This is a genomic window from Demequina sp., assembly GCA_024707205.1.
Taxonomy (GTDB): domain Bacteria; phylum Actinomycetota; class Actinomycetes; order Actinomycetales; family Demequinaceae; genus Demequina.
Window position 1 is genome coordinate 2,099,763 of record JANQAD010000001.1, and the last position, 230,686, is coordinate 2,330,448.

A 230,686-nucleotide genomic window follows, 5' to 3' on the forward strand; every position below is an offset into this window, starting at 1 on the left:
CGTGCGCTACGAAGTGACCGAGGACCCGTCCTTCGGCTGCGACGGCGGACGCTGGTCGCACACGCCATCGCTCGGCATCTTCCACGCCGTCACCGATGTCCACGGCAACATCGTGGTGCCCGAGGACCGCATCCGCGCGGCGCTCGACGCCGGCGGCTCGCTCGCCGACATGCAGCGCGCGATGGACCTCGCACTCGGCACCTCATGGGACGACGAGCTCGAGCCCTTCCGCTACGCGGGGCACGGGGCGCCCGTGCGCTGGCTGCACCGGGTGGGGTAGTGGCGCTCGACGCGACCGCAGTCCTCACGCTGCAGGCCCTCGAGGAGTCGATGTGGCGCGCGGAGACGCGCTTCGATCGCGCCTACATGAACGCCGTGGTGCACCCGGAGTTCACCGAGGTGGGCCGTTCGGGGCGCGTGTTCTCGCGGGACGAGGTCCTCGGCATGCCCCCCGTGCCGATCGCCGTCGACATCCCGCGGGAGACGTTCTCGGTGGCCGAGATCGCGCCGGGAGTCGCTCTCGTGAGCTACGAGACCGTCCCCACGGACTCGAGGCACGGTGCGGCGCACCGGGGTTCGGTGTGGGTGCTCGACGGCTCGCGCTGGCTCTTGCGGTACCACCAGGGCACGCCTGCGGCCCTCTAGCGGGGGCTCAGGCGGTGCCGAAGACCAGCGCCACGTTGTGGCCGCCGAAGCCGAACGAGTTGTTGATCGCCGCGAGATCTCCGGACGCGGGGAGCGCGCCCGGCGTGTTGCGCACGAGGTTGATCGCGAGGTCGGGATCGGGGTTGTCCACGTTGATGGTCGGGGGAGCCTTGCGGTCCTCGAGCGCCTTGATCGTGAAGACGGACTCGAGCGCGCCCGCCCCCCGAGTAGGTGCCCGGTCATGGACTTGGTGGCCGAGACGAGCACGTCGTCGGTGTGGGGGCCGAGCAGGTCGCGGATGCCGCGGGCCTCAATGGGGTCGCCAACAGGCGTCGAGGTCGCGTGCGCGTTGATGTGGCAGATGTCGGCGAGCGTGAGGCCCGCCTGCTCCACCGCGGCGAGCATGGCCCGCTTCTGGCCGTCGCCCGTGGGCTCTGGCGCGGCGATGTGGTACCCGTCCGCGGTGCGGCCGGTTCCCAGCAGTCGCGCGCGAATGCGCGCGCCGCGGGCCACCGCGTGCTCCTCGGACTCCAGCACCATGACGGCCGCGCCCTCGCCAAGCACAAAGCCGTCGCGGTCGATGTCATAGGGGCGTGATGCGCGCTCGGGGTCATCGAGCCGCTTGGACAGCGTCTTCATGGCCGCGAAGGTCGAGATCGGCAGCGGGTGAATCGCCGCCTCCGTGCCTCCGGCAACCACGATGTCGGCGCGTCCAGACTGGATCATGTCGTAGGCGAGCGCGAGGGCCTCGGCGCCGGACGCGCACGCGGAAACCACCGCGTGCGCGCCCGCCTTCGCGCCGAGCTCAAGCTCGACGTACGCCGTTGCCGAGTTGGGCATGAGCATCGGCACGGACAGCGGGAGCACCCGCTCGGGGCCGCGATCGCGCACCGTGTCCCACGCGTCGAGCATGGTCCAGACGCCGCCGATTCCCGTGGACACCACGGTGCCGAGGCGAAGCTTGTCCACCTCGGGCGAGCCAGCGTCCGCCCAAGCCTCGCGCGTGGCGACGATCGCATACTGCGACATCGGGTCCATGCGCTTCATCTCGGGCCGCGTGAGGACCTCATCGGGCCTCACCACGAGCTGGCCCGCGATCGTGATCGGCACGTGGTACTTCTCCACCCAGTCGTACTCGAGAGTGCGCACTCCGGACCTCCCGGCGAGAGCCGACTCCCACGTGCTGGGCACGTCCCCGCCAAGCGGGGTGGTGGCGCCCTAGGCCAGTGACGACGACATTCATGGGGATTCTCCGAAAGTGATGTGGGTGGGACAGACGGGGGAGTTACTACTCCTGGTTGGCGATGAACGTGACCGCGTCGCCGACCGTGACGAGGTTCTTGACCTCTTCGTCGGGGATGCGGACGTCGAACTTCTCCTCGGCAAGCGTGACGATCGTCATCATCGACAGCGAGTCGATGTCGAGGTCGTCGGTGAAGGACTTGTCCATCTGGATCTCAGCGGTGTCGATGCCGGTCTCCTCGGACACGATCTCGGCCAGGTGGGCGAGGACCTCGTTCTCGGGCAGTGCCATGCGGTGCTCCTTAGCGGGTTGGGTGATGCGAGCGCATCAGGTTCAGTGTGAACGTGTACGAATCTAGTCTCTGGGTCCGGTCACGGCAGTTCCACGACCTGCGCGGCGTAGACCAGGCCGGCCCCGAAGCCGATCTGCAGGGCGAGGTCGCCGCTCTTGACGAGCCCCTCGCGGTACAGCCGCTCCGTGGCCAGCGGGATGGACGCCGCGGACGTGTTGCCAGAGTCGGCGATGTCGCGCGCCACGGCCACGGAGTCCGGCAGGCCGATCTGCTTGATCATCTGATCGATGATCCGCATGTTCGCCTGGTGGGGGATGAAGGCCGCGATGTCTGCAGGCGTGAGGCCCGCCGCGGTGATCGCCTCGGACGCTACGGGACCCATCTGGAACGACGCCCACTTGAAGACGGACGGCCCCTCTTGGCGCAGCGTGGGGAACGGCAGCGTGGGGTCGTCGCGCAGCTCGAGCCACGAGTTGGTCTGGCGAATGAGGTCCGCGCCCGAGCCGTCCGAGCCCCAGATGGTGGGGCCGATGGCCGCGTGGTCGGAGGCACCGATGACGACCGCGCCCGCGCCATCGCCCAGCAGGAACGAGATGGAGCGGTCCGTGGGGTCGATGAAGTCGCTCATCTTCTCGGCGCCGATCACGAGCACGTTGCGGCTCTGGCCCGAACGGACCAGCGCGTCCGCCTGCGCGATCGCGTAGCAGTAGCCCGCGCACGCGGCCGAGATGTCCCACGCGGCCGGAGCCTCGATGCCGAGCCGGGTCGCGAGCGTTGGCGCACCGCCGGGCGTCATGTGCGGGAACGAGATCGTCGAGAGGATGACGGCATCCACCTCGGAAGCGTCAAGGCCGGCGTGGGCCAACGCGTCGCGAGAGGCCGCCTCGGCCAGGTCGAGCAGCGAGGTGTCCGCTCCGGCGCGCACGCGCGTGATCATGCCGGTGCGCTGACGGATCCACTCGTCGGAGGACTCGATGGGGCCGGCGATGTCGTCGTTCGTGACGACGTTCTCGCCGCGTGCCACGCCGAGCCCTCGAATGCGAGAGAACTCCGGGCCTCGCCGGATGGTCATCTTGGTCACGCGTGCTCCTCCACCAGTTCGCGGGCGGACGCAAGGTCGTCTGGCGTCTTGAGCGCCACCGCCGGTACGCCCTTCATGACGCGCTTGGCGAGCCCGGTGAGGACGCCGCCCGGCGCCACCTCAATGATGCCCGTCACGCCGAGTTCCAGCATCCGCTCCATGCAAAGGTCCCAGCGCACGGGGTTCGCCACCTGGCGCACGAGCCGTGCGAGCGCCTCGTCGCCGCTGCCGACCGCCGTGCCGTCTGCGTTCGAAAGCAGGGTGGCGGTGGGCTGGCTTGGGCTTATGCCCGACGCTGCCGCGGCCAGGGCGTCGACGGCCGGGGCCATGAAGTGGGTGTGGAAGGCGCCGGCGACCTGCAGCTCGATCACGCGGGCGCGAGCGGGCGGGTTCGCCACGAGCTCGCCGATGGCGGCCTTCGAGCCCGCAGCGACCACCTGGCCGCCGCCGTTGACGTTGGCCGGGGTGAGGCCAAGGGCGGCGAGCGCGGCGTCGACCTCTGTGGTCTCGCCTCCAAGGACCGCGGCCATCGAGGTGGGCTCCGCAGCGGCCGCGGCGGCCGCCATGGCGGCCCCGCGGGTCGTGACAAGCGAGAGGGCCTCCGCGTCCGTGAGGACGCCTGCCAGCGCCGCGGCTCCGAACTCGCCGACAGAGTGACCCGCCACGACCGATCCGGCGGGTACGCCGTCGGCCAGCAGGGCGCGGGCGGTGAGGAGGGCCGTCGCCACGAGGAGCGGCTGGGCGATCGCGGTGTCGCGGATGGTGTCCGCGTCGGACGTGGTGCCGTGGGCGGCAAGGTCTACGTTGGTGGCTTCCGACAACGCGGCGAGGTGTGCGGCGACCGCGTCAATCTCGAGCCATGGGCTCAACATTCCGGGGGTCTGCGCACCCTGGCCAGGGCACAGGACGGCAAGCATGGTTACTAGCGTGCCTCACTTCCGGGGTTCGTGGCGGGTTCGGCGGGCACCGATTCGGTACGCGCCCTTTGTCGATATCCTACAAAACTGTGCGTGAGGAGTCTCTCAGCCTGCCGAGCGCAAAGGCGGTCTCGAGGACGTGAGCGTCGCGAGTGGACAAGACGTCCCAGCCCGTCAGCTCCGCGACCTTCTTGAGGCGATAGCGCACGGTGTTGGCGTGCACGAACATCGTGCGGGCGGCCAGCTCCAGCGATCGCCCGCAGTCGAGGTAGGTGGCCACGGTCTCGGCGAGGGAGCCGCCGGCCTTCACGATGGGGTCGTATGCCACCGCGATGAGTCGATCTCGCGCCGAGGTGTCGCCGATCAGCACGCGCTCGGGGAGCAGGTCGTCGGCGGACGCCGGACGTGGCGCGAGAGCCCAGGCGGGCGCGGCGCTGCGTCCCGAGAGCGCCGCCCTCGTTGACCGTGCCACCTCGAGCAGCGTGACCGCGGGCGGTCCGGTGACGACGGGCCCGGCGCCGAAGCACGCGAGGAGCTGCGTCGCGAGATCGGACACCGCGAGGTCGCTGCGGGCGATGATCACGAGGTCCTCGCCGTGGATCCCCACGAGGGCCCCCGGGGCGGCGCGGCGAATGGAGCGGCGCAACTCTGCCGACTGGACCTCACCCAAAGGCCCGTCCGTGCTGCCAACCATCGCGAGCGTCGGGCCTGGCTTCCACCCAAGCGCCGCCGCGCGCGAAGGCAGGTCGTCGTCAACCTCGCCGCGAACGAGCGCATCGACAACCAGCGCCTCGAGCCGCGCGTCCCACGCCCCTCGCGTCTCCGCGGCCCTGGCGTAGACCTCCGCGGCCGAGAACGCGATCTCGCGCGAGTAGCGCAGGATGGCCTCGCGAAGCGCCTGCTCCGAACCTGGTGAAGCGAAGTCGTCAGACTGCTCCTCGACGATCCGCACGAGCGTGCGCACGATCGCGAGAGTGTGCTGCAGCGAGATGGAGCGCGTGAGCTCCGGAGGGGCGGCGGCGAACACCTCCGCCGCGCCCCGCGTGTGCGCGGCGGGATTCTCATACCAGCCGATGAACGCGTCCACCCCGGCCTGGGCGACCGTTCCGACCCACGACCGCTCCTGCGCCGGCAGATCGGAGAACCACTTGTAGTTCTCGTCGAGGCTCTTGAGGGCCGCCGTGGTGAGGCGGCCGCTGCCTGCGCGGAGCTTGCGCAGGGTCTGCGCTCGCATCTCCGCCGTGACCATGGCGCCAGCATACGGGCGCCACCTCGCCGCGCTTGGCCGTGCGGCGATCGAGCCCAGCCGATACGGTGGACGGGACGCGAAGGAGTCGCCATGAAGCCACGCCCAAAGCCGCTGCTCGGTCTGCTTCTAGGTCTGCTGCTGGGAGCCGTCATCGTCGCCCTGCTCTGGCAGCTGGGCGTCGCACCCCCAGACCGGTTCATCCTGTTCGGCGTGCTCGCGCTGTCGATCGCGCTCGTTGAGCTGCTGCTGACGCAGACCACACGGCGCGGCAAGAAGCGATTCGTGACGACGATGGTGATCGCCGGTGTGTTCGGCGGGGTCGCGCTCACGGGCATTCCGGAGACGTTCATGGATGCCGGCTCCATCAGCGATGGCTGCACGCTCACCATGACGTCGGCGACCGACGAGGCCAGCCCCACAGACACCAGCGCGTTCGATCCCTTCGACACCACGCCCGACGACACCGTGAGCTTCACCTCCTCGACCGACGAGGTGCTCACCAACTGGGACAGCGGGCTTGGTATCTCCATTGGCGGTGTTCCGATCACGCTGTTCACCGCGGAGCGCGACAACGCGGCCGGCGCCACGGAATTCTTCGGCGAGGAGAAGGTGCAGAAGTACCTCGACGACATCGAGGACCAGATCGGGCTCCAGTTGCGCGGCACGTACCAGGTGTTCGGGTACATCAACGCGGACGAAGGCGATTGCGACATGGCCGGCTACCTGCGAATCAACGCCGAAGGCGTGTTCGCGACCGGACTCATCGTGGCGCTGTGGATCACCGGTGCGCTGCTGCTCGTCATCGTCATCGCGCTCGCCGTCTCGGTTGGGCGCTCCATCAGGGAGGCGAAGCAGTACGCGGCGAACTCGGGGACGGCAACGCCAACGGGCACCGCGGCCACGGGTGGCTCCGCCGCGCCGGATCTCGAGCCGGTTGGGGCGTTCACGCCAACGGAGCCGGCGCCCTCAGAAAAGCCCGCCGACAAGCCCTCCCAGGCTGGCGGGAGCGATCGGGCCGCAAGCGACCGCGATTCGGGCGGCGGGAAGGCCGCCGCGGCCGGGTCGGCGGCGTGGCTCTCGTCTCAGGACGACGACGCGGTCCCCGAGACGCAGGTCATGCCCGCGGCCGCGGAGACCGAAGTGCTTCCGGTGACAGAGGACGCCGAACTCGAGCCCGTGGAAGACCCGGAGGCGACCCAGCCCGTCGAGAAGCCGGAGGAACCGAACACTCCCTAGGCGTCGCCGCCCGCGTTGCCCGAGGCGCCCTTGCGGACGTCGTGGAGCTCGTACTTGGCGATCGCGGAAGCGGTGGTGCCCGGTGCCACCTGTCCGCGCCTCTCGAGCGCGTACAGCACGCGGCAGGCCGTTGAGGGCCCGTCGATCAGGAAGAACCTGCGGGCGGCGGCACGAGTGTCGCTGAACCCGAACCCGTCGGCGCCGAGCACCGCGTAGTCGCCGGGCACCCACGCGCGGATCTGGTCCGGCACCAGGTGGTCGTAGTCGGTGGTCGCCACGAACGGGCCCGACGCTCCCTGCAGCTTCGCGGTGACGTACGGCACTCGCGGTTCCTCGCCTGGATTGAGGAAAGCGGCCTTCTCGGCGGCGAGGGCGTCGCGGCGCAGCTCGTTCCACGACGTCACGGACCACACGCCCGCGCGAACTCCGAAGTCGTGCTCCAGCAGCTCGGCCGCCTCGAGCGCCCAGGGCAGGGCAACGCCGGAGGCGAGAATCTGCGCCTCTGGTCCCGGCCCGTCGGGTGCGGCGGCCACGCGGTGGATGCCGCGCAGGATGCCCTCGACGTCAACGTCCTCCGGCTCCGCCGGCTGGTGAATCGGCTCGTTGTACACCGTGAGGTAATACATGACGTTGGGGTCGCGGCCGTCGTCGCCGTACATGCGCTTGAGTCCGTCGCGCACGATGTGCCGGATCTCGTACCCGAACGCGGGGTCGTACTGAACCACAGCCGTATTGGTGCCGGCAAGCAGAGGCGAGTGGCCGTCGGCGTGCTGCAATCCCTCCCCCGTGAGCGTGGTGCGGCCCGCGGTGGCGCCGATGATGAAGCCGCGCGTGAGCTGGTCTCCCGCCGCCCAGAACTGGTCGCCGGTGCGCTGGAAGCCGAACATCGAGTAGAAGATGTAGAACGGCACGAGCGGCTCGCCGTGCGTCGCGTACGACGTGCCGACGGCCTGGAACGCGGCGGCGGAGCCGGCCTCGTTGATGCCGGTGTGCATGATCTGGCCGGCCTCTGACTCCTTGTAGGAGAGCATCAGCTCGCGGTCCACCGGCAGGTAGTTCTGGCCCTGGGTGTTGAAGATCTTGGCGCTCGGGAAGATCGCGTCGAGGCCGAAGGTGCGGGCCTCGTCGGGAATGATCGGGACCAGGCGGTTGCCGAACTCGGGGTCGCGGATGAGGTCCTTGAACAGGCGCACGAACGCCATCGTCGTGGCGACCTCCTGCTTGCCGGAGCCCTTCGCCAGCAGCTCATAGGTCCTGTCGTCGGGGAGCTTGACCTCGGTGTGCGTGGTGCGCCGCTCGGGGACGAACCCGCCGAGGATGCGGCGGCGCTCGAGCATGTACTGGATCGCGGGATCGTCGTTGCCCGGGTGGAAGTACGGCGGGTTGTACGGGTCGGCCTCGAGCTGCTCGTCGGTGAACGGGATGTCGAACGTGTCGCGCAGCACCTTGAGGTCGGCCGCGGCGAGCTTCTTCATCTGGTGCGTCGAGTTGCGGGCCGCGAAGTTCGTGCCCAGTCCGTAGCCCTTGATCGTCTTCGCGAGGATGACGGTGGGCTTGCCGTTCTGGCTGGTGGTGGCCTTGAGGTAGGCGGCGTAGAGCTTGCGGTAGTCGTGGCCGCCGCGCTTGAGCGCCCAGATCTCGTCGTCAGTCATGTCCTTGACGAGTTCCTTGGCGCGCGGGTCGCCGCCGAAGAACTGGTCGCGGATGAACGCCCCAGACTCAGCGCGGAAGGTCTGGAAGTCGCCGTCGGGGACGGTGTTCATGAGGTTCACGAGGGCGCCGCTGTCGTCCTTGGCGAGCAGCGGGTCCCAGTTGCGGCCCCAGATCACCTTGATGACGTTCCAGCCGGCGCCGCGGAAGAACGCCTCGAGCTCCTGGATGATCTTGCCGTTGCCGCGGACGGGGCCATCGAGGCGCTGCAGGTTGCAGTTGACCACGAAGGTGAGGTTGTCGAGCTGCTGGTTTGCCGCAAGCTGCAGCATGCCGCGGCTCTCCGGCTCGTCCATCTCGCCGTCGCCGAGGAACGCCCACACGTGCTGCTCGGACGTGTCCTTGATGCCGCGCAGGTGCAGGTAGCGGTTGGTCCATGCCTGGTAGATCGCCGATGCGGGGCCCAGACCCATTGACACCGTTGGGAACTCCCACAGCTCGGGCATGAGCCGCGGGTGGGGGTAGGAGGACAGGCCGCGGCCGGGTCCCGACTTCTCCTGGCGGAACGAGTCGAGGTCGTCCGCGCTCAGCCGTCCCTCGACGAAGCCCCGCGCGTACACGCCCGGAGCCGCATGGCCCTGGAAGTAGACCTGGTCACCGCCACCGGGGTGGTCCTTGCCCTTGAAGAAGTGGTTGAGGCCAACCTCGTACAGCGTCGCCACCGACGCGTAGGACGAGATGTGACCGCCAACTCCCTTGCCCGCCGCCTGCGCGCGCGTCACCATGACCGCCGCGTTCCAGCGGATCCACCCGCGGTAGCGGCGCTCGATCTCCTCGTTGCCAGGGAACTCGGGCTCGTCGTTCACGTCGATCGTGTTGACGTACGGGGTGTTGAGGGTCAGGGGCAGCGAGAGCTGCTTGGACGCCGCATGGTCCACGAGCTGCTCAAGGATGTATTCCGCGCGGCTCTCGCCGCCGGTCTCGATGAGCCCGTCGAGCGACTCGAGCCATTCCTCGGTCTCGTTCGGGTCCTTGTCGACTGCGCCGAATGTGTCCACGGATGACCGTCCTTGCTGGCGCGGGGGTATGCGCCGTGTCGGTGAGGGCTCGCGCGGTTGCGCGCATCTGCCATTTATCTTGTCACAGCCTTGGAGGGCCGTGGGGCGTCCCAGCCACAGCGTCGGGCCGCACGCCCTCCGCTTTCGCATCCTGTCGGTACAAGGAGGTCGAATCCCGCGCGTTAGCGACCTGTTTGTACCGACAGGATGCGGGGGTGGGCGAGTTTGGCGAGATGTGGGCCCGACGCTGTGGCTGGCTCGTTGCGAAGGCCGCCCGCGTGCCTCTACTGTGGGCGGAACGGCTCGACGAGCTGACCTCAACGAAAGGAGCGGCGCCACCGTGGCCACTACCGACGGTGCGACCACCGGAGAATCCGGAACGATCGCGCGGCTTGGCCTCAGGCCCGGCTTTGTCATCCAGGAGTTCGGCTACGACGACGACTGCGATGAGGGCTTCAGGGACAGCATCGAGTCGGCCACCGGCGAGAGCCTGGTGGACGAGGACTACGGCGACGTGACCGACGGTGCGATCGTCTGGTACCGCGAAGGCGATGACGACCTCGCCGACCTCCTCATGGACGTGCAGAGCCTCCTCGATGACGGCGCGTGCGTGTGGCTGCTGACCCCCAAGAAGGGCGTGTCCGGGCACGTCGACGCTCGCGAGGTGGGCGAGGCTGCCTCTCTCGCGGGACTGCACGCCACCTCGACCTTCGTGATCGGCGAGAGCTGGACCGCGACCCAGTTGCTGGAGAAGGGCCGGTCCAAGTGACCAACGCGCTCGACGGCCGCCCGGCCCCGGCGTTCACCCTTACAGACCAGCACGGCCGCGCCTTCTCCCTTCAAGACCACAAGGGAACGGCGATACTCCTGGTATTCGTGCCCTTCGCGTTCAGCGACGTGTGCACGAACGAGCTCGTGGAACTGCGCAATGCCGTGGACCTGCAGGGCCGGGATGACCTCATCGTCGTGGTCGCGTCGTGCGACTCGATCTACACGATGAAGGCGTGGGCGGACACCCACTCCTATCGGTCCCCGCTCCTCAGCGACTTCTGGCCGCACGGTGATGTCGCGCGCGACTACGGGGTGTTCAATCCGCGCGAGGGCCTCGCGACCCGCGGCACGTTCCTCATCGACGCCGACGGCGTTGTGCGGTGGTCCGTGGTCAACCCCAAGGGCCAGGCGCGAGACATCGAGGATTACCGCCGCGAGGTGAGCACCCTTCTCGGTGGGTGATGATTGAGGGCATGACCCTCTCGCTCGCCGTCATCATCGCATCCACCCGCCCCGGCCGCGTGGGCCCGAGCGTCGCAGCATGGGCACTGCAGGCGGCCCAAGACCACGGCGGCTTCGAGCCCACGCTCGTCGATCTCGCGGACTTCGACCTCCCGCTCCTCGACGAGCCCGAGCACCCGAGCCTCAAGAAGTACCAGCACGAGCACACCAAGCGCTGGTCCGAGGCGATCGGCGCCGCCGACGCCTTCCTGTTCGTCACCCCCGAGTACGACTTCTTCGCTCCAGCGGCGCTCGTGAACGCGATCCAGTGCCTCTCGCAAGAGTGGGGGCACAAGGCGGCGGGAATCGTGAGTTATGGCGGGATCTCCGGCGGGCTGCGATCCACCCAGTCGCTGCGACTGCTGTTGAGCAATGTCAACGTGCACGCCATCCCCGCGTCCGTGCCGATTCAGTTCGTGAAGGGGCACATCCACGACGGGGTGTTCACGCCGCCGGAGAGCGCGCCGGGGCTCGCGAACAGGATGCTTGACGAACTGCTCAAGTGGTCTCAGGCGCTCGCGACCATCCGCTAGCGGCCCGACGCTGTGGCTGGGTTCAGTGCCAGGGCGTGTGTTCGATGGGGTACCGGACGGCGGTGGGCACCTTGGCCTCGAGCTTGGCGATGAGCTTGTCTCCGCCCCTCCACAGCGACGGCCTGAGCACGAATCCACCGCCGGTGAGGTCGGTGATGTCCCAGAAGCCGCACTCCCTGCAGCGACCCGCGAGGACGATCTCGTCCCAGCGGCATTCGATGACGCCGAAGTCGGATCCGGTCCACGTGACCCTCTCACTGTCGACGATGATCTGCTGACCGCGGAGCTTCGAGAACATCTTGGGGTCGAACGTGTCGGCGTCTGACTTCATCAGCGCCTTGAAGATCTGGGTGCCGGACATCGACTCGTAGTGGCCCTGGGGCTCGCGCGCCCAGGGGAGGCCGAGCCGCTCCGTCACCTGCTCGGGGGTGAGATTGGTGTCGAAGTCGCCGAGCGATATCAGGATCGAGTCGAGCGCGGCGGCCACGGTCGCCCGGACCGAGTCAGCGTCGACCTTGGCGACGGGCTCGTGTTCGATGCCAAGCGGCTCAACGCCGGCGCGCACCCATCGCGTAGCGCCCCCAATGAGGTTCGCGTAGAGGGCATCGGAGTCTTCCTCGAGATTGCGCTCCTCCGTCACCATGCGGTCGAGCAGCCGTTGGGAGGGGCCCTCCGCTGCGAGACGGCGAAGCACCTGAAGCACGCCCTCCGCCGTGGCCAGGATGTCAGCGGGCTGCGGGTCGAGCACAAATGTGATGGCGGAGGTCTCCACATCGGTGGGGAATCCGGCGCCATCCACGCTGTAGACGAGGTGCCTCTCCATGCGCAGGTCATCGAGGAGCGCCCGGCTGATAGCCGCGCCGGTGACGTACTTCACGTTGCGATCGGGGTTTGAGATCTCGATGGTTGCCGCGAGCGGCAGCCTCCCGCCCGCGACCCACCCGTGTCGCCGGTACGGCAGCGCCGTTGGCGTGGCGCGCACCGGCGTGGTCCGCGCGTCGGGCAGGTGAACGTCGAGGCTCTCGGGAACGGGCCCGGAGAAGGCGAGAACGGCGTTGCCGGCGTGGAGCCAGTTTGCGGCCCAGTCGAGCGCCTGCTCGCGCGTGAGCGACCTGTGCGCTGGGAAGCCGAGGTCAAGCAGTCCGAGCGTTGCCGCGCCGTAGCGCTCCAGCAACGGGCCGGTGCCCGTGCGCTCGTTGCCGTCGCCGAGCTCGGCGGCGATGTGCGAGGTCTCCGCGGCGATGGCCTCGTTCGTGACCGCGGCGATCTCGGCGATCGAGGTGCCGACCCTGTTCAGGAAGTCCGCGACGAGCGCGGCCGGACCCTGCGCGTAGAACGACAGGCTCTCGCCGTCGGTCGACGCGTTGTGGTTGATAGTCACTTCGCCCACCTGGCTCATGACCAGGTGCTCAAGCAGGTGCGACACCCCCGACGTCCGCGCGAGCTCGTCCTGCACGCCAACCCCGAAGATGAGGGCTCCGCTGAAGGTGGTCCGAATGTCGGACCAGAGGACCGGGACGCCGTTGTGCTCGGTGCGATTGATGATCTGCGCTGCCACGCACGAATCATCGCACCAGTTCACGTGACGGAGGGGTCAGGTGTGGAGGAATCGACAGCGCGCGACGTGGCCTTCCACCAGGCCATCGCGAGGGCTCCGAGCGCGAGGGTGCCCCCAAGCGTGATCACGCGCCACACCATCGTGGCTCCCACGAGGGCCGACTCGTATTCGACGCCCGCGACATCCACGATCGACGCGATGACCACCGCATCCATGACGCCCAGCCCGAACATCGGAAGGATCGTCAGCGGGTAGGCAAGCAGCGTCGCGCCGATCACGACGGGCCACGGCGCAACGTCGCCGCCGATCCCGACGAAGCGCACCGCGGCGAGCAGGATCCCCGCGTCTACCACGATCCCCGCGATCATCGCGGCGAGGGATGGAGCGAGGTTGCGGTTCAGCGTTGTGCCGATCCGCCGCCGGAAGTCGACCACGGCGTCCACCCAGCGCCGCTCGTCCACCGCAGCGCCAACGACCGCGGCCCCGCGCGCGGCGCGCCGAGCGAGCCGCTCAGCCACAGCGTCGGACTGAAGCACGCCGACCAACACGGCGACGATGACTACCGCGATGATGAGGGAGATCACGCCCGTGACGACGCGGCCCGACTCGAAAGAGTAGATGCAGAAGATCGCGGCGCCGAGCGCGGGCGCCGCGAAGCGGGCGCCGTAGAAGATCAGCATGTTGAGCGTGGCGCCTGCCATGCCGTCGACCGGGTTGATTCCCCATGTGCGGAACTGGGCTATGCGCACCACGACGTCGCCGGGCGGGGGCGCGATGGTGCCGGCGAGGTTGGCGCTGAGGTCGCTCACGACCGCGCGGGGCGTGCCGAGCCCCGGGGTGAAGCGCGCAATGGGCATGGCGTTGACGAGCTGGCGCACGAGCAGCAGGCCGATGAGCGCGAGGAGCTCCGCGAAAGACACCGACCGGATCGCGTCACCAACGGCGGACCACGAGATCTTGCCGACGAACCGGATGATGAACCAGCCCACGACGATGCTGATGAGGAGGATCGCGGTGGGCTTCACCCAGCGTCGGCGCAGGAGGGAGCGCACCTTGGACTCGTTTGCGGTCGTCACGAGCCCAGCGTATTCGTCTCCGGTTTGGCGACAGCGGCGCGCGCCGGGAGAATGGGCGCGGGCCCTTAGCTCAGTTGGTTAGAGCACTGCGTTTACACCGCAGGTGTCATCGGTTCGAGTCCGGTAGGGCCCACTCTCGATGCCGTTGTCATGGAGTAGGTCCCCTATAGGGCGGTCATGTTCGTTTCGCGCGGGCGGGGAGGCCCTGCAGGGCACTGAGGTTCGGCACGGCCCGGCCCGCGTCGGCTCACGGTGTGAGCAGGGCCATCGCCGCATCGCGGCCCCCGATGCCGCTCACCCCGCCCCCGCGCCGTGTGCCGGCACCCGCGAGCAGCACCCGCGGGAACTCGGTCGCGACGCCCCACGTGCCTGAGTCCTCTTCGCACTTCGCCCAGGGCCAGCTCAGGTCGCCGTGGAAGATGTGACCGCCGGGCATCGCGAGATCGTCCTCGAGGTCCACCGGCGAGCGTGCCTCGATGCACGGGGTCCCGTCGGGCGCGGTGGAGAGGCAGTCGCTGATGGGCTCGGCGAGAACGGAGTCGAGGGAGGCGAGGGTCGCCGCCACCGCTGCCGCGCGTGCCGACTCGGGGTCGTCGCGGAAGAGCCGCGCCGGCTGGTGCAGCGCGAACAGCGTCAGCGTATGGGCGCCGCCGGCTCGGAGTTCGGGCCCAAGGATCGTGCGATCCGTGAGCGTGTGGCAGTAGATCTCCGCGGGCGGCAGCGAGGGCACGGCTCCCGCCGCGGCCTCCTCGTACGCGGCGGCGAGTTGGGTCTGAGTCTCGTTGATGTGGAACGTGCCGGCGAACGCCGCTGCGGGGTCCGCCGCGCTGCGCAGCCGCGGCAGCCGATCCAGGAGCATGTTCACCTTCAGCTGGGCGCCCTCCGGCCAGTCCGGCTCGCGGCCGAGCAGCCGATCGAGCACCGCGGGCGCACACGCGGCGAGCACGCGCCCCGCCGATATCTCGTGTTCGCCACCGTCTGCGTCGGTCCACGCGACGGTCGCCTCGGCGGCGGGGGAGCCCGGGTCGATCGCGGTCACGGTGGCCCCGATGCGCACCTCCGCACCCGCGCCGCGGGCGGCGCGTTCCAGTTCCCCGATCACGGCCCCCATGCCGCCGACGGGGACGTCCCAGTCTCCCGTTCCGCCGCCGATCACGTGGTACAGGAAGCAGCGATTGGCAAGCCCGTCGAGGGCGTCCGGCCTGGCAAACGTCCCGATGAGGCTGTCGGTGAGCACCACGCCGCGAACGAGGTCGGAGCCGAAGGTGCGGTCCACGAGTTCACCGATGGGCCGCTTGACGAAGTCGCGCCAGTCCTCAGGGCCGAGGAGCGAGCGTGCCTCGCCGGGGCTCAGCAGGGGCTCGGTCATCGTGGGGAACACCCGACGGGCGAGCGCGCCGGTTCGCGAGTAGAACTCCGCCCATGCTGCGCCATCGCGTCCGGCGCCCACCGAGGCGAACGAGTCCTGGGTGCCCTGGAGGTCCTGCGTGTCGACGAGAAGGGCGCGAGCAGGGTCCGAGGGGTCGGGAGTGAACGAGGAGAACCGCCGGCGCCGCAGCTCGAAGCGCAGGCCCAACTCGCTGCGGAGCACGGACGGCATGAGCGACACGAGGTATGAGTAGCGGCTCAAGTGCGCGTCGACACCGGGAAAGACCTGGGCAGACACGCTCGCGCCGCCAACGTGATCGGCTCGTTCGAGGACCAACACGGTCTTTCCAGCCTTCGCCAGGTACGCGGCTGCGGTAAGCCCGTTGTGTCCGGCTCCCACGACAACGACATCGACACGCGAAGGGTCCGGGTGTGCTCGCACCTTGTCGAATCTACGGCAGTCCTCAGTCGGCGGCGATGCCTTCGCGGATAGTGTTGGCTCGTGAAAAGTGCTCGGAGGGCCGCCGGTGTTTGACGTCGAAGCGCTCATCACTCCACCCACTCCAACCGCGGCCCGCGCACTTGAGGCGTCGCGCGAGTGGTGTTCGCCGGATCTCGTCAACCACTGCCTGCGCTCCTGGGTGTGGGCGGGCGCCCTCGCGGAGCGGAACTCCATCGAGTACGACGCCGAACTGCTGTACGTGGCGACGATGCTGCACGACGCCGGGGTCGCGCCCCACTTCGACGCCACCGAGGTGCCCTTCGAACTGGCAGGAGGCGCCGTGGGTTGGACGTTCGCTGCGGGCGCCGGTTGGCCGACTGAGCGCCGCCAGAGGGTGTTCGAGATCATCGAGCGCCACATGTGGCTCTCCGTGGATCCCGCAGTAGATGCCGAAGGTCATCTCCTCGAGGCCGCCACGAGCATCGACGTGGCCGGCGCCGGCATCGACCAACTCGACGCGGCATTCCTGCGCGAGGTGACCGCCGCGCTGCCGCGAGGCGAGTTCTCCGCCGACTTCGCGCTCGCGATCCACCAGCAGGCCACGCGGAAGCCGACGTCGAGCGCCGCCCGCCTGGATGCCGCCGGCAGGGTGGACGCTGGGGCGGCGCGTGGGAGCGGGTGCTCACGGGAGGTGAAATCGCATGACGTCCCAGCGACTCACGCGAGAGGAGCGCGGTCACGCCTATGCGAACCGCGCGGACACGCTCATGGTGTGGCTCTCGGTCATCTTTCTGGCCGTGTTCACGGCGGTCGTGGTGTGGCAGGACATGCCGCGCTGGCTCCGCGTGGTGTGCGCGGTGCTGCAGGTGGTCATCTGGCTCGTGTTCGTGGTGGACCTCACCATTCGGGTGAGCCTCGCGGACCGGCGGCTGCGCTGGCTCCTCACCCATCCACTTGACGTCCTCGCAGTGCTGTGGCCCGCCTTCCGCCCCCTCAAGATCCTCGCCGTGATCGGCGACAGGCGCTTCCGCGCGGACAAGCAGGTGGTGCGCACGACTCGGGCGGTGGTCGTCGCGTCGGTGCTCCTCATCTGGGTGTGCTCCGTCGCGGTTCTCGCCACCGAGCGCGGCAAGGCAGGGTCGAGCATCGAGACCATCGGCGACGCCGTCTGGTGGGCCTTCGTCACGATCGCCACCGTCGGCTACGGCGACATGGTCCCCGTCACCATGGCGGGCCGTGTCATCGGCATCGTGCTCATGGTGGTGGGGCTCGCGCTCGTGGCGATCATCACGGCCTCCGTGGCTTCCTGGTTTGTGGCGAACAGCCGTGGCGAGGACGTGGAGGGCATCACCGCCCGCGATGCCGAGGATCGGCACCGCATCATGGAGCTCGAGCGCAAACTCGACGTCCTGCTCGAGGCGCACCTCAAGCGGGAGGAGAACGAGGACAAGCCCGGGTAGGTTTAGGGCATGCCTTTGGTCCGCGACGTGCTCGCCTCCCTCGAGGCGCGCTTTCCGGCCGGGCTCGCCGAGGACTGGGACGTCAATGGCCTCACCGTCGGGTCTCCCGAAGCCGAGGTCTCGCTCGTGCACCTCGCCGTGGACCCGACTCTCGCCGTCGCGCGAGAGGCCGTCGCGGCCGGGGCGCAGCTGCTCGTCACGCACCATCCGCTCATGCTCCGCGGCGTCAACACCGTTGCCGCAGACACCGCCAAGGGCGCCGTGGTCCACACCCTCGTGAGCGGCGGGGTCGCGCTCGCGAATGCCCACACCAACGCCGACCACGCCGCCGGCGGGGTGGCAGACGCCCTCGCCAGGGCCGTCGGGCTGCGGGTGACAGGCCCGCTGGTTCCCGACGCCGCCGAGCCTTCGCTTGGCACCGGCCGCGTCGGCGAGCTTGCTGACGGCCCGACGCTGCGCGAGTTCGCGCGGGCGGTCGCCTCGGCGCTTCCCCAGACGGCGCATGGCGTGCGCGTGGCCGGAGACCTGGAGGCCGCGGTCCGCACCGTCGCCGTCGTCGGAGGGGCGGGCGACTCGTTCCTTGAGGCGGCGCGTGCGGCGGGAGTCGACGCGTACGTCACCGCCGACCTGCGCCACCACCTCGCCCTCGATGCTCGCGAACTCGCCGAGCTTGGCGACGGGCGCCCGTTCCTCGTGGACGTCTCGCACTTCGCGTCCGAGTGGGCGTGGCTCGCGGACGCCGCGTCATACCTGGCAGATCAGCTTGGCGTCGAGACGTTTGTCTCGACCATCAACACCGACCCCTGGACCGCGCGCGTAGGCGCGCAAGAGGAGTAGCCGTGGACGCACCCGCAGCCGACCAGAGACGCCTGCTCGACGTGCAGGCGGCAGACCTGCGCGCCCAGCAGGCTCGCCACCGTCGCGCGACCCTTCCCGTGCTCGCTCAGCTCGATGAGCTGACCGGCCGGGTCGTCGATCTCGGAGACGAGCGCGCGGCCCGCTCCGCGATCGTCGGCGACATCCGGCGAGAAGTCACCAAGGTCGAGGACGACGTCACCGCCGTCCGCGCCCGTGCGGAGCGCGACAACAAGCGCCTGCTGTCCGGAGAGGGGACGCCCCGCGATCTGCAGGCCCTGAGCGGCGAGCTCGAGGTGCTGCAGCGGCGCAAGAACGAGCTTGAGGACGTCGAGCTCGAGGCGATGGAGCGGCTCGAGGCGGCGGAGGCCGATCTCGCGTCCGCCGAGACCCAGCATGCCGAGATAGCAGGGCAGATCGCAGAACTGGAGACCCAGCGCGACGCCGAGTTCGCCGAGATCGACGCCGAGCTCTCCGTTATCTCGGGGGAGCGGACCGCCGCCGCGGAGGGTCTGGACGCCGGCCTGCTCGCGCTCTACGAGAAGCTGCGTGACCAGCGCGGCGGCATTGGAGCCGCGCCGCTAGTGCACGGCCAATGCCAGGGCTGCAACATGAAACTCAACGCGGGGGACCTCGCGGCGATCGTCGGCGCCCCTGCGGACCGGGTGGTGCGGTGTGAGGAGTGCGGCCGCATCCTGGTGCGCGAGGGATGACCCACGCTCGACTCATCGTCGAGGCCGATGGAGGTTCTCGGGGTAACCCGGGCGAGGCCGGCTTCGGGGCGGTGGTGCGGGACGAGTCGGGCGCCGTGCTCGCCGAGCGCGCGGGATACCTTGGCATCGCGACGAACAATGTCGCCGAGTACTCCGGCCTCATCGCGGGCCTCGAGGCCGCGGCGGCGATAGCGCCCCACGCGGCCGTCGAGGTGCGGATGGACTCGAAGCTCGTCATCGAGCAGATGAACGGCCGCTGGAAGATCCAGCACCCGGACATGCGCAGCCTCGCCGCGCGGGCCCGCGAAGTCGTGGGGGACCGCGAGGTCACGTTCGACTGGATACCGAGAGAGCGCAACAAGGCCGCGGACGCGCTCGCGAACGAGGCCATGGATACCAAGGACCAGGAGATCGTCCGGGGATTCGGGACCACTGGGCCCAGCGTCGGGCCCGAATATGACGATCCGGAGCCCGGGCCCAAGGCGAAGTCGCCGAAGGACATGTCATCTCGGCCGCTCGTCTCCACCCTGGCGCTCGTGCTCGTGAGGCATGGCGTGACCGACATGACCACGTCGCACAAACTTTCCGGGGGCGGGGTTGTGGGGCCGCCGCTCAATGCCGCCGGTCGCGTCCAGGCGGCGCAGGCGGCCGACGCGGTGTACCGGGTAGGGCGCGAGACCTGGGCGCCGCTCGCTCCCGTTTCGCGCGTTCTTGCCTCGCCCATGCAGCGGACCCAAGACACGGCCGGCGCGCTCGGTCGCAGGCTGGGGATTCGCGTCGAGGTTGACGAGCGCGCACGCGAGGTGGACTTCGGCGAGTGGGAGGGGCTCACCGCCCCCGAGGCGCTCGAGCGCGACGGCGAGCTCATTCGCCTCTGGGACGAGGGCGAGGTCCGGGCGCCCGGCGGTGAGTCGCTCAGCGACGTCGTGGAGCGCATGCGCGGCTTCATCCAGGACCTCGCAGCCGAGCAGGCGCGGCTGTGCGCGGACGACGACGTGCCGCGGACCATCGCGATTGTGTCGCACTCGGTCGCGATCAAGTCACTTGTCGCCGCCGCGATGGGATTCGCGCCCGGCACCGTGGCGAAGATCTGGCCCACTCCGGCATCCCTGTCCCTGGTGCAACTACGCGTGACGCCCGAGGGGGAGATTCACGACGGGCACCTCCTCGCCCTTGGCGTGCCGTCGGCCTGAACCGCCTGGTTGCGGTCGGTAGGCTCTGGGGCATGTCCACCGCGTGGAGAGGTTCCGTTGTGCTCCTGCGCGAGCCGCCGTCGGCCTTCTGGTCCCGCTTTGGGTATCGGCTGTTCATCGCCGCGGCCCTCGCGCTGGCCGCGTACGTCCTGCCGTGGGCGTGGCTCGCCGTTCCCGTGTGGATCTTCGCCGGGCTCATGGCGCTGCTCGCGGTGCTCGCGATCGCGAACATCATCAAGAACAGGCGCGCGCTGCTGGTGCTTACGGGCGCCGGTTCCATCGAGTGGCCCAAGTCCATCCAGGAGATCGTGCTGCGACGCCCCGTCGACTGGGTCGCCGCGCGCGAGATCGTGGTCACCCACCCGCCCATCGCGGCCATGCCCGGCCAGGCCGACCCCCGAATCACCCTGAGCGACGGCGAGCGGAGCATCGAGCGAGTGCCGCTGTACGGGAAGGCGCCGGCGGAGTTCGTGGACGAGGCGAACGCGCTGCTCGTTGGTCGCGGCGTCACGCTGCGTTTCGAGGCGCCGCCTACGCCCGACGCCGAGGCGGCCGAGTGACGCAAGTCGCCCAGCCATGGGGTCGGGTTCTCGAGGGTGCGCGCGGATACCCGTCGCCCCACAATTCGCAGCCCATCCGAGTGCGGATCGTCGACGACACCACGGCCCAGGTCTTTTACGACCTGGATCGAGGCCTTCCGGCGGAGAGCTTCGGGATTCCCTTTGGGCACGTGTGCGCAGGGGTGTTCCTCGAGTCGGTGGCCGTGGTCGCCGCGTCCGAGGGATACGAGGTGCGCGAAGAGCTCGCGCTCACGGAGATGGACTTCGACGCCGCCGACCGCCTGCACCCTCTCGGTACATTGGCGCTGTTTCCGCGCCCGGCCAGCGCCGTTGATCTGGCGCGCCGCGCGGCCTTTGACGCACGCCGCACCAACCGGAGGCCGTACGACAACCGAGCGGTCCCGTCGGGCGACCTTGAGGCAGTGGCGCGGCTTGCAGGTGAAGCCGGCCACACGTTCGCCGCCTCTACGGATCCGGCGGTTGTCGCGGACATCATCCGCGTCAACCAGGAGACGCTCTTCGACGACCTCCGCAACGACGCGGTGCACCACGAGATCATGACGTGGCTGAGGTTCAGCGACGCCCAAGCACGATCGACCGGGGACGGACTCAGCGCCGACGCGATGCTCATGCCCGGGCGGCTGCTGCGGTTCGCGATGGGCCACCGCGGGCTGTGGGAGGCGCCGGTGATCGGCCGCGTCATCAAGGGCGTGTACCTGCGGACCATGCGCGGCGTGGCGCAGGTCGCGTGGTTCGAGGGGCCGTTCGCCGGCCCGAGCGACTATGTAGAGGCGGGCCGGCTCTTCATGCGCTCGTGGCTCGAGCTCACCAGGGTTGGCGTCTCGCTGCACCCGCTCGGCACGGTCATCACCAACCCGCGCTCGCACGCGCGGTTCGCCGAGGCCGCGGGAGTTGCGGAAGAGGACGGGCGGATGGCGTGGATGCTCGTCCGGCTCGGGTATGCGAAGGAGCCGCCGGTCGCGTATCGCAGGCCGCTCGAGGAGATGATCGTGGCATGAGGAACGCGTTCAAGTACCTGCTATTCGGCCTGCTGTGGGCGTTCGACCTGCTCATCCGGCAGCTCACGCGATCCGTGCGAACGCACCGGTTCCTGCTGGGGCCGGGCATCGAGCCGGCGCGGTGGTTCGGGGGCCGCATGCGTGCCTGGCGGACCTTCGACAAGGCGACGAAGAAGGTGCCCGCGTACGCCACGTTCCTCGAGGCACAGGGCGCCAAGCCAACCATCCCGTCGGGCCTCAAACTGGCCGACGCGCTCGCAACCATTCCCGAGATGGACAAGGCGGGCTACATCAAGCAGTACTCGGTGCTCGAGCGCTCTATCGGTGGGAAGCTGCCGCGGCGCGGGGTGGTGGTGGACGAGTCGTCCGGTTCCTCTGGGGTGCCGACGAGCTGGGTGCGGGGGCCCGACGAGCGGCTCGCGACGCGGCAACTGCTGCAGATGGGCTTCTGGCGCACGCAGCGCGAGTTCCCCGACCGCCAGCCGTTCGTGCTGAACTGCTTCTCGCTCGGCGCGTGGGCCACGGGGATGAACGTCTCCGCGTCCCTCACCGAGATCACGATGATCAAGTCGATCGGGCCGGATCGCGACAAGGTCATCCAGACGATGCAGGAGTTCGGGCCGCAGTTCACCTACGTCATCACGGGCTATCCGCCGTTCCTCAAGGCGCTGTTTGAGGACACCCGCCTCGACTGGACGCAATACGAGGTCGTGACCGCGTTCGGGGGTGAGGGCATCTCCGAGAACATGCGGGCGCTCATCCTTGAGAATGCGCGCGCCGCGTACGGCTCTTATGGGGCATCGGATCTTGAGATCAACGTGGCGATCGAGACCGACTTCTCCATAGCGCTGCGGCAGGCGATCGCCGCTTCCCCCGATCTCAGCGCCCGCCTCACCAGGCAGCGCGAGTACGGGGTGCTGCCGATGGTGTTCCAGTTCAACCCGTTCGACTACCTCATGGAGACGAATGAGGCGGGCGAGCTGCTCGTGACCATCACGCGCGCTACCAACATCAACCCTCGTATTCGGTACAACATCCACGACCGGGGCCACGTGCTGCGCATTCGCGACCTGGATCCCGTGCTGCGGGAGTTTGGGCTGGACGGACTGCGCGAGGAGCGGATCACGGACCTGCCACTGCTGTTCCTCTACGGCCGATCCGACATGTCCGTTGACTACAACGGCGCCGTGGTCGCTCCCGACTCTGTGCGCGACGCGGTGTTCCGCGATCCCGCGCTCGCGGACCTCATTGAGAATCATCGGCTCATCTCCTACGAGGACGGAGCCGGCGACCGGCAGCTGCACATCGCGCTCCAGCTGGTCGAGGGGGCGGACGCGGCGAGCGTCGACGAGGCCGCCGTGGGGGAGCTGGTGTTCTCTCACCTGCGCACGGCAAACGGCGACTTCTCCAACGCGATCCGGACCGCCCCGGAGGGCACCGCGCCGTCCCTAGGCGTCTACGAGTACCGCACGGGACCGTTCGCGGAGGACGGCAAGAAGCTCAAGAACGAGTACGTGTGGGTCCTCGGTGTGGGTGAGATTGGGCAATGGCGGCTGCACGCGGGGTACGCGCCGCCGCGTCACCTCAGGCGGTGACGAGCGTGATGCTGGACTCCCCGAGTTCCACCGCGGCGACGGTGGGAAGCTCGGCGGCGAGTTCGGCGAGCGCCTCAGCGGATTCCGGCGCTTTGGGCGCCCTGACGAGGGCCCCAGTGAGCAGTCCGCGCGCGTACTTGGCGGTGTGGCTCGCGATCTTGCGCTTTCCGCCCTGCTCGTACGCGACGCGCACCGCGAGAGCGCCCGGCGGCGGCTTCCAGACGGTGGCGTAGTCGCTGCTGCGGCAGTCGACGATGAGCTGTTCGGCGGCGATCGGGTCCAGTGACTTCGCGAGACTCGCGCGCCAGAGGGCCGTCAGAGGGCCCACGCGGGGGAGCGCGACGCACATGTTGAGGCGATACGGGGGGATGAGGTCGGCGGGGGAGACGGCGCCCCACAGGCCCGAGATGATGCGGACCCGGTCGTGCGCGCGGACAAGCTCATCCGCGGACCACGTCGCCGAGCCCGCGGCGTCATACAGGACGCCCGTGTAGACGTGCGCCGCAGGCGCGGTGGGATTGCTCCACAGCGTGGTGTTTCCGGCCACCTGCGGCGCGAGCGAAGGCCCGACGCCGAGCATGGCGAGGGCGTCGCGCCGCGAACTCGCCGCGACGAGCGCCTTGCCCACCCTGGCGCGGACCGCGGTCAACTCTGGGTGACTGAGGTCCGCGAGCTCAACGGGTGCGCCCGACGTGGGTGCGGTCTTTCCCTCGGACGGCGGCAGCAGGATCAGCACGGCCATCACCCTACGATGCCCTGCGCCCCACCTCCACCACCCTCACTTCCTGTCGGTACATAGCGGTCGCTAAGGTGGGCGGCGTGGACGTGAATGGGCGCCGGACCGTGGCTTTCGCGTTGTTCCCCGGGGTGACCCAACTGGACCTGACTGGGCCGGCGCAGGTGATGTCCAGATGGCCGGAGACGGACGTGCACTTGGTCGCTGCATCGCTCGACCCCGTGGCCACCGACGCGGGATTCTCCCTGGTACCAACGGCCACCTTCGCGGAGTGCCCTCGCGTCGACGTGCTGTGCGTGCCTGGCGGCGACGGTGTGTTCACGCACCTCGAGGACGAGGATCTGCTTGGGTTCGTTCGCCGCGCCGCCAGTGAGGCGACGTGGGTGACATCCGTGTGCACGGGCGCGTTCGTTCTTGCCGCCGCCGGCCTGCTTACTGGGCGTAGGGCCGCGACGCACTGGGCGTCCCAGGGGCTGCTTGAGCGCCTTGGGGTTGAGGTGGTCGCGGAACGAGTGGTGTTCGATGGGAACGTCGTCACCGGCGGGGGAGTGACGGCGGGGATCGACTTCGCGCTGACGCTTACAGCTGCCGAGCTGGGTGAGGACTTCGCCAAGCGACTCCAGTTGCAGTTTGAGTACGACCCCGCGCCCCCATTCGACGCCGGCTCCCCTGACAAGGCCGATCCGGATCTCGTTGCCGGAATCCGAGCGTTTGTCGAGAGCAGCCGCGCTGAAGCGGTCTCTCGCCTCGCCGCCCGCCTCGCCTGACCCCGGCCGCGCTCCGTTCCGCCGCATCCCCACCTGACCTGCTGTCGGTACATAGCGGTCGTTTCCGCGCGCGAAGCGACGCGGCTGTACCGAGAGGGTGCAAGGGCAGGGGTTGACAAGAGACTGTGACGCGATATATCGTGACCGTGTCGACGAAAGGAGACAGTCATGAAAGACATGAAGCGAGGCGGCAATCGCCGCCATCACAGCTTTGACCCGCGGCCTGAGGGATTCGGCCGCCACCCCGGGTATGGACTCGGCGGGTTTGGTCCCGAGTTTGGGCCGGGTCGTGGGCCGGGCCGCGGACCGCGCGGCGGCCGCAACCGCGGCGACGTCCGCGCCGCCGTGCTCGTGCTGCTCGCCGAGCAACCCCGTCACGGCTATGACCTGATGCGCGCCATCGAGGAGCGCTCGGGAGGCATCTGGTCCCCGAGCCCGGGCTCGATCTACCCGACGCTGCAGGCGCTCGAGGACGAGGGTCTCATCACCTTCGAGACCGTCGAAGGTCGCAAGACCGCGTCCATCACCGACGCGGGCCAGCAGTGGCTCACCGAGCACGGCCCTGAGGCCGACGGCGTGTTCAAGCAGCCAGAGGGCGCAGGCAAGGCCATCGCCCTGCGCCAAGAGATGCACCAGCTGCGTGACGTCGTCATGCTTGCCACCCGTCAGGGTGGCGACACTGCCGACGAGGCGGTGAAGATCCTCGCGCAGGCGCGCAAGGACCTGTACGCACTTCTCGCCGGTCAGTAACACCCGAGGCCGCCTGGCTACACTTGTCCCGCGGATGAGTTGGCCAGGCGGCCGCGTTCTCGGGAAACCGAGACCGAGGAACGTCCGGGCTCCATAGGGCAGGGTGGTGGCTAACGGCCACCCGGGGTGACCCGCGGGAAAGTGCCACAGAAAGCAAACCGCCGCTCGCAGCGTCGGGCGGTAAGGGTGAAAGGGTGAGGTAAGAGCTCACCGCGTCCCTGGTGACAGGGGCGGCACGGCAAACCCCACCCGGAGCAAGGCCAGACAGGAAGCGCTTGAGGGCTGCCCGCCCGAGCTTCCGGGTAGGTCGCTAGAGGCGTGCGGCAACGTACGTCGTAGATGGATGGCCGCCCGGCCCGACGCTGTGAAGAGTCGGGCTAGACAGAACCCGGCGTATCGGCCAACTCATCCGCCCTCGCCGATCACCGGTGGGCTCTTGGCGAACTCCCAGGATTCTGGGAGCCGCCTGTGGACTTCGCGCGTTGGAATCGAGTTGAGACCAACGGAGGCTGACATGGACGACCCCAACGAGATCACGATGAGCGCAACCGCGACCAAGCCGCGGCGCCGACGCGCGCTTATGGGCGCGCTCGCGTTTGCGAGCCTCCTGGCGGTCGGTGCGATCGGCACCGGCATCGCCGCGGCACACGAGGCCAGCAACGAAGCAGTGACGGCCGCGCAGGTCCAGACGCAGGATGACTTCGGCGGATGGGGCGACCAGTGGTCACTCGATGACCTGCAGTCGCTCTACGACCAGTTCGAGCAGTACTGGGGCGGCTCCGGCGGCTACGACCCGCACCAAGACCCGTACCAAGACCCGTACCAAGGCACCGACCCCTACCAAGGCACCGACCCCTACCAGGGCCAGCAGACCCCCGGCGCGTCCCAGGACGAGGCCACCCAGGCCAGCGCGAGCGAGTCCACGGGTGTGGTGATCATCAACACCGAGCTCGGGTACTCGGGCGGCGAGGCCGCAGGCACGGGGATGATCCTCTCGAGCGATGGCTACGTGCTCACGAACAACCACGTGATCGCGAGCTCCACGGAGATCACCGTGACCGACCCGAGCACGGGAAAGACCTACACCGCGACCCTCGTGGGTGCCGACCCCACGCATGACGTCGCGCTCCTCAAGCTCAACGGCGCCTCCGGTCTTGCCACCATCACCGTGGACCAGGACGACACCGAGGCCGTTGGCGACGCGATCACCGCGGTCGGCAACGCGAGCGGCGGCGGCGTGCTCATGGCCGCCGACGGCACCATCACCAACCTCGACGCGTCTGTGACGACCTCAACCACCCAGTACGAGACCGGCGAGACACTCACCGGAACCATCGAGATCTCCGCCGACGTGGTCCCCGGAGACTCCGGAGGCGCGCTGCTCGACAGCGACGGCGAGGTCATCGGCATGAACACCGCAGCCTCGAGTGGCTCCACGGCCACGACCGCCTACGCGATCACCATCGAGGACGCCCTCGCGATCGCCAAGCAGATCAAGGCCGGAGACGAGAGCGGCACCGTGGTGCTCGGATACCCGGCCTTCCTCGGCATCGGGCTCGCGCAGTCCGGCTACCAGGCCGTGAGCGGCGCCTCCGTGGGCGCCGTGTACGACGGCACCCCCGCCGCCAAGGCGGGAATCGAGGCCGGCGACACGATCACCGCGGTCAACGGCACCAAGGTCGCGAGCGGCGACGCACTGGCCGCGGCCCTCGCCAAGAAGGACCCGGGCGACAAGGTGAAGATCACCTGGACCGACACGAACGGCACCAGCCACTCGAAGACCGTGACTCTCGCGGAGGGACCGGCGAAGTAACCCCTACAGCTCCTGCGCCAGGGCCACGATGATGCCGTCTGGCCCGCGCAGGTAGCACAGGCGGTAGGCGTCCTCGTAGCGCGCGATATCGCGCATCAGCGAACCGCCAAGCGGGGCGAGGCGCGCAACGGTCGCATCGATGTCGTCGACCGCGAACATCATCCTGGTGAGCCCAAGGGTGTTGGGCGCCGGAGCCGGCACCGGCACGGCTTCCGGCGAAACGTAGTGGGCGAGCTCCACGCGGCCGTGGCCGTCAGGGGTCACGAGCACCGCGATCTCTGAGGTGACTTCCTCCAGCCCCAGCACCTCGGACACCCACGGCCCGCTCACCGTGTCGCGCCCTTCAACGGCGAGCCCCAGCGCCTCGAAGAACGCCACCGCGGCCTCCAGGTCAGAGACGGTGACGGCGACATTGTCCAAGCGATTGACGGCCATAACCTCGACAATAGACAGCCCAGCGCGCCGCCACCGGCCCGACGCTGGGGCAGGTTACGCTCACCGCGTGAGCACGGCTGGGGGTTCGGGAAGGCCCGACCAACACGGCGCCCCCGGCGCGCGGCGGCCCATGCCGCCGTCGATCCAGCCGCGAAAGCCCACCACGCCGCAGGCGCCACCCCCCACCAGGGCGCCAAGCCAGCGTCCCGCAACCAAGCCGGCGCCAGCGTCGGGCACGCCAAAGGGACCGCCGCAGGGACCGCAGAAGCCGGCGCAGAAGCCAAGGAAAAAGCGCCGCTGGGGGCGGCGGCTGGGCGTCGCCGCAATCGCGCTGCTGCTCGTCGCGCTGACCCTCGCGTTCCTCAGCTATACCTGGATCAACGCCCGCATTCAGCACGTGGACGCGCTGAGCGGCGCGGCGAACACGGCGGGGGAGACGTACCTCATCGTCGGCTCCGATTCGCGCGAGGGCTGGAAGTACGACGACGGGACATCGGGCGCGCGCACCGACACGATCATGGTGCTGCACAAGGCGCCGAACGGCGTCACGAGCCTCATCTCGATCCCACGCGACTCCTACGTCACCATCCCCGGGCACAAGAAGAACAAGATCAACGCGGCGTTCGCGATCGGGGGAGCGCAGCTGCTCGTCGAGACGGTCGAGGAGCTCACCGGGCTCACGATCGACGCCTACATGGAGGTGGGCCTCACCGGCGTTGCGGATCTCGTGGACTCCCTCGGTGGCGTGAAGCTTTGCTACAAGGAGGACGTCGACGACTGGCGCTCCAAGCTCAAGTGGGAGGCCGGCTGTCACGTCGCGGACGGCGACACGGCTCTCGCCTTCGCGCGCATGCGGTACAGCGATCCACTCGGCGATATCGGGCGCGCGGCGCGGCAGCGTCAGCTTGTCGCGGCCGTCGTTGACGGCGTGTTTACCAGGGCCGTTGTCGCGAACCCATTCAAGGCCATGGACGTCGCGGGCGCAGGACTGCAGGCCTTCCGCGTGAGCGACGGCACGGGCCCCTTCGACCTGCTGCAGATAGCGCGCACGTTCCGCTCCGCGCAGGGCGATCAGGCTGTCACGGGCACGCCGCCCATCAAGGACTGGGGCTATCACGTCAAGGGCGTGGGCTCCACGGTGCTCCTCGATCCCGACAAGCTGGACCAGTTCTGGGAGGACGTCGCCACGGGCGCCTTCGAGCCGGGAAGCCAGGTGGGCGGGCTCGAGTAGGTCAGTGCCCGCTGAAGCCGCGCTCGCGCCGCCTTTGCGCATCACCCATGCCCCAGCGCACCGCCTTGGTGGCGATGGCTCCGGCAAGCGGCCCGACGGCGCGGTTGAGCGGCCCTCCAAGGTTCAGTTCCGCTCGCGCCCAGTCGGGCAGCAGCGCCACCGCGCCCGACGCTATGAGGCGGTACGGCTGCCGCGCGGCCCAGGGGAGGGGTGGCTCCTTCAGGAGGAAGGCCGCGGTGTCGAGCGCCGCGGGGCTCGACTCGAGCTCCGGCCTGTAGGCGTCGATGAACTGCTCCAGCTCCGCGACCGTGCGCGGCACGTCCACGGCGCCCAGCGCCATCGCCACCCGCCCGGACTGGGCCACGTACTCGTCGGCCCCTGCCGCGTCGAGGGGCCGTTCCCCGTACCGCTGGTGGGCGGCGAGGAAGGAGTCCGCCTCCGCGATGTGCACCCAGGTCAGCAGGTGCGGATCGCTCGCGCGGTAGGGACGGCCGTCGGCGGTCTTTCCGCGCACCCGGTCATGCGCGGCCCGCACGCGGTCCACCATGGCCTGCGCGTCTTCGGCCGCCCCAAAGGTGGTGAACGCGAGGAACGTCGAGGTGCGCGCGAGGCGCCCCCACGGGTCGCCGCGATACCCGGAATGCCCGGCGACCCCCGCCATCGCGAGCGGGTGCAGCGACTGCAGCAGCAGCGCGCGCAGGCCGCCAACATACGCAGACGCATCCCCGTGAACGCGGCGAATGGCGCTACCGGGTTCGAACCAGCGCGGCCCAGGCGTGCCGTGGACGCGCGCCCGCGCAGCGGGCCCCTCGGGGCCCGCGACGCGCTCAAAGAGCGCCTCGCCCAACCGGTCCCGAAGTCTTGTCACACAGCCAGTATCGCCCGTGGAACCGCGCGCGTTAGAACTCCTTCGCCACCTGCGCCAGCAGCCGCGCGCCGTAGCCGGTCGCGCCCGTCGTGCGCCACGACTCGTCGGCCTCGGCCTGCATTGTTCCTGCTATATCCACATGCGCCCACGGCGTGTCGCCAACGAACTCGTTGAGGAACAGCGCGGCCGTGGTCGCTCCGGCGAAGGTTCCGCCAAGGTTGGCGATGTCGGCAATGTCGGAGTCCAGCTGCTTGCGGTACTTCTTCTCGAGAGGCATCTGCCAGACGGGCTCGTCCACAACTTCCGCCGCCGCCTTCACCTGATCCACGAGGTCCTGGTCGTTTCCGAACAGGGCCGCGCGCGACTTGCCGAGCGCCATCAGCGCCGCCCCGGTGAGCGTCGCGATGTCGATGACCGCATCCACCTCGTCCTCGGTGGCGAGCACGAGGCCGTCCATCATCACGAGGCGACCCTCAGCGTCGGTGTTCTTGACCTCAACGGTCTTGCCGCCGCGCGCAACGAGCACGTCGCCGAGCTTGGTGGCGGAGCCGGACGGCATGTTGTCCGTGCACATGAGCCAGCCGGAGACGTTCGCCGTGACGCCGAGATCGCGCAGCGCGGTGAATGCGCCGAGCACGGCCGCGGCACCGCCCATGTCGATTTTCATGAGCAGGTGCATCGGGTCCGACGGCTTGAGCGAGATGCCGCCGGAGTCATACATGATGCCCTTGCCCACGAGCCCCAAATGGCGGTCACCGCCTCCGCGATAGCGCAACACCACCATCCGCGGCTCCTCTGTGCTGCCCGCGTTGACGCCCAGCAGCCCGCCGCAGCCGAGCTCGATCAGAGCCGCCTTGTCGAACACCTGCACCTCGAAGCCGTACGCGGCGCCGAGGCGTTGGGCCTCCTCGCCGATGTTCGTGGCCGTGAGGAAGCCGGCGGGGGTGTTCGCGAGGTCGCGAGCGATGATCGCCGCTCGCACGCCCGGTTCGGCGGCCGCTATACCCGACGCTGTGGTCGCCTCATCCGCCCCCCTCACCACGATCGTGAGCGCGCCAAGCGAGCGATCCTTGGGCTCGGCCTGCAGCGAGCGGTAGCGGTACCGCGCCAGCTGAGCCCCTCCGCGACAGCCTGCGCCACGGCGGCGTCGTCGAAGCCGAGCCCGTCGGTCACGATGGCGAGGTTGGTGCCCTTCTTGGCGGTCGCCCGCGACGCCGCTGCCGCGGCGTCGCGAATTCCGTCGATCGTGACATCGTCGCTGGAACCGAGCCCAACGAGCACCACCGGCGTGCCGCCGGAGGCGAAGACGAAACTGGACCCGGCGTCGGCCTCAAACCCCGCGGCGGTGAGGTCGGAGCGAGAGGCGCCAATGCCGTCGGGCAGGTCACCGTCAGAGGTGACGAGGTGAGCCACGCTGTCCACCGAGTCGGGGACCGCGGTTGCCACGGCCACCTGGGGGAGAGCCGCGAGCCCCTGAAGGGGAGTGAAGCCTTCCGGAACGAGTTTGTGAGGTGCGTAGGTCATGACGACTCCCTTGCCGGTCAATTCTTCAATTGCGAGCCTAGTCGCTGCGGCTGCACCGTGGCGCCCGCTACTGTGGCCAGTGTGACGCCGATCGAGATCACCTTCATCATCTTGGGGCTCGCGGTGGTTGCGTTCATGACCGGCAGAATTCCGATCGCGATCGTCGCCGTCGGCGTGTCCGTCGCCCTGTGGGCTACCGGGGTGCTCGAGCTCAACCAGGCTCTCGCCGGCTTTGGCGATCCCACGGTGATCTTCATCGCGAGCCTGTTCATCGTCAGCGACGCCCTCGATGCGACCGGCGTGACCGCGTGGGCGGGGCAGCAGGCCGTCACGCGGGGCGGCACCAAACGCGTCCCGCTGCTCATCACGGTCAGCCTGCTCGTTGCTCTGCTCACCGCCCTGATCTCGGTGAACGGCGCGGTCGCGGCCCTGGTGCCGCTCGTCGTGGTCGTCGCCGTTCGCGCGGGCCTTTCGCCCTCGCAGCTGCTCATGCCCATGGCGTTCGCGGCGCACGCGGGATCCCTGCTTGCGCTGACCGGAACTCCGGTCAACATCATCGTGTCCGAGGCGGCGGTCGATGCCGGCGAGCGGCCCTTCGGCTACGTCGAGTTCGCGTGGGTCGGCATCCCGCTCGTCGTGGGCTCGATCCTCATCATGGCGCTGTTCGGCGGCAAGCTCTTGCCGCACCACAACCCGGCCGAGCTGCCTGCGGACATCGCGGCGCTCACGCTTGCGCTGCGGGCGGAGTACGTCGTTCCCGACGAGCAGGAGCTCATCGGCACGGTCAAGGGCGTGACGGAGGTGGTGATCCCGCCGCGCTCCGAGCTCATCGGCACGCATCTCTTCGCGGGGCAGGCGACGCCATCCGGCGACCTCGTGGTGCTCGGCGTCAACCGGGGAGGCGAGCCCGTTGACGGCCCCAGCGCCGTGCTCGCGGCCGGCGATTCCGTGCTCGTGCGCGGGACGTGGGCGCACCTGGAGCAGCACACGTCCGGCCCAGACGTTCTCGTGGTCAACGACCCCGTCAGCCTGCGCAAGTCGGTCCCGCTGGGCCCGGGAGCCAAGCGCGCGATCGTCATCCTCGTGGCGATGGTGCTGCTGCTCGTCACCAACGCGGTGCCGCCCGTGATGGCGGGCCTGCTCGCCGCCGGCGCCGTCATCCTCTCGGGTGTCTTCACGCCCCTCCGCGCGTACAAGGCGGTGCAGTGGACCACCGTGCTGCTCGTCGCCGGCATGATTCCGCTGTCCACGGCCTTCACCTCAACGGGAGCCGCGGACCTCATCGCGACCCACCTGATGGACGCCATCGGCAACGCCCCCGCGCAGGTGGCGCTGCTCGCTATCTGCCTGCTCACCATGGTGCTCGGCCAGCTCATCTCCAACATGGCCACCGTGCTCATCATGCTGCCTATCTCGGTGGCGCTCGCCCACGACCTGAACCTGTCCGTGCTCCCGTTCCTGATGGCGCTCACGGTCGCGGGGGCAGCGGCCTTCCTGACGCCCGTCGCGACCCCGGCGAACACGATGATCTATGAGCCGGGCAACTACAAGTTCGGCGATTACTGGAAGCTCGGCCTCCCTTTGCTCTTGCTGTTCCTCGCAGTCGCAGTGCTGCTCGTGCCGGTCATCTGGCCCTTCTAGGAGAAGCTCATGAATCCCATCGTCGCCTTCGTGATCGTCATGGCCGTGTGGACCGTCGCTGAGTTCGTCTCGCGAAAGTCGAAGGGCCTGCTCTCGAGCCTGCTGATCGCCTCCGTCATCTTCCTCGTGGGATTCATGACCGGCGTGTTCCCCGACGACCTGCTCACGGCGTCGTCCCTGCTTGCCCTCGCGGGCGTCGTGGTGGGCTTCATCATCGTCCACCTGGGTACGATGATCAGCCTCGATGACTTCAAGAAGCAGTGGCGCACGTTCGTCATCGGCGTCGCAACCGTGGCCGGCATCGCGGCGTTGCTGTTCGTCGCCTTCGCCATCTTCGGCATCGACGGCACCGAGGGAGCGTACGACGGCCTCGTCTCGACCGGCCGTGACTACATGATCGCGGGTATCGGCGCGCTGTCCGGCGGCACGATCTCCGTGATCATCGTGCAGGACGCCGCGCTCGGGGCTGGCCTCACGACAGTGGCGGCGTTCCCCGTGCTGATCGTCGCCATCCAGGGGCTCATCGGCTTCCCGCTGACGTCGGTACTGCTGCGCAGGGAGGCCAAGCGGCTCAAGGGCGAGTACGCGGAGGGCGCCCTCGTGGCCCCCGAGGAGCCGGACGAGTCCGCGCCGGCACCCACGATCCTGCCCAAGGCCTTCCTCAACACGCCCGGAACCCTCCTCGTCACGGGGATCGTGGTGCTCATCAGCCTGGGGATCAACAACCTCACGAACGGGTACCTCAACACCTTCGTGATCGCGCTGATCTTCGGCGTGCTGCTGCGCACCACCCGCGTGTTCAAGCCCATGGTGCTTGCGGGAATTGACTCGTTCGGCCTGATGATGCTCGCCATCCTGATCCTGGTGTTCGGCCCGCTCGCCACGCTCGAGCCGAACGACCTCGTGTCACTCGCCAAGCCCCTGATCATCGTATTCGTGTTCGGTCTGGTGGGGATCTTCGCGGTGGCCGGGCTGGTTGGCAAGCTTCTCGGCTACTCCACAGCGATGGCGATCTCGATCGGCCTCTCGGCGCTGTACGGCTTCCCCGGAACGATGGTCCTCTCGCAAGAGGCGGCCCGCGCGGCCGCTGACGATGAGGACGAGCGCAAGGCGATCGAGGGCTCGATCCTGCCCAAGATGATCGTCGCCGGCTTCTCGACCGTCACGATCACGTCGGTGGTGGTCACCGGCATCATCGCCTCCGGTATCGGCTCGTGATCGACCGGTAGGCTTGACGGTCGTGAACCTCACGTCCGGCCGATCGCGCGATCTGCTGACGATCTGGACCGTGCTGCTGCTCGTGTCCGGGCAGGGGTTTCGCTACCTCATGGGCGTGGCGGGCTACGCCGCACTGGCCGTTCTCACCGTGGTCGCCCTGTTCCTGGCCTTCCGCCCAACGTGGACCAAGCTCAAGCCCCCGCTGCTCATCGGCTGCTTCGTGGGTCTCGCCGCTCTCACGATCCTGTGGTCGGGGACGCGCGCCATCACGGCGCTTGCGGTCGGGACCCTCGTTCTGACGACCGCGATCGCGCTCATGACCGCACGGGGCACCACGAGCGGCCACTTTATGGTGCTGCTATACCGCGGCCTCCAGGCGAGCCTCGCCGCCGGGATCGCATTCGAACTCGTCGTCGCGATCTTTGTTCGCCACCCCATCCCTCCGCTCGTGAGCGACTTCGCCAAGGTCGCCTCGGAGCACGCCTCCGACACGGACAGATGGTGGTCGGAGAACCTGCTGTTCGAGGGCGGCCCCATCCAAGGCTTCGTGGGCAACCGCAACCCGTTCGGCGCGATCGCGCTGCTTGCGGGGATCATGGCCGTGATCATGCTCTTTGAGCGGCGGGTGAGGAGGGCCGACGCTCTCGTCACCGTTGTCGCCGCCCTTGCCGTTCACCTCTTGACGCGTTCGGCGACGGTGACGGTGGCCATCCTCTACGTGTTGGTGCTCTCGGGCGCCGCGATCGCGATCCGGCGGGCTCCCGTGCGGTGGAAGCGACCCATCTCCTTCACCACCCTGGCGCTCACGGCCGCGGGCGCCGTCCTCACGATCAAGTACAGGGACCTGATCTTCGAGGCGCTCGACCGTTCGCCTGATGCCACGCATCGTGCCGACATCTGGGAGCAGGTGGTCCACTTTGCGATCCAGCGCCCAGAAGGGTGGGGCTACGTGGGGTACTGGCCCATCTGGGACGAACCCTATAAGTCCATCGTCGACTCGACGGGGGTCGTCGCCGCCCACGCGCACAACGCCTACCTCGACGCGTGGCTCCAGACCGGGCTGATCGGGATGGTGCTGTTCCTCGTCATCATGGTGCTGCTGTTCGGCGGGACGTGGCGTCTGGTGGAGCGCGCCTCGCGCGGCGACACCTACATCCCGCTCGCGTGGGCGCTGCTAGCTGCCGCGATGGCCATTCAGGGGCTCACCGAGTCGCGCCCGCTCGTGGAGGGCGGGTGGTACCTGATCGTCGCCCTGTTCTGCCTTGGCCCGCAGCTGTTCACCCTGACCATCGTGGACGAGGAACTCGTGCACTACGGCTCACGGGATCGCGAGCCCGCGCCGAAGTGGTGGACCCGCGATCAGTCCTGAGGCGTGGACTTCTTGGCCTGCTTCTTGTGGTGCTCCTCCTCCGCCTTCACGCGCGCGGCGGCGTAGGCCGCCGCGCCGCTGATGCCGGCGGAGTTGAAGAGCTCCGCGGGGATGATGGGCGCGCGCAGCCGCAGCTTGGGCAGGAACATCTCATGCTCCTTGGAGACGCCGCCGCCCACGATGATGAGGTCCGGCCACAGGAGCTTCTCCATCTCCGTGTAGTACGCCTGCAGCTTCGCGATCCACTGATCGTCGGTGAGGTTGTGGCGCTCGCGAGCCGACTCCGCCGCGTACTCCTCCGCATCCGCGCCATCGATCTGGAGGTGGCCCAGCTCGGTGTTGGGCACCAGCACGCCGTCGACGATGAGGGCGGTGCCTATCCCCGTGCCGAGCGTCGTCATCAGCACCACGCCTTCGCGCTTGTGCGCCGCCCCATAGAGGAACTCGGCGTATCCGGCGGCGTCTGCGTCGTTCAGCACGTGAACGTCATGCCCCGCGTAGTCACGGACGATGCGACGCAGGTCCGTGCCGATCCACGACGGGTCCACGTTCGCCGCAGTCTTCACGATGCCGTTCTGGACCACGCCGGGGAACGTCACGCCAACCGGCGTCTTCTTGCTCGGCTCAAAGACGGCTATCACCTGCGCGACCACCCTGGCCACAGCGTCGGGCGTCGAGGGCTGGGGCGTGGGAATGCGGTGCCTGTCGTGGAGGAACTCGCCGGTCTTGAGGTTGACGGGCGCCCCCTTGATGCCCGATCCGCCAATGTCGACACCCAATGCGATGTGCTTGCTCATGGCAGCGTCAGAACCTCCGGTCCGTTCTCCGTGATGTGAATCGTGTGCTCAAACTGGGCCACCCACGAACCGTCGTCGGTGACGACCGTCCAGCCGTCGTCCCACTCGTGGTTGGCCTGAGAGCCCATGCACAGCATGGGCTCGACGGTGAAGACCATGCCCACCTCGATGACGTCCGCGTGGTACGGCGCGGCATCGTAATGCGGGATGACGAGTCCGGTGTGGAACGCGGGCCCAACGCCGTGACCGGTGTAGTCGCGCACGGACTCGAGGCCATTGCGTGCGGCGAACTTCTCGATGACCCGGCCGATGATGTTGACCTCGCGGCCGGGCTGGGCGGCATTGATGCCGCGCATCGTCGCCTCGCGTGCGACCTCGACGAGCCGGCGAGACTCCTCGGTACCCTCGCCCGCGATGAAGGTGCCGCAGTTGTCGCCGTGCACGCCGTCGAGGAAGGCCGTGATGTCCACCTTGACGACGTCGCCGTCCTCGATCACCGTGGAATCCGGGATGCCGTGGCAGATGACCTCGTTCACCGAGGTGCACACGGACTTGGGGAAGGGCGGGCGGCCGGCGGAACCGGGATAGCCCAGCGTGGACGGGTACGCCCCATGCTCGAGCATGTACTCGTGGCCGATTCGGTCCAGCTCGTCCGTCGTGACGCCCGGACGCACGTTCTCGCCCACAAGCGCGAGCGCCTGCGCGGCCACGTGCCCGGCCGCACGAATCCGCTCAACGGTGTGAGCGTCGTGCACGTCCCCGCCCTGCCAGCGGTCCGCGCGCTTCTGGCCAACGTAGGGCGGCCGCGCGATCGAGTTCGGCACCGGCCTGACCGGCGAGACGACACCCTTGGTGATCATTGCGCGTACTGAAGCCACACCTGGCAGTCTATTCATGGAGGCGATGACCGTGACAGATGCGACCGAAGGCAAGACCGAGTACTACTTCAACACGAGCACGCAGATGGTGGAGAAGGGCCGGCAGAGCTCCTGGGAGCACCTCATGGGCCCCTACGACACCCCTGAAGAGGCGGCAAACGCCATGGAGATCGCGAAGAAGCGGTCCAAGGCGTGGGATGACGACGACAAGGCGTGGGGCGGCGAGGACTCCTAGCCCCGGTTTCGCGAGGCCCGACGCTCTGGTCGGCTACTCGTCGAAAGTGTGGCTGGGTGCGGGGAACGCGCCGCCCTTGACCTCGGCGACGTAGCCGGCCGCAGCGTCGGACATTGCCTGGCCCACCGCGCCGAACTGCTTGGAGAAGCTGGGGTGCCAGTCGCCGACCCCGGCGGCGTCGAGCCACACGAGCACCTGCCCGTCCGTGTGCGGGCCCGCGCCGATGCCGATCGTGGGGATGTCGAGCGCGACCGTGAGCTTCTCCGCGACGGGAGCGATGACCATCTCGAGCACGATCGCGAACGCTCCCGCCTCCTGCAGCGCGAGCGCATCGGCGAGCATCTCGTCGTACGCGCCGTCGCCGCGGCCCTGAATGCGGCGGCCGCCGAGCGCGTTCTCGCTCTGCGGCGTGAATCCGAGGTGGCCCATGAACGGGATGCCGGCGTCGGTCACCGCCTTGACCTGGCGCGCAATGCGGCGGCCGCCCTCGAACTTCACGGCGGTGGCGCCCGTGCGCTTGACCATGTCGACCGCGCTCGCGACCGCCTGCTCGGGCCCCTGCTCGTAGGAGCCGAACGGCAGGTCCGCGACCACGAAGGCACGCTCGGCGCCGCGGGCGACCGCGCGCACGAACGGCACCATCTCGTCCACGGTGAGCGGCTGGGTGGAGTCGTAGCCGAGGATGTTGTCCGCGAGCGAGTCGCCAACGAGCAGCACGTCAACGCCTGCCGCGTCGAATGCCCGGGCGGTGGGGTAGTCGTACGCCGTGAGCATGGTGATCTTCTCGCCGCGCTGCTTCATCTCGCGGAAGTGGTGGATGCGGACCTTGGCCATGCGCACAACCTTACGGCCCGCGCCACCCGCTCTCACTTCCTGTCGGTACATAGGGGCCGCTTCGCTGGCGTGAAACGACCTGTGTGTACCGACAGGGTGATGGGCGGGCGCGGCACCTTTCCGTGGCATGGCCCGACGCGAGCGGGCGGGTCTAGACCTCGCGCCAGCGGCTGGTCACAGGCAGCCGACGATCGCGGCCGAACGCGAGAGCCGTCACCTTGGGCCCAAGCGGGTATTGGCGGCGCTTCCACTCGGCGCGGTCGACGAGCTGGAGCACGCGGTCAACCACGGCCGAGTCGTACCCCCTGGCAAGCAGCTCCTCGCGGCCCTCGGCGTGCTCGACGTATGCGTCGAGCACCTCGTCCAGGAGGTCGTATGGCGGGAGCGAGTCCTGGTCCAGCTGGCCGGGGCGGAGCTCCGCCGACGGCGGCTTCGTGATCGAGTTCTCCGGGATGGGCGGCTGCTCTCCGCGCGCCTCGGCGAGCCCGTTCCGCCACCGCGCGAGCTGCCACACGCGGGACTTGTCCACGTCCTTGAGGGGGCGAAGCCGCCAATGGAGCCCGCGTCGTAGATGGTCGCGTACCCGGTCGCCAGCTCGGACTTGTTGCCGGGTGCGATGACGAGATGCCCCTCGCGGTTGGAGATGCCCATGAGGATTACGCCGCGCACGCGCGCCTGCAGGTTCTCCTCGGCGACCCCCGTCAGCGCGAGCTCACCCTGGAACGCCTCCACGATGGGTGCGATCGGCTGCACGCGGTAATCCGCGCCGATGCGTTTGGCGAGGTCGGCGGCGTCATCTCGAGAATGGTCCGAGGAGAACGTGGACGGCATCGAGACGCCGACGACGTTCTCGCCGCCGAGCGCGTCCGCCGCCATCGCCGCGGTGAGCGCCGAGTCGATGCCGCCGCTCATTCCGAGCACCACGGACGAGAAGCCGTTCTTGAGCACGTAGTCGCGCAGGCCCGTGACGCAGGCCCGGTAGACCTGCTCGTCGTCACTCGCGAAATCAACAACTGAGGCTTGATTGCCGTCAAGATCGAGCACGAGCAACGCATCCTCGAACCCGCCCGCGTTGGCCAGCCACGCCCCGTCGGCCCCGACCACGAATGAGTGGCCATCGAAGACGAGGTCGTCCTGCCCTCCCCACATGTTCACGTAGGCGAGGGGTGCGTCCACCTGAGCGGCCCGACGCCGTGCCAGCTTCGTGCGGACGCGCCCCTTTCCCTCCTCGAAGGGGGAGCCGTTGAGCACCGCGAGCAGGTCCAGGTTTGCGCCCTCGAGAGCGGCCACAGGACCGCCGTCCTGCCAGATGTCCTCGCAGATGACCACCCCTATACGACGCCCATGTACCGACAGGATGCAGGCGCTGTCGCCGGGGGCGAAGATGCGGCGCTCGTCGAACACGCCGTAGTTGGGCAGGTGGTGCTTGTCGTACGTCGCGATCACCTGGCCGCCCTTGGCGACGATCGCGCGATTGGTGGGACGGCCGTCGGGCCCGGTGCCAAGGGAACCGAAGACCACGGTGAGGTCGCCAAACTCCGCCAGCTGCTCCACGACGTCCGCCGCCGCGGCCGCCGCGGCGCGCTGGAAGCTCGCGCGCAGCGCGAGGTCCTCGATGGGGTAGCCGGTGACCACCATCTCCGGCAGCAGCACGAGGTGCGCGCCGGCCTCGTGGGCGGACCGCGCGGCGTTCACCACGAGTGCCGCATTACCAGCGATGTCACCCACGCACGGGTTGACCTGGGCGAGGGCTATCCGGAGCGTCGGCATGGCGCCAGCCTACGCGGCGGGCACCGTGCCGCAACGTCACACAATCGACACATCGATAGGGCAGGATGGGCACATGGACAAGCAGCAGGAGTACGTGCTTCGCAGTGTCGAGGAGCGCGACATCCGTTTCATTCGCCTGTGGTTCACGGATGTTCTCGGCATCCTCAAGTCCGTGGCGATCGCGCCCGCGGAGCTCGAGAACGCGTTCAGCGAGGGCATCGGCTTCGACGGCTCGGCCGTGGAGGGGCTCACTCGCGTCTACGAGGCGGACATGATCGCCAAGCCGGACCCCGCGACGTTCCAGATCCTGCCGTGGCGCGGCGACCGGCAGGGGGCCGCGCGCATGTTCTGCGACATCTACACGCCCGACGGCGAGGCCGCCCTGAGCGACCCCCGTCAGGTGCTCAAGCGAACCCTCGACAGGGCCTCCGAGCAGGGCTTCACGTTCTACACGCACCCGGAGATCGAGTTCTACCTCTTCGAGCCTCCGGTTGAAGGGCAGCCGCCCAAGCCCGTTGACCAGGCCGGATACTTCGACAACGTGCCGCGCGGCACGGCGCACGAGTTCCGCCGCACCGCGATCACGATGCTCGAGAGCATGGGCATCTCCGTGGAGTTCAGCCACCACGAGGCGGGACCGGGTCAGAACGAGATCGACCTGCGCTACGCCGACGCGCTCACCATGGCCGACAACATCATGACGTTCCGCACGGTCATCAAGGAGGTGGCGCTCGAGCAGGGCGTGTTCGCCTCCTTCATGCCCAAGCCGCTCGCGAACGGCCCTGGCTCCGGCATGCACACCCACCTGAGCCTGTTCGAGGGCGACCGCAACGCGTTCTACGAGTCGGGGGCCGATCACCAGCTCTCCGCGGTCGCGCGCCAGTTCATGGCCGGCCTGCTCACGCACGCCCCGGAGATCACGGCGATCACCAACCAGTACGTGAACTCCTACAAGCGCCTGTGGGGAGGCGCGGAGGCGCCGTCGTACGTGTGCTGGGGCTCGAACAACCGCTCCGCCCTGGTGCGCGTGCCGATCCACAAACCGGGCAAGGGCCAGTCGACGCGGGTCGAGTACCGCGCGATGGATCCGGCGGTGAACCCCTACCTGGGGTTCGCGCTGCTGCTCGCGGCCGGGCTCAAGGGGATCGAGGGTGGCTACGAGCTGCCCGATGGCGCCGAGGACGACGTGTGGGGAGCTCTCCCCGCAAGAGCGGAGGGCGATGGGCTATGAGCCGTTGCCGGCCTCGCTCGCGGACGCCGTGGCGATCATGGAGAAGTCCGAACTCGTGGCCGAGACGCTCGGCGAGCGGGTCTTCGACTTCGTGCTGCGCAACAAGCGCGCCGAATGGGAGGCCTACCGGGCCCAGGTGACGCCGTTCGAGCTCCAGCAGTACCTCGCGGTCCTCTAGGGGCCGTGCACTGCGTCGCTAGGGTGGTTGCGTGAGCACCCGCGAAGTTTCGCTCGCCACTCTGCTGCGGCGATCCGGCGTCGCGGATCCCGAACGCGCCGAGCGGATCCTCGGGCAGATCGTCGAGATCACCGGCGTCACCATCGACGACCCGCCACACGCGCTGTCATACCTGGCAGATCCCGACGCTGGGCTGCTCCAGCTGCTGCGCCTCGCCGAGTCCGCACGGGACGCGGGAGTCCTCGATGCGCTTGGCGCGCTACGCGAGTCGATCGCGGGCGGCAAGTTCGGCGTTCTGCTCGGCGGCTCGATTGCTCTGGGCGACTTCCTGATCCGCCACCCTGAGTTTGTTCGCGACTTCAGCGAGTGGCCCGCCGACGCGAGCTTCGCCGAGGTGGACGTGCGAGCGGCGCTGCTCGAGGCCGTCGGCGCGGACCCCGCCTCACCATCTCCCGTGGCGGCACTGCAAGGGCCCGACGCTGTTGCGGCCATGCGCGTCGCCTACCGCCGCGCTCTGCTCAGGATCGCGGCGGACGACCTGTTCTCGCACGAGCCGACCACACTTTTCCCCGCCGTCGCGGCCGCGCTCGCCGACCTGGCCGGGGCTGCGCTCGAGGCCGGCCTCGCGATCGCGCGGGCGGGCGAGCCGGAGCACGCGAAGACCCGCCTCGCGATCATCGGGATGGGAAAGTGCGGCGGGCGCGAGCTCAACTACGTCTCGGACGTCGACGTGATCTTCGTCGCGGAACCGGGGGGGGGGGCGGCGAAGAGGAGTCGATCCGCATCGCCACCCGCCTCGCGACCGTTGCGGCGCGCGCGTGCGACTCCGCCGGCGCAGAACCGCCGCTATGGCAGGTTGACGCGGCGCTGCGCCCCGAGGGCAAGGACGGGCCCTTGGTGCGCAATGTGGCGTCCCACAAGGCGTATTACGAGCGCTGGGCACAGACGTGGGAGTTCCAGGCGCTCCTCAAGGCGCGCCCCATCGCGGGCGACGCGGAGGTGGGCGAGGCGTACCTCGATGCGGTCTGGCCGATGGTGTGGACCGCGGTGGAGCGCGAGGGCTTCGTCGAGTCCGCGCAGGCGATGCGAAGGCGCGTCGAGGAGCACGTGCCGAGGGATCAGTCGGAGCGGCAGATCAAGCTGGGCCCCGGGGGACTCAGGGACGTCGAGTTCACCATTCAGCTGCTGCAGCTCGTCCACGGGCGCGCAGACCCCTCCCCTGAGGCTCCGAGGCACGCTCGAGGCGCTGCACGCGCTGCGGGCCGGCGGCTACGTGGGCCGCCGCAGGCGGCCGCCATGGACCGCGCGTATCGCCAGTTGCGCGTATGGGAACACCGGCTGCAGCTGCGGAAGCTCTCGAGGACCCACCTGATGCCCGCCGACGAGGACGGGCTGCGCGTGCTCGCGCGGGCCTCCGGGTTCGCCACCGTTGAGTACATGGGCGAGGTGTGGGCAGATACCAGGCGCGATGTCAGGGCGATGCACCTCGAGATGTTCTACCGGCCCATCCTTCCGGTGGTTGCGCGGCTCAGCGCGGACGAGGCCGCGCTCGATGACGAGGCCGCTCGCGCCCGCCTCGCCGCCGTCGGTTTCCGCGACCCCGTGGACGCGCAGCGGCACATCGTGGCGCTCACGGACGGAGTATCGCGGCGGGCGCTGATCCAGCGACAGCTGCTGCCCGCGATGATCGGCTGGTTTGCGCAGGGAGCGGATCCGGACGCGGGCCTGCTCGCGTTCCGCCAGTTGAGCGACCAGGTGGGAGAGGCGCACTGGTACCTCAAGCTGCTGCGCGACTCGGGAACGGCCGCCGAACGGCTCGCGCGGCTCCTGTCCACCTCCGCCTATGCGGCGAGGGCGCTGCTGTCGTCCGCAGAGTCCGTCACGTGGCTCGACGACGACGCCCAACTCGAGCCGCGGGACTTTGAGCGCCTGTGGCGAGAGGTCGACGCCATCCTCACCCGCTCCAACGACCGCGACCAGGCGATGACCGCGCTGCGCGGGCTGCGCCGCCGCGAGCTCCTGCGGATCGCGGCCGCGGACGCCCTTGGCCTCATCAACCCCTCGGACGCGACGGAGGCCGTGACCGCAACGGCGGACGTGCTCGTCGAAGGCGCCCTGCGCGTGGCTCGGCACGTGGTGACCGAGGAGCGCGGCAAGGACGCGATGCCCAAACGGATGATCGTGGTCGCGATGGGTCGCTTCGGCGGCAGGGAGATGACCTACACGTCCGACGCTGACGTCCAGTTCGTATGGGACGGGCAGGCGGAGGGCGCGCAGGCGAGCGCGGTGCAGGTGGCCGTAATGGTTCGGCAGTTGCTGCAGTCGGTGGGCCCGCAGCCGCCGCTGACAATTGACGCCGACCTGCGGCCGGAGGGCAAGAGCGGCCCGCTCGCGCGCTCGCTCGAGTCGTGCGTCGAGTACTACGCCCGCTGGTCCGATCCATGGGAGGCGCAGGCACTGCTGCGCGCGCGGCCCTGCGCAGGCGACGAGAAACTGCGTGCGGACTTTGTCGCCGCGATCGAGCCCGTGCGCTTCCCCAAGTCCTTGCCCGACGGCGCGCTCAAGCAGATGCGCACGCTCAAGGCGCGGATGGAGTCGGAGAGGCTCCCGCGCGGCGTTGACCCGCGCCGGCACCTGAAGCTTGGGCCCGGCGGGCTGTCCGACGTCGAGTGGACGGTGCAGCTGATCCAGCTGCAGCACGGGCACGACCACCCCTCGCTGCGCACAACGCAGACCCTTGCCGCGCTCGACGCGGCGCGCGAAGCCAAACTGCTCTCGGCGTCGGACGCAGACACCCTTGCCGAAGCATGGAGGCTCGCCACCGACCTGCGCGGGGCGATGGCGCTGCGCGGAGCTGCCAAGGACACCGACGTGCTGCCAAGCGACGTGCGCGAGCTTGGGATACTAGCGGACATCACGGAGTCCCAGCTCACCGGAGCGCAGCTGGACGAGGCGTACGCGAGGGCCGCGCGGCACGCGCGCGCCGTCACCGAGCGCGTCTTCTACGGATGGAACACGCCGTGAGGCTCGTCAGAACGCTCGCGTCTGCACTGTGTATCGTGCTGGGGGCGTTGCTGATCGCGACGTGGGCTGCGAGCGTCGCCGCGCTCGATGCGATTGAGAACGGCACGGTCATCGAGGACGCGACGGCGCGCGCGATCACCACGGACCTCGCGCAGAAGGCGTTGGTCGACAACGGCACCACGGCCGTCCTCGATGCCCTCGCGGACCAGGGCATCGATACCGATACCCCTGGAATTGAGGGCATTACCAGGGGGATCATCGAGTCGATAGTGAGTTCGGACGCGTTCGTCAATGTGGTGCACTCGCAGACCAAGTCGATCCGAGAGCAGATGGTCGCGGCCCTTAACGGCGAAGGCTCTGGCGCCATCAGCGTGTCCCTCGACTTCAGCGACCAGGTCAACGCGCTCTTGGGAGAGATACCAGTGATCGGCGACTCGCTGCCGCAGATTTCGGTTCCGGGCGTGCCGGTCCAGATCATGGACGAGGACACCGCGGACACGGCGCGCACCACGTGGCACTGGCTGCATATCGCCCAGCAATGGTTCGGCTGGATCGGCCTCGCCCTGCTCGCGGTCGGCATTCTCGTGAGCTTCCGCAAGCGCTGGTTCCTGGCGAAGGTCTCGCTCGCGGTGGGGGTCATGAGCGGACTCATCTGGCTCGCGATGCGCGCCCTTGAGCCGCAGACGCTTGCGGAGCGCCTCCCAGGCGGCGGGGTCTCGGACGCCATCGTCATCGAGATCGTCAATCACGCAAAGGGCACGGTGGCCACAGCGATGGGATACGTGGCGCTGGGTGCCATGATTGTCTCATTGGTGCTGTTTACCCTCGCAGCTCGCGGACGAAAAGGCTTAAGCCATGAAGACCTTCCGCATTATCGGCGCAGCCTTCATGGTGCTGCTCGGCTCGATGGTCCTCGTGCTGTGGTCCGTAGCCGGGAAGGCCGTGTCGGCTATTGAGTCGGGTGAGGCGGCGAACAACATCACCCAGAAGCTGCTCGACGACCCCAACTTCTCTTCGATCGCCGCCGAAGCCGTGGTCGCGAACCTCGAGAAACAGACCGAGGGGCGCTTCATCAACCGCATCATCGTGGCCTTCGGCCCCGAGTTGGAACAGATCGTCAAGAACGTCCTCGAGTCCGACCGGGTCAACGAGGCCGTCACCAACTCAGTGGACAAGGTCTCGACCCAGCTGACGCAAGAGCTGACGGAGCCCAACCGCCCGTCCGGCCCCTTCACGCTCACGATCGACGTCAGCGATCGCGTCAACCAGCGCATTGACGAGATTCCGGTAGTCGGCACCTTCATCCCCGACGTGACGATCCAGCCCATTCAGAAGGAACTGATCGACGCGCAGACGTTCGATCAGATCCGCGGCTACTACGCCGGTGTGAAGCTCGTCGCTTCGTGGGGCTTCCTCGTTGGGCTGGCGCTCATTGTGGGCGGCTTCTTCGTCGCGCCGCGCAGCCGCTGGTACTGGCCGCAGGCCGCGCTCGCCGTCGGCTTCATCGTGTTGGCCGTGTCCATCGCCATTCGACGCGTCGTGCCCGCACAGATCGTCAAGTCCCTGCCGGGCAACACCACTGGCGGCCCCGCGTTCGTGAAGGACTTCCTGTCATCGAATGCCACGGGCCCCATCGCGTCGCGCCTGCTCGCGATGGCCGTGTGGGCGATCGTGCTCGCCGTGCTGTTCTGGGCGATCGCGCGACTGCTGCCCGGGTTCCGGGACAAGTACCTCGTGGCCACTCCCGCGGGTGCCGTGGTGAGCGCGCCCGACGCTGTTGTTGCGGACGCGGTCGTCGTCGCCCCAGCGGTCGTCACCGAGACGGTGGTTGTCGAGTCCGAGCCGTCCTCTCCGGCGACCGAGCCTGAACCAGCGCCCGTCGCCAAGGCTCCCGCGCGCAAGACTCCAACAAAGACCACGCCCGCAAAGGCCACGCCTGCCAAGGCAACCCCTGCGAAGAAGGCGACCCCAGCGTCGGCCGCTCCCAAGCCGAAGCCCACGCGCACGCGCAAGCCCCCCGCCGCGTCGGGCGACACCCCAAGCGAGTAGCTATCGAGGCTGCTGCAGGGCGCGAGTGGAGCGGCGCACCACCAGCTTGATCGGCACGGAGAAGTGCTCCTTAGCGACCTCTTCGCCGTCGAGCTCGCGCAGGAGCGCCTCGGCGGCGAGGCGTCCCTGCGCCTCGGGGAACTGGGCGACGGTCGTGAGGCCCCAGAACTCGCCGAGCGTGTGGCCGTCGATGCCGATGACAGACAGGTCCACGGGGATCTCGCGGCCAAGGTCGCGGGCGGCGAGCAGCGCGCCCATGGCCATCTCGTCCGACGCGCACACGATCGCGGTCGGCGCCACCGCTGGGTCGCCGAGAAGCTGCAGCGCCGCCTGATAACCGCCATCCATGGTGAAGTCGCCAGTGCGCACGAGCCGGTCGTCCACGGGCAGCCCGGCGTCCCGCAGCGTGGCCTCGTAGGCGGCGCGGCGCTTGGCGCCCACGCGGAAGTCGCGGTCCAGCGCGGGATCCCCGCCGATATGCGCGATGACGGTGTGGCCGAGCGAGATCACGTGCTGGGTCGCGAGGCGCACCGCAGCCTCGTCGTCGATCGCGAGAGTGCGGATTCCGGCGAGGCGCCCACCGACACCCACCACCGGCTTGTTCAGGGCGTGGAGGTCGTCGAGCTCGCGGTCCGTCAGCTCTAGGGAGACGGCGATGAACGCGTCGACGCGCTTGCGACGCAGCACCTCGTCAAACAGGCGCTGCCTGCGCTCCGTGGCACCGCTCGCCTCCGACTGGTCGAGGTGGTAGACGGTGAGGTCGTAGCCGGCGTCCGCGAGAGTCGCATGGGCGCCCGCGAGCACGCGCGTGAAGAACCAGCCCGTCAGGAACGGCATCACGATGCCAACGTTGCGCGTGCGGCCGGATGCCAGGGACGATGCCGTCGCTGAGACTACGTAACCGAGCTCCTTGGCCGCAGCCTCGACGCGCGCGCGCGTCTCTGGGGAGACCGATGCCTTGCCTGCCAGGGTGCGCGACACCGTGGCGGTGGAGACACCCGCTAGTTCGGCAACTTTCTGGATCTTGGCCATGGCAGGCTCACCCTATCGGCGCGACAGCCACACGGTTGTGTCCTTGGGGACCGTGTCGGCAACGGGGCCCGACGCTGCGAGGACTTCGCCGTCGATCGTCACCGGGGCGCCGGAGATGTTGGCGATGACGCGCACGTCCCCGTTGTCGAAGGCGAGCACCCCGGTTCCGAGCTCGAGCCACTCGATCGATCCGGAGCCGAGCCCGTGCTCGCCGCGCAGGCGGATGGCCGTGCGATACAGCTCGAGCGTGGAGGAGGGGTCGCCAGACTGGACGTCGCGCGCCAGGCCGGCCCAAGCGTCGGGCTGCGGGAGCCACGTGGCGCCGCTGGCGTTGAAGCCGTATGCGGGGCCCTTCGCCTCCCACGGCAAGGGAACGCGGCAGCCGTCGCGGCCGTAGCGCTCGTGATTGGTGCGGAACCATGTCGGGTCCTGGCGGGCCTCGTCGGGAATGAACACGTGTTCGGGAAGGCCCAGCTCTTCTCCCTGGTAGATGTACGCGCTGCCGGGGAGCGCAAGCATCATGAGGGTCGCGGCGCGAGCCCGCTTGAGCCCCAGGTCGGGGATGGGCAGGCCGGGCGAGTCGGGGCCGATGCCGTGGCCCTGCGGGTTCTCGGCGCTCAGGGCGAGGCGGCTCGCGTGGCGCACGACGTCGTGGTTGGACAGGACCCAGGTGCTGGGCGCGCCCACTTCGGCGAAGGCGTCGAGCGACTCGTCGATCATCTTGCGCTGCTCGCGCGCGTCCCACGGAGTCTCGAGGTACGGGAAGTTGAACGCCTGGTGCATCTCGTCGCTGCGCACCCAGCGGGCCATGCGGGAGAGCGGGTAGATCCAGGCCTCCGCGACGAGGACGCGATCGTGCCCATAGGACTCGAGGAGGGCGCGCCAGCGTCGCCAGACGTCGTGCACGCCCTCTTGCCCAAAGTAGGGCGTCGCGTGGAACTCGTCGCCGCCCATCGACCCGCCCCCGCACTGGGGAAGTGGTCTGGAAGCCCCTCCTCCTTGATGAGGCCGTGCGCGACGTCCACCCGGAAGCCGTCCACGCCGCGGTCGAGCCAGAAGCGCAGGATGTCGTCGAACTCGCCCTGGACGTCCGGGTGGGACCAGTTGAGGTCCGGCTGGGTGGTGTCGAAGAGGTGGAGGTACCACTGGCCCGGCGTGCCGTCCGGGCGGGTCTCCTGGTCCACGCGGGACCGCCGAAGATCGAGGTCCAGTTGTTCGGGGGCTCGGAGCCGTCCATGCCGCGGCCGTCCCTGAAGATGTAGCGGTGGCGGGCGGGGAGTCCGCGGGAGCGACCCGCGCTTCTTGAAACCACACGTGCTCGCTCGACGTGTGATTGGGCACCATGTCGACGATGACGCGCAGGCCGAGCTCGTGGGCGCGGGCGAGGAGGTCATCGGCGTCGGAGAGCTTTCCGAAGAGCGGATCGACGTCACGGAAGTCTGCGACGTCGTAGCCGCCGTCGTGCTGGGGAGAGACATAGAAGGGAGAAAGCCAGATCGCGTCGACCCCGAGATCGCGAATGTGCTCGAGTCTGCTCGTTATACCTGGCAGATCGCCGATCCCGTCGCCGTTTCCGTCCGCGAACGAGCGGGGGTAGATCTGGTAGATGACCGCGTCTCGCCACCACTCGGTGCTTGTTGAAGCGGGGACAGGGGACGGGGCCACGGTGCTCACAGGCACCAATGTAAACGCTTACGCAACCCCGCGCAATCGCCGCGGCGAACGCCTTGCCCGGCCCCAGCGTCGGGCCGAATGGGAGGCTCGGCCAAGACGGGTACTGGCAAGGACTCCCACAACGGGGACTCGAGGGGTTGACTGGAGGCATCACCACCTAGGCAGGGAGCCATCATGCACACTCGGACACTTGGGCAGGGCCTGGAGGTCTCCGCGATCGGAATCGGCGCGATGGGCATGTCGATGTCCTACGGCCCCAACCCGGGCGATCGCGACGACATGATCGGCGTGCTGCGGTACGCCGTAGAGCACGGCGTCACATTCATCGACACCGCGGAGGTCTACGGGCCGTACGACAACGAGCGCCTCGTTGGCGAGGCGATAGCGCCGATCCGCGACCAGGTCGTTGTCGCCACCAAGTTCGGCTGGAACATCGTGGACGGCAAGATGCAGGGCACCGACTCCCGACCCGAGCAGATTCGACGGGTCGCGGAGGGCTCGCTGCAGCGCCTTGGCGTGGACGCGATCGGCCTCTTCTACCAGCACCGCGTGGATCCGAAGGTGCCCATCGAGGACGTCGCGGGCGCGGTGGCCGAGCTGATCGCGGAGGGCAAGGTCAGGCACTTCGGGCTCTCCGAGGCGGGCGCGGGAACCATCCGCAGGGCGCACGCGGTGCATCCGGTGACCGCCGTGCAGAGCGAGTACTCGCTGTGGACCCGCGACCCGGAGCCAGAGGTTCTCCCCACCCTGCGCGAGCTGGGAATCGGGTTCGTGCCGTTCAGCCCGCTCGGGAAGGGCTTCCTCACCGGCACGGTGACGGCCGCAGATATCAAGCCCGGCGAGTTTCGCGCCAGCACGCCGCGCTTCCAGCCCGACGCCATGGCGGCGAACCAGGCGCTCGTGGACCAGGTGCGGGCACTGGCCGACGTTCTGGGCGCCACTCCCGGCCAGGTCGCCTTGGCGTGGCTGCTGTTCCAGGCGCCGTTCATCGTGCCGATCCCCGGTACCCGCCGCCGCGCCCGGGTGGACGAGAACGTGGGGGCCGCCGACGTTGCGCTCTCGCCGGACGACGTGGCCGACCTCGATGCGCTTGCGCGGACCGTGGGCGTTGCTGGTGAGCGCTACGCGGCCGAGGGGATGCGGGCGGTTGGCCTGTAGTCGGTGGCGCTGCAGTGGCCGCCGCTCACTTCAGGTGAGCGTGTTGTATATCCCTGGGGCGTACGTGGTGTTTGATCAACTTGTGGGCATTCACGGGGACTTCTCGGGGCACAGTTTCATGGAGCACAGATGACGCGCGTGCTGTCGATTGGCGCTACCGGAAGCATCGGACGTCACGTCGTTGGCGAGCTTCTCGCCCAGAACGTAGAGGTCACCGCGATGGTGCGGAACGCGGGCCGGGCCGTTCAGTTGCTGCCGGGCGGAGTCGAGTTCGTGCTCGGGGATCTCGCCACGGGAGAGGGGCTCGCCGACGCCGTTGACGGCGTGGACGCCATCATCCTCACGCATGGCGGAGAGCACCGAAACGTGGACTACGACGGCGTGCGTCGCCTGTTGGAGACCTTGAACGGTCGCTCGCCGAGAATCGTGTTGATGACGTCCATGGCGACCTCGCGAGGCAGCGACGACTACGGCGGGCTGCTCAACTGGAAGCGTGGAGCGGAGCGACTCGTGCGGGCCTACGGGGCGCCCTACACGATCGTTCGGCCCGGGTGGTTCGACCTGCAGTCGCCCACCGAGAACGCCGTGCTGTTCGAACAGGGAGACATCACGCCCGTCCATGTGCGCAGGGGAGTGGCGCGCTCGCAGATCGCTCGCACACTCGTCGAGGCGGTGTTCTGCCCCAATGCCACCTGGAAGACTTTCGAGCTCTTCGCACAGGAGGGCAAGCTCCAGACGGACTTCGACTCCCTCTTCGCCGAGCTCGCGAGCGATCGCGCAGCGCGGCTGGCCGGCGGCGGAGACACCGGGGGTGCCGCTGCATGACGAGCCAGAGGACGTGCTCGTCGACATCAACAACGTGCGGCGCATCGGGCGCCGAGGCGGCTGCCGTCAGGCTTTCGGTGCGCCACGCAACCGCCCGGCGAGCCTGCGCTTCCACGACCCAAGCAATCGCCGCACCCTTCGCGCGGAAGAGACGGAGGGCCTCTTGCGCGTGCGCGCCATCTCGTCCTTGAGCGAGGTCACTCGAGCCTCCAGAGATCTGAGCTCCCGCGTGGCCTTTAGGTGCAACCGAGCGTTGGCTTCCGCGTAGAGCGTTGACCACTCGAGTAGCAGACGCGCATTGTCCAGGGTGGGCTCAGGCGAGAACTCTGGGGCGAGTTCGCCCGCGAGGAGCTTTGAATACAGTTCGTGAAAGTCGACCTGGGTTGCGCGTCGCGCGGCGCGCAGCGAGCCCGCGGAGGCGGCAAGGTAGCGTTCAGGATCCCTCGCGAGCGCTGCGATTTCGCGCGCTAGTCCTTCGGCGTCACCCGGGGGAACAGAGACGACTCCATCGTTGCCTTCGTGACTGGCGAGCCATGGCAAGTCAAACATCGCGACGGGGAGCCCGAACGCCTGAGCCTCTAGGAGCGCGAGGGGGCCCCCCTCGATTGCGCTAGTCATCACGTAGATGTGGGCTGCTTCGACCTCTTCCACGAGAGCCCGACCGTGAAGCGCTCCGGATAGGCGGACAAAGTCTGTGACCCCACTAGCGGCCGCCGCTTCGCGGAGTTGTACCGCGGTGAGGTCGCGCGAATCGGGACCAACAATGCTGATCTCGGCGTCTACGCCGCGCTCTCGAAGCGCGGAGATGACAGCGATCAGGCTGCGTACACGCTTCGTCGACTCGTCGAGCCGGCCCCACCAGATGAGTCGCAAACGTCCATCAGGAACGGTCTTCAGCGCTTGGTCACTGGCGTGCTCCATGAGCATCGGCGAGGGTGGGTTGGGCACGCAAACGACTCGCTGAATGCCTCGCAACTTCCAGTAACCGACGTCCGTTGCGGAAAGTGTGACTACGGTTTCGACGAGCGGCAGGTGCTGGAGCAAGTGAGACATGTTTTGGTTGTCGTTGAACAGCGGACGTAAGGCGAAACTCAGGAGGAAGCCGATCGTGGGGATGCCGCACGCGCGCGACGCGAGGACAAAGTAGGGCCAGAGGCGACCGTAGAGAATCGTATGCTCGAAGACGACGTCCGCGCCCGACTCGCGGCAGATATCGATCCAAGACGCGATCCGTTCGCCGGTGGTCGAGCCCTCGATGTGGACGACATGCACCTTTGGGGGAGGTCGTAGACATCGTGGCCGCGTCGGTGCAACGCGATGGTGACCGCGATGCCGGCCTCCGTGAGGATGCGAGCTTGGGCCGCGACCACCGCCTGCACGCCCCCAGTACTCAATTCTGACGTGACGATAAGGACGTGGCGCGTTGGCGACGTACGGGGGGGGGGGGGCCCGTCGCGCTTGAGATCGCGCTTAGTGCAGCGGGCTTAAAGAATGCGGCGGCACGCACCACAGCGAGGGGACCGACGCGCGCTTGCAACAGTCGGACGCAGTCACGGCGGAGCCCGTCGTCTGAAGCCGCGATGCAGTAATCGAGTACGTTTCCGATGATGAACATGCGCGCCGATTCGTATGACGCAACAACTACATCCGGCTCGGGCCAAGGGGACTCGGGAGCGACAACCTTGTGTTCAATCACGTCTAGCGACCGCACTGCCTCGAGGTAGGGCTGGAAATCTTCGAGGTTCGTGACGCGCCGGCCGCTCTGTCCACGGCGAAAGTAGTAGCGATACAGAACGTCGATGGTCGAGACGTACGAAGTCGCGGCTGCAAGTGCGAGGAAGGTTACTGGTAGATCATTTGCACGTGGTAGCCGCACATCTGTTGGAAGGCCGCTGTAGGCGTTGCGGATCAGCGAGGTTGTAAAGAGATAGCCCCAGATATGGCCACGGGCAGGCTCGCCCGGCGGGAGCAGGGTTGCGAGGATGTCCGAGCCATCGAGCCTAGGGTGGCGTGGCTGCACATCCTTCGCGAGTCGTACTGTTCCAACACCATCGGGAAGCCGAACATCCACACCAAAGGCGACAATGTCTGCGCCCGAAGAGCGTGCGTGTTGCAGCGCAACCTGTGCGGCATTGGCTGTGAGCTCGTCGTCGCCATCGAGGAACAGCAGGTATGGCGCCGCGGCCTCTTCACTGCCGACCCTGCGCGCCTGGAAAGCGGAGCGATTTGACTCGAAGGCAATTAGCCGGATGCGCGAGTCGCGGCGAGCCATGTCCTCCACGATGGCTCGCGTCCCATCCGTTGATGCGTCGTCAATGCACAAGATCTCAATGTTCGCGAGCGACTGGGCAGTGCAACTGGTGATCGCGCGTGCGATCCACTCTTCGTCGTTGTGCATCGGAACGATGATCGAAACTGCGGGCGTGCGGGACAAGTAGAACCCCCGGAGACTAGGCAACGCCGGATACTGGCGCCCACCCCGCACGGCTTGCGATGGCGTTCAAAATTATCACGCTACGCCGTCTGCCTCAGTGCAGTGTCGGCGCCCCCCACGCCCTCGTCGGAAGCGCGTGCGGAACGATATCGAGTTCGCGAATCATGGCGGCGTTGTCGCACCAGCTGGTGCTCGCGACTCCCGGAACTTCTATCCACGCTTCGTCGGGGATAGCGAGGGATTCGAGCAGCATTCGGGTGCTTACGGCGTATCCGGTTCCCACGTTAAGCGCCCGAAAGCCCGCGCGCGGACGTTCGACAGCTCTCGCCACGGCCAGGACCGTGTCGGCTTGGTGGATGTAGTCCCGCACAAACGAGTCGGGGTTGCGGACCTGGACCGGATGGTCGGGATCTGCGCGGAGCAGTCGCTGCACGAGCGAGTCCGCAAAACTCGGACCCGCGATGTTGAAAATGCGCAGGGCGGTCACTGCGAGCGAAGGTAGCTCTTCGGAGAGTGTGCGCAAGAGATCCTCCGTTGCCAGCTTCGACAGCGCGTATGCCGAACTGCCGAGCGTTGGCGAGCCCTCTGAGAGCGCGCCGGGCGTGCCGTCACCGTAGACCGCGCCGCTGGAAGCGAACACCACGTGCGCTGGGCGAGAGCGCCGAACGATTTCCTCAAGAGATACATCCATGCGCGCAGAGACCTCAAGCGCGTCGTCACGTTGCACCGCTGCGGCCAGGTGCACTACGACGTCGATCGGGCGGTCGCCGAGGGCGGCACGAACGGTCGCGACGTCAGTGAGGTCGGCGAAGAGGTAGTCCTCACGTTGCACACCTGGCGCCCGCGACAGCGACAGCGCGCGGTACCCGTACGCGCGCAACGTCTCGACGACGAGACCGCCGAGCCGCCCACTCCGCCGGTGACCAGCACGGACGTAGTTGGCGGTAGCGTCATCGACGCGTCTCGCGCACCCTTTGAGTGACGGCGAAGCCCATCTCTACGAGTGCGGAACGGACTCCGTCGTCGTCGAGTTCACCGTTGAGAACGGCCGCGCAGGCCGCGCGGATGTCCGCGACTGGCACATCCAGCTCGTCCTCAACCTCAAGAATGAACACCTTGCCGTTCTCTGTGCTCGTCGCGAGCTCAGGGTTGTACGTGAGCTCCTCGTAGAGCTTCTCACCCGGTCGGAGCTGCGTGACGTCGATCTTCACGTGTGGAGCCGTGGCCTTGATGAGGCTTTCTGCGAGATCAAGGATGCGAACCGGCTCGCCCATGTCTAGCACGCAGATGTCGCCGTTGTCGCCAAGCAGAGCGGACTGAATGATGAGCTGGGCAGCCTCGTCAATGGTCATGAAGTACCTGGTCACATCGCGATGCGTGACGGTGAGCGGGCCACCAGACTCGATTTGGCGTCGGAACGTTTCCATCACCGACCCATTGCTTTGGAGGACATTCCCGAAGCGGACTGCGGTTAGTTTTGTGGCTCTGGAGTTTCTGGCGAGGTCCCTCATGAGTAGTTCGCCGAGCCGCTTGGTCGCGCCCATCACGTTTGCCGGGCGCACTGCTTTGTCCGTTGACACGTACACGCCATGACTCGCGCCCGCGGCGATCGCCTGGGCAAGGACCGTCTCGGCTCCCACGGCATTGTTCGCCAAGGCCTCGCCAGCATTGTCCTCTGCCATCGGTACGTGCTTGTAGGCGGCGGCATGGAACACGAGGTCCGGGCGATGCTGCGCGAAGACGCGCGCTACGCGGTTGCGATTCTTGACGTCGCCAACGACTACGCGCAGGCGTGGATCGTCGAGCTTGTTCGCGAGGTGGAACAGCCCGTTCTCCCACCAGTCGAATGCGACCACGGACTCGGCGCCAAGGTGCAGCAAGTGCTCCGTGAGGCGCGAGCCTATAGACCCGGCGGCGCCGGTCACGAGTGCCCGACGACCGGCCACCATCTCGCGCGCTGCTAACAGGTCATGTTTGACGGGCTGCCGACCAACGAGTTGTAGGACGTCGACGTCGGTGAGGTCCGCAATCCTGACAGTTTCGGTGCTGATGGTCTTGTATGTACGGGGGAGAATGGAGATGGCGAGCCCCTGCTCAAGCCCTCCGATAAACTCGCGAAGCCGCCCGGCCCCGATCGTGGGAATCGCGAAATAGATCGCGTCCACATTGTGCCCGTGCACCACCGAGTTAACCTCTGCCAGCGTGCCGAGAACGTCACTTGAGGTCACTTCGTCGTCGAGAAATCCGACGACGACGTCGCCGTTGGCTCGTGCGTCGTCTGCGATGCCGAGTCCCGCGACCCCATGCCCAACTACAAGGACCCGCCGCGCCTCGTCGCTCATTCGAACATCGTATCCGAGCGGTTGCACAGTCTCGGATGCGGATGCTGGCGGGCGATGGCGCGCGTCCTCGTTCGTGGGAGTACTGCAGGTTCCTACCTCGCCGCAGCCGTGCGCCGTAGGGTGAGGACATGGCGGCAGATCCGGAGGTGACGGAGTTCCTGCGCACGCGGCGCGCGCGCATCACGCCGCAGTCAGCGGGGCTGCCGGCATACGGAGGCAATCGCCGCGTTCCGGGCCTGCGGCGCGAAGAGGTCGCGATGCTCGCAGGAGTGTCCGTCGACTACTACGTGCGGCTCGAGCGCGGAAACCTCGCGGGTGCCTCGGACTCGGTGCTCGACGCGCTGGCGGTAGCTCTCCAACTTGACCCAGCGGAACGGGACCATCTCCACGACCTCGCGAGAGCGTCGGGTCCTCCGCGAAAGGCGAGCCGGCCGTCGGCCCTTTCGGTGCGGCCAACGGTGCAGCTCATCCTGGACTCGATCAGCTCGCCCGCGTGGGTGCGCAATGGACGGCTGGATCACCTGGCGCACAACCGGGCGTCTCGCGCGCTCTACGCGCCCATGCTCTTGAGCGCCGAGCGGCCCGTGAACACGGCGCGGTTCGTGTTCCTCGATCCCGCGGGGCGCGAGTACTTCCCGGACTGGGATAAGGCGGCGGCCGACTGCACGGCGCTGCTGCGCATGGAGGCCGGACGGCACCCGAGGGACGCCGCGCTGACGCAGCTCATCGGGGAGTTGTCGACACGCTCGGAGGAGTTCCGCACCCTCTGGGCGCGCCACGATGTGACCTTCCACCGGTCGGGGCGCAAGCGCATCTTCCATCCCGCGGTGGGCGTGCTCGACCTGGAGTTCGAGGGAATGGAGCTGCCTTCGGACCCCGACCTCACGCTGCTCGTGTACGCGGTGCAGCCCGGCTCGCCAACGGCCGACAAGATCGCGTTGTTGGAGCTGTGGGCGGACGAGCAGGAGGCGCTCGGCGCCGGCTACTCGTCGCCAGCGGGCGGATGGGTGCGCAAGTAGCGCCTGTCGTCATTCGCGTAGGCGTAGTACCAGCCGATGAGCAAGCCGCCGCCAACGAAGTTGCCCGCCAGGACGATCGCGACATTGGCCATGGCGGCGAACACATCAATTCCGTGGCTCAGGCCCACGACGATGAACAGCACCGAGTTGGCGACCGAGTGCTCGAACCCGGAGAAGGCGAACACGAAGACCGTCATGATCATCGCGATGGCCTTCATGAGGTCGGACCTCACATAGCCGTTGTAGACGAGCAGCATGCCCAGGTTGATCATGAAGTTGCACAGGATCGCGCGCACGAACAGGTCGCCCCACCCGGACAGGCCCTCCGAGATATACGCGAGTTTGTGATCAACCGCCGCGTCCATCTGATCGCCAACGGCCCCATCTATCAGCGACGATGCCGCCACCAGTCCGCCAAGCAGGAGCCCGCCAAGCAGGTTGCCGAGGAAGCACATGATGAGGATGCGGCCCGATCGCCAGCAGCTGATGCGGTGGTAGTACCCGCCCACCGCGACGATCATCATGTTGGACGTCAGCAGCTCCGACTTGCTGAAGTAGATGAAGACGAGCGCGAACCCGAAGATCAGCGCTCCGACGATCCGTCCAACGGCCAGCCATGAGCCGTCGCCGATGGCGGCGAATGCGGCGATCACCGAGAAGTACACGAGGTACATGAGGCCGATGAGCAGGCCGGCCATGGCCGCGCGCATGAGGAAGACGCGGTGCAGGCTGCCGCTCATCTGGGTCTTCGTCTCGAGCGAGTCCAGGACGGTCGAGATGAACTGCTTGCCCGGGAACAGGTGCGCGTGATCGGTCACGGGTCAAGCCTGGCATGCGACGCCGATCCGCGCGGGGACCGCAGTCCCAGGACCTTCGGCGCCCCCTCGCATCCTCTCGGTACAACCGCGTCGCTTCGCGCGCGGAAACGACCCCTATGTACCGACAGGGTGTGGGCGGGAGGGGAGGAGGAATGTCATCCCCGTGGCGATCACGCTGAAGCCGACCGCCCACCAGAACGCCGTGTCGAATGCGCGCGCGAGTCCGTCCAGATCGGTCACGCCGAGCGCCGCGTTGGTGAGGATCGCGGCGAGGATCGCGACGCCGAACGAGCCGCCCAACTGCTGGGCCACCCGGGTGACGATGCTGGCGTCCGGCATCTCGTGGCGCTCGAGGCCCTCGTACGCGACGCTCATGAGCGGAATGAACACCGCGCCAAGGCCAAAGCCGCGCACCGCGAGCACGCACATCAGCAACCACATGGGCGTGGTGGCGGTCGCCAGCGCGAAGGGGACGGTCGCAAGCGTGAGAACCGCGAAGCCGCCCATCGCCACCCAACGGGCTCCGAGCCGGTCCGTGAGCCGCCCAGCGAGAGTACGCGAGAGCAGGGCACCAACACCTTGTGGAACGAGCAGCAGGCCCGCGCCGAGCGCGTCCTCGCCGCGCACCTGCTGCCAGTACAAGGGGAGAAGGAGCATGGCGCCGTAGAGCGCCACGCCCGACAGGAACATGAGTGTGGACGATGCTGCCAGGGGGCGGTGGCTGAAGAGCTTGATGTCGATGAGCGCCCTCTCGCCGCGGCGCAGCGCCCACGCGACGAAGGCCACAACGAGGCCCACGCCCGCGAGCAGCGGAACGAGCACGCTGGCATGCGTGAACCCGCCCTTGGAGCCGGCCTCCGTGAGGCCGTAGATGATGCCGATGATGCCGGGGACGATGAGGAGCAGGCCGACGGTGTCGAGGGCCACGCGGCGGCCGTCAAGCCCTCCTGGCATGGCGCGCACGGCGAGCACGATGCCGACGAGGCCGACGGGCAGGTTCACCAGGAACATCCATTGCCACGTGAGCGAGTGCAGGATGATGCCGCCGATGACAGGGCCGAGGATGGGACCGAGCGCGGCGGGGAGGCTCACCGCGGCCATCAGCCGCCCACGTTCTTCCCCCCGGCTGCCTGCATGAGGATCGTCGCCATGAGCGGCAGCATCACGCCGCCGCCAAGACCCTGGACCGCGCGGAAGGCGATGAGGCTCGCGGGGTTCCACGCGAGCGCGCACAGGGCAGAGCCGAGGAGGAACACGCTCAGCCCCAGGAGCCAGAGACGCTTGGAGCCGAGGCGGCCCTGCGCCCAGCCGGTGAGGGGAATCGTCACGAACATCGCCAGCAGGTAGGCGGTGCTCACCCACTGGATCGTGGTGATGGAGGCGCCGAGAGCGGCGCCGAGCTCGTGCAGTCCGACGCTGACGATGGTGGTGTCGAGGATGACCGTGATCGCGCCGACGACGATCGCGATCGCCATGCGCTTGAGCGCGGGATCGATGGGCTCGTCGCGCGTGACTGTGGGGGAGGGGGACGTGGTCATGCGGCTTCCTTTAGGTACAGTGGTGACTCTTAAGTCACGATACGCCGAGGCGGTAAGATACACAAATGGACCCTAAACAAGGCGGCAAGGGGCACCGACGCCGCGGCGCCGAGCTCGAGTCCGCGCTGCTCGACGCCGCTTGGGTGGAGCTCACGGAGACTGGGTATACGGCGCTCACGTTCGAGGGCATCGCCCAACGGGCGGGTACCAGCCGCACCGTGCTGTACCGACGCTGGGGAGACCAAGGCGGACCTCGTGCTCGCCGCCGTGGCGCACATGATCACGAAGGGTCCGGCGGAGTTGCCAGACACCGGTTCGCTGCGCGGGGACCTGGTGGCCCTGATGCGGAACTCGAACGAGCGAAGCATCAGCTCGAACGCTCTGCTGTTCTCGTACCTAGGTGGCTACTTCCGGGAGACCGGGACAAGTCCGAAGGACCTGCGGGCGGCGCTCATCGGGGATCGCACCGACGCCTTCGATGACCTCTACGCGAGGGCGGCCGCTCGCGGTGAGGTGGACCTCGCGCTGCTCACACCCCGATTGCGCACGCTCCCGATCGACCTGTTCCGGCACGAGGCGATGATGACCTTGGAGCCGGTACCCGATGCGGTCATCGACGAGATTCTCGACCAGATATTCCTGCCCCTGGTGACGCCTAAGGAGCCCGCAACCCAGCGTCGGGCCGGCTAGGACGCGGCGAGCGTGGCCGCGAAGCCAACCACGGCCCACATCCCCGCGAGCAGCTTCCCGTTCTTGTAGGCGAACGGGATCATGGACGTGGTGAGCATCGCGACGAGGCCGCCAATGGTGAAGGCCGCGATCCTCGCGCCGCCGATGTCCCCCAACTGGTGGGCGAACAGAAACCCAACGGCCGCGAAGACACCGGACATGACCACGACGGATCCCCACAGCAGCGCCTGCTTCCGCGCGGGCCAGCCGTCCTTGCGCAGCTGTTCAGCCGGCGCGAACACCTGCGGGATGTTGGACACCCACACGGACACGGCCAGGGCTGGGCTGAAGACCATGCCGGAGCCCAGCTGGATGCCGAAGATGAGCGACTCGGGGAGGGCGTCGTTGATGTTGCCCACCACGATGCCCATCGCGCCCTCGTCGCCAAAGCGCTTCTCGATGATCTTATCCGCCGTGATGTACACGGTCGCGCCAACGAGGAGCCAGATGCTTAGTTCGAGGCTGTCGAGTGACTTCTGAGCCTCGGGAACCAGTTGGAACGCGGCGGCGCCGAGAAGAGCGCCAGCGCCGAGGCCGCCATCTGCCCAACGATCGACTCCTTCACGCTCAATCGGTAGGCGAGGAGCGCGACGATCAGGAGCGACGACTGGGCGAGCGCGCCCAGCAAGAAGGCCTGCAGCACGAGTCACACACTAGCGGCCGGCGCCGCCATGGGTCAGGGGACGAGCAGCTTTGCCACCGCTCGGGCCGCGTCGATGCGCTCGTGAGACGTACCTCCCAGGTCGCTGTCGGACTTGGTCGCGACCAGCACCGTCATGACGGCCATGCGCATGCGCAGCCGGTCTTCGATCGAGGCGTCGGCGGGAAGCGAGGCGTCCCACAGGCGCTGCTTGAGCTCGTGAACCAGTGCCGTCGTCGACGAGAGCTGCTGAAGGGCGACCTCGTTCTGCTGGACGCAGCGCAGCACGGATCCCGAAATGCCGCGCGTCGCGTCGACAAGCCGGTCGATCATCTCGAGCCGTCGCTCGCGCGTTGGCGGTCCGTCCTGCAGCCACGTGGCCACGGAGTCCATCTCCGCGATGACCTGCTCGAGCAGGGAGTCGACTATCTCTTCCTTGCTCTTGAAGTGGTAGTAGAGGGCGGCCTTGGTGAAGCCAAGGTCCTCGGCGATCTCGCGCAGAGAGGTCTGCGCGTACCCGTATTCCGTGAAACGGTCCAGCGCCACCTCTTGGATGCGCTCTCGCGTGTCCCCACGACGACGGGTCGCGGACTGGCTCATCTCGCCCTCTCTAACGTGTCGGGAAGTTTTTTCGCCCGCTGGCTTGACGGGCGGCTAGTAAAGAGAATAGCATCCCAGTTGTAACTTACCGGCCGGCTAGGAAGGGCTCACAGGCCCGACGCTCCGGCAGCTTCGCGAATCGCCTCGCCCTTCGCATCTCTCCCCGGCATAGGTGCCCCTCTGGTCCTTGGCGACCCTTGGGGTGCCGCCATGAAAGGCACACCATGGACACCACCCCCGATCCCCGCCGTTGGTGGGGTCTCGCGGCCATCGGGCTCGCGCAGCTCATGGTCGTTCTCGACATGACCATCGTCAACATCGCGATGCCCACCATGCAGGCGGATCTCGGCATCTCCGATGCCGACCGCCAGTGGATCATCACCGCGTACACGCTCGCCTTTGGCGGTCTGCTGCTGCTTGGCGGGAGGCTCGGCGACGTGTTCGGCCGCAAGCGCGCGCTGATCGTGGGCCTGATTGGCTTTGCCGGTGCGTCCGCTCTAGGCGGGTTCTCGCAGACCTTCGAGATGCTCGTCTCGGCTCGTGCACTTCAGGGCGCCTTCGCGGCGCTGCTCGCTCCTGCAGCGCTGTCCATGCTCAACGTCACGTTCACGGAGGTCAAGGAGCGCGCCCGCGCTCTCGGCGTCTACGGCGCGATCGCAGGCGGCGGCGCGGCCATCGGCCTGATCCTCGGCGGCCTGCTCACGCAGTTCGTCAACTGGCGCTGGACGCTCATGGTCAACGTGCCGATTGCCATCGTCGCCGTGATCGGCGCAGTGATGTTCCTCCGTGACCACCGAGCTGGGGGCATTCGCACCAGGCTCGACGTGCCGGGTGCCGTGCTCGCGACGGCTGGGCTGGTGTCCATCGTCTACGGTCTCAGCGAGGCTGAGCAGCGCGGCTGGACTTCGACCGTCGTGCTCTCGGCATTCGCGATCGGCGCCGTTCTCCTGACCGTGTTTGTGCTCGTGGAGCGCCGCACCCCGAACGCGCTGCTCCCACTGCACCTGCTGCGCGAGCGCAACCGCATCGGCGCGCTCACCACCGTGGCGCTTGTCCAGATCGGCATGTTCGGCGTGTTCCTGTTCCTCACGTACTACCTGCAGGGGATCCGGGGCTTCTCGCCCGTGAGGACCGGGTTCGCATTCCTCCCCATGGTCGTGGGCATGATGATCGGCGCCGTCGGGATTTCCGCGCGGTTCCTGCCGCGCGTTGGCCCGCGCCGACTCATGATTCCAGGACTCACGATCGCGGCGGGCGCGCTGGTGTTCCTCACCCAGATTCACGTGGACTCCTCCTACGCGCTGCACGTTCTGCCCGGTCTCGTGGCCCTCGGGCTTGGCATGGGCCTGACGTTCATGCCGAGCATGGCCACCGCAACCGGGGGAGTGCGCGGCTCCGACGCCGGAATCGTCTCTGCAACGCTCAACACGAGCCAGCAAGTTGGTGGGTCCATCGGCATCGCGCTACTCAACACGGTCGCGGCCACCGCCACGACGAGCTGGATCGTCGCGCACGGCTCCACCACCACGGCAGAGCTCGCCCAGGCGACCGTGCACGGATTCACCACCGCGATGTGGGTGTCCGTTGGCGCGATCCTGTTGGCGATCGTCACAGCTGCCGTACTCATCACGCGCCAGATGGCGGGCCCCGGTCACGCTCCCGCGATCGACGCGCCGGAGTTCGATGAGGACGCGACCCCAGCGGGCGTGCACCTCTAGCCTGCGAACAGCCAACGCGCCCCCGGGCTCTCGAGAGAGACCCCGGGGGCGCGTTCGTATCTGAGTCCATTCACACCTGCGCCCCCTCGGCGCGGCGCCCGTGCCTCCCTGCACGCTTTCGGTACACAGGGGTCGCTTACGCGCTCGGGAGGTGTCCCGGCGACGATCGCCGTGACCTTTGGAGGCTCGTGACGGACGTAGCCCAGTCGTGTCCCGCACGACGCTGCAGACGTGGGCTCCTGACGGACGCAATGCGACGGGGTCCTGCGGAACCCGGCCACAGCGTCGGGCATGCGAAAAGGGGCCGCCCCAACCGGGACGGCCCCTTTGCGACGACTACGAAAACTCAGCAGTCGTAGTACAGCTCAAACTCGTGCGGGTGCGGGCGGAAGCGCAGCGGGTCGATCTCCTGCGTGCGCTTGAGGTCGATCCACATCTCGATGAGGTCCTCGGTGAACACGCCACCCTCAACGAGGAAGGCGTGGTCGGCCTCGAGGGCGTCGAGCACCGCGGGAAGCGACGCGGGCACCTGAGGGATCTGGGCGTGCTCCTCTGGGGGCAGCTCGTACAGGTCCTTGTCCACGGGGGCCGGGGGCTCGATGCGGTTCTTGATGCCGTCGATGCCGGCCATGAGCAGCGCCGCGAACGCAAGGTACGGGTTCGAGGACGGGTCTGGCGCGCGGAACTCGATGCGCTTGGCCTTGGGGTTGGAGCCGGTGATCGGCACGCGGATGGCCGCGGAGCGGTTGCGCGCCGAGTAGACCAGGTTCACGGGGGCCTCATAGCCGGGCACCAGGCGGTGGTACGAGTTCACCGTGGGGTTGGTGAACGCGAGCAGCGACGGCGCGTGCTTGAGGATGCCGCCGATGTACCAGCGGGCGATGTCGGACAGGCCGCCGTAGCCCTTCTCGTCGTAGAACAGCGGCTCGCCGCCCTTCCAGATGGACTGGTGCACGTGCATGCCGGAGCCGTTGTCGCCAAAGAGCGGCTTGGGCATGAAGGTCACGGTCTTGCCGTGCTTCCAGGCCACGTTCTTGATGACGTACTTGAACTTCTGGATGTCGTCACCGGCGTGCAGCAGCGTGTTGAAGCGGTAGTTGATCTCCTGCTGACCGGCGGTGCCTACCTCGTGGTGTGCGCGCTCGACGGACAGGCCCACCTCTTCGAGGGTCTTGACCATCTCGTCGCGGAGGTCGGCGAACTGGTCGCCGGGGCTCACGGGGAAGTAGCCGCCCTTGTAGCGGGTCTTGTAGCCGCGGTTGGGGGTGCCGTCCTCCTCGTACTCGACGCCGGTGTTCCACCAGGCCTCGGACGAGTCGATGTGGTAGTACCCCTCGTGCTGGTTCGTGTCGAAGCGCACGGAGTCGAAGATGAAGAACTCCGCCTCGGGCGCGAAGAAGGCGGTGTCGCCGATCCCCGTGGAGGCGAGGTACTCGACGGCCTTCGACGCAATGTTGCGGGGGTCGCGCGAGTACGGCTCGTTCGTGAACGGGTCCACGATCGAGAAGTTGATGACGAGCGTCTTGTGCTCGCGGAACGGGTCGATGAACGCCGTGGCGACGTCCGGGAGCAGCTTCATGTCGGACTCGTTGATCGCCTGGAAGCCGCGGATCGACGAACCGTCGAACATCGCGCCCTCGTCGAAGACGTCCTTGGTGAACTGCGACGCGGGAATGTTGAAGTGCTGCATCTGGCCGGGGAGGTCGCAGAAGCGGATGTCGACGAACTCGACACCTTCCTTCTTGACGTAGGCAATCGCCTCGTCGGCGTCTTTGAACATCCGTGTACTCCTCAAAAGGTCTGGGCTTGCCGTCACTGGCGAGGCCAGCCTAGGGGCTGGCCGTTTCGCGCGCATTCATGGCACGTTACGGGGGCGTTAACTGACAAGCGGCCCGACGCTCTCTCAAGCGGGCGGTGACCTTGCCACCGCGCGGGGTCGGCGCTGGTTGGTCCCTGTGTTCCGCGAGGGGCGCCGTGGCCCGACGCTGTGGCCCGACGCTGTGGCCGGCTTGGCTACGATTGCTCGATGACAGTCGACGAGCCAGAGACCGACCTGCGCGCCCCGTTCTTGCATCGCCTGGGTGGAATCGTCTTCGACTGGGCGCTGTGCATGGTGATCTCGGGATGGCTGTTTCCGATCCCTTCGTACGCGGACTCCTCAGGCATTGAGCGGGTGTTCCTCGCGGGGCAGCCGCTCGCGACCCTCGGCATCTGGGCCACGCAGCACTTCTTGCTCGTGTCGCTCATCGGCATGACCTACGGGCATCGGATCACGGGACTTCGCGTGGTCAAGGAGGTCGATGGCGGCTTTCCCGGCTTCAAGGCGGGCGCGATCCGCACCGCCCTGCTTGCACTCGTGATCCCCGCGGTGGTGTGGGACTCCGAGGGCCGCGGCCTCCATGACCGCGCGGCCGGCACCCGCCTCATCAAAACCCGATGACGCGCCTGATGGCGGCGGCCGTCCTCTTCGACATGGACGGCACCCTCGTGGACTCCACCGCGATGGTCGAGGCCGTGTGGACGGAATTCGCGGCGGCCAACTCCGTAGACGCATCGCAGGTCATCGACTTTGCGCACGGCCGTCCCTCGAGGGACACGGTGGCGAAGTTCGCTGCCGATCCCGCGCGCGTTGACGAATGGCTCGAGTGGATTCACACGGCGGAGGGGGAGCGGTTTACCGAGGTGACCACGATCCCCGGCGCGCTCGACTTTGTGCGCTCCCTGCCCGCAGACCGCTGGGCGGTCGTGACCTCAGCCATCCACGAGCCCGCGCTCGAACGGCTCGCGCAGAACGGGTTCCCCGTGCCGCCCGTGCTCATCGGCGCCGACGACGTCCGGCACGGCAAGCCGCATCCGGAGGGCTTTGCGCGGGCGGCGCTGGAACTGGGCTTTGAGCCCGCGGACTGCGTGGTGTTCGAGGACACGCCCGCGGGGGCCGAGGCGGCGCGGCGTGCGGGCGCGCCCGTGGTAGTTGTTGGTCAGGCGGATGTGGGCCGCGTGGCCGCGCGCATCGGCGACTTCACTCAAGCGAGGGTCGAACTCGCCGGCGAGGAGCTGGCGATTACCGTCCCTTGAGCGCCTTGCGGTCCGGGCGGGCGCGCATCGGGTCGACGCCCTTCGGCACGGGGAGCTTGGCGCCGCCGATGGCGCGAAGCCGCGCGGACACCGCGGAGCGCTCGCCGCGCGAGAGCACGGTCTTGCCCTTCTTGATCTCCCGCACAATCTTCGCCATGGGCACTTCGTTGGGGCCCTTGCCCACGTAGATCGCGCGAATCGGCACACCGGGCACGATCTTGTTGAGGCGCTTTGTCGAGTCGTCGACGAGCCGGTGAGCGGGGCCGCCGCCCTCCGCGAGGAGGATGATTCCACCCTTGCCCACGCCCCGGAAGACCACGCCGCGTCCCTTGGTGTCCACCGCCTGCGGGTTCTCGTCAAACTCCCAGCCGTTGCGGATGGACTGCGCGACCGCGAGAGAGCCGCCCACGACGCCTTCCATCTGCCTGAACGCCGTCTTCTCGAAGCGACGCGTCAGCATGAACAGTCCGAGCAGAACGCCCGTGGCCACGCCGAACATGATGCTGTAGATCATCCAGATGCCGCCGAGCGCAAGCCCGACGGCAACGCCGATGGCGATGGGGCCAACGACGCTCGCGACGATGATCGGCAGCAGCAGCCGGTCGTGGGGCGCCGTCTGCTTGTACGCCTGCCCGATGAGCTTGTACCAGCGGGTCTTCTTGGGGGCGGGATCGTTCTTGGCCATGATGGCCCCTAGTCTACGGGCGCGCGGCGAGCAGGGCCGACGCTTCCTGCCGTGCCGTTGTCGGCTCGCCCAGGTGCGCGAGGGCCGCGGGAATCTCGCGACCCTTGCTCGTCATCGCTTGGCCCCACAGCCGCCCCGCACGGTACGACGAGCGCACGAGCGGTCCAGACATGACTCCGAGGAAGCCGATCTCCTCCGCCGCGTCGGACAGCTCGACGAACTCCTCGGGCTTGACCCAGCGGTCAACGGGGTGGTGGCGCGGGCTCGGCCGCAGGTACTGCGTGATGGTGATGAGGTCGCAGCCGGCGTCGTGCAGGTCGCGGAGCGCCTGCACGGCCTCCTCGAAGGTCTCGCCCATGCCAAGGATGATGTTCGACTTGGTGACCAGGCCGTCGGCCTGTGCCGAGGTGAGCACAGACAGCGAGCGGTCGTAGCGGAACGCGGGGCGGATGCTCTTGAAGATGCGGGGAACGGTCTCAAGGTTGTGGGCGAGCACCTCGGGGCGCGAGGAGAACACCTCGGCGAGCTGATCGGGGTTCGCGTTGAAGTCGGGGATGAGGAGCTCAACTCCGGTGCCTGGCGTCATCGCGTGAATCTGGCGCACGGTCTCGGCGTAGAGCCACGCGCCGCCGTCAGGGAGGTCGTCTCGAGCGACGCCCGTGATGGTCGAGTACTTGAGTCCCATCTGCAGCACGGACTCGGCGACGCGTCTCGGCTCGTCCGCATCGAAGGCTGCGGGCTTGCCGGTGTCGATCTGGCAGAAGTCGCAGCGCCGCGTGCACTGGTCGCCGCCGATGAGGAACGTCGCCTCGCGGTCCTCCCAGCACTCGAAGATGTTGGGGCAGCCGGCCTCCTCGCACACGGTGTGAAGGCCGCCGGACTTCACGAGCGACTTCATGTCGTTGTACTCAGGGCCCATCGTGGCCTTGGTGCGGATCCACTCGGGCTTGCGCTCGATGGGGACTTCGGCATTGCGGGCTTCGATGCGCAGCATCTTGCGGCCCTCTGGCGCGATGGTCACACGGTCTCCTTGATGCGAGTGATGGGGGCCAGCGCGCGATTCACGCTGTCCACCACGGCGGGCGCGACGTCGTGGATGGTGACGACGCGTCCAAGTTCCATGCTGAGGCTAGTCACGTCAGCGTCGGCGATGCCACACGGGACGATGCGGTCGAACTGGCCGAGGTCTGGATTGCAGTTGAGCGCAAAGCCGTGCATCGTGACGCCCTTCGCCACGCGCACGCCGATCGCGCAGATCTTGCGCTCGCGCGCGGTGGCGGTGGCAGGAAGCCACACGCCCGAGCGGTCCTCGACGCGCATGGTCTCGAGCCCAAGGCCTGCGCAGACATCGATGATCGCCTGCTCCAGCTGGCGAACGTACTTCACCACGTCGATGGGCTCGTTGAGCCTCACGATCGGGTAGCCCACCAGCTGTCCGGGGCCGTGCCACGTGATCTTGCCGCCGCGGTCAACGTCCACGACGGGGGTGCCATCGACGGGGCGGTCCCACGACGCGGTGCGCTTGCCTGCGGTGTACACGTCCTCGTGCTCAACGAGCAGCATGCGGTCCTCGCCGCCGGCGACGACCTCCGCGTGCTCAGCCCGCTGGCGGTCCCAAGCCTCCTGGTACGGCACCAGCCGCACTCCGAGGTCGTAGGGCTCAATCCGCATAGCCTCAAGGCTAACCCGTGTCAGCGTCGGGCCATTCCCTTGTGACAATGGGTTCATGCGTCTGCCCACCTGGCTCCGTCCCGTGCTCATCGCTGTCGCCGTCCTCGCGTGGCTCGGGGTGGCCTCCGCGGGAGGCCAGACGTTCGGCAAGCTGTCCTCCGTTCAGGAGAACGACGCCGCCGTCTTCTTGCCGGAGAGCGCCGAGTCCACTCAGGCCGCGCAATGGCACGCGAAGTTCGTGCCGGTGCAGTCCGTGCCCGGGCTGTTCGTCGTTGACGGGCTGGCCGGCGAGGACGATCTCGCGAAGGTCCAGGCGTTCGCCGACGCGGCCGCGGCCGCGCCCATCGCGGGCGATCCCAAGGGCCGAACGGTTGACGACACCCTGCTCGCGCCGCCCACAGTGATCCCCTCGGAGGACGGCGCGGCCGCGCTCGTCACGTTCAGCGTGAGCGCGGAGGCGTACGGCGAACTCGTTGGCGAGGACACGCTTGGCGAATTCATCGCCTCCACGATCGTGTCAGTGTGGGAGGCCCAAGACACGGGCCTCGACGGGTATCTCACGGGAGCCATGGGGTTCGTCGCCGATCTGCTTGAGGCGTTCGCCGGGATCGACGGGGTGCTCCTGCTGGTGGCGCTTGGCGTGGTGCTGCTGATTCTGCTCATCGTCTACCGCAGCCCCGTGCTGCCGTTCCTGGTGCTCGCCACCGCGATGATCGCCCTCACCGCCGCCATCCTCGTGGTCTATCAGCTCGCCGCAAGAGACGTCATCACGCTCAACGGGCAGGCGCAAGGCATCATGTTCATCCTCGTGGTGGGCGCCACCACGGACTATGCGCTGCTAATGGTGGCCCGCTATCGCGAGGAACTGCTGCGCAACGAGTCGCCGTACACGGCGATGTGGGTGGCGTGGCGGCGATCGCTCGAGCCCATCGCGGCCTCCGCGGGGACGGTCGCGGCGGGCCTGTTGGTGCTGCTCTTGAGCGACCTCAAGTCGCTCCAATCGCTTGGCCCGGCAGGCGCCGTCGGCATCGCAGCGGCGCTGTTGGCGGTGCTGACACTGCTTCCGGCGCTCCTTCTCATCGGTGGGCGCCACGCACGGGGAGTGTTCTGGCCGCGCAGGCCCGCCTTCGTGGCCGCCGAGGCGGACCACCCGGCGGGGATGTGGGACAGGATCGCTTCGGGCGTCCGGGCACGGCCTCGCCGCACGTGGCTTCTCGCCGCGGGCGTATTGGTGCTGATGGCGGCGTTCCTGCCCATGCTCAAGGTGGGCGGCATCGGCAACCGCGACTACTTCCTGAACAACCCGGACTCGGTGAAGGGGCTGGCGGTCCTCGAGGAGCACTTCGACGCCGGCTCCACGTCTCCCGTGCGCATCATCGTGCCGCAAGAGGACGCGGAGGCGGTCGCGGCCGCCGTCGCCGAAGTTGATGGCATCTCCGCCGTGTACCCGCTCACCGAGTCCACGGCGAGCGGTCAGCCTCCGGTAGACGGCGAGCAGCCGATCGTCGTCGATGGCCACGTGGAGATCGTCGCCGTGACCCAGGTGGCGGCCACCGACGCTGCGGCGGCGGACGTCGTCGCCGACGTTCGCGCCGCGGTGGCGGAGATCTCGCCAACCGCGCTGGTTGGAGGCGAGGCCGCAGAGGCGCTCGACACGCGCCTCACCACCCAGCGCGACGCCGAGGTCATCATCCCTGCGGTTCTGTTGGTCATCTTCGTGGTGCTGATCCTGCTGCTCCGCGCGCTCGTGGCCCCGGCCGTGATTCTGCTGGCGAACATCCTCTCGTTCGCCGCCGCGCTGGGCCTGTCCGCGCTGGTGTTCACGGTGATCTTCGACTTCCCGGGCGTGGACCTCGCGACGATCCTGTTGGCGTTCGTGTTCCTCGTGGCGCTCGGCGTCGACTACTCGATCTTCCTCATGTCGAGGGCCCGCGAGGAGTCGCTGACGCGCGGCACTCGAGCGGGAGTGGAGCGCGCGCTCGCGGTGACGGGCGGCGTGATCACATCGGCTGGTGTGGTGCTCGCGGCAACCTTCGCCGCCCTCAGTGTGATCCCGTTGATCTTCCTCGCGCAGATCGCGTTCATCGTCAGCGCCGGAGTGCTGATCGACACGATCATCGTCCGATCCCTGCTCATACCAGGAACGATGTCGGATCTGGGGCGGTACTCCTGGGCGCCCTGGCATCGCGCGTTCAAAGACTAGCTGTGGATAACTCTTCGCCCCGGTGACGATGGCGCCACCCTTGGGGGATGACGGACTCACTTGAGCGCGAGATCGGCGCCGGCGGCGACCTGCTGCCGAGCGCGCTTGCGCGCTCCGCGGCGCTCGCACGGGCCCGGGTTCGTTACGCCGGAGTGCTCGCGCCCGCCAAGGTCTGGCGCCGGCCCGACGGCGTGGTTGCGGCGTCCTTTCGCGTCACCCAGGGCGCGTCGCTTGCCGAACTGACCGAGCGGCGTCGGCTGAGCGTGGGGGAGTGCGTCACCGTCGGCGTCGGGGTGGCGACCGCACTGGCCGCAATGCACTCGGAGCGGGTGGCTCATGGGGATGTTTCGGCGGCCAACGTCATCGTGGCAGGCCGGGCCGTGACGCTCGCGGACACGATGGGGGCGCTGGGCGAGGAGCGCGGAACTCCCGGCTTCGCCACCCCGGAGCGAGCGCGGGGCGCCACTGACGCCGGTGACGTCTTCGCCCTGGGGATGCTGCTCAGGTCCTTGGCGGACCCGGACGCCGAGCCCGTGATGCGCGCCTGGACGGAGCCGTTGCTTGCGGCGGACCCGGGCCAGCGGCCAACGGCAGCGCACGCGGCCGCGGCGCTGTCCCGCTGCGCCAAGCCCGAACCCGTCCGTGGCCTTGCCGCGCCCGTGGCGGCCGCGATCCGTGCGGGCGGCGTAGCGCGCACCGTGAAGCGGCCCGAGGATCGGTCGTGGAGGGCCGAGCGGATGGCGCTCCGGCTCTCGCCCCTGGCGGTGCTTGTGGCAGTCGCCACGGTGACCGGAGCGGCGCTCGTGCCATCCTTGGCCGTGGCGCCAACGACCCTCGGCGCGCATCACCCGCCGGCGCAGTCGCCGCGGACCGTTCCGCTCGCGGCAGGAGCGCTCGACTCGCCGGAGGACGCAGCTATGGAGCTCGTCGCTCGGCGGGTTGCGGCCCTCGCTGAGGGCGATGGGAACGCCCTGCTGGGACTGTCCCTTCCGGGCAGCCCGGCCGCCGAGGCGGATCTCGAGACGGCACAGTCCCTGGCAGAGGGCACTGTCGAGTTTGCAGGACTCTCGCTGGACCGCGTCACTGCTCGGCAGATCTCGACCACCCCAGGCGGAGCCATCGTAGAGGTGACCTCAGCGCTCAGCGGCTACAGCGTCGGGCAGAAGAAGGTGGCTGCAGGCGAGGCGACTGCCGTGCTGGAGCTGCGCCTCACGCAGCGGGGCTGGCTGGTGGAGCGAATCCTGCCCCCCGCATGACCCAAGCGGCGGCGTCGGCGATAGAAGTGTGATTCCACTCGAAGCCGAGCCGCGTCAGAACGCCGGCCTCGGCGTTCTGCGACGTGAGGAGGTCTACGGCGGCGTCGCCCGCGGCGAGCTTCATCGCCCAGGCAGGAACCGGGAAGGCGGCGGGCTTGCCTGCCGCGTGCGCGAGGGCGGCGATGAGGTCCTGATCGCGAGTCGCACGGGGCGCCACGATGTTGGCCGGCCCCTCGTGGGCGGTGGACTCCAGGAGGAACCGCGTGGCCCGCACCTGATCCTCGAGCGTGATCCACGCGTGGTACTCGCGGCCCGAGCCGAAGCGGCGAAGCAGCCCGCGCCGCACCAAGGGCAGCAGACGCTCCGCGAAGCCGCCGTGGGGTGCGAGCACGAGCCCCGTGCGGGTGAAAACCGTGCGGATACCAGCGTCGACGGCGGGCTTGGCCGATGCCTCCCAGGCCAGCACGATGTCGCTGAGGAAGGTCTTTCCGGCGTGGGAGCGCTCGGTGAGCACCTCATCGCCGCGGTCGCCGTAGAAGCCCATTGCCGAGCCCTGCATGAGCACGCCTTGCCACTTGCCCGCGACGAGCGTGCTCACGATGAGACCGGTGGAGTCCGTGCGCGACTTGCGCACCACCTTCTTGTACTCGGCCGTCATGCGCTTGTCGCCGATGGAGGCCCCCGCGAGGTTCACCACGGCGTCGCACGCGAGCAGGGCGTCGGCGTCGATGACGCCCTTCGCCGGGTCCCAGCGGGACTCTCCCGCGCGCGCCTCTCGTCGCACGAGCGCGAGCACCTCGTGTCCATCTGCGCGCAGAGACGCCGAGAGCGCCGTGCCAATGAGGCCCGACGCTCCCGAGATGGCGACTCGCATCTAGAGCCCTAGGTCGCTCTCGAAGTTGCCTTCCTCGATGCGCTTCTTGACGTCCTGCAGGAAGCGCGCGGCGTCGGCGCCGTCGATGAGACGGTGGTCGTAGCTGAGCGGCAGGAAGCACACGGGACGGATGGACAGCGTGTCCTCGCCGTTCGGCCCCTTACCCACCACGGCGCGCTTGACGATCGCGCACGTCGCGAGGATCGCGCCCTGTGGAGCGGGCACCACCGGGGTGTCGAACAGGGTGCCGAGCGAGCCGGTGTTGGTCACCGAGAACGTGCCGCCGGAGATCTCGTCGGCCTTCAGGCCGCCGCTGCGGGCGCGGGCCGCGAGGTCCGCGATGCCCTGCGCGTGCTCGGGCAGCGACTTGGAGTCGGCGTCGCGCAGCGTCGGCAGCATGAGGCCCTTCTCCGTGTCGACCGCGAGCGACAGGTTCACCGTTGGGTGGTAGACGATCGAGTCGTCCACGATCGACGCGTTGACGTTGGCGTGCTTCTGCAGCGCCTCCGCGGCCGCGACCGTGAAGAACGGCAGGAACGACAGTCCCACGCCGTACTTGGCCTGGAAGGCGTCCTTGCTCTTGGCCCGCAGGTCCCAGATCTTGGAGCAGTCCACCTCGATCACGGACGTCAGCTGCGCCATGCCGTGCAGCGACTCCATCATCTTGTCGGCGGTCACCTTGCGGATGCGCGTCATCTTGACCGTCTGGCCGCGCAGCTCGGAGACCTCTCGCTCGCCTTGGGCGGTGCCCGACGCTGCAGCGGGGGCGGCCGCCGCGGCAGGGGCGGCGGGGGCTGGCTGGGCAGCGGGGGCCGGTGCCTCGGCCGCGGCGATGATGTCTTCCTTGCGGATGCGGCCGCCGACGCCGGTGCCCGCGACTGCGCCGAGGTCAACCCCGCGCTCGGAAGCGAGCTTGCGCACGATCGGCGTAACGTAGCCGGATCCCGCGGGAGCGGAGGCGGCCGGCGCTGCCGGTGCAGGCGGTGCTACCGGTGCTGGCGGTGCCGCGGGAGCGGGCGGCGCTGCTGGAGCCTCGGCCACGGGCGGCGCAGGAACGGGAGCGGGAGCGGCGGCAACCGGGGGAGCCGGGACGGGCTCTGGAGCCGAGACGGGCTCCTGCGCGGGCGCTGGGGCGGCGACTGGAGCGGCGGATCCGTCGCCGATGCGGGCGAGCACCGCGCCAACGGCGACGACCTCGTCCTCGGCCACGAGAATCTCGGTGAGCGTGCCCGCGAACGGTGCGGGAATCTCGGTGTCGACCTTGTCCGTCGAGACCTCGACAAGCGGCTCGTCCACGGCGACGGCGTCGCCGACGTTCTTGAGCCAGCGCGTCACGGTGCCCTCTGTCACGGACTCGCCGAGAGCGGGAAGCGTGACCTCGCGGCCACCACCGGCGGGCGCAGCGGGCGCCTCCGCGGCGGGCGCCGCGGGCTCCTCGACGGGAGCGGCGGCGGGTGCCTCTTCGGCGACCTCGGGGGCCGCCTCGGCGACCTCCGCAGGCTCGGCGACCGGCTCAGGCTCTGCAACCGGCTCAGGTGCGGCGACGGGGGCAGCCGGCGCAGCGTCGGGCGTGCTGCCGGCCTCGTCGGCCGCGCCAACGCGAGCCAGGACCGCGCCAACCGCGGCGATCTCATCCTCGGGGACGACGATCTCCAGCAACGTGCCTGCTACGGGGGAGGGGATCTCGGTGTCGACCTTGTCGGTGGAGACCTCGAGAAGCGGCTCGTCGACGGCGACGGCGTCGCCGACGTTCTTCAGCCAGCGGGTGACGGTGCCCTCGGTGACGGATTCGCCGAGAGCGGGAAGCGTGACGTCTGTGCTCATGGTGGTGATTGTCTCCGATATCAGTCGTGCGCGTGCAGCGGCTTGCCTGCGAGGGCCAGGTGGGCCTCGCCGAGCGACTCGTTCTGGGTGGGGTGTGCGTGGATGAGCGGGGCGACGTCGTCGGGGTGCGCCTCCCAGCTGACGATGAGCTGGGCCTCGCCGATCTGCTCGCCCATGCGCTCGCCGAGCATGTGGATGCCCACCACGGGGCCGTCCACGACGCGCACGAGCTTGACGAAGCCCGTGGTGCCGAGGATCTGGCTCTTGCCGTTGCCGCCGAGGTTGTACTCGAGCGCGACCACCTTGTCGTCGCCGTGAATCTCCTTGGCCTTCGCCTCGGTGAGGCCAACAGAAGCGACCTCGGGGTTGCAGTAGGTGACCCTGGGGATGTTCGCCTCGACGATCGGCGCGGGGTTCAGACCCGCGATCTGCTCGGCGACGAAGATGCCCTGGCCAAAGCCGCGGTGCGCGAGCTGCAGGCCGGGAACGATGTCGCCTACCGCGTAGATGTTGGCGACGCCGGTGTGGAGGCGCTCGTCGGTGAGCACGAAGCCGCGGTCAACCCGCACGCCCTGCTCCTCGTAGCCGAGACCCTGCGTGCGCGGCCCGCGGCCAACGGCCACGAGCAGCACGTCCGCCGAATACGTGGTGCCGTCCTCGAGGGTCACGGCCACGCCGTTGTCGTCTTGCGTCACGCCCTGGAAGCGCACGCCAAGCTTGAAGTCGATGCCGCGGCGGCGGAACGCGCGCTCGAGGCCCTTGCTCAGCGCCTCGTCCTCGTTGGGGACCAGGTGCGGGAGCGCCTCGACGATCGTCACCTTGGAGCCAAACGACGTCCACACGGACGCGAACTCCACGCCGATCACGCCGCCGCCGAGCACGATCGCACTCGTGGGAACCGTGTCCATCTCGAGCGCCTGGTCGGACGTGATGACGCGGCCGCCGATCTCGAGCCCCGGAAGCGAGCGGGCGTACGAGCCCGTCGCCAAGACGATGTTGCGCCCGGTGTAACGCTCGCCGCCAACTTCAACAGCGTCGGGCCCCACGAGGCGGCCCGTGCCCTCGATGACGGTGACCCCGCGAGAACTCACGAGGCCCTGGAGGCCGCGGTACAGGCGGTCGATCACGCCCTGCTTGTAGGAGTTCACCGTGTTCATGTCGATGCCGGTGAGAGAGCTCAGCACGCCGTACTTGGAGCCTTCGCGGGCGTTGTCGGCGAGCTCCGCGGCGTGGAGGAGGGCCTTGGTGGGGATGCAGCCGTTGTGGAGGCACGTGCCACCCACCTTCGACTCCTCGACAAGGCCGACGCTCAGACCCAGCTGCGAGGCCCGCAACGCCGCCGCATAGCCGCCGCTGCCACCTCCCAGCACGAGTACGTCAAACGAGTGAGGGGTGGACTCGGTCACGATGGGGTCTCCTTGTAAGGACAGTCGGTATGTCCATCTTGCCACCACAGTGCGGGCTCGCGAACCGCGAACGGCCGCTAACCTGGGCACATGGGATTGTTCTCGCGGAAGCCCAAGGACCAGGCGGCGGCTTCGCCAAAGGATGCCCAAGCGGAGACGATTGCTCACCTGCGTGAGTTCGTCAGCACGCATGCGGGCTGCGAGGCGTTCATCGAGCCTCCGACTCGCGTGACGCAGACCACGATGGTGGTCGTGGCGGACACGGGGGAGTGGACCCGCCGCCGCATCCCCGATCAGGCCACCGCGCGCAAGGTGGCCGAGAAGCTCGGCGTGCCCGCGTTCGACGTCAACCTCTCCGGCTACCCGTCACGCATGCGCGAGTGGAACGAGACGCACCGCAAGCAGTGGTGACGTGCGCCTGCGGGCCCGGTAGGCACCGCCTTCTGCGGCTAGCGGCTCCTGGAATGGGCTCCTAGGGCGCCCAAGCGGCAGTTTCGCGACACTCACGACCCATTCCGGGCCCGACGCTGGGGTGGGGTGGTCGCCGAGGCCCGCCTAGCCTTCCGCGCGGTTCGCGAGGAAGCGCAGCAGCGTGCGCACCGAGTGGCCCGTCGCTCCCGGCGGGGTGTAGTCATGTGCCGCGCCCTCGTTGAAGGCGGGGCGGGCGATGTCGAGGTGACCCCACGGGGTGTCGCCGACGAATTCCTTGAGGAACAGTCCGGCTGACAGCATGCCGCCGCCGTTGGGGTCGCCGACGTTCTGGATGTCCGCGACCTTCGAGTTGATCGACTCGCGCAGGTGCTCGGGCAGCGGCATCGGCCACATGGACTCTCCGGCCGCGTCCGCCGCGGCGACGATCTCGGCGCGCACGCCGTCATCGCCCATGACGCCTGAGGTGCGCGTGCCGAGCGCCATGCCCTGCGCGCCCGTGAGCGTTGCCACGTCGAGCACCACGTCCGGCGACTCCTCGATGGCCTTGACGAGGCCGTCGGCCATCACGAGGCGGCCCTCAGCGTCCGTGTTCATGACCTCAACTGTCTTGCCGCCGTAGATGCGGATCACGTCGGACGGCCGCTGCGCGGTGGCCGACGGCATGTTCTCCGCGATGCACAGCCAGCCCGTCACACCGACGCCAAGCCCAAGCCGCGCCGCGGCGACCACGGTGTGCAGCACGATCGCCGCGCCGGACATGTCCGACTTCATGGTCTCCATGCCCTTCGGCGGCTTGAGCGAGATGCCGCCCGTGTCGAACGTGATGCCCTTGCCGACGAGGGCCACCGTCCCGCTGGCGCCGTCCGGCGCGTAGGCGATGCGCACGAGCCGCGGGGGACGGGACGAGCCCTGGCCAACGCCGATGATGCCGCCGCAGCCCATCTCGGCGAGCTCGACCTCGTCCCAGACCGTGACGGAGACGCCGTGCTCGGCGCCGAGCGCGACCGCGGCGTCCGCGAGTGCTGCCGGGTACATGTCGAGCGGGGGAGTGTTGACGAGGTCGCGGGAGCCGTTGACCGCCTCGGCGACGATCTGGCCGCGGTCAATCGCGGCGTCGGAGGCGCCGGCGATGAGCCATTCCGTCTCGTGACCCTCGTGATCGGACTTGTACGCGGTGAACGAGTACGAGCCCAGCAGCACCCCGTGCACCACCGCGGTCGCATCGCCGTCGTCGGCAATCGGCAGCGCGACGGCCACTCGGGCCGCCTTCTTGCCGACCGCGCGCGACGCGGAGCCGGCCGCCTCCCGCAACTCGTTCGCGGTCCCGTCGCCGATGCCGACTCCCACAACCCGGGTCGTGGAAACCGCCCCGTTGCCAGGTACGACGGTCACCGAACCGATCTTTCCGCTCGACTCGAGCGCACCCAAGGAGGCCTCAAGCGCCGCCCGCGCAGCGTCGGGCAACTGGGGGTGGGCGGCCACCTCGCCCTCGCCGGTGAGCCCGATGATCAGGGCGTCGGCCTCGAGGGTGTCAAGGGCGTCGGAAAGTGCGGCAACTGAGGTCATGAGCCGAGCCTAACCCGCACTACGGTGGTGCCATGTACCGCTCCTTCTACAGGCACGTGCTGTGCCACGTGGACGCGGAGAAGGCCCACCGATTCGGCGTGCTCGCCTTTGCGAAGCTGCCGTTCCTGTTCCGCGCCGGGCGGTCGCTCAACGCGGGGATCGAGGTCATGGGGCTGACCTTCCCTGGCGCGGTCGGGCTCGCGGCCGGCATGGACAAGAACGCGGAGGCCGTCGTAGGCCTCGCGAATGCGGGCTTCGGCTTCGTGGAGATCGGCACCGTCACCGCCCGCCCCCAGCGGGGCAACCCCAAGCCGCGGTCGTGGCGAGAACTCGACGTGCACGGCCTGCGCAATCAGATGGGCTTCAACAACGAGGGTGCCGACGCCGTTGCCCGACGCCTGGCGCGGCTTCGCTCCACGCCTCGCGGCCGCGCGGTGCTCCTTGGGATAAACATCGGCAAGACGAAGGTGACGGCGCCGGAGGACGCCGCGAGCGACTACGCCTACTCGGCGCGCGCCCTGGCGCCGTACGCGGACTACCTCGTGGTCAACGTGTCGTCGCCGAACACGCCGGGCCTGCGGGACCTGCAGTCGGTGGACGCGCTGCGGCCCATCCTCGAGTACGTGAGGCTCGCCGCCGACGAGGCCTCGCCGGAGCGGCGAGTGCCGCTCCTCGTGAAGATCGCGCCCGACCTCGCGGATGAGGACGTCGATGCTGTCACCGCGCTGGCACTCGAGCTTGACCTCGACGGCATCGTCGCCACCAACACCACCATCAACCACGACCGCGGACCGGGAGGGCTGTCCGGCCCGCCGGTCCGGGAGCGCGCCCAAGCCGTGGTCGCGCGCATAGCCGCGGCAGCGTCGGGCCGGCTGGCGATCATCGGCGTTGGCGGCATCTCGAGCGAGGCCGATGCGCGCGCCTTTTTCGCCGCGGGCGCGGACCTGCTGCAGGTCTACACCGCGTTTGTGTACGAGGGTCCGGGCTGGGTCGCGAGGCTCAACAGAACTCTTGGAAAACTCTCAGAAAAGGCGGGAACTAGGTAGCGCCAAGGTGCGTTGCCTAGATGTACGTTCCTGCCAGGCGTACGAGCATTGTTTTCTCCTTTGAGGCGAAGGGCCCGGGTTGATCGCCCGGGCCCTTCGTCTGCTCCTAGGGGATTACGAGCGTGACGCGGGGCTGCTCGCGGCCGTGTGGGACGGGTCGCGCTCCACGATGTCCCCGAGCGCCTCGTCGATGCGTGCCATGAGCTCTTCCGGGATCTCGACGCCGGACGCCTTCGCGTTCTCCGTCACCTGCTCTGGACGTGACGCACCGATGATCGCCGCCGCGACGTTGCTGTTTTGCAGCACCCACGCCACGGACAGTTGGGCCATGGTGAGGCCAAGCTCCTCGGCGATGGGCCTCAGGTTCTGCACGCGGGTGAGGACGTCGTCGTTGAGGAAGCGCTTGATCATGTTCGCGCCGCCCTTCTCATCCGTGGCGCGGCTGCCCTCTGGGAGCGGCGCGCCAGGCAGGTACTTGCCCGTCAGCACGCCCTGCGCCACCGGCGACCAGACGATCTGGCTGAGGCCCTCATCTCGCGACGCGGGAACGACCTCGTCCTCGATGACGCGCCACAGCATGGAGTACTGCGGCTGGTTCGAGATGAAGGGGACGTTGAGTTCCCTCGCGAGCGCCGCGCCGGCCCGGATCTGACCTGCCGTCCACTCGCTGACGCCGATGTAGAGCGCCTTTTCCCTGGCGGACGATGTCCGCGAAGGCGAGCATCGTCTCCTCGAGAGGAGTGTCGTGGTCAAAGCGATGCGCCTGGTAGAGGTCCACATAGTCGGTCCGGAGTCGCTTCAGCGAGCCGTTGATGGACTCCATGACGTGCTTGCGTGAGAGCCCGGAGTCGTTCGCGCCGCGTGGACCAGTTGGCCAGTAGACCTTCGTGAAGATCTCGAGACTCTCGCGCCGCTCGCCCTTGAGGATGTCGCCGAGGACGGCTTCCGCGGCGGTGTTCGCGTACGCGTCCGCGGTGTCGAAGGACGTGATGCCGACGTCGAGTGCCGCCTTGACGCATGCCGCGGCCTGCTCGTTCTCGACCTGCGAGCCGTGGGTGAGCCAGTTGCCGTATACGAGCTCCGTGATCTTGAGGCCGGAGTTGCCCAGATAGCGATAGGTGACCATGCGCCCAGCCTAACCGGACGGTAACCAGCCGACCCCAGCGTCGGGCGCGGGCAGCGTCCACACGAAAAGCCCTCGAATAACCGCCCGACCCCCGCATTGAGGTAGATGCCGGGTGATTCTGAGGGGGTATTCGCCCGTGTACTACCTCAACCGCAAAGCCAAGTAGGGAGCTACGCCGGGAACTCGCCGCGGCGCACCTTGGGCTTCGGCGTGCGGAAGCGGCGCATGTTCAGAGAGCGCGCGATGCAGTAGAACGTGAAGCCTCGCGGCAGCTTGTTCGCGCCGAACTTCGCGATCACGGCCTTCTTGAGGCGGCGCAGCATGAGCCAGGTCTCCACCGCGGCCATCAGCACGATGACGTAGAAGCCGAGGATGAGGATCCCACCAAGTGCGGCCTGGTTGCCCACCACGAGCGAGAGCACGACGAAGAGGATCGACATCGGCAGCAGGAACTCGCCCACCGACGTGCGCGCGTCGATGTAGTCGCGAATGAATCGCTTCTCCGGGCCGCGGTGCTCGAGCGGCATGTTGCGCTCGTCGCCGCTACGCATCGCCTTGTACTCGTTCTCGCGACGCTCGCGGTCCTTCGCCCGACGCTGCTTGGCGTCCGCCTTGACGTCCACCACCAGCCCGCGCTTGTTCGCAGCCTCCCGCTCCTTGCGCTTCGGGGTCGCCTGCCCCTTCTTGTCCGACGGCGTTGTCGGTTCCGCGGGCGCGGCTGTCTGAGGCGTGGGTTCAGTCTTGCGGGAGGCCATGCGGGGGATCCTTAGCGGTCAGTCCTTCGCCGGGTTCACGGCGGGCAGGGAGAGCATACGGTCAAGGGCGATCTTCGCGAAGTGCTCGGTCTCTTCGTCGACCACGATTCGGTTAACAACCTCACCCGCAACGAGCGACTCGAGCGCCCACACCAGGTGCGGCAGGTCGATGCGGTTCATCGTGGAGCAGAAGCACACCGTGTCTTCGAGGAAGTGAACGGGCTTGTCGGGGTGCGCATTCGCGAGGCGGCGCACCAGGTTGAGCTCGGTGCCGATGCCCCACTCGGTGCCCGGTTCCGCGGCCTCGATGGTCTTGATGATGTACTCGGTGGAGCCCACGTAGTCCGCCGCGGTCACCACATCGTTCGCGCATTCCGGGTGCGCGATGATGTTGATGCCTGGCACGCGCTCGCGCAGCGCCTCGACGTTCTCGCGGCGGAAGCGACCGTGCACGGAGCAGTGGCCCTTCCACAGGATCACGCGCGCGGCCTCGAGTTGCTCGCGGGTGTTGCCGCCCAGGGGCTTGCGGGGGTCGTAGAGCACGCAGTCGTCAAGGCTGAGGCCCAGCTGCAGCACTGCGGTGTTGCGGCCGAGGTGCTGATCCGGCAAGAACAGAACCTTGCCCTGCCCCTCAAGTCCACCGACTTGATCGAATGCCCAGCGGAGCGCAACCTCGGCGTTCGAGGAGGTGCAGACCGCACCCCCGTTGCGACCGCAGAAGGCCTTGATCGCGGCGGTGGAGTTCATGTACGTGATGGGCACCGTCTGCTCGGCGACGCCGGCCTCGGCGAGCTGAGCCCACGCGTCCTCCACCTGGTTGATGTTGGCCATGTCCGCCATGGAACAGCCGGCCGCCATGTCGGGCAGGATGACCTGCTGCGCGTCGGAGGTCAGGATGTCCGCGCTCTCCGCCATGAAGTGCACGCCGCAGAACACGATGAACTCCGCTTGCGGCCGCCCGGCGGCGTCGCGCGCGAGCTTGAACGAATCGCCGGTCACGTCGGCGAACTGGATGACCTCATCGCGCTGATAGTGGTGGCCGAGGATGAAGACGCGCTCACCAAGAGCGGCCTTCGCCGCCCGCGCGCGCTCGACGAGATCGGGGTCCGACGCTGCGGGCAGTGCGCCCGTGCAGTCGACTCCGCGCTCAGACAAGGGGTCGCGGCGCTTTCCCAGAAGCAGCAGCGCCGGCGAGGACCCAGGTTCCGTGAAGGTCTGCGTCATTCAAACATTGTCTCACGCGCTTCAGGGCAGACTTGAGCCCATGCGGGCAGTGATGGGCGTCGAGCGGTGGCCGGGAGTGGAGTCGGTTCGCGAGGTCGGACACATCGCGGCTGCGGCGTGGGGCGAGGCCTCCGATGGAACGCTCGAGGTGTTCGCCGTGGGCGACGGCGGCCCGCGCACTGCAGATGCGTTCCCGCCCGACCGCATGAGCGTCGGCGGCGTGCAGGCCGTCCCCACGCAGGCCGGACTCCTGCTGAGTCCCAAGGGAACCGACCAGCGGTGGAACCCGCAGCACCTCATGGCGGCCCTGCTCGGCCTCGCCGCGGCTGCCGATGAGGTGCCGGGGGCGGTCATCATCCCGCTCGGCGACGCGTCCCCAGCAGGCGACGCGATAGAGACGTGGGGAGCCGCGCCCGAAGCCACCCGCAAGCAGCTGCAGAGGCTCTCGCTGCGCGCGCTCGTGACGAGCGACCGACCTCTGCTTGGGTTCAACGGCATGAGCGCGTCGCTGCGCAACGGCCGCGAGACTGACCAGGCGATCGCGATCGCTTCCCAAGAGCAAGAGGCGAGGTGGCGCGAGATCAGCACCACGGGCGATGCGCTCTCGGCTCGGGGAACGCTGCTCGGGCCCAGCAGGCTCTCCGACGCTCCGGGTTCCGGTGCGGCCGGCGGCCTCGCGTACTGCCTTGCCGTGCTTGGAGCGACGATCACCAGGGCGTCGGACTACCTTGCGGACGCGGTGGGCCTCGCGGACGCCGTGGCGGGCGCCGACGTCGTGATCGCCGTCGGCGGCCCGCTCACCCCGGCGACGCTCGACCACGGGTTGGCGACCGCGGCGGCCAAACTCGCCGCTCGCCACGCCCTCCCGGCCGTAGCGATCACGACTGACCTCAGCGTCGGCCGCCGCGACGTCATGGCCGCGGGCCTCAGCGGCACGCACGAAGGCGAGCCGGGAGCGTCGGGCCTCGCCGACGTGGTGGGGCGCGTGGCGCAAACCTGGGCCCCGCGCCGCTAACAAGCCGCAGCGCTAGCGCCCGCCCTCCCGACGTCTCAACCGCTCACAGGCATGTTGAGCGTTCACGCACCCGGCAAACCCCCGCTGGGCGGTTGAGACTTTGGTGGTGGCGCGCGCATGGGACTAAAGGAACTAGGGAATATCGCGAGCGCGTCGTACGCTGGTATCCACGGACGCGACAGAAGGGAGCCGCCAATGACGGACACTGCAATCAAGACTGAGGCCCACGGGGTGGTCATTACTGACGCCGCCGCGGCCAAGGTGAAGAGCCTGCTTGAGCAGGAGGGCCGCGACGACCTTCGTCTGCGCCTCGCGGTGCAGCCTGGCGGCTGCTCCGGCCTTATCTACCAGCTGTACTTCGACGAGCGCACCCTGGATGGGGATGCGATCCGCGACTTCGACGGTGTCGGGGTTGTTGTTGACAAGATGTCCGTCCCGTACCTCGACGGAGCAACGATCGACTTCGCGGACACGATCGAGAAGCAGGGCTTCACGATCGACAACCCCAACGCGTCCAGCTCGTGCGCGTGCGGCGACTCGTTCAGCTAGAGAACTCTTTACCGGAGACGGACGGTGAGGGCGAAAGCCCCGCCGTCCGTTTCTGTTTGTTCAATGCGCGTTTCCCCAACGAACTCATTGCCCGTCATTCGCGCCCAGGCCGGCACGTCGGTGCGTGCGGCGACGTCGGTGCATTCGACCGTCAACTCGTCGCCTGGCGCCGCGCCCGCGGCGGCCTTCGCAAGCTCGATGATCGGCAGCGGGCACAGCAGCCCGCGCGCGTCGATCGTGAGCTCAGCCAAGTGAGGGCGCTCCAGAGGACCGCTGCAGTTCAGGGATGACGCGCTCCGCGACCGCGACGAAGCGGTCGATGTCGTCGCTGGTAATGCCCGGATGGAGCGCCACGCGCACATTGCCATGCGTAAGCGCGCCGATCGCGGCGAGGACCCGCGACGGCTCAAGCGAACTCGTCGTGCACGCGGAGCCCGAGCCCACAGCGAAGCCCTCGCGGTCCAGCCGCGTGAGGAGCGCCTCGCCGTCAACGTAGAGGCAGCTGAAGGTGACGACATGAGGCAGGCGATGCTCCGGATCGCCGACGACCTCAACGCCCGCCAGGTTCGCCATGCGCTCGCGCACGACGTCGAGGAGCGCAGCGAGCCGCGTGGCCTCCTGGTCAGCGTTCTCGAGCCGCTCCTGCAGGGCGACCGCCGCCGCGAGAGCGAGGGGCACGCTGACGCCGCCGGGAGCCCAGTCGTCGCCCTCCGGCCACGTGGGCAGCCAGCGGGTGCCAGGGCGCAAGGCCACAACACCAAGGCCCGACGGCCCGCCCCAGTCCGCTGGATTGGCCACCAGTGCGTCCCACGCCTCGGGCGCGGCGATGTGCCCGACGGAGCTGGTCGCGTCCACCACGAGCGGCACGCCTCGCTCCGAGGTCAGCGCGAAGACGGCGCCGAGGTCCTGCACGGTCCCCAGCTCGTGGTTCGCGTGCTGCACGGCCGCGAGCGCAATCGCCGGATCCGTGAGGGCCGACGCGAGAGCGTCGAGGTCGACTCGGCCGAGGGAGTCAACCCCGACCTCGCGGGGGTCTCGACCGGCGGCGAATGCGGCGGCGTGCAGCGTGGCATCGCGCTCGACCGCGCTGACGAGCACCTCGTCACGACCGCGGCGCGCGGTGAAGATGCCCGCGATGACCCGTTCGAGGCCGAACACCGCGCTCGGGGTGAAGCGGACGTCGGACGGCTGCGCGCCAAGAGCGTCGGCGACGGCCTCACGGGAGCCCTCGAGGAGCGCCCTGGCGCGCCGCGACTCGCTGGACAGCCGCGCGGGGTCCGCCCACCCGTCGGCCAGGCCGGCGAGAAGCGCCTCCCGAGCGCGATCGCTCATGGGTGCGGAGCCGCCTGCGTCGAGATAGGTGCGAGGCGCTGACATGCCTTCACGGTATCGCGCGATAGACTGACCGCGTGTCCAACAGCTCCCGTTCGCGCGCACCCAAAATGGCCCTTGCCGGGCTCGGTGTCGCGCTAGCCGTAGGCCTTCTAGCAGGCTGTTCAACCGGAATCGAGAATGGCGCACTGCCGTCGACTCCAGAGATCACCAACCAGACAGGGACGATCATTCACCTGTGGAACGGGTCGTGGATCGCGGCCCTGACGGTGGGCGCGATCACGTGGGGTCTGATGCTGTGGTGCGTCGCGGTGTATCGCAAGCGAAAGGGCGACAACAAACTGCCGCCGCAGAACCGCGCGCACCTGCCGCTCGAGCTCATGTACACCGCGATCCCGCTCGTCATGATCGCGGTGCTGTTCCGCTTCACCGCGTCGGACATCGCGGAGATTCGCGACGTATCGCAGAAGCCCGACTACACGATCGAGGCCATCGGCAAGCAGTGGAGCTGGGACTTCAACTACACGGACGAGAACACCTACACCGCCGGCGTCCAGGCGAGCCTCACCGGCAAGGAGGGCGTCGAGGAGACTCTGCCCACCCTGTACCTCCCGGTGAACAAGCGCATCGAGTTCCACATCATGGCTCGTGATGTCATCCACTCGTTCTGGATTCCCGCGTTCCTCTACAAGGAGGACGCGATTCCCGGCCACCCCAATGACTTCCAGGTGATCCCCACCAAGGAGGGCACCTACAAGGGCAAGTGCGCGGAGTTGTGCGGCGAGTATCACGCCTCCATGCTGTTCAACGTGAAGGTCGTCTCCCAAGAGGAGTTCGACGAGCACATGCAGTGGCTGCGGGACAACGGCTTCGAGGGCCAGCTCGGGATCGAGTACAGCCGTGACCAGGTGGTGCACATCACCGAAGAGAACGCCGAGGAGGGCAACTGATGGCGACCGTCGCGTATGAGGCCGACGCCCCGGGCACCTTGGCGCCGGCAGTCCCCATTGCGCCGCGCAAGCAGGGCTCGATTGTCGTGAACTGGATCACGTCAACCGATCACAAGGTGATCGGCAAGCTGTACCTGATCACGTCGTTCTTCTTCTTCGTCGTCGGCGGTCTGCTCGCGCTGCTCATCCGCGCCGAGCTCTTCGAGCCCGGCATGCAGGTTGTGCAGTCGGCCGAGCAGTACAACCAGCTGTTCACGATGCACGGCACGATCATGCTGCTGCTGTTCGCCACGCCGCTCTTCGCGGGCTTCGCGAACGTGATCATGCCGCTGCAGATCGGCTCGCCCGACGTCGCGTTCCCGCGGCTCAACATGCTCGCGTACTGGTTCTACCTGTTCGGCGGCGTCATCGCCATGGCCGGCTTCTTCACGCCGCAGGGCGCGGCATCGTTCGGCTGGTTCGCGTACGCGCCGCTGTCGAACGCGATCTACTCGCCGTCGCTCGGCGGCGACCTGTGGGTCTTCGGCCTCGCGCTCGCGGGCTTCGGCACCATCCTCGGTGCGGTGAACTTCATCACCACGATCGTCACCATGCGAGCCCCCGGAATGACGATGTTCCGCATGCCGATCTTCACGTGGAACATCCTCGTGACGTCGATGCTCGTGCTCATCGCGTTCCCGCCGCTCGCCGCCGCGCTCCTCGCGCTCGGCTCGGACCGGCAGCTGCACTCGCAGGTGTTCAACCCGGACAACGGCGGTGCCGTGCTCTGGCAGCACCTGTTCTGGTTCTTCGGCCACCCAGAGGTGTACATCATCGCCCTGCCGTTCTTCGGCATCATCACGGAGATCATCCCCGTGTTCTCGCGCAAGCCGCTGTTCGGTTACACCGGCATGGTCTACGCGACCATCTCGATCGCGGCCCTGTCCGTGACCGTGTGGGCGCACCACATGTACGTGACCGGCGCGGTGCTACTGCCGTTCTTCGCGTTCATGACGATGCTCATCGCCGTCCCAACGGGCGTGAAGTTCTTCAACTGGATCGGCACCATGTGGAGAGGCAAGCTCTCCTTCGAGACGCCGATGCTGTGGTCCATCGGCTTCCTAGTGACGTTCCTCTTCGGCGGTCTCACGGGCATCATCCTGGCCTCCCCGCCGCTCGACTTCGCGCTGTCCGACTCCTACTTCGTGGTGGCGCACTTCCACTACGTGGTGTTCGGCACCGTGGTGTTCGCGATGTTCGCCGGCTTCTACTTCTGGTGGCCCAAGTTCACGGGCAGGATGCTCAACGAGCGCCTCGGCAAGCTGCACTTCTGGCTTCTCTTCATCGGCTTCCACACCACGTTCCTCATCCAGCACTGGGTGGGCGTTGCCGGCATGGCCCGACGCTATGTTGACTACCTGCCCGAGGACGGCTTCACGTGGATGAACCAAGTCTCCACCGCTGGTGCGTTCCTGCTCGCGCTGTCCACGCTCCCGTTCCTGTGGAACGTCTACATCACCCAGCGTCGGGCTCCCAAGGTGGAGGTCGATGACCCCTGGGGCTTCAGCAACTCGCTCGAGTGGGTCACCTCGTGCCCGCCGGCGCGCCACAACTTCACGTCCATTCCGCGGATCCGCTCGGAGCGCCCGGCGTTCGACTTGCACTTCCCGGAGGCCGCCGCCATCGACCACGCGGCTTCGCATCACGAACCGGTCGTCGACGACGCCGAGGTGGAGACCGACGACGCAGCCGAGCGTAAGGGGCACTAGACCGTGAACCGCGAATCGAACCTGTTCCTGCTCCCGGCGTTCTTCTTCTTCGTCTCCGGGATCGTCTATGGCTTCGTCACCCACTTCGACGAGCTCGTCGGGTTCCCGGCGATCATGCTCACGGGCGGCATGTTCCTCATGGTCGGCATCTACTTCCGGATGCTCGCGAAGCGCCACGGAAAGCGTCCAGAGGATCGCAACGACGGCGAGATCGCGGAGCAGTCCGGCGACCAGGGGATCTTCGCTCCGTGGTCGTGGTGGCCGCTGGTGCTTGGCCTCGCAGCCATGCTGAGCTTTGCCGCGCTGGCGATCGGGTGGTGGATCATGGCTCCGGCCCTCGTGCTCGGAGTCATCGGGCTCGTCGGCTGGGTCTTCGAGTTCTCGCGCGGCCAGCACGCCCACTAGGTCTGCTGTCTAGACCGACTCGGGTCCTGGGTTCGGCCCGGGGTCGGCACCGCGCTCGACGTTGCCCAACTGCGCTAGTGGTGATCTCGCGTAGTTGGCAGCGCTGCAACTGCGCGAAATCACCATTTCAGGCGGGGTCCGACGCCGGTGAGACTTCCTGGGGGTACCTGAGTGTTGCCTCGCGGGATCGGCACCCAGGTACTCAAGGGGGCATCGGGTGAACGCGCTTGGGACGCGAAAGGGGCCCCCAGCGGCTGCTGAAGGCCCCTCGTGGCGACTCGCGTCTACAGGTTGACGTGCTTCATGCCCTGCGCGTTGGCGAAGCGGTCCTGGACGTTCGCCCAGTTGACGACGTTCCACCACGCCTTGATGTAGTCGGCCTTCACGTTCTTGTACTGCAGGTAGAACGCGTGCTCCCACATGTCGAGCGTGAGGAGCGGGATGAGGCCGATCGGCACGTTGCCCTGCTGGTCGTAGAGCTGAACGATGAGCAGCTTGTTGGCGATCGTGTCCCACGCGAGGATCGACCACCCAGAGCCGAAGATCGTCATCGCGTTGTTCGTGAAGTGCGCCTGGAAGGCGTCGAACGATCCGAAGTCGTTGTCGATCGCGGACGCGAGGTCGCCCGTGGGCTTGTCGCCGCCGTCGGGGGAGAGGTTGGTCCAGAAGATCGAGTGGTTGGTGTGCCCACCGAGGTTGAACGCGAGCGCGCGCTCCACGCCGGCGACGGCGCCGAAGTTGCCGCTCTCGCGCGCCTCAGCCAGCTGGTCGAGCGCGGTGTTGGCGCCCGCCACATACGCGGCGTGGTGCTTCGAGTGGTGCAATTCCATGATCTCGCCAGCGATGTGCGGCGCGAGGGCGCCGTAGTCGTAGTCGAGGTCGGGAAGGCTGTAGACGGCCATTCTTTCCTCCATCGTTGTGCCCAGGCGGCTGCCTAGGCGGTTTCCGGGAACTCCTCGAGCCTAGCGAAACGCCAGACCCGACGTAGGCGACAACCCAGCCATGGCGTCGGGCATTCCAGCCCGGAACCGGCGGCTAGTGGTGAGCGTGGTGCTGTGCCTCTTCGTACTCGGCAGGCGACACGGGCTGGATGCGCTGCTCGAAGTAGAAGCGAGACAGGCGCTGCTTGAAGCGATCCCACTTGAAGCCCTTGCGGCGCACGCCACGCGCGTTGAACTCGTCCCCGATCTCGAGGGGCGCGATGTCGGCGTACGAGACCCGCAGCCAGACCTGCTGGGCGGTGAGCGGCTCGTGCACCTCGATGTACTCGCCGTGCTCGTGACGCACGATGCGGCCGGACTCGTGGCCGTGCAGCACGAGCTCACGGTCCTTGCGCTGCAGGCCGTAACAGATGCGCCGCGTGATGAGGAACGAGATGATCGGCAGCGCGAAGATGCCGATGCGGGTGACCTTCGTGATGTCGTTGAGCGACAGGTGGAAGAGGTTGGCGATGATGTCGTTCGAACCCTCAATGACGAGGATCACGTAGAACGAGACGAGCGCCACGCCGATGCCGGTGCGCACTGGTGCATTGCGCGGGCGGTCGAGCACGTGCCGCTCGCCGCGGTCGCCCGTTGCCCAGGCCTCGAGCCAGGGGTAGATCGCCAGGAACGTGAAGAAGATGCCGGGAAGGATCACGGCAGGGATCAGGATGTTCCACGACAGCGTGTAGCCCGCGATCACCCACTCCGTTGGGTGGCCCGCGATCCAGCCCGGCATCATGCGCAGGGCGCCGTCGATGAACAGGATGTACCAGTCGGGCTGCGTGCCGGCGGACACGGGGGAGGGGTCGTAGGGCCCGTAGTTCCACACCGGGTTGATGGTGAACAGGCCCGCAACGAGCGCGACGATGCCGAACACCACGAAGAAGAATCCACCGGCCTTGGCGGTGTACACGGGGAACAGCGGGAGGCCGACGACGTTGGTGTCCTTGCGGCCACCGCCGGGGTACTGCGTGTGCTTGTGCAGGAACACGAGGAACAGGTGGACGCCGATCAGGGCGAGGATGATGCCCGGCACGAGCAGGATGTGCGCGGTGAACATCCTGGGGATGAGGGCCTCGCCGGGGAACTCGCCGCCGAACAGCCAGTACGAGATGTACGTGCCGACGATCGGGATGGACTTGGTGACGCCGTCGATGATGCGGAGGCCGTTGCCGGAGAGGACGTCGTCGGGGAGCGAGTAGCCAGTGAAGCCCGCAGCGAGCGACATGATCATGAGCGTGAAGCCCACGAGCCAGTTGATCTCGCGCGGCTTGCGGAACGCGCCAGTGAAGAACACGCGCGCCATGTGCGTGACGATCGCGGCGGTGAACAGCAGCGCGGACCAGTGGTGCATCTGACGGATGAGCATGCCGCCGGGCACCTGGAAACTCGTGACGAGGGTGGACTCGAAGGCCTTCGACATGGTGACGCCATGCATCGTGGCGAACGTGCCCTCGTACGTCACGCTGTCCATCGACGGAACAAAGAACGCGGTGAGGAAGATGCCCGTGATGAGCAGCACGATGAACGAGTACAGCGCGATCTCGCCAAGCATGAAGGACCAGTGGTCGGGGAAGAGCTTGCGCGAGAAGAACTTGACGAAGCCGCCGATCGACGTGCGGTCGTCGACCCAGTTGGCGGTGCCCGCAGCGGCGGCGTTGACCTTGGCGCCCATTACGCGTCAGCCTCCTGGCTCGTCGAGGGGGATGGGGTGCTGCCTCCCTTGAGGCGGCCCCAGTACGAGGGGCCGACGGGCTCATGGAAGTCGCTCTGCGCGATGATGTAGCCCTCGTCGTCAACCGCGATGGGCAGCTGCGGCAAGGGGCGCTTCGCGGGACCGAAGATCACCTTTGCGCCGTTGGCCACGTCGAAGGTCGACTGGTGGCACGGGCACAGCAGGTGGTGCGTCTGCTGCTCGTACAGCGCCACCGGGCAGCCGACATGGGTGCAGATCTTCGAGTACGCGATGATGCCGTCGAACGACCAGTCCTCCTTGCCCTCCTGCACGTTCAGGTCGCGGGGATCCATGCGGATCAGCAGGACGACGGCCTTGGCCTTCTCCTCGAGCTTGCCGTGCTCAAGGTCGTTGAGGCCTTCGGGGATCACATGGAACACGGAGCCGATCGTGACGTCGGCCGCCTTGATGGGGGTGCCGTCGGGGTCGCGGGCCAGCCGCGTGCCCTTGGCCCACATCGTGTGACGGAGCTTCGACACGTTCCAGTCGCCGCCCATGTTGCCGATCTGCGGCACGAGGATGGCGAGCGGCGCGATGGCCACCGCGGTGATGAGCGATCCCTTGAGCAGTGTGCGACGGCTCGTGGTCAGGCCAGAGTCCTCCGCGCCATCCTTGAGGTACTGGACTGCGATCTCGCGGTTCTCGTCTGAGGTGCGGAGCGCGTGGCGCTCCTCAACCATCTCGTGGTCACGCATGAGCGTGCGCGCCCAGTGAATCGCGCCGAGGCCGATGCCGAGCATCGCGAAGCACAGGCTGATGCCGAGCAGGATGTTGACGAGGCGGATGGACGCGACCTCTTCGGTCTGGTCCTGCACGAAGTACACGACGAGCGCGGCGATCGTGCCGAGGATAGAGATCCCGAAGAGCGCCGCGGTCTGGCGCTCAGCGCGCTTGGCCGCCTTGGGATCGACGTCCGCTCTGCGGGGACGGTGCGGCGGAAGCCCAGGGTTGATCCACTCGCCGTCCGCGTGCACCGCGGACTGTTCGTGCTGCTTCTCGTCGGTACTCATGAGGCGCGGGCTCCCACGTAGACGGTGCTTCCGATGATCAGGCCGAGGGCGACAAGCCAGCCCCAGAAGCCTTCGGCGACAGGGCCGATGCTCCCGAGCTTCAGGCCGCCGGGAGAGCCCTGCTTCTGGAAGTCGAGGTAGGCGATGATGTTGCGCTTGTTCTCCGGAGTGATGTTCGCGTCGTTGAACACGGGCATCGACTGCGGGCCCACAAGCATGGCCTCATAGATGTGGGTGTTGGAGGTGCTCCACAGGTTGGGTGCGAACTTGCCCTGGGTGAGCGCGCCGCCACCACCGATGGATCCGTGGCACATCGCGCAGTTGGTGCGGAAGATCTCCATGCCGACTGCGGGATCGCCGAGTGCGGGGTCCACCATGTCGGCAGTGGGGATCGCGGGGCCTTCCCCAAGGCTCGCGACGTACGCGGCGAGCTGCGAGATCTCCGTGTCGCCGAACTGGACCGGCTTCTCCTGGACCTGCGGGCCGGACTGCTGCGCAGGCATGCGGCCCGTGCCCACTTGGAAGTCCACGGCCGCGGCGCCGACGCCGATGAGGGAGGGCGCGACGCCCTCTGTGCCCTGCGCGTCCATGCCGTGACACGTGGCGCAGTTTGCCGCGAACAGCTTCTGGCCCTCGGCGATGTCATCAGCGGACGCGGTGGACGCCTCGGCGGGGGAGCCGTTCGCGGCGAATCCGACCGCGGTGAGCAGCGCAAGGAGGATGAGAACGAGGAGGACGGGGGCCGACTTGCTGTAGCGCCGGCGAGCGAGGGCGTTCATCAGTCTCCCTTACTTGATCAGGTAGATCACGGTGAAGAGCGCGATCCAGACGACGTCGACGAAGTGCCAGTAGTACGACACCACGATGGTGGTGGTGGCCTCGTGGACCCCGTACTTCTTGGCCATGAACTGGCGGCCGAGCACGAACAGCATGGCGATGAGTCCGCCGAGCACGTGGAGACCGTGGAAGCCAGTGGTGAGGTAGAACACGGAGCCGTAGGGGCTCGAGGAGATTGTCAGCCCCCTCCTGAATGAGACCCGCGTACTCGTACACCTGACCGGCGATGAAGACAGAACCCATGATGTAGGTGAGGACCCACCACTCCTGGGCGCCCCATCCGCGGAAGTTGAAGATGGAGCCGGTGCGCTTTGCCTGGTAGCGCTCCGCCGCCCACACGCCGGCCTGCGCGGTGAACGACGACAGCACCAGGACAGTGGTGTTGGCGGCCGCGAAGGGCACGTTGAGGTGCGGCGTCCACTTCTCCCACTCATCGGGGACCTGGGCGCGAAGCGTGAAGTACATGGCGAAGAGTCCGGCGAAGAACATCAACTCGGAGCTCAGCCACACGATCGTGCCGACGGCGACCTGGTTCGGTCGCGTGGCATGGATCGGCGAAGGGACGGCCGTTGCCTGGGACATAGGTCCCATTATTGCGTACGAGTGCCCTGGTGTGCGCCATTGTCCGACGCTCGGGCGAGCCTCTGATCTGACGTCGCCGACGCCGGTGCTTGGGGCATGCGAGAATGGCCCGCATGAGCGAATTGGCGACGCATGAAACGGCCGCTCCTGCACTCAAGGCCGCGCGGATTCTTGTCTACAGCGACGACCTCCATGTGCGCGAGAACGTCCGCTTCGCCGTCGGTGCGACCACCCACGGTCACCCCGTGGAGTGGACGGAGGCCGCGACTGACGCGGCGGTGACGTCAGCACTCGACTCCAAGACATTCGACCTCGTGATCCTCGACGGAGAGGCGGCGAAGTCGGGTGGCATGGGTATCTGCCGGCAGATGAAGGCGGAGCTGTACAACTGCCCGCCCGTGCTGCTCCTCGTCGGGCGTCCCGGCGACGCATGGCTTGCCACCTGGTCGGAGGCCGACGCTGCGGTGGCACACCCGCTCGACCCGTTCGTCGTGCGCGAGGCCGTGGACGAGTTCTTCGCGCCGACAACGGCAGCCTGACGCCATGGCGACGCTCCAGGAGCTCCTGTCGCGCCTCGTCGAGCATGACGACCTGACCGCGGAGGAGACCGCGGCGGTGATGGATCAGGTGCTCACCGACAACGCGTCACCGGTGGTGATGGGGGCGTTCCTCGCAGCCCTGCGCGTGAAGCGTGAGACCCCTGAGGAGGTCTCCGGCCTTGCGGCCGCGATGCTCAGCCACGCCATCCGCATCGAGGTGCCGGGCCGCACGGTCGACATCGTCGGCACCGGCGGCGATGGCTTCAACACCGTGAACATCACCACGATGGCCGCGCTCGTGACCGCTGGCGCGGGCCTCACGGTCGTCAAGCACGGCAATAGGGGCGCGACGTCGCTCTCGGGCTCCGCGGACGTGCTGGCCGAGTTGGGGGTGCGCCTGGATCTTCCCCCTGAGCGGGTTGCCGAGCTGGCGACGGAGGTGGGCATCACCTTCTGTTTCGCGCAGGTGTTCCATCCCGCGATGCGGCATGCCATGCCGATCCGCAAGGAGATCGGCATCCCGACGACGCTGAACATCCTGGGGCCGTTGACCAACCCCGCGCAGCCCCAGGCGAGCGCTATCGGCTCCTCAAGTCTTCGCGTGTCGCCGGTGCTCGCCGGCGTGCTGGCGCAGCAGGGGCGCGAGGGTCTCGTGTTCCACAGCGACGATGGGCTCGATGAGCTCTCGGCGACGGCGGCGGCCTCTGTATGGGAGGTGCGAGGGGACGGCGTGACCGAGCTGCGCCTGGACCCAAGCGCGGACCTGGGCCTCGCGCGCATCACTATCGACGACATCCGCGGTGGCGACGCGGCGGCAAACGCGCAGGTGGTTCGCGAGGTTCTGGCCGGCCGCGGGGGAGCTGCGCGAGAGACCGTGCTGCTCAATGCGGCGGCCGCAATCGTCGCGGACGGCACCCTCCAGGGCACGGCGAGCGGCACGATCGTGGAGCGCTTCGAGGCCGCACTTGAGCACGCAGCGGTGTCTGTCGAATCGGGTGCCGCGGCAGCCGCGCTCGACCGCTGGGTCGCGGCCTCCGCCGCCTGACCTCTCAGTCGAAACGTATCGAAGTCCCTGGTAACACGCGTATTTGCGTTCCGGTTTGACGAAAACGACTTTCGCACCTACGGTTCCCGACATCGTTATCGAAATCGTTATCGATGTGTGAATCGATCAACGCTTTAGGTGACGCAAGACCGGCGCAAGTCGCCGCGCACACTGGAGTGCGCGAGTGGCCCGCCCGTGTGCGCAAAGGAGCGTTCATGTCTAGGACCAAGGCGTTGGCGGCCTTTTCGGGCCTCGTCGGAATGATCGCGGCGGTATTCGTCGCGTTGCCGTCTCAGGCGGCTCCGGCTCCGGGCTCCACCACGATCAACTTTGAGGATTCGACGCTGGGTGGGTGGCAGCAGAATGGCTCGCCGACGTTGGCGTATGTTGCTGACCCGGATGACGCTGCGAACACGGTGTTGAGTGTGTCTGGTCGCACGTCTGGCTACTTCGGCATCCAGTCTGCGGTTGGCGCGTTCCAGGAGGGCGTGGAGTACACGGTGTCCGCGAAGGTGCGCACCAGCGGCACGAGCGGTGCTGCGCACTTCACCTACAACGAGCCTGGCGCGTCGAATGAGTACGCGTGGGTCGGCAACACGGCCACGGGCACGGCGAGTGAGTGGCAGGTCGTCACGGGCACGTTCACGCCGGGTGCGGGAGCGAGCTCAGCGAAGCTGTATATCGAGGTCGAGGGTCTGCTCGACTACCTCATCGACGACATCACGATCACGGGAAGCGTCGCCGACACCTGCGACGCCGACTTCTCGATCAACTTTGAGGATTCGACGCTGGGTGGGTGGCAGCAGAATGGCTCGCCGACGTTGGCGTATGTTGCTGACCCGGATGACGCTGCGAACACGGTGTTGAGTGTGTCTGGTCGCACGTCTGGCTACTTCGGCATCCAGTCTGCGGTTGGCGCGTTCCAGGAGGGCGTGGAGTACACGGTGTCCGCGAAGGTGCGCACCAGCGGCACGAGCGGTGCTGCGCACTTCACCTACAACGAGCCTGGCGCGTCGAATGAGTACGCGTGGGTCGGCAACACGGCCACGGGCACGGCGAGTGAGTGGCAGGTCGTCACGGGCACGTTCACGCCGGGTGCGGGAGCGAGCTCAGCGAAGCTGTATATCGAGGTCGAGGGTCTGCTCGACTACCTCATCGACGACATCACCGTCGCTCACCCGTGCGACGGCACCGGTGAGCCCGAGCCGTGCGTGCCGACGGCGCAGACACAGACAAGCCTCGACTTCACCGACGAGACGCTCGGCGCATGGCAGCAGAATGGCTCGCCGACGTTGGCGTATGTTGCTGACCCGGACGACGCTGCGAACACGGTGTTGAGTGTGTCTGGTCGCACGTCTGGCTACTTCGGCATCCAGTCTCCGGTTGGCGCGTTCCAGGAGGGCGTGGAGTACACCGTGTCCGCGAAGGTGCGCACCAGCGGCACGAGCGGTGCTGCGCACTTCACCTACAACGAGCCTGGCGCGTCGAATGAGTACGCGTGGGTCGGCAACACGGCCACGGGCACGGCGAGTGAGTGGCAGGTCGTCACGGGCACGTTCACGCCGGGTGCGGGAGCGAGCTCAGCGAAGCTGTATATCGAGGTCGAGGGTCTGCTCGACTACCTCATCGACGACGTCACGGTCACCTACCTGGGCGGATGCGACGAGACCACGGGACCGCCTGCCGGAACCGTGTTGATCAACGCCGACTTCGAGGACGGACTGCAGGGCTGGGTCGCTCGCGAGGCGTCGGCAGGGCCGCACACCGTCGGCGTCACCACCACAGACAAGCACGGCGGAGCGCAGTCGGCGCTCGTCTCCGACCGCACCTCTCAGGGCAGCGGGCTCGGAATCAACGTCGACGGCGTGCTCGAGCCTGGAGTCCAGTACGAGCTGACCGCGTGGGCCAAGTTCGCTGGCACTCCGACCGCGAACCTCGTGTTCACCGCGCAGACCGGCGAGTCCACGTTCACGACTCTCAAGACCTTCACGGGCTTGACGGCGGACGGATGGACGCAGCTCAACACCAAGTTCACGATCGCCTCCGGCGATAGGGCGTTCATCTACTTCGAGACGCCGTGGTCGTCTTCGGACGCGATCGGCAACACCACGCCGTTCATGCTCGACGACATCGAGATCAAGGTTCCCGATGCGGTGCAGATCCAGGACCTCACCCCCCATCAAGGACACGGTCTCGTTCCCGGTTGGTGTGGCGATCGACAGCCGCGAGACCGCGGGGCCTGGGTCGAAGTTGCTGCTCAAGCACTTCAACCAGGTGACGCCGGAGAACTTCATGAAGCCCGAGGCTTGGTACAACGCCAACGGCGAGTGGAGCCCGAACTCCGAGATCGCGTCGCTCATGGACTACGCGAAGGCCAACGACCTCCGCGTCTACGGTCACGTGCTCGTGTGGCACAGCCAGACGCCGGCCTGGTTCTTCAACAAGAGCGCGACCGACTCAACGCCTCTGACCAACTCCGAGGCGGACAAGCAGCTGCTCCGCGAGCGGCTCGAGACTCACATCAACAACGTCGCCGACTACCTCGCCCAATGGGGCGACTACGGTGACGGCAACCCCATCCAGGCGTTCGATGTGGTCAACGAGGTGGTCAACGACGGCGCCTCGCCGGATACCGGCGGCCTGCGCAACTCGCGCTGGTACCAGGTGCTCGGCGATGAGTACATCGCGGACGCGTTCCGCTACGCGGATGCCGCGTTCAACCACGGCGACCACACCGCGGTCGGTGCAGATCGCCCGGTGAAGCTGTTCATCAACGATTACAACACCGAGCAGTCGGGCAAGCGCGCCCGCTACCTCACGCTGATCAACAACCTCATCGCGAACGACGTCCCGATCGACGGGATGGGCCACCAGTTCCACGTGAGCCTGGCAACACCAGTCTCCGCAATGGATGAGGCACTGACCGCGGGCGAGGCCACCGGTCTGCTGCAGGCGGTCACGGAACTCGACGCTCCCACGGGAACGCCAGAATCCCAGGCCAAGTTCGTTGACCAGGGTTACTACTACCGCGACGCGTTCAACATCTTCCGGGCCCACGCTGCCGACATGTTCTCTGTGACCCTGTGGGGTCTCACGGACGGTCGTTCGTGGCGCGACTCGAGCGGCGGTCCGCTCGTGTTCGACGACGGATTCCAGGCGAAGCCCGCGTACTACGGCATCGCCGACGCCGGGGACCTTCCGGCGAGGATTCGCACAGCCAATTCCTTCGAAGGTGACGTCCCCGCCACCGCCGCGGGAGCAGCGTCGGGCGAGTGGAACCTGCTGCCGCTGCTTTCCGCGGGAGCCAACGCCAGCTTCCAGACGCGATGGTCGAGCGATCACCTCACCGTCTACGTGGACGTGGACGATGCCACGGTCGACGACGCCGACGCCGTGACGGTTCAGGTGGGCTCCACGGACTTCACCCTGCCGCGCAGCGGTGGAGAACTGGGTGCGGTGGTTCCGCGCGACGGCGGCTACACGGCCGTGCTGCACGCTCCGCTGTCGAGCGCTCAGGCCGGCGACGCCATCCAGCTTGACGTGCGCGTCACCGACGGAGACGACACCGATGGCTGGAACACGCCAGGGGCAACGGGAACGGTGACCCTCGTGGAGCCTTTGTCCCACGTGGATGTTCCAGAGGCGCCGGTGGTGCCGGTGATCGACGGGACGCTCGACGCTGCATGGAGCACGTCATCCTCGGTGCAGACCCTCAAGGAGATCTCGGGCTCGAACGGCGCCATCGGCACGTTCCACCTGCTCTGGAAGGGCCAGACGCTCTACGTCTTCGCGGAGGTCGCCGACCCCACGGTCGACACCACCGGTTCAGACCCCTGGGTCCAGGACTCCGTGGAGATCTACGTGGACGGCGGAAACGCGAAGAACGGCTCGTACCGCTATGACGACACGCAGATCCGCATCAGCGCGGACGGCGTCGTATCGTTCGGCACCGGCGACGAGGCCTTCCAGGCCAACCGACTGCAGTCGTCGGCGAAGCGCGTCACCGGCGGGTACGTGGTTGAGGCGGCGATCAGCCTCCTCGAGTACGGCGGCCTCGGCACCGTGCAGGGTCTCGACGTTCAGGTGAACGACGCCACCGGCGGCGCCCGCACCGCGATCCGCAACTGGGCCGATCCCACGGGAACCGGGTACCAGACCACGGAGCGCTGGGGTGTGGCCAGCCTGGTCGAGGGCACGCTCATCGAGCAGACGTTCGTGCCGAAGATCTCGGGCTCTGCCGTCGTGGGCAAGACCCTGTCCGTGAGCGGTGCGCCCGCGGGCGCCGCGCTCACCTATCAGTGGCTGCGGAACGGCTCTGCGATCTCCGGCGCCCATGCGGCCACGTACAAGCTCACGGCGGCCGACGCTGGGAAAAAGATCAGCATTCGGGTCACCTCCGTGATCGCTGGCTATGCGGACGCCACCAAGACGTCGGCGCAGACGTCGGTGGTGCTGAAGGCGTTCACCAAGACGTCAACCCCCAAGATCACGGGCACCGTCAAGGTGGGCTCCAAGCTCACGGCGACGCTCTCCGCGTGGTCGCCCAAGGCGTCGTTCAAGTACCAGTGGTACAGCAACGGCAAGGCGATCAAGGGCGCCACCAAGTCCACCTTCACGCCCACCCGCTCCCAGGCTGGGACGACGGTCACCGTCATGGTGACGGGATCGAAGTCCGGCTACCTGGCGGTGTCGAAGATCTCGGCGGGCAAGAAGGTCCCGCTGCTCGCCCTCAAGGTGGGTCCCACGTGGCTCAACGGCCCCACCAAGGTTGGCGGCACCCTCAAGGTCACCCCCGGCGCCTCGCGTCCGGTGGCCACGGTCAAGACCTACCAGTGGTACGCGAACGGCAAGGCGATCTCCGGCGCCACGTCGTCCACGTACAAGGTCAAGACCGCCGACAAGGGCAAGCGCATCACCGTCAAGGTGACGTATCGCGCGCAGGGCTTCGCGACGAAGGTTGTGGTGGCGGGACCAACCTTCCCAATCGCGGCGCGCTAACGAGGGGTGCCACCGACGCTGGCGCGGTCCGCTTCGCGGGCCGCGACCCAGCGCCGGTGGCGCCCTGCGCCGTTGGCGGCCATCGACCACTCGCCGTCGACGAAGAGCAGTCGCGTTCCAGGGGATTCGAGCCAGCGCGACACGAGTTCCCTCTCCTCCGTGAGCACGGCTGTTGCGACGTCGAGCTTCTGGGTAAGCGCCCGGAGCCTCTCTGCCGCCTGCCACACGCCGGACTTCACGTGCTCGGATCCGACGAGCGCACCCTCGGCGAACCCCGCCACGTCCCATCCGTCGCCGAGTCTGCGCACGGCGACGATCGAGCATCGGGCAAGGGCCTCGAGGCGCTGGGCGCGCATCGCGCCCTCGACGAATGCGCTGACCCCGTCCCGCAACTGGGCCGCGCGCTCGAAGTTCAGGCTCTCTGCGTGCTCCGCGATCGCTCTCTCCACTACCGACACCATGGTGCTCGGGTCCTCAAGAAGAGCTTCGCGGGCGGCGGTCACCACACCGTCGTAACCGGAGTCTCCACCGAGCACGCACGGCGCCGAGCACGCGCCAAGGTCCTTGAGCAGGCACGCCCTGGCGCCTGCGCGGGGTGTGACGGGAAGGCGCGTGGTGCACGTGCGCACGCCGAGCGCCACTTGCGTGACCTCGATAGCCAGCCGAGCGTCGGCCGCCCCACGCATGGGACCGAGGACCGCGTCACCGCGCCCCGCAGACCGGGACACGCTCAGGCGCGGGTAGCGCTCGTCGGTGAGGCGCACCCATGCGGTGCGCTCTGGCCGCGCCGAGCGACGGTTGTAGCGCGGGCGGAACTCGTCGATGAGCCGCACCTCGCGCACGTTCGCCTCGAGTTCCGTTGCGCACACGATGGTGTCGACGCCGACGGCGAGCTCGAGCATGTCCCTCACGCCGCGGCGCTGCTCGGCGCGCGTGAAATAGGACTTCACTCGCGAACGCAGATTCTTGGACGTGCCAACGTAGAGGCGTTCGCCCTGCGGCCCGCGGAAGATGTACACGCCAGGCTTGCTCGGCACGGCGTCGGCCATCCGCGCCTTCTTGCGCACCCGCTCTGGCATGGGATTGCGTAGGGCGTCGAGGTCCTCGCGGTGGGTGATGCCAAACGCGGCGAGGCGCTCGAACATCCTGTGCATGATCTCGGCGGTGGCGCGAGCGTCGGACAGCGCTCGGTGATTGGGGGTGACCTCGGTGCCGAAGACGCGCGCGAGGGTGGACAGCTTCTTGTTGGGCGCCTCCTCCTTGGTGGTGGCCCTGCGGGCGAGCGTGACGGTGTCGACGACCTCGCTGCCGGGCCACTTGTAGCCGTGGGTGCGGCACGCCGCACGGAGAAAGCCTGTGTCGAACGGGGCGTTGTGCGCCACCAGCACTGCGTCGCCGAGAAACTCGAGGAACGCAGGGAGCACCTCCTCGATGGGGGGAGCGCTCACCACCATGGCATCGGTGATTCCCGTAAGCGCGACGATCATGGGAGGGATGGGCGAGCCGGGATTCACGAGCGTCTGGAACTCGCCGATCACCTCCCCGCCGCGCGTCTTGACCGCGCCGATCTCGGTGATGGCGCTCGACGTGGGGCTGCCGCCCGTGGTCTCGAGGTCCACGGTGACGAAGGTGGTCTGCGAGAGGGGCTCGCCGAAGTCGTCCAGCCGACGCTGCAGGTGCAGCATCGCCTCAACGGTCGAGGACGGCGAAGTGGGCATGTAGCGAACCTACGTCAACGCCCCGACATGGGCGTGTCGTACCCCGTCGCTACGGTCGAGGCATGCTCATTGATTGCGATACCTGTGAGGTCCGCGGCAAGGCGTGCGCGGACTGTGTAGTCACGTTCCTCACGATCGGCGTGCGCCCCGCGGAGCCGGAGCCCCTCACGACGGTCGTCGAGTTCGACACGGAGGTCTCGGCCGCCGTGTCCGCCCTGGTAGCTGGTGGCCTCGTGCCGCCGCTGCGCCTTGTCGAGAGAAGGGCCGTCTAGCTCACCTGCGTTACGAGCCGACGTTGTGGCCGGGAGCCCCGCTGCCTCCGCCACCCCTGTTGTCCGTGTAGAGGCTCTCGACCGTGTCCGCATAATCCTTCAACACCAAGGCGCGCTTCACCTTCAGCGAGGGCGTGAGGTAGCCGTTCGCGATGGTGAAGTCGTCCGTGAGGAGCTCGTACTTGCGGATGGATTCTGCTCGCGACACCACCTCATTGGCGCGCTCGACCGCCTTGTCGAGGTGCTCCAGGATGATCGGGCTCTTGACCGCCTCCTCCACCGTCATCGGCGGGAAGCTGTGGCTCTTGAGCCAGCCGGGCAGCGCCTCGTCGTCGAGCGTGATGAGGGCGCCGATGAACGGTCGCGCGTCGCCCACGACGACAACCTGGCTCACGAGCGCGTACGCGCGCAGGCGATCCTCGAGCACTGCGGGCGCCACGTTCTTGCCGCCTGCGGTGACGATGATCTCCTTCTTGCGGCCGGTGAGGAACAGGTAGCCGTCCTCGTCCTCATACCCGACGTCGCCGGAGTGGAACCAGCCGCCCTCGAACGCCTCGGCCGTGGCCTCTGGGTTGTGGTGGTAGCTCTCGAACACAATGGGACCGCGCATGAGGACCTCGCCGTCGTCCGCGATCTTGACCTCGGTGCCGCTGAGCGGGAGCCCGACTGAGCCGATCTTGGACAGCTTGGGCCGGTTGACGTGGGACGCCGCCGTGGTCTCGGTGAGACCGTATCCCTCGAGCACGGTGATGCCGAGCCCGCGGTAGAAGTGGCCAAGGCGCGCACCCAGCGGCGCGGAGCCGGACACGGCCCACCTCGCCTGTCCGCCGAGCAGGTCCATGATGCGGTGCAGCACCAGCTTGTGCGCGAGCGCGTGGCGCAGCTTGAGCGCCACACCGGGCCCGGAGGGCGTGTCAAGGGCCATCGAGTAGTCGATGGACTGCTTGGCCGCCCAGCGGAAGATCTTCACCTTGCCGCCCGCGGCGGCGGTCTGCTCTGCGCCGTTGTAGACCTTCTCGAAGACTCGGGGAACAGCCACCAACAGCGTCGGCTTGAAGGGGCCGAGCAGCGGCACGAGCTTCGAGGAGTCGGGGCAGAAGCCAACGATGACGCCGGTGGCGAGGAACACGATCTCGATGAGCCGAGCGAACACGTGCGCGAGGGTCATGAACAGGACCGTGCTGGCGCCCTCCTGATACAGCACCTCCGGCAGCGCCTCCTGGATGCCACGAGTGTGGTGCACAAAGTGGAAGTGGTTCAGCCGCACGCCCTTGGGCCTGCCGGTGGTTCCGGAGGTGTAGATGATCGTGGCGAGGTCATCGAGCCCGACGCTCTCGGTACGGCGCTTGACCTCGGCGTGGTCGCCGCCCGCTCCGAGCCGGTAGAGCTCGTCAAGCGCGCCCTCGTCGATCACGTGCACGTGCTGCAGAGGTGACTCGGTCAGCGCGACCGCGCGGGCGAGCTCGGCGTGCTTCGCGGTCTCGACAAAGATCCGGGTGACGTTCGCGTCGGACGTGATCCAGTCGATCTGATCCTGCGAGGAGGTGTCATAGATGGGCACGGGGACCGCTCCAACCGACCACAGGGCGAGGTCGATGATGGTCCACTCGTAGCGGGTCTTGGCCATGATCGCCACGCGATCGCCCACCTTCACGCCCTGCGCGATGAGGCCGAGCGAAGCGCGTCGGACCATGTCCATGGCCTCGTCGCCGGAGACGTCGTGCCACTCGAGCTTGTCGTCGTGCCAGCGGAACACCGTTTCGGGCCCTCGGGCGACCCAGCCGCCCTCCGCGAGCGCAACAATGTTGCGTGGATAGTCCTCCGTCTGGGTAGGCATCGTCGTCTCTCCCGTGGCTTGGCGTCGGTGACGGAAACGATACCCTCATAGAGCCTCCGGGGACTCCAAGAAAGGCTGGAATACGTGCACGCGGTCGGTGTGGATATTGGCGGTACCAAGATCGCCGTCGGCGTCGTCGACGAGTTCGGCACCATCCTCGCCAAGACGAAGCGCAAGACGAACCCTCAAGATCCCGCGAGCATCGATGCGGCGATCGCCGACGCGGTCGCCGAGTTGGCCGTGGACCACGAGTTTCACGCGGTGGGACTCGCGGCCGCAGGGTTCGTCTCCTCGGATCGCGAGCGAGTGCTCTTCGCGCCCAACATCGCGTGGCGCGAGTACCCACTTGCGCAGCGAGTCGCCTCGGCCATCGGCAGGCTCGACATCGATGTGGTCGTGGAGAACGACGCAAACGCCGCAGGCTGGGCCGAGTTCGCGTACGGTTCTGGTTCGGACTCCCAGCACATGGTGATGCTCACCATCGGCACCGGCCTTGGCGCGGCCATCGTCGCTGACGGGCGCATGCTACGCGGCGCATACGGCTTCGCCGCGGAGCTTGGCCACCTGCGGGTGGTCCCCAACGGGGAGCCGTGCGGCTGCGGCCAGCGTGGATGCTGGGAGCAGTACGCCTCAGGCTCTGCGCTCACGCGCGAGGCGCGGAAGGCCGCGGCGGCGCACCCTAAGCGCGCGGCCGCGCTCATCGAGGCCGCCGGGGGAGACCCGTCAGCCATCAAGGGCCCCATGATCACCGAACTCGCCTTCAAGGGAGACGAATTCAGCGTCGGGCAGCTCGCGGAACTTGGCCGCTGGATCGGCGAGGGCTGCGCGGGACTCGCCGCCGTGCTCGACCCCGAGCGATTCGTCGTTGGCGGGGGCGTGATCGGCGCGGGTGACCTGCTGCTTGACCCCGCGCGCGAGGCGCTGTCCTCCCATTTGTCGGCAAGGGGGCACCGCACTCAGGCCCCGATCGTGGCGGCGGCTATGGGCAACGACGCGGGTATCGTGGGAGCGGCGGCGCTCGCACGACTGGAGTCTTGATGTACTACAACGCCTTCAAGTACGTACTCCTTGGGCCCGGGCTCAAGGTGTACTACGACCCCTGGCACGAGGGGGAGGAGAACATCCCGGAGAAGGGCGGCGCGATCCTCGCGTCGAACCACCTCTCGTTCTCTGACTCGGTGTTCCTGCCGCTCGTGATCAAGCGCAAGCTCGTGTTCCTGGGCAAGGCGGAGTATTTCGAGGGCAAGGGCGTCAAGGGGTGGGCGACGAAGGCCTTCATGGAGGGCGTCGGCACCATTCCCGTACAGCGCGGAGGCGGGCGGGCATCCGAGGCGGCCATCCGCACGGGTGTTGAGGTGCTCAAGGGCGGTGACCTGCTCGGCATCTATCCCGAAGGCACACGCAGCCCCGATGGCCGCCTCTATCGCGGCAAGACGGGCGCGGCGCGCATGGCGATCGAGGCCGGCGTTCCGGTGATTCCCGTAGCCATGATCGGCACCGACAAGGCGCAGCCCATCGGCCAGCGCGTGCCGAACCGCGCGGTGAAGGTGGGTGCGCGCATCGGCCGCGCCATTGACCTCAGCGAGTTCGCCGGCAGGCAGGAGGACCGGGAGGCCCTGCGCGTGGCGACAACGCGCATCATGACGGCGATCCAGGAGCTGTCCGGCCAGGAGTACGTCGACAAGGACGCCGCCATCGTCAAGCGCTCCATGGAGAAGGCCAAAGGGCCCGACGCCGGGGCGGCTGGGTAGGACCGTCGCCCTAGCCTTGGGGCCCGCTGGCCGCCACTAGGATGGTCGCGATAACCCCCATGTGAAAGGCCCGTCATGTCAGTGCGCCGTGTTGCCCTGCTCACCGCCGGAGGCTTCGCCCCCTGCCTGTCATCCGCCGTCGGCGGACTGATCGAGCGCTACACCGAGATCGCCCCAGAGGTGGAGATCATCGCGTACCAGCATGGTTACTGGGGCCTCCTCAAGGGCGAGAGCGTGACCATCACCGACACGGTGCGCAAGCACGCCGGACTGCTCCACGAGTACGGCGGTTCGCCCATCGGCAACTCGCGAGTGAAGCTGACCAACACCGCCGACTGCGTCAAGCGCGGCCTGGTGCAGGAGGGTCAGGACCCGCTCCAGGTGGCGGCGGAGCAGCTGGTCAAGGATGGCGTGGACGTGCTGCACACGATCGGCGGCGATGACACGAACACGACCGCCGCCGACCTCGCCGCGTACCTCGCGAGCAACGACTACGGACTCACGGTCGTGGGCCTGCCCAAGACCATCGACAACGACGTGGTCCCCATCCGCCAGAGCCTCGGCGCCTGGACCGCCGCGGAGCAGAGCTCGATTTTCGCGCAGAACATCATTGGCGAGCACCGCTCGGGACCCCGAATGCTCATCGTGCACGAGGTCATGGGGCGCGCGTGCGGGTGGCTCACGGCAGCGTCGGCCCTCAAGTACCGCGAGTGGCTGGCCACGCGCGAATGGCTCCCGGAGATCGGCCTCAGCGAGGAGCGATGGGACATCCACGCCGTGTACGTGCCAGAGTCCCCGATCGATCTCGACGCCGAGGCGGAGCGCCTGCGCGCGGTCATGGACGAGGTGGGCAACGTCAACATCTTCCTGTCCGAGGGCGCGGGCGTCCCCGAGATCATCAAGGAGATCGAGGAGGCGGGCGGAGAGGTGCTGCGCGATGCCTTCGGTCACGTGCGGCTCGACACCATCAACCCCGGCGCCTGGTTCGCCAAGCAGTTCGCGGAGCGCCTCGGCGCCGAGAAGGTGATGGTGCAGAAGTCCGGCTACTTCTCGCGCTCGGCCGCGGCCAACCCGGAGGACCTGCGTCTCATCAAGTCCATGACCGACTACGCGGTGGAGTGCGCCCTTCGCGGCGAGTCCGGCGTGATCGGCCACGACGAGGAGGACGGCGACCGCCTCAAGGCGATCGAGTTCCCGCGCATCAAGGGCCACAAGCCCTTCGACGTCACGCAGGAGTGGTACACGGACCTCCTCGCCGATATTGGGCAGCCATGAGCGACACGGGGGACAGGCTCGCGGCAGCGGGCGTTGACTCGTACCTGACGCGGGAGGCGAAGCAGCAGCCGGCATGGCCCGACGCTGATGCACTAGCGCGCGTGAGGGCTCGGCTTGAGCGCGTCCCACCCCTGGTATTCGCGGGGGAGGCCGACGTCCTGCGCGGCCACCTCGCGGCGGCCGGCAAGGGAGAGGCCTTCGTGCTGCAGGGCGGGGACTGCGCCGAGATCTTCGCCGAGGCCACCGCGGACCGGATCCGCAACAAGATCAAGACGATCCTGCAGATGGCCGTCATCCTCACGTACGGCGCGTCGACGCCGGTGGTCAAGATTGGGCGCATCGCGGGCCAGTACGCCAAGCCGCGCTCCGCGGACCTCGAGACCCGCGACGGCGTCACGCTGCCGGCCTACCGTGGCGACATCATCAACTCCTCGGCGTTCACGCCGGAGGCACGCGTTCCGAACCCGGAGCGCATGCTCGACGCATACAACGTGTCCGCGTCCACGCTCAATCTGGTGCGCGCGTTCACCCACGGCGGCTTCGCCGACCTGCGTCGCGTCCACGCCTGGAACAAGGGCTTCGCCGCGAATCCCTCGTACGCCCGGTACGAGCAGATGGCGGCCGACATCGATCGCGCGGTGCGTTTCATGGGCGCGGCCGGAGGCGACTTCGATGCGCTCAAGACCGTGGACCTGTTCGCTAGCCACGAGGCGCTGTTGCTCGACTACGAGAGGGCGCTCACGCGCATCGACTCGCGATCGGACCTGCCGTACGACTGCTCGGCGCACTTCGTGTGGATCGGCGAGCGCACTCGGGACCTTGATGGGGCCCACGTGGAGTTCATGTCCAAGATCCACAACCCCATCGGCGTCAAGCTGGGGCCGACGGCGACCGGCGCGGAGGCGCTCGCGCTCGCCGAGAAGCTCAACCCGGAGAACGTCGAGGGACGCCTCACGTTCATCGTGCGCATGGGGGCGGAAGAGATCCGCGCCAACATGCCGCAGCTGGTGGAGGCGGTGCGGGACGCGGGCCTGAACGTGACGTGGCTCAGCGACCCGATGCACGGCAACACGTTCACCTCGGAGTCTGGCTTCAAGACGCGTCGGTTCGACACGATCCTGGACGAGGTCACGGGCTTCTTCGAGGTCCACGAGGCGCTCGGCACGGTTCCCGGCGGGCTCCTGGTGGAGCTCACGGGAGACGACGTCACCGAGATCCTCGGCGGCACCGAGAAGATCGATGACGCGAGCCTTGCGCTGCGCTACGAGACCAAGGTGGATCCGCGCCTGAATCACCAGCAGTCGCTCGAGCTCGCGTTCCTCGTGTCCGAGTTGCTCGCCAAGCGAACCCCGCGAGTGGAGACGATCTAGTTGTAGACCAAGACGAGCGTCGTGCCCTTTTCGACCTGCTGATTGGGCGCGAGGCTCTGGTCCACGATGTGGTTCTTGTGGCTGAGGAACGCGTACTTTCCGTTCGTGACCACGTTGAAGCCATCCTTCTTGGCTGCGGCAACCCCGTCCGCGTAGTCCATCCCCACATAGTCGTCGACCGTGATCAGCGGCGGTCCGTCGGAGACCCAGATGGTGATCGGATCGGTGCGGTGGGCGTCGGCGTCGGCCTTGGGATCCTGCTTGAAGATCTGGCCCTTCGCCACCTTCTCGGTGCGGTCGTGCTCCACGGTGACATCCATGGCGTAGTCAGCGAGCGAGGCCTGCGCTTCCTCGAGCGTCATTCCCGTGAGGTCGGGCACGACGATGGGCTCGGGGCCGCCGGAGACGGTGAGGGTCACGGGCTCGTCGTGGCGGATGCTGGTCCCTGGCTTAGGACTCGCAGAGATGACCTCGCCCTTGGGGATGGTGTCGTCGTAGACGGTCTCCGACTTGGCTGCAGTGAGGCGCGCCTCGTCGAGGGCCGCGCGCGCGACTTCCTCCTGGCTGCCGACAACGGAGGGAACGGTGATCATCTCCGGGCCGAGCGAGATGATGAGCGTCACCTCGGTGCCCTTCTGCGCGCGCTGCTGCGCCTTGGGATCCGTGCCGATGGCAGTGCCCTCGATCGCCTCGTCATCGTTGCGCTCGTCGACCTTGACGGTGAATCCGGCGGCCTCAAGCATGCGGGTGGCGTCCTCTTGAGTCTGCCCCTCGACGTACGGCACCGTCGTGAACGCCCCGGGGCCCACGGCGTTGTACCACCACAGGCTCGCGGCGCCGAGCAGCACGATCACGGCGAGGATCGCTCCCACCCACCACCAGGCCCGACGCTGCGGCTTGGTTGGCAGCAGGGCGTCCGGGTCCTCGTCGAAGGCGGCGAGGTCGGTGCCCACGCGCTCGAAGGGCCGGCCGATCCCGACCGGCAGCGCGACGGTCATTCCCGCGGCCGGGGTCTCGAGCACGGTGGTCGCGTCGGGATCCCTCGTGATCGCGAGCGTCCCGCTCGGCGGGTCCGCCCGTCGGTCGAGGGTTGGATCGTCCATGAGTGCGCGCGTGGATCTGACGAGCACGAGCGCCGCAGCGGCGTCCGTAGGCCGCTCGCTGGATTCGCGTGCCGCGAGGGCCGCGACGAGGTCGTCGAATTCCGTGGGCAACCAGGGGGCAAAGGTCGACGGGGTGGGAAGGTCCTCGTGAACGTGCTGCGCGGCGATGTCGACGGGGGACTCGCCGGTGAAGGGATGCCGTCCGGTGACCATCTCGAACAACATGACGCCCACCGCGTACACGTCGACACCAGGGGAGCCCGCGTCGCCGGCGGTGAGGAGCTCCGGAGCGAGGTAGCCGGGGCTGCCCATGATGAGGGTGTCCGACTGGGCGTTCACCTCGGTGACGGCCCTGGCGAGCCCAAAGTCCGTGATGCGCGCACGGCCGTCGGTGTCGATGAGGACGTTCTCCGGCTTGACGTCGCGATGCACGAGCCCCAGTCGGTGAGCTGTCGCGAGCGCGTCGAGGATCGCGTCGGTGAGGCCGAGCGCCTCGCCAATGGTGAGGGTGCCTTCCTGCGCGATGCGCGAGCGAAGGTTCTCACCGCGCACGTACTCCATCGTCAGGTAGGACAGCTCGCCGTCGATGCCCTGGTCGTAGACGTGCACGATGCCTGGGTGCGTGAGCCGCGCGGAGGACTTCGCCTCGCGGCGGAAGCGCGCCACGAACTCTCGCGACGCGGCGTCGTCAACCAGTGGCTGGTGCATCGCCTTGAGCGCCACCTCGCGCTCGAGCCGCTTGTCGAAGGCAACGTAGACGGCCGCCATCCCACCCGTCGCCACGTGATTGCGGATCTCGTACCGCCCGTCGACGACGCGGCCGATCAAGGGGTCGGTGAGCGTCTCGGACACGGCTTCATTCTAGGCGGGGCTGCAACGTGCCCTTGAGGGGCATGCCGGGTGCGGGCAAGGTCAGTCGAACCTTTTCATCAGCGCGCGGACGGACTTCACGTACTGCTTCGTGTCGGGGTTCATGCCGTGCTTTCGCACGCCTGCGAGGCCTTGGTAGTACCCGGCGATCGCCTGGTCCAGGTTGTCCGCATTGCGCGTGAGGTACTTGAGGAGCACCACACCGGCCGTGATGTTGTCGTTGGCGTCGAGGAGGTCGAGGTCGCGGCCAACGATGGTGGAGACCCACGCGCCGGTGGACGGGATCACCTGCATCGTGCCGATGGCGTTGGCGGGGGAGACGGCACGCTGATTGAAGCCGGACTCCTGGTACGCGACGGCGAGCGCGAGCGACACGTTGACGCCGTACTTCTTGGCCGTCTTCTCGACGAGCGCGCGCGTCTGGGCGCGCGTGGGCACGGCGCTGTTGTTGAGGAGCTGCTTGTTCGCGTTCGCTCCCCGCACCACGTCTTTCGAGTACGTGCGCCCAGCAAATGTGTCTCCTACCAGGCCCGTTGGCACACCGCCGGGGATGGTGAGCTTCTGGCCCACGCGAATCGACGAGGGGTCCGTGATGCCGTTGGCACCCGCGATCTTGGAGACTGTGGTGCCGAACTTGCGGGCGATCGCGCTGAGCGTGTCGCCAGACTTGACGGTGTACCGCGCGGCCGCGGTCGTGGACTTGGTGGTGCCCGACGCTGTGCTCGACTTGGTGGTCGTGGTCGCCTTCACGCCGGGAATGGTGAGGCGGTCGCCCACGTGGATCACCGCGTGGGAACCCAGGTTGTTGGCCTTGACGATCGAGGCGACGGTGGTGCCGTAGTGGACGGCGAGGTCCCAGACGGTGTCGCCGGATTTCACCGTGTGCTTTGCGGAGCCGGTGGCCTTTTGGGTCGACGACTTGGTGGCCGACTTCGTGGCAGCGGTCTTGGTGTGCGCGGCCTTCGTCGCGCCCGGGATCACGAGCTTGTCGCCAACGTGGATCGTGGCGCGCCGGTCCAGGTGGTTCGCGTCCACGATCGCCGTCACGGTGGATCCATAGTGGCGCGCGAGGTCCCAGACGGTGTCACCGCGCACCACGGCGTGGGTGACGCGAGACGTGGATTCCGCGGCGCGAGCGGTTGGCACCGCGAGAACAACGGGCGCCGCGGCGGGCGCGAGCGCGCGCTCGATCGAGGCTGGAAGGGCGGCGAGCTGCGCGGTGACGGGGGCCGCCTCTGCGGCGATGCCCGCCTCGTGGGCCTGTTCGGCGTGGGCCGGGGACGCGAACAGCCCGGTGGCGGAGATCACGGCCGTTGCGCTGATCGCGCTGGTGCGCGCTCCTGCGGTGGGGGTGAACGAGGTCACGGTGTCCTCCAGACGGTGAGGGTGTGACGGATGTGACTCAAGTGACTCATGTGACAATATCTCGCGAGGGCGCCGACGGCAACCCTCGATAGTCTTGGCGCATGTCAGACGCCGAGTGGCTCACCGTTCCAGACTTCGCCGATCGCCTTGGTGTGACGGCGTCTCACGTGCGCGAACTGCTCCGTGAGGGGGCCCTCGTGTCGACGCGGCGGGGAGAGCGCAACACCGTCCAGATTCCGGCGGACTTCATCGTCGACCTCGATGGCGCGCCCGCGATTCTGCCGTGGCTTCACGGCACGCTGACGGTGCTCAAGGACGCGCATCTGAGCGACGAGGCGGTGCTCGAGTGGCTGCTCAAGGACGAGGAGGAACTCGGCATGAGTCCCCTCGCGGCACTGCGGTCCGGTAAGCGCGCGCCCGTGCGCCGAATCGCTCAGACGCTGCTCTAGGACTCTCTCGCGCCCCAGGTAAGCAGCAGCCTCGAGAGCTCGGCGCGGCCCTCCGGGGCGATGGCGAGGCCGCCGACAATGCGGTCCGCTTCTGCGGTGAGCCCGGCGATCTCTGCCTCCACAGCGGCGATGGCTCCCGACTCCCTGATGACGGCTATCGCGGCGGCGACCTCAGCCTCGCTCGCGCTTGGCCGGCCCACGGCGACCTCGAGCGCGGACCTGGCGGCAGCGTCGGCCCGTGTCCAGGCGTGCCACAGCGGAACGGTGCGCTTTCCCTCGCGAATGTCCTCGCCAACCGGCTTTCCCGTCACGGAACTGTCGCCTACGAGCCCAAGGAGGTCATCGCGCAGCTGGAAGGCGATGCCGGCGGGCAGCCCCGCCGCGCGTGCCGCCTCGATCTGCGCTGGGGAGGCACCGGCCGCGCTCGCCCCAAGGGCGAGCGGGAACTCGGCGGTGTAGGACGCCGTCTTCGCGCGCATCGTGGCGCGGATGTCCTCCAGCTGGCCGTCGAGCGCCGTCAGGGGAGTGGCCGCGATGCGCATGTCGAGGTACTGGCCAACGGTGACGAGTTCCATCATCTCGGTGAACAGGCGCATCGTCGTTGCCTGCGCCTCGCCCAGGGGCGCGCCGGCGATCGCTCGCGTCGCCGCGACCAGACTCAGGTCGCCGGCGAGCACCGCGCCCGCGAGGCCAAAGCGCTCCGGGGCGCCGGTCCCGCCGCGATCCGCGTGCTCCTTGGCGAACGTGAGATGAGTCGTTGGCCGTCCGCGACGGGTGTTCGCGTCGTCGAGCACGTCATCGTGGACGAGGGCAGCCGCCTGGAAGAGCTCGAGCGCGGCCGCCACGGGAGCGACGGCATGGGGATCGTTTCCACCGTGCGCCGCATAGCTCGCCATGATGGCCGCCGCGCGCATTCGCTTGCCGCCGCGCACGGCGACGGCGAGTGCATCGATGAGCTCTTCGCCGATGGCGCCTGTGGGGCTCGCGGTCGCGCGGACCTCCGCAATGGTCGCGGCAATCGCCGCCTCGATCGCGTCCTGCGTGGCATCGGGCACGGCACCAGCCTAGAGGCGCGTCCCCAGGGTGGTCTCACCTTGGGGTTATCCACCGTTCGGCGGTCCGACGCTCGCGCCAGCCGGGCGGCCGCGTCAGGGTTTCGGCATGGAGACATTGAAGATTGGCCTCGGCGAGATCGTCGCCGGAATCCCTACGGTCCTGGGCCACGAGCCGAGCGAGGCGGTGGTGGCGTTGAGCCTCAACGAGTCGGGTCTGCCCACGTGCGCCTTCGAGATCCCGCGCTCTGTGCTGCTTGACGAGGACTCCGCGGGAGTCACCGCGGCCGCCGTCGCGGAGGAGCTGTGTGAGGATCGCGGCTTCGCGGTGCTGCTCGTGAGCTACACCGATGCGGACGTGCGCGCCCACTGCCCTGCGCTTGAGGCGCTCCGCCTGGAGGTGGACGTCGCGGTCCCGAACGCGGAGGTGCTCGCGGTCAAGGACGGCGAGTGGTTCCGCCCTGGATGCTTCGACGTCGGGTGCTGCCCTCGCGAACTTCCCGAGGTGCCCGTCGCCTACGCGAACATCGTCGAGGACGCGCGCAGGCGGGCCGAGGAGCACGCCGAGCATGCGCGCAGGGCGCTCGAGCGAGTTCAGCGCCGCTTCGAGCAGCGCGAGTCGGCGGCGCTCGTGTGGGAGGAGGCGCTCGCAGAGGGTGCCGTGTGCGACGCCACTGCCGCGCGCAGGCTCGCGGCTACGCTCGACGACCTGTGCGTGCGCGACTGGGTGGTGCTGACGATCCTCGGGGCGGGGCCTGAGGCGAGGGACGATGCGCTGGAGGGGCTCGAGACCGGGGCCGTCGCCGTCGCCCTGGATGCGGCGCTCGTCGGCCACGCGCGACCGAACCTGCTTGTCACGGAGCGCGCCCGCGCGGTGGTGGAGCGCGTGGCGCGGGCCGCGCGCGGACGCTCTCGCAAGGCGGCGACGAACACGTTGGTTGCCGTGCTGGACTGGTGGGAAGGGAATCTTGACGAGGCGAAGGAGCGTTGTGACGTGGCGTTGAGCGCCGATCCCAACTACCGCCTCGCGGAGCTCGTCCTGCTCGCGGTCAGCCGCGGGATCCGCCCTGGCTGGCTTGCGCATGCCGGACAAAGCGCCCATTAGGGGGTGTGAGGCGAGAAAACCGGTGCGATCGGGGAACGAATCACTTGACAGCGGCGTTACAATTTAATGGATTTGCGCGCGGCCCACCAGCCTCGTTCCCAAGTCCGCAGCGCCACAATCCACATCACAGCGTCGTCCTGCCGCGCGCAGGCACGATGCGCCCCCGATTCTCGAGGAGCCTGCCACGACCCCCGCTAAGGCAACTGCCACCTCTCGCAAGGCCAAGACCGAAGAGCCGGAGCTCGAGGTCGTTGACGACGCCGAGCTCGACGATACCGAACTCGACGCGGCCGTCGTTGACGACCCGGAGCCCGACCCCGCCGCCGTCACTGGCGACGTTGCAGTGGTCGCCGAGGCCGACGAGGACGAGGACGAAGACGACGAAGAGTCCGAGGAGGACGCCGTCGGCTTCGTGGTGACCACCGGCGACGACGACGCGCCAACCCAGCAGGTCATGACCGCTGGTGCCACTGCGGACCCGGTCAAGGACTACCTCAAGCAGATCGGAAAGGTCGCGCTCCTCAACGCAGAGCAGGAGGTTGACCTGGCCAAGCGCATCGAGGCCGGCCTGTTCGCGGAGGAGAAGCTCGCCTCCGGCGAGAAGATCGCCCCCAAGCTGCGCCGCGAACTCGAGTGGATCGCGAACGACGGCCGTCACGCCAAGAACCACCTGCTCGAGGCCAACCTGCGCCTCGTGGTCTCGCTCGCCAAGCGCTACACGGGCCGCGGCATGCTGTTCCTGGACCTGATCCAGGAGGGCAACCTCGGGCTGATCCGCGCGGTCGAGAAGTTCGACTACACCAAGGGCTACAAGTTCTCCACCTACGCCACGTGGTGGATCCGCCAGGCCATCACCCGCGCCATGGCCGACCAGGCCCGCACCATCCGCATCCCCGTGCACATGGTCGAGGTCATCAACAAGCTCGCCCGCGTTCAGCGCCAGATGCTCCAGGACCTGGGCCGCGAGCCCACGCCCGAGGAGCTCGCCGCAGAACTCGACATGACGCCTGAGAAGGTCGTCGAGGTGCAGAAGTACGGCCGCGAGCCCATCTCCCTGCACACGCCCCTCGGCGAGGACGGCGACAGCGAGTTCGGAGACCTCATCGAGGACTCCGAGGCCGTTGTTCCCGCGGACGCCGTTGGCTTCACGCTGCTCCAGGAGGAGCTCAGCAAGGTCATGGACACGCTCAGCGACCGCGAGGCCGGTGTGGTGGGCATGCGCTTTGGGCTCACCGACGGTCAGCCCAAGACGCTCGACGAGATCGGCCGGGTCTTCGGCGTGACGCGCGAGCGCATTCGCCAGATCGAGTCCAAGACGATGTCGAAGCTGCGCCACCCCTCGCGTTCGCAGGTCCTGCGCGACTACCTCGACTGATGCCGCATTACCTTCTGCGGTACCAGTACGTCGACGGGATCGACGCGAAGCGTGGCCCGTACAGAGACGAGCACCTGACCCGACTGTGGGCGGAGGCCGATGCAGGGCGAGTGCTGATCGCCGGGGGAGCGGGCGATCCCGTGAGCGAGGGCATCATCGCGTGGAGCGTCGACGACCCGCAGCTGATCCACGAGTTTGTCAAGGGCGATCCCTACATGACGGCAGGCCTCATCACGTCGTATGACGTGGTGCCGTGGCGAACCGTGGTCGGTGACGCGGCCGCGGAGCCGCTGCGCCCCTAGCCTCTACGGCACCGTCGCCGGGTCCTCAGGGAGGGCCGACGCCGGCTCGCCGTCCGCGGCGCGATCGCGCGCGGTCTGGGCTACCACGATCCCCGCGAGCACCAGGGCCGCGCCCGCGATCTGGACCGCGATGAGGGTCTCTCCGAGCCACACCCACGCCACGACGAAGGCGAACAGCACCTCCGAGGATGCGAGGATGCCGACCGCCGTGGCGGAGAGATGGCGCAGCGCGGCGAAACTCAGCACGAACGGCGCGAACGCGCCGAGCGTGATGACCCAAAGCGTCGGGACCCACAGCGGCACGTGAACGTCGTCGAGCGCGCCCGTGAGGGACACCGTGCTGCTCATGAGCGCGGGGTCCAGCCGCCACCAGCCGCTGAACAGCGCCCAGAACGCCGTCGCGAAGGCGGAGGCCCAGAAGGTCACCGCCATCGCTGGGCGGCGGGCCACGCCGCGTTCGCCCGCCAGGAAGTAGAACGCGTAGGCGACCGCGGCAGCGAGCGCCGCAAGCGTGCCGATCCAGTCGAGGCTGATGTCCCAGACCTCGGCCACGATCGACAGCCCGATGACGACGAACGCGATAGCGAGCCACAGCCGCGCGTGCACCTGCTCCTTGAACAGCAGCCACGCGGCGAGAGCAACGAGGATGACCGCGGTGTACTCGATGAGCAGCGCCACCCCAACGGGCAGGCGAGAGATCGCGACCGCGTAGAGCCACTGGATCATCGCGACGCCGGCCACGCCGAGGGCGGCAAGACCGGCGGCGTCGCGGGCGGAGATGCGAAACTGCTCCCTCGCGGAGACCGCGAGCACGGCGCCGGCGATGACCGCCGTCGACAGGGTCCTGAGGAACGTCAGCTGAGCCGCGGTGACGCCCGCGCCGATCACAACCTTCGCGACCGAGCCGTTGACGCCAAAGAGGAGGGCGCCCGTGAGTGCGTACACCGAGCCGCGTACGGGGGAGCGGTGCACGGTCACCGCGCCAGCCTACGGTCCCACCACCCCCGCATCGTCTCGGTACAAGGGTGTCGCTACCGCGGGGTTGTGACGCCCGGAGCGTGGCGTCCGTGCGGGTTCACGACGGACGTCTGCGCGGAGCGTGGCGTCGGTGCGGGTTCACGACGGACGTCTGCGCGGAGCGTGGCGTCGGTGCGGGTTCACGACGGACGTCTGCGCGGAGTGTCCGTCACGAACCGACGGCCGCAGGTTCCTGACGGACCTCTCCGCGATCGGTCCCGCGAACCCCACCGCCCCTGCGAACCCCGCGCCCCTGTGAACCCCGCCGCCCCTGCATCCTCTCGGTACAACGGTGTCGTTACCGCGCGGGAAACGACCCGTGTGTACCGAGAGGAGGTGGAGGGAGAGGGCGCTAGCATCGACATGACCCCGAACGGAGAATCACGTGGACTTCCTGCGCTACACGTTGCTGACGCTGCACATCCTGGGCGCCGCGGCGATCATCGGCCCCGCGTTCGAGCAGCTGCGATCCGACGCCAAGCGCATCACGACTGTCATGGTGTGGGGTGCCCGCGCGCAGATCGTCACCGGCCTCGCGCTCGTGGGCGTCGCCTACGCGAACGACGCCGACCCCGACCACGCCAAGATCGCGGTCAAGCTGCTGATCGCGCTCGCGGTTGTAGGCATTGCGGAGGCCACGCGCAAGAAGGGCGCCGTCGCGTGGGCGTTCTGGTCGGTGTTCCTCCTGACGATCGTCAACGTCATCGTCGCTGTGTTCTGGCACTGAAATGACAGTGGTGAGGCCTGCGGTTCCGGACGACGCCGCGGAGATCGTCCACTTGGGCGCACTCATGTACAAGTCCGTCGGCGCCAAGCCCACGCCGCAGTGGGCGCTCGAATCCACGCGGATCGTCAAGGAGCGCATTGGGCGCGATCTGATTGGCTTCGTGATCGACGCCCCAGAGGGCGGTCTTGCGAGCTGCGGTCTCGTGAACGTGGAGCCGCGCCTGCCGCGCCCGGGCAGGCACTCGCCGCTCGTGGGCTACGTCCAATGGGTCTCCACCGCGCCGCAGCACTACCGCAAGGGCTACGCGAGAGCCATCATGAACGCACTCCTCGAGGAGACGGACAGGCGAGGCATCGAGGTGGTGGAGCTCCACGCTACGGAGCGCGGCCGCCATCTCTACGACGACCTGGGTTTCTTCGAGAAGCGAGACAACGTCGCGATGCAGGCGTTGCGTGGCGATGCGGCGAAGGAACGGCGCTAGCCCTCCACGGCCCCGGCGTGGAAGCGCGGCCCTGTCGCCGCTCCCGCCTAGACTCACCGCGTGACTACCGAGCTGTATTCCGCCCGCCACCTGTCCGTCCTCGAGGGGCTCGAGGCTGTGCGCAAACGCCCCGGCATGTACATCGGCACCACGGACTCGCGCGGGCTCATGCACTGCCTGTGGGAGATCATCGACAACTCGGTGGACGAGGCGCTCGGCGGCTTTGGCGCCGAGATCGAGATCATCCTGCATCCCGACGACTCGGTGGAGGTGCGCGACCACGGCCGCGGCATCCCCGTAGACGTGGAGCCCAAGACGGGTCTCACGGGCGTCGAGGTCGTCATGACCAAGCTGCACGCGGGCGGAAAGTTCGGCGGCGGCTCGTACGCCGCCTCTGGCGGCCTGCACGGCGTTGGCGCCTCGGTCGTCAACGCGCTGAGCGAGCGCCTCGACGTGTGGGTTGACCGCGGCGGCGCCACCCACCACATGGCCTTCCGCAGGGGTGAGCCGGGAGCGTTCGCCGATCCAGCGTCGGGCCCTATGCCCGACGCTGCCTTCCTCCGTTCGTCACGGGCAGTGAGCTCAAGACAGTAGGCAAGGTTGCGCGTGGGGTCACCGGCACGCGCACGCGGTACTGGGCGGACAGACAGATCTTCTCGAAGAACGCGGCGTTCCAGTACGACGAGCTGGTCACCAGGGCGCGGCAGACGGCGTTCCTGGTGCCCGGGCTGACGCTGGTGGTGCGGGACGAACGCGGCCCCGAGCGGGTGGAGGAGCGCTTCCACTATGAGGGTGGCTCGCGCGACTTCGTGGACTTCATCGCCCGCGACGCCGCGGTCACGGACACGTGGGAACTCACGGGCTCCGGCGAGTACACGGAGACCGTTCCGGTGCTCAAGGCGAACGGCCATCTAGTGTCCGAAGAGGTCCAACGGACCGCGCAGGTGGATGTGGCGCTTCGCTGGGGAACGGGCTACGAGACCGACGTGCGCTCGTTCGTCAACATCATCTCCACGCCTAAGGGCGGCACCCACCTCGCGGGCTTCGAGCAGGGGCTTGTGAAGGTGGTGCGCAAGACCATCGACGCCAACGCACGCCGCCTCAAGATCACCGCGAAGGACGGCGCGGAGCGCATCGAGAAGGACGACATCCTCGCCGGGTTGACGGCTGTCGTGACCGTGCGAATCGCCGAGCCGCAGTTCGAGGGCCAGACCAAAGAGGTGCTCGGCACGGGGCCGGTGCGGGCGATCGTCTCGCGAGTGGTGGAGACGGAACTGGGCGCGCTGCTGAACTCGACGAAGCGCGACACCAAGGCGCAGGCGTCGATCGTGCTCGAGAAGATCGTCAACGAGATGCGGGCTCGCGTGTCCGCGCGCAAGCAGAAGGAGATCTCGCGACGCAAGAACGCGCTCGAGACCTCGTCGCTCCCGGCGAAGCTCGCGGACTGCCGCTCCAACGATGTAGAGCAGTCCGAACTGTTCATCGTGGAGGGCGACTCCGCGCTCGGCACGGCCAAGCTGGCGCGGCGAAGCGACTTCCAGGCGCTGCTTCCCATCCGCGGCAAGATCCTCAACGTGCAGCGCGCGTCGCTCACCGACATGCTTCACAACGCCGAGTGCGCGGCGATCATCCAGGTCATCGGGGCAGGGTCCGGGCGCACGTTCGACCTCGACGCCGCTCGCTACGGCAAGGTCATCCTGATGACCGACGCGGACGTCGACGGCGCCCACATCCGCACGCTGCTGCTCACGCTGTTCTTCCGCTACATGCGGCCCCTGGTCGATGCCGGGCGCGTCTACGCGGCCGTGCCGCCGCTGCACAGGGTGGAGGTCATGGGTTCACCGCGAAAGGAGCGCGAGTACATCTACACGTACTCGGACCGCCAGCTCGAGGAGACTCTCTCCGGATTGCGCCGGAACGGCCGCAAGTTCAAGGACGACATCCAGCGCTACAAGGGCCTTGGCGAGATGGACGCCGATCAGCTCGCCGAGACCACCATGGATCCCGCGCATCGAACGCTGCGGCGGGTGACCTCCGCGGATGCGGAGCGTGCCGAGCGCGTCTTCGAGCTGCTCATGGGCAATGAGGTGGCCCCGCGCCGCGACTTCATCGTGGCGGGTGCCGCGAACCTCGACGTGAACCGCATCGACGCGTAGGCGCTCGCTAGGCTGAACGGCGTGTTCTACGCAGCCGTCTTTGGATTCATGCTGGTGCTTCCGGTTGCCAGCACCGCGATCGACCTGGCCAACGGGGGAGACGACGCCGTCATGGCGGTCATCGGCACCTGGTTCGTGTTTTGGGCCGTTGGCGCGCGACTGTTCACCGCAGGCATCCGCCAGGTGATCAAGCCGGGGCTCACCTCCGAGGGCATCCTCGGGATCGAGGGCAAGCAGGCGTGGCTGCTGGTCCGCGAGCTTGGCTTCGCCAACATTGGCATGGGTCTCATCGGCCTGCTGTCGCTGTGGAACGAGGGCTGGCGCCCGGCGGCCGCCTTGGCGGGCGGCATCTTCCTGCTCGCGGCCGGCATCTTCCACGCGCTTAAGAAGCATCGAGACCGCGAGGAGAACATCGCGATGGTCTCCGACATCGCAATCGGACTGCTCATGCTCGCTTACGTACTCTGGAACTGGCTGGCCTAGGACCCAAGCCAGCCCTGCCGTCGGGCCGAATGCGCAAGGATGGTGGCGTGACCGAGGAGCCGCCGCCAACCACCCGCGAACTCGAGGAAGCGCTCGAGCCGGTGCAGCTCATCGCGCAGTCAGGGGCGGTGGTGCGGACGGGCCTGCTCATGCTGGCGTCCGGAACCGCGAGCTATCGCGTGAAAGTGACGATGTCTGCTGTCGCGACGGCGCTCGGCATCGATCGTCCCAGGTATCACGTGTCGTTCACCGATATCGCGGCCACGAGCCACCGGGGCCGCATCTTCCGCACCGAGGTCGCCGAGAACCGCTCGTTCGCGGTCAACACCGACCGCATCGCCCGGCTCGATCGCTTCCGCAGGGACCTGCCGCCACGACTCACCGCCGCCGAGGTCCACGCCGCGCTCGACGAGATCGAGGCCGCGCCCGCGCTCTACCCGGGGCTCGCGAACGCCGCGGCCGCAGGGATCGCGTGTGCGGCCTTCGCGGTCCTCAATCACGCGCTGCCGTGGGAGGTGCTCGTGGTGTTCATCGCCGCGCTCCTGGGCCAGGCGGTGCGGCGCACGCTCGTGCACCGCCACTTCAACGCGTTCGGCTCTGTGTTGGTCGCCGCAGCCGTGGCGTCGCTCGCGTACCTGGGAGGCATCGCGCTCGTGAACGCGACCGGCGAGGGTCTCGAGACCCACGCGGCCGGCTACATCTCTTCCGTGCTGTTCCTGCTGCCAGGCTTCGCACTCATCACCGGTGCCCTCGACATGGCCAAGTTCGACCTCCGTGCCGGCATCGAGCGCATCGCCTACGGCACCATGCTCACGATGGCCGCCGGCGTGAGCGTGTGGGCGGTATCCCTCGCCGTGACCCTGGATACCGCCCCGCGGTCCGACGCTGGGCTCGCCATTGGCTGGCAGGTGACACTCTGGGCCGTGGCGAGCGGGGTAGGCGTGGCCGGGTTTGCGGTGATGTTCAACAGTCCGTGGCGGCTCGCGCTGACCGCAGGCGTGATCGGAATGGTGGCCAATACGGGGCGGCTGTGGGGGGTGGAGAGGGGCATGCCGGTGCAGGCGGCGACGGCCGTGGCGTGCCTGCTCGTGGGCTGCCTCGCGGCCTTCGCGGCCCGGGGCGGGCGCTGGCCGGTCATCACGCTTTCGGTGCCGTCGGTCTTGGTGATGATCCCGGGCGTGGCCGCCCACGAGGCACTCGTCGCGCTCAACCAGGGGGACTACACCGCCGCGACGGCGGGAATCCTCAAGGTGGTGCTCGTGGTGCTGTCGATCATGGTGGGGCTGGTTGCCGCGAAGCTTGTGACGGACAAGCGGTGGGCGTTCGGTAGGGAGTAGCGTCGGGCGCGGGGAGGCAATGGTGATTCCAACGGTGTTGCTCGTCGCGTTCATCGCGGCGTTCTTCGTGCCACAGACATGGCAATGGATGCTTGGCGCCGTGGTGGCGATCGGCATTGGGTGGGGAATCGTGATCGCGTTCCTCCCTGACGCTACGGTCGCGATCGTCGCCGGCGCGGCGCTGCTTGGTGCCGTCAACGCGACCGTGGGCCTCGGCCTCGGTCTATTGGTGCGGCGCCTCGTGATCCGCCGGCGCCGACCGGCTGACAGCTAGAGCGTGGTGCCTTCCTTGAGTGCGGCGCCCGCCTTGAGTTCCCACGCGAACTCAACACGCTGGTACCCGATGTGCGGGTAGTAGCTGGCGGCGTCGGGCGTGGATGACAGTTTGATGCGGCACTCGGGCCCAAGCTGCGCGCGCAGCAGCCGCTGCAGCTCAAGCCCTATGCCTCCACGCTGGCGCGTGGGGTCCACCGCGATCTCGCACACGTAGCAGTGCAGGTGGAAGTCCGTGATGGCGCGAAGAGCGCCCACGAGCGAGTCGCCGTCCCACGCGGTGACCATGAGCTGAGCGCCATCGATCGCCGCCTGAATGACGTCGGGCTTGTCGACGGGTCTGCGATGCGCCATGCCAGCGGCTTCGAGCAGCGCGATGTACTGCGCGGCTGTGGGCCGCTGCTCCATGGAGAACTGCAGCGTCACCCAAGCCCCAGGACAGGTGCGGCGAGAGGCGAACCCGAGCCATCCCGTCGGCCCGGCTCGGCGGGAAGGTCAACGGCCTGGCCAGCGCTCGAGGTTGCGCGAGAGGGCGCGGGCCCCACCCAGGCGTGCAAGAGGGTGTCCTCGCCCTTGAGGAAACGCTGCGCGCGGACGCCGCCCGTGGCGCGACCCTTGGAGGGGTACTCGCTGAACGGCGTCCACTTCGCGGAGCCGGGAGTGGTGCCAGGGAGAGCGTCAGCGGGACCGGCGATCGTGGCGACCACGGCGTCGTCGGGGGAGGTGACCACGCCGAAGAACACGACCCTGCCTCCGGGCGCGAGCTTGATTCCCGCGATGCCGCCACCGGCCCGGCCCTGGGGGCGCGCCGACGTCTGGGTCGCCTCAAAGTGGAGCAGGCTCGCGTCGTCCGCCACGAACACCAACTCCGCGCCATCCGGGGCGATACCGGCGCCGACGACCCGGTCGCCGTCCTTGAGGGAGATGACCTCCCACGCGTCCTTGGCGGGCACATCGCCAGGTGTGACGCGCTTGACGACGCCCTGAGCAGTCCCGAGCGCGATGGGTTCCGGCGAGTCCAGGGGCACGAGGGCAACGGGCTCCTCGCCACGCTCGAGCTGCACCAGCTCGGCGAGGGGAGAGCCGCCGCCGAGCGACGGCGGCTCGCTCGTGGGCGCGAGGGCTGGGACGTCGAGGAGCGACAGCCGCAGGATGCGGCCGGCGGAGGTGACCACGCCAACGTCGGAACGAGCGGACGACGCGACCACGGAACGCAGCACATCGTGCGCCGAGCGTCGCCCGTCGCGCGCGGGCTCCGTGTCGTCGTCGGTCCGGGCCACGAGGCCGGTCACCGACAGCAGCGCGAAGCACGGCGAGTCCTCGATCTCCATGGCGAGCGCAGGTGCCTTCGAAGAGGATCGCGCCCCAACGGCCGCGGTCACCGCGGAGCCGCCGTCGGCAAGGAGGATGGTCCGGCGCGGGGTGCCATGCGCCGCCGCGACCGCGTCCATCTCGCGCGCCACCACAAAGTTCAGGGCCTCGCGCGAGGCGAGGATGTCCTCGAGCTCCGCGATCTCCGCGAGCAGCTGAGCCTTCTCGTTCTCCAGTTCCAGCCGCGAGAAGCGGGTCAGGCGCCGCAGCCGCAGCTCGAGGATGTACTCGGCCTGGATCTCGCTGAGGTCGAACGCGGTCTGCAGGCGCTCGCGCGCCTCGGCCGCGTCCTCAGACGACCGGATGATCTGAATGACGTCGTCGATGTCGAGGATCGCGACCAACAGGCCATCTACCAGGTGCAACCGGTCGCGACGGGCCGCGAGCCGGAACACCGAGCGGCGGCGCACCACGTCCACGCGGTGGTCCACCCACACCTTCAGCAGCTCGCGCAGGCCCATGGTGCGCGGCTCGCCGTCAACGAGTGCAACGTTGTTGATCGAGAACGCCTCCTCGAGGGGGGTGAGCCGGTAGAGCTGCTCAAGCACAGCGTCGGGGTTGAAGCCGTTCTTGACCTCGATCACGAGGCGGAGCCCGTGGTGGCGGTCCGTGAGGTCCACGACCGCGCTCACGCCCTCGAGCTTCTTCGCGGAGACGGACTCCTTGATCTTCTCGATCACCTTCTCCGGCCCCACGCCGAACGGAAGCTCGGTGACCACCAGGCCCTCGCGTCGGGCCGTGACCTTCTCCACTCGCGCCGTAGCCCGCGTGACAAACCGCCCGCGGCCCGTCTCGTAGGCCTCGCGCACGCCCTCGAGACCGACGATCTTGCCTCCGGACGGCAGATCGGGTCCCGGCACAAAGCGCATCAGTTCATCAAGGCTGGCGCCTGGATTCGAGAGGAGGTGCCGCGCGGCGGAGATCACCTCAACCAGGTTGTGCGGCGCCATGTTGGTGGCCATGCCCACCGCGATGCCCGTGGCGCCGTTCACCAGCAGGTTGGGGATCGCAGAGGGCAGCACCGAGGGCTGCATGAGCTTGTTGTCGTAGTTCGGGACCAGGTCGACGACGTCCTCGTCGAGGTCCGCGATCATCGGCATCGCCGCTCCCGCGAGCCGCGCCTCCGTGTACCGGGACGCAGCAGGGCCGTCATCGAGAGAGCCGAAGTTGCCGTGACCGTCCACGAGCGGCAGCCGCAGCGAGAAGGACTGCGCCATGCGCACAAGCGCGTCGTAGATGGCCTGGTCGCCGTGCGGGTGCAGCTTGCCCATGACCTCGCCGACCACGCGCGAGGACTTCACGTACGGGCGGTCAGGGCGCAGGCCCATATCGCCCATCGTGTAGATGATCCGACGCTGCACGGGCTTGAGGCCGTCGCGGGCGTCGGGCAGTGCGCGGGCATAGATGACGGAATACGCGTACTCGAGGAACGACGTTTCCATCTCGGCGGCGACGTCGATGTCGACGATCTGGCCGTCACTCATGGGGCTCCTAAGGGGTCAAGACTCCCCGTATTCTCTCCCAGCGGCCCGACGCTGCGGCACAGGCGCGCTGTCGAAGTCGCCACAGCCTGCGGTGCAACGGGGCGGCGCATGAAACAATGGCGCGCATGCAAGGCACCCTCGAGCAGGCCGTCGCGACGGCAGGCTACTACCCGGCGCTCGTCTCCCACGTTCTGCGCACAGCGATCGGCGTGGAGGGCATTCGTGCGCACTTTGTGCACGCGGAGACCACCTTCGACGCGGACGAGGTGCGCCGGCACATGACGGTGCTCGTGATCACCGATCGCCGCCTCCTGCGGCTGCACGTCGACGACGGCGAGGGCCACGTTGATCAGTCGCTGCACGAGGCCTCTGCCACCGTGGAATCGGCGACGCTCGCCTCGATACAGAACATGGCGCTCACGCATGTTGTCCATCACCCTGAGAACTTCCGCGACGGTGACCTGCCGAGCGAACTGGTGCTTGCCGTCGGCTGGAGAATCCACTCGCGCATCGAGCTCGAGCCCGCGACGTGCGGCGACGAGACCTGCGAGGCCGATCACGGGTACTCGGGGGCGATCGTCGGGGACGACTCGCTCGTTCGCGTGAGCGTCATCTCCGACGGTGAGGACACCGTGCGCGCTCTCGTCGACTTCGCGGGGGTGCTGCAGGAGGTCATCGGGGCCCGTCCGTGACGGACCCCGCGCATCTGGCCGACGCGGGGCTGCTGGCCCCGGACCTCGATGGGGCGCACCTGGGGAGGCTGATTCCTGCCGCGCTCGAGGCCCTTGGCGTGGCGTTGCCGTCGCACAGCGGGCCGCCGGCACGCGAAGCCCTCGCCGTTCCGGATTCGCGCCACGTCATCGTGGTGCTCCTGGACGGTCTGGGCCACTTCCAGCTCGACGCGCGCAAGGGGCACGCTCCCTTCCTGCGCGGGGCGGAATCCGCGATTCTCAGCGCCGCCTTCCCCACGACGACCGCGACGTCTCTCGCATTGCTCGGCACCGGCAAGGCTGCCGGCCTCACGGGCATGACCGGCTACACGGTGCGCAATCCAGAGACGGGCGGCATCGCCAACCTCGTGAACTGGGAGGGAGCGCCCGATCCCCACGAGTGGCAGCGCGAGCCGCGCCTCATGGACGCCGCGACCGCGGCGGGCGTGCGGGTCACGACGCTCGGCAAGCCCAGGTTCGCTGGATCCGGCCTCACGAGAGCCGTGCTCGAGGGAGGTACGTTCGTTGGCGTCCACTCGCTGACCGAAGGCGTAGACGCCGCGATCGCTGCATCCGCCCAGCCCGGCATGACGTACCTGTACTGGAGCGAGATCGACGCCTCCGGACACGCGAAAGGCTGGCAGTCCGACGCTTGGGTCGCCGCTCTCGAGGAGGCCGACGGGCAGCTGGCTCGCCTCGCGCGCGGCATCGCCCCTGGTGCGACGATGGTCGTCACAGCGGACCACGGCATGGTCGACGTTGTGGGCGAGCCGCGCTGGGATGTGGCCGGCACGCCCGGGCTGGCGCAGGACGTGGAGGTCACGGCAGGAGAGCCTCGCGCCATTCACGTCCATACGGAGGCGGGCGCAGATCCGGCAGCGGTAGCGGCGCGCTGGGCGGATGTCCTCGGCGATCACGCGGTCGTCGGGACCCGCGACGAGTGGATCGCGGCGGGCGTCTTCGGCGAGGTCGCGCCCCACGTCGTGGAGCGCATCGGCGACGTCGTCGCGGCGATGACCGGCCGAGCAACGGTCGTGGATTCGCGGACGCAGACCCCTGCGTCGATGGCGCTCGTGGGAATGCACGGCTCTCTCACGGCCGATGAGCTCTACGTGCCGCTCCTCGTTATCGCGTAGCGGAGGGTAGCTCCGGGTCAGCCCTGGTCGTGCCGGGCGCCGAAGACGATCTCGTCCCAGCTCGGTACGGAGGCCCGGCCTTTGCGGGTGGGCTTCTCCAGTTCCTCGGTCGCGGGCTCGGTCGGCTCCGCGGCTGCCTCGGGCTCGGGGCGAAGCGCGGAACCTGCAGGATGGGGCATGGACTGGCCGAAGCCGACCTCCGCCGAGCGCTGGTTCGCCGGTCCAAAGCCCTCGAAGAGCTCGTCGTCGTGGTCGTCCTCTACGTCCGCCGGGGCCTCACGGCTACCGCGACGAGCGTCCAGGTCGTCGAGCAGCGCCTCCGTGGGGTCCACCTCGATCTCATCAACGGCGTCGGCCTCATCGGCGGTCTCGTCGACCTCAGCAACCGCCGGCATTGCGGGCCGAAGCTCCGGCAAGGGTGCCGAGTCGTCAGAAGCGGGCACCGCCGAGAGGTGGCGACGCGGGATGGGCACGTCGAGGAGCTCGGTCTCTGTGAGCCAGCGAGCCTCGTCGTCCTCGGCGGTCAGCGTGCGCGACGAGTGATCGAAGGTCCACTGGGCCCTCACGTTGCGCCCGCCGGCAGGGAAGTCCACGGCAACCTGCCAAGGCTCGTCGACCTCGCGCCATGCGTCCCACACGATGTCGCCCTGGTCAACGCCGCGCCCGGCGAGCCGGTCGATGACGAGTTCTCCGAGCACGGGCGCGCTCGGGTCCCTTCCGATGCGCGTGGTGCGCGCCAACTCGGCGACGTAGCTGCGCTCGGCGATGACGGGGGGCTCGAACTTCTCGAGGCTCTCGCGCGGCGCCCCCGTGAGTTCCGCAAGCTCGGCGGCCGTGAGGCCCGCCCTGATGCGCTGCTGGATCTCCTTGGGCGACAGCTGGCCGGTCCCGTCGTCCTGCGAGTCATACGCGGGCCGTGGGCGCGCATACCGGACCGCGTGCCGCAGCTCGTCCGTAATGGCGAGGGTGTACTGCTCGCCGCCGTCGGTCTCGACGACAATGTGCAGACCATCCTCGGCGGGGCCCACGAGGTTCACGCGCGTCATGCAGTCAGCGTGCCACGCTCGCTCGCTGTTCGCTCGTTACGGCACGCCGCGTGCACCAGGATGGGCATATGACCAACGATCCGGCCGAGCTGCTGCGAATGGCGCGCGAGTTGGCGCTCGAGGCGGGCCGCCTCATCGCGGATCGCCAGCGGGAAGCGCACATCACCGCCACGAAGTCTTCCGGCGTCGACATCGTGACGCAGGTGGATCTCGCGTCTGAGAGGCTGCTGCGCGAGCGCATCGCGGGACTCCGACCCGGCGACGGCATCCTCGGCGAGGAGGGGCAGGACGTCCCTGGCTCCTCGGGGATCACGTGGGTGATCGACCCCATCGACGGGACCGTCAACTATCTCTACGGCCTGCCGAGTTACGCGGTGTCCGTTGCGGCAGTCACTGGACCGGCACGCTCTCACGAGTGGACGACGCTCGCGGGAGCAGTATTCGACGGTTCCGGCAGGCTGTGGTCGGCTGGGCGCGGGCTTGGCGCGTGGCGCGACGGTGAGGCGCTGCACAAGGACGGCGCGCCGCCGCTCGCCGAGTCGCTCGTTGGCACCGGCTTCCAGTACGTGGCGCGGTCGCGGGCCGCTCAAGGGCAGTTCGTGGCGAAGATGCTGCCGCAGGTGCGAGACATTCGACGGCTTGGAGCTGCGGCCGTAGACCTCTGCCTGGTCGCAGCCGGTCACCTGGACGCGTACTACGAGCATGGGCTGCACGCGTGGGACTTCGCCGCCGGCTCGATCATCGCGAGCGAGGCGGGCGTGAAAGTGGCAGGTATCGACGGGGGAGCGCCGGACGAGCACCTGGTGATCGCCGCCCATCCTGCGGTCTGGAACGAGCTGCGGGACGCCCTGGAAACCGCCGGCGCCCGCGAGTTGCTCGCCGCCCCATAATCAGCGTCGGGCGAACACAACGCACGACACTGCGCACAAGGGGTAGCAAATCCGGCGCAGTTAAGGCAGAATGCGTTGGCCCCAGGGAACAAACCGGGCCCAAAGCGCATTGAACACTCACGCAACCAAGGTGAAGGGATTCACGCCGCATGGCAACGGATTACGACGCTCCTCGCAAGACGGACGACGAGATTTCAGCAGACTCCATCGAGGAGTTGAAGGCGCGCCGCGCCGACAAGTCGTCAGGTGTTGTTGACGAGGACGAGGCGGACGCCGCAGAGGGCTTCGAGCTGCCCGGCGCCGACCTCTCCGGCGAAGAGCTTTCCGTGCGCGTGCTTCCGCCGCAGCAGGACGAGTTCACGTGCATGTCTTGCTTCCTCGTGCACCACCGCAGCCAGCTGGCGACTTTCCGCAAGGACCAGCCCATCTGCTCGGAGTGCGCGGCATAGCCTCCATGGACCACGTCCAGGTGCTGATCAGCACCACCGAACCGGATGTTCCGGTTCCCACTTACGCACACCCCGGTGACGCGGGCGCGGACCTCACGACTCGCGTCGAGGTGACGCTTGCTCCGGGCGAGCGCGCCACGGTGCCTACGGGCGTGCGCATCGCGCTTCCCGCAGGCTACGTCGCGCTCGTTCACCCGCGTTCCGGCCTCGCCGCGAAGCAGGGCGTCACGATCGTGAACGCGCCCGGGACCGTTGACGCCGGGTACAGGGGCGAGATCTCGGTCACCCTGCTCAACACCGACGCCACGCACGCCGTGCACCTGGCCAAGGGCGACCGGATCGCCCAGTTGGTGATTCAGCGGGTCGAGCGCGCCGCGTTCGTTACTGTGGAGACATTGCCCGGCTCGCACAGGGGTGAGGGCGGGTTCGGATCGACGGGAGTTGGCGGCGCATGAGCGAGGAGCCCGACGCTGGGGCAGGTCCCGTAGACGACGGCTTGGGTGACGTGACCCTGGCGAGCGGCCCTTGGGACGCCTCCGAGGCGCCGGCGGACGCAGAGTTCATCGACTTCGGCGTGCTTAAGCTGCCCGCGCACCCCGGCATCAAGGCCCGCCTCGAGATCGACGCCGAGATCGGCGAGGTCGGCGCGGTCACCGTTCGCGTCGCTGACTGCGCCCTCCAGCTGCAGGTCATCGCGAAGCAGCGCGGCGTGAGCCAGTGGGTGGAGACGCGTCAGGCCCTGCTCGCCAATCTCCGCAAGCGACCCGGCCACCAGCAGGTGATCGAGGGGCGATACGGCACCGAGGTGATCGGTGTGCTCACCGGCCGCACCACGGAGGGCGTGCTCACCGATTCCACGATGCGCTTCCAGGGCATCGAGGGAGACACCTGGATGATTCGCGCCGTTTCTGCCGGTCCCTCCGTGACGCGCGACGACGTCGTGGCTCGCGTGGACGCATTCATCTCCGCGTGCGCGGTCGATCGCAGCGCCGTCGCGGGAGGCGCCGAGGCGCCCGCGGGCACGGTCCTGCCGCTGACTGCTCCCGAGGGTGCGATCGACGCCATCCTCGATGACGCGCGGGCCCAGCAGGAGGCCGAGGAGGCGTGACGTCCGCCATTCGGATCGCCGACGCGGTGCCGCGAGCGAGCGCCCAGGTGAGCGGTCGCGTAGTCGCCGTTCGCGTGGAGCCGTTCGACGCCGCTCCCACCTTCACCGTGCAACTCGATGACGGCTCCGGCCGCATCGATGCGGTGTTCATGGGACGCCGCTCGATCCCCGGCATCGAGCCGGGTGCCCGCCTCACGCTTGAGGGAACCGTGTGCGCCGCGCAGGCTCTCCCTCGCATGTTCAACCCGCGCTACGAGTTGCGCGCCTCCGCATGAGCGAGCCCCAGGCTCGCGCGGCGCGGATCCTCGGCGGGGAGTCCTTCTCCTTCGCCGATGCGATAGGCGGCTGGCGGGGGCTCATCGAGACCGCGCTGCCCGGCATCGTCTACGTGGTGGTCGTGACGATCACCAAGACGTGGATGGCGCCGACGATTGCGGCGCTCGCGGTGGTTGCGCTGCTGGTCATCGTCAGGCTCATCCAGCACGCACCCATCACCCAGGCGCTCGCTGGTGTCGTCGGGGTGCTCATCGGCGCGGTGTGGGCCTGGCGCACGGGGAATGCGACAGGGTTCTATGGGTGGGGCCTCATCACCAACGCCGCCTACCTTGTTGGGCTGCTTATCTCCATGGCCGTTCGGTGGCCGATCGCGGGCGTCGTCATGGGGCTCGTCCACGGCACGGGCTCCGCGTGGCGTACGGAGCCGGGCAGCATGCGCCGCGCGCAGCTGGGAACCGCAGTGCTCTCCGCGATGTTCGCCCTGCGGTTGGCCGTGCAGGTGCCGCTGTACCTCGCGGATCAGGCCGCGGTGCTGGGCACGATGAAGCTCGTGATGGGCACGCCGCTGTTCGCGTTGACGCTGTGGGTGGTGTGGCTGATCGTCAGGAACGTAGGACGGAAGCCAGAGCCTCAGGATCCGCCTCAGCAGCCATGACGAACAAGAGCTCGTCATGCGCCTCGATGGTGTCCTCGGGGCTGGGGGCGATGGTGCGATCGCCGCGAATGATGCACGTGAGCACCACATCGATGGGCCACTGAATGTCGCGCAGTAGCGCACCGACCTTGGGCGAGTCCGGCGGCAGCGTGACCTCGACGATCGACGCCCCCGACTGGTGGAACGTGAACACCTTGACGAGATCGCCGATCGCGACGGCCTCCTCCACCATGGCCGTCATGATGCGCGGCGTCGACACGGCGACGTCGACGCCCCACTGAGCGTCGTAGAGCCACTCGTTGCGGGGGTTGTTCACCCTGGCGACGGTTCTGGGGACGGCGAACTCCGTCTTCGCGAGGAACGAGATGACGAGATTGGCCTTGTCGTCGCCGGTAGCGGCGACCACCACGTCCATCTCCTCGATCCCCGCCTCGCGGAGCGCGGAGACCTCGCAGGCGTCCGCGAGCATCCACTCGGCCTCCGGCACCTGCGACACGCGCATCGAGGTGGGGGAGCTGTCGATCAGCAGCACCTCGTGACCGTGCTCAAGGAGGTCGCGCGCAATCGAGCGTCCCACGGAGCCGGCCCCAGCGATCATGACCTTCATGACGCCGCCTTCGGTGGCTTCGACAGGGCTCGCTCGACGTCCGAGCCACTCCCGCTCGGCACCATGGCGTGGATGTCGTCGCCGTCCTGGATGAGCGTGTCCGCGGTGGGAAGCAGCGCCTCGCCGAACCGCACCACGTACGCAACCCGGCAGTTCGTCGCGGACTCGAGCGCCGCGACCGGAGCGCCGATCCACCCATCGTTGAACTTGAGCCTGCGCATCGAGATGCCCGTTGACGTGTCCTCGAACTCCGCCCCAAGGTCGCCCGGGAGAAGCCGCGCCACGATCTGCTGGCTCGTCCACGGAACCGGAGCCACCGTCGGGATGCCAAGGCGACGGTAGACCTCTGCGCGGCCAGGATCCGCGATGCGGGCCACCACGTTCTCGACCCCATAGGTCTCTCGCACCACGCGGGCCGCGAGGATGTTCGAGTTGTCGCCGTCGGAGACCGCGGCGAACGCGAAGGCGTCTTCTACGCCAGCCGCCTGCAGAGTGTCGCGGTCAAATCCCACGCCCGTGATGCGAAGTCCCTGGAAACCGCTGGGTAGACGCCGGAACGCGTCGGCCACGAGGTCGATGATGGCCACCGTGTGACCGCGGGCCTCGAATTGCCCCGCGAGGGTTGCGCCCGTTCGGCCGCATCCCATGATCACGATGTGCACAAGGCCCCACGCTATACCCCTTCCACCTAGGATGGTGCGCTGTGCGGACGTTTCTGAAACGGCTCAAGACAGCGATTCTGGGGGCGCCAATCGCCACCGAGTCTGCGCGCCCCGTCGCGGTCCGCACGCGCGTCGCGGTAGCCGTATTCGGCATCGGGATGCTCTCGAGCGTCGCGTACGCGCCCGACGCCGTGATCGACGCCCTCCGCGGCGGCGGGCTCACCTCGGCCGTGCCGTGGATGGCCGCGGGCGTGGTCCTGCTCATGCTCCTGCTCGGCTTCGCCTACCGCGACAACGTCCGCCAGCGCCACGACGAGCGCGCCGACTACGGCCTCGTGCGCGAGAAGCTGGGGGCCACCGCCGGTCTCGTCACGGGTGCGGCGCTGCTCGTGGACTACCTCTTCACGGTTGCCGTCTCCGTGGCGGCGCTCGCCCAGTTCGCGGGATACATGCTGCCGATCTCCCAGCGGCAGGAGACGGCCGTCGGCCTGTTCGTGGTGCTGGTCATGACGCTCCTGTCGCTACGCGGGGTCCGGACGCGGGCCCGGCTCCTGGTGGTCGTCTCGGCGGCGTTCCTGCTGGTGATCGTGGGGTTGTTCGTCTCCGGCTCCGTGAGTGGCAAGGAGTTCCCCACGGCCGCGCCCGTGGAGCACGACTCGGCCTGGACCGTCATGATCGCGTTCGCGGGAGCGATCGCCGCGGGCTCCGTGATGATGACCGGCATCGAGTCGCTCGCCGCCTCCGGCCCATTCCACGAGGCCCCGCAGGGCGTGCGCGCCGGCCGCACGCTGCTCATCGCCGTGGCCGTATCCGCCGCCGCATTCTTCGCGGTCGCGTGGCTCGTGTGGCACTTCTCGATCTCGGGCTGGGTCGACGGGCCCGCCGTTCTCCAGGTCTCCGACGAGATCTTCTCGAACCGTTGGCCCACCTGGATCATCGCGGTCGCGAGCATCGCGATCCTGTACGCCGCAGCGTCGGCCGTTTTCCGACGCTTCGCCGGCCTCTCGTCGCTGCTGGCCTCAGACAGCTACCTTCCCCGCCAGCTGGCCATGCGCAACGACCGCCTCGTCTACCGCGGCGGCGTGCTCACCATCGCCATCGCGTCGGCAGTCGTCGTGCTCGCCGCCGAGGCGAACCTGCAGCAGCTCATTCACATGTACGTGATCGGCGTCTTCACCTCGATCGTGCTGAGCCAGGTCGCCATGGTGCGGCTGCTGACGGCCAAGGTCGCGCTCGAGACGAACCCCCCGCGAGGAACTGCGGCTCCATGCCCTGCGCACGCTCCACGTGGTCGCGGCGGTCGCGGCGGCGGCCGTGTGGCTCGTGGTTGGGGTGTTCAACTTCCTCAACGGGGCGTGGATCGCCATCAGTTTGATGGTGATCCTTGTCATCGGCATGCGGGCCATTCAGGGTCACTACGCGAAGGTGCGTCAGGAGCTGCGAATCCAGCCGCACGACCCCGCCTCCGCGCTGCCGTCGGCGACGCACGGCGTGGTGCTCGTGGCCCAGCTTCACCGGCCCGCCCTGCGCGCGATCGCCTACGCCAAGGCGAGCAGGCACACCACCCTCACGGCGATCGGCGTGAAGATCGAGGCGCCGGCCGCGCGCGAGCTCCAGCGGCGCTGGACGGAGCTGAAGATCGGCGTCCCCCTCGTCATCCTCGACTCGCCGTACCGGGACATCGTGGGCCCGGTGATGGAGTACGTGAAGTCCATCCACCGCGAGAGCCCCCGCGACGTCGTCGTCATGTACGTTCCCGAGTACATCGTGGGCCGCTGGTGGGAGCAGTTCCTCCACAACCGCTCGACGTCGCGCCTGCGCTCGCTCCTGCTGCGCACACCCGGCGTGGTGGTGGCCGCCGTGCCGTGGCACCTTGAGTCGGCGGCCGACCAGGTCGTGACCTTCGAACCGGAGAGACCCCTTGTCTGATGTGACCCTCGCCGTCGGCGCGCCAGCGCACGGCGGGCACTGCGTGGCGCGGCACGACGGCCGGGTCGTCTTCGTGCGGCACGCCCTCCCGGGTGAAAGGGTCGTTGCGCGGCTCACCGAAGCGGAGCCTCGGGCCAGTTACTGGCGGGCCGACGCTGTTGAGATTCTCGACCCGTCTCCAGACCGCGTGCCGCAGGTTTGGCGCGAGGCCGGGGCCGGGGGAGTGGGCGGCGGAGAGCTTGGTCACGTGTCGCTCGCCGGGCAGTTGGCGTGGAAGCGCGCCGTCTTGGTGGACGCGTTCTCTCGCTTCGCGGGTCTCGAGTTTCCCGGCGACGTCACTCCGGCGCCAGGGGACGCCGCGCGCGGAGGCCTCGCGTACCGCACGCGCATCTCAGCAGTGGCTGACGCCGAGGGCAGGGCCGCGATGCACGTGTTCCGCTCGCATGCGCTCCACCGGCTCGCGGCCATGCCCCTGGCGACCGAGCGCGCTCAAGAGGCGCTGCTCGGCCAGCGGTTCCCCGCGGGCGCCAGGGTCACGATCGCGGACCCGAGCGACGGCGACGTGTTCGTGGCCGTCGACGGTAACCGCTGGCACCTGGGCAAGCGTGATACCAGGGAGAACGCGCCCCGGCGCGTGCGCGAGCGCGTCAGCGCCGGCGGCGTGGAGCATGCCATGGTCGTCGACGGCACGGGCTTCTGGCAGGTGCACAGGGAGGCGCCGTCACTGCTCGCGACCCGCGTGGTCGCGCTCGCGGGCGCGGGCGAGAGCGCCCTCGATCTGTATTCGGGCGCTGGCCTGTTGACGCTCGCGCTCGCGGACCACTTCGAGCGCGTGACCTCCGTGGAGGCGGACGCGGATGCGGTGCGCGCGGCGCGCCGAAACCTGAGCGGCCGCGACAGCGCCACCGTCCTCGAAGGCGATGTGCGCAAGAGCCTGCGTGCCGGCTTTGGCGACAACAGCGTCGGGCAGGATGCGGTTGCCGTGCTTGACCCGCCGCGCTCGGGCGCGGGGCGGGAGACGCTCGACGCCCTCGCGGCCCACCGCCCGCGGCGAATCGTGTACGTGGCGTGCGATCCCGTGGCGCTCGCGCGAGACACGGCGCTGCTAGCGGCGAGCGGGTACGGCCTCACTCACGCCGAGGCGTGGGACCTGTTCCCGATGACCCATCACGTGGAGACGCTTGCGGTGTTCGACCCCCATTAGGCGGCAACGCCAGCCCGAAGAGGGCGTTGGGGAACTGCGGCTGGCTGTACCAATAGTCGCCGTGGTTGAGCGTCTTGGGCGCGGTGGTGGATCCGACCTTCATCACGAGGTTCTCGTCTATCCGGACGTTGCGGGCGCCCTCTCCCGCGCCGAGGGTGCACACCGGCTGGCCAAGCGGGTCGGTCATGCGGAACAGATTCACCCAGCGGTGCTCGAGGAACTCATCCACCTGAGCGAACAGAGTGGGATTGAAGATCCAAGGGAAGAGCCAGCGGTAATGGCTGTCCAGCAGCTGCCCATAGGTGAGCAGCGAGACGCGCGCCGACTGTTCGGCGGTGAGGCCGCCATACGCCTGCAGGCGCGTGATCGCGGGGACGGCGATGATCGCGCCCTGGCTGTGCGCGCTGACCACCACCCTGGTGCCGTCTGACGACTTCACCAGTTCGGCGATGCGGTCGCTGAGCTCCGGGATCGTCGTGTCCGTGTAAGGCGGCGGCGCCCATGGGTGGAATTGGCGGGGCCAGAAGTCCACGAGGTCCCAGATGATTCCGACGCCCCTGCGCAGGCCCTGGTCGCGCGAACCCCAGCCCATGTACGCGACCACCGCGGCGGCCGGGGCCAAGAAGGCGCCTGCGACTGCGAGAACGACGAACCATGTGCTCGCATTCTTGGTGGCCACGTCCCACGTGGTGTTCCAGACCTCGGTGTGCGCAATCCACGCGTGATAGCCCGCTATTGCCGCCCATGCGAGCGTCAGGACTCCGAAGGCGCCCACCACGACCGCGATGATGCGAGCCCGCAGCCCCTCGACAAAGCTTCCGATCGCGACCGCAGCGATGACTGCGGCCACCGCGAACCAGCCGTATTTCGCCCAACTCGCACCCGACTCGAGCGAGGCGAGGGGTCCGCGCATCTGCTTGTCCGCGTGGGTCATCCATGCGGCCGCGAGGGCCAGGATGACGGTGGCCGCGGCCCCGACGCCAAACACGACGGCGCTCGTGACGATCGCGCCCCGCGCGTGTTCCACGGTGCTCCGGAGACGCTCGAACCGCTGCACCCCTGTGGGTCCCTTGAGTACGCGCAACTGGGTGAGCAGGATGATGAGCATCACGGAAACGGACACGAAGCCAACCATGGCGATCGAGCGCGCCATGGCGCCAAGGATTGGGTCCACCGGAAGGGTCAGGTTTCCGTTGAGCCACCGCGTGGTGATGAGCTCCAGCCCCACGATTCCGGTGACCGCGGTTCCAAATCCGATCACCGTGAACGCGCCCGCGTGGAGACGTGCAACGGCGGGACCACCGGAAGGGCCGATGGCGTACTGCGCGGCCACGAGCACAGTCACGGCCGCCCAGATGCACGCCGCGGAGAACGCGACGGCACGCAGCGCCCCATCGGTGAGGGCGGCCGGTGTGGTGGCCGCCGGCTCGGTCGCAAGCAGCCAAACGACGGAAATCGCGGCGAGCGGAAGCGCGGTCCATCGGACCATGCGCAGCACTGTTCTTCCCCAGCCTCCCGCGCCCAGGAACGCGACGAGGCCCATGAGGCCGATCGCGATGCTCGCCACGGCGACCCAGCGCGCGCCATCGAACTGGCTCCCGAGCGCGTAGTCGATGAGGATCGCTGCGGTAGCGATCGACAGCGCCCAGTGGATCCCTGAGAGTCGCTTGGTGACGTCGGTGATCTGCCACAGTCGCGAGACGTCAAAGCTCTCGAGTGGCGCGCGCGCCACGGCGCCCGACGCCATCGCGGTGGACGCCGCCGCGCTCATGGCGCCCGCCGTCGGCATCTTCGCTCGTCTCCTCGCGGACCACACCCAAGCGGCGCTCACGAACACGACGCCCGCGAGAGCGAGCTTGCCCTGCGCCGCTCCGTCGTCCTCGAAGGGCCAGTGGAAGCGGTGCGCGGCGAAGCGAACGGCGGTGGTGGCAATCCACACTGCGCCCGCCGTGACAAGGAGCGTGAGGCACGCCGCGAGAAGGCGAGACGTGAGTGCGTGCCAGGCCACCCGTCGGGCCATGGGAGGAGGGCCCCCCTCCTCACCGAGCGGTGGGTGCGTTGGGGCGGGGTCGTCGCCGATGCGAACTCCTGGGGCCATCCACCCGGCCACGTTGACGAGGCTGAAGGGGAGCAGCAGCAGGCGCAAGGCGGAGGTGATCCTGGTACCGGACGTGAGGCCGCCCCAGGCGTAGCCCTCGCGCACCCCCGGCGACTCTGCGTTGAGGGGCCTGTCTCCGGGGTCGTGGCGATAGAAGCCCGCGATGGCCGTTCCCGCCACGAGCGTGGGCGTCTGCTTGATGAGCGCCTCTGGAGGCGTGCCAGAGACGCCGTGGACGCGCAACTCAACCACGCCGTCGGGCACCCCGACGGGGCGGTAGTCCGATATCCCCGCCATGACGGGAAAGTACCAGTTTGGGGCGATTCGCGCGCGCGGTGTCTCGCGAGGTTTCGCGCCGAATTCGGGGGTGCCGACGGCCGATAGAATGGGACCTCATAAGCGAAGAGGAGCCGACGATGAGCGTGAATTCCCTGGGGGCTAAGGCCAACCTTGAGGTTGAGGGCCAGACCTACGAGATCTACCGGCTGGACGCCGTACCCGGCCTCGAGAAGCTTCCGTATTCGCTGAAGATCCTCGCCGAGGCGCTCCTGCGCACCGAGGACGGCCTCAACATCACCGCCGAGCACGTGCGCGCGCTCGCAAACTGGGACGCAGACGCCGAGCCGGACACCGAGATTCAGTTCACCCCCGCTCGCGTCGTCATGCAGGACTTCACCGGTGTGCCCTGTGTGGTGGACCTCGCCACGATGCGCGAGGCCGTCGCGGAGCTCGGCGGAGACCCGGCGGTCATCAACCCGCTCGCGCCGGCTGAGATGGTCATCGACCACTCCGTCGTGATCGACGTGTTCGGTCGCCGCGACGCGCTTCAGCTCAACACGGACCTCGAGTACGTGCGCAACCGCGAGCGCTATCAGTTCCTGCGCTGGGGCCAGACGGCGTTCGACAACTTCAAGGTGGTGCCCCCGGGCACGGGAATCGTGCACCAGGTCAACCTCGAGTACCTCGCGCGCACGGTGATGACCAAGACCGTTGGCGATGTGACCCAGGCGTATCCGGACTCGTGCGTTGGCACCGACTCGCACACGACCATGATCAACGGCCTTGGCGTGCTCGGTTGGGGCGTTGGCGGCATCGAGGCGGAGGCAGCCATGCTCGGCCAGCCGGTGTCGATGCTCATCCCGCGGGTGGTCGGCTTCAAGCTCTCGGGCTCGATTCCGGCCGGCGCCACGGCGACCGACGTTGTGCTCACGATCACCGAGATGCTCCGCCAGCACGGCGTGGTCGGCAAGTTCGTTGAGTTCTACGGCGACGGCGTTGGCGCCGTGCCGCTCGCGAACCGCGCCACGATCGGCAACATGTCTCCGGAGTTCGGATCGACGGCGGCGATCTTCCCGATCGACGAGGTCACGGTCGACTACCTGCGACTCACGGGCCGCACGCCCCACCAGGTGGCGCTCGTCGAGGCCTACGCGAGGGAGCAGGGGCTCTGGCACGACCCGTCGGCCGCCAACTATGTGGAGCCGCGCTTCAGCGAGTACCTCGAGCTGGACCTCTCGACCGTGGTGCCGTCGATCGCCGGCCCCAAGCGCCCCCAGGACCGGGTGGCGCTCACCGAATCGAAGCCCGCATTCGAGAAAGCGATCTCGCAGGTGCGCACGGGTGACGCCCGCGACACCACCTACGTGGACGAGAACGGCGCCAGCGTGCCGCTCAAGGACGGCGACGTGGTGATCGCCTCGATCACGTCCTGCACCAACACGTCGAACCCGTCCGTGATGCTCGCGGCCGCGCTGCTCGCTCGCAACGCCAACGCTCGCGGGCTCACGTCCAAGCCGTGGGTGAAGACCTCGATGGCGCCCGGATCCCAGGTGGTCACCGAGTACTACGAGAAGGCAGGCCTCTGGCCGGACCTCGAGGCGCTCGGCTTCCACCTCGTCGGTTACGGCTGCACCACGTGCATCGGCAACTCCGGGCCGCTGCCGGAGCCGGTGAGCGCCGCCGTCAACGGGCACGACCTCACCGTCGTGTCCGTGCTGTCCGGCAACCGCAACTTCGAGGGCCGCATCAACCCGGACGTGAAGATGAACTACCTGGCATCACCGCCTTTGGTCATCGCCTACGCGCTCGCGGGCACGATGGATCACGACTTCGCCACGGAGCCCCTTGGCAAGGACTCGCAGGGCAACGACGTGTACCTCAAGGACATCTGGCCCGACCCCACTGAGGTCGAGTCGATCGTCCGCTCCGCGATCACCGAGGAGATGTTCGAGTCCAACTACGCAGAAGTGTTCGCGGGCGACGATCGCTGGCGCGGGCTCGACACCCCCGACGGCAAGACCTTCGCTTGGGACGACGCCTCGACCTACGTGCGCAAGCCCCCGTACTTCGAGGGAATGGGCCTGGAGCCCGAGCCGGTCAAGGACATCACGGGCGCCAGGGTGCTCGCGCTGCTCGGCGATTCCGTGACCACGGACCACATCTCTCCGGCAGGCTCCATCAAGCCCGACAGCCCGGCCGGTCGCTACCTGGCAGAGCACGGCGTGGAGCGTCGTGACTTCAACTCCTATGGCTCGCGCCGTGGCAACCACGAGGTGATGATCCGCGGCACGTTCGCGAACATCCGCCTGCGCAACCAGCTCCTTGCGGACGAGAACGATGGCGCCGGCATCGAGGGTGGCTTCACGCGGAATCTGCTCACCGGCGAGGTGGACTCGATCTACGACGCCGCGGTCGCCTATCAGGACGCCGGCATTCCTCTCGTGGTCATCGCGGGCAAGGAGTACGGCTCCGGCTCTTCCCGCGACTGGGCAGCGAAGGGCACGAGCCTGCTCGGCGTTCGCGCGGTCATCACCGAGAGCTTCGAGCGCATTCACCGCTCGAACCTCATCGGCATGGGCGTGATTCCGCTCGAGTTCCCCGCGGGCGCGAGCGCCGCGTCGCTCTGCCTGGACGGCACCGAGACGTTCGACATCGCGGGGATCGCGGCCTTCAGCAACGGCGAGCACCCCAAGTCGCTGACGGTCCGCGCCACCAAGGCGGATGGCTCGGTCGTCGAGTTCGAGGCCACGGTGCGCATCGACACGCCCGGCGAGGCCGACTACTTCCGCAACGGCGGCATCCTGCAGTACGTTCTGCGGTCTCTGGTCGCCTAATTCAGGCCCGACGCTGTGGCCAGTTACAGTGGTGATTGGCCGTAACGAAGGAGTGGGTTTGCTGGAGCGCATCGGGTCCCCGGATGACGTGAGGGCGCTCTCGCTCGAGGAGTGCGATGCGCTCGCGGGCGAGATCCGCGACTACCTCGTTGACTCCGTCTCGCGCACGGGCGGGCACTTGGGGCCGAACCTCGGCGTCGTGGAACTCACGCTCGGCCTGCACCGCGTGTTCGAGTCCCCGCGGGACACGATCGTCTTCGACACGGGCCACCAGGCGTACGTCCACAAGCTCATCACGGGACGCTCCGACTTCTCGTCCCTGCGTTCTCGCGGCGGGATCTCCGGCTACCCGGCTCGCGCGGAGAGCGACCACGACGTCGTCGAGAACTCGCACGCCTCCACTGCGTTGTCCTGGGCCGCCGGCATCGGCCGCGGCCGCACCCTGCGTGGGGAGACGGACCGCCACACGGTCGCCGTGATCGGCGACGGGGCCCTCACCGGGGGAATGGCGTGGGAAGCGCTGAACTCGCTGGCAGCGTCGGACGACAAGGTCGTGATCGTCATCAACGACAACGGCCGCTCGTATGCGCCGACGATCGGCGGGCTCGCCCGCAGGCTCGACACCATTCGCACGGACCCGCGCTACGAGCAGTTCCTCGGGTGGGGCAAGCGCACGTTCCAGGACAAGGGGCGGTTCCGCGCCTTCACCTACGAGAGCGTGATGCACGGCAAGCGCGCCCTCAAGGGACTCATCGGTCCCGACGGCGTGTTCGCGGACCTGGGCCTCAAATACATGGGTCCGGTGGACGGCCACAACCTCGCTCAGGTGGAGGAGGCGCTGCGTCAGGCCAAGATGTATGGCGGCCCGGTCATCGTCCACGTGCTTACCGAGAAGGGCCGCGGGTACACGCCAGCGGAGGAGGACGACGCCGACCGCTTCCACGCCGTGGGCAAGATCCATCCGGAGACCGGCCTGCCGATCGAGCCGTCTCGCTTTGGCTGGACCAGCGTCTTCGCGGACGAGATGGTGACGGCGGGCGGGGAGCGTGACGACCTCGTGGCCATCACCGCGGCGATGCTTGAGCCCGTGGGCTTTGGGCCGTTCGCGCGCGAACATCCGGAACGGGTGATCGACGTCGGCATCGCGGAGCAGCACGCGGTGACCTCCGCGGCGGGTCTCGCGTACGCGGGAATGCACCCGGTGGTCGCCGTCTACGCGACCTTCCTCAATAGGGCATTCGACCAGGTGCTCATGGATGTGGCGCTACACCACGCGGGCGTGACCTTCATGCTCGACCGTGCGGGGATCACGGGCGACGACGGGGCGAGCCACAACGGCATGTGGGACATGGCGCTGCTTCGCCACGTCCCGGGCCTGCGCCTGGCGGCCCCGCGAGACGAGCCGACGCTGCGGGCGGCCTTCCGGGAGGCGATCTGCATTGAGGATGCGCCAACAGTGGTGCGCTACCCCAAGGGCGCGCTTGGCGACCCCGTGCCCGCGATCCGCCGCGAAGGGGGGCTCGACGTTCTCGCGGAGCATGGCGCGGGACGCGACGCGGTAGTCCTGGGCCTGGGTCCCATGGCGGTGACGGCGATCGACGTGGCTGGCAAGCTCGCCGCCGAGGGCTTCGACGCGATCGCGGCCACGGCGACGTGGGTGCACCCGGTCCCGGAGGGTCTTGTCTCCCTCATCAACGGCGCGCGCCTGGTCATCACCGTGGAGGACGGCCTGGCAGACGCGGGAATCGGCGAAGAGTGGGCTGCCTATGCCCGCGAGGCGGGCGTCGAGGCCGAGTTCCGACACTTCGGCGTGCCGCGCCGCTTCCTCGAGCACGCGTCCAGGGCCCAGATCATTGGCGAGGTGGGGCTGGACGCCGCAGCGATCGCCGACTCGGCCACCGCGGCGCTGAACGCGTAAGTCCCAAGTCACCCTGCGCGGAGTCGCAGGCCTCAGCCGGAATGGGTCGTGGTAGTCGCGAAAGCGCGATTTCGCGACCACCAGAGCCCATTCCAAGCGGTGCCAGATTCTGCGACTCGCTGCGCTCGCGCAGGATGACCTGTTACGGCGCGTCGAAGGCCGCGGCCAGCACCGGCGCACACAGGTCGACCTGCCACGGACGCGCACCGCGCGACGCAAGGAATGACCGCACCCACTCCTCGCCGCCCCCCGGATACTCCCAGCAGGCGCGGCGCAGCGCGTCGGGCTGCAGAAGGTTCTCGGCGGGAACTGAAAGCGTCTCCACCAATAGGCCGATGCCCTCACGCGCCGCGGAGAGCCGATCCGCGGCCTCTGGGCGCTTTTCCTTCCACATCCGCGGCTGCGGAGGTCCGTCGCCCGCAGGGCCGCGGCGGGAGGGCAACCGGTCCTCCGGCAGCGCCATGGCCGACGCTATGGCCGGGTACCAGAAGGCGGCTCGCCGCTTGGTGCCGCGAGATTGCCATTCGGGAATCTGCACGAGCGCCTCGAGGGACGTCGGCTTGGCCTGGGCTGCCGCGGTGATCGCGGCGTCGCGAAGCACGCGGCCGGGAGAGGTGTCTCTTGCCTGTGCCTCGGCGTCGCGCGCCTCCCACAGCGACTTGACGATCGCGAGGGCGCGGGAGTCGCGCAGGAGATGGGTGCCCGCCGTGCGGCGCCACGGGTCAATGCGAGGCTCCGCCGGGGGCGCCGCGCGCACGGCCTCAAACTCCTGCCGCGCCCATTCGGACTTGCCGGCGGCCTCGAGGTGCTCGGCGAGGCGGTCTCGCAGGTCCAGCAGCACCTCCACGTCGAGCGCCGCATAGGCGAGCCACGAGTCGGGAAGGGGACGCGTGGACCAGTCCTGTGCGGAATGCTCCTTGGCGAGCACGAGCCCGAGCTCCTGCTCGACCACGGCGGCGAGCCCCACCTTCGGCCACCCGAGCAGCCTCGCGGCGAGTTCGGTATCGAAGACCGACGCCGGTTCCAGCCGGAGGTCATGCATGCCGGGCAGATCCTGAGACGCCGCATGGAACACCCACTCGGCATCGCCGATGGCCTCGCCGAGCGAACTCAAGTCGGGCAGCGCCGCGGTGTCGATGAGCGCTATACCAGCGCCTTCGCGCTTGAACTGAGCCAAGTACGTGGCCTGCCCATAGCGAAAACCGGACGCGCGCTCGGCGTCGGCAGCAACTGGACCCGACGCGGAGGCGAACGCCGCGCACACGGCCGCCAGAGCGTCGGGCGTAGCGATGATGGGGGGCACCCCGCCTGGCGGTTCCGAGAGGGCCGTGAGTTCGCGCTCGGGAGGCTGAGCGTCGTCGGGAGTCTCGGTCACGCGCGCCGCCCGTGCAGGACCGCGACGCCGTCCGGGGTTGGCGGGATGCCAGCGCTGAACGCCATGAGCTCGGTCCAGGCAACGATGTGCGGTTCCATATCCGTCGTTTCCGGCGTCCACGAGACTCGAATCTCGACGGTCACCTCGTCGTGTCGCTCGGCGAGCGAGCCGAAGGACCGCGACACCGTCTTGGTGACCGTTCCCCCCTCACTGTGGTGCGCGACGCCGTCGAGGGCGTCGGCGAGCCATGACCACGCGACGTCCGCCCACATGTCGTCGGACCCGACCTCGGCCTCCACGACCGCCTTCACGAGAGCGACCACGCGGAACGTTCCCGCCCACGCCGCCTGCCCGTCGGGGTCGTGCAGCAGCACGAAGCGACCGGTGGCGTCGGCGATCTCGCCGTTGATGGCGATCGCGAATGGGGCGATGCGATGGGGCGCCGGTGTCTCGACGAGCATGACATCACGCCTGGTACGCGCCGTCGCAAGCGAAGCCAACGCCTCCTGGAACGCAGGAGGCGCTGCCGTTGCGTCCTGCGCCATGGTTTGAGCGTAATCTTGCCCGACGCCGTGGCCGGGTACGCCACGCGGCCGCACCTCCCATAGGCTTGGGCCGTATCCCCAACTCCCCGCTAAAGGATGGACATGTCGCACGCGCAAATTGGCGTCACCGGACTCGCAGTGATGGGCCGAAACCTGGCCCGCAACTTCGCCCGAAACGGCTTCACCGTTGCGGTGCACAATCGCTCCGCGGAGAAGATGCACTCGCTGATCGCCGATCACGGCGACGAGGGCGCCTTCATCGGATGCGAGACGCTCCAGGACTTCGTCGACGCGCTCGCCAAGCCGCGCACGATCGTCATCATGGTGCAGGCGGGTGGCCCAACGGACGCCGTGATCGACTCGCTCGTGCCCCTGCTGGAGCAGGGCGACATCATCGTGGACGCGGGCAACGCGCACTACCCAGACACGCGCCGCCGCGAGGCCGCGCTCCGTGAGCAGGGCATCCACTTCGTCGGCTCCGGCGTGTCCGGTGGCGAGGAGGGTGCGCTGCTCGGCCCGTCGATCATGCCCGGCGGTCCGGCGGAGTCCTATGTCACGCTCGGCCCGATCCTCGAGAAGATCTCCGCGAAGGTGGACGGCGTGCCGTGCTGCACCCACGTGGGCCCCGACGGCGCCGGTCACTTCGTCAAGATGGTGCACAACGGGATCGAGTACGCGGACATGCAGCTCATCGGCGAGGCCTATGACCTGCTTCGCGCGGGGCTCGGGCTTGAGCCGCCGAGATCGCGCAGATCTTCGCCGACTGGAACAAGGGCGACCTGGAGAGCTTCCTCATCGAGATCACCGCAGAGGTGCTCGCGCAGGTGGATCCCAAGACCGGCAAGGCGCTCGTGGACGTGATCGTGGACCAGGCGGGACAGAAGGGGACGGGCCGCTGGACGGTGCAGAACGCCCTCGACCTCGGCGTCCCCGTGACGGGCATCGCGGAGGCGACGTTCGCTCGCGCCATCTCGTCGCAGGTGGCGCAGCGCGAGGCCGCTCGCGGGGTGCTTGCGGCAGACACGCAGCCGTGGGCGATTGCGGACAGGGACGCGTTCATCGAGGACGTTCGCCTCGCGCTCTACGCCTCCAAGGTGGTGGCGTACGCGCAGGGCTTCGATCAGATTCAGGCGGCGTCGGACGAGTACGACTGGAACATCGATCGCGGCGCGATGGCGCGCATCTGGCGCGGCGGCTGCATCATTCGAGCTCGCTTCCTCAACCGCATCACCGAGGCGTACGAGCGCGACGCGAAGCTCGCATCCCTGCTCGTGGACCCGTACTTCGCGGAAGAGGTGGGCAAGGGGGTCGCCGCGTGGCGTCGGGTGGTGTCGCAGGCGGCGCTCTCCGGAGTGCCCGTGCCTGCCTTTGGCTCGTCGCTGTCCTACTACGACTCGCTGCGTGCGGAGCGCCTTCCTGCGGCCCTCATCCAGGGCCAGCGCGACTTCTTCGGCGCCCACACCTACAAGCGCGTCGACGCCGAGGGAACGTTCCACACGCTGTGGTCCGGCGACCGCACCGAAGTCGAGGCCTAAGTCAGCGCGTCCAGCGCTTCATCTCGAACCCGGCGCCCGTGAGGGTGTGAACCGGCGTCATCCACGAGGGTGGGGCGGGGACCAAAGGAGCCCGCGAGCCTCCCGGTTTGGGTGACGTGGTGAGGCAGTAGTCGTCCACGACGTCCGCGTCGAACAGCGCGGTAGCGAGCTGGGGGCCGCCTTCACACAGCACGCGCGTGAGCCCGCGGTCGGCGAGCTTCGCGACGAGCAGCTCCGGGTCAAGGTCGCGCTTCCCTGCGATGATCACGCGGTCGCCCCACTCGTCCGCGAGCTCGGCCGCCTGGCTCTTGCGCGTGGTGACTATCCAGGTCCGATCCGGGTCGAGATCGTCGGGGAGCTCTCCGGTGCGAGTGACGACCGCGAGATCCGGCGCGGACAGGCGGAATGTCCCGACGCGAGCCTTCGATAGGCCGGGGCGCAGGCGCACGTCGCCGTACTCCTCGTCGCGCGCGGTCTTTCCCCCGATGACCACAACGTCCGCCCACGACCGGGCCACGCGCAGGATGCGCAGGTCCTCCTCGCCGTTGAGCGACCGCGAGCTGCCGTCAGGCCCTGCGGCGCGCCCGTTGACGGAGCGGATCATGGACACGCGCACCGATGGCGAAGGCACGCGATAGAGGGCGCGCAGCTCGTGCTCCGCGGGATCGGGCGGCAGCACCCGCCCGTCTTCGGTCGTCAGGCTTCCTGGCTCCATGAATCCCTCCGCTTCGCTGCGCAATTAGGCTAGGCCATCGTGCAGACTCGCTTGGTTGGCCGCCGACCCGCCGTGGCCCCAGCGCAGCTCGTGGCGGCCCTGACGCCGCCCCCTCACTTCGCCCACGCCACGTTCGCATCGTATGCGCCCGATCCCGACTACCCGTCGCAAGCCACCGCCCTGGCCGCCGCGAAGGGCTTCGCAACCGGAGCGTCGGGCCGAAAGAGGGTGAGCGCGGGCAAGGGCCTGTATCTCGATGGCGGCTTCGGTGTGGGCAAGACCCACCTGCTGACGGCGATGGCGCACGAGGTGGGGGAGCGGGCCGCGTTCGGGACCTTCCTCGAGTTCACGAGCCTCGTGGGCGCGCTCGGCTTCGCGCCCGCGCGCGATGCGCTGAAGACCTTCCGCCTCGTGTGCATCGACGAGTTCGAGCTCGACGACCCGGGCGACACGCTCCTGATGGCGCGCCTCATGCGCGAACTGGCCGACGCCGGGGTCGCCATCGCGGCCACGTCCAATACGCCTCCCGGCGCCTTGGGCGAGGGGCGCTTTGCGGCCGACGATTTCCGGCGGGAGATTCAGTCGCTCGCCTCTCGCTTCACGGTCCAGACCATCGACGGCCCCGACTACCGCCACCGCGATTCACTCGCGGAGGTGCCGCCGGCGTCCGACGCTGAGGTGGAGGGCGTCGCGGACCTCTCGGGCGGCGCGGTCGAGGACTGGGGGGCACTCATCGCCGACCTCGCCCAGGTGCATCCCTCGCGGTATGCGGCGTACGTGGAGGGCGTCGAGACGCTCGGGCTGCGGAACGTCGCGCCCCTCGCGGACCAGAATCAAGCCCTCAGGCTGGTGATGCTCGTGGATCGCCTCTACGACTCGGACGTTCGCGTTGTCGCGAGCGGCGAGCCGTGGGGCGGGGTCTTCGCCGCGGACATGCTTGCCGGCGGCTATCGCAAGAAGTACCTGCGGGCCCTGTCTCGCCTGCACGCGATGACGGCGGGGACGGACTAGTTCCCTGCCTCGATCTCGGTCGCGGCGGCGTCGTATGCGGTGACGAACCGCTCGAGCGTGTCGAAGAACAGGTCGTAGTCGTCGCCCACGGCGGAGATCCCTGCGTCGAGCGCCCGCAGCTGGATCACCGACGCGCGCGCGAACGCCTCCTCGCCCGCAGGGGTGCGGGCGATGAGCTGGGCGGGGGCGCCGTCGGCCCGGTGGCGCGAGAGGTGCCCCCTTGCCTCAGCAGCGCCCACCTGCCGATTGACGGTGGACTGTTCGAGCGCCAGCTCGTCCGAGATCTCCTTGAGGGTCCGCTCCCTGCCATCCGAGAGCAGCCAGAGCAGTCGCAGTTCGGCGGAGGGCACATCGTGAACGCGCTCGACCGTGCGTCGCGCCCGCTCGGCGTGGGCGAGCAGGCGAGCGAGCTGTTGCCGCCCGGTGAGTCTCGACAGGTCGCCCATGGATCGCTCCTTCGCGGTGAGGTCACGTTGACAGTGATATGTATTATACATATGATGCGTATGTAACTTACATACGGGACCTTCGTCCCGCCCAGCCCTAAGAGGTCGCGTGCAGTCATCAACCGAAGTTTTCGCCACTCCATCCCAACTGAGCGATAAGCGCGGGATGTGGGTCGTGATCGTCGTCGCGTTCGCGTCGCTATGCACGGCGCTCATGCAGTCGCTCGTCATTCCCATCCAGGGGGAGTTCGCGGAACTGCTCAACACCTCGGCGAGCACGGCTTCGTGGGTCGTCACGGCCACGCTGCTCGGTGGCGCCGTGGCGATGCCCATCGCGGGCCGCCTCGCCGACATGATCGGCAAGAAGCCCGTACTCGTGGGCTCTGCTCTGATCCTCGTCGCCGGCTCGCTCGTGTGCGCCCTGTCCAGTTCGGCCACGCTTGTGATCGCGGGCCGTGTGCTGCAGGGCTTCGCCATGGGCTTCATCCCTGTCGCGATCTCCCTCGTGCGCGAGCTTTCTCCCGCGCACATGCGCAACACCGCGGTCGCGGGCGTCAGCGCCACTCTCGGCGTCGGAGGCGCGCTTGGCCTTCCGCTCGCGGCGTGGATCGCCCAGGACTATAACTGGCACATCCTGTTCTGGGTTGCCTTCGGCCTCGCCGCGGTCATGACCGTCGCCGTCGCCATCGTCATTCCACACATCCACGATGCGCACCCGGCCACGTTCGACGTCGTTGGGGCGATCGGGATCGCGGTCGGCCTCGTCGCGCTCCTCGTCGGCATCTCCAAGGGCAGCAGCTGGGGCTGGGACTCGGCCACGACGATCGGCTTCATCGCAGGCGGTCTCGTTGTGCTGCTCGTGTGGGGCTGGTACGAGCTTCGCCACCACGATCCGCTCGTCGACCTGCGCACGAGCGCCCAGCGTCCCATCCTCATGACCAACATCGCTGCGCTCCTCATCGGATTCGGCATGATGGCGATGTCTATCGTCATCCCGCAGCTGCTGCAGCTGCCCGTGGAGACCGGAAACGGGATGGGCCAGTCGGTCCTCGCCGCTGGCCTGTGGATGGCTCCCGGAGGCCTCATGATGATGGCCTTCGCGCCCGTTTCCGCCAAGATGCTCACCCGCTACGGAGGCCGCATCACCCTGTCCGTCGGCGCGTTCGTCATCGCGGGCGGCTACCTCGTCGCGATCCTGCTGATGAATGCCCCGTGGGAGCTGCTGGTCGCGTCCCTCATCATCTGCGCCGGCGTCGGCATCGGCTATGCGGCCATGCCCACGCTGATCCTCACCAACGCGCCGGAGGAGGAGGCCGCCTCGAGCGTGGGCGTCAACGCGCTCATGCGCTCCATGGGCACCACGATCGCGGGAGCCGTGATGGCCGCGATCCTGACTGGAAGCGCGATTGAACTCGGCAGCTCCGGTGTGTTCCTGCCCACCCAGTCCGCGTTCCACCTGTGCTTCATCATCGGGGCGATCGCTGCCGCCGCTGGTGCCTCGGTGGCGCTGCTCGCGCGGCCGTCTTCCAAGCGGGCCGACGCTGTTGAGGCCGCCGACGAGGAGCTCGTCGCCGCGCTCTCGTGACGAGTGGAGATAGGAGCGGGGTTCGGCTAGAGGCGCAGGTCCTCTAGCCGCCGCTTCTGCTCCTCGACGTCGAAGTCCGCGGCCGGCCACCCGAGGTTCAGTTTGGTGAGCGTCTCGAATAGCAGCGAGCCAACGACGAGCCGAGCGAACCACTTGTTGTCCGCGGGAACGGCGTACCAGGGCGCCACGTCGGTGCTCGTCGCATCGAACATGTCCTGGTACACCGCCTGGTACTCGTTCCAGTACGCGCGCTCGTCGATGTCGCCGGGGTTGAACTTCCAGTACTTGTCCGGCCGCTCTAGGCGCTCTCCAAGCCGTCTCTTCTGCTCGTCCGGCGAGATGAGCATCGCGCACTTGATGATGCGCGTTCCCGCGGCGGCTACCTCGGCCTCGAACGCGTTGATCTCCGCGTAGCGCTCGGCCCACGGCGATCCGGGCACCAGGTTGTGCACGCGCACGATCAGCACGTCCTCGTAGTGGGAGCGGTCGAATACGCCGATCTTGCCCGCGACGGGCAGCGCGTTGCGGATGCGCCACAGGTAGTGATGCGCGAGCTCCTCCTTGGTGGGCTTGCCGAACGCGCGGTGCTGCACGCCCTGCGGATCAACCATGCCCACCACGTGCCGCACGATCCCGCCCTTGCCCGACGTGTCCATGCCCTGCAGCACGAGCAGCACGGACGTCGTGCCTCCCGCGCGGCCGTCCGCGAACAGCCGCTCCTGGAGGTCGCTCAGCGCATTGGCGTGCTTGGCCATGATCTTGGAGGCGTCCTTCTCGTCGCCGGAGAACCCTGGAGTCGCGGCGGCATCGAAGGCGTCGAGCCGGAAGTCCGGGCCAACCCGCAGCGTCGTTGAGGGAAACACATCCCACTTCTTGGCCATCGCAACACCCTCCTCAACTCGCGCCTAGGCGCGGACCAGGGCAACAGCGTCGGGCCGGAGCGTGAACCGCGCTCCGTCAACGGCGACGTCGCCGAACACGGCCAATGGCCGTCCCTCGTACGCTACCGGCTCGTCGCTGAGGTTGGCGTGGACCAGGACGGGTCCTGTCATCGTCAGTTGCTTTGCGCCGCGTTCGATGACGCTCACCGGATGACGCTCCCACGCGCCCGACGCCGTTGTCAGGTGCCGCGCTGCCATCACCTTGCGCGTCCACTCGGGGAGGGCGCCCGCTTGGGTTGGGGCCAGTTTGGAGGCGAGGAAGGTGGCAGGGTCTTGGGGATCGGGGATGGCGCGGGCATCCCAGCCGTGGGCCGCGAACTCGCGCACGCGGCCCTCCCGAACGGACGTTGCGAGCGGCTCCGCGTGGTTGCTGAAGAACTGGAAGGGCCGTGTCTCACCGTACTCCTCGCCCTGGAAGAGCAGCGGCGTGAACGGGGACAGCAGAATGAGCGCGAGCGACGCCGCAAGCCCGCCGGGGGACAGCGTGGCGGAGGGGGCGATCGCCGGCCGCCCTGTTGCCCACCTGGTCGTGGTTCGAGGCGAAGACAACGAACCTGCGCCGATCCATCTCGGTGGGAACGGGGTGGCCCCACGACCTGCCGCGGAATGTCGAGAAGCCGCCGTCGTGCACGAACACCTGCTGGAACGCCTTGTTCAGGATCTCGATCGAGCCGAAGTCCGCATAGAGGCCATCGCGCTCGCCGGTGAGGTAGGCGTGAAGGGCGTGGTGGACGTCGTCGGCCCACTGCGCCGTCTGGCCGAGCCCGCCCTCCTCGAGCGGCGTTACCAGCAGGGGGTCGTTCAGGTCGGACTCGGCGACGAGGGAAAGCGGCCTCCGGAGCTCAAGTGAGAGCGCCGCGGTCTCGCGGCTCAACTGGGCGAGGAATGGTTCGGGGGAGTCGTCGTGAAAGGCGTGCACGGCGTCGAGGCGGAGTACGTCGACGTGGAAGTCGCGGAACCACCGCAGTGCGCAGTCCGCGAGGTAGCGCCGCACCTGCCCGGAGTGAGGCTGGTCGAGGTTGATAGCCGCGCCCCACGGCGTCTCGTGCACGGGCGTGAAGTACGGACCGAACGCGCCCAGGTAGTTTCCGTCCGGACCCAGGTGGTTGTACACCACGTCGAGGGCGACGGCGAGGCCGAGCCCGTGGGCGGCGTCAACGAAGCGCTGCAGTGCCGCGGGGCCGCCGTACTCCTCAAAGACGGCGAAGGGAGAGACCCCGTCGTAGCCCCACCCGCGGGCTCCCGGCATCGGCGCAATGGGCATCAGTTCCACGATCTCCATCCCGGCCTCGGCGAGCCGGGGGAGCGCCGCGGCCGCCGCGTCGAGGGTGCCTTCCTGGGTGAAGGTGCCCACGTGGAGCTCATAGAACACCGAGCCGAGGGCGCCGCGTCCCTCCCAGTCGGCGTCGGTCCAGGCGAAGGCGCCCGCGTCAAAGGCGCGCGACGGCCCGTGGACGCCGTGCGGCTGCCATGGGGACCTCGGGTCGGGGAAGGGGCCGTCGCCGTCCACGAGGAAGGCGTAGTCCTGGCCGTCTCCCAGCTGTGGCCCGCGCCACCAGCCGTCCTCGCCCGCGGTGAGGGGAGCGTCGACCCCGCCCGTGCGGCAGGTGACGGTCGACGCGAACGGGGCCCAGACGTCGGCCCTCACGCGCGCACCAGCAGGGCAACGGGAAGGCTGCGCAGGACGGAGCCGATGGGAGCCGTCCCGCCCTCCACTCGCGCGCCCGTGAAGGCGTCGGTCCACTCGCCGGCTGGAAGCTGGACGGTGTGCTCGTGCCACCCGCCGAGCCGCTCGAGCTCGCCGTGGACTCGCGTCGCGATGGTGATGACGCGATCCTCGTCGTGTGCGGAGCGGGCGAAGACGATCGCGTGTCCCGAGGACCCGGCCAACGGGTGGTAGCCGGCACTCGTGCCGATGAAGGCCTCGCGATGCGCGCCGCGAACCGCGAGGGTGCGGGACGTGACCAGCAGCTTCTCGTCGTCGAGATCGCGCGGCCGCGAGCGTCCCAGCCGCTTCAGGCGCGCCGTGAGGTCCTCATAGTCCACCGGGCGCCGGTTGTCGGGGTCCACGAGCGTCGGCGCGACGATCTCGGTGCCCTGGTAGACGTCGGGGACGCCGGGCAGGGTTAGCGACAGCAGCTTCTGGGAGAGGATCGACGCCCGTTCCGCCTCCGCGCGCGCCGCATGCCAGGCGAGAATGTGCTCCCGCACGGTCGCGTCCGCATGGGTCGCCTGCGCAAACCACAGCACCTGGTTCTCGTAGTGCTCGTCCACCGCGGTCCACGTGGTGAACGTCTTCGCCTCGCGCGTCGCCTTCACGAGGTAGCGCTCGAGCCGGTCCCACGCCATGAGCGAGTCCGCGTCGGAGGTGCCCACGAGCGTCTGCCACCAGAGGTTCTCCGTGCGGCCGTCGAGCTCGGCTGGCCGCATCGGCGCCGTGAGGGACTGTAGCCTGCCCAGGAGCTCGTCCCAGTCGCTCGCGAAGTCGCTGAGCACGCCGAGCCGGGCGCGCACGTCCTCGGAGCGTTTGGTGTCGTGGGTCGTCAGGCACGTCATCGCGTGCGGATAGGTGCTCTGCCGCTCGGCGGCCCACGCGTGCAGCGAGGCGGGAGGGAGGTTGAAATGCGCGGCGGGGGAGCCCACCTCGCACAGCGCGAGCAGATGCGTCCAGCGGTAGTACGCGGTGTCCTCGACCCCTTTTGCCATCACGGCGCCACAGGCCTGCTGAAAGCGCGTGATGAGCTCCGCCCTGTCCGCATCCAGCCTGCGCCCTGCGGAGCCGACCTCGGCGCCACGCAGCAGGTCGACGACAACCTCGAGCGTCTCGTGCCGCTCGGGGTCGAGCCGTTCGCGAGCACGGTCGGCCGCGCTGGAGAGCGCGTCGAGGGACATCGGCTTCGGCGGAGTGCCAGGCACAACGTATGCGCGGTAGCGGTCGAACGCGACGATGAGCGTGGTGAGGCAGTCGTAGAGGGCGCTCCACGTGTGGTCGCGCAAGCGCACGTCGGAGGTGCAGATCCCGTGCGCGATCAGCGCGAGCCGCCGCATCTCCGCCGCGAGCGACTGCTCGACGATCTCGCGCTTGGCCTCGTCGATGACCGCGGGCAGAGCGCCCATCGCGTCGCCGGCCACCCGGAACATCGTCGCCGCAAGGCCCGACGCTCCGCTCGGGTCACGGAGTGCGGCACCTATGCGCCACGCGGCGTCGTAGCCGGTGGTTCCCGCGGTCTTCCATGACGTGGGCAGGCGCTCCTCGCCTTCGAGGATCTTCTCGACGACGACCCACGCGCCGTCCGTCGCCTCGGCCAGGCGTTCGAGGTAGCCCGCGGGGTCGACGAGCCCATCGGGGTGATCGACCCTCAGTCCCTGCAGCGTGCCGTCCTTGACGAGCGACACGATGAGCCGGTGGGTCGCGTCGAACACGTCCGGGTCCTCGACCCGCACCGCCACCAGAGACCCGACGTCGAAGAAGCGCCGATAGTTGAGCTCCTCGTTGGCCACTCGCCAGTACGCAAGCCGATAGTGCTGCTCCTCGACCAAACGCGCCATGGGCAGATTCTCCGTGCCCTCGCGGATGGGGAAGACGTGGTCGAAGTAGCGCAGGATGGGCACCTCGCCCGCGGCCTCGAAGCCGGGAACCACCATGCGGTCCAGGCTGAGTTCCTCGGCCGCAAGCACGGTGCCGATTCTTTTGCCGAGCACGGGCATCAGCACGGGCGCCCCGCGCGCCCAGTCCACGTCGAACCAGTGCTTGAAGGGCGAGGCCTCGCCTTCGGCGAGGACGGACCACAGCGCGCGGTTGTGGAACGCGGGCGTCGGCACCGCCATGTGGTTGGGGACGAGGTCCGCGATGAGGCTCAGGCCGCGTTCGCCCGCGCGCCACGAGAGGTCCCGCAGCGCCTCCTCGCCGCCGATGGATGGGTCGATGCGCGAGTGGTCCACGACGTCGTAGTAGTGGCTCGATCCCGGAGCGGCCGCGAGAAGTGGGCTCAAATACAGGTGAGAGACGCCCAAGGAGGCGTAGTAGCCCAGGTTCTCGGCAGCGTCGGACAGTGTGAAATCCGCGCCCAACTGCAGGCGATACGTGGCGGAAGGGACGGGTGCGAGCGGGCTGTGCCCCAGTCTGAACGCACGCTCGTCTGCCATTCTTGTCACTTCCGGAGGGTTTTTCCCATCATGTCAGAACCTGCTCTGGCACACTTTGCCCATGCGCAGACTGATGTGGTGGCTGGCGTTGCTGACGTTGTTGCCTGTCGCCCTGACCGTTGTGGCGCGCGCGTTCCGCTTCGAGGCGGGCCCGCTGGTCTTCGCCGTCGCGATGATGCCGTGGGTCACGTTGGCGTGCCTGGTCCCGTTCGTGCTCGCGCTCTTGGCGCGGTCGCTCCCTATCGCGCTCGCCACTGCGTTGATCAGCGCGCTGTGCGCATGGTGGTTGCTTCCGCTGTACATCTCGGAGCCTGCGAGCGACACGACGCTCACCGTCGCCACCGTCAACGCTGAGTTTGGCCAGGTGGATGCGGCCGCGGTCGTTGACATGGTCAAGTCGTCCAAGATCGACATCCTCGCGGTGCAGGAGCTCACGCCACAGGCGGTCGCGGCGCTCAAGAGCGCGGGTCTCGGCGACGAGCTTGGTGCGTCGTACGTGCGGCCCGCCGCGGGCTTTGAGGGGATCGGCGTGTGGTCTCGCTACCCCATGGACGCGAACGCTCTCGATGGCCTTCTCGCCAACTCCATCCAGGCCACGATCGTCACGCCTGAGGGCGACATCAAACTCTTCGCCGTGCACCCTGCTGCGCCCAGCACCGGCAACCACGCGGCCTGGACCAAGGACTTCAATCGCCTGAACTTCGTGCTCTCGAAGGCGATTGGGCCAACCATGGTGCTCGGCGACTTCAACGCCACCCGCGACAACGCGCCGTTCCGCTCGATCGAGGGACTCGGCTACGCCGACGCGCCGGACCAGGCGGGGGCCGGTTTCATTCCCACGTTCCCGAATGGGCGCGCACCGTGGCCCCTGGTGGCCATCGACCACGCGATGGTGCGCGACTCGAAGCTCACCGCAAACAATGTGAAGTCCGTGACGCTGCCAGGCACCGACCACCGGGCGCTCGTGGTGGAGTACGGGAACTCGCTCTAGGCCTATTGACGGCGAAAGCGGCCCCGAGGGACCGCTGGTAGTGGTGGGCGATACTGGGATCGAACCAGTGACCTCTTCCGTGTGAAGGAAGCGCGCTACCCCCTGCGCCAATCGCCCGTGCTCAACGTTCTAGCGAGGTGGGTACGGGATTCGAACCCGTGTATACGGCTTTGCAGGCCGCTGCCTCGCCTCTCGGCCAACCCACCGTAGGTACCAACACCCGGTAGGTATCGGCCTTCCGAGCGGACGACGGGACTCGAACCCGCGACCCTCACCTTGGCAAGGTGATGCTCTACCAACTGAGCCACGTCCGCATTGTCACCATCGCTGGCAACAGGGAATGACTTTAGCGGATGCCGCGCTCAAAGACCAATCCACTCGAGCCTCCGGCGCGCCGTTCGAGAGCCGCCCGATACCGTTGTCGCGTGGATGCCCACGCCGCCTTCAGGACCGTCAGCGCCAGCGGGTGCGCCGAGCATATCGACGCGTCCGTTGACAGCCACCGGCTCGCCGAGGGCGGCTTCTGGGTGCTCGTCGCCAGCTTCGAGGGAACGCTTGACGCGTGGCGCTTTGAGCGCGTCACCTATCGCGACCCGCAGGCAGAGCCCAGAACGGCCCGACGCTGGCTTGGGCCCGCGGGTGACGCCTGGCGGTCTTCGCTCACCGAGGCGGAATACGTGGCGGGTGTTGAGCGCATTCGTGCGGACATTCGCGAGGGCGACGTGTACCAGGTCAACCTGTGCAGGGTGCTCTCGGCGCCGCTGGCCGCCGGGGGCGAGGGTCCGGATGCCATCGCGCTCTCGGAGCGCCTCGCCACGGGCAATCCGCGAGGTACGCCGCGCGCATCGTGATCCCGCGCTCCGCGGCTAGGCCCGGGGCCTGGGTGGTCTCCGCGAGCCCCGAACGCTACCTCGGCGTCGAGGGGTCAACGGTGCTGTCCAGCCCCATCAAGGGAACGGCAGCCCCGGGGGAGGCGATGCTGCCCAAGGACGAGGCGGAGAACGTGATGATCACGGACCTCATCCGCAACGACCTGTCCCAAGTGGCCGTCCCAGGCAGCATGACGGTCCCCGAGTTCCTCGAGCTACACGAGCACCCGGGGCTCGTTCACCTCGAATCGACCGTGCAAGCGACGCTCGCGCCGGCGTTCGACTGGACCGCGGACATGTGGCCGGCGCTGTTCGACGGGACGTTTCCGCCGGGGTCTGTCTCGGGTGCTCCGAAGGCCGCGGCGCTGCGGATCATTGGGCGGGAAGAGACGGTCCCTCGCGGCCCGTATTGCGGCGCGATCGGCTGGATCGATGCCGACGCCCGACGGGCGGAACTCGCCGTGGGGATTCGCACTTTTTGGTGGGACGACGCCTCCGGAGGCACCCTTCGCTTCGGCACCGGGGCGGGAATCACCTGGGGATCCGACCCACATGCGGAGTGGCGAGAGACCGAACTCAAGGCGCGCCGGTTGATAACGCTCGCATCCGCCGACACAATTGGCCCATGAGCGACGTCGTCTGGGTGAACGGCACCCTCCGCGCCGCGGATGACCACGCGATCTCGCCCCTCGACCACGGGTTCACCGTTGGCGACGGGGTGTTCGAGACGATGGAGGCCGTCAACGGCGTCGCCTTCGCTCTCACGCGGCATCTGATGCGTCTCGAATACTCGGCGTCCCGCATGGGTCTCACCGGCGTCGACACCGCACACGTCCGCAAGGGCGTGGAAGCTGTGCTCGCCGAGGGAGGCGACGCGATGACGCGGCTGCGGGTCACGGTGTCCTCGGGCTCCGGACCGCACAGCTCGATCCGCGGCGACTCCGCCCCCACGGTCGTGGTGGTCGGGAGCGACTCGCCGCCGATTCGCGAGTGCAAGGCTGTGCGGGCACCGTGGAAGCGCAACGAGCGCTCGCCCATCGCGGGCGTCAAGTCCACGTCCTACGCGGAGAACGTGGTGATGGTGCAGTTCGCGCGTTCCAAGGGCGCCGACGAGGCCCTCATCGCCAACACGCACGGTCACCTGTGCGAGGGAACCGGTTCGAACGTGTTCATCGAGCGAGCGGGAGAGATCGTCACGCCTCCGCTCGCTTCCGGCTGCCTGCCCGGCATCACGCGCGGGCTCGCACTCGAGTGGGGCGCCCAGGCCGGGCTGCCGGTGAGGGTCGCCGCTCCAGGGGAGCTCGAGATGGCCGTGCTCGATGAGGTCATCGATGGCATCTCATTCGCGGCCGTCACCTCGTCCACCCGGCACGTGCAGCCGCTCACGGCCCTCGACGGCAAGACTCTCGGCAAGGGACCGCTCCTGACCAGGCTCGCGGTGGAGTTCAACCACCGGGCCGCGAAGGACGCAGACCCGGCGCCACCGCGAGACTCCTGACAGCGTCGGGCCGGCCCTCAAGAATCCGCTACCATGGAGCCTGCTCTTGGGCGATTGGCGCAGCGGTAGCGCGCTTCCCTGACACGGAAGAGGTCACTGGTTCGATCCCAGTATCGCCCACCAACAAGCGGCCGGATCCTTGTGAACCGGCCGCTTCGTCGTTCCCGGCCTAGACTCGCAATGTGCGCCAACGACGGCGCAAAGGAGGAATGACCATGGACATGGACGACATCATCAAGCAGGCAGAAGGCGCCATGAAGAACGTCTCGGATGATCAGATCGAGGACGTCGCCGAGAAGGTCAAGGACAAGACGCCGGACCAGGTGGACGGCCTCGTCGACAAGGCGGCTGACTTCCTCGAGGGGTTCAACGACAAGTAGCGCGCTTCGCCGCTTGGCGAAGTCGGTAGCCTAGGTGGTGCCCGCGCAAGTGCGCGGCCGAACCTCAAGGAGCCGAAAGTGCCTGCAATAGCCCTGACCGTCGACGGAGTCGAGCGATCGGTCGAGCAGGGCACGACGGCGGCCGACCTTTTCGCGGAGCGGCCCGACGTTGTGGTTGCGCGGGTGGACGGCTCCCTGTGGGACTTGGCGCGCGTTCTGCCAGCGGGGGCGTCCGTTGAGGCCGTGACCATCAGTGAGCCCGATGGGCTCATGGTGCTGCGCCACTCGACCGCGCACGTCTTGGCCCAAGCGGTGCAGCAGATCAACCCTGATGCGAAGCTCGGCGTTGGCCCGCCCATTGAGAACGGGTTCTACTACGACTTCGATGTCGCCACCCCGCTTACGCCCGAGGATCTCAAGGAGATCGAGAAGGCGATGCAGCGGATTCAGCGGGAAGGCCAGGCGTTTGTGCGCCGCGAGGTCACCCGCGAGGAGGCTCTCGCCGAGCTCGCGCACGAGCCGTTCAAGTGTGAGCTGCTGTCGCACTCGACGGAGGGCGCCGAAGGAGCGTCGGTAGAGATCGGCGATGGAGACATCACCATCTACGACAACGTCCGCCGCGGGGGAGAGGTGGCCTGGAAGGACCTCTGCCGCGGCCCGCACGTGCCGTCCACCAAGGTGCTCGGCATCGGCTGGTCGTTGCAGCGCTCCGCGGCCGCGTACTGGAAGGGCTCCGAGAAGAACCCCCAGCTTCAGCGCGTCTACGGCACGGCATGGCCCTCGAAGGAGGAGCTCACCGCGTACAAGGAGCGCCTCGCGGAGGCCGAGCGGCGCGACCACCGCAAGCTCGGCGCGGAGATGGACCTGTTCTCGTTCCCCGACGAGATCGGCTCCGGCCTTCCCGTGTTCCACCCCAAGGGCGCGATGATCCGCATGGAGATGGAGGAGTACTCGCGCCGGCGTCACGTCGAGGCCGGGTACTCGTTCGTCAACACCCCGCACATCACCAAGTCCAACCTCTTCGTGACCTCGCGCCACCTCGAGTGGTACGCGGACGGCATGTACCCGCCGATGCGGCTCGACGAGGAGCGCGACGAGGCGGGCAACGTCACCAAGCAGGGCCAGGACTACTACCTCAAGCCCATGAACTGCCCCATGCACAACCTCGTGTTCAACGCCCGGGGTCGCTCATACCGCGAGCTGCCGCTGCGGCTGTTCGAGTTCGGCTCGGTCTACCGCTACGAGAAGTCCGGCGTGGTTCACGGCCTCACCCGCGCTCGCGGCTTCACTCAGGACGACGCGCACATCTACTGCACTCGAGAGCAGATGAAGGACGAGCTCACCTCGCTGCTGACGTTCGTGCTCGACCTGCTCAAGGACTACGGCCTGAGCGACTTCTACCTCGAGTTGTCCACCCGCGACCCAGAGAAGTCCGTGGGGGACGACGCAACCTGGGAGGAAGCCACGCGCACCCTCGAAGAGGTGGCAACAGCGTCGGGCCTTGACCTGGTTCCCGACCCCGGCGGCGCGGCCTTCTACGGCCCCAAGATCTCCGTCCAGGCCAAGGACGCGATCGGGCGCACGTGGCAGCTGTCCACCATCCAACTGGACTTCTTCGAGCCCGAGCTGTTCGAGCTCGAGTACATGGCGTCTGACGGCACCCGGCAGCGCCCGGTCATGATCCACCGCGCGCTGTTCGGGTCGATCGAGCGATTCTTCGGTGTGCTGCTTGAGCACTACGCGGGGGCGTTCCCCGTGTGGCTCGCACCGGTGCAGGCGAAGCTCATCCCGGTCGCCGAGCCGTTCAACGACTACCTCGAGGACGTTGCGCAGCAGCTGCGTACCGCCGGGGTGCGCGTGGAGGTCGACGTCACGGACGAGCGCTTCCCCAAGAAGATCCGCAATGCGTCAAAGGAGAAAGTGCCGTTCGTGCTGATCGCGGGCGGCGAGGACGCCGACGCCGGCGCGGTGTCGTTCCGCTTCCGCGACGGCTCCCAGGACAACGCGATCCCCGTTCCGGACGCCGTGAAGCGCATCGTCGAGGCGATTCGCACCAAGGCGCAGGTCTAGCGCGTGACCGACATCGTCGATTCCGAGTGGATGGGGGGCAATCCAGACGGCTTCGAGCGTCTGTGGACGCCGCATCGGATGGCATACGTGCGCAACGCCTCGGATCGTCCGCCCATGGAGGGCGAACACGAGTGCCCGCTGTGCAAAAAGCCAGGCGATGACGACCGCGAGCACCTCGTGGTGCACCGCGGGGAGTCCTGCTACGTGGTGCTCAACCTGTACCCGTACAACCCGGGGCACCTCATGGTGTGCCCGTACCGCCACATCGGCTGGTACACGGAGGCCACGGACACGGAACGCGATGAGATGGGCGAGCTGACCCAGAAGGCGATGCGCGTGCTCCAGTCCGTGAGCGGGACAAAGGGCTTCAACATCGGCATGAATCAGGGCGTCACCGGGGGTGCCGGGATCTCCGAGCACCTCCACCAGCACGTGGTTCCGCGCTGGATCGGCGACTCGAACTTCCTGCCCATCATCGCGAAGACCAAGGCGCTCCCTGAGCTCCTCGACGATACGTGGCAGCGCGTGAGCGGCGCCTGGAAAGTGAGCTGACGTGCTCGGCTGGCTGCGCCCGGTCATGGGCGCCATCTGGAAGGCGCCAGCGCGTGGGCTCCTGAAGCTTGGCGTGCACCCCAACGTCATGACGCTCGTCGGCACCGCAGGCGTGGTCTTCGGCGCGCTGTTCTTCTTTCCCAAGGGGGCATCTGGCTGTTCTGGGGAGTCATGGTGGTCACGCTGTTCGTGGTCACCGACATGCTCGATGGCACCATGGCTCGCCTCGGCGACAAGTCGTCCCGACTCGGTGCCTTCCTCGACTCCACCTTGGACCGGGTCGCGGACGCCGCCATCTATGGCGCGCTCGTGTGGAGCTTTGTCGACGTCTCGCGGGTAACCTCGGCCGCCGCCCTCGTGTGTTTGATCCTTGGCTTCTTGGTCCCATATTCGCGCGCTAAGGCGGAGTCGATCGGCGTTGAGGCTAAGGGCGGGTTCGCGCAGCGTTCCGATCGCCTTGTGCTTGGGCTGACCGCGACCGGCCTCGTGGGCCTTGGGCTGCCCGTCGGGGTGCTGACGTGGACGCTGTGGCTCCTGTCGCTTCTCGCGGCGCTCACGTTTGCTCAGCGCATCTACTCGGTGGTCAAGGCCGCACGGCGCGATCCCGACTGGAACAAGGACCTCGACATTCGCGTGGAGCACGAGCCGCATTCATGAATTCCTTGCTCGTGGCGATGCGCGTGTCGCGCTACCTGCCGCGCACCGTGGTGAGGGCCGGAGCGTGGGCTGGCTCCAACGTCGGCTGGCTGCGCAATGGCCGCGACCGCAAGCGGCTCGAGGACAACCTGCACCGCGTTACGGGCCTCACCGGTCGTGGCCTGTCGCGGCTGTCCCGCAAGGGAATGATCAGCGCTGGGCGGTACTACTCGGAAGTGCTCGAGCTGCCGCGAATCACGGAGCGCCAAGCCGACGCGAGGGTCCAGATCAAGAACCCGGAACCGACGATCTCCCACATTCACGACTCGGGCGGCGTGGTGGTTGTGCTGTGCCACTCAGGCAACTGGGATCTCCTCGGGTATGTGTGCACTCGAGCCATCGCGCCCGTGACGTCCGTCGCCGAGGTCCTCAAGCCTCGCGAACTGTTCGACACGTTCGTGGAGATGCGCGCGCGCGTGGGCATCCGCATCTACGGCAGCGAGGGCTCCACGACCTTCAAGAACCTCCTCCGCGAGTCTCGCGACGGCGTGGAGCGCATCTTCGCTCTCGTCGCGGATCGCGACATGAGCGGCTCGGGGCTCGAGGTGGAGATGTGGGGGCAGCGCGTCAAGGTAGCGCCAGGGCGGCCGCCCTCGCGCGGGCCGCACAGATCCCGCTCGTCCCCGTCTATGTGCACTATGAGCGCATCTCCGGCGCTCGCCGCCGCGCCGCGCGCTTTCGCTGGGGGCTGGCGATGTCGTTTGGCCCCACCATTTGGCCGGCGGACTTTGAGGGGCCCGACGCTGTGGCTGAGATGACTCAAGCGTGGGCGGCGTTTCTGGCTGGGCAGATCGCCGAACACCCTGAGGATTGGCACATGCTGCAGCGCTTTGGTTGGGTCGAGGACGTTGCGAAGGCGCGCGCTGTTGGGAAGACGCCATGAGGATCGGCATCGTCTGCCCGTACTCCCTTGACCGCCCAGGCGGGGTGCAGCTTCACGTCCTCGACCTCGCGGAGGCGCTCATCGCCCGCGGTCACCACGTATCGGTGCTCGCTCCCGCGGGCGAGGACACGGACGTCCCTCCCTATGTGTTCTCCGCGGGGCGCTCGGTCCCGATCCGCTACAACGGCGCCACCGCGCGCGTGACGTTCGGCATGTGGTCCGCGGCGCGCGTGCGGCTGTGGCTCGGAGAGGGCGAATTCGACGTCGTCCACCTCCACGAGCCCGGCGCCGCGTCGCTCAGCCTGATTGCGATGTGGGCGCGCGTTGGGCCAACGGTCGCGACCTTCCACTCCTCGCACGAGGAGTCGCGCATCATGCGCCTCGCGAAGCCCTGGATCAAGCCCGGCTACGAGGAGCTCGACGCGCGCATCGCGGTGTCGCCGTCGGCGGCCAACACCATCCGCGAGCACCTGCGCGTAGAGGCCACCCACATCATCCCCAACGGCGTGGACACCACCGCATTCGTCAACGCGGTGCCGCTCTCGCGCTGGCGCGGGACGGCGGAGGCGCCGACCATCGGCATCCTCGGCAGGATGGATGAGCCGCGCAAGGGACTCGACGACTTCCTCGCGATGATCCCCCTGGTAAGGACCGAGTTCCCGCACGCCCGATTCCTCGTGGCCGGACGCTTCAGCGACCGCGTGGCCGCTCGCGCGGCCAGGGCGGGGGCTGAGGTCGTCGGCGAGCTCGACGAGCAGCAGAAGGCGAGCTTCATGAGCTCGATGGACGTGTACTGCGCCCCCAACCTCGGGGGAGAGTCGTTCGGCATCGTGCTCGTGGAGGCCATGGCCTCCGGCGCGGCCGTCGTCGCGAGCGACCTGACGGCGTTCAAGGACGTGGCCACCGCGAAAGGCGGGGGATACGCGGCGGCCCTGCACCGCGTCGGCGATGCTGAGGACCTTGCGCGCGCGGTCACCGAGCTGCTCGCGGATCCGGAGGCTCGCACCGCCCTCGCGATCAAGGGGCGCAAGGTCGCCGCCGCCTTCGACTGGTCCAACGTCGCGCCCCGTGTCGAGGCCACCTATCGCGACGCGATTAGGATGGATGCCGAGTTCCATCCCCACCCACCCAAGGAAGAGTCATGAGCAGCGACGTCACCCCTCAGCCCGCGCAGGTCGGCACTGATCTGGTCAAGCGGGGCATGGCCGAGATGCTCAAGGGTGGCGTCATCATGGACGTCGTCACGCCCGAGCAGGCCCGCATCGCCGAGGACGCGGGCGCGGTTGCCGTCATGGCGCTCGAGCGCGTCCCCGCGGACATTCGCGCGCAGGGCGGAGTGGCCCGCATGAGCGACCCCGACCTGGTCCAGGGCATCATCGACACGGTCTCGATCCCCGTCATGGCGAAGGCGCGCATCGGCCACTTCGTCGAGGCGCAGGTGCTGCAGAGCCTCGGCGTTGACTACGTGGACGAGTCCGAGGTGCTCACGCCCGCCGACTACACCAACCACATCGACAAGTGGCAGTTCACGGTGCCGTTCGTGTGCGGCGCGACGAACCTTGGCGAGGCGCTGCGCCGCATCTCCGAGGGCGCGGCCATGATCCGTTCCAAGGGCGAGGCCGGCACCGGTGACGTCTCGAACGCGACCACGCACATGCGTCAGATCCGCGCGCAGATTGCGGCCCTCACCGCGCTGCCGAAGGACGAACTGTACGTTGCCGCGAAGGAGCTGCAGGCTCCGCTTCAGCTGGTGCAGGAGATCGCGGAGACCGGCAAGCTTCCCGTTGTGCTCTTCACGGCCGGCGGCATTGCCACGCCAGCGGACGCGGCGATGATGATGCAGCTTGGCGCCGAGGGCGTGTTCGTCGGCTCAGGAATCTTCAAGTCGGGGAACCCCGCGCAGCGCGCCGCCGCGATCGTCAAGGCGACCACGTTCTTTGACGACCCCGCCGTGATCGCGGACGTCTCGCGCGGCCTTGGCGAGGCCATGGTGGGCATCAACGTCGACGACGTTCCGGAGCCTCACCGCCTCGCCGAACGCGGCTGGTAGCAGGCCCGACGCTGTGGCCGGCTCCCGTATCGAGCGGCACGGGGCGCGGGTGCTGCTCTTGGACGGCGAGGGGCGGCTGCTGCTCGTGCGCGGTCACGATCCTCATGACGCGGAGCGCTCGTTCTGGTTCACGCCCGGCGGCGGGCTTGAGGAGGCTGAGAGTTTCCTCGAGGCAGCGGTGCGCGAGCTTGCGGAGGAGACAGGCTACGTGCTCGAGCCGCACGAGCTCGTCGGCCCCGTGTGGCGTCGCACGGCCGTCTTCGACTTCGCGAGCAGGCCGTATACCCAGCACGAGGAGATCTTCGTTGGCCTGCTCGCTGATGCCGAGCGTCGGGCGCGTGCGGAGGCGAGCCTCACGGAAGACGAGCACGAGGCGCTCGACGAGTTTGCGTGGCTGACCCAGGCCCAAGTGGCAAACGAGGCGCGCGAGGTGTTCCCCGAAGTGTTGCGAGAATCGTGGGACTGGTTCGTCGCATGGGACGGCGTGACGAGGGAGTTGGGAGTGAATCCGGAATGACGCGCATCGGCGTGCTGGCGCTCCAGGGAGACGTGCGGGAGCACGTATTCGCCCTGGAACGAGTGGGAGTTGAGGCTTCGCGCGTGCGTCGCCTCGGCGAACTCGACGAGGTGGACGGGCTCATCATCCCCGGCGGCGAGTCCACGACCATCGACAAGCTGCTGCGCGCCTTCGACCTGTTTGAGCCGCTGCGGACGCGCATTGCGGACGGGCTGCCGGTGCTGGGCTCGTGCGCGGGAATGATCATGCTCGCCACGGACATCATCGGCGGTATCCACGACCAGCAGACCCTCGCGGCGATCCCGATGACGGTTCGTCGCAACGCATTCGGGCGTCAGGTGGACTCGGCGGAAGTGGAGCTCACGTGGGAGCCGGACGGATCGCGCATGCATGCCACGTTCATCCGCGCGCCGTGGGTGGAGGCGTGGGACGACTCCGTGGAGGTGCTCGCCACCGTGACAAGCCAGGACGGCTCGGCGCATCCCGTGGCCGTGCGTCACCGCAACGCGATCGCCACGAGCTTCCACCCCGAGATTCACGCGCCGGGCGCCACGCCGGACGACCGGGTGCATCGGCTGCTGGCGTCGCTCGCCTGACGCCCCCACCCCTCGGTTGAGGTAGGTGGGGGGCGAAAAACGGTGCAAGAACAACCGCCACCTACCTCAACCGAGAGGGGCCGAGGCCTTGATTCTTAACAATCAAGCGCGTAACCTTGATCCATGTTCGTGGTGACCGCAGACCAGCGGGCCAGCACTCGCGACGGCGACCGCGTGGACGCCCTCATGCAGCGGCTGACGCCGTGGCTCTCGCATCACGTCGATGCCATCGAACTGCCGCTTGAGCGCACCGTTGGCGACGAGGTTCAGACGGTACTCAGTACGGCCGACGCTGCGCTCGACCTTGGTCTGTTGCTGATCAGGTGGGGCGGTTGGTCCGTTGGCATAGGCGCGGGCCCAGACGAGCTCCTAGCCGAAAGCGCGCGCGAGAGCTCCGGCCCCGCGTTCGTGGCCGCCCGCAAGGCGGTGGAGCGCGCCAAGGTGAAGTCCGAGCCGGTGCCCTTGATCGTCGACGGAACCCACGCGGGCGCCTCCGAGGCGGCCACGGCGGTGGTCCAGCTGCTCGCGGCCATCGTGCAGCGCCGGTCGCACGCCGGCTGGGAGGTCGCGGACCTCCTCGCTCGCGGCCGTACCCAGCGCGAGGCAGCCGAGCGCCTGGAGATCTCCGAACAGGCCGTGAGCCAGCGCGTCGCCTCTGCGATGATCAACGAGGAGCGCAGGGCGCGCCCCGTTGCCGCTCGCCTCATCGACGCGGCGGGCAGGTAGCCATGTGGGCCGTGGTCGCGCTCGTCGGCATCGCCGCTCTCGCGTTGTCCGCGTTCCTGGGATGGATGTTGGTCAAGGGGATCTTCAGCCACATCAGCCCCGCGCCCACTCCAGGCGTGCTTCGTGGGGGAGCGTGGATCGGCATCCTCGAGCGGGTGCTCATCACGGGCGGCATCATCGTGGGCTTGCCCGAGGTCATCGCCGTGGTCATCGCCGTGAAGGGCCTTGGCCGCTATCCCGAACTGCGGGAGACGGACACCGAGCTGCGCGGCGGCGTGGCCGAGAGATTCATCATCGGCACGCTCACGAGCTTCCTGGTCGCGGCCGCGGTCGGCGTGGGCGCGCGGGCGCTCATCCTCGCGATCGCCGCCTGACCCGTACTCGGCACCGCCGGTCGGGCACGATGGGCCCATGAAGATCTACGCGGACGCGGGCCCAAGGCGAACCCGTCAACTCATCTGGGACCTGATCGCGCTGGCCCTGATCGCCCTGTGGATTTGGATCGGCGTCAAGGTCCATGACGCGATCGCTCAACTGGGAGTTGTTGGGGACAAGATGGCCGGCGTCGGCACGTCGCTCAATGGCGACCTCACGTCGATGGCGGACAAGCTCGGCTCCGTGCCGGTGATCGGCGGCGGCATCCGCGCGCCCTTCGAATCGGCAGCCGACGCCGCGAACTCCATCACCGAGGCGGGCGAATGGCAGCGGGAGACAGTTGATCACCTTGCTCTCATCGCGTCGATAGCCCTGGTAATCGCCCCCATCGTCGCAATACTGGCGCTGTGGCTCATCCCCAGGCTCCTGTGGGTGCGTCGCGCCTATCTCACCGCCGCGGTCGCGGCGGCGCCCGGCGGGGAAGACCTCCTCGCGCTGCGCGCACTCGTGACTCGCCCGATGGCCGAGCTGCTCACCGTGCACCCGGATCCCGCGAATGCCTGGCGAGCCGGAGACCGAGCCGCCATTTCCGCGCTTGCTGGGGCACAGCGTCGGGCCGTGGGACTGAACTGACGCCGGGGCCTAGAATGTTCGGCAGTCAAGAAACCAAGGAGCATCGTGTCCGGGCATTCCAAGTGGGCCACCACCAAGCACAAGAAGGCTGTGGTTGACGCCAAGCGCGCCAAGCTGTTCGCCAAGCTCATCAAGAACATCGAGGTTGCCGCACGCACCGGTGGGGGAGACCTGGCAGGAAACCCGACGCTGTTCGACGCGGTGCAGAAGGCCAAGAAGTCTTCGGTTCCCAACGACAACATCGACCGCGCGGTCAAGCGCGGCAGCGGGCTCGAAGGCGGCGGCGCCAACTACGAGACCATCATGTACGAGGGCTACGGGCCCAACGGCGTCGCTGTGCTCATCGAGTGCCTCACCGACAATCGCAACCGCGCCGCGAGCGAGGTTCGCATCGGCCTGACCCGCAACGGCGGCTCCCTCGCCGATCCCGGATCCGTGAGCTACCTCTTCAGCCGCAAGGGCCAGGTCATCGTGGACAAGGCGAGCGGCGTCACCGAGGACGACCTCATGGAGGCCGCTCTCGACGCCGGCGCCGAAGAGATCAACGACCTCGGCGACTACTTCGAGATCATCTCCGAGGCCACGGACTTCGTGGCCGTGCGCACGGCGCTGCAGAGCGCCGGCATCGACTACGAGCAGGCAGAGGCCACCTTCCTTCCCTCGGTGAAGATCGAGGTGGACGTAGACGGCGCCCGCAAGGTGCTCCGCCTCATCGACGCGCTCGAGGACAGCGACGACGTGCAGAACGTGTGGGCCAACTTCGACGCCTCAGACGAGGTGCTCGAGGCCGCCGAAGCGTAAAGCGTGCGCATCCTCGGCGTCGACCCGGGCCTCACGAGGTGCGGGCTTGGGGTCGTTGACGTCGAGGGCCGACGGGTCACTCTCGTGAACGTGAGCGTTACCACGACCCCCGCGGGCGCCGAGGTCCCCGCTCGCCTCGCGTCCATCTCCGACGCTCTCGAGGCGCTGCTCGCGGAGCACGCGCCCGACGCCGTGGCCATGGAACGCGTCTTCGCCCAGCACAACGTGCGCACCGTCATGGGCACCGCGCAGGCGTCCGGAGTGGTGATGCTCGCCGCCGAGCGCGCAGGACTGCCGCTCAACCTCTACACGCCGAGCGAGGTCAAGGCCGCGGTCACGGGAGACGGCCGCGCGGCCAAGGCCCAAGTCGGTTTCATGGTCGCCCGCATCCTTGGGCTCGCCGAGCCGCCAAAGCCGGCCGACGCTGCCGACGCCCTCGCGATCGCGATCACTCATGGCTGGCGCGGCAGGGCACCCGGGGTCACGACCGCGGCTCAGGGGCGCTGGGTGGCGGCAGAGCGCGAGGCGCGCGAGGCGGCGAGTCGCCGCCGCTAAGTCGCACCAACGCTCTACGGTATTCGTACATACGTTCGAAAGGGCGCCCCTTGATCTCACAGCTCACCGGCACGGCCGCGCACGTTGGCGCCACCTCGGCGGTAGTGGACGTGAACGGCGTCGGCATGCTCGTCCAGTGCACTCCCGCAACGCTCGCGGGGATTCGGCACGGCCAGCAGGTGACCCTGCACACGCAGCTCATCGTTCGCGAGGACTCGCTCACGCTGTTCGGGTTCGGAAGCGCTCGCGAGCGCGACGCCTTCGAGACGCTCCAGTCCGTGCAGGGCGTGGGGCCAAAGCTGGCCCTTGCCATGCTCGCGGTTCACCCTCCGGAACAGCTGGCCGCGGCCGTGGCGGCGGGGGACAGGGCCGCACTTGAGCGCGTCCCCGGTGTGGGAGCCAAGGTCGCGGCGCGACTGCTGCTCGAGCTCGGCGGCAAACTCGTGCTCGATTCGCCCGCAGCGCCGGCCGGAGACGCGCGCGGCCAGGTGGTCGACGCGCTCGTGAGCCTGGGCTGGAACACGAAGGCGGCGGCGACGGCCGTTGACGCCGTGGCCGACGGCCCGGTCGCCGAGCCCGACGTTCCCGCCACACTGAGGGCCGCGCTGCAGAGGCTCGGAGGGCAGCGCTCGTGAGCGACGTCGCGGGTGAGGGGCTGGGAGGGTGTGGACCGCCTGGTTGCCGGCGACGCCGACGCCCTGGAACGGTCAACGGAGGCCGCTCTTCGCCCAACGAGCCTCGATGAGTTCGTGGGCCAGGAGGCCGTCCGTTCGCAGCTCTCCCTGGTGCTCACAGCTGCGGCCGCGCGCGGCTCGGCCGCCGACCACGTGCTGCTGTCCGGCCCGCCTGGGCTCGGAAAGACGACCCTGGCGATGATCGTCGCCGGCGAGCTCGGCGCCGCCCTGAGAATAACGTCGGGCCCCGCCATCCAGCACGCGGGAGACCTCGCCGCGATCCTGTCCTCGCTCGAAGCCGGAGACGTGCTCTTCATCGACGAGATGCATCGCCTGGCACGACCAGTGGAGGAGATGCTCTACCTCGCCATGGAGGACTTCCGGGTGGACGTGGTGGTGGGCAAAGGCCCCGGTGCCACCTCGATTCCGCTGACCCTTCCCGGCTTCACGGTCGTGGGCGCGACCACGCGTGCTGGCCTGCTGCCCGCACCCCTTCGCGATCGGTTCGGCTTCACGGCGCACCTCGACTTCTACTCGCCGCAAGAGCTGCTTCGCATCGTGGACAGGTCCGCGGGCAAGCTCGGCTTCACGGTGACGGCCGACGCCGCGGCCGAGATCGCGTCGCGGTCCCGCGGGACGCCGCGCATCGCCAACCGCCTGCTTCGGCGCGTCCGTGACTATGCGGAGGTGCACGGCGACGGCGACGGGACGCTCGCATCGGCGCGGGCGGCGCTCGAGATGTACGAGGTGGACGAGCGCGGGCTCGACCGCCTGGACCGGGCGGTGCTCGGCGCGCTGTGCACGCGATTCGCAGGGGGCCCGTTGGCCTCTCGACTCTTGCCGTTGCGGTTGGCGAGGAGGCGGAGACCGTGGAGTCCGTAGTGGAGCCCTTCCTGGTGAGGGAGGGGCTGGTCACCCGCACCGCTCGCGGCCGGGTCGCCACCGCGGAGGCGTTCGCGCACCTCGGCGTCGCCCCCAAGAAGGACGGATCCTCGCGCCTGTTCGACTGATCGCTGCGCACGAACGGTCACGGGTTGGTCACAGTCACGCGATTCACGCGATATTCCGGTGGCATCGCGCGTTGAAATCCTGCTGGAGCGCGGTGCCCTAGAATCGTCGGGGCCCTCGTGGGCGTTTGAGCGTAAAGGAAAAGCTGAGTGTCAACTATCGTCAAGGGTGCAAAGCGCGCACTCATCTGGCTGGGCGTGATCATCGTCCTGCTGTACTCGATCCTCACGCTCGGCGTCGTCACCAACAAGACGTCCTTCACGCCGGGCCTTGGGCTCGACCTCGCCGGTGGCACGACCCTGATCCTCAAGGCCTCGCCGACGAACGGCGCGACCATCGACAGTGGGGATCTCAACCAGGCGGTAGAGGTGATCCGCCGTCGCATCGACGCGACCGGCGTCGCGGAGGCGGAGATCACGACCCAGGGCTCGGACACGATCGTCATTGCGATCCCCGGCCACCCCTCCGACCACACGATCGACCTCATCAAGCAGAGCGCGCAGCTGCAGTTCCGTCCGGTGCTTCTCGTTGGAGACCCGGGCCCGGTCACGGACACGAGCGCCACGCCTACGCCTACGCCGACCGCGTCGGACGACGCCACTGCCAGCCCCGAGCCCAGCGCGTCCGCGACGACCGACGCGTCCATCACCGATCCCTCGGCGAGTGCCACTCCCGACGCGACAGTGTCGCCGGATACCACCGCGTCGGCCGATCCCAGCGTGAGCCCGTCCCCGAACCCCAGCCCCGTGCCAGGAGAGACCGACCCGTCGTCGTATGACTGGCTCACCGACTCTCTTCTCGCCGAGTACAAGGCGCTCGACTGCACCGATAAGGCGAACTGGGCTGGCAGGGATCTGGGGCCGACGGACGCGGGCCACGTCGCGTGTGCGAACGACCCCCTTCCCACCGGACCGCAGAAGCTGGCCATGGGGCCTGTGGAGCTCGACGGTTCGGACGTCAAGACCGCGTCATCCGGCCCCGAGTACAGCTCCGCGGGCACGCTCACCGGCGGATACCAGGTCATGCTCGAGTTCAACTCGGCCGGTGCCGCGAAGTTCGCCGACGTCACGCAGCGGCTCTACGGCTTCTACCAGGCCGACGAGACCGACGTCCGCGCCCAGTTCGCGATCCTGCTCGACGGTCTCGTCATCTCGCACCCGCGGGTCATGTCCCACATCACGGGCGGCACGGCCACGATCAGCGGATCCTTCACGCAGACGGAGGCCGCGGAACTGGCCAACCAGTTGAAGTTCGGCGCCATTCCGCTCGACCTCACGCTGCAGTCGAACGACACGGTCAGCCCGTCGCTCGGCACCCAGCAGCTCGAGAAGGGCCTCATCGCGGGCGCTATCGGCCTCCTGCTCGTGGTGATCTACTCGCTGTTCCAGTACCGGGCGCTAGGCATTGTCACCGTTGGCTCGCTGCTGATCGCGGGAGTGATCACCTACGGCGTGATCGCCCTGCTGTCCTGGGGGATCGGGTACCGCCTGTCTCTCGCCGGAGTCGCGGGATTGATCATCGCCATCGGTATCACCGCAGACTCGTTCATCGTCTACTTCGAACGCGTGAAGGACGAGTTGCGCGAGGGCCGGTCTCTGCAGGCGTCCATCGACCACGCCTGGCGGCGCGCGCGGCGCACCATCCTTGCGTCTGACGCGGTGAGCTTCCTCGCGGCCGTCGTCCTCTACGTTCTGGCCATCGGCTCGGTGCGCGGCTTCGCCTTCACCTTGGGCCTCACCACGCTCGTCGACGTGATCGTCGTGATCCTGTTCACGCACCCCGTCCTGGTGCTGCTGAGCCGCACCAAGTTCTTCGGCGAGGGTCACCGGTTCTCGGGACTCGACCCGCGGCAGCTGGGCAAAGCCGCCATGTACAAGGGGCGCGGCCGCGTGGCCAACGCACCAGTGACGCCGAGCGCAGAAGGCGGGGAAGCGTCGGGCCTTACCCTTGCCGAACGCAAGGCCGCCGCCGCGAAGGGAGAGGGCAAGTGAAGCTAAGCCTTGCCGAATGGGGCAACCAACTGCACTCGGGAGAGCGCACCTACGCGATCGTTCCCAAGCGCCGCATGTGGCTCACCATCTCCGCGGTCGCGCTGCTGCTGTGCATCGCCGTTATCGTCATCAAGGGCCTGAACTTCGGCGTCGACTTCACGGGCGGCAACGTCTACCAGGTATCTGAGGTGGAGAACCCCGACCCGCAGCTCGCCGAGGACGTGGTGGCGCAGTACGCGCCAGACCTGGAGCCCCGGATCTCGATCCTCGGTGAGAACGACGTTCGCGTGCAGATCGGCGTTGTCGAGCTCTCGGTGTCGCGCGACATCGCGGCGGGCCTCGCAGACGCGTACGGCGTGCCGGCCGACAACGTCAGCGAGTCGCAGATTGGGCCCACCTTCGGCGCCGAAGTGGGCAAGAAGGCGCTGCAGTCTCTTGTCGTCTTCCTGATTCTGGTCGCGCTCATCATGACGGTGTACTTCCGCGCGTGGCGCATGGCCATCGCGGGCATCATCGCGCTCGTCCACGACCTCGTGTTCACGGTGGGCATCTACGCGATCATCGGCTTCGAGGTGACGCCGGCGTCGGTCATCGGCTTCCTGACGATCCTCGGGTACTCGCTTTACGACACGGTGGTGGTGTTCGACAAGGTTCGCGAGAACACCGACAACCTCACGTCCCAGCACCGGTACACGTATGACGAGCTTGCGAACCTCGCGCTCAACCAGACGCTCGTGCGCTCCATCAACACGTCGATCGTGGCTCTGCTGCCCGTGGCGGCGATCCTCTTCATCGGCGCGTTCGTGCTCGGCGCCGGCACGCTCAAGGACATCTCGCTCGCGCTGTTCGTGGGTATGGCCGTTGGCACGTACTCGTCGATCTTCGTCGCCACCCCGCTTGAGGTGACGCTCAGGGATCGCGAGGAGCGCATTCAGAAGCACACCAAGGAGGTGCTCGACATGCGCGCCTCCGGCAAGTCCGACGTTGTGGTTGACGAGGACGGTCGGGTGCGGGTGGGTGCGCTCACGCCGGGCGAGCACCGTGGGCAGGCGGCGCAACCTAAGCGCAAGGGCCGCAAGTAGACTGGTGTTTCCTTGAGGCTTGGAGGATGCGATGACTGACACGCGTCCTGCAGCCTCGTCCGGGCGTTCGTTCCTGCGCCGGCCGCAGCGAGAGCACACCGCCATCGACGGCGTGCTCGACACGTACCACCGGATGTACCCCAAGTCGAAGACCGCTCTCATCGAGCAGGCCTACGCGGTGGCCAACGTGGCCCACGAGGGCCAGCTCCGCAAGAGCGGCGAGCCCTACATCACGCACCCCATCGCGGTGGCGCAGATCATCGCGGACCTCGGACTACCGGACTCCGTCATCGCCGCGGCGCTGCTTCACGACGTGGTCGAGGACACCGAATACCCGCTCGAGCGCATCGAGGCGGAGTTCGGCGAAGAGGTCGCGATGATCGTCGACGGCGTCACGAAGCTCGACAAGGTCAAGTACGGCGACGCGGCGCAGGCGGAGACCGTGCGCAAGATGGTCGTCGCGATGGCCAAGGACATCCGCGTGCTGCTGCTCAAGCTGTGCGACCGCCTCCACAACGCGCGCACCTGGGAGTACGTGGCGCCAGAGAGCGCGCGCCGCAAGGCGCAAGAGACCCTCGAGATCTACGCGCCGCTCGCGCACCGCATGGGCCTCAACGCGATCAAGTGGGAGCTCGAGGACCTGTCCTTCAAGACGCTCTACCCCAAGATCTACCAGGAGATCGTCGACGTCGTCACCGATCGCGCTCCCGAGCGCGAGAAGTATCTCGCAGAGGTCCGCTCGGAGATCGACAAGGACCTCAAGGCCATGAAGATCAAGGCCGAGATCACCGGCGGCCCAAGCACTACTACTCGGTGTATCAGAAGATGATCGTTCGCGGCCGCGACCTCAACGACATCTACGACCTCGTTGGCGTGCGGATCCTCGTGGAATCTGTTCGCGACTGCTACGCGGTCCTTGGCGCCATGCATGCGCGCTACCAGCCGGTTCCCGGCCGGTTCAAGGACTACATCGCGATGCCCAAGTTCAACCTCTACCAGTCGCTTCACACCACGGTCATAGGCCCGACGGGGAAGCCCGTTGAGCTGCAGATTCGCACCTTTGAGATGCACCGGCGGGCGGAATACGGCCTTGCCGCGCACTGGCGCTACAAGGACTCGGTGCGCACGGGCACGGGCGTGAGCGCGGGGGAGAACCCCTCCGACATGGGCTGGCTGCGGCAGATCGCCGACTGGCAGCAGGAGACCGCGGACCCGAGCGAGTTCCTCGACTCCTTGCGCGGCGAGATCTCGCGCTCAGAGGTGTACGTCTTCACGCCGCGCGGAAAGCTCCTCTCGCTCCCGCAGGGCGCGACCCCAGTCGACTTCGCGTATGCCGTTCACACCGAGGTGGGCCACAAGACCATCGGCGCGCGCGTCAACGGCCGACTCGTGTCGCTCGACTCGCGCCTCGAGAACGGCGACACCGTAGAGGTGCTGACGAGCTCCGACGAGAACGCGCACCCCAAGCGCGACTGGCTCGAGTTCGTGCAGTCCACAAGGGCGCGCAACAAGATCCGCCAGTGGTTCACGCGCGAGCGGCGCGAGGAGTCCATTGAGACGGGCCGCGACATGCTTGCTCGCGCCATCCGCCGCCAGCATCTGCCGATGCAGCGCCTCCTGTCGAAGTCCACTCTGCTCGCTCTCGCCAAGGAGATGCACTACGAGGACGTCGACGGCCTTTACGCCGCAATCGGCGAGCACAAGGAGCAGGCGTCCGACGTCGTCGCGCGCATGACGGAGGCCGTCGGCGGCGATGAGGGCGCCGACGAGGACGTCACCGAGATCACCAGGCCCGGAATCCCGCAGCGGGCGCGGCGCGGAGACCCCGGTGTGTCCGTTCACGGTCTCACCGACGTGGTCGTCAAGCTCGCGAAGTGCTGCACCCCCGTCCCCGGCGACCCTATCCAGGGTTTCGTGACCCGCGGTTCCGGGGTATCCGTCCACCGTGCGGACTGCGAGAACCTCGCTCGCCTCAAGGACCAGTCTGAGCGCTTCATCGACGTCCAATGGACGGGACAGTCGGAGACGACGTTCCTGGTGCAGATCGAGGTCGAGGCGCTGGACCGCAACCGCCTGCTGAGCGACGTCACCAAGGTGCTCTCCGACCACCACGTGAACATCCTGTCCGCACAGGTGGCGACCACCAAGGACCGTGTGGCACGCTCGAGCTTCTCCTTCGAGATGGCCGATCCCTCGCACCTGGGCGCGGTGCTCGCGGCCGTGCGGCGCATCGACGGCGTCTACGACGCGCATCGCGTCACCGGCGGCAAGCACTACTAGGCGAACCCCTCCACGAGCGACCGCACTCTGCGGCGACCGGCGGTGCGCACGTCGAACTCGTCAATCATCGCCAGCAGGCCGTCCACCGAGGTCGCCTTCGCGCGCAGGGCCGACGCTGTGGCCAGCAGAGCGGTAGAGGTCTCGCAGTGCCATAGCGAGTCCAGGCAAGCCCTGGTGACGCTCACAACGTGAGGCGAGCCAGCGTCGGGCCGGCCGAGCAGGCTCCCGGCGTGGAGCCGCAGAGGAGGGCTGCCTGGTGACGGCAGGATCCGGTGCGCGCCGCGCTTGGCGACGAGGTCAAGGACCGCTGGAGCGTTCGCGTGCCCGTAGAGCCACAGTGCGGCGAGGCCGGTGAGCCATGCGTTGTGCGGGATCAGAGGCAGGAGCCGACGAGCGCGCAGCGCGCGCGTTGAGGCGATGTCGGCGGGGAGTCCCCACGGGCCCAAGACGTCATGAATCAGGCCGTCGCGCTCGAGCCTGGCGAAAGCCACGGGCCCGATGCGGTCGCGATCGACGAAGAGCATGGTGCCCAGTATGGGCAGGCTGCTCGAGGATCGTGGTGCGGCTGTGGACAGCCGGGCCGCGCTAGCTGCCTGCGATCTGCTTGAGCCACGCCTTGCGCGCGTCGAGGGCCTCCTTGAGGTCCTTCTTCTCCTTGGCGCTCGTCGCAGACGCGAGCTTGGCCTCGAGGTCCGCGATCGCGGCGTGCAACTGGGCCGCCGCCCCTGAAACGCGGGCCTCGAGCTCGGGGCTGCGCGCCTTCCACGCGGAGTCCTCTGCGTCGCGAACGGCCCGCTCAACGGCGCCGAGGCGCCTCGAGAGCCCCGTGGCTTCGGCCCGCGGGAGGCGTCCAGCGGCCTCGAACGCGTCCTGCGCGGCGCGCAGCGCGGCCTTGGCGGCGGCGAGGTCCTCGATGGGCAGGGCGCCCTCCGCGCTCTTCACCGCGGACTCGGCGGCCTCGATATTCGGAGCGAGGGCCGCCTCTTCGGCGTCGGCCTGGGTGCGTCGCGCCTCGAAGAATGCGTCTTGTGCCGTCTGGAACCGCTTCCACAGCGCGTCGTCGACGCTGCGGCGGCCGCGGCCCGCGGTGCGCCACTGAGCCATGAGGTCGCGGAACTCGCGGGCACCCTTCTCGAAGTCGCCGCTGGTCAGGAGCGCCTCGGCGCGGGCCACGAGAGCCTCCTTGCGGTCGGCGACGGCGCTGTTCGCGCCGTCGACCTCGGCAAAGTGGTGCTTCCTGGCCTTCTCGAAGGTCGTGCGCGCGTGGGTGAAGCGCTTCCAGAGTTCCCGCTCGGCGTCCTTGGGGATGCGGGCGCCGTCTCGCTGCGCCTCCTTCCAGGAGTCCAGCAGGGAGCGGAGTTCGGCGGTGTCGTTCTTCCAGTGGATGGACGCGGCGGGGGCCGCCGCGATCTCCTCGGCGCGAGTCACGATCTGCCCGCGGCGCTCGAGGGCCTCTGCACGAGCCTTCGCGCGCTCGGCCGACAGAGCCTCGCGGGCCGCCACAGCGTCGGCCTCCACGGGTGCGAACTCGGTGCGCAGCGCGGCGAGGTCACCGACCACCTTGGGCTCCGCCAGAGCGCTCTTGATCGACCCGAGGGTGTCGTCGATGTCCTTGATGCTCAGCTCCGCCGCCGTGAGGCGCGCCGCGAAGCGCTCAACGGATGCCTTGAGCTCGAAGTACGCGCGCACGTATGGCGCGAGCGGCTCATCGCCCTGGGCTGGGCCCACCTCGTGCGTCTCGGCGCCGTCCGTGACGCTGACCACGTCATCGGCCACGGAGCCGAAGGCCGCGGCTGCCTGCCGCTCCTCATCGCTGACATCCGCGACTACGGGCACCTTCACGGGGTGCGAGGCGTGGGCGGCGACAATGGCTGGGCTCGGGGCCTTGAACGCGCCAGGCTTTGGCACGGGCCGCGGCTTGGGGGAAGGGGTCGGCTTCGCCTCAGCGGTGGGCTCAGCGGCCGCCTCGGGGGCGGTCTCGATTGGCTCTTGCGAGCTCATGGTCACCTCATTGTTGATGACGGACATGGCTGGATCACCTCTCGCCGAGGCGGGTACCAGCCGGGACAACGCCCCAACAATACCCAGCCAGCGCATACGGGTGCCTCTCCGGCCCTGTGCGTGATGGAACAATGGGCGCCATGGCGCGTGTGGCACCCTTGTCCGGCTTCCCCGAGTGGACCCCTTCCGAGCGGGTCGTTGAGGCCTCCATCATCGCTAGCCTGCGCGAGGTATTCGCCCTCCACGGCTTCGCCGAGATCGAGACGCGCGCCGTGGAGCCCGTGTCCCGCCTCGCCGGTGACTCTGACGCCGCCAAGGAGATCTATGCGATCTCTCGGCTTTCCGCCGAGGACAGGCCCGACGCTCGGCTTGGCCTTCACTTTGACCTCACCGTGCCCTTTGCCAGGTATGTCGAGGAGTTTCAGTCGCAGCTCGCCTTCCCGTTCCGGCGCTACCAGATTCAGAAGGTGTGGCGCGGCGAGCGCCCGCAGGAGGGCCGCTACCGCGAGTTCTACCAGGCGGACATCGACATCGTGGGCCGCGACGTGCTGCCCTCCCACCTCGAGGCCGAGGTGGCGATCGTCATGGCGCGCGCGCTTGCGGCCCTGCCGATTCCGCGGGCGACGATGCACATCAACAACCGCAGGCTCGTCGAGGGCTTCTACCGTTCCGTTGGAATTGAGGACGTGCCAGGGGCGCTGCGGTCGGTGGACAAGCTCGACAAGATCGGCTCCGATGGGGTGCGCGCGGAGCTGACCGCGAAGGGCGTCAGCGACACCGCCGCGGATGGCGTCCTCGAACTCGCGAAGATCCACTCCCGCGACACGTCGTTCGTCAACGCGATCGAGGACCTGTGGGAGACCACGTTCACCACAGGCGACGGTGACGCGGAGAAGCTGTTCGCGGACGGCATTGCCGAGCTTGCAGCACTCGTCAGTGCGGTGAACGCCGCCGTGCCGGGAACGGCGGTCGCGGACCTGCGCATCGCTCGCGGTCTCGACTACTACACGGGAGCGGTGTACGAGACCGTGCTCGAGGGCCACGAGGACTTGGGCTCCATCTGCTCCGGCGGCCGCTACGACTCACTTGTGGCCGGGGGAGGCTTCCCCGGCGTCGGCATGTCGATCGGAGTGTCCCGCTTGGTAAGCCGCGTGCTGGGGGCCGGGCTTGCGAGCGCGAGCCGCGCCGTGCCGTCGGCCGTGCTGGTAGCCGTGACGGACGAGGACTCAAGGGCAGCGTCGGACCAAATTGCCGACGCGCTGCGCGAGCGCGGCATCCCATGCGAGGTGGCGCCCGCCGCCGCGAAGTTCGGGAAGCAGATTCAGCACGCGGAGCGGCGCGGCATTCCGTTCGTGTGGTTCCCCGATGCGGGGGAGGTCAAGGACATTCGCTCGGGTGCCCAGGTACCTGCGGACCCGCGCAATTGGGAACCGCCGGCCGAGGATCGCTGGCCGCGCACGGTCCGCTCCTAAAATCGCGCGCGGCTAGACTTGCCCCTAATCTCCCCGCTTGTCTGAAAGGCTTTTCGTGCTCCGCACCCATCTCGCAGGTTCCCTTCGCGCCGCCGACGCTGGCGCCACCGTCACGCTCGCCGGCTGGGTTGGCCGTCGCCGCGATCACGGCGGCGTGGCGTTCATCGATCTGCGCGACGCCTCGGGATTCGCCCAGGTGGTGCTGCATGAGGAGATCGCGCACGAGCTGCGCACGGAGTACGTGGTCCAGGTGACCGGTGAGGTGCGGCTGCGTCCTGAGGGTTCCGCGAACCCCAACCTGGCCTCGGGCGAGATCGAGGTCGTGGGCACCCGCGTCGAGATCCTCAACACGTCCGCGCCCACGCCGTTCCCCATCGACGAGCACGTCAACGTGGGTGAGGAGGCGCGCCTCAAGTACCGCTACCTGGACCTTCGCCGACCCGCGCAGCGTTCGGCGATGGTGCTGCGGTCCCGCGCGAACGCCGCCGCGCGTCGAGTCCTCGAGCGCCACGACTTCCTCGAGATCGAGACGCCTACGCTGACGCGCTCCACGCCGGAGGGCGCCAGGGACTTCCTGGTGCCCGCGCGCCTGTCTCCCGGCTCCTGGTACGCGCTGCCGCAGTCCCCGCAGCTGTTCAAGCAGCTGCTCATGGTGGCGGGCATGGAGCGCTACTACCAGATCGCCCGCTGCTACCGCGATGAGGACTTCCGCGCGGACCGCCAGCCCGAGTTCACGCAGCTCGACATCGAGATGTCGTTCGTGGACCAGGACGACGTCATCGCGCTCGGCGAGGAGCTCGTGCGTGAGCTGTGGTCGCTCATCGGCGTTGAGGTGGCGCTGCCGATCCCGCGCATCACGTTCGCCGACGCGATGAACCGCTTCGGCTCCGACAAGCCCGACCTGCGGTTTGGGCTCGAGCTCACGGAGCTCACCTCGTACTTCGCCTCCACGCCGTTCCGGGTCTTCCAGGCGCCGTATGTGGGCGCCGTGGTCATGCCCGGCGGTGCGTCGCAGCCGCGCAAGACGCTCGACGGCTGGCAGGACTGGGCCAAGCAGCGCGGCGCGCGCGGGCTCGCGTATGTGCTGGTTGGTGAGGACGGCACGCTCGGCGGCCCCGTCGCCAAGAACCTGTGCGACGCCGAACTCGCGGGCCTCGCGGAGGCCACCGGGGCGTCGGCCGGCGACTGCATCTTCTTCGCGGCGGGGGAGCGAGAGGCCTCGCAGTCGCTGCTGGGCGCCGCGCGCGGCGAGATTGCGCGGCGTGTGGGGCTCGTTGACGACAGCCGGTTCGAGTTCGTGTGGGTCGTTGACGCGCCGCTGTTCAAGCCCGTCAAGTCCGACGACGACGACGTGGCGCTCGGCCACTCCGCGTGGACCGCGGTGCACCACGCGTTCACATCGCCAAAGCCGGAGTTCCTTGACACGTTCGACACGGACCCCGGCTCGGCGAACGCCTACGCGTACGACATCGTCTGCAACGGCAACGAGATCGGCGGCGGCTCCATCCGTATTCACCGCCGCGACGTCCAGGAGCGGGTCTTCAAGGTCATGGGCATCGGGCCCGAGGAGGCGCAGGAGAAGTTCGGCTTCCTGCTCGATGCGTTCCAGTACGGCGCCCCGCCGCACGGCGGCATCGCGCTCGGCTGGGACCGGGTCGTCGCGCTGCTCGCGGGCACGCCGTCGATCCGCGACGTGATCGCGTTCCCCAAGTCCGGCGGTGGCTACGACGCGCTCACTGACGCGCCCGCGCCCATCACGCCCGAGCAGCGTGCGGAGGCGGGCGTGGACTTCGTGCCTGAGGCCGAGCCTGCGCCGGCGGAGTCCTAGGCCCACACCGATCCCATCCTCGGTTGAGGTAGATGGCGGGTGTTTTCGGTGCCCTGATCACCCGGGATCTACCTCAATGTGCAGCGGCGTTGGTGCCCTGCCCGCCAACCCGTTGGTTGAGGTAGGTGGCGGGTGTTTTCGGCGCCTGGATCACCCGGGATCTACCTCAACCGTCGGTGGGGGGCTCGTCCGACTTGAGGTCCCTGAGCCGCGCATCCCGCACGCGTTCGTACATGTTCCGGCACCAGGCCGCCCTCTCGAACACGGCGAAGAAGTCCAATCGCAGTGTCGCGATGCCTTCGGTCGAGAGCTCGGCGTCGCGCTCAATATCCGCCACACGGTCCTTGACCTCTCCGTGAAATGTGGCGCTATCCAGCTCAATGTCCAGACGTGCATGCGGGTCATAGATGTCCATGACGCGGTCCTTGTCGCACGCCGTGACTGGTTCATTCCAACGCAGCTCCGGATACTGTGCCTCTGGGAACACCACCGTCTTGGCCCGGTGCTCAAGGAAGCTGGTGACCCCGCCAATGAGCACCTGGAGCAGTTCCAGCAAGTCTTGCTTCCGTCGCACCCTGCCAGTGGCCGCCACCGCTGCGGCCACGTCCGCGCTCGACACGTGCTTGCGGCCTATCGCTCGCACAACTAGGCCCACGGCCGTGTCGCCGCGGGTCTCGTTCCACGCGTGCACCACGGCATGTGCGAGCGGTACGACTGGAATTCCGCGCACACGCATGGGAGCAGGACCATTTCTGGGTCGGTATGGGCGCAGCCACCGGGGAGTTGAGCGGTGGAGCGGATTGCGGAGCATCACCATCGTGACGCGCGGTGCGTCCTCCACCACGCCCCACACCCACAGTGCGGCAACGCCGGTGAGTGCCCCTCCGGCAGTATCGATCCACAGTGCCGCGGCGCGCAGGCGCGCCTCGGAGTCGTGGGCGAAGTTGCGGTGCACGACGACCTGCGGGAGCAGCCGTTGCAGCGAGCCATTGCGCATGCATTTCTTGACAGCGTGCGCCGAGAAAGCCGACTCGGCGTCCTTTCGCCGGACAGGCAACCCCGTCGCGAGTAGTTGGCGCGCCAGGTCCCGGTGTCGTCGACTGCGCTTGCTCACGGGAACTGAAGGTAGGGAAGTGGCGCGCGGAGCGTCGGGCCGGGGTGTGTGGTCTGTGGAGAACGCGCCGCAGCCACCGACCTGGGGACGCGGATCACGCCTCACTCTTGGTTGAGGTAGATCCCAGGCGTTCCGGGCGGCAGAATCGCCCCGCATCTACCTCAACGCAGGGGCCCGTAGGCTGGCACCGTGGACCTCTTCGACGCGCAGGCGACCTCCGCCACCGGCGTGCCGGAGATCGCGGCCAACGCCCCGCTCGCGGTGCGCATGCGCCCCCGTTCGCTCGCAGAGGTCGTGGGTCAGGAGCACCTGCTCGCGGAAGGCTCGCCGCTCGTCCGCCTCATCGGGCCCGACGCTGCCGCGGCTTCGATCATCCTCTGGGGTCCTCCCGGCACGGGAAAGACGACACTCGCGTACCTCGTCGCTGGCAACCGCCGCTTCGTGGAACTCAGCGCCGTCACGGCGGGCATCAAGGATGTGCGCGCGGTCATCGATGACTCCAAGCGCCGCGTGGCGATGGGGGAGCGGGAGACCGTCCTGTTCATCGACGAGATCCACCGCTTCACGCGAACCCAGCAGGATGCGCTGCTGCCGGCCGTGGAGAACCGCTGGGTCACCCTGATCGGCGCCACCACGGAGAACCCAAGCTTCTCGGTTGTTGGCCCGCTACTCAGCCGCAGCCTCCTGCTCACCCTCAAGCCGCTTGCCGCAGATGCGGTGAAGTCCCTGGTAGACCGCGCTATAGAAGATGAGCGCGGCCTTGCGGGCGCCGTCGAGGTGGAGCCTGAAGCGCGGGAGCACATCGTCCGCGTTGCCGGCGCCGACGCACGCAAGGCACTCACGCTCCTCGAGGCCATCGGGGACGCCGCGGGCCCGGGCGGCACCGTCACCACGGAGCTCGCCGAGCGCGCGATGGACGCCGCCCTCGTCGCCTACGACAAGTCCGGCGACCAGCATTACGACGTCATCAGCGCGTTCATCAAGTCGGTGCGCGGTTCCGACGTCGATGCGAGTCTCCACTACCTGGCACGCATGGTGGTCGCGGGGGAGGACCCGCGCTTCATCGCAAGGCGCCTCGTCGTCCTCGCCGCGGAGGACGTGGGCCTCGCGGACCCGCAGGGCCTGGTCGTGGCGCAGGCCGCAGCCGACGCCGTGAGCTTCATCGGCATGCCGGAGGGCCGCATCGTGCTCGCGGAGGCCACCGCCTACCTCGCCCTCGCTCCCAAGTCCAACCGCAGCTACCTCGCGATCGATCGAGCCATCGCGGACGTTCGCGCCGGCCGCGCAGGCACTGTTCCGGAGCACCTCAGGGACGCGCACTACGCGGGCGCAGGGCGGCTTGGCCACGGCAAGGGCTATCAGTACGCCCACGACGCGGACCACGGCGTCGCCGCCCAGCAGTACCTCCCCGACTCAGTCGCGGAAGCCACCTACTACGAACCCACGGACCATGGCTTCGAGCGAACCCTGGGAGAGCGTCGGGCCCAAATACGCAAGCTGCTGGGCCGCGACTAGCCGGCCCGACGGCCGTGCTGGCTTCCGTACGGGCGCTTTGCTACACTTGATGAGCCCTCGCGGGCGGTTGGCTGCTGCTCCCGCGACAACACACAGATCTTTTGGCATACGGACACGCATGCGCGCGTCCACCACGATTAAGGACATCATGACCTCAGTACAGAAGGCTCGCCGCCAGGTTCGCCTGTCGCGCAGCCTCGGCATCGCCCTGACGCCCAAGGCCGTCAAGCACTTCGAGAAGCGCCCTTACCCCCGGGTGAGCACGGCCGCACCGCGCGCCGCAAGGAAAGTGACTACGCCGTTCGTCTGCGCGAGAAGCAGCGCCTGCGCGCACAGTACGGCCTGCGCGAGAAGCAGATGACCTCTACCTACGCGGAGGCCAAGAAGGAGTCCGGCCTGACCGGTGAGGCGTTCGTCGAGCTGCTGGAGATGCGCCTGGACGCGCTCGTGCTGCGCGCCGGCTTCGCCCGCACCATCCTGCAGGCCCGCCAGACGGTGCTGCACCGCCACATCCTCGTTGACGGCAAGATCGTGGACCGCCCGTCGTTCCGCGTGACCCCCGGCCAGACGATTCAGATCAAGCCCAAGGCCGTGACCCTCGAGCCCTACATGGCCGCCGCCGCCGGCGCGCACCGTGATGTGCTGCCCGAGGTTCCCGACTACCTCGACGTGACGCTCGAGAAGCTCACCGCCAAGCTGGTGCGCCGCCCCAAGCGCGCCGAGGTGCCCGTCACGTGTGACGTGCAGCTCGTCGTCGAGTACTACGCACGCTAGTAGGGTTTACTAGCCACAAGCTATCGCCGCCGAACCCAGGCTCACGCTTAGGGTTCGGCGGCGTCGCTGTATCAGGAGGAGATGAACAATGCGTACGGCCGACATCCGTCAGCGCTGGCTGGACTACTTCGAGTCCAACGGTCACGCCGTCGTGCCTTCGGCATCGCTCATCTCACCGGACCCGAGCCTGCTGTTCACAGTTGCCGGCATGGTGCCGTTCATCCCGTACATGACGGGCGAGCAGCAGCCGCCGTGGCCGCGCGCCACGAGCGTGCAGAAGTGCATCCGCACGCCTGACATCGAAGAGGTCGGCAAGACCACGCGCCACGGCACGTTCTTCCAGATGAACGGCAACTTCTCGTTCGGCGACTACTTCAAAGAGGGCGCGATCACGTACGCGTGGGACCTCGTCACGGGCTCGGAGGCCGACGGCAAGTACGGCTTCAACGCGGATGACGTCTGGGTGACGGTGTACGAGGACGACGACGAGGCGGCCACGCTGTGGCGCGAGATCGCGGGCCTGCCAGACGAGCGCATTCAGCGCCGCGGCATGAAGGACAACTTCTGGTCCACGGGCCAGCCCGGCCCCGCGGGACCGTGCAGCGAGATCTACATCGACCGCGGCAAGGAGTTCGGCCTTGATGGCGGCCCCGTGGTGGACGAGGACCGCTACATCGAGATCTGGAACCTCGTCTTCATGCAGTTCCAGCGCGGCGCGGGCGAGAAGGAGAATTTCCCGATCCTCGGCGAGCTGCGTCAGAAGAACATCGACACCGGCCTGGGCCTTGAGCGCGTCGCGTACCTCAAGCAGGGCGTCGCGAACATGTACGAGATTGACGAGGTCATCCCCGTCATCCGCAAGGCGGAGGAGTTGAGCGGCCGCACCTACGGCGGCAACCTCGGTGTCAACAGTCACACCGACGACGTCTGGATGCGCGTGGTCGCCGACCACGTCCGCTCGAGCCTCATGCTCATCGGCGACGGCGTGGTGCCCGGCAACGAGGGCCGCGGCTACGTGCTGCGCCGACTGTTCCGCCGCAGCCTCCGGGCCATGCGCCTGCTTGGCGTCGACGACGCCGTGATGCCGGAACTCCTCACCACGAGCCGCGATGCCATGAGCCCGTCGTATCCCGAGCTGGCGGCGGACTTCGAGCGCATCAGCGCGATCGCGTACACCGAAGAGGACGCGTTCCGCCGCACGCTCGCGAACGGCACGGTCATCCTCGACACCGCCGTCGCCAACGCCAAGAAGCATGGCGCCAAGACGCTCCCCGGCAGCGACGTCTTCCAGCTCCACGACACCTACGGCTTCCCGTACGACCTCACGCTCGAAATGGCCGCGGAACAAGGCCTCAGCATTGATGAGGCGGGTTTCCGCTCGCTCATGCAGGAGCAGAAGGACCGCGCGCGGGCCGACGCCAAGGCCAAGAAGGGCGGGCACGCGGACACCGCGATCTACCAGGACCTGCTCGAGACGGGCGCGACTCACTTCCGCGGCTACGACGAGCTCCAGGCGGGCGCCGAGGTGGTCGCGATCATCAAGGACGGCGTGACGGTTCCCGTGGCGAGCGCGGGGGAGACCGTGGAGGTCGTGCTGAACGAGACCCCGTTCTACGCGGAGTCCGGCGGCCAGGACGCGGACACGGGCACCATTCGCGGTCAGCACGCCACGCTCAACGTCATCGACGTCCAGAAGCCCGTTAAGGACCTCATCGTCCACACCGTGATGGTGGAGGAGGGCGAGATCGCGCAGGGCGACAAGGTCTCCGCAGAGGTGGACCCCGTGAATCGCCGCGACGCGAGCCGCGCGCACTCGGCCACGCACCTCATCCACGCCGCGATCCACGAGACGCTCGGGAAGACCGCGAACCAGGCGGGCTCGTACAACAAGCCCGGCTACATGCGCCTCGACTTCTCCTGGACGCAGCCCGTGAGCGTGGACGCGCGCGCGGACATCGAGGGCATCGCGAACCGCGCGATCCGCGAGAACCTACCCGTCCAGACCACGATCATGGGGCTCGACGAGGCCAAGGCGCTTGGCGCGATGGCGCTGTTCGGCGAGAAGTACGGCGATCGCGTGCGCGTGGTCGAGATCGGCGGCCCCTTCAGCCGCGAGCTATGCGCGGGCACCCACGTGGGCGCCTCGAGCGAGATCGGGCTGCTGAGCGTCACCGGCGAGGGTTCCGTAGGCTCCGGAGCGCGCCGCATCGAGGCTCTCGTGGGGGCCGACGCGTTCAAGCACCTCGCGGCCGAGCGCGCCATCGTCAGCGAGCTCAGCTCGAGCCTCAAGACCCAGCCGCACGACCTCGTTGGGCGCATCGAGTCCCTCGTGAGCCGCCTCGCGGCCACGGAGAAGAAGCTTGCCGCGTTCGAGCAGCAGGCCGCGCTGCGCGCCGGCGAGACCCTCGCCGCCGGCGCCACCAGCCTCAACGGCGTGAGGGCCGTGGTCGCCGTGGCGGACGGCGCCACTGGTGACACGCTGCGCACCTCGCGCTGGACGTCCGCGCGCGCCTCGGCGATGCGGAGCCGGTGGTTGTGGCGCTCTTCAACGCGTCCGACCGTCCAAGCGTGGTTGTCGCGACCAACGCTGCGGCCCGCGACAAGGGCTTCTCCGCCGGCGATCTCGTCAAGGCGGCGAGCCAGGTCCTCGGCGGCGGTGGCGGTGGCAAGCCGGATGTCGCACAGGGAGGCGGCGCGGACGTCGCCAAGGTGCCCGACGCTGTGGCGGCTATCGAGCGCACCATCCAGGGGCGTGGCTAACGAGGCATGGATAGGGAGTTCGGCTTGGCGTCGACGTCGGATCCGTGCGGATCGGCGTCGCGGCAAGTGACCCCGAGGGCATCATGGCGTTCCCCGTCGAAACCGTGCCTGCAGGGGAAGGCGACGCTGCGCGCGTAGCCGCCATAGCGTCGGACCGGCAGGCGACCGCGATCTTCGTGGGCCTGCCCAAGACGCTCAAGGGAGCGGATGGCGCGAGCGCGGCGATGGCCGAGGAGTTTGCGAGGAGACTTGCGGAACTCACCAGCGCCGACGTTCGTTTGATCGATGAGCGTTTCTCGAGCGTCACGGCTTCGCGCGCCCTCACGGGTGCGGGGAGGTCGGCCAAGAAGCAGCGCCAGGTCATTGACCAGGCGGCCGCGGTGGTGATCCTCGAGAGCGCACTAGACGTAGACAGACGAGGGAATCTGGGTATTGTGACCAAGGGGATTCCGCACGAGGGAAACGATGACTGACCTCTTTGAGGCTGAGACCGCCACGACCACGACGCTCGACTTGCGTCGGTTGCAGCGCAACAAGCGCCGCGCAACCCGCCGCAAGTGGACCCTCGTGGTCTCTGCTGTCGCCATCGTGATCTTCGCTCTCGGCGCGTCCGTCGCCTACAACTTCGTCGGCACGTTCGAGGGTTCGAGCAACGAGATCGCCGACTACGACGGCACGGGGCAGGGCACGCTCCAGGTGGTCGTGCAATCGGGAGACACGGGATCAGACATCGCCACGACGCTCGTCGACTCCGGCGTGGTCGCGTCGCGGGCGGCGTTCCTCCAGGAGTGGAACTCCAACCCTGACTCCCAGTCGGTGGTTCCCGGCTACTACTGGATGCACCGTGAGATGAAGGCCGAGTACGCGCTGCAGTCTCTGCTGGACCCAAGCAACCGCGACGTCCGCAACCTGACGATCCCTGAGGGGCTCACCAAGGCGCAGACCTACGAGAAGATCGCCTCGATCACCGCGACGTCGGTCGATGCGGTCGAGGCCGCGGCCAAGGACACGGACGCGCTGGGCCTTCCCGCGATCGCGAAGGGCGATCTCGAGGGGCTGGCTGGCGCCCGCGACGTATGAATTCGACCCTGATGTGACGCCTGCCATCGTCCTCAAGCGGATGGTCGCTCAGACCATCCAGAGGCTCGACGACGCTGGCGTCGAGGAAGGGAACCGCGAGAAGGTGCTGAACATCGCATCGCTCGTGGAGCGCGAGGCGAAGCTCGACGAGGACCGTCCCAAGGTCGCGTCCGTCATCTACAACCGCCTCAAGCAGGACATGATGCTCCAGCTCGATGCGACGCTCAAGTACCACCTCAAGGACGCGGGCGCAACGCTCACCGCCGACCAGCTCAAGTCCGATGACCCGTACAACACGTACACCCACGCCGGGCTCCCGCCGGGCCCCATCGCGAGCCCCGGCGTCGAGTCCATCGACGCCGCAGTCAACCCGGCGAAGACCAAGTACATCTTCTACGTGACGGTCAACCTCGACACCGGCAAGACCAAGTACGCGGAGGACTACCCCACCTTCTTGAAGTACAAGAAGGAGTACCAGAAGTGGGCCAAGGCGAACGGCTGAGCGGTTCGTGATTGAGTCACGCCGCGCGGCCGTCCTCGGCCACCCGATCGCCCATTCGCTGTCGCCGGTGCTGCACCGCGCCGCGTACAAGGCGCTCGGCATCCCGTGGCACTACGACGCGGTAGACGTTGAGGCAGGATCCCTCGAGGCCTTCATCTCGCAGATGGGACCGGAGTGGGCGGGGCTGTCGCTCACGATGCCGCTCAAGGTTGAGGCCGTGCCCCTTATGGACTTCATGGAGCCCATGGCGAAGATCGTGGGCGCGGTCAACACCGTGCTCGTGCAGCGCTTCGCCGACCAGCGCCACCTCGTTGGCGCCAACACGGACGTTCACGGAATCGTGGCCGCACTGCGCGACTCCGGCGTTTCCTCGGCGGCCACCGGCGTGATCATCGGCGGGGGCGCGACCGCGACCTCCGCGATGGCCGCTCTCGGCCAGCTCGGCGTCACGGCGCCGGTGGTCGCCGTCCGGGATCGCGCGCGCGCCGGCGCCCTCATGCGTGCCGCCACCAAGATGGGTGTCACCGTGCGGTTCGCGGACCTTGCGGAGGCGCCCGCCCTCCTCGCCGCGACGGACGTGGCCGTCTCCACCATCCCGGCCGACGCCGGGGCCGCCATTGGCGCCCAGCTCGCCACAGCGTCGGGCACCTTGCTTGACGTTGTCTACTCGCCGCTCGTGACGCCCCTTGGCGCCGCGTGGGGGGCCGCCGGGGGGAACCGTGTTGGGGGAGAGCAGATGCTGCTCCACCAGGCGGCGGAGCAAGTGCGCCTCATGACGGGCCGCGAAGCGCCGATAGAGGACATGCGGACGGCGATGCGGGCCGTGTTGAATACCTAACACCGAGGTGTTTCCCGGCTCAGCCCGCTGATACCGTCCCATCCGTACCGAATTGGTGCGTTTCGGGTTTGCGGGCTGAGGGAGTCTCCGTGAAGCAACTGGGTTCCATCCTCCTGGAGAGCGGTGCGCTCACCGAGGACCAGTTGATGGATGCCATCGACGAGCAACAGAGTCGTGGGCAGACGCTCGGCCGCACCCTCGTGGAGCTCGGGATCATCAGCGAGACTCAGCTTGTTCGCGCTCTCGCCAGCCAAGTGGGGATGGAGTTCGTCGAGCTCGGCGAGTACCCCGTTGACCGCGCCGCGATCGCCTTGGTTCCCGGCGCCGTGTGCCGCCGCCACAACGCCATTCCGGTGAGCATGACCGACGGAGTGCTCCGGATCGCGATGTCCAACCCTGGCAACGTGGTCGCCGTTGACGACTTCCGCACGCTGACCCGCATGCCGGTCGAGCCCGTTGTGGCGACCTATGACGACGTGGTGCAGGCGATCGACCGCTACTGCCGCGCCGACACCGAGCTCGAGGGCCTGCAGGAGGAGATGGAGCAGGACCAGGCGGGGGCCGCCGACCTCGAGTCGCTCGACTTCGGCTCAGCGGCCGAGGATGACGCGCCGATCGTGCGCTTCGTCAACCTGCTCATCACGCAGGCCGTGCAGGACCGTGCTTCCGATATTCACATCGAGCCGACCGAGGCCGACCTCACGGTGCGGTACCGCATCGACGGCGTGCTCCACGAGATGCAGCGCGCCCCCAAGGCCATCGCCGCCGGCGTGACGTCTCGCCTCAAGATCATGTCGGACATCGACATCGCCGAGCGTCGCAAGCCGCAGGATGGTCGCCTCTCGGTGAACCACCAGGGCCGCAAGATCGACCTTCGCGTGGCGACCCTGCCCACGGTGTGGGGCGAGAAGGTCGTCATGCGTATCCTCGACAACTCGACGGCAACGCTGGACCTCGCCGACCTTGGTCTGCGCGAGAACAACTACGCCGCGTACTCCGAGTCCTTCACCAAGCCCTACGGCATGATCCTCGTGACCGGGCCCACGGGTTCCGGGAAGTCGACCACGCTGTACGCGACGCTCAACCAGGTGGCGCGCCCTGAGATCAACGTGATCACGGTCGAGGACCCCGTGGAGTACCGCCTTCCGGGCATCAACCAGGTGCAGGTGAACCCCAAGGCCGGCCTCACGTTCGCGTCCGCGCTGCGCTCGATTCTGCGTTCCGACCCCGACGTAGTGCTCCTCGGTGAGATCCGCGACCACGAGACCGCGCAGATCGCCATCGAGGCGGCCCTCACCGGCCACCTCGTGCTCTCGACGCTCCACACGAACGACGCCCCCTCGGCGATGACACGCCTCACCGAGATGGGGATTGAGCCGTTCCTCGTGGGTTCCGCGGTTGACTGCGTGGTGGCCCAGCGCCTCGCGCGCCGCCTGTGCCAGCACTGCTCCGAGGAGCAGGAGGTCACCCCGGATCAGCTGCCCAAGGCGCTGAACTTCCCCGCGGACCAAACCGTGCCGACGCTGCGCAAGGCCGTTGGGTGCCAGCGCTGCTCGAACACGGGCTACCGCGGCCGTGTGGCGCTGCACGAGATCATGCAGGTGGACGAGTCGATCGAGCGCCTCACGGTGGGTCACGCTTCGACCGCCGAGATCCTCCGCGCGGCGCAGGCGAACGGCATGGAGACGCTGCTCCAGGACGGCTGGGCAAAGGTCCAGGACGGCGTCACGTCGCTCGAAGAGCTCTTCAGGGTGGTGAAGTGACGATGCACGCCTTCAGCACCTCCATCCTCGCGCCGATACACGAGGCGTCCCACGTCGATGCCAAGGGAGGGCCGCGCCCATGACCTTCAGTTCCGAACCGTTCGCCGGTGCCCCCGGCGTGGTCCAGCAGCCGCTGCAGCCTGCGCCGCAGGTCGCGGGCCAGTGGGCCCCCGCCGCGCCCGAGCAGCCCGTTGCCGAAGCGCCGGCGCCCGCTCAGGCGGCGCCAGCCCCAGCGTCGGCCGCTCCCGCTCAGCCCGCCGCTCCTGCTCAGCCTGCCGCGCCCGCCCGCGCCACCGCGCCCGGCTCGCGCATCGGCATGAGCCAAGAGCGCCACGACGACGACATCGACATCAACACGGCGCTCCGTCAGATGATCGCGCTCGGCGCCTCCGACCTTCACCTCACGGCAGGTTCGCCACCCATGGTGCGCCTCGACGGCCAGCTGGCTGGCCTGTCCGACTACGAGCGGCTCAAGCCGGACGGTCTGCAGCGCTCGCTGTACACGATTCTCACGCAAGCGCAGCGGGAGAAGTTCGAAGAGGACCTCGAGCTCGACTTCTCGCACGCCCTAGTTGGCGAGTCTCGCTTCCGCGTGAACATGTACCGCCAGCGCGACGCCGTTGGTGCCGTCTTCCGCCAGATCCCGTACGAGATCAAGCCGCTCGAGGACCTCGGCATCCCGGCTGCGGTCTCTGGCTTCGCACAGTTGCCTCGTGGACTCGTGCTCGTCACCGGCCCCACCGGCTCCGGAAAGTCCACCACGCTCGCATCGCTCATCGACCTCGCCAACCGCTCGCGCGCCGCGCACATCGTCACGGTAGAGGACCCCATCGAGTTCCTGCACCGCCACAAGCGCTGCCTGGTCAACCAGCGCGAGGTGGGCACGGACACGCACTCGTTCGGCAACGCGCTGCGTCACGTACTGCGCCAGGACCCGGACATCATCCTCATCGGTGAGCTCCGCGACCTCGAGACCATCTCCGTTGCGCTCACCGCCGCGGAGACCGGCCACCTCGTGTTCGCGACACTGCACACGCAGGACGCGGCGCAGACCATCGACCGCATCATCGACGTCTTCCCCGCAGAGCAACAGGGCCAGGTGCGCACGCAGCTGGGCACCGCAATCCAGGGTGTTGTCTGCCAGGCGCTGCTTCGCCGCGCCGACGGGCCTGGACGTGCGGTGGCCGTGGAGGTCATGCTCGCGACGCCCGCCATCCGCAACCTCATCCGCGATGGCAAGACCCACCAGATCTACACCGCGCTGCAGGCCGGCGCGTCGATGGGCATGCAATCCATGGACCAGCACCTTGCGGAACTCGTCAAGTCCGGTGTCGTCGGCTACGACTCGGCCCGCGAAGTGTGCCGCTCCGTCGAAGAGTTCAACCGGCTCTGTGGCCGCATCGGATCGGTGGCGTAGTCATGGCAACTGCAACCAAGACGTTTAACTTCATCGCTCGCGACGCGAGCGGCAACACCGTCAAGGACGTCATGACGGGCTCTTCGGAGCAGGCCGTCGCGTCGCGCCTGCGCGAGCGCGGGCTTACCCCAGTCTCCGTAACCGCGCCGCCCAACTCCGGTCTCAACATGGAGATCAAGATTCCGGGCATGAGCGACAAGATCGGCCTCAAAGATGTGGCGATCATGTCCCGCCAGTTGGCGACAATGATCAACTCCGGGTTGTCGTTGCTGCGTGCGCTCATGATCCTCGTGGAGCAGACCGAGAACAAGGCGCTCGCCGCGGTGCTCACGGACGTCCGCTCTGGAGGTGGAGACGGGCCGTTCGTTCTCCTCGGCGCTCGCCAAGCACCCCAAGGTGTTCCCTCCCATCATGATCAACATGGTCAAGGCCGGCGAGATTGGCGGCTTCCTTGACCGGGCGCTGATCTCGCTCGCGGAGAACTTTGAGAAGGAAGTGGCGCTGCGGGGCAAGATCAAGTCCGCGATGGCGTATCCCATCGTCGTGTTCGTGATCGCGATCGTCGCCGCCACGGCCATGCTCCTGTTCATCATTCCAGTGTTCGGCAACATGTTTTCAACACTGGGCGGTTCGCTGCCAGCTCCCACGCGCTTCCTGATGGCGCTCTCAGACTTCCTCAAGATCGCGATCGTTCCCATCATCCTGCTGCTCATCGTGTTCGCATGGTGGTGGGCGCGCCACAAGAACGACCGCAAGGTGCGCGAGTTCCTCGACCCCATCAAGTTGAAGATGCCCGTGTTCGGCAACCTCAACAAGAAGATCGCCCTCTCGCGCTTCTCGCGCAACCTGAGCGCCATGCTCGGCGCGGGCGTACCGATCCTGCAGGCCCTTGACATCGTTGGCGAGGCCAGCGGCAACACCGTGGTGGAGGAGGCGACCAAAGAGGTCATGGACGCGGTCCGCAAGGGCCGCTCAATCACGGCGCCCCTGCAGTCGAGCCCCGTGTTCCCGCCCATGATGGCGCAGATGATGGCCGTTGGTGAGGACACCGGTGCGCTCGACGACATGCTGTCCAAAATCGCCGACTTCTACGACCAAGAAGTCGAGTCAACCACCGACCAGCTCACCAGCCTCATCGAGCCGCTCATGATCCTCTTCGTCGGAATCATGGTCGGCGGAATGGTCATCACGATGTACCTGCCCATGTTCTCGATCTACAACCAGATCGGGTAGCACGGGCTCCTTCATAACTCCATAGGCAGACACAAGTTTCACTTCGGTGAGAGCTCCACCGCCCAGGTGGCGGGGGAGCAGCAGCAGAAGTGTGGTGAGCCCCGCCGGGGCGAGCCGAACTCCGCCCTCTAGCGGCGGTTAACAAGGCGACACCCGTCGCCGGAATCAGAAACAAGACAAAGGAGAACGAGCATGATCGCTCGCATTCACAAGTCCCTCGAGAAGAAGGACAAGGGCTTCACCCTTATCGAGCTTCTCGTCGTCATCATCATCATCGGCATCCTTGCCGCGATCGCCATCCCGGTGTTCCTCAACCAGCGCAAGAAGGCTGTTGACGCCGGCATCAAGTCCGACCTTCGTTCGATCGCGAACGAGCTCGAGTCCTACTACGTGGACAACCAGGCGTACCCCGCCTCGATCACCACGTCGGGCTCCACGATCACGGTTGGCACGGGCGGCGGCACGGTGACGAAGTCGAACGTCAACACCACCTACACCTACACCCCCGCCACCGATCGGTACACCGTGAAGGGGCAGAACTCCGGGCAGGGTACGGGCAAGACCTACGTCTACGACTCGGCCAACGGCGGTCTCGCCGACTAAGTTCGGCGCCGACCACCGAGGTCAGTGGGTGGGGGCGGGTCTTCGGGCCCGCCTCCACCCCACAGCATTTCCTTTATTGAGGGAGAGGGGAGCAAGCATGGACCAGGCGACCAACGCGTCGAACGGTGTCATCCGGTCGCGCGACGAGGGCTTCACCCTTGTCGAGGTCATCATGGCTCTCGTCCTCCTCGGCATGATCGCGATGGCGTCATTGGGGGTGTTCCTCAAAGGCATGAGCACCATCACCCATGTGCAGCGCCAGCAAGCAGCAGTGGCTGTCGCCAACTCCGCCATGGACGTGGCGCGTTCCGTTTCGCCTGGTGCGGTCAACGCAGCCGGCACCATCGGTGTGGTCAAGGGGCGCTCGGCGTCCGCCGTTAACACGGTGTGGACCGATGCGACCACCAAGAACGCCTCCGACACCGTCGACATGACCGCTGCCTCGGACCCGACCACAGGCCTTACCGCTGCTGACCAGTGGGTTCCGGTTCGCACCACGCAGCGTGTCGACAACGTGACCTACACCGTAGATACGCTGGTGGGAACGTGTTACCGCCTCCGCGCCGCGTCTTCCGTGAGCCAGGACTGCGTGCGATTCGACACCCCGCCTTCAGGAACCACATACGCGCAGATGTACCGCATCCGCGTGGTAGTCCGCTGGGACGAGAGTTCCAATGGTTCAAAGCCCCAGACGTATCGGATGTCCACACTGATTGATCCCACGGCCGACGCCACGTGGAACACGGTCCTCCTGCCATACGCGTACGACGACGAGTTCACGGTCGCCGCTCGCTCTGGTACGACGTACCACGCGGTCGTGGCGAACGACGCAGTCGACTACGACGAGTCGGGCACCACGAGTGCGATCAGGAATCTCTCCGGGGTGAGCCCAAGCAGTGGTGGCTTCACCGTTGCCGCCAGCAGCGCATCGGGCCAGGTGGGCGGCGTGCTGTTCACCGCGCCCACCTCCGGCACCGTCTCCGGCACCGTCACGTTCACCTACAAGGTAGAGGGCACGAGCGGCGAGCGCTCGGCAGATCCCGCCACAGTGACCGTCCACGTGGTGCCGCAACCCGTTGTGGACAACCTCACCGTGGCCGCAGGCAGCACCACCAACATCAACTCGCTGCTCACCGCGAACGACATTGGCGTCACCAACATCACCCCCGCCACGCGCAAGACCCAGGTGGTGGTCGCGAACTCCACATCGGTCGATCTCTTCACCACCGAGGACGTGACCGACGCGATGAAGGACGCTCGTACCGCGGACACGGCCGCACTCGCGGCCAAGGGCATCACCACCGACGGGAGTGGAAACATTAGCTTCGCGGCGCCGACCACCGCCGGAAATTCGACGACGTTCTACTACTACCTCGTTGACGATCCGATCGGCACGGGGATCCGCTACCCCAACACCACGCCGGTTGCGGTCACGCTCACCACGGAGACCACCCCAAGCGCCAAGGACCTGGAGTACTCCTACCAGGTCACAAGCGCGAGCACGGCGAACCCGATTCCGTGGGCCACGGACAATGTCAGCCCGGCGGGCACCAAGATCAAGGTCATCTCGTTCGCCGGGCCGGGGACGTCGCCCCTAAACCTGGCGGTCGGTGCCACGGGATCGACCTTGACGTTCACCACCACGAGCACGACGGCGATCGGCCACTACACGATCCAGTACCAAACGGTCTCCGCTAGCGGGCTGACGTCGGCCACCAAGACGATTACGGTGCACGTGCTGCCTACCGGGATTAAGGATCCGCAGACGACCTCGAAGACGCGCAGCGGCAATGCCGTCACTTACGTGGTCAACCCCAACCCCTCGGGCACCGCCAACGACTTCTTGCCCGCAACGGGTGTGCGTCTAGGCACCGTGTCGGTGACGAGCGGCCCATGCACCATCACCACCCAGCCGACGACCACGGACCCCTTCAAGTTCGTTGCCAACTTCGGCTCAGGATCGAGCTCAAGCACGGCATGCACGCTTAACTACACGGTGGTCAGCACGGGCACCGGCACGTACCTCACGCCGGCGGTGGAGTCCGGAGTGTTCACATGGGCGGTGACCCGCGGATCATGAGAATCCTTGGCACACTCCTTGCTCGCGTGCGAGCTGCGCGGCGCGACGGTGAAAGCGGCGTGAGCATCACCGAGCTCGTCATCTCGATGGCGATCTTCTCGATGGTCATCGTGGTCTTCCTTGCCGCGGTGTCCTCCATGGCCAGGTCAACGGTGCGCAGCGAGGCCACCTCGGACTCCGCCTCTCAGATGCGCGCCGTGTTCGCGCGCTTCGACAAGGAAGTCCGCTACGCAAGTGACATCAACACGCCAGGGACCGCCAACGGAAACATCTACATCGAGTACCTGGTTCCCGCCAGCGCCAAGGATGGCGAAGCGATGTGTGTGCAGTGGCGCTACCTGACGGTGGACAAGAAGCTCCAGCGCCGTACGTGGTCTCCCGGCGACGCGTCGACGGTAACGAGCTGGGTCACCCTGGTCACCAAGTTGCGCAATGATCTCTCGCTGACCGCGGAGCAGCCGTTCACGCTTCACCGCGCGGGCACCGTTTCCGGCAAGGTGTATCTGCACCAGACGCTGGACATCTTCCTCGACGCGGGGCTCTCGGGTAGCGGCGACGCTCGCGGCAGCCAGCTTGATACGACCTTCGTCGCGCAGAACTCATCAACGGCGTCGGTCACCAATCCGGGGCTTGTAAAGGTATGCCTGGTAGGGAGCGTGCAGCGACCATGACAAAGATTCGTTATCTCCTGGATCGGCGGTTCTCGCGTCGCGGCGACGACGCAGGCGTGGCCTTCCTCTCCGTCATCATGCTCTTGATGGTGCTCACATTCTTCGCCGTCGTCGTACTGGGTGTGGTGCTTTCGCAAATCACCCCAACCCTGTACACCAACAAGAGCAGCCGCACGCTCGTGGCGGCACAGTCCGGGATTGACGCAACCATCGGGCAGTTCCGGAACGCGACCACCAAGGACTCCACCGGCGCCTGGATGGGCGACATCCACAAGTTGCCGTGCACGGTTGTCGGTACGGTCGACGGCACCGGCGGCGCGGCTCACTACTCCGCCACGATTCAGTACTTTGTTGACGATCCTGAGGGTGAGGATGGCGCGTGGCGCACAACCAATGCACTTGAGTGCTTCGTGGGCAGCGGTGCCAACGGTGGCCTTCGCGCGGTACCGCATTTTGCGATCATCACGTCAGAAGGCTTTGATGACACGGCGAAGGTGGTCGTTGACCGGGCGGATCGTGTCATGGAGGCCACGTACACGTTCCAGCTCACGACCCGCAAACTCAGCGGCGGCATGATCCTCGATACGGACAGCGCGTACTGCCTGGTGGCAACGTCAGCCTCTGTCGGCGCGAACATCCTCTACAAGTCGATGACGAGTTCCGATTGCGTGGAGCAGACAGACCTGAACTCCTGGAGCTGGCGCGACGACTACATGATGCACCTGACCGCGAACGACCGTGACGGGAAGATCCCGCTATGTTGGTCCGGCCGGAACACCACGTCAAACACTCCCGTGGCAATGACCCTCAAGGAGTGCTACACCGGGTCGACGGACCCCGATGGGCAGCGCCTCTCGTGGACGGGCTCGTACACCTGGCGTGGGCAACTTGCAGACAACTCGGACTACGCGGAGTCGTACGTTGTCAACCAAGACAGTCACATTGACGCCAACGACAAGCTGTCCGTAGCCAAGACGGTGACTTACGCCTCGCTCCAGCCGCTGCCAGCAGTGGGTAAGGGTGCGGCATCGTATGAGACCAACCAGGTGGTCAATCAGAACCAGTTCGGTCGCTGCCTCGACGTCACCAACCAGGTGATCACGTACTCGTACGAGATCACGTACCCGTGTAAGCAGGACCCAACGGGCAAGGGGCGCTTCGACTGGAACCACAAGTGGTACTACAGCGAGCCTGCCGAGGGCGCCGAGTCCGTGGTGACCACGATCACGGTCAACAACGGCTCCACGTACTGCCTGCTCACCACAGACACCGGCGGACTCTCCGGCAGCCCGAATCCCAGTGGCTATAGCGCCTACAAATTCCCCAAGTTCGGTTCCGACTGCAGCAACGCCAACGCCAAATGGACTCGGTACGGATACTCCACCGACCCGCTGAAGTCGTACACGATTCAGGACCGAAACGGCAAATGTCTCTCCGCGAGTGACGTCAAGATCAAGGAAGACACGTCGGGCGCCAAGAACTGGACGGCCGTCATCGTGGCGACATGTGATGGCGCCGACGAGAAGCAGAAGTGGAACGTGCCAGACACGCCGGTCGGCGCCTCCATCGGTGACTACGAGGAAGTCACCGGACGGACCGGCGGATGACCCTCGAGGGTGTGGGAGAGCTGGGTGCGTCATCATGGCTGGTAGTCGTCCTTGTCGCCTTGCTGGGCCTGGTGATCGGCTCGTTCCTGAATGTGGTGGCATGGCGTGTCCCCAACGGTCAGTCAGTCGTGCGTCCGCCAAGCGCGTGCCCGCAGTGCGGTCACGCCATTCGCGGACGAGACAACATCCCGGTGATCTCGTGGTTGCTCTTGCGCGGCAGGTGCAGGGATTGTGGCGCGCCGATCTCGATTCAGTACCCGATCGTCGAAGCCGTTACGGCGCTCCTCTTCGTGCTCGTGGCGTTGAAGTTTGGTCTGGGGATCGAATTCGTGGCCTACGCGTACCTGGCGGCACTTGCGGTGGTGCTCACCGTGATCGATCTCAGTGTTCATCGCCTGCCGGACGCGATCGTGTTGCCCGCCTACCCGTTGCTCTTGGTGCTCTTCGCAGCGGAATGCCTGGTAACAGGGGAGTGGTGGCCACTGGCCACGGCCGCGATCGGTGGCGCGATTCTGTTCGCCTTCTACTTTGCGGCGGCCATCGTGTATCCGGGCGGAATGGGCTTTGGGGACGTGAAGCTTGCCGGCGTGATCGGCATGGCGCTTGGATGGTTGGGTTGGGGGCCGCTCGTGGTGGGCGGATTCTCAGCCTTCCTGATTGGTGGTGTGGTGGGGATCATTCTCATCGCCGCGCGCAAGTCCGGACGCAAGAGCGGATTGCCCTTCGGCCCGTTCATGTTCGCTGGGGCACTCGTAGGAATAGCCGTTGGTGCCCAAATCTGGGACGCCTACTTGGGGGTGTGGACGTGACGCCTTACTCAAGTTCGTCAGTCGGTATGTCGATGTTCGGCGTAGTTGAAACGCGTGGCATGGCCATCGCGGAAGGAAGGTAGTCGTGGCTAAGAAACTAGCGATCGGACTCGACATCGGTGCCACGGCGCTGCGCGCTGCGGAGGTCGAAGTTGACGCGCGCGGCAACGTGGAGCTGCATCGATACGCTGAGTTCCCATTGGCGCTCAACGCGGTGCGTGACGGTGAAGTCATGGACGCCGCCGCGGTGGTGCAGGGACTGCGGACCCTCTGGGCTCAAGCCGGATTCTCGTCCAAGGACGTCATCGTCGGTGTGGGAAATCAGCGTGTGGCGGTTCGTCCACTGGTGATGCCACAGATGCCTATGGACCAGCTAACGGCGGCACTGCCGTTCCAGGTCCAGGACCTCCTGCCGATGCCGGTGGAGGAGGCACTGCTCGGGTACTACCCAACGGCATCGGTAGCCGCCTCTGACGGCTCTCCCGCCTTCGACGGGATGCTCGTTGCCGCCGCGCGCGAGACGGTTCTCACCAACCTGCAGGCCGTCGAGGCTGCGGGCCTCAACCCGGTGGTTGTAGATCTTTCAGGATTTGCGCTGTTGCGGATCATGGCTCGGGGTGCGCTCAGCGGTGGCACGGTCGCCTTTGTCGACATCGGCTCGCGCGTAACCACGGTGGTGGTGGCAACCGACGGGATGCCCAAGTTTGTCCGAACTCTTGCCTCGGGCGCCCAGGACCTCACTGATTCGTTTGCGCGTGCCACGGGCACGCCAATGGAGCACGCTGAGCCGCTGTTGCGCCAGCGCGGCCTTGCGGTCACGGACACCCCGGAGTTCCAGGGGGCCAACGGACCATTCCAAGGTGCGGTGCGGTCGCTTGTGGACGGAGTCCGGAATTCGATCGCTTTCTACGCATCCACGGCGCCAACGGCGCCCGTGACCACAGTGGTCCTCTCTGGTGGAGGAGCATTCGTGCCAGGACTTGGCCAGGCCATCGCGTCAACCACCCGCTTGCGCACGGTTCTCGGCAACCCGCTCGAGGGCGTGTCCGTCAGCAAGCAGCTCAAGGCCGCAGAGACGCTCCGCGGACGTGAGGCATCTCTCGCGATGACCATCGGACTCGGAATGGCGGTGGCGGCATGAGCACCGAGACACCCGTAGCGGCGGAAGAGAAGGCATCCTTCCTCAAGCGTCCCGTAGGTAGCGGCGCAAAGAAGAAGTCCGACGGCGCGCCGAAGGTCGGCAAGTTCGGTATCCCGCCACGGCCGCAGGTCAACTTGATGCCCCCAGAGATCATCGAGGGACGTCACGTAGGCGTGCTCAAGAAGAGGCTTCTTTGGGGCATCATCGCGCTGGTCGTGCTCTGCGCTCTCGTCTACGCGGCGGCCTACTACACACGCATGCAAGCAGAAGCGCGCCACGACGACTCGCTCGCCGCCGCGGACCAGCTGATGCTCGAAAAGAAGAAGTACTCGCCCGTGACCCAGGTGCTGAAGTCGATCTCGGATACCGAGGACGCCCGCACATTTGCCCTGAGCACAGAGGTCAACTGGAGCAACTTGATCTACGCGATCCAGGCGGTGCTGCCGGACGGTGTGGTCATCGAGTCCGTCACCGTGACTGCGATTCAGCCCGGTGAAGACCTCGCGGCGGGATCGGACGACCTCACGCGAGCGGGCGTGGGCGTGATCAGTTTCACGGCGGAGTCGGAGACTCTGCCCGACGCCTCGGCCTGGATCGACGCGCTGAACTCGGTGCCTGGCCTTGCCGACACGAACCTCCAGAGCTCCACACTTGAGGATGCCGACGGCACGGAGACCTACAAGGTCGCCACGACCGTTCAGGTGACAGAGGACGCTCTGGCTAACCGCACCTTCGCCGACCAGGCAACCGACACCGACTCCGGGGACGAGGGCTGACCCATGAACAAGAACCAAAACGCCCGTTCGCTGGTCCTCTTGACCATCCTCGGAGCCGTCGTCATTATTGCGATCGCGTGGTTCCTGCTGATCTCTCCTGTGCTCAGCGGTGCTGCCGAGGCGAGCGAAGCAGCGGTCCAGCAGGAATCGCAAAACGAGAACACTCAGATTCAGGTCAACAAGCTCAAGGCGCAGTTCGCGAGCATCGATGACTACCAGACGCAGCTTGAGGCGTTGCAGGTGCAGATCCCAACCACTCAGGACTACGCGGACCTGCAGCGGCAGTTCTCCGCCATCGCGGCGGCCCATGACGTTGTCATCACGAGCCTCTCGTTCGGCAGCGCTCAACCGATCGAGCAGTCGAACGTCACCGACGAGTCCGCCGGTGAGACCACGGACCCCACCACGGACGACGCTGCCACGGATGATTCGGCTACCGATGGATCTACGGACACTTCTGGTACGGCGACCGATGCGTCGAAGAACATCGCCCGCCTCTACGGAATCCCGGTGACCGTGGCGATGACGGGCTCGTACGACGATCTCATGGCTGCGCTCAACGAGATGCAGACCGGTGAGATCCGCCTCATCCTCATCACCGATGTGTCCCTCACGCAGTCCGACGAGGCTGACGCAGCCGGAGGCGACACGAGTGCAGTGTTCGGCGGCCAGACCTTCGTGCTGACCGGTTCAACACCCGAGGAGGCGGCCCCAGACGCGTCGGGCACCAGCCCCTCGCCTTCACCCGCGCCGTAAGCAAAGACACCAACGCCCGCCGCCCCGTGCGGCGGGCGCTGGCGTATATCTGAAAGAATGTCGATCATGCTTCGATGGCTCACGGCAGGCGAATCCCACGGTCCAGCTCTTGTTGGGACGCTCGAAGGCCTCCCGGCTGGCGTCCCGATCACGTCCGATGCTGTGCGCGAGGCACTCGCACGCCGCCGCCTTGGCTATGGGCGCGGTGCACGCATGTCCTTTGAACAGGATGAAGTCACGTTCCTCGGCGGAGTCCGCCATGGGCTCACGCAGGGTGGCCCCATCGCGATCATGGTGGGCAACACCGAGTGGCCGAAGTGGGAGACCGTGATGTCGGCGGACCCGGTGGATCCGGCTGAGCTCACCGGAGCCAGGGGAGCGCCGTTGACTCGACCGCGGCCCGGTCACGCGGACCTCGTGGGCATGACGAAGTACGGCTTCGAAGACGCCAGGCCCGTGCTGGAGCGCGCGTCGGCCCGTGAGACCGCGGCGCGCGTAGCGCTGGGGGCGGTGGCCGAGGCCTTCCTCAAGGAGGCCGCAGGCATAGAGCTGGTGGCACACACCGTGCAGGTCGGTGCAATCGCCGTGCCTGACGATGCGCCGTTGCCGCCCGCGACCGCGACCAAGCAGCTCGACGACGATCCCATCCGCTGCTTCCACCCGGAAACCTCGGCCGCGATGGTCGCAGAAATAGACCAGTGCCAGAAGGACGGCGACACGCTGGGTGGCGTCGTTGAGGTGGTCGCATATGGCCTGCCCGTGGGCCTTGGGAGTCACGTTCATTGGGATCGCAGGCTCGATTCCCGGGTCGCGGGCGCGCTCATGGGGATCCAGGCGATCAAGGGCGTCGAGGTGGGCGACGGCCTGCGCACGGCGGCACGCCGTGGCTCGCAGGCGCACGACGAGATCGAATACCAGGATGGTCACGTAACGCGCCGCACCAATCGTGCCGGCGGCATCGAGGGCGGCATGACCAACGGCGAGCCGCTGCGGGTGCGCGCCGCCATGAAGCCCATATCCACCGTGCCCCGCGCGCTTGACACCATCGACACCGCCACGGGCGAGGCCGCCAAGGCCATCCACCAGCGCTCGGACGTGTGCGCGGTGGCGCCCGCCGCGGTGGTTGCGCAGGCGATGGTGGCGCTCACGCTCGCGGACGCTTTGCTGGAGAAGTTCGGCGGCGATTCGCTTGCAGAGGTGCAGCGCAATATCGCCGCCTACGCGGACGCTGTCCCGGACCACCTGCGGCAATGACAGGTCCTCGCGTAGTCCTGATCGGCCCGCCCGGCTCGGGAAAGTCGTCGGTGGCCAGAGCGCTCGCTCGAGCGCTCGGTGTGGGACGCCGCGACACAGACGCGGATGTTGAGCATGCCGCCGGGAAGCCGATATCGGACATCTTTGTCGATGACGGCGAGGCCGCGTTCAGGGCGATGGAGCGCGAAGCCGTCGCTAGAGCCATGGTGGAGCACGAGGGCGTCTTGGCGCTCGGTGGCGGAGCTATCTTGGACGAGGGCACCCAGCAACTGCTCGTGGACTATGTCGCCGATGGCGGGCGCGTGGTGTTCCTCGACGTCTCCCTCAATGCCGTCGCTCCGCGGGTTGGCCTCAACGCCGCACGGCCGTTGCTGGTGGGCAATCCACGCAGGCAGTGGTCGGAGCTCATGGAGGTTCGCAGGCCAATTTACGAGGGACTTTCAACGGATACGGTGAACACCGATCACATTCGCGCCGATCGCGTGGCGCATGAGCTCATGGACAAGGGGATCTGATGACCCAGGTAGTTCGCGTCAACACGGCGGCGCCATATGACGTCACGATTGGCAGCGACCTGACCCAGTCAATTGCCGACTCTCTCCCCAGCACCGCGACCAAGGTGCTGCTGATCCACTCGGAAGTTCTCGCGGCGCGCGCGGGAGCACTCAAGGCGGCCATTGAAGGCACCGGGCGCTCGGTGATCTCCGCCGTCGTGCCCGACGCCGAGGCGGGCAAGACGGCATCGGTCGCCTCGTTCTGTTGGCAGGTCCTCGGCAAGACGGACTTCACCCGTTCCGACCTTGTGGTTGGCGTGGGTGGGGGAGCGGTGACCGACCTCGCCGGATTCGTTGCAGCTACCTGGCTGCGCGGTGTGGCCGTGGTCCAGGTGCCCACGAGCCTCAACGGCATGGTCGACGCCGCGATCGGTGGCAAGACCGGCATCAACACCGAAGAGGGCAAGAATCTCGTGGGGGCCTTCCACGAGCCCGCGGCGGTGTGGTGCGACCTCGATGCGCTTCTCACCTTGCCGCAGAACCAACTGGTCGCGGGTCTCGCCGAGGTGGTCAAGGGCGGCTTCATTCGCGACACCGAGATACTTGACATTGCGGAGGCGAACCTCGAGTCCCTCGCTGGCGGCGCCACGGAAGACAATCTCGACGTGCTCGCGGAACTGGTCCGCCGCAAGGCTCAGGTCAAGGCCGATGTGGTTGCGGCGGACCTTAAGGAGTCATTTGAGCGCGAGATCCTTAACTACGGCCACACGTTTGGACACGCGATCGAATACACCGAGCGGTACCAGTGGCGTCACGGCGCCGCGGTCTCGGTGGGCATGATGTACGCCGCCGAACTCGCACACCTAGTGGGGAAACTGGCGGAGGAGGACGTGGACCGTCATCGTCGCATCCTTGACGGCCTGGGGTTGCCAACCACCTACCCGGAGGGCCGGTGGGATGCGCTGATGACCGCGATGCGCCGCGACAAGAAGAGTCGTGGAGACACGCTTCGGTTCGTCATCCTGCAAGGAATCGGAACACCGGTTCGTCTAGAAGGCCCCGATCCGGCACTCCTGACCGCGGCATACGACGAGATCAGCTATCCCTGATGAACCCACGCAGCGGCATCCTCGAAGGTCGTGAAGAGCTCCTTCTGGAAGCCGTAGCGCTCGATGAGCGGCCAGTCCTTGGGCCCCACGGCAATGCCCTTCCCGTAGTCGCCACCGTGGGGCACGATCGCGACGTGCCCGGCCGTCTCGAACTGGATCTTGTTGCGCTCTAGGCACGGCAGGATGTCCGCGGCGAACGTGGCCGGGATGTCCGGATTGGCGAGGACGAACGCCCCCGTCACGGATTCGGCCCGCGAACCCTCCTCAAGGGTATCGATGCGCAGCCAGTCCGCTCCGAGGCTCATGGCGCTTGCTGCAATCAGGGTGCACACGAGGCCAACGCGAGCGCGGCCTTGGGACAACCACATCAGCACGGCGAACAGCAATCCCACGATTCCCGCGACACCAAGCCCTGGGCGGTCGTCAAGCGACAGCACGTCGAGGAATGGCACAAGCCCTGGAACCGCGAATGGGATCCACACGGCGTCGATCGCCACTCGGGGCAACACGAGCAGCCCATACCCAAGCACCGCGACTATGGAGCCGATGAGCGCGGCATTCGTGAGCCGCGCGCTCGCGCGCACCCACAGGGCCGTGGCTCCGAGCACCGCGATCGGGACAACGAAGGGATCCAGGTAGCGTCCGAAGATTGGAGTGTCGAAGCGCGTCGCGTAGTCGGAGGAGCCCGCGAGAACCCATACAAAGAACACGGCTTGTGCGAGCACCATTGAGCCCAGCCACCACCAAGCAGAGGCGACGCCGGGGACGCCGTCCCGCCTAACCGCAGCCCGCGCCCTACTGATGCAGGCGAGCAGCCCCAGAACCGTCAGGAGAGCCCACGACACCACCTGGACAAAAGCCTGGCCTAGAACAACCTCACCGATGCGAAGCAGGCTGAGGTGGCCAACAAGGTCCTCCACGCGCGTGTCATCGGCAAATACCTGGCCGCCGATGGCTGACTGCGCCCACAGGCTGACGAGGCTCAGGATCGCGGCGGGAGCAATGGTGAGTACAGCGGCGGCCCACTTGCTGCGCCCGAGTACGGCACGTGCCACCAGCCACGCGATTGTCACTGCCACCAGGGGCAGCGCCCGCGCGTGCACGGCTGCCGCAAGCCCGGCGACGGTGCCCAGAAGAACATGGTCGATCGTTCGGCCGCGCTGCGCGAGCCGCAGGGCGAGCAGCGTCGCGACCAGGATCAGGAGCGTCAGTGGGTTCTCGGCGAGGACGTAGTTCGACATGAGCGCCCGCGCTGGAACGAGCGTCACGAGCGCGCCGATCGCAAGGCTCACGTTTGGCCCGGCTCCGAATCGCCGGGCGAGGAGAGTTGCCGGCCAGATGGCAAGCGCGCCCAGCGCCGCGCTGATGAACGCGGCGATTTGGTAGATCGTTACGGGCTCGATGGGTAGCCACCACAGAGGCGCGAGGACAGCCGAGTAGCCCACCGCATAGCTAGAACCGCACAGCGACCAGTCGGCCGAGTGCCCTGCGATGACGTTGGCGTTCGCGAGGTAGCCAATCTCATCGAAGACGTACATGGGACCCACGGAACGCGCGGCGATCAGGAGGTGGACGACGACGACGATCGCGACGATCGCAAGGGGTATGTACTTGCGCAGCGAGCCTTGCAATTGGTCCGAAGCGGACTGCTCGCTGGTGATCTCCACGCTCGCAGGCTACCGGGTCGCTACCCGCTCTCGAGGATGCCGCTCGCTAGAGTTGCGCTCATGACCACCGTCCTCGTTCTCAACGGGCCCAACCTGGGCCGCCTCGGCACGCGCGAGCCCGAGAAGTACGGCTCAACCACCCACGACGAACTCGTGGCGCTTGTCGCCGAGTGGGGAGCCAGCGTCGGGCTGGAAACCGTGGTGAGGCAGAGCGACAGTGAAGCCGACCTTGTCCACTGGCTGCACGAGGCCGTGGATGCAGGGTGGCACGTGGTGCTGAACCCGGCCGCGTTCACTCACTACTCGTACGCACTGCGTGACGCGTGCGCTCTGCTGCCCGACGCTGGGCTCACCCTGGTGGAGGTTCACCTCACCAATCCCTCGGCGAGGGAAGAATTCCGCCACACGTCGGTGATCTCCGGGGTAGCGTCGGGGACCATTGCAGGTTTTGGGGTGGACTCCTACCGACTGGCGCTCGAGGCCATAGCCGCGCACGTCGGCTAGAATTTCCCCTCGTGGCTACCTCAAACGACATCAAGAACGGCTCAGTACTGAACCTCGACGGCAACCTGTGGTCCGTCATCGAGTTCCAGCACGTGAAGCCCGGCAAGGGCGGCGCGTTCGTGCGCACCAAGCTGAAGAACGTGCTGACCGGCAAGGTCGTGGACAAGACCTTCAACGCGGGAACCAAGGTGGACTTCGAGACGGTGGACCGCCGCTCGATGCAGTACCTGTACAACGACGGCTCGTCGTTCGTGTTCATGGACCCCGACACGTTCGACCAGGTCAACGTGAGCCCCGCCGTGATGGGAGACGCCACCGACTGGCTGCTCGAGAACGAGACGGCCGTCATCGGCTCCAACAACGGCAACCCGATCTTCCTCGAAGTGCCGGCATCCGTTGTGCTCGAGGTGACCTACACCGAGCCCGGACTGCAGGGCGACCGCTCCAGCGGCGGCACCAAGCCCGCGACGCTTGAGACCGGCCGCGAGATCCAAGTGCCGCTGTTTCTGGAGGCCGGCGTGAAGGTCAAGGTCAACACCGAGACCGGCGACTATCTGGGTCGCGTCAACGACTAGGTCCCTTCACCACGCCTGGGCGCGCCTCTAGATACTGCTCGTGCTCCGTCCCGTAGCCTCATCGCCATGACATCTGCGGTCTCAGTGAGCGACTCAGCCGTTCGGCTCGCGCTCGCGCGGCGCAAGGACTATCAGTGGCGACCTCCCGCATGGCTGGCAATGGTGGCCGTTCTTGGCGCGGCTGCGACGTACTTTGTCGTAGCCCGCAGCGCCACGTATCCGTTGATCCCGCTCGACGAGATGGTGATGATGGCGGACTCGCGGATCATCGCGGGCGACGGTGGGGCATGGGCAATGACCGGCGGTGGCTTCATGCCAGGGCTCGCAGTGCTCCTGGCACCCCTCTGGTGGATCACCTCGGACCAAGTGGTGGTGTACCAGGCGGGGATCTGGATCACGGTTGTCGTCGCACTCCTGACGATCTGGCCATTGTCCGTGCTGGCGCGCAGGGTGGGAGCCACGCGCGAGGCGGGGGTCATCATCGCGAGTGTGATCATGATCGCGCCCGCCCGCATCCTCGTCACCAACTTCCTGATCTCCGAGACGCTAATGACGTTGGCGACGGCGCTTGTCGCGGCGGCGGGTATTCGCCTATACCGAACACGCCAGACGCGCGATGCTGTGCTCTTGGGGCTCGCAACCGGTATGGCTGTGGTGGCGCACGGTCGCGGAGTTGCGATCGCTCTGGCGGTGGGGATCTGGTGCCTGATGCTGTTGCGGGTGTGCGCGCGGCCCGCACTGATCGCGGGCTTGACCGCTGTGCTCAGTTCCCTCGGGGCATTCGCTCTCTACTTCGCGGTTTCGCCAGCTTCACCTGGTAGCGACGGTCGAATCTCGGGGAGTATCGACAACCTGACCGCGACCTCCGTCGGCGAATTGTTCGCATCCTTGCTGGGCCAGCTCTGGTATGCCTCCCTCGCCTGGCCTCTCGTGCTGTTGCTCGGTTCGGGGCTGGTCGCGCGCCACGCTCGTCGCAAGCCCGATATGGCCCTGGTCCTGCTAATGGCCGTGCTCGCTGTCGCCCTTTCCACGACACAACTCACCCATCCCACTGACATCTCTCGCATCGATCCGTGGTTCTACGGGCGCTACAACGACCACGTCTGGACGCTGCTCGCGACCATCGGGCTCGCATTGGCCGTGCGCTGGGTGTGGCCCAAGGTCTTGGCGATCGTTGTCGGTGTCGCGGGCGTGCTCGCTGCGCTCATGTTCTTCGTGACCGTGCCGAACATCCCCAACGGTGACGGGTGGCAGAGCCTCCACGTCTTTGGCGTCGCCCCGTGGTTGAGCCTTGAGCAACTTCACAAAGGTCAAGCCCAGCCCTGGGCCCTGATCTGCATGTTGGGCTTCGCCCTCACCCTGGCATTGGCACTCGTCGCGCTGGTGCGGGCGTGGATCGTGCCTGTACTCGCGGTTGGTTGGCTTGCGCTTTCACTCACCTACGATGCCAACGTTCTTGACGTCCAGAACGGCACCAGAGATCCCGATGCACATCGGTGGGGATTCGTTGCACTTCCGGAGGGTGTAAGCATAGGAGTCGACGCGTCCACTGGGGACCTGCGCAATCTGGTGATCTTCGTGTCCGGCGATCGCGGTCTCGTAGGCGTGGATGTGGAAGAAGGCCGACCCGACGTTGACGTTGTCTACACCTGGTCCACCGAGACCACTCCTGCCCAGGATGGTGCGCGAGTATTCGGCCCGTCGACCGGTAGCGAGATTCTCGCTTGGGTGTACCCGGGCGCACTCTATGACGAACTGGACTCGCAGGGCCTGCTCCTTCCGGCTGGGGAGACCGAGCCGGACAAAGACCACGGGGGGTCTTGAGGCGGCGCTACTCTGGCTCGTTCAGCAGTGCCAGGACGCTTTGCTCGAAGACCGGAGCAAGTTCAGTCGATAAGGTGTTCGTGATGTGGTCGCGGTCTCGATAGAGGAACACGTCGCCGAGGATGACTCCGCACGATGTAGGCGAACACAGGTAGTCGGTCATGTCTATCCACGTCCACCCGCTGTTATCAGCGACGGTTCGGAATATGTCCGTGCGAGGCGAGTCGACCCCGTACGCGCGCGAGGTGGTGCACCTGCTGATGTAGTTGACGTCGGTAGCCGCACACTCAGCCGGGACGAACGCATGCGATGGCGTATCCGCCACCCAGGCCACGGTTAGTCCCGCCAGATCGCGCCGCAGACCTTCCATCGCCGACTCTAGTTCACCTTGTTCCACGTGACGTTCGTCCCGATGCCTCCAGGTGGATGCGGACACGATGACGAGGTCCGGAGACAGGGACTTCATGTAGGTGAGAGCTGCGGGTTGCCAGGTGTCACAGCCTGCGCCGTATTGGAAGCCCACTCCACCGTACGGCGGGCAACTGTTGGCGGTAACCACTGCTACGCGATAGCGTCCTTGCTCGATTCCCGGGCTGAGGGCACCGAGCCACTGCAGCGCATGCGAGTCGCCGAAGAGTGCCACCAGCGGACCGTTGGTGCCGTAGATGCAGTCGGCGGGACCCATTGCACCACCGACCGGGTTCACGTTGCAACCGTCTTGATCTGCAAGTGGCAGGTCCTGACTGGCTGTAGCGAGCGTCGGCCGCAAGTTCAACGGCACTTCCGTCGCGAACGCTTGGCCATGGGTCCCAGGAGGAACGGGCCTATACGGCGCGGCCCGCAGTTGCGTCGAAGCCGTGCCTGCGCTGGCGTGGACACCGACGGCGACTATGACCGCGAGCGAGCCGAGCAGGATCACTCCGCATATCGCAAGTGTCCTGGTCGCCGCAGCGCGTGTCGCCACGGGCAGACGTCGAAGAGGCGTCTCAACGAAGCGATATGAGAGCCAAGAACACAGCAGGGTAAGGACCACGATGGTTGGAGAAGCAAGCGAGCGGGTCGCAGACGCGGTGCCGACTACGACGATCAAAATAGGCCAGTGCCAGAGGTAGATGCTGTAAGAGCGGTCGCCGATCCACTGGAGTGGCTGCCATGCGGCAAGCCGTCCGGCGGGCCGCACGATGCCGACGGCCAGAACGAGGACCGACGCCGCGACGGGAGCCACCGTCACAAGAGAAGGCCAAGTAGATGTACCGCTAAGGAGGATGACCGTCGCGGCTAGGACACACCATCCCAGCGAGGTGAGCGCTGTTCCGCCGCGACGCAGCGCCGGGACGCGGAGCAACCGTTGCCCCACCATGGCAAGAAGTAAGCCGGCACCGAGCTCCCACGCGCGCGTCAGCGGATTGAAGAACGGGCCAACGCCCAGGGTGGTTGCACCGTAGACCGCGAGGTCGAGCGAAACCACTATTCCCGCTGTCACCAACAAGACTGCAAGCCTGCGGTTGCGCGAGCGCAGCAACACGAGAGTCAGCAGAACAGGGGCGACCACGTAGAACTGCTCCTCGATTCCGAGCGACCAATACTGCGTGTACGGCGACTGATATCCGTCCATGAGATAGCCCTGGTCGGACACGCCGAACCATAGGTTCGACACCCCGAGCACGCTGGCGATGCCGTCGCGCGTGTACGTAGGCGTTGTGGCACGCGGCCCCCACAACAACAGATCGAGCCGGCTCGCGGTGAGCGATACCGCGATGATCGTCACGGTCGCCACGAGCGCCGACACGGGAACGATGCGACGCGCGCGTCGGGCGAAGAACGCCCGAAACTGAATCCCGCCCCCGAGCCACTCCCGGTACAGATGCCCGCCCACAAGGTAGCCAGAGACCACGAAGAACACATCCACGCCGATGAACCCTCCGCGAAACAGCTCGGGAGCCACGTGGAAGAGCAGTACCGCAACCACGGCGAAAGCGCGCAGGGCCTGAATGTCGACGCGACGCGGGGTGTCCGCCTTGGGGCGTTGTGCGGGTGCGGTTGGCTTGGCGCCCGCGCTCTTGACGTCTGGGGCGCTCACGAGGGGGATTATTCCGCCATGAGATGCCTCCGAGCCATCGTTTGCGGCCAATCTCACGCGTTGCTTTCTGGCGCCGTTGTGTCTCGTGGACGAACGGGCCTAGGCGCGCGAGCACCCGCTCAGGGTCCCTTTCGAGTCAGGTCGCCGCGCCGAGAACGTCCATTGCTGTGCTGGGAGACGAACTCGTTGGCACCGGAAGCGAGGCGCCGTGGCCCGACGCCATCACTGCCGGCCCGGTCGAGTTGGTCGACGTTGCGGAGCGGAATCGCATTGTGAGGGCCGGGTTGTGGCTCCGTCGCCAGTAGCAGTGGCCCAGACCGGGCGAGAGCACTAGGGCGAGTGAGCGTCGGGCAGCCTGTCACCAACTACGCTTGAGGGCTATGGCCGCCCGCACCAAAGCCCGCAAGCGCGCTCTCGACATCCTCTTCGAGTCGGATCAGCGCGGCGAGAACGTCCTCGACGTGCTGAACACGCGCCTCGCCAACTCGGGGCGCGAGACGCCGCTGCCGGAGTACTCCGCGCAGATCGTGCGCGGGGTCGCCGAGCGTTGGCTCGAGATCAACACGCTGATCCAGGACGCGTCCCCCGAATGGACGCTGCAGCGCATGCCCGCGGTGGACCGCGCGATCCTGCGTGTTGGAGCGTGGGAGGTTCTGGCCAGCCGCGAGGTCGCTACCGCGGTCGCCATCGACGAGGCAGTTGAGCTGGCGCGGGACCTGTCAACGGACGACTCGCCGTCCTTCATCAACGGCATCCTCGGCACCATCGCCCGCGACGCCCCGGCGCTGCCGTCGGGGGAGTAGGCCGGCGCGCACTGCGGGCAGGTTATCCACAACCCCTGGTTTCTGAATACGTTCAGAAGTAGGATTGGTGCATGTCCACTGCGATGCGCAAGACCGTGCAGTCCTCCGATTTGAGCCGCCACTCCGCGGAAGTGTTCGCGGCGGCGGACAGGCATGCCGTCAGGATCACGCGACGTGACGGTGAACCTCTTCTGCTCATGTCGGAAGGCGAGGACCGGGCGCGACAAGAGCTTGTGGCCATTGCGGGCACCTTGCTCGCGGCCGCTACAGACGGCACAGGCAACGCCACGGAGCGGATCGTGGCCGCCTATCCGTGGATGCTGGCGCTAAACGAGGCGGAGCGCGCAACCTGCGCACAGGAACTCCTGATTGCTGCGCGCGCGTCGTTTGCGACTGGGCAGCCGCGCCTCGCGCTTTCCACGCTTGAGTCGTGGCGTGAGACCGCCTGCGCGATTGCGGAAGGCCTTGACCGCTTGCCCGTGGAGTGGCTCGACGAGCCAGTCATCGTTCCCGCGCCCTAAGCCATGGCGCGGGGGGACAGAGTGGAGCGCCCGCTCCGCAAGGCGGAGTTCGAATTACGGTTTGCCACCAAGAGGGCGGAACAGGGCTGGACGGATCTCCTTGCCACCCAACGCAACGCGATCGTGGGTGCGTGGGACTTCCTGACCACAACGCCGCTCGCGGAGACTCCGCAGAACTACCGCCTGAAGGGGCGCCTTGCCTACGTTGTCAGCAACGGCGTGCAATGCGAACGCTGGCAACTCAAGCCCACCGCTCAAGGCGATGCACGCATCTGGTTCTACGTCATTGAGCGAACGGTGTACCTGGAAGCGGTGCACACGCGCCATCCGAATGCAACGAAGTAGCGGCAGTCCGGTAGTCTGTCCCGAAGCAACCATCCTTTAAGTCCGTCCTGCGAGGCGGGGAAGGAGGTCGCCAGGTGACTGGCACCATTCTTGGCGCGCCCGACATCTCCCGGGCCATCACGCGCATCGCCCACGAAATCGTGGAGCGGAACGACGGCGCCGCTTCAGTAGTCCTCTTGGGCATCCCCACGCGCGGCCTGCCGTTGGCTCACAGACTGGCCGACGCTCTGGCTGGCATCGAGCCCGCGTTCGACGCCGCGTCACGCGCCGGGGCGCTCGACATCACGATGTACCGCGACGACCTCCACAAGCACCCCACGAGGGCGATCGGGACCACCACGGTTCCTGAGGCTGGCATCGACGGGGCCACGGTGGTCCTCGTCGACGACGTGTTCCACACCGGCCGCACCATCCGCGCGGCCCTGGACGCGATCAACGACCTCGGACGCCCGCACGCGGTGCAGCTCGCCGTGCTCGTGGACAGGGGCCACCGCGAACTGCCGATCCGCGCGGACTACGTTGGCAAGAACATCCCCACCTCGCGCAGCGAGAGGGTCGACGTGCACCTCACCGAGATCGATGGCGAGGACTCCGTGGTCCTTCGTCGCAGCGTGGCGGGTGACGCATGAAGCACCTGCTCGATGCCAAGGACATCTCCCGCGAGGACGCGATCCTCATCCTCGACACCGCCGCGCAGATGGCGGCGACTCAGGAACGCGAGATCCGCAAGCTGCCAACCCTGCGGGGCAAGACCGTGGTGAACCTCTTCTTCGAGGACTCGACCCGCACCCGCATATCGTTCGAGGCCGCCGCCAAGCGGCTGAGCGCGGACGTCATCAACTTCTCCGCCAAGGGATCCTCGGTCTCGAAGGGCGAATCCCTCAAGGACACCGCGCTGACGCTTCAGGCCATGGGCGCCGACGCCGTGGTCGTCCGCCACTGGGCGAGCGGCGCCGCGGAACGTCTCGCGACGTCGGGCTGGATCCACGGCAGCGTCCTCAACGCCGGCGACGGCACGCACCAGCACCCCACCCAAGCGCTGCTCGACGCGTACACGATCCGTCGCCACCTCGTAGGCCAGGGGAGCGACGGCGAAGGCAAGGGCCTCGACGGCCTCCGCGTGGCGATCGTCGGCGACATCCTGCACTCTCGCGTGGCCGGCTCCAATGGCTACCTGCTGCCCACCCTTGGCGCGAAGGTCACCGTTGTCGCCCCGCCGACGCTGTTGCCGGTTGGCATCAAGGCTCGTCAGGAGCTCGAGGTCTTCTTCACTCTCGACGAGGCGCTCGACGCCCATGAGTACGACGCGATCATGATGCTTCGCGTGCAGCGCGAGCGGATGACCGGCGGGGGGCGGCGTTCTTCCCCAGCCCCGAGGAGTACACGCGTCTCTACGGCCTTGACGCCGCGCGCATGGCGCGCCTGCCGGAACACGCGGTCGTCATGCACCCCGGCCCCATGAACCGAGGCCTGGAAATCTCGGCCGAGGCCGCCGATTCACCGCGCTCGGTCATCGTGGAACAGGTCTCCAACGGCGTCGCGGTGCGCATGGCCGCCCTGTATCTGCTGCTCGCGGGAGAGGAGGCAGCCGAATGAGCCGCCCCATCGTGCTCAAGGGGGTCTCGCTGCTCGGTGAGGCCACCGCAGACCTCGTTATCAGGGACGGCGTGATCGTCGACAACGGCGACGCAGAGGCGATAGTCGTGGAAGCGTCGGGCCTTATCGCCCTACCCGGCCTCGTGGACCTCCACACGCACCTGCGCGAGCCCGGCCGCGAGGACGCGGAGACCATCGAGTCCGGCTCGCGTTCCGCGGCGCGGGGCGGCTTCACCGCCGTCCACGCGATGGCCAACACCACCCCCGTTGCGGATACGGCCGGCGTAGTGGAGCAGGTGTGGTCCCGCGGCCGCGAGGTTGGCCTGGTGGACGTCTACCCGGTGGGCGCGGTGACTGTGGGCTTGGGCGGCACCCAGCTCAGCGAGATGGGCGCGATGGCGATGTCCCGCGCCCGCGTCAGAGTGTTCAGCGACGACGGCAAGTGCGTGCACGACCCCGTGATCATGCGCCGCGCCCTCGAATACGCCAAGACCTTCGACGGCGTCATTGCCCAGCATGCCCAGGACCCCCGCCTCACGGACGGGGCGCAGATGCACGAGGGGATAGTGAGCGCGGAGCTCGGGCTCGCGGGCTGGCCCGCGGTCGCCGAGGAGTCGATCATCGCCCGCGACGTGCTGCTGGCGGGCCATGTGGGCTCGCGGCTGCACGTGTGCCACGTCTCGACCGCAGGCTCCGTAGAGATCATCCGCTGGGCCAAGAGCCGCGGCATCGACGTGACCGCCGAGGTCATGCCGCACCACCTGCTCCTCACCGACGAGTCCGCGCGCGGCTACGACCCCCGATTCAAGGTCAACCCGCCGCTGCGCACGCAGGAGGACGTGGACGCGGTGCGCGCGGGACTCGCCGACGGCACCATCGACATCGTCGCCACCGACCACGCCCCGCACCCGGACGAGGACAAGGACTGCGAGTGGGGCGCGGCCGCCATGGGCATGATCGGCCTCGAGACGGCCCTGCCCATCGTGCAGAAGACCATGGTGGACACGGGCCTCATGAGCTGGGGCCAGGTCGCCTTCCGAATGGCCCACCTGCCCGCGAAGATCGGGCGCGTCAGCGACCAGCACCCCGGCACCATCAACGTGGGGGACCCGGCGAACATCACGCTGGTGGACCCCTCCGCGCCATGGACCGTGGACCCCACGAAGACCGCGAGCCGCAGCAACAACTCGCCCTTCGGCGGCATCGAGCTCCCCGGACGCGCGGTGGCAACCTTCCTGCGCGGCGCGCCCACATACTTGGATGACCGATTCGAAGGGCTGTTTGATGACTGACGCCATCTTGGTGCTGGAGGACGGCACCACGTTCGAGGGCCAGGCCTACGGCGCCACCGGCCAGACCCTCGGCGAGATCGTCTTCAACACGGGAATGACCGGATACCAGGAGACTCTCACCGATCCCAGCTATCACAAGCAGATCGTGGTGATGACGGCGCCGCACATCGGCAACACGGGCATGAACGACGAAGACCCCGAGTCTCGCCGCATCTGGGTGGCCGGTTACGTTGTCCGCGATCCTGCCCGACGGCCCAGCAACTGGCGCTCTCGGCGCTCGCTTGACGAGGTGCTGGCCAAGGAGGGCGTCGTGGGGCTGAGCGGCATCGACACGCGCCAGCTCACGCGCATTCTGCGGTCCAGTGGCGTCATGAAGGCCGGGATCTTCTCCGGCGAGGCGCTGGCTCCCGTGCCCGAGCTCCTGGAGCGGGTGAAGTCCGGCGAGGACATGAAGGGCGCATCACTCGCTCGCGAGGTTTCCGTGCCGGACGAGTACACGGTGGAGCCCCCGGAGGGTGTTGCCGTTCGTCGCAATGTGGTGGCCGTGGACCTTGGCATCAAGGCGATGACTCCCGAGCTGATGGCGCAGCGTGGCATGCGGGTCACGGTGGTGCCCGCGACGATCACCGCGGAGGAGATCCTCGCGAAGAAGCCTGACGGCGTGTTCTTCAGCAATGGTCCCGGCGACCCCGGCGCGGACGATGCGTCCGTGGAGACGCTCCAGGGCGTGCTCCGGGCGGGCGTGCCGTTCTTCGGCATCTGCTACGGCAACCAGATCCTGGGCCGCGCGCTCGGGTATGGCACCTACAAGCTTCAGTTCGGGCACCGCGGCATCAACCAGCCCGTGGTGGACCGCACCACGGGCAAGGTGGAAATCACCGCCCACAACCACGGGTTCGCCGTCGACGCCCCACTGGAGGGAGCGTCGGACAGCCCGGCCGGCTTCGGCAAGGTGCGCGTGAGCCACGTCAATCTCAACGACGACGTGGTGGAGGGCCTCGAGTGCCTCGACATCCCCGCGTTCTCCGTTCAGTACCACCCCGAGGCCGCCGCCGGTCCCCACGATGCCGGGTACCTCTTTGACCGCTTCGACGAACTCATGGAGACAACGAACTAATGCCCCGTCGCCAGGACATCACTTCCGTTCTCGTCATCGGTTCCGGCCCCATCGTGATCGGCCAGGCATGTGAGTTCGACTACTCAGGAACCCAGGCGTGCCGCGTGCTCCGCGCCGAAGGAATCCGAGTAGTTCTACTCAACTCGAACCCCGCGACCATCATGACGGACCCCGAGTTCGCGGACGCGACCTACGTGGAGCCCATCACCACCGAGGTGATCGAGGCGATCATCGCCAAGGAGCGGCCGGACGCGATGCTCGCGACGCTTGGCGGTCAGACGGCGCTCAACGCTGCGATCGCGGTGGCGGAGGCGGGGATTCTCGAGAAGTACGGCGTGGAGCTCATCGGCGCCAACCTCGAGGCCATCAACCTGGGCGAGAACCGCGAGCTGTTCAAGGGCGTCGTGGAGCGCTGCGGAGCCGACAGCGCCCGCAGCCACATCTGTCACACGATGGAGGAGTGCCTCGCGGCCGCCGAGGACTTGAACTACCCCGTGGTGGTGCGGCCGTCCTTCACGATGGGCGGCCTCGGCTCGGGGTTCGCGTACAACGAAGAAGACCTGCGCCGCATCGCGGGCGCCGGGCTGCACTATTCGCCCACCACCGAGGTGCTACTCGAGGAGTCCATCCTGGGCTGGAAGGAGTTCGAGCTAGAGCTCATGCGCGACAAGGCGGACAACGTCGTGGTCGTGTGCTCCATCGAGAACGTGGACCCCGTTGGCGTGCACACGGGCGACTCCGTGACCGTGGCTCCCGCGCTCACCCTCACGGACCGCGAGTACCAGCGCATGCGCGACGTCGGCATCGCGATCATCCGCGAGGTCGGCGTGGACACGGGCGGCTGCAACGTGCAGTTCGCTGTGGAGCCCAACACGGGTCGCCTGATCGTCATCGAGATGAACCCGCGCGTCTCGCGGTCCTCGGCGCTGGCGTCGAAGGCCACGGGCTTCCCGATCGCCAAGATCGCCGCCCGCCTCGCGATCGGCTACACGCTCGACGAGATCCCCAACGACATCACGGGCTCGACCCCGGCCAGCTTCGAGCCCACCCTGGACTACATCGTGGTCAAGGTGCCCCGCTTCGCGTTCGAGAAGTTCCCCGCGGCGGATCCGGTCCTCACCACCACCATGAAGAGTGTTGGCGAGGCCATGGCAATCGGCCGCAACTTCACCGAGGCGCTCGGCAAGGCGCTGCGCTCGATCGACAAGCGCGCCGCGAACTTCCACTGGAACGGCGACTACCCAACGGGAGAGGCGCTCGAGGAGCTGCTCGCGGCCATCCGCATCCCCACCGAGAACCGCATGGTCCAGGTGCAGCAGGTCCTCAGGGCCGTGCGCGCCGGTCACGCGGACCTTGAGCAAGTGTTTGAGGCCACGGGCATCGACCCCTGGTTCCTGGACCAGATCCTGCTCATGAACGAGGTCGCGCACGAGGTTGCGCATGCGGCCGAGCTGACCCCGGAGGTCCTGCGCCGCGCCAAGGAGCACGGCCTCGCGGACGCTCAAATAGCCGCCCTGCGAGGACTGGACGAGAGCGTGGTCTTTGCGCAGCGTCGGGCCGCTGGGGTGACGCCCGTGTTCAAGACTGTGGACACGTGCGCGGCCGAATTCGAGGCGCGCACGCCGTACCACTACAGCACGTTTGACGCGGAGAACGAGGTGCAGCCGCGAACGCGCGAGGCGATCATCATCTTGGGCTCGGGGCCCAACCGCATCGGCCAGGGCATCGAGTTCGACTACTCGTGCGTCCACGCCGCGCTGAGCCTCAAGGACGAGTTCGAGACCGTCATGGTCAACTGCAACCCCGAGACCGTCTCCACGGACTACGACACCGCAAATCGCCTCTACTTCGAGCCCCTCACCTTCGAGGACGTCATGGCCGTCTACGACGCCGAGGTCGCCGCGGGCCCGGTCAAGGGCATGCTCGTGCAGCTGGGCGGGCAGACGCCGCTGAGCCTGGCGCAGCGACTGGCCGACGCTGGGGTGCCGATTCTCGGAACGTCGCCCGAGGCGATCGACAACGCGGAGGACCGCGCGGCCTTTGGTCGGGTGCTCGCGGAGGCGGGCCTCCCTGCACCGGCGTACGGCACCGCCCACGGTATCGAGGAGGCGATTGAGATCGCCGAGGGCATCGGCTACCCGGTGCTCGTGCGGCCCTCGTACGTGCTTGGCGGCCGCGGCATGGAGATCGTCTACGACCGCGCGCAGCTCGAGGACTACGGCACGCGCATGCACCTCGTCGGCGACCATGCGTCCGACGCGCCGCTCCTGGTAGACCGGTTCCTCGACGACGCGATCGAGATCGACGTTGACGCGCTGTTCGACGGCGAGGAACTGTTCCTCGGCGGCGTCATGGAGCACATCGAGGAGGCCGGCATCCACTCTGGCGACTCCGCGTGCGTGCTGCCGCCCGTCACGCTGTCCAAGGCCGAGCTGTCACGGATTCGTGAGTCCACGGAGGCCCTGGCGCGTGGAATCGGCGTTCGCGGGCTCATGAACGTGCAATACGCCCTGGTAAGTGACGTGCTCCACGTGCTCGAGGCCAACCCGCGCGCCTCACGCACGGTCCCGTTCGTCGCCAAGGCGACCGGGGTCCCGCTCGCCACCGCGGCCGCACTGATCATGGCCGGGTCGTCGATCGCGGACCTTCGCGCGTCCGGGGTGCTCCCGGATCACGACGCCACTCGCATCGACCCCACTCAGCGCATCGCCGTGAAGGAGGCGGTGCTCCCGTTCAAGCGCTTCCGCACCCACGCCGGCACCGTGGTGGACACCGTGCTGGGCCCGGAGATGCGCTCCACGGGAGAGGTCATGGGCTTCGACACCACCTTCCCGCTCGCATTCGCCAAGTCCCAGGCCGCCGCCTTCGGCGGGCTGCCCAAGGGCGGCAAGGCGTTCGTGTCGATGGCCGACAGGGACAAGCGCTCCATCACCTTCCCCGTTGCGCGCCTGCGGCAGCTCGGGTTCGAGATCCTCGCCACGGAGGGCACGGCACTCGTCCTGCAGCGCAACGGCATCCCGTCCACGGTGGTGCGCAAGAACTCCCAGGGCCGGGGCCCCAACGGGGAGCCCACGATCGTGGATCTCATCAACAACGGCGAGGTCTCGCTCGTGATCAACACCCCGTCCGGCCAGGGCGCCCGCGCGGACGGTTACGAGATTCGCGCGGCCGCGACCGCCGCCGACACGGCCATCGTGACCACCACGCAGCAGCTTGCTGCCGCCGTGCTCGCGATCGAGGTCATCCAGCACCGCGAATTCGACGTGCTGTCACTTCAGGATGCCGCCGCGCCACAGAACGTCGGTGCAGGTAACATGGCAAGCAACCCGTGACCCAGGGGAGGGACCATGCAATTCGGTGAGCGGCTTGATGGCGCCATGCGCGCCTGGGGCCCGCTGTGCGTTGGCATAGACCCGCACCCCGATCTGCTCGCGCGCTGGGGCCTCCCGGACACCGCGGAATCCCTCCTCGCGTTCGGCGATACGGTGATCGAGGCGAGCGCTCGCTCCGCGGCCGCCGTCAAGCCGAACGCCGCGTTCTTCGAACGGCACGGCGCCCGCGGCATCGCCGCGCTCGAGCAGGTGCTCGCGAACGCGCGCGAGCAGGGGCTCATCACCATCCTCGACGCCAAGCGTGGCGACATCGGCTCCACCATGGAGGCCTATGCCGACGCCTACCTGCGCCCCGGCGCACCGCTTGAGGCCGACGCTGTCACCCTTTCGCCGTATCTCGGCTTCGGCTCTCTCGCGCCCGCGCTCGAACTGGCGGAGCGCAACGGCAAGGGCGTCTTCGTGCTTGCGCTCACCTCCAACAGGGAGGGCGCGTCCGTGCAGCACGCCGTTGGCGAAGACGGGCCCGTCGCACGTGCCGTGGCGGAAGCCGCCGCGGAACTGAACCGTGGAGCCCAACCCATGGGCAGCGTCGGGCTGGTGGTTGGCGCGACCGTTGGCGACGCCGCCGCCGAACTTGGAATAGACCTCGCCGCGGTCAATGGACCGCTGCTTGCCCCTGGGGTTGGCGCCCAGGGGGCCACACCCGCCGATGTGGCGAAGGTGTTCGGAAGCGCGACGAGCCGAGTGCTCGTCAGCCAGTCGCGAGGGGTGCTTCAGGCGGGCCCCTTCGTCGAGAAGCTCCGCGGAGCAATCCAGGCGGCCGCAGGGGCCGCCGCATACATCCTCGCGCCAGCTGACGAGGAATAGGGGAAGGGAACACCATGGCAACTCCGGAGCTCTCCGACGAGCAGCGTGCCGCCGCATTGGTCAAGGCCACGGCTGTGCGCAGCGCCCGACGTGTGTTCAAGGAGCAGCTTGCGGCGGGAGACTTCTCGCTCGCCGCAGCGATCGATCGCGCAAAGGGCGACGAGGCCCTCGCCGGGATTCGCGTGCACGACCTCGTGCAGTGCCTGCCCGGCATCGGCCCCAAGCGGGCCACTCAGATCATGGATGAGATCGGCATCTCGCACGTTCGCCGCATTCGCGGGCTCGGCCAGCACCAGGTGGCCGCGCTCATCGAGCGCGAGCGCAGGTGATTCGAGGCAGATGAGCAGACTTACGGTCCTTGCCGGGCCAACGGCCGTGGGCAAGGGCACGGTGGTTCGCGCCCTCCGCGAGCGCGAGCCCGACATCTGGATCTCGGTCTCGGCGACCACGCGGCCGCCGCGACCCGGCGAGATCGAGGGGGTTCACTACTTCTTCGTGACCCCTGAGCGGTTCGATGAGATGGTCGCCGGGGGAGAGCTGCTCGAATGGGCGGTTGTTCACGGCGTGCATCGCTACGGAACCCCGCGGAGGGCCGTCGAGGAGCACCTCGAAAGCGGGGTCCCGGTGCTGCTCGAGATAGACCTGCAGGGCGCTCGCCAAGTGCGGGAGACCATGCCGGACGCGCTCTTCGTCTTCCTCGCGCCGCCGTCGTGGGAGGAGCTCGTGTCGCGGCTCGTTGGCCGCGGCACCGAGGGCCCCGAGGAGCGCGAGCGCCGCCTGGCGACTGCGCGCCTCGAGCTCGCGGCCGAGAGCGAGTTCGACGAGGTCATCGTCAACGACACGGTCGAGGCCGCGGCGGAGGCGCTGGAGCGGCTCATCGACGCGACCCGCTAGGGGTTGAGGTAGATGCGGGGTGAATCTGAAGACGTTTTCGACCGCTACCTACCTCAACCCAGAGGGTGAGGCGTGGCGACTAGGGGCATGCGCCCGCGCACGGTAGACTAGAGCGGTTAGAAATCCAAGCATCGGAGTTGAACGTGGCCGGAACTGTCGCCGCCCCTGAGGGCATCACCAACCCTCCCATTGACGAGCTGCTCGCCAAGGTGGACTCGAAGTACGCCCTCGTGGTCTACAGCTCCAAGCGCGCTCGCCAGATCAACGCGTACTACGAGGCGCTCTCCGAGGGCCACTTCGAGAACGTCGGCCCGCTCGTCGAGGCCGACTCCACGGACAAGCCGCTCTCCGTTGCGCTGCGCGAGATCAACCAGGGCGGACTGCTCGAGCTGGGTCGCACCGAGGAATAAGCATGCGCGTGCTGCTGGGTGTGACCGGCGGCATTGCCGCGTACAAGGTGGCGCTCGTGCTGCGCCGCCTCAAAGAGGACGGCCACGACGTTCGCGTCGTCCCCACCGCCTCCTCGCTGAACTTCGTTGGCCGCGCCACGTGGGAGGCGCTCAGCGGCCACCCCGCGCCCACCGACACCTTTGACGACGTGTCGTCGGTGCAGCACGTCCGCCTTGGCCAGAGCGCTGACATCGTGCTCGTCGCGCCCGCGACCGCGAACTTCCTCGCCGCGTATGCGCGCGGAGAGGCCAAGGACCTGCTCGGCAACTCGCTGCTCGCGACGCACGCCCCCGTGCTCGTCGCCCCCGCGATGCACACCGAGATGTGGGAGCACCCCGCCACCCAGGCCAACGTCGCCACGCTCAGGGCGAGGGGCGTGCACGTGCTGGACCCCGCCGTCGGGCGGCTTACCGGCGCAGACAGCGGTCCTGGCCGCCTTCCTGAGCCCGACGCTCTCGTGGCCGCCCTGTACGCGGTCGCCGAGGGCGCGGGGTTGCCTGAGCAGCGGCCCGACGCTGGTTGGGGAGACCTCGAGGGCGTGCGTTTGGTGGTGACGGCCGGAGGCACGCGCGAGCCGATCGATCCGGTGCGTTACCTGGGCAATCGCTCGAGCGGACACCAGGGCTTCGCCATCGCTGAGGCCGCGCGAGAGCGGGGCGCTGAGGTGACCGTGATCGCCGCGAACGTGACGCTGCCGACCTCCGAGCGCGTGCAGCGCATCGACGTCTCAACCGGCACCGAGCTAGGGCATGCGATCGAGACGGTCGAGGACGACTGCGACGTGATCGTCATGGCCGCCGCCGTCGCCGACTTCGCCCCCGCCGAACGTAGCGAGCACAAGATCAAGAAGACCGGGGACGGTGGCATCACGCTTGAGCTGGTGCCGACCGAGGACCTGCTTCGCGGGCTCGTCGAGCGTGGCAAGGTGCCCATCATCGTCGGCTTCGCGGCCGAGACGGGGGACGATGCGGCAACGGCCGCCGAACACGCGGCCGCGAAGGCGCGCCGGAAGGGCGCCGCGCTGCTCGTCTTCAACGAGGTGGGGGCCACCAAGGGGTTCGGGGACGTGCCGAACTCGGTGCGCATCCTCGACGTGAACGGCGACGAGGTCGCGAGTGCTTCCGGGTCGAAGCTCGCCGTCGCGCACGCGGTTCTGGATGAGATTTCGCGGCTGTGGACGGCTCACAGGCGCCCTTGAGGCTGCCACTAGACTCGCCGCATGCGCCTTTTCAGCTCAGAATCCGTGACAGAAGGTCACCCTGACAAGGTCTGCGATCAGATCTCCGATTCCATCCTCGACGCGATGCTCGCGCAGGATCCGCTGTCCCGAGTTGCCGTGGAGACCATGGTCACCACGGGCCTCGTTCACGTGGCCGGCGAGGTCAGCACCGAGTCGTACGTGGACATCCCCGGGATCATCCGCTCCGTCGTGACGGGCATCGGCTACACGTCGTCAAAGACCGGCTTCGACGGCGCCCTGTGCGGCGTCTCGGTGAGCATCGGCGAGCAGAGCCCGGACATCTGGCAGGGCGTTGCGCACGCCACGGACTCGTCCGATGACGAACTTGGCGCGGGCGACCAGGGCCTGATGTTCGGGTACGCGTGCGATGACACGCCGCAGCTGATGCCGCTGCCGATCGCCATGGCGCACGCGCTCACCGCACGGCTCGCCCACGTGCGCAAGGACGGGATCATCGAGGGCCTGCGGCCAGACGGCAAGGCGCAGGTCACCATCGCGTACGACGGCGACGAGGCCCGGTCCGTCGACACCGTGGTGGTCTCGAGCCAGCACGCGGAGACGTGGGAGATTGGCGGCCTGCGAGAGGCGATCGAGGCCGAGGTCATCGGCCCCGTGCTCGCGGGCTTCGACATCGACAGCTCAAGTCACCGTTCCCTCATCAACCCCACGGGACGCTTCGAGATCGGCGGCCCCGCGGGCGACGCCGGTCTGACGGGCCGCAAGATCATCGTGGACACCTACGGCGGCATGGCGCGCCACGGCGGTGGAGCCTTCAGCGGCAAGGACCCGTCGAAGGTGGACCGCTCGGGCGCCTACGCGATGCGCTGGGTGGCGAAGAACGTGGTCGCCGCCGGTCTCGCGAGCCGCTGCGAGGTCCAGGTCGCGTACGCGATCGGCACCGCGCAGCCCGTTGGGCTGTATGTGGAGACGTTCGGCACCGAGACCGTGGACCCTGACCGCATCGTCAAGGCGATCGACATGGTGTTCGACCTGCGCCCGTCGGCGATCATCGACGCACTGGATCTCCGCAGGCCCATCTACCGCGCCACGGCCGCGTACGGCCACTTCGGCCGTGAGCTTGCCGAATTCACCTGGGAACGGACGGACCGGGTGGAGGCGCTCCGGGGCGCAGCGCTATAGCCGAGCCCTCGCCCCGTTCTGTCGCTCGCGTCTGCATCGACAGCCCTCTGCCGCACCTCGACAGGCCGTTCGACTACAGCGTGCCGCCCTCGCTAGCGAACGCGGTGACCGTGGGGTCGCGCGTGCGCGTGCGCTTCGCGGGCAGGCTCGTCAACGCGGTTGTGGTGCGGCTGCTCGAGGAGAGCGAGTTCGCGGGCACCCTGAGTCCCATTCACTCCACGGCCGCGATCGCCTCCTACACGCCCCGCGCGCTTGACCTCGCACAGGCGGTTGCCCGACGCTATGGCGGCTCCCTCTGGGACGTCCTGCGGCTCATGGCCCCGCCCCGCGTGGCGAGCCTCGAGGACAGGGACTGGACAGGACCGGCCGGCATGGAGACCCGCTACGCGGAGGCCGCCGAGTCCGCTCCGGAGCGCGAGATGCTGAACATCCAGGAGCTCGCAAAGGGCGCGCGCGTGCTGTGGCAGGCGCTTCCCCAGGACGACAGGGCGGCGGGAACGCCCGTGCACGTGCTGGCCGCGGCCGCGGCTGCGGCCGCGGCGCACGAGCAGTCCGCGATCCTCGTGGTGCCCGACGCCCGCTCACTCGCCGCCGTGGAGGCGGAGCTGGCGCGGCGAGGGCTGCGCCGGTGGAGCGTGCGCGGTGGCGGCGAGGTCGCGGTCCTTGACGCCGATGATGGCGCCAATGCCCGCTACGGCTCGTATCTCGCCGCGATGCACGGGCTCGCACGCATCGTGCTCGGGACCAGACCCGTGGCGCTGCAGCCGGTGCCATCGCTCGGCTTCGTGGCGATCTGGGACGACGGGTCGTCGAGCTTCGATGACCCTCACGCGCCGTACTGGAACGCCCGCACCGTGGCCGCGTGGAGGGCCGATCTCGAGGGCGCCGGCATGCTCATCGCCTCATACGCGCCCACCGTCGAGGCCCTCGCACTCGTGGAGCACGGGTGGGCGGATCTGGCACTGCCCGATCGCGAGGCCGTGCGGCGAGCCGCCCCCGCAACCGAAGTTGTCGGCGACGACAAGCGCACGGCCGAGGGAGCGTCGGGCTGGCACTGGATGCCTGGCAGGGTGTGGCGTGCTGCCCGAGAGGCGCTCGGCAAGGGGCCCGTCGCCATTGTGGTCCCGCGCACCGGCTACGTGCGCGCGGTCGCGTGCGCGAGCTGCGGCGAATGGGCGCAGTGCACGGCGGTGATCGACGGGTCCCCGTGCGGCGGCGCCCTCCGGCAGGATCACGTGTCGGCGCCCCTCGTGTGCCGCGACTGCGGCACCGCCCATCCGCACTGGCACTGCGCCAACTGCCAGGGACGACGCATCAAGCAGGTGCGGCAAGGCGTGGAGCGCATCGCTGAACAGGTGCGCGCCATGGCCAAGGACGTGCCGGTCGCGATCTCCGCGGGTGCCACGGGCGTGCTGCCGGACGGGGCGGTGACGGAGGGCTTCGTTGTCGCGACGCCCGGCGCGGTCCCTGCCGTCGCGGGCGGTTACGCCGCGGCCGTGGTGATCGGTGCCGAGGCGCCGGCCAGTGGTGGCCTTGGCGCGGAGGTCCGCGCGGTCCGCTGGTGGCTCGCGGTCGGCGCGCTCGTGCGGTCGCGGAAGGACGGCGGGCGGATGTACCTCGTGGGCGACCTCCCGGACGCCGCGCGGCGCGCCCTGGAGACGTGGGACCCGCTGAGCGCGACCCAGGAGGCCCTCGCCGACAGGACGGCGCTCGAGCTGCCGCCCGCCCGGCGCAGCATTCACATCACCGGGCCCAAGCATGCGATCACGCTTGCGCTGTCCGTATCGGTGGAGGGCGAGCGGCTCGAGCGCCATTCGGAGGCCATCGTGAGCGAGACGCGCGACGGGGCCCTGCTGCTCGTGACGCGGCGTGCCGCGCAGTCCATCATCGACGCGCTGAGGGCCCGCCAGGCCGAGCTCAGCAAGGACGGCGACGAGGGCTTCCGGATGCGCGTGGACGGACCGGTCGCGCTCTGAGTCGCTTGCGGCCCGCGACCGACTCATAGGATGGATGCATGCGCGTCGTGTTCGCGGGCACCCCGCTCATCGCAGTTCCCGCGCTGACGGCGATCGTCGACGCAGGGCATGACGTCGTCGCCGTCCTCACCCAGCCAGATGCTCCTGGCAAGCGCGGACGCGCGCTCCAGCCAAGCCCGATCAGCCTCGCCGCGCGCGAACTGGAGCTCGACGTGCTCACCCCGGCCAGAGCGTCGGACCCCGAGACCGTCGCCCACATCGCCTCGCTCGAGGCGGACGTGGCCGCCGTCGTCGCCTACGGGCAGATCCTGCGGCCAGAGCTGCTTGGCGCAACCACGCACGGCTGGGTGAACCTGCACTTCTCCGTGCTCCCAGCGTGGCGCGGGGCCGCCCCGGTGCAGCGCGCCGTGATGGCGGGCGACGACATCACGGGCGCCTCCACGTTCGTCATCGACAACGGCCTCGACACCGGGCCGGTGATCGGCACCCTCACCGAGCGAATCCGCCACGACGACACCGCCGGAGTGCTCCTCGAACGCCTTGCGGGGCTTGGGGCGGGGCTGCTCGTGCACTCGCTCGAGGCTCTCGTCGGCGGGGTCGCGGCGCCCATTCCGCAGCCAGAGGACGGCGTCTCCTACGCGCACAAGCTCACCCGCGAGGACGCCTACGTCGCGTGGGAGCGGCCGGCGCACATCGTTGACAGGCAGGTCAGGGGAGTCACGCCCGCGCCCGGAGCGTGGACCACGCTGCCCGACGGCACGGTCGCCAAGATTGGGCCCGTCGCCCCTCGTACGGGGCCGGGTTTGCCTCCCGGACAGCTCGCCCTGCGAGGCGATGAGGTCGCGGTCGGCACGGGCACGGCGCCGGTTGCGCTCAGCTGGATCGCTCCCGCGGGGCGCAAGGCGATGGACGCGTGCGACTGGTGGCGTGGGGCCCGCCTGGGCGAGGCGGCCATGCTGGGGGAGGCCTGATGCCACCGGGCACGGCGATCGACGCGGCGAGAGAGGCGGCGTTTCGCTGCGTGCGCGCGGTGGACGCGGAGGAGGCGTACGCGAATCTGGCGATGCCGGGAATCCTCGCGGCGCTGTCCCTCAGCGGCCGCGATGCCGCGTTCGCGACGGAGCTCGCGTACGGCACCCTGCGCATGCACGGCTTCTACGACGCCGTGATCGCCCACGCGGCAAAGCGGGAGCCGAGCGCGCTGGATGCGCCGGTGAGGTGGTCGCTGTGGCTGGGGGCGCACCAGGCGCTGTCGATGCGGGTGCCGCCGCACGCGGCGGTGTCAGAGACAGTGGACCTCGCGCGCAGGCACGGCGGCCCGCGCGTCGCGCCTCTCGTCAATGCCGTGATGCGGCGGATCGTGGAGCGGAAGCTCGACGCGTGGGTCGCGCTCGTTGCGCCGAGCAGCTCGCGGGAGGACCTCGCGATCCGCCACTCGCATCCCGAGTGGGTGGTCAATGCCCTCGCCGAGGCCCTCGCCGCGGATGGGCGTCCCGAGCAGCTCGAGCAGGTGCTCGTGGCCGACAACGCGCCCGCGGCGGTCACGCTCGTGGCCCGACCCGGGCTCGCGGACCGCGCGGAACTGCCGGGAGAGCCCACTCGCTTCTCGCCATGGGGCGCAACCCTCACCGGAGGCGACCCTGGCGCCATACCCGCCGTAGCGTCGGGCGCCGCGGCCGTGCAGGACGAGGGAAGCCAGCTCGTGGCTGGGGCGCTCGTCGCGTTCCGCGACGTGGAGCCCGGCGAGCGCTGGCTCGACATGTGTGCCGGACCCGGCGGCAAGGCCGCCCTGCTCGGAGCCCTGGCCGCGCAGCACGGTGCGACCCTGCAGGCGAACGAAGTGCACGAGCACAGGGCCCGGCTGGTCCGGAACGCCGTGCGGGCGCTGCCGGAGGCCGTGGTCACGGTGACCACGACCGACTCGCGCGAGCTCCCGCCCGCCGCCTTCGACCGCATCCTGCTCGACGCCCCGTGCACCGGGCTCGGCGCCCTGCGGCGGCGCCCGGAGGCGCGCTGGCGGCGCGAGCCTGCGGACGTTCCGATCCTCGCCGAGCTCCAGTCCGAGCTGCTCGCGGCCGCGGCCGGAGCGCTGAAGCCCGGCGGTCTCGTCGCCTATGTGACGTGCAGCCCGGTTCTCGCCGAGACCAGGGACGTTGTCGCGGGAGCGCATGGGCTCGAGCTCGTGGACGCGCGGGCGAGCATCGCCCAGATCACGGGCACTCCGCGCCGCAGTTGGGGCGCCGGCCCGCACGTGCAGCTGTGGCCGCACGCCCACGGGACGGACGCGATGTATCTCGCGATCCTGCAACGGCCGCACGGGTAGGGTCGAACCATGCGCATTGCCCCCTCGATCCTCTCCGCCGACTTCGCGAACCTCGAGCGCGATATTCGCGCCGTGAGCGATGCGGACCTGCTGCACGTGGACGTCATGGACGGCCACTTCGTGCCCAACCTCACCCTGGGCGTGCCCGTGGTGAAGCGGCTCTGCGAGGTGGCTCCGATGCCCGTGGATGTGCATCTCATGATCGAGGACCCCGACTACTGGGCCGTGCGGTACGCGGAGCTCGGCGCGTTCTCGGTGACGTACCACTTCGAGGCGGCGAAG

200 protein-coding genes, 5 tRNA genes, 1 other RNA gene and 19 pseudogenes (2 of these 225 only partly in view) are annotated in these 230,686 nt (G+C 68.0%); 146 read left to right on the forward strand and 79 right to left on the reverse strand.

Going from position 1 to position 230,686, the window contains the following annotated elements:
- Both NVV57_10805 and NVV57_10810 read left to right on the forward strand, forming a co-directional pair.
- A protein-coding gene (locus tag NVV57_10805) for a DUF3145 domain-containing protein (GenBank protein MCR6713143.1) crosses the window boundary here: on the forward strand, positions 1-280 show its 3' portion. 218 nt of this gene lie to the left of the window's left edge; the window shows 280 of its 498 coding nt (coding positions 219-498); its start codon lies off the left edge, out of view; its stop codon occupies positions 278-280.
- Positions 280-645 (forward strand): nuclear transport factor 2 family protein, encoded by a 366-nt coding sequence (locus tag NVV57_10810; GenBank protein MCR6713144.1) that lies wholly within the window; start codon positions 280-282, stop codon positions 643-645. The genes NVV57_10805 and NVV57_10810 overlap by 1 nt, the downstream gene beginning before the upstream one ends.
- A 7-nt stretch (positions 646-652) precedes the next feature.
- Here the strand turns inward: NVV57_10810 and NVV57_10815 are convergent.
- The 5 genes and pseudogenes from NVV57_10815 to NVV57_10835 all read right to left on the reverse strand — a co-directional run bounded on the left by NVV57_10815 (position 653) and on the right by NVV57_10835 (position 5,427).
- Positions 653-1,888: pseudogene (locus NVV57_10815) on the reverse strand (beta-ketoacyl-[acyl-carrier-protein] synthase family protein).
- Positions 1,889-1,933: 45 nt separating this feature from the next.
- Positions 1,934-2,179 carry an acyl carrier protein gene (locus NVV57_10820; GenBank protein ID MCR6713145.1) on the reverse strand — a complete coding sequence of 82 codons (246 nt, stop codon included), beginning with the start codon at positions 2,177-2,179 and terminating at the stop codon, positions 1,934-1,936.
- 80 nt (positions 2,180-2,259) lie between these two features.
- A complete protein-coding gene (locus NVV57_10825; GenBank protein ID MCR6713146.1) occupies positions 2,260-3,252 on the reverse strand; it encodes a ketoacyl-ACP synthase III in 993 nt (330 codons plus the stop codon).
- A 5-nt stretch (positions 3,253-3,257) separates the two neighbouring features.
- Complete coding sequence (locus NVV57_10830; protein ID MCR6713147.1) at positions 3,258-4,178, reverse strand: ACP S-malonyltransferase; 921 nt, start codon at positions 4,176-4,178, stop codon at positions 3,258-3,260.
- Positions 4,179-4,257: 79 nt separating this feature from the next.
- Positions 4,258-5,427 carry a helix-turn-helix domain-containing protein gene (locus tag NVV57_10835; protein ID MCR6713148.1) on the reverse strand — a complete coding sequence of 390 codons (1,170 nt, stop codon included), beginning with the start codon at positions 5,425-5,427 and terminating at the stop codon, positions 4,258-4,260.
- A 90-nt stretch (positions 5,428-5,517) separates the two neighbouring features.
- Here NVV57_10835 and NVV57_10840 point away from each other — a divergent pair, with 90 nt between their 5' ends.
- Entirely contained in the window at positions 5,518-6,663 is a 1,146-nt protein-coding gene (locus tag NVV57_10840; protein MCR6713149.1) for a hypothetical protein, read from the forward strand.
- Here NVV57_10840 and aceE read toward each other — a convergent pair.
- Entirely contained in the window at positions 6,660-9,371 is a 2,712-nt protein-coding gene (aceE, locus tag NVV57_10845; protein ID MCR6713150.1) for a pyruvate dehydrogenase (acetyl-transferring), homodimeric type, read from the reverse strand. The genes NVV57_10840 and aceE overlap by 4 nt on opposite strands.
- Before the next feature lie 340 nt (positions 9,372-9,711).
- Between aceE and NVV57_10850 the strand changes: the two genes are divergently transcribed.
- Genes NVV57_10850 through NVV57_10860 form a run of 3 tightly spaced genes read left to right on the forward strand, consistent with a single transcriptional unit; the run spans position 9,712 to position 11,176 of the window.
- Entirely contained in the window at positions 9,712-10,140 is a 429-nt protein-coding gene (locus tag NVV57_10850; protein MCR6713151.1) for a DUF3052 domain-containing protein, read from the forward strand.
- A complete protein-coding gene (locus tag NVV57_10855; protein MCR6713152.1) occupies positions 10,137-10,604 on the forward strand; it encodes a redoxin domain-containing protein in 468 nt (155 codons plus the stop codon). Before NVV57_10850 ends, NVV57_10855 begins: the two co-directional genes overlap by 4 nt.
- Positions 10,605-10,615: 11 nt before the next feature.
- The gene (locus NVV57_10860) at positions 10,616-11,176 is read left to right on the forward strand and encodes an NAD(P)H-dependent oxidoreductase (GenBank protein MCR6713153.1); all 561 of its coding nucleotides are present in this window, start codon (positions 10,616-10,618) and stop codon (positions 11,174-11,176) included.
- A 22-nt stretch (positions 11,177-11,198) separates the two neighbouring features.
- On the opposite strand, the gene NVV57_10865 is transcribed toward NVV57_10860, so the two are convergent.
- Positions 11,199-12,734 (reverse strand): hypothetical protein, encoded by a 1,536-nt coding sequence (locus tag NVV57_10865; GenBank protein ID MCR6713154.1) that lies wholly within the window; start codon positions 12,732-12,734, stop codon positions 11,199-11,201.
- Between the two features lie 20 nt (positions 12,735-12,754).
- The gene (locus NVV57_10870) at positions 12,755-13,810 is read right to left on the reverse strand and encodes a hypothetical protein (GenBank protein ID MCR6713155.1); all 1,056 of its coding nucleotides are present in this window, start codon (positions 13,808-13,810) and stop codon (positions 12,755-12,757) included.
- A 59-nt stretch (positions 13,811-13,869) separates the two neighbouring features.
- On the opposite strand from NVV57_10870, the gene NVV57_10875 reads away from it, so the two are divergent.
- Positions 13,870-13,943, forward strand: a tRNA-Val gene (locus NVV57_10875).
- Positions 13,944-14,057: 114 nt separating this feature from the next.
- Here the strand turns inward: NVV57_10875 and NVV57_10880 are convergent.
- Together NVV57_10880 and NVV57_10885 are read right to left on the reverse strand one after the other, a co-directional pair.
- On the reverse strand, positions 14,058-15,620 hold the full coding sequence (locus tag NVV57_10880; GenBank protein ID MCR6713156.1) for an NAD(P)/FAD-dependent oxidoreductase: 1,563 nt from the start codon (positions 15,618-15,620) through the stop codon (positions 14,058-14,060).
- Between the two features lie 22 nt (positions 15,621-15,642).
- On the reverse strand, positions 15,643-16,212 hold the full coding sequence (locus NVV57_10885) for a hypothetical protein (GenBank protein MCR6713157.1): 570 nt from the start codon (positions 16,210-16,212) through the stop codon (positions 15,643-15,645).
- A 109-nt stretch (positions 16,213-16,321) separates the two neighbouring features.
- Here NVV57_10885 and NVV57_10890 point away from each other — a divergent pair, with 109 nt between their 5' ends.
- The 7 genes from NVV57_10890 to NVV57_10920 are packed head-to-tail and all read left to right on the forward strand — an operon-like array spanning position 16,322 to position 23,015.
- Positions 16,322-17,080 carry a potassium channel family protein gene (locus NVV57_10890; GenBank protein ID MCR6713158.1) on the forward strand — a complete coding sequence of 253 codons (759 nt, stop codon included), beginning with the start codon at positions 16,322-16,324 and terminating at the stop codon, positions 17,078-17,080.
- Positions 17,081-17,089: 9 nt separating this feature from the next.
- A complete protein-coding gene (locus tag NVV57_10895; GenBank protein ID MCR6713159.1) occupies positions 17,090-17,917 on the forward strand; it encodes a Nif3-like dinuclear metal center hexameric protein in 828 nt (275 codons plus the stop codon).
- Positions 17,918-17,919: 2 nt separating this feature from the next.
- Complete coding sequence (locus NVV57_10900; GenBank protein MCR6713160.1) at positions 17,920-18,648, forward strand: C4-type zinc ribbon domain-containing protein; 729 nt, start codon at positions 17,920-17,922, stop codon at positions 18,646-18,648.
- Positions 18,645-19,841, forward strand: coding sequence for a bifunctional RNase H/acid phosphatase (locus tag NVV57_10905; GenBank protein ID MCR6713161.1), 1,197 nt, complete (start codon positions 18,645-18,647; stop codon positions 19,839-19,841). Before NVV57_10900 ends, NVV57_10905 begins: the two co-directional genes overlap by 4 nt.
- Positions 19,842-19,873: 32 nt before the next feature.
- Positions 19,874-20,401, forward strand: coding sequence for a hypothetical protein (locus NVV57_10910; protein ID MCR6713162.1), 528 nt, complete (start codon positions 19,874-19,876; stop codon positions 20,399-20,401).
- Entirely contained in the window at positions 20,398-21,420 is a 1,023-nt protein-coding gene (locus NVV57_10915; protein ID MCR6713163.1) for a hypothetical protein, read from the forward strand. The genes NVV57_10910 and NVV57_10915 overlap by 4 nt, the downstream gene beginning before the upstream one ends.
- Positions 21,417-23,015 (forward strand): CoF synthetase, encoded by a 1,599-nt coding sequence (locus NVV57_10920; protein MCR6713164.1) that lies wholly within the window; start codon positions 21,417-21,419, stop codon positions 23,013-23,015. Before NVV57_10915 ends, NVV57_10920 begins: the two co-directional genes overlap by 4 nt.
- On the opposite strand, the gene yaaA is transcribed toward NVV57_10920, so the two are convergent.
- On the reverse strand, positions 23,005-23,757 hold the full coding sequence (gene yaaA, locus NVV57_10925; GenBank protein MCR6713165.1) for a peroxide stress protein YaaA: 753 nt from the start codon (positions 23,755-23,757) through the stop codon (positions 23,005-23,007). The genes NVV57_10920 and yaaA overlap by 11 nt on opposite strands.
- 77 nt (positions 23,758-23,834) lie before the next feature.
- On the opposite strand from yaaA, the gene NVV57_10930 reads away from it, so the two are divergent.
- The 4 genes from NVV57_10930 (at position 23,835) to NVV57_10945 (ending at position 27,081) form a co-directional block, all read left to right on the forward strand.
- Positions 23,835-24,518: a DJ-1/PfpI family protein gene (locus NVV57_10930; protein ID MCR6713166.1), complete on the forward strand. Its 684-nt coding sequence runs from the start codon at positions 23,835-23,837 to the stop codon at positions 24,516-24,518.
- 168 nt (positions 24,519-24,686) lie between these two features.
- Positions 24,687-25,268, forward strand: coding sequence for a PadR family transcriptional regulator (locus NVV57_10935; GenBank protein ID MCR6713167.1), 582 nt, complete (start codon positions 24,687-24,689; stop codon positions 25,266-25,268).
- 35 nt (positions 25,269-25,303) lie between these two features.
- Positions 25,304-25,680: RNase P RNA component class A (gene rnpB, locus NVV57_10940), an RNA gene on the forward strand.
- 102 nt (positions 25,681-25,782) lie between these two features.
- Positions 25,783-27,081 (forward strand): S1C family serine protease, encoded by a 1,299-nt coding sequence (locus NVV57_10945; protein ID MCR6713168.1) that lies wholly within the window; start codon positions 25,783-25,785, stop codon positions 27,079-27,081.
- 3 nt (positions 27,082-27,084) lie between these two features.
- Here NVV57_10945 and NVV57_10950 read toward each other — a convergent pair whose 3' ends face one another.
- On the reverse strand, positions 27,085-27,516 hold the full coding sequence (locus NVV57_10950) for a VOC family protein (protein ID MCR6713169.1): 432 nt from the start codon (positions 27,514-27,516) through the stop codon (positions 27,085-27,087).
- A 67-nt stretch (positions 27,517-27,583) separates the two neighbouring features.
- Between NVV57_10950 and NVV57_10955 the strand changes: the two genes are divergently transcribed.
- Positions 27,584-28,747 carry an LCP family protein gene (locus tag NVV57_10955; GenBank protein ID MCR6713170.1) on the forward strand — a complete coding sequence of 388 codons (1,164 nt, stop codon included), beginning with the start codon at positions 27,584-27,586 and terminating at the stop codon, positions 28,745-28,747.
- 1 nt (position 28,748) lies between these two features.
- On the opposite strand, the gene NVV57_10960 is transcribed toward NVV57_10955, so the two are convergent.
- The 3 genes from NVV57_10960 to NVV57_10970 are packed head-to-tail and all read right to left on the reverse strand — an operon-like array spanning position 28,749 to position 31,139.
- Positions 28,749-29,615 carry a DUF2236 domain-containing protein gene (locus NVV57_10960; GenBank protein MCR6713171.1) on the reverse strand — a complete coding sequence of 289 codons (867 nt, stop codon included), beginning with the start codon at positions 29,613-29,615 and terminating at the stop codon, positions 28,749-28,751.
- Positions 29,616-29,646: 31 nt separating this feature from the next.
- The gene (locus NVV57_10965) at positions 29,647-30,654 is read right to left on the reverse strand and encodes a M17 family metallopeptidase (GenBank protein ID MCR6713172.1); all 1,008 of its coding nucleotides are present in this window, start codon (positions 30,652-30,654) and stop codon (positions 29,647-29,649) included.
- Positions 30,651-31,139 (reverse strand): hypothetical protein, encoded by a 489-nt coding sequence (locus NVV57_10970; protein MCR6713173.1) that lies wholly within the window; start codon positions 31,137-31,139, stop codon positions 30,651-30,653. The genes NVV57_10965 and NVV57_10970 overlap by 4 nt, the downstream gene beginning before the upstream one ends.
- A gap of 81 nt (positions 31,140-31,220) precedes the next feature.
- Here NVV57_10970 and NVV57_10975 point away from each other — a divergent pair, with 81 nt between their 5' ends.
- From NVV57_10975 to NVV57_10985, 3 genes are read left to right on the forward strand one after another with little or no spacing between them, the layout of a single operon-like run.
- Complete coding sequence (locus tag NVV57_10975; protein MCR6713174.1) at positions 31,221-32,780, forward strand: SLC13 family permease; 1,560 nt, start codon at positions 31,221-31,223, stop codon at positions 32,778-32,780.
- A 9-nt stretch (positions 32,781-32,789) separates the two neighbouring features.
- The gene (locus NVV57_10980) at positions 32,790-33,998 is read left to right on the forward strand and encodes a hypothetical protein (protein ID MCR6713175.1); all 1,209 of its coding nucleotides are present in this window, start codon (positions 32,790-32,792) and stop codon (positions 33,996-33,998) included.
- Positions 33,999-34,020: 22 nt separating this feature from the next.
- Entirely contained in the window at positions 34,021-35,367 is a 1,347-nt protein-coding gene (locus NVV57_10985) for an O-antigen ligase family protein (protein ID MCR6713176.1), read from the forward strand.
- On the opposite strand, the gene NVV57_10990 is transcribed toward NVV57_10985, so the two are convergent.
- Together NVV57_10990 and map are read right to left on the reverse strand one after the other, a co-directional pair.
- Positions 35,358-36,164 (reverse strand): ROK family protein, encoded by an 807-nt coding sequence (locus tag NVV57_10990; protein MCR6713177.1) that lies wholly within the window; start codon positions 36,162-36,164, stop codon positions 35,358-35,360. The genes NVV57_10985 and NVV57_10990 overlap by 10 nt on opposite strands.
- Positions 36,161-37,024: a type I methionyl aminopeptidase gene (gene map / locus NVV57_10995; protein MCR6713178.1), complete on the reverse strand. Its 864-nt coding sequence runs from the start codon at positions 37,022-37,024 to the stop codon at positions 36,161-36,163. Before map ends, NVV57_10990 begins: the two co-directional genes overlap by 4 nt.
- A 43-nt stretch (positions 37,025-37,067) precedes the next feature.
- Between map and NVV57_11000 the strand changes: the two genes are divergently transcribed.
- Complete coding sequence (locus tag NVV57_11000) at positions 37,068-37,277, forward strand: hypothetical protein (protein MCR6713179.1); 210 nt, start codon at positions 37,068-37,070, stop codon at positions 37,275-37,277.
- Positions 37,278-37,310: 33 nt separating this feature from the next.
- On the opposite strand, the gene panB is transcribed toward NVV57_11000, so the two are convergent.
- The 3 genes and pseudogenes from panB to nadE all read right to left on the reverse strand — a co-directional run bounded on the left by panB (position 37,311) and on the right by nadE (position 39,881).
- Positions 37,311-38,111 carry a 3-methyl-2-oxobutanoate hydroxymethyltransferase gene (gene panB, locus NVV57_11005; protein MCR6713180.1) on the reverse strand — a complete coding sequence of 267 codons (801 nt, stop codon included), beginning with the start codon at positions 38,109-38,111 and terminating at the stop codon, positions 37,311-37,313.
- Positions 38,112-38,262: 151 nt separating this feature from the next.
- Entirely contained in the window at positions 38,263-38,625 is a 363-nt protein-coding gene (locus tag NVV57_11010; GenBank protein ID MCR6713181.1) for a hypothetical protein, read from the reverse strand.
- Positions 38,626-38,729: 104 nt separating this feature from the next.
- Positions 38,730-39,881: pseudogene (gene nadE / locus NVV57_11015) on the reverse strand (NAD(+) synthase).
- A gap of 73 nt (positions 39,882-39,954) precedes the next feature.
- Here nadE and glnA (NVV57_11020) point away from each other — a divergent pair.
- The 4 genes and pseudogenes from glnA (NVV57_11020) to NVV57_11035 all read left to right on the forward strand — a co-directional run bounded on the left by glnA (NVV57_11020) (position 39,955) and on the right by NVV57_11035 (position 46,363).
- Positions 39,955-41,290 (forward strand): annotated as a pseudogene (gene glnA / locus NVV57_11020) (type I glutamate--ammonia ligase).
- A 31-nt stretch (positions 41,291-41,321) separates the two neighbouring features.
- Positions 41,322-44,314, forward strand: a pseudogene (locus NVV57_11025) (bifunctional [glutamine synthetase] adenylyltransferase/[glutamine synthetase]-adenylyl-L-tyrosine phosphorylase).
- Entirely contained in the window at positions 44,311-45,270 is a 960-nt protein-coding gene (locus NVV57_11030; GenBank protein MCR6713182.1) for a hypothetical protein, read from the forward strand. The pseudogene NVV57_11025 and the gene NVV57_11030 overlap by 4 nt, the downstream one beginning before the upstream one ends.
- Entirely contained in the window at positions 45,170-46,363 is a 1,194-nt protein-coding gene (locus tag NVV57_11035; GenBank protein MCR6713183.1) for a hypothetical protein, read from the forward strand. Before NVV57_11030 ends, NVV57_11035 begins: the two co-directional genes overlap by 101 nt.
- On the opposite strand, the gene NVV57_11040 is transcribed toward NVV57_11035, so the two are convergent.
- Both NVV57_11040 and NVV57_11045 read right to left on the reverse strand, forming a co-directional pair.
- Positions 46,364-47,395 (reverse strand): LacI family transcriptional regulator, encoded by a 1,032-nt coding sequence (locus NVV57_11040; GenBank protein ID MCR6713184.1) that lies wholly within the window; start codon positions 47,393-47,395, stop codon positions 46,364-46,366. It abuts the gene before it with no gap.
- Between the two features lie 12 nt (positions 47,396-47,407).
- Positions 47,408-49,060: pseudogene (locus tag NVV57_11045) on the reverse strand (glycoside hydrolase family 13 protein).
- Between the two features lie 183 nt (positions 49,061-49,243).
- Between NVV57_11045 and NVV57_11050 the strand changes: the two are divergent.
- Positions 49,244-50,227, forward strand: coding sequence for an aldo/keto reductase (locus NVV57_11050; GenBank protein MCR6713185.1), 984 nt, complete (start codon positions 49,244-49,246; stop codon positions 50,225-50,227).
- Positions 50,228-50,356: 129 nt separating this feature from the next.
- Entirely contained in the window at positions 50,357-51,052 is a 696-nt protein-coding gene (locus tag NVV57_11055; GenBank protein ID MCR6713186.1) for an SDR family oxidoreductase, read from the forward strand.
- A 66-nt stretch (positions 51,053-51,118) separates the two neighbouring features.
- Here the strand turns inward: NVV57_11055 and NVV57_11060 are convergent, their stop codons facing one another.
- The 4 genes and pseudogenes from NVV57_11060 to NVV57_11075 all read right to left on the reverse strand — a co-directional run bounded on the left by NVV57_11060 (position 51,119) and on the right by NVV57_11075 (position 55,828).
- Complete coding sequence (locus tag NVV57_11060; GenBank protein ID MCR6713187.1) at positions 51,119-52,324, reverse strand: glycosyltransferase family 4 protein; 1,206 nt, start codon at positions 52,322-52,324, stop codon at positions 51,119-51,121.
- A 118-nt stretch (positions 52,325-52,442) separates the two neighbouring features.
- Entirely contained in the window at positions 52,443-53,537 is a 1,095-nt protein-coding gene (locus NVV57_11065; GenBank protein ID MCR6713188.1) for a glycosyltransferase, read from the reverse strand.
- Between the two features lie 43 nt (positions 53,538-53,580).
- Positions 53,581-54,387: pseudogene (locus NVV57_11070) on the reverse strand (SDR family oxidoreductase).
- Between the two features lie 49 nt (positions 54,388-54,436).
- On the reverse strand, positions 54,437-55,828 hold the full coding sequence (locus NVV57_11075; GenBank protein MCR6713189.1) for a polysaccharide biosynthesis protein: 1,392 nt from the start codon (positions 55,826-55,828) through the stop codon (positions 54,437-54,439).
- A gap of 128 nt (positions 55,829-55,956) precedes the next feature.
- Here NVV57_11075 and NVV57_11080 point away from each other — a divergent pair, with 128 nt between their 5' ends.
- Positions 55,957-56,847, forward strand: a complete 891-nt coding sequence (locus NVV57_11080; GenBank protein ID MCR6713190.1) for a helix-turn-helix transcriptional regulator — start codon at positions 55,957-55,959, stop codon at positions 56,845-56,847.
- Here NVV57_11080 and NVV57_11085 read toward each other — a convergent pair.
- From NVV57_11085 to NVV57_11095, 3 genes are all read right to left on the reverse strand, one after another.
- Positions 56,811-57,665, reverse strand: coding sequence for a formate/nitrite transporter family protein (locus NVV57_11085; GenBank protein ID MCR6713191.1), 855 nt, complete (start codon positions 57,663-57,665; stop codon positions 56,811-56,813). The genes NVV57_11080 and NVV57_11085 overlap by 37 nt on opposite strands.
- A 114-nt stretch (positions 57,666-57,779) precedes the next feature.
- Positions 57,780-58,766 carry an MFS transporter gene (locus NVV57_11090; protein MCR6713192.1) on the reverse strand — a complete coding sequence of 329 codons (987 nt, stop codon included), beginning with the start codon at positions 58,764-58,766 and terminating at the stop codon, positions 57,780-57,782.
- Positions 58,766-59,203 carry an MFS transporter gene (locus NVV57_11095; GenBank protein ID MCR6713193.1) on the reverse strand — a complete coding sequence of 146 codons (438 nt, stop codon included), beginning with the start codon at positions 59,201-59,203 and terminating at the stop codon, positions 58,766-58,768. Before NVV57_11095 ends, NVV57_11090 begins: the two co-directional genes overlap by 1 nt.
- A 255-nt stretch (positions 59,204-59,458) precedes the next feature.
- Between NVV57_11095 and NVV57_11100 the strand changes: the two genes are divergently transcribed.
- Positions 59,459-59,893, forward strand: coding sequence for a TetR/AcrR family transcriptional regulator C-terminal ligand-binding domain-containing protein (locus NVV57_11100; GenBank protein ID MCR6713194.1), 435 nt, complete (start codon positions 59,459-59,461; stop codon positions 59,891-59,893).
- Here the strand turns inward: NVV57_11100 and NVV57_11105 are convergent.
- From NVV57_11105 to NVV57_11115, 3 genes are read right to left on the reverse strand one after another with little or no spacing between them, the layout of a single operon-like run.
- Entirely contained in the window at positions 59,890-60,357 is a 468-nt protein-coding gene (locus NVV57_11105) for a hypothetical protein (GenBank protein ID MCR6713195.1), read from the reverse strand. The two genes, NVV57_11100 and NVV57_11105, sit on opposite strands and share 4 nt — an antisense overlap.
- Before the next feature lie 26 nt (positions 60,358-60,383).
- Positions 60,384-60,575, reverse strand: coding sequence for a hypothetical protein (locus NVV57_11110; protein ID MCR6713196.1), 192 nt, complete (start codon positions 60,573-60,575; stop codon positions 60,384-60,386).
- A gap of 33 nt (positions 60,576-60,608) precedes the next feature.
- On the reverse strand, positions 60,609-61,172 hold the full coding sequence (locus NVV57_11115) for a TetR/AcrR family transcriptional regulator (GenBank protein MCR6713197.1): 564 nt from the start codon (positions 61,170-61,172) through the stop codon (positions 60,609-60,611).
- A 224-nt stretch (positions 61,173-61,396) separates the two neighbouring features.
- Between NVV57_11115 and NVV57_11120 the strand changes: the two genes are divergently transcribed.
- Positions 61,397-62,890 (forward strand): MFS transporter, encoded by a 1,494-nt coding sequence (locus NVV57_11120; protein ID MCR6713198.1) that lies wholly within the window; start codon positions 61,397-61,399, stop codon positions 62,888-62,890.
- Positions 62,891-63,236: 346 nt separating this feature from the next.
- Here the strand turns inward: NVV57_11120 and glnA (NVV57_11125) are convergent, their stop codons facing one another.
- Positions 63,237-64,670, reverse strand: a complete 1,434-nt coding sequence (gene glnA, locus NVV57_11125) for a type I glutamate--ammonia ligase (protein ID MCR6713199.1) — start codon at positions 64,668-64,670, stop codon at positions 63,237-63,239.
- Positions 64,671-64,916: 246 nt separating this feature from the next.
- Here glnA (NVV57_11125) and NVV57_11130 point away from each other — a divergent pair, with 246 nt between their 5' ends.
- The gene (locus tag NVV57_11130; protein MCR6713200.1) at positions 64,917-65,330 is read left to right on the forward strand and encodes an RDD family protein; all 414 of its coding nucleotides are present in this window, start codon (positions 64,917-64,919) and stop codon (positions 65,328-65,330) included.
- Complete coding sequence (locus tag NVV57_11135; protein ID MCR6713201.1) at positions 65,327-65,965, forward strand: HAD-IA family hydrolase; 639 nt, start codon at positions 65,327-65,329, stop codon at positions 65,963-65,965. The genes NVV57_11130 and NVV57_11135 overlap by 4 nt, the downstream gene beginning before the upstream one ends.
- Here NVV57_11135 and NVV57_11140 read toward each other — a convergent pair.
- From NVV57_11140 to lipB, 3 genes are read right to left on the reverse strand one after another with little or no spacing between them, the layout of a single operon-like run.
- Positions 65,952-66,650, reverse strand: coding sequence for a DUF4191 domain-containing protein (locus tag NVV57_11140; protein ID MCR6713202.1), 699 nt, complete (start codon positions 66,648-66,650; stop codon positions 65,952-65,954). The two genes, NVV57_11135 and NVV57_11140, sit on opposite strands and share 14 nt — an antisense overlap.
- 13 nt (positions 66,651-66,663) lie before the next feature.
- Positions 66,664-67,671 carry a lipoyl synthase gene (gene lipA, locus NVV57_11145; protein MCR6713203.1) on the reverse strand — a complete coding sequence of 336 codons (1,008 nt, stop codon included), beginning with the start codon at positions 67,669-67,671 and terminating at the stop codon, positions 66,664-66,666.
- A complete protein-coding gene (gene lipB / locus NVV57_11150; protein MCR6713204.1) occupies positions 67,668-68,321 on the reverse strand; it encodes a lipoyl(octanoyl) transferase LipB in 654 nt (217 codons plus the stop codon). The genes lipA and lipB overlap by 4 nt, the downstream gene beginning before the upstream one ends.
- Before the next feature lie 55 nt (positions 68,322-68,376).
- Here lipB and NVV57_11155 point away from each other — a divergent pair, with 55 nt between their 5' ends.
- Both NVV57_11155 and NVV57_11160 read left to right on the forward strand, forming a co-directional pair.
- Entirely contained in the window at positions 68,377-70,524 is a 2,148-nt protein-coding gene (locus tag NVV57_11155; protein ID MCR6713205.1) for an MMPL family transporter, read from the forward strand.
- A gap of 47 nt (positions 70,525-70,571) precedes the next feature.
- Complete coding sequence (locus NVV57_11160; GenBank protein MCR6713206.1) at positions 70,572-71,780, forward strand: hypothetical protein; 1,209 nt, start codon at positions 70,572-70,574, stop codon at positions 71,778-71,780.
- On the opposite strand, the gene NVV57_11165 is transcribed toward NVV57_11160, so the two are convergent.
- From NVV57_11165 to lpdA, 3 genes are read right to left on the reverse strand one after another with little or no spacing between them, the layout of a single operon-like run.
- Positions 71,734-72,654: a TIGR01777 family oxidoreductase gene (locus NVV57_11165; protein MCR6713207.1), complete on the reverse strand. Its 921-nt coding sequence runs from the start codon at positions 72,652-72,654 to the stop codon at positions 71,734-71,736. The two genes, NVV57_11160 and NVV57_11165, sit on opposite strands and share 47 nt — an antisense overlap.
- A complete protein-coding gene (gene sucB, locus NVV57_11170) occupies positions 72,655-74,478 on the reverse strand; it encodes a 2-oxoglutarate dehydrogenase, E2 component, dihydrolipoamide succinyltransferase (GenBank protein MCR6713208.1) in 1,824 nt (607 codons plus the stop codon). It abuts the gene before it with no gap.
- A 20-nt stretch (positions 74,479-74,498) separates the two neighbouring features.
- Positions 74,499-75,884: a dihydrolipoyl dehydrogenase gene (gene lpdA, locus NVV57_11175; GenBank protein MCR6713209.1), complete on the reverse strand. Its 1,386-nt coding sequence runs from the start codon at positions 75,882-75,884 to the stop codon at positions 74,499-74,501.
- 90 nt (positions 75,885-75,974) lie between these two features.
- Here lpdA and NVV57_11180 point away from each other — a divergent pair, with 90 nt between their 5' ends.
- The gene (locus NVV57_11180; protein ID MCR6713210.1) at positions 75,975-76,295 is read left to right on the forward strand and encodes an oxidoreductase; all 321 of its coding nucleotides are present in this window, start codon (positions 75,975-75,977) and stop codon (positions 76,293-76,295) included.
- 144 nt (positions 76,296-76,439) lie between these two features.
- On the opposite strand, the gene NVV57_11185 is transcribed toward NVV57_11180, so the two are convergent.
- Entirely contained in the window at positions 76,440-77,882 is a 1,443-nt protein-coding gene (locus NVV57_11185; protein MCR6713211.1) for a leucyl aminopeptidase, read from the reverse strand.
- Positions 77,883-77,914: 32 nt separating this feature from the next.
- Between NVV57_11185 and NVV57_11190 the strand changes: the two genes are divergently transcribed.
- Positions 77,915-78,928, forward strand: a complete 1,014-nt coding sequence (locus NVV57_11190; GenBank protein ID MCR6713212.1) for a quinone-dependent dihydroorotate dehydrogenase — start codon at positions 77,915-77,917, stop codon at positions 78,926-78,928.
- A gap of 114 nt (positions 78,929-79,042) precedes the next feature.
- Here the strand turns inward: NVV57_11190 and NVV57_11195 are convergent.
- From NVV57_11195 to nadA, 3 genes and pseudogenes are all read right to left on the reverse strand, one after another.
- Positions 79,043-80,054 (reverse strand): annotated as a pseudogene (locus NVV57_11195) (aldo/keto reductase family protein).
- Between the two features lie 170 nt (positions 80,055-80,224).
- Entirely contained in the window at positions 80,225-80,809 is a 585-nt protein-coding gene (locus NVV57_11200) for a DUF3043 domain-containing protein (protein MCR6713213.1), read from the reverse strand.
- Between the two features lie 18 nt (positions 80,810-80,827).
- Entirely contained in the window at positions 80,828-82,033 is a 1,206-nt protein-coding gene (nadA, locus tag NVV57_11205) for a quinolinate synthase NadA (protein MCR6713214.1), read from the reverse strand.
- A 40-nt stretch (positions 82,034-82,073) separates the two neighbouring features.
- Between nadA and NVV57_11210 the strand changes: the two genes are divergently transcribed.
- Together NVV57_11210 and erpA are read left to right on the forward strand one after the other, a co-directional pair.
- Positions 82,074-83,048 (forward strand): glycerate kinase, encoded by a 975-nt coding sequence (locus NVV57_11210; protein MCR6713215.1) that lies wholly within the window; start codon positions 82,074-82,076, stop codon positions 83,046-83,048.
- A 195-nt stretch (positions 83,049-83,243) separates the two neighbouring features.
- Positions 83,244-83,597 carry an iron-sulfur cluster insertion protein ErpA gene (gene erpA, locus NVV57_11215; GenBank protein ID MCR6713216.1) on the forward strand — a complete coding sequence of 118 codons (354 nt, stop codon included), beginning with the start codon at positions 83,244-83,246 and terminating at the stop codon, positions 83,595-83,597.
- A gap of 8 nt (positions 83,598-83,605) precedes the next feature.
- Here erpA and NVV57_11220 read toward each other — a convergent pair whose 3' ends face one another.
- Together NVV57_11220 and NVV57_11225 are read right to left on the reverse strand one after the other, a co-directional pair.
- Entirely contained in the window at positions 83,606-83,848 is a 243-nt protein-coding gene (locus tag NVV57_11220; protein MCR6713217.1) for a sulfurtransferase TusA family protein, read from the reverse strand.
- Positions 83,841-84,974: an aminotransferase class V-fold PLP-dependent enzyme gene (locus tag NVV57_11225; GenBank protein ID MCR6713218.1), complete on the reverse strand. Its 1,134-nt coding sequence runs from the start codon at positions 84,972-84,974 to the stop codon at positions 83,841-83,843. The genes NVV57_11220 and NVV57_11225 overlap by 8 nt, the downstream gene beginning before the upstream one ends.
- 32 nt (positions 84,975-85,006) lie before the next feature.
- Between NVV57_11225 and coxB the strand changes: the two genes are divergently transcribed.
- From coxB to NVV57_11240, 3 genes are read left to right on the forward strand one after another with little or no spacing between them, the layout of a single operon-like run.
- Positions 85,007-85,879 (forward strand): cytochrome c oxidase subunit II, encoded by an 873-nt coding sequence (gene coxB, locus NVV57_11230; protein MCR6713219.1) that lies wholly within the window; start codon positions 85,007-85,009, stop codon positions 85,877-85,879.
- Positions 85,879-87,627, forward strand: a complete 1,749-nt coding sequence (gene ctaD / locus NVV57_11235) for a cytochrome c oxidase subunit I (GenBank protein ID MCR6713220.1) — start codon at positions 85,879-85,881, stop codon at positions 87,625-87,627. The genes coxB and ctaD overlap by 1 nt, the downstream gene beginning before the upstream one ends.
- A 3-nt stretch (positions 87,628-87,630) precedes the next feature.
- A complete protein-coding gene (locus NVV57_11240; protein MCR6713221.1) occupies positions 87,631-88,032 on the forward strand; it encodes a cytochrome c oxidase subunit 4 in 402 nt (133 codons plus the stop codon).
- Between the two features lie 284 nt (positions 88,033-88,316).
- Here NVV57_11240 and NVV57_11245 read toward each other — a convergent pair whose 3' ends face one another.
- The 5 genes and pseudogenes from NVV57_11245 to NVV57_11265 form a co-directional block, all read right to left on the reverse strand.
- The gene (locus tag NVV57_11245; GenBank protein ID MCR6713222.1) at positions 88,317-88,934 is read right to left on the reverse strand and encodes a superoxide dismutase; all 618 of its coding nucleotides are present in this window, start codon (positions 88,932-88,934) and stop codon (positions 88,317-88,319) included.
- Between the two features lie 133 nt (positions 88,935-89,067).
- Complete coding sequence (locus tag NVV57_11250; protein MCR6713223.1) at positions 89,068-90,690, reverse strand: cytochrome bc complex cytochrome b subunit; 1,623 nt, start codon at positions 90,688-90,690, stop codon at positions 89,068-89,070.
- The gene (locus NVV57_11255; protein MCR6713224.1) at positions 90,690-91,760 is read right to left on the reverse strand and encodes a ubiquinol-cytochrome c reductase iron-sulfur subunit; all 1,071 of its coding nucleotides are present in this window, start codon (positions 91,758-91,760) and stop codon (positions 90,690-90,692) included. Before NVV57_11255 ends, NVV57_11250 begins: the two co-directional genes overlap by 1 nt.
- On the reverse strand, positions 91,757-92,539 hold the full coding sequence (locus NVV57_11260; protein ID MCR6713225.1) for a c-type cytochrome: 783 nt from the start codon (positions 92,537-92,539) through the stop codon (positions 91,757-91,759). The genes NVV57_11255 and NVV57_11260 overlap by 4 nt, the downstream gene beginning before the upstream one ends.
- A 9-nt stretch (positions 92,540-92,548) precedes the next feature.
- Positions 92,549-93,179, reverse strand: a pseudogene (locus NVV57_11265) (heme-copper oxidase subunit III).
- Positions 93,180-93,292: 113 nt separating this feature from the next.
- On the opposite strand from NVV57_11265, the gene NVV57_11270 reads away from it, so the two are divergent.
- The 4 genes and pseudogenes from NVV57_11270 to NVV57_11285 all read left to right on the forward strand — a co-directional run bounded on the left by NVV57_11270 (position 93,293) and on the right by NVV57_11285 (position 99,761).
- Entirely contained in the window at positions 93,293-93,718 is a 426-nt protein-coding gene (locus tag NVV57_11270) for a hypothetical protein (GenBank protein MCR6713226.1), read from the forward strand.
- A 4-nt stretch (positions 93,719-93,722) separates the two neighbouring features.
- Complete coding sequence (trpD, locus tag NVV57_11275) at positions 93,723-94,763, forward strand: anthranilate phosphoribosyltransferase (protein MCR6713227.1); 1,041 nt, start codon at positions 93,723-93,725, stop codon at positions 94,761-94,763.
- Between the two features lie 260 nt (positions 94,764-95,023).
- Positions 95,024-96,829 (forward strand): annotated as a pseudogene (locus NVV57_11280) (carbohydrate binding domain-containing protein).
- 82 nt (positions 96,830-96,911) lie between these two features.
- Positions 96,912-99,761, forward strand: coding sequence for an endo-1,4-beta-xylanase (locus tag NVV57_11285; protein MCR6713228.1), 2,850 nt, complete (start codon positions 96,912-96,914; stop codon positions 99,759-99,761).
- Here the strand turns inward: NVV57_11285 and NVV57_11290 are convergent.
- The gene (locus NVV57_11290) at positions 99,758-101,479 is read right to left on the reverse strand and encodes a DEDD exonuclease domain-containing protein (GenBank protein MCR6713229.1); all 1,722 of its coding nucleotides are present in this window, start codon (positions 101,477-101,479) and stop codon (positions 99,758-99,760) included. The genes NVV57_11285 and NVV57_11290 overlap by 4 nt on opposite strands.
- A gap of 62 nt (positions 101,480-101,541) precedes the next feature.
- On the opposite strand from NVV57_11290, the gene NVV57_11295 reads away from it, so the two are divergent.
- A complete protein-coding gene (locus NVV57_11295; protein ID MCR6713230.1) occupies positions 101,542-101,751 on the forward strand; it encodes a hypothetical protein in 210 nt (69 codons plus the stop codon).
- A 10-nt stretch (positions 101,752-101,761) separates the two neighbouring features.
- Here NVV57_11295 and NVV57_11300 read toward each other — a convergent pair whose 3' ends face one another.
- The gene (locus tag NVV57_11300) at positions 101,762-103,588 is read right to left on the reverse strand and encodes an AMP-dependent synthetase/ligase (protein MCR6713231.1); all 1,827 of its coding nucleotides are present in this window, start codon (positions 103,586-103,588) and stop codon (positions 101,762-101,764) included.
- A gap of 84 nt (positions 103,589-103,672) precedes the next feature.
- Between NVV57_11300 and NVV57_11305 the strand changes: the two genes are divergently transcribed.
- The 4 genes from NVV57_11305 to NVV57_11320 all read left to right on the forward strand — a co-directional run bounded on the left by NVV57_11305 (position 103,673) and on the right by NVV57_11320 (position 107,984).
- Entirely contained in the window at positions 103,673-104,626 is a 954-nt protein-coding gene (locus NVV57_11305) for an ROK family glucokinase (protein MCR6713232.1), read from the forward strand.
- Positions 104,626-105,339, forward strand: coding sequence for a 1-acyl-sn-glycerol-3-phosphate acyltransferase (locus NVV57_11310; GenBank protein MCR6713233.1), 714 nt, complete (start codon positions 104,626-104,628; stop codon positions 105,337-105,339). Before NVV57_11305 ends, NVV57_11310 begins: the two co-directional genes overlap by 1 nt.
- A gap of 75 nt (positions 105,340-105,414) precedes the next feature.
- Positions 105,415-106,614, forward strand: a complete 1,200-nt coding sequence (locus NVV57_11315; protein MCR6713234.1) for a pyrophosphate--fructose-6-phosphate 1-phosphotransferase — start codon at positions 105,415-105,417, stop codon at positions 106,612-106,614.
- Positions 106,611-107,984, forward strand: coding sequence for a 3-deoxy-7-phosphoheptulonate synthase class II (locus tag NVV57_11320; protein ID MCR6713235.1), 1,374 nt, complete (start codon positions 106,611-106,613; stop codon positions 107,982-107,984). The genes NVV57_11315 and NVV57_11320 overlap by 4 nt, the downstream gene beginning before the upstream one ends.
- On the opposite strand, the gene pknB is transcribed toward NVV57_11320, so the two are convergent.
- The gene (gene pknB, locus NVV57_11325) at positions 107,981-109,939 is read right to left on the reverse strand and encodes a Stk1 family PASTA domain-containing Ser/Thr kinase (protein MCR6713236.1); all 1,959 of its coding nucleotides are present in this window, start codon (positions 109,937-109,939) and stop codon (positions 107,981-107,983) included. The two genes, NVV57_11320 and pknB, sit on opposite strands and share 4 nt — an antisense overlap.
- Before the next feature lie 60 nt (positions 109,940-109,999).
- A complete protein-coding gene (locus NVV57_11330; protein ID MCR6713237.1) occupies positions 110,000-111,322 on the reverse strand; it encodes a LysM peptidoglycan-binding domain-containing protein in 1,323 nt (440 codons plus the stop codon).
- Positions 111,323-111,423: 101 nt separating this feature from the next.
- Between NVV57_11330 and NVV57_11335 the strand changes: the two genes are divergently transcribed.
- A complete protein-coding gene (locus NVV57_11335; protein ID MCR6713238.1) occupies positions 111,424-111,771 on the forward strand; it encodes an Rv2175c family DNA-binding protein in 348 nt (115 codons plus the stop codon).
- Here the strand turns inward: NVV57_11335 and NVV57_11340 are convergent.
- On the reverse strand, positions 111,768-112,826 hold the full coding sequence (locus tag NVV57_11340) for a polyprenyl synthetase family protein (protein ID MCR6713239.1): 1,059 nt from the start codon (positions 112,824-112,826) through the stop codon (positions 111,768-111,770). The genes NVV57_11335 and NVV57_11340 overlap by 4 nt on opposite strands.
- 106 nt (positions 112,827-112,932) lie before the next feature.
- On the opposite strand from NVV57_11340, the gene NVV57_11345 reads away from it, so the two are divergent.
- The 3 genes and pseudogenes from NVV57_11345 (at position 112,933) to NVV57_11355 (ending at position 115,605) form a co-directional block, all read left to right on the forward strand.
- On the forward strand, positions 112,933-113,928 hold the full coding sequence (locus tag NVV57_11345; protein ID MCR6713240.1) for a DUF4192 domain-containing protein: 996 nt from the start codon (positions 112,933-112,935) through the stop codon (positions 113,926-113,928).
- Between the two features lie 106 nt (positions 113,929-114,034).
- Positions 114,035-115,303: pseudogene (locus NVV57_11350) on the forward strand (RNA polymerase sigma factor).
- Positions 115,303-115,605, forward strand: coding sequence for a YciI family protein (locus NVV57_11355; protein ID MCR6713241.1), 303 nt, complete (start codon positions 115,303-115,305; stop codon positions 115,603-115,605). Before NVV57_11350 ends, NVV57_11355 begins: the two are co-directional and overlap by 1 nt.
- A gap of 3 nt (positions 115,606-115,608) precedes the next feature.
- On the opposite strand, the gene NVV57_11360 is transcribed toward NVV57_11355, so the two are convergent.
- A complete protein-coding gene (locus NVV57_11360; protein ID MCR6713242.1) occupies positions 115,609-116,583 on the reverse strand; it encodes an EamA family transporter in 975 nt (324 codons plus the stop codon).
- 424 nt (positions 116,584-117,007) lie between these two features.
- Between NVV57_11360 and NVV57_11365 the strand changes: the two genes are divergently transcribed.
- The 6 genes and pseudogenes from NVV57_11365 to NVV57_11390 all read left to right on the forward strand — a co-directional run bounded on the left by NVV57_11365 (position 117,008) and on the right by NVV57_11390 (position 122,080).
- Complete coding sequence (locus NVV57_11365) at positions 117,008-117,349, forward strand: hypothetical protein (GenBank protein ID MCR6713243.1); 342 nt, start codon at positions 117,008-117,010, stop codon at positions 117,347-117,349.
- Position 117,350: 1 nt separating this feature from the next.
- On the forward strand, positions 117,351-117,830 hold the full coding sequence (locus NVV57_11370; protein ID MCR6713244.1) for a GNAT family N-acetyltransferase: 480 nt from the start codon (positions 117,351-117,353) through the stop codon (positions 117,828-117,830).
- Positions 117,831-117,965: 135 nt separating this feature from the next.
- Positions 117,966-119,986 (forward strand): annotated as a pseudogene (locus tag NVV57_11375) (type IIA DNA topoisomerase subunit B).
- Positions 119,987-120,007: 21 nt separating this feature from the next.
- On the forward strand, positions 120,008-120,469 hold the full coding sequence (locus NVV57_11380) for a hypothetical protein (protein MCR6713245.1): 462 nt from the start codon (positions 120,008-120,010) through the stop codon (positions 120,467-120,469).
- A gap of 47 nt (positions 120,470-120,516) precedes the next feature.
- On the forward strand, positions 120,517-121,806 hold the full coding sequence (locus NVV57_11385) for a threonine/serine exporter family protein (GenBank protein MCR6713246.1): 1,290 nt from the start codon (positions 120,517-120,519) through the stop codon (positions 121,804-121,806).
- Between the two features lie 19 nt (positions 121,807-121,825).
- Positions 121,826-122,080, forward strand: coding sequence for a hypothetical protein (locus NVV57_11390; protein ID MCR6713247.1), 255 nt, complete (start codon positions 121,826-121,828; stop codon positions 122,078-122,080).
- Here NVV57_11390 and NVV57_11395 read toward each other — a convergent pair.
- Entirely contained in the window at positions 122,077-122,505 is a 429-nt protein-coding gene (locus NVV57_11395; protein MCR6713248.1) for a GNAT family N-acetyltransferase, read from the reverse strand. The two genes, NVV57_11390 and NVV57_11395, sit on opposite strands and share 4 nt — an antisense overlap.
- On the reverse strand, positions 122,502-124,934 hold the full coding sequence (locus tag NVV57_11400; protein ID MCR6713249.1) for a DNA topoisomerase IV subunit A: 2,433 nt from the start codon (positions 124,932-124,934) through the stop codon (positions 122,502-122,504). The genes NVV57_11395 and NVV57_11400 overlap by 4 nt, the downstream gene beginning before the upstream one ends.
- A 125-nt stretch (positions 124,935-125,059) precedes the next feature.
- Here NVV57_11400 and NVV57_11405 point away from each other — a divergent pair, with 125 nt between their 5' ends.
- Positions 125,060-125,626: a DUF5998 family protein gene (locus tag NVV57_11405; GenBank protein MCR6713250.1), complete on the forward strand. Its 567-nt coding sequence runs from the start codon at positions 125,060-125,062 to the stop codon at positions 125,624-125,626.
- Entirely contained in the window at positions 125,623-126,780 is a 1,158-nt protein-coding gene (locus tag NVV57_11410; GenBank protein MCR6713251.1) for an alkaline phosphatase family protein, read from the forward strand. Before NVV57_11405 ends, NVV57_11410 begins: the two co-directional genes overlap by 4 nt.
- A gap of 17 nt (positions 126,781-126,797) precedes the next feature.
- On the opposite strand, the gene sepH is transcribed toward NVV57_11410, so the two are convergent.
- The gene (gene sepH / locus NVV57_11415) at positions 126,798-127,826 is read right to left on the reverse strand and encodes a septation protein SepH (protein MCR6713252.1); all 1,029 of its coding nucleotides are present in this window, start codon (positions 127,824-127,826) and stop codon (positions 126,798-126,800) included.
- Positions 127,827-127,894: 68 nt separating this feature from the next.
- Here sepH and NVV57_11420 point away from each other — a divergent pair, with 68 nt between their 5' ends.
- The 6 genes from NVV57_11420 to NVV57_11445 all read left to right on the forward strand — a co-directional run bounded on the left by NVV57_11420 (position 127,895) and on the right by NVV57_11445 (position 131,204).
- On the forward strand, positions 127,895-128,716 hold the full coding sequence (locus NVV57_11420) for an inositol monophosphatase (protein ID MCR6713253.1): 822 nt from the start codon (positions 127,895-127,897) through the stop codon (positions 128,714-128,716).
- A gap of 149 nt (positions 128,717-128,865) precedes the next feature.
- Positions 128,866-129,165: a DUF4193 domain-containing protein gene (locus NVV57_11425; GenBank protein ID MCR6713254.1), complete on the forward strand. Its 300-nt coding sequence runs from the start codon at positions 128,866-128,868 to the stop codon at positions 129,163-129,165.
- A 5-nt stretch (positions 129,166-129,170) separates the two neighbouring features.
- A complete protein-coding gene (gene dut, locus NVV57_11430) occupies positions 129,171-129,620 on the forward strand; it encodes a dUTP diphosphatase (protein MCR6713255.1) in 450 nt (149 codons plus the stop codon).
- Positions 129,617-130,273 carry a DUF3710 domain-containing protein gene (locus tag NVV57_11435; protein MCR6713256.1) on the forward strand — a complete coding sequence of 219 codons (657 nt, stop codon included), beginning with the start codon at positions 129,617-129,619 and terminating at the stop codon, positions 130,271-130,273. Before dut ends, NVV57_11435 begins: the two co-directional genes overlap by 4 nt.
- Positions 130,270-130,548 carry an OB-fold nucleic acid binding domain-containing protein gene (locus NVV57_11440; protein MCR6713257.1) on the forward strand — a complete coding sequence of 93 codons (279 nt, stop codon included), beginning with the start codon at positions 130,270-130,272 and terminating at the stop codon, positions 130,546-130,548. Before NVV57_11435 ends, NVV57_11440 begins: the two co-directional genes overlap by 4 nt.
- Entirely contained in the window at positions 130,545-131,204 is a 660-nt protein-coding gene (locus NVV57_11445; protein MCR6713258.1) for a DUF3159 domain-containing protein, read from the forward strand. The genes NVV57_11440 and NVV57_11445 overlap by 4 nt, the downstream gene beginning before the upstream one ends.
- On the opposite strand, the gene NVV57_11450 is transcribed toward NVV57_11445, so the two are convergent.
- The 4 genes from NVV57_11450 to NVV57_11465 all read right to left on the reverse strand — a co-directional run bounded on the left by NVV57_11450 (position 131,152) and on the right by NVV57_11465 (position 133,627).
- Positions 131,152-131,811: a TrkA family potassium uptake protein gene (locus NVV57_11450; protein ID MCR6713259.1), complete on the reverse strand. Its 660-nt coding sequence runs from the start codon at positions 131,809-131,811 to the stop codon at positions 131,152-131,154. The two genes, NVV57_11445 and NVV57_11450, sit on opposite strands and share 53 nt — an antisense overlap.
- Positions 131,808-132,473, reverse strand: coding sequence for a TrkA family potassium uptake protein (locus tag NVV57_11455; GenBank protein ID MCR6713260.1), 666 nt, complete (start codon positions 132,471-132,473; stop codon positions 131,808-131,810). Before NVV57_11455 ends, NVV57_11450 begins: the two co-directional genes overlap by 4 nt.
- Before the next feature lie 394 nt (positions 132,474-132,867).
- Positions 132,868-133,425: a hypothetical protein gene (locus NVV57_11460; GenBank protein MCR6713261.1), complete on the reverse strand. Its 558-nt coding sequence runs from the start codon at positions 133,423-133,425 to the stop codon at positions 132,868-132,870.
- Between the two features lie 67 nt (positions 133,426-133,492).
- The gene (locus NVV57_11465; GenBank protein MCR6713262.1) at positions 133,493-133,627 is read right to left on the reverse strand and encodes a hypothetical protein; all 135 of its coding nucleotides are present in this window, start codon (positions 133,625-133,627) and stop codon (positions 133,493-133,495) included.
- 133 nt (positions 133,628-133,760) lie between these two features.
- Between NVV57_11465 and NVV57_11470 the strand changes: the two genes are divergently transcribed.
- Positions 133,761-134,402 carry a hypothetical protein gene (locus NVV57_11470; protein ID MCR6713263.1) on the forward strand — a complete coding sequence of 214 codons (642 nt, stop codon included), beginning with the start codon at positions 133,761-133,763 and terminating at the stop codon, positions 134,400-134,402.
- Positions 134,395-135,606 (forward strand): TRAM domain-containing protein, encoded by a 1,212-nt coding sequence (locus NVV57_11475; protein MCR6713264.1) that lies wholly within the window; start codon positions 134,395-134,397, stop codon positions 135,604-135,606. Before NVV57_11470 ends, NVV57_11475 begins: the two co-directional genes overlap by 8 nt.
- Here the strand turns inward: NVV57_11475 and NVV57_11480 are convergent.
- Positions 135,530-138,001, reverse strand: coding sequence for a hypothetical protein (locus NVV57_11480; protein MCR6713265.1), 2,472 nt, complete (start codon positions 137,999-138,001; stop codon positions 135,530-135,532). The genes NVV57_11475 and NVV57_11480 overlap by 77 nt on opposite strands.
- Positions 138,002-138,120: 119 nt before the next feature.
- Between NVV57_11480 and acnA the strand changes: the two genes are divergently transcribed.
- Positions 138,121-140,817: an aconitate hydratase AcnA gene (acnA, locus tag NVV57_11485; protein ID MCR6713266.1), complete on the forward strand. Its 2,697-nt coding sequence runs from the start codon at positions 138,121-138,123 to the stop codon at positions 140,815-140,817.
- Positions 140,818-140,869: 52 nt separating this feature from the next.
- Positions 140,870-142,735, forward strand: a complete 1,866-nt coding sequence (gene dxs, locus NVV57_11490) for a 1-deoxy-D-xylulose-5-phosphate synthase (protein MCR6713267.1) — start codon at positions 140,870-140,872, stop codon at positions 142,733-142,735.
- A gap of 142 nt (positions 142,736-142,877) precedes the next feature.
- Here dxs and NVV57_11495 read toward each other — a convergent pair whose 3' ends face one another.
- Together NVV57_11495 and NVV57_11500 are read right to left on the reverse strand one after the other, a co-directional pair.
- Positions 142,878-144,110 (reverse strand): HRDC domain-containing protein, encoded by a 1,233-nt coding sequence (locus NVV57_11495; protein ID MCR6713268.1) that lies wholly within the window; start codon positions 144,108-144,110, stop codon positions 142,878-142,880.
- Positions 144,107-144,655 carry a DUF3000 domain-containing protein gene (locus NVV57_11500; GenBank protein MCR6713269.1) on the reverse strand — a complete coding sequence of 183 codons (549 nt, stop codon included), beginning with the start codon at positions 144,653-144,655 and terminating at the stop codon, positions 144,107-144,109. The genes NVV57_11495 and NVV57_11500 overlap by 4 nt, the downstream gene beginning before the upstream one ends.
- A gap of 102 nt (positions 144,656-144,757) precedes the next feature.
- Here NVV57_11500 and gndA point away from each other — a divergent pair.
- A pseudogene (gndA, locus tag NVV57_11505) lies at positions 144,758-146,190 on the forward strand (NADP-dependent phosphogluconate dehydrogenase).
- Position 146,191: 1 nt separating this feature from the next.
- On the opposite strand, the gene NVV57_11510 reads toward gndA, so the two are convergent.
- Complete coding sequence (locus NVV57_11510; protein ID MCR6713270.1) at positions 146,192-146,905, reverse strand: dihydrofolate reductase family protein; 714 nt, start codon at positions 146,903-146,905, stop codon at positions 146,192-146,194.
- 39 nt (positions 146,906-146,944) lie between these two features.
- Between NVV57_11510 and zapE the strand changes: the two genes are divergently transcribed.
- A complete protein-coding gene (gene zapE / locus NVV57_11515) occupies positions 146,945-147,916 on the forward strand; it encodes a cell division protein ZapE (GenBank protein MCR6713271.1) in 972 nt (323 codons plus the stop codon).
- Here zapE and NVV57_11520 read toward each other — a convergent pair.
- A complete protein-coding gene (locus NVV57_11520; GenBank protein ID MCR6713272.1) occupies positions 147,913-148,362 on the reverse strand; it encodes a MarR family winged helix-turn-helix transcriptional regulator in 450 nt (149 codons plus the stop codon). The two genes, zapE and NVV57_11520, sit on opposite strands and share 4 nt — an antisense overlap.
- Positions 148,363-148,528: 166 nt before the next feature.
- Between NVV57_11520 and NVV57_11525 the strand changes: the two genes are divergently transcribed.
- Positions 148,529-149,947, forward strand: coding sequence for an MFS transporter (locus NVV57_11525; protein MCR6713273.1), 1,419 nt, complete (start codon positions 148,529-148,531; stop codon positions 149,945-149,947).
- A gap of 26 nt (positions 149,948-149,973) precedes the next feature.
- Here the strand turns inward: NVV57_11525 and NVV57_11530 are convergent, their stop codons facing one another.
- The 3 genes and pseudogenes from NVV57_11530 to treY all read right to left on the reverse strand — a co-directional run bounded on the left by NVV57_11530 (position 149,974) and on the right by treY (position 155,034).
- Positions 149,974-150,828 carry a polyphosphate kinase 2 family protein gene (locus NVV57_11530; GenBank protein ID MCR6713274.1) on the reverse strand — a complete coding sequence of 285 codons (855 nt, stop codon included), beginning with the start codon at positions 150,826-150,828 and terminating at the stop codon, positions 149,974-149,976.
- Positions 150,829-151,131: 303 nt separating this feature from the next.
- Positions 151,132-152,536 (reverse strand): annotated as a pseudogene (treZ, locus tag NVV57_11535) (malto-oligosyltrehalose trehalohydrolase).
- Positions 152,533-155,034, reverse strand: coding sequence for a malto-oligosyltrehalose synthase (gene treY / locus NVV57_11540; GenBank protein ID MCR6713275.1), 2,502 nt, complete (start codon positions 155,032-155,034; stop codon positions 152,533-152,535). Before treY ends, treZ begins: the two are co-directional and overlap by 4 nt.
- 61 nt (positions 155,035-155,095) lie before the next feature.
- Here treY and NVV57_11545 point away from each other — a divergent pair, with 61 nt between their 5' ends.
- Positions 155,096-156,025, forward strand: coding sequence for an endonuclease/exonuclease/phosphatase family protein (locus tag NVV57_11545; protein MCR6713276.1), 930 nt, complete (start codon positions 155,096-155,098; stop codon positions 156,023-156,025).
- A 41-nt stretch (positions 156,026-156,066) separates the two neighbouring features.
- On the opposite strand, the gene NVV57_11550 is transcribed toward NVV57_11545, so the two are convergent.
- From NVV57_11550 to NVV57_11560, 3 genes are all read right to left on the reverse strand, one after another.
- A tRNA-Val gene (locus NVV57_11550) sits at positions 156,067-156,142 on the reverse strand.
- A gap of 18 nt (positions 156,143-156,160) precedes the next feature.
- Positions 156,161-156,231 (reverse strand) — tRNA-Cys (locus NVV57_11555).
- 35 nt (positions 156,232-156,266) lie between these two features.
- Positions 156,267-156,339: transfer RNA gene (locus NVV57_11560), tRNA-Gly, on the reverse strand.
- Between the two features lie 111 nt (positions 156,340-156,450).
- Here NVV57_11560 and NVV57_11565 point away from each other — a divergent pair.
- From NVV57_11565 to NVV57_11675, 23 genes and pseudogenes are all read left to right on the forward strand, one after another.
- Positions 156,451-156,876, forward strand: coding sequence for a hypothetical protein (locus tag NVV57_11565; GenBank protein ID MCR6713277.1), 426 nt, complete (start codon positions 156,451-156,453; stop codon positions 156,874-156,876).
- Positions 156,873-157,523, forward strand: coding sequence for a chorismate-binding protein (locus tag NVV57_11570; GenBank protein MCR6713278.1), 651 nt, complete (start codon positions 156,873-156,875; stop codon positions 157,521-157,523). Before NVV57_11565 ends, NVV57_11570 begins: the two co-directional genes overlap by 4 nt.
- Positions 157,520-158,392 carry an aminotransferase class IV gene (locus NVV57_11575; protein ID MCR6713279.1) on the forward strand — a complete coding sequence of 291 codons (873 nt, stop codon included), beginning with the start codon at positions 157,520-157,522 and terminating at the stop codon, positions 158,390-158,392. Before NVV57_11570 ends, NVV57_11575 begins: the two co-directional genes overlap by 4 nt.
- A 48-nt stretch (positions 158,393-158,440) precedes the next feature.
- Positions 158,441-158,515: transfer RNA gene (locus NVV57_11580), tRNA-Val, on the forward strand.
- 92 nt (positions 158,516-158,607) lie between these two features.
- Positions 158,608-158,772, forward strand: coding sequence for an antitoxin (locus NVV57_11585; GenBank protein MCR6713280.1), 165 nt, complete (start codon positions 158,608-158,610; stop codon positions 158,770-158,772).
- Positions 158,773-158,850: 78 nt separating this feature from the next.
- Positions 158,851-160,842 (forward strand): threonine--tRNA ligase, encoded by a 1,992-nt coding sequence (gene thrS, locus NVV57_11590; protein MCR6713281.1) that lies wholly within the window; start codon positions 158,851-158,853, stop codon positions 160,840-160,842.
- A gap of 30 nt (positions 160,843-160,872) precedes the next feature.
- Positions 160,873-161,394, forward strand: coding sequence for an HIT domain-containing protein (locus NVV57_11595; GenBank protein MCR6713282.1), 522 nt, complete (start codon positions 160,873-160,875; stop codon positions 161,392-161,394).
- A gap of 25 nt (positions 161,395-161,419) precedes the next feature.
- Positions 161,420-162,051, forward strand: a pseudogene (locus NVV57_11600) (CDP-alcohol phosphatidyltransferase family protein).
- Positions 162,048-162,848 (forward strand): hypothetical protein, encoded by an 801-nt coding sequence (locus NVV57_11605; GenBank protein MCR6713283.1) that lies wholly within the window; start codon positions 162,048-162,050, stop codon positions 162,846-162,848. The pseudogene NVV57_11600 and the gene NVV57_11605 overlap by 4 nt, the downstream one beginning before the upstream one ends.
- Before the next feature lie 121 nt (positions 162,849-162,969).
- Positions 162,970-164,118, forward strand: a complete 1,149-nt coding sequence (locus NVV57_11610; protein ID MCR6713284.1) for a glycosyltransferase family 4 protein — start codon at positions 162,970-162,972, stop codon at positions 164,116-164,118.
- Positions 164,115-165,023, forward strand: coding sequence for a pyridoxal 5'-phosphate synthase lyase subunit PdxS (gene pdxS / locus NVV57_11615; GenBank protein ID MCR6713285.1), 909 nt, complete (start codon positions 164,115-164,117; stop codon positions 165,021-165,023). The genes NVV57_11610 and pdxS overlap by 4 nt, the downstream gene beginning before the upstream one ends.
- Before the next feature lie 13 nt (positions 165,024-165,036).
- Positions 165,037-165,540, forward strand: a complete 504-nt coding sequence (locus tag NVV57_11620; protein MCR6713286.1) for an NUDIX domain-containing protein — start codon at positions 165,037-165,039, stop codon at positions 165,538-165,540.
- Positions 165,537-166,136 carry a pyridoxal 5'-phosphate synthase glutaminase subunit PdxT gene (pdxT, locus tag NVV57_11625; GenBank protein ID MCR6713287.1) on the forward strand — a complete coding sequence of 200 codons (600 nt, stop codon included), beginning with the start codon at positions 165,537-165,539 and terminating at the stop codon, positions 166,134-166,136. The genes NVV57_11620 and pdxT overlap by 4 nt, the downstream gene beginning before the upstream one ends.
- 123 nt (positions 166,137-166,259) lie before the next feature.
- Complete coding sequence (locus tag NVV57_11630; protein ID MCR6713288.1) at positions 166,260-166,862, forward strand: hypothetical protein; 603 nt, start codon at positions 166,260-166,262, stop codon at positions 166,860-166,862.
- A gap of 2 nt (positions 166,863-166,864) precedes the next feature.
- On the forward strand, positions 166,865-167,236 hold the full coding sequence (locus tag NVV57_11635) for a hypothetical protein (GenBank protein MCR6713289.1): 372 nt from the start codon (positions 166,865-166,867) through the stop codon (positions 167,234-167,236).
- A gap of 37 nt (positions 167,237-167,273) precedes the next feature.
- A complete protein-coding gene (locus NVV57_11640) occupies positions 167,274-167,870 on the forward strand; it encodes a hypothetical protein (GenBank protein ID MCR6713290.1) in 597 nt (198 codons plus the stop codon).
- A gap of 45 nt (positions 167,871-167,915) precedes the next feature.
- The gene (locus NVV57_11645; GenBank protein ID MCR6713291.1) at positions 167,916-168,671 is read left to right on the forward strand and encodes a YebC/PmpR family DNA-binding transcriptional regulator; all 756 of its coding nucleotides are present in this window, start codon (positions 167,916-167,918) and stop codon (positions 168,669-168,671) included.
- A gap of 3 nt (positions 168,672-168,674) precedes the next feature.
- Positions 168,675-169,226, forward strand: a complete 552-nt coding sequence (ruvC, locus tag NVV57_11650; protein MCR6713292.1) for a crossover junction endodeoxyribonuclease RuvC — start codon at positions 168,675-168,677, stop codon at positions 169,224-169,226.
- A gap of 50 nt (positions 169,227-169,276) precedes the next feature.
- The gene (gene ruvA / locus NVV57_11655) at positions 169,277-169,861 is read left to right on the forward strand and encodes a Holliday junction branch migration protein RuvA (protein ID MCR6713293.1); all 585 of its coding nucleotides are present in this window, start codon (positions 169,277-169,279) and stop codon (positions 169,859-169,861) included.
- A 30-nt stretch (positions 169,862-169,891) separates the two neighbouring features.
- Positions 169,892-170,910, forward strand: a pseudogene (ruvB, locus tag NVV57_11660) (Holliday junction branch migration DNA helicase RuvB).
- A 147-nt stretch (positions 170,911-171,057) separates the two neighbouring features.
- Entirely contained in the window at positions 171,058-172,899 is a 1,842-nt protein-coding gene (gene secD, locus NVV57_11665) for a protein translocase subunit SecD (protein ID MCR6713294.1), read from the forward strand.
- Positions 172,896-173,981, forward strand: coding sequence for a protein translocase subunit SecF (gene secF, locus NVV57_11670; protein ID MCR6713295.1), 1,086 nt, complete (start codon positions 172,896-172,898; stop codon positions 173,979-173,981). Before secD ends, secF begins: the two co-directional genes overlap by 4 nt.
- A 133-nt stretch (positions 173,982-174,114) precedes the next feature.
- Positions 174,115-176,261: pseudogene (locus NVV57_11675) on the forward strand (bifunctional (p)ppGpp synthetase/guanosine-3',5'-bis(diphosphate) 3'-pyrophosphohydrolase).
- Here the strand turns inward: NVV57_11675 and NVV57_11680 are convergent.
- Entirely contained in the window at positions 176,258-176,785 is a 528-nt protein-coding gene (locus tag NVV57_11680; GenBank protein MCR6713296.1) for a hypothetical protein, read from the reverse strand. The pseudogene NVV57_11675 and the gene NVV57_11680 sit on opposite strands and share 4 nt — an antisense overlap.
- A gap of 61 nt (positions 176,786-176,846) precedes the next feature.
- A complete protein-coding gene (locus NVV57_11685; protein MCR6713297.1) occupies positions 176,847-178,289 on the reverse strand; it encodes a DUF349 domain-containing protein in 1,443 nt (480 codons plus the stop codon).
- A gap of 113 nt (positions 178,290-178,402) precedes the next feature.
- Between NVV57_11685 and hisS the strand changes: the two genes are divergently transcribed.
- Together hisS and aspS are read left to right on the forward strand one after the other, a co-directional pair.
- Positions 178,403-179,734: a histidine--tRNA ligase gene (gene hisS / locus NVV57_11690; protein ID MCR6713298.1), complete on the forward strand. Its 1,332-nt coding sequence runs from the start codon at positions 178,403-178,405 to the stop codon at positions 179,732-179,734.
- A 55-nt stretch (positions 179,735-179,789) separates the two neighbouring features.
- A complete protein-coding gene (gene aspS / locus NVV57_11695; protein MCR6713299.1) occupies positions 179,790-181,562 on the forward strand; it encodes an aspartate--tRNA ligase in 1,773 nt (590 codons plus the stop codon).
- A gap of 166 nt (positions 181,563-181,728) precedes the next feature.
- On the opposite strand, the gene NVV57_11700 is transcribed toward aspS, so the two are convergent.
- The gene (locus NVV57_11700) at positions 181,729-182,676 is read right to left on the reverse strand and encodes a hypothetical protein (protein MCR6713300.1); all 948 of its coding nucleotides are present in this window, start codon (positions 182,674-182,676) and stop codon (positions 181,729-181,731) included.
- Positions 182,677-182,865: 189 nt separating this feature from the next.
- Between NVV57_11700 and NVV57_11705 the strand changes: the two genes are divergently transcribed.
- From NVV57_11705 to aroB, 22 genes and pseudogenes are all read left to right on the forward strand, one after another.
- Positions 182,866-184,191 (forward strand): replication-associated recombination protein A, encoded by a 1,326-nt coding sequence (locus NVV57_11705; GenBank protein ID MCR6713301.1) that lies wholly within the window; start codon positions 182,866-182,868, stop codon positions 184,189-184,191.
- Between the two features lie 148 nt (positions 184,192-184,339).
- Positions 184,340-184,965: pseudogene (gene rpsD, locus NVV57_11710) on the forward strand (30S ribosomal protein S4).
- An 88-nt stretch (positions 184,966-185,053) separates the two neighbouring features.
- Positions 185,054-187,725: pseudogene (gene alaS / locus NVV57_11715) on the forward strand (alanine--tRNA ligase).
- A gap of 44 nt (positions 187,726-187,769) precedes the next feature.
- On the forward strand, positions 187,770-188,198 hold the full coding sequence (gene ruvX / locus NVV57_11720) for a Holliday junction resolvase RuvX (protein MCR6713302.1): 429 nt from the start codon (positions 187,770-187,772) through the stop codon (positions 188,196-188,198).
- On the forward strand, positions 188,191-188,805 hold the full coding sequence (locus tag NVV57_11725; protein MCR6713303.1) for an endolytic transglycosylase MltG: 615 nt from the start codon (positions 188,191-188,193) through the stop codon (positions 188,803-188,805). Before ruvX ends, NVV57_11725 begins: the two co-directional genes overlap by 8 nt.
- A 13-nt stretch (positions 188,806-188,818) precedes the next feature.
- Complete coding sequence (gene mltG / locus NVV57_11730; GenBank protein ID MCR6713304.1) at positions 188,819-189,307, forward strand: endolytic transglycosylase MltG; 489 nt, start codon at positions 188,819-188,821, stop codon at positions 189,305-189,307.
- A 7-nt stretch (positions 189,308-189,314) separates the two neighbouring features.
- Positions 189,315-190,145 (forward strand): shikimate dehydrogenase, encoded by an 831-nt coding sequence (locus NVV57_11735; protein ID MCR6713305.1) that lies wholly within the window; start codon positions 189,315-189,317, stop codon positions 190,143-190,145.
- Positions 190,146-190,234: 89 nt separating this feature from the next.
- A complete protein-coding gene (locus NVV57_11740; protein MCR6713306.1) occupies positions 190,235-191,908 on the forward strand; it encodes an ATPase, T2SS/T4P/T4SS family in 1,674 nt (557 codons plus the stop codon).
- A 79-nt stretch (positions 191,909-191,987) separates the two neighbouring features.
- Entirely contained in the window at positions 191,988-193,325 is a 1,338-nt protein-coding gene (locus NVV57_11745) for a type IV pilus twitching motility protein PilT (protein ID MCR6713307.1), read from the forward strand.
- A 2-nt stretch (positions 193,326-193,327) separates the two neighbouring features.
- On the forward strand, positions 193,328-193,780 hold the full coding sequence (locus NVV57_11750; GenBank protein ID MCR6713308.1) for a hypothetical protein: 453 nt from the start codon (positions 193,328-193,330) through the stop codon (positions 193,778-193,780).
- Complete coding sequence (locus tag NVV57_11755; protein MCR6713309.1) at positions 193,722-194,558, forward strand: type II secretion system F family protein; 837 nt, start codon at positions 193,722-193,724, stop codon at positions 194,556-194,558. The genes NVV57_11750 and NVV57_11755 overlap by 59 nt, the downstream gene beginning before the upstream one ends.
- Positions 194,559-194,750: 192 nt before the next feature.
- Entirely contained in the window at positions 194,751-195,161 is a 411-nt protein-coding gene (locus tag NVV57_11760; GenBank protein MCR6713310.1) for a prepilin-type N-terminal cleavage/methylation domain-containing protein, read from the forward strand.
- Positions 195,162-195,258: 97 nt separating this feature from the next.
- The gene (locus NVV57_11765) at positions 195,259-197,241 is read left to right on the forward strand and encodes a type II secretion system GspH family protein (GenBank protein ID MCR6713311.1); all 1,983 of its coding nucleotides are present in this window, start codon (positions 195,259-195,261) and stop codon (positions 197,239-197,241) included.
- Positions 197,242-197,300: 59 nt separating this feature from the next.
- Positions 197,301-197,912, forward strand: a complete 612-nt coding sequence (locus NVV57_11770; protein ID MCR6713312.1) for a hypothetical protein — start codon at positions 197,301-197,303, stop codon at positions 197,910-197,912.
- On the forward strand, positions 197,909-199,519 hold the full coding sequence (locus tag NVV57_11775) for a hypothetical protein (GenBank protein ID MCR6713313.1): 1,611 nt from the start codon (positions 197,909-197,911) through the stop codon (positions 199,517-199,519). The genes NVV57_11770 and NVV57_11775 overlap by 4 nt, the downstream gene beginning before the upstream one ends.
- Complete coding sequence (locus tag NVV57_11780; protein ID MCR6713314.1) at positions 199,516-200,328, forward strand: prepilin peptidase; 813 nt, start codon at positions 199,516-199,518, stop codon at positions 200,326-200,328. The genes NVV57_11775 and NVV57_11780 overlap by 4 nt, the downstream gene beginning before the upstream one ends.
- An 85-nt stretch (positions 200,329-200,413) precedes the next feature.
- Positions 200,414-201,469, forward strand: coding sequence for a type IV pilus assembly protein PilM (pilM, locus tag NVV57_11785; GenBank protein MCR6713315.1), 1,056 nt, complete (start codon positions 200,414-200,416; stop codon positions 201,467-201,469).
- Complete coding sequence (locus NVV57_11790) at positions 201,466-202,245, forward strand: hypothetical protein (GenBank protein ID MCR6713316.1); 780 nt, start codon at positions 201,466-201,468, stop codon at positions 202,243-202,245. Before pilM ends, NVV57_11790 begins: the two co-directional genes overlap by 4 nt.
- Before the next feature lie 3 nt (positions 202,246-202,248).
- Entirely contained in the window at positions 202,249-203,001 is a 753-nt protein-coding gene (locus tag NVV57_11795) for a type II secretion system protein M (protein ID MCR6713317.1), read from the forward strand.
- 66 nt (positions 203,002-203,067) lie between these two features.
- Positions 203,068-204,255 (forward strand): chorismate synthase, encoded by a 1,188-nt coding sequence (gene aroC, locus NVV57_11800; GenBank protein ID MCR6713318.1) that lies wholly within the window; start codon positions 203,068-203,070, stop codon positions 204,253-204,255.
- A complete protein-coding gene (locus NVV57_11805) occupies positions 204,252-204,770 on the forward strand; it encodes a shikimate kinase (GenBank protein ID MCR6713319.1) in 519 nt (172 codons plus the stop codon). The genes aroC and NVV57_11805 overlap by 4 nt, the downstream gene beginning before the upstream one ends.
- Entirely contained in the window at positions 204,770-205,858 is a 1,089-nt protein-coding gene (gene aroB, locus NVV57_11810) for a 3-dehydroquinate synthase (protein MCR6713320.1), read from the forward strand. The genes NVV57_11805 and aroB overlap by 1 nt, the downstream gene beginning before the upstream one ends.
- On the opposite strand, the gene NVV57_11815 is transcribed toward aroB, so the two are convergent.
- Positions 205,849-207,525 (reverse strand): hypothetical protein, encoded by a 1,677-nt coding sequence (locus NVV57_11815; GenBank protein ID MCR6713321.1) that lies wholly within the window; start codon positions 207,523-207,525, stop codon positions 205,849-205,851. The two genes, aroB and NVV57_11815, sit on opposite strands and share 10 nt — an antisense overlap.
- Positions 207,526-207,585: 60 nt before the next feature.
- On the opposite strand from NVV57_11815, the gene aroQ reads away from it, so the two are divergent.
- From aroQ to NVV57_11830, 3 genes are all read left to right on the forward strand, one after another.
- Positions 207,586-208,029, forward strand: a complete 444-nt coding sequence (gene aroQ, locus NVV57_11820) for a type II 3-dehydroquinate dehydratase (GenBank protein ID MCR6713322.1) — start codon at positions 207,586-207,588, stop codon at positions 208,027-208,029.
- An 11-nt stretch (positions 208,030-208,040) separates the two neighbouring features.
- The gene (efp, locus tag NVV57_11825) at positions 208,041-208,604 is read left to right on the forward strand and encodes an elongation factor P (GenBank protein ID MCR6713323.1); all 564 of its coding nucleotides are present in this window, start codon (positions 208,041-208,043) and stop codon (positions 208,602-208,604) included.
- Positions 208,605-208,670: 66 nt separating this feature from the next.
- Positions 208,671-210,428: a hypothetical protein gene (locus tag NVV57_11830; protein ID MCR6713324.1), complete on the forward strand. Its 1,758-nt coding sequence runs from the start codon at positions 208,671-208,673 to the stop codon at positions 210,426-210,428.
- A gap of 7 nt (positions 210,429-210,435) precedes the next feature.
- Here NVV57_11830 and NVV57_11835 read toward each other — a convergent pair whose 3' ends face one another.
- Complete coding sequence (locus tag NVV57_11835; protein ID MCR6713325.1) at positions 210,436-212,508, reverse strand: acyltransferase; 2,073 nt, start codon at positions 212,506-212,508, stop codon at positions 210,436-210,438.
- A gap of 380 nt (positions 212,509-212,888) precedes the next feature.
- Here NVV57_11835 and nusB point away from each other — a divergent pair, with 380 nt between their 5' ends.
- The 18 genes and pseudogenes from nusB to rpe all read left to right on the forward strand — a co-directional run.
- Entirely contained in the window at positions 212,889-213,311 is a 423-nt protein-coding gene (nusB, locus tag NVV57_11840; GenBank protein ID MCR6713326.1) for a transcription antitermination factor NusB, read from the forward strand.
- Positions 213,312-213,382: 71 nt separating this feature from the next.
- Complete coding sequence (locus tag NVV57_11845; GenBank protein MCR6713327.1) at positions 213,383-213,832, forward strand: prevent-host-death protein; 450 nt, start codon at positions 213,383-213,385, stop codon at positions 213,830-213,832.
- Positions 213,833-213,835: 3 nt separating this feature from the next.
- Positions 213,836-214,177, forward strand: coding sequence for a hypothetical protein (locus NVV57_11850; protein ID MCR6713328.1), 342 nt, complete (start codon positions 213,836-213,838; stop codon positions 214,175-214,177).
- Between the two features lie 74 nt (positions 214,178-214,251).
- Positions 214,252-214,806 (forward strand): bifunctional pyr operon transcriptional regulator/uracil phosphoribosyltransferase PyrR, encoded by a 555-nt coding sequence (pyrR, locus tag NVV57_11855; protein MCR6713329.1) that lies wholly within the window; start codon positions 214,252-214,254, stop codon positions 214,804-214,806.
- Positions 214,803-215,773 (forward strand): annotated as a pseudogene (locus tag NVV57_11860) (aspartate carbamoyltransferase catalytic subunit). The gene pyrR and the pseudogene NVV57_11860 overlap by 4 nt, the downstream one beginning before the upstream one ends.
- Positions 215,770-217,065, forward strand: coding sequence for a dihydroorotase (locus NVV57_11865; GenBank protein MCR6713330.1), 1,296 nt, complete (start codon positions 215,770-215,772; stop codon positions 217,063-217,065). Before NVV57_11860 ends, NVV57_11865 begins: the two are co-directional and overlap by 4 nt.
- Complete coding sequence (gene carA / locus NVV57_11870) at positions 217,034-218,182, forward strand: glutamine-hydrolyzing carbamoyl-phosphate synthase small subunit (protein ID MCR6713331.1); 1,149 nt, start codon at positions 217,034-217,036, stop codon at positions 218,180-218,182. The genes NVV57_11865 and carA overlap by 32 nt, the downstream gene beginning before the upstream one ends.
- A complete protein-coding gene (gene carB / locus NVV57_11875) occupies positions 218,182-221,514 on the forward strand; it encodes a carbamoyl-phosphate synthase large subunit (GenBank protein ID MCR6713332.1) in 3,333 nt (1,110 codons plus the stop codon). The genes carA and carB overlap by 1 nt, the downstream gene beginning before the upstream one ends.
- Before the next feature lie 15 nt (positions 221,515-221,529).
- Positions 221,530-222,381, forward strand: coding sequence for an orotidine-5'-phosphate decarboxylase (gene pyrF, locus NVV57_11880; GenBank protein ID MCR6713333.1), 852 nt, complete (start codon positions 221,530-221,532; stop codon positions 222,379-222,381).
- 14 nt (positions 222,382-222,395) lie between these two features.
- Complete coding sequence (locus NVV57_11885) at positions 222,396-222,710, forward strand: DNA-binding protein (protein ID MCR6713334.1); 315 nt, start codon at positions 222,396-222,398, stop codon at positions 222,708-222,710.
- Between the two features lie 10 nt (positions 222,711-222,720).
- Entirely contained in the window at positions 222,721-223,275 is a 555-nt protein-coding gene (gmk, locus tag NVV57_11890) for a guanylate kinase (GenBank protein MCR6713335.1), read from the forward strand.
- A gap of 143 nt (positions 223,276-223,418) precedes the next feature.
- Positions 223,419-223,685, forward strand: coding sequence for a DNA-directed RNA polymerase subunit omega (gene rpoZ, locus NVV57_11895; protein ID MCR6713336.1), 267 nt, complete (start codon positions 223,419-223,421; stop codon positions 223,683-223,685).
- Between the two features lie 2 nt (positions 223,686-223,687).
- Complete coding sequence (coaBC, locus tag NVV57_11900; GenBank protein MCR6713337.1) at positions 223,688-224,923, forward strand: bifunctional phosphopantothenoylcysteine decarboxylase/phosphopantothenate--cysteine ligase CoaBC; 1,236 nt, start codon at positions 223,688-223,690, stop codon at positions 224,921-224,923.
- Positions 224,924-224,944: 21 nt separating this feature from the next.
- Entirely contained in the window at positions 224,945-226,105 is a 1,161-nt protein-coding gene (gene metK, locus NVV57_11905) for a methionine adenosyltransferase (protein MCR6713338.1), read from the forward strand.
- Between the two features lie 35 nt (positions 226,106-226,140).
- Entirely contained in the window at positions 226,141-228,081 is a 1,941-nt protein-coding gene (locus NVV57_11910) for a hypothetical protein (protein MCR6713339.1), read from the forward strand.
- Between the two features lie 38 nt (positions 228,082-228,119).
- Positions 228,120-229,052 (forward strand): methionyl-tRNA formyltransferase, encoded by a 933-nt coding sequence (locus tag NVV57_11915; GenBank protein ID MCR6713340.1) that lies wholly within the window; start codon positions 228,120-228,122, stop codon positions 229,050-229,052.
- Positions 229,052-230,404 (forward strand): rRNA small subunit methyltransferase B, encoded by a 1,353-nt coding sequence (locus NVV57_11920; GenBank protein MCR6713341.1) that lies wholly within the window; start codon positions 229,052-229,054, stop codon positions 230,402-230,404. The genes NVV57_11915 and NVV57_11920 overlap by 1 nt, the downstream gene beginning before the upstream one ends.
- A gap of 9 nt (positions 230,405-230,413) precedes the next feature.
- Positions 230,414-230,686, forward strand: partial view of a ribulose-phosphate 3-epimerase gene (gene rpe / locus NVV57_11925; GenBank protein ID MCR6713342.1) — the start only. The gene runs 378 nt beyond the window's last position; only the first 273 of its 651 coding nucleotides appear in the window; its start codon is at positions 230,414-230,416; its stop codon lies off the right edge, out of view.

Excerpts from the sequence above, each read along its gene's own strand:
- NVV57_10820 (MCR6713145.1), bottom strand. The coding sequence starts at position 2,179 with ATGGCACTGCCCGAGAACGAGGTCCTCGCCCACCTGGCCGAGATCGTG.
- NVV57_10825 (MCR6713146.1), bottom strand. The coding sequence starts at position 3,252 with ATGACCATCCGGCGAGGCCCGGAGTTCTCTCGCATTCGAGGGCTCGGC.
- NVV57_10830 (MCR6713147.1), bottom strand. The coding sequence starts at position 4,178 with ATGCTTGCCGTCCTGTGCCCTGGCCAGGGTGCGCAGACCCCCGGAATG.
- NVV57_10835 (MCR6713148.1), bottom strand. The coding sequence starts at position 5,427 with ATGGTCACGGCGGAGATGCGAGCGCAGACCCTGCGCAAGCTCCGCGCA.
- NVV57_10840 (MCR6713149.1), top strand. The coding sequence starts at position 5,518 with ATGAAGCCACGCCCAAAGCCGCTGCTCGGTCTGCTTCTAGGTCTGCTG.
- NVV57_10860 (MCR6713153.1), top strand. The coding sequence starts at position 10,616 with ATGACCCTCTCGCTCGCCGTCATCATCGCATCCACCCGCCCCGGCCGC.
- NVV57_10890 (MCR6713158.1), top strand. The coding sequence starts at position 16,322 with ATGACGTCCCAGCGACTCACGCGAGAGGAGCGCGGTCACGCCTATGCG.
- NVV57_10895 (MCR6713159.1), top strand. The coding sequence starts at position 17,090 with ATGCCTTTGGTCCGCGACGTGCTCGCCTCCCTCGAGGCGCGCTTTCCG.
- NVV57_10905 (MCR6713161.1), top strand. The coding sequence starts at position 18,645 with ATGACCCACGCTCGACTCATCGTCGAGGCCGATGGAGGTTCTCGGGGT.
- NVV57_10910 (MCR6713162.1), top strand. The coding sequence starts at position 19,874 with ATGTCCACCGCGTGGAGAGGTTCCGTTGTGCTCCTGCGCGAGCCGCCG.
- NVV57_10920 (MCR6713164.1), top strand. The coding sequence starts at position 21,417 with ATGAGGAACGCGTTCAAGTACCTGCTATTCGGCCTGCTGTGGGCGTTC.
- yaaA (MCR6713165.1), bottom strand. The coding sequence starts at position 23,757 with ATGGCCGTGCTGATCCTGCTGCCGCCGTCCGAGGGAAAGACCGCACCC.
- NVV57_10935 (MCR6713167.1), top strand. The coding sequence starts at position 24,687 with ATGAAAGACATGAAGCGAGGCGGCAATCGCCGCCATCACAGCTTTGAC.
- NVV57_10945 (MCR6713168.1), top strand. The coding sequence starts at position 25,783 with ATGGACGACCCCAACGAGATCACGATGAGCGCAACCGCGACCAAGCCG.
- NVV57_10950 (MCR6713169.1), bottom strand. The coding sequence starts at position 27,516 with ATGGCCGTCAATCGCTTGGACAATGTCGCCGTCACCGTCTCTGACCTG.
- NVV57_10970 (MCR6713173.1), bottom strand. The coding sequence starts at position 31,139 with ATGACCTACGCACCTCACAAACTCGTTCCGGAAGGCTTCACTCCCCTT.
- NVV57_10980 (MCR6713175.1), top strand. The coding sequence starts at position 32,790 with ATGAATCCCATCGTCGCCTTCGTGATCGTCATGGCCGTGTGGACCGTC.
- NVV57_10990 (MCR6713177.1), bottom strand. The coding sequence starts at position 36,164 with ATGAGCAAGCACATCGCATTGGGTGTCGACATTGGCGGATCGGGCATC.
- map (MCR6713178.1), bottom strand. The coding sequence starts at position 37,024 with ATGATCACCAAGGGTGTCGTCTCGCCGGTCAGGCCGGTGCCGAACTCG.
- NVV57_11000 (MCR6713179.1), top strand. The coding sequence starts at position 37,068 with ATGACCGTGACAGATGCGACCGAAGGCAAGACCGAGTACTACTTCAAC.
- panB (MCR6713180.1), bottom strand. The coding sequence starts at position 38,111 with ATGGCCAAGGTCCGCATCCACCACTTCCGCGAGATGAAGCAGCGCGGC.
- NVV57_11035 (MCR6713183.1), top strand. The coding sequence starts at position 45,170 with ATGAAGACCTTCCGCATTATCGGCGCAGCCTTCATGGTGCTGCTCGGC.
- NVV57_11040 (MCR6713184.1), bottom strand. The coding sequence starts at position 47,395 with ATGGCCAAGATCCAGAAAGTTGCCGAACTAGCGGGTGTCTCCACCGCC.
- NVV57_11050 (MCR6713185.1), top strand. The coding sequence starts at position 49,244 with ATGCACACTCGGACACTTGGGCAGGGCCTGGAGGTCTCCGCGATCGGA.
- NVV57_11055 (MCR6713186.1), top strand. The coding sequence starts at position 50,357 with ATGACGCGCGTGCTGTCGATTGGCGCTACCGGAAGCATCGGACGTCAC.
- NVV57_11075 (MCR6713189.1), bottom strand. The coding sequence starts at position 55,828 with ATGAGCGACGAGGCGCGGCGGGTCCTTGTAGTTGGGCATGGGGTCGCG.
- NVV57_11080 (MCR6713190.1), top strand. The coding sequence starts at position 55,957 with ATGGCGGCAGATCCGGAGGTGACGGAGTTCCTGCGCACGCGGCGCGCG.
- NVV57_11090 (MCR6713192.1), bottom strand. The coding sequence starts at position 58,766 with ATGGCCGCGGTGAGCCTCCCCGCCGCGCTCGGTCCCATCCTCGGCCCT.
- NVV57_11095 (MCR6713193.1), bottom strand. The coding sequence starts at position 59,203 with ATGACCACGTCCCCCTCCCCCACAGTCACGCGCGACGAGCCCATCGAT.
- NVV57_11115 (MCR6713197.1), bottom strand. The coding sequence starts at position 61,172 with ATGAGCCAGTCCGCGACCCGTCGTCGTGGGGACACGCGAGAGCGCATC.
- NVV57_11120 (MCR6713198.1), top strand. The coding sequence starts at position 61,397 with ATGGACACCACCCCCGATCCCCGCCGTTGGTGGGGTCTCGCGGCCATC.
- glnA (MCR6713199.1), bottom strand. The coding sequence starts at position 64,670 with ATGTTCAAAGACGCCGACGAGGCGATTGCCTACGTCAAGAAGGAAGGT.
- NVV57_11130 (MCR6713200.1), top strand. The coding sequence starts at position 64,917 with ATGACAGTCGACGAGCCAGAGACCGACCTGCGCGCCCCGTTCTTGCAT.
- NVV57_11135 (MCR6713201.1), top strand. The coding sequence starts at position 65,327 with ATGACGCGCCTGATGGCGGCGGCCGTCCTCTTCGACATGGACGGCACC.
- NVV57_11140 (MCR6713202.1), bottom strand. The coding sequence starts at position 66,650 with ATGGCCAAGAACGATCCCGCCCCCAAGAAGACCCGCTGGTACAAGCTC.
- lipB (MCR6713204.1), bottom strand. The coding sequence starts at position 68,321 with ATGCGGATTGAGCCCTACGACCTCGGAGTGCGGCTGGTGCCGTACCAG.
- NVV57_11155 (MCR6713205.1), top strand. The coding sequence starts at position 68,377 with ATGCGTCTGCCCACCTGGCTCCGTCCCGTGCTCATCGCTGTCGCCGTC.
- NVV57_11160 (MCR6713206.1), top strand. The coding sequence starts at position 70,572 with ATGACGGACTCACTTGAGCGCGAGATCGGCGCCGGCGGCGACCTGCTG.
- NVV57_11165 (MCR6713207.1), bottom strand. The coding sequence starts at position 72,654 with ATGCGAGTCGCCATCTCGGGAGCGTCGGGCCTCATTGGCACGGCGCTC.
- sucB (MCR6713208.1), bottom strand. The coding sequence starts at position 74,478 with ATGAGCACAGACGTCACGCTTCCCGCTCTCGGCGAATCCGTCACCGAG.
- NVV57_11180 (MCR6713210.1), top strand. The coding sequence starts at position 75,975 with ATGGGATTGTTCTCGCGGAAGCCCAAGGACCAGGCGGCGGCTTCGCCA.
- NVV57_11185 (MCR6713211.1), bottom strand. The coding sequence starts at position 77,882 with ATGACCTCAGTTGCCGCACTTTCCGACGCCCTTGACACCCTCGAGGCC.
- NVV57_11190 (MCR6713212.1), top strand. The coding sequence starts at position 77,915 with ATGTACCGCTCCTTCTACAGGCACGTGCTGTGCCACGTGGACGCGGAG.
- NVV57_11200 (MCR6713213.1), bottom strand. The coding sequence starts at position 80,809 with ATGGCCTCCCGCAAGACTGAACCCACGCCTCAGACAGCCGCGCCCGCG.
- nadA (MCR6713214.1), bottom strand. The coding sequence starts at position 82,033 with ATGACGCAGACCTTCACGGAACCTGGGTCCTCGCCGGCGCTGCTGCTT.
- NVV57_11210 (MCR6713215.1), top strand. The coding sequence starts at position 82,074 with ATGCGGGCAGTGATGGGCGTCGAGCGGTGGCCGGGAGTGGAGTCGGTT.
- erpA (MCR6713216.1), top strand. The coding sequence starts at position 83,244 with ATGACGGACACTGCAATCAAGACTGAGGCCCACGGGGTGGTCATTACT.
- NVV57_11225 (MCR6713218.1), bottom strand. The coding sequence starts at position 84,974 with ATGTCAGCGCCTCGCACCTATCTCGACGCAGGCGGCTCCGCACCCATG.
- ctaD (MCR6713220.1), top strand. The coding sequence starts at position 85,879 with ATGGCGACCGTCGCGTATGAGGCCGACGCCCCGGGCACCTTGGCGCCG.
- NVV57_11245 (MCR6713222.1), bottom strand. The coding sequence starts at position 88,934 with ATGGCCGTCTACAGCCTTCCCGACCTCGACTACGACTACGGCGCCCTC.
- NVV57_11250 (MCR6713223.1), bottom strand. The coding sequence starts at position 90,690 with ATGGGCGCCAAGGTCAACGCCGCCGCTGCGGGCACCGCCAACTGGGTC.
- NVV57_11255 (MCR6713224.1), bottom strand. The coding sequence starts at position 91,760 with ATGAGTACCGACGAGAAGCAGCACGAACAGTCCGCGGTGCACGCGGAC.
- NVV57_11260 (MCR6713225.1), bottom strand. The coding sequence starts at position 92,539 with ATGAACGCCCTCGCTCGCCGGCGCTACAGCAAGTCGGCCCCCGTCCTC.
- NVV57_11270 (MCR6713226.1), top strand. The coding sequence starts at position 93,293 with ATGAGCGAATTGGCGACGCATGAAACGGCCGCTCCTGCACTCAAGGCC.
- trpD (MCR6713227.1), top strand. The coding sequence starts at position 93,723 with ATGGCGACGCTCCAGGAGCTCCTGTCGCGCCTCGTCGAGCATGACGAC.
- NVV57_11285 (MCR6713228.1), top strand. The coding sequence starts at position 96,912 with ATGCGGTGCAGATCCAGGACCTCACCCCCCATCAAGGACACGGTCTCG.
- NVV57_11290 (MCR6713229.1), bottom strand. The coding sequence starts at position 101,479 with ATGCCCACTTCGCCGTCCTCGACCGTTGAGGCGATGCTGCACCTGCAG.
- NVV57_11295 (MCR6713230.1), top strand. The coding sequence starts at position 101,542 with ATGCTCATTGATTGCGATACCTGTGAGGTCCGCGGCAAGGCGTGCGCG.
- NVV57_11300 (MCR6713231.1), bottom strand. The coding sequence starts at position 103,588 with ATGCCTACCCAGACGGAGGACTATCCACGCAACATTGTTGCGCTCGCG.
- NVV57_11310 (MCR6713233.1), top strand. The coding sequence starts at position 104,626 with ATGTACTACAACGCCTTCAAGTACGTACTCCTTGGGCCCGGGCTCAAG.
- NVV57_11315 (MCR6713234.1), top strand. The coding sequence starts at position 105,415 with ATGTCAGTGCGCCGTGTTGCCCTGCTCACCGCCGGAGGCTTCGCCCCC.
- NVV57_11320 (MCR6713235.1), top strand. The coding sequence starts at position 106,611 with ATGAGCGACACGGGGGACAGGCTCGCGGCAGCGGGCGTTGACTCGTAC.
- NVV57_11335 (MCR6713238.1), top strand. The coding sequence starts at position 111,424 with ATGTCAGACGCCGAGTGGCTCACCGTTCCAGACTTCGCCGATCGCCTT.
- NVV57_11345 (MCR6713240.1), top strand. The coding sequence starts at position 112,933 with ATGGAGACATTGAAGATTGGCCTCGGCGAGATCGTCGCCGGAATCCCT.
- NVV57_11355 (MCR6713241.1), top strand. The coding sequence starts at position 115,303 with ATGCCGCATTACCTTCTGCGGTACCAGTACGTCGACGGGATCGACGCG.
- NVV57_11370 (MCR6713244.1), top strand. The coding sequence starts at position 117,351 with ATGACAGTGGTGAGGCCTGCGGTTCCGGACGACGCCGCGGAGATCGTC.
- NVV57_11390 (MCR6713247.1), top strand. The coding sequence starts at position 121,826 with ATGGTGATTCCAACGGTGTTGCTCGTCGCGTTCATCGCGGCGTTCTTC.
- NVV57_11400 (MCR6713249.1), bottom strand. The coding sequence starts at position 124,934 with ATGAGTGACGGCCAGATCGTCGACATCGACGTCGCCGCCGAGATGGAA.
- NVV57_11405 (MCR6713250.1), top strand. The coding sequence starts at position 125,060 with ATGCAAGGCACCCTCGAGCAGGCCGTCGCGACGGCAGGCTACTACCCG.
- sepH (MCR6713252.1), bottom strand. The coding sequence starts at position 127,826 with ATGACGCGCGTGAACCTCGTGGGCCCCGCCGAGGATGGTCTGCACATT.
- NVV57_11420 (MCR6713253.1), top strand. The coding sequence starts at position 127,895 with ATGACCAACGATCCGGCCGAGCTGCTGCGAATGGCGCGCGAGTTGGCG.
- NVV57_11425 (MCR6713254.1), top strand. The coding sequence starts at position 128,866 with ATGGCAACGGATTACGACGCTCCTCGCAAGACGGACGACGAGATTTCA.
- dut (MCR6713255.1), top strand. The coding sequence starts at position 129,171 with ATGGACCACGTCCAGGTGCTGATCAGCACCACCGAACCGGATGTTCCG.
- NVV57_11435 (MCR6713256.1), top strand. The coding sequence starts at position 129,617 with ATGAGCGAGGAGCCCGACGCTGGGGCAGGTCCCGTAGACGACGGCTTG.
- NVV57_11445 (MCR6713258.1), top strand. The coding sequence starts at position 130,545 with ATGAGCGAGCCCCAGGCTCGCGCGGCGCGGATCCTCGGCGGGGAGTCC.
- NVV57_11450 (MCR6713259.1), bottom strand. The coding sequence starts at position 131,811 with ATGAAGGTCATGATCGCTGGGGCCGGCTCCGTGGGACGCTCGATTGCG.
- NVV57_11460 (MCR6713261.1), bottom strand. The coding sequence starts at position 133,425 with ATGCTCGCGACCGCGATGATCCAGGTGGGCCAACGGTTCGAGAAGATC.
- NVV57_11480 (MCR6713265.1), bottom strand. The coding sequence starts at position 138,001 with ATGGCGGGGATATCGGACTACCGCCCCGTCGGGGTGCCCGACGGCGTG.
- acnA (MCR6713266.1), top strand. The coding sequence starts at position 138,121 with ATGAGCGTGAATTCCCTGGGGGCTAAGGCCAACCTTGAGGTTGAGGGC.
- NVV57_11500 (MCR6713269.1), bottom strand. The coding sequence starts at position 144,655 with ATGGCGCAGGACGCAACGGCAGCGCCTCCTGCGTTCCAGGAGGCGTTG.
- NVV57_11510 (MCR6713270.1), bottom strand. The coding sequence starts at position 146,905 with ATGGAGCCAGGAAGCCTGACGACCGAAGACGGGCGGGTGCTGCCGCCC.
- NVV57_11520 (MCR6713272.1), bottom strand. The coding sequence starts at position 148,362 with ATGGGCGACCTGTCGAGACTCACCGGGCGGCAACAGCTCGCTCGCCTG.
- NVV57_11525 (MCR6713273.1), top strand. The coding sequence starts at position 148,529 with ATGTGGGTCGTGATCGTCGTCGCGTTCGCGTCGCTATGCACGGCGCTC.
- NVV57_11530 (MCR6713274.1), bottom strand. The coding sequence starts at position 150,828 with ATGGCCAAGAAGTGGGATGTGTTTCCCTCAACGACGCTGCGGGTTGGC.
- treY (MCR6713275.1), bottom strand. The coding sequence starts at position 155,034 with ATGGCAGACGAGCGTGCGTTCAGACTGGGGCACAGCCCGCTCGCACCC.
- NVV57_11545 (MCR6713276.1), top strand. The coding sequence starts at position 155,096 with ATGCGCAGACTGATGTGGTGGCTGGCGTTGCTGACGTTGTTGCCTGTC.
- NVV57_11575 (MCR6713279.1), top strand. The coding sequence starts at position 157,520 with ATGAGCGACGTCGTCTGGGTGAACGGCACCCTCCGCGCCGCGGATGAC.
- NVV57_11585 (MCR6713280.1), top strand. The coding sequence starts at position 158,608 with ATGGACATGGACGACATCATCAAGCAGGCAGAAGGCGCCATGAAGAAC.
- NVV57_11595 (MCR6713282.1), top strand. The coding sequence starts at position 160,873 with ATGGGGGGCAATCCAGACGGCTTCGAGCGTCTGTGGACGCCGCATCGG.
- NVV57_11605 (MCR6713283.1), top strand. The coding sequence starts at position 162,048 with ATGAATTCCTTGCTCGTGGCGATGCGCGTGTCGCGCTACCTGCCGCGC.
- NVV57_11610 (MCR6713284.1), top strand. The coding sequence starts at position 162,970 with ATGAGGATCGGCATCGTCTGCCCGTACTCCCTTGACCGCCCAGGCGGG.
- pdxS (MCR6713285.1), top strand. The coding sequence starts at position 164,115 with ATGAGCAGCGACGTCACCCCTCAGCCCGCGCAGGTCGGCACTGATCTG.
- pdxT (MCR6713287.1), top strand. The coding sequence starts at position 165,537 with ATGACGCGCATCGGCGTGCTGGCGCTCCAGGGAGACGTGCGGGAGCAC.
- NVV57_11630 (MCR6713288.1), top strand. The coding sequence starts at position 166,260 with ATGTTCGTGGTGACCGCAGACCAGCGGGCCAGCACTCGCGACGGCGAC.
- NVV57_11635 (MCR6713289.1), top strand. The coding sequence starts at position 166,865 with ATGTGGGCCGTGGTCGCGCTCGTCGGCATCGCCGCTCTCGCGTTGTCC.
- NVV57_11640 (MCR6713290.1), top strand. The coding sequence starts at position 167,274 with ATGAAGATCTACGCGGACGCGGGCCCAAGGCGAACCCGTCAACTCATC.
- NVV57_11680 (MCR6713296.1), bottom strand. The coding sequence starts at position 176,785 with ATGCTCTTCGTCGATCGCGACCGCATCGGGCCCGTGGCTTTCGCCAGG.
- NVV57_11685 (MCR6713297.1), bottom strand. The coding sequence starts at position 178,289 with ATGTCCGTCATCAACAATGAGGTGACCATGAGCTCGCAAGAGCCAATC.
- hisS (MCR6713298.1), top strand. The coding sequence starts at position 178,403 with ATGGCGCGTGTGGCACCCTTGTCCGGCTTCCCCGAGTGGACCCCTTCC.
- NVV57_11725 (MCR6713303.1), top strand. The coding sequence starts at position 188,191 with ATGACTGACCTCTTTGAGGCTGAGACCGCCACGACCACGACGCTCGAC.
- NVV57_11745 (MCR6713307.1), top strand. The coding sequence starts at position 191,988 with ATGACCTTCAGTTCCGAACCGTTCGCCGGTGCCCCCGGCGTGGTCCAG.
- NVV57_11750 (MCR6713308.1), top strand. The coding sequence starts at position 193,328 with ATGGCAACTGCAACCAAGACGTTTAACTTCATCGCTCGCGACGCGAGC.
- NVV57_11760 (MCR6713310.1), top strand. The coding sequence starts at position 194,751 with ATGATCGCTCGCATTCACAAGTCCCTCGAGAAGAAGGACAAGGGCTTC.
- NVV57_11765 (MCR6713311.1), top strand. The coding sequence starts at position 195,259 with ATGGACCAGGCGACCAACGCGTCGAACGGTGTCATCCGGTCGCGCGAC.
- NVV57_11775 (MCR6713313.1), top strand. The coding sequence starts at position 197,909 with ATGACAAAGATTCGTTATCTCCTGGATCGGCGGTTCTCGCGTCGCGGC.
- NVV57_11780 (MCR6713314.1), top strand. The coding sequence starts at position 199,516 with ATGACCCTCGAGGGTGTGGGAGAGCTGGGTGCGTCATCATGGCTGGTA.
- NVV57_11790 (MCR6713316.1), top strand. The coding sequence starts at position 201,466 with ATGAGCACCGAGACACCCGTAGCGGCGGAAGAGAAGGCATCCTTCCTC.
- NVV57_11795 (MCR6713317.1), top strand. The coding sequence starts at position 202,249 with ATGAACAAGAACCAAAACGCCCGTTCGCTGGTCCTCTTGACCATCCTC.
- aroC (MCR6713318.1), top strand. The coding sequence starts at position 203,068 with ATGCTTCGATGGCTCACGGCAGGCGAATCCCACGGTCCAGCTCTTGTT.
- NVV57_11805 (MCR6713319.1), top strand. The coding sequence starts at position 204,252 with ATGACAGGTCCTCGCGTAGTCCTGATCGGCCCGCCCGGCTCGGGAAAG.
- aroB (MCR6713320.1), top strand. The coding sequence starts at position 204,770 with ATGACCCAGGTAGTTCGCGTCAACACGGCGGCGCCATATGACGTCACG.
- aroQ (MCR6713322.1), top strand. The coding sequence starts at position 207,586 with ATGACCACCGTCCTCGTTCTCAACGGGCCCAACCTGGGCCGCCTCGGC.
- NVV57_11830 (MCR6713324.1), top strand. The coding sequence starts at position 208,671 with ATGACATCTGCGGTCTCAGTGAGCGACTCAGCCGTTCGGCTCGCGCTC.
- nusB (MCR6713326.1), top strand. The coding sequence starts at position 212,889 with ATGGCCGCCCGCACCAAAGCCCGCAAGCGCGCTCTCGACATCCTCTTC.
- NVV57_11845 (MCR6713327.1), top strand. The coding sequence starts at position 213,383 with ATGTCCACTGCGATGCGCAAGACCGTGCAGTCCTCCGATTTGAGCCGC.
- NVV57_11850 (MCR6713328.1), top strand. The coding sequence starts at position 213,836 with ATGGCGCGGGGGGACAGAGTGGAGCGCCCGCTCCGCAAGGCGGAGTTC.
- NVV57_11865 (MCR6713330.1), top strand. The coding sequence starts at position 215,770 with ATGAGCCGCCCCATCGTGCTCAAGGGGGTCTCGCTGCTCGGTGAGGCC.
- carA (MCR6713331.1), top strand. The coding sequence starts at position 217,034 with ATGACCGATTCGAAGGGCTGTTTGATGACTGACGCCATCTTGGTGCTG.
- carB (MCR6713332.1), top strand. The coding sequence starts at position 218,182 with ATGCCCCGTCGCCAGGACATCACTTCCGTTCTCGTCATCGGTTCCGGC.
- pyrF (MCR6713333.1), top strand. The coding sequence starts at position 221,530 with ATGCAATTCGGTGAGCGGCTTGATGGCGCCATGCGCGCCTGGGGCCCG.
- NVV57_11885 (MCR6713334.1), top strand. The coding sequence starts at position 222,396 with ATGGCAACTCCGGAGCTCTCCGACGAGCAGCGTGCCGCCGCATTGGTC.
- gmk (MCR6713335.1), top strand. The coding sequence starts at position 222,721 with ATGAGCAGACTTACGGTCCTTGCCGGGCCAACGGCCGTGGGCAAGGGC.
- coaBC (MCR6713337.1), top strand. The coding sequence starts at position 223,688 with ATGCGCGTGCTGCTGGGTGTGACCGGCGGCATTGCCGCGTACAAGGTG.
- metK (MCR6713338.1), top strand. The coding sequence starts at position 224,945 with ATGCGCCTTTTCAGCTCAGAATCCGTGACAGAAGGTCACCCTGACAAG.
- NVV57_11915 (MCR6713340.1), top strand. The coding sequence starts at position 228,120 with ATGCGCGTCGTGTTCGCGGGCACCCCGCTCATCGCAGTTCCCGCGCTG.
- NVV57_11920 (MCR6713341.1), top strand. The coding sequence starts at position 229,052 with ATGCCACCGGGCACGGCGATCGACGCGGCGAGAGAGGCGGCGTTTCGC.